Origin of the sequence: Streptomyces sp. NBC_01451, assembly GCF_036227485.1 — a bacterium.
Classification (GTDB): Bacteria; Actinomycetota; Actinomycetes; order Streptomycetales; family Streptomycetaceae; genus Streptomyces.
The window spans coordinates 4,074,302-4,299,096 of sequence record NZ_CP109479.1 but is presented as its reverse complement, the minus strand read 5'-3'; the positions used below and the strand labels follow the sequence as shown (position 1 = coordinate 4,299,096).

Genomic DNA, 224,795 nt, shown 5'->3' with positions numbered 1-224,795 from the left:
GCCGAAGCCGTCCGTCTGCACGGCACCCCAGGGCAGGCGCGGGCGGGCCAGCGCGAGGGTCGCGACAGCGTCCCGCTCGGCGTGGAAGTCGGCCATGTCCCGCAGCGAGAATCGGGTCCAGATGTCGCCGTTGGTGGCGTACCAGGGCTGTTCCGGGGCGGGGAGGTGCGCGGCGGCGTACTTGAGGCCGCCGCCACGGCCGAGGGGTTCGGTCTCGACGACCGTCGTCACGCTCAGCGGCAGATCGGCGGTCTCCAGCCACTTCTGAAGAACCTCGGCGAGATGGCCACAACTGACCACCACGTCCGTCACGCCCTCCTCGGCGAGCCAGACGAGCTGATGGCCGATGATCGGCGTCCCCGTGCCGGGGATCTCGACCATCGGCTTGGGCCGGTCGTCGGTGTACGGGCGGAGCCGGGAGCCCTGGCCGCCGGCGAGGACCACGGCCTGGGTGGGGCGCGACGTGGCGTTCGGATCGGTCATGTCCGAACTGTACGGGGCGCTCCGCGGGTTTCGCGGGGGAGGTTGGGGCCGCGGTGCGGTGGGGCTGCGGGTGGGGCTGTGGGTGGGGATCTGCGGGTCGGTGGGGGCTGGTCGCGCGGCTCCCCGCGCCCCTGGGATGCGGGCCCCCTGCGGGGGCGCCTCCCAGGGGCGCCTGACGGCAATCAGCTGTGAGCCGCGGCCACTCCCGTCGCGAAGGACGTGTCGCAGACCGGGCGGGCGTACGACTGGGCGCGCGACGGGCCGTACATGCGGACTGCGGCGCGGCCCAGCGCGCGGGCGATCGAGGTGCAGTGCTTCGCCAGCGACGGGTGGCCGTTCACCGCCTGCTGCAGGTGGGTGAGGGCGGTGCCGGGGTCCTTCTCCTGGAGCTCCAGGAGAAGCTGGTCGCGCAGGACGTCCTGCGGCGACGGGGCGGCGGCGGCCCGGGCGGCCAAGTCCTCGGAGGAGGCGGTGAGCACCGAGTCCGAGGGGTTCCCCGACCAGTTGACTCGGGTGACCGCGAGGGTCCCGGACAGCACCAGGACGACGGGCAGGACAAGGGCGAGGCTACGGCCGATCCGGCGGGCGGGGCCACGGCCACTTCGCGTCAGTTGGTTAGTGGAGTGCTTCACGCGAGTGAGGGTAGCGCTCGGTACTGATTTGGCGACATTTAGTCACCCGGACGGGGGATGGATTGGTGCCATTTTGTGGGTAGGGCGTTGACGTACGTGATTCGAAACGACCGGTGTGCCGGGGTATCGGGCCTCCGGTGGGCGCACATGCGAAGGGGCCCCACGGCAAGCCGTGGGGCCCCTTCGACGATCAGGCCGGGCCTCAGTCGGCGAGGCGCTCGCCCGTGGAGGTCGAGAACACGTGGATCTCGCCCGGCCGCGGCACGACGTGCAGCGTGGCGCCCTTGTCCGGGACGGCACGGCCGCTGACGCGGACGACCAGGTCCTTGAGCTCGCCGTCGACCTTGGCGCTGCCGTAGACGTAACCGTCGGCGCCCAGCTCCTCGACGACGTTCACGGTGACGGCGAGACCGGCCGGAGCGTCCGCGGAGTCCTTGCTCAGGGCGTCGGCGGCGGCACCGTTGTGCTCGACGATGTCGAAGTGCTCCGGACGGACGCCGACCGTGACGGTGGTGTCACCCTTGTCCGAGGCGGCCGTGAGGGCCTCGCGGTTGACCGGGACGACCGAGTTGCCGAACTTCACGCCGCCGTCGGTGATCGGAACCTCGATCAGGTTCATCGCCGGCGAGCCGATGAAGCCGGCCACGAAGAGGTTCTTCGGGCGGTCGTACATGTTGCGCGGCGAGTCGACCTGCTGGAGCAGACCGTCCTTCAGCACGGCCACCCGGTCGCCCATCGTCATGGCCTCGACCTGGTCGTGGGTGACGTAGACGGTGGTGATGCCGAGGCGGCGCTGAAGCGACGCGATCTGCGTACGCGTCGACACACGGAGCTTCGCGTCGAGGTTCGACAGCGGCTCGTCCATGAGGAACACCTGGGGCTCACGCACGATGGCACGACCCATGGCGACACGCTGACGCTGACCGCCGGAGAGCGCCTTCGGCTTGCGGGACAGGTAGTCCGTGAGGTCGAGGATCTTCGCCGCGTCCTCGACCTTCTGGCGGATCTCGGCCTTGTTGACGCCGGCGATCTTGAGCGCGAAGCCCATGTTGTCGGCGACGGTCATGTGCGGGTACAGCGCGTAGTTCTGGAACACCATGGCGATGTCCCGGTCCTTCGGCGGCAGGTGGGTGACATCGCGGTCACCGATGTGGATCGAGCCGGCGTTGACGTCCTCAAGACCCGCGAGCATGCGCAGGGAGGTGGACTTTCCGCAGCCGGAGGGACCGACGAGGACGAGGAACTCGCCATCCGCGACATCGAGCTCAAGCTGGTCGACGGCGGGCTTCTCGCCACCCGGGTAGATGCGGGTCGCCTTGTTGAACGAGACAGTGGCCATGGGTACTAGGCCCCCTTCACCGGCAGGAACGTGCCGGACGATCCGTAGTGGAAGGTGGTGTAGTCCACGTACGCGGACTGAATCTGGACGGTACCCGGCGTTTCGACGTCTGTCAGTAGTTGGGGGAGTGTGAACTTCGCGGAAATTTTCGACAAGGGTCGGCCGGGGCCTGGGTACACTTCACGGGCACGCATGCCTGCACGTTCCGCAGGTACGCGCGCGGCGCGCCTCCTTAGCTCAGTTGGCCAGAGCAGCTCACTTGTAATGAGCAGGTCATCGGTTCGAATCCGATAGGGGGCTCAACAGCCCAGGTCGGCCCCAAGCTGACCTGGGCTTCTTCGTGTTTCCTGGTCGTGTGATGCTGGCGTCATGACTGAGCGGTGTGAGGTTGTGATCGTTCGCTGGCCGGGGCAGGTCCCTTCCTCCGGGGACGGGCTCGCCGGGTTGTTGGCGGCCTACCACCTGCGGACCGAGGCCGAGAAGGGCGCGGCCGTCGGTGGTGTGGACGGGCTGCCGGAGCGCTATCGGGCGGAGATCTCGGATCCGGGGGCCGCGTTCGCCGGTGATGCCGTGCTGGTGGCCCTGAGCGGGGGTGCGGCCGTGGGGTGCGTGGTGGTGACCGCCCCTGTCGGTGGGCGGGCGGAGATCAAGAGGCTCTGGACGGATCCGGAGTTCCGGGGGCGGGGGATCGCGTCCGGTCTGCTTCGTGCCGCGCTCGCGCATGCCGCGGAAGGCGGTGTCGGCAGGGTGCGGCTGTCGGTGTGGGAGTGGCGGGCCGGGGCCATTGCTCTGTACGAGCGGTTCGGGTTCGTCGTCACCGAGTCGTGGGACGGGCGGGATCGGCTGGTGTGCATGGAGCGCGTTGTGTGTGAGTAGTGGGCGCAGCCGTGGTCTGCCGTGTTCTGTCATGGTCTGTCGTGTTCTGGCTTGGGTCGTTGTGGGGCGTTGTGGGGCGGGCGTGGCCTTTCGTGGGGCGGGGGTGGCTTGCCTCGGGTCAGGCGTGGCGCAGGTGTCGGGCGATCTCCAGGTCCGGTTCGTCGAGTGGGTCGCCGTCCTTGATGTTCCACAGGGCGTTCTGGAGTACCCGGGCCAGGGTCCAGGCGCGTGCCCGTTCCCGGTCGAGGGCCAGGGCGTCGGTCAGGGCGTCGAAGCGCCAGCGGATGTCGTCGGGGTCGAAGCGGTTGTTGAGGGCCGGCCAGAGGTCGAAGCCGGGGTCTCCCGCGAGGGGTTTCGGGTCGATGGCGAGCCAGGGGGCGCGGGTGGCGGCGAGGACGTTCTCGTCGTGGAGGTCCCAGTGGAGGAGGCGGTCGCCGGGGTCGGGGGCGACTTCGCGGAGGGCCGCCTCGCAGTCCTGGAGGAGGGTGCGGGCCTCGGGGTCCGGGATCTGGGCGAGAGCTCGTGGTGCCTCGTTCAGCATTCCCGCCGCGATGTCGGCCAGGCGGCGGATGCCCGGTGGGGCCGGTGTCGCCGTGAGGTGGGTCAGGAGGTCGGCGATGACGAGGGTGGCTTCGTGGGCGTCGGGGTGGTGGGACAGCATCCGGGTGTGGTCGAGGCGTTCCAGGAGCATCGTTCCGGTGGCGGGGTCGTGGTCCAGGAGGTGTACCGCGTGGTCGCCGTTCCAGAGGCGCAGGGCGGTCGGTTCGCCCTCGCTCTCGTCGTCCAGGAGCTGGAGTTTGAGGACGGCGGGGGTGTCGTCGTCGGTGCGGCGGACCGGGAGGATCAGGGCTGTGACGCCGTGCATGGTCGGGCCGTCGACGCGTAGGTTCCAGCGGTCGAGGAAGTCGTTGGCGCGGGCCGGGAGCGCGGTGATGAAGGCGCGGCCGGCTTCGCCGTTGTACTTGAGCTGGGTGGCGGCCAGTTCGTCGGGGACGCGGATGGGGGCGGGGATCACTGGCCGACTGTATGTGCGTGCGTAAATTGGGGCATGCGAATTCCGGTGGGCCCGCGTGGGGTGTGGGCGTACGTCCGTAGTGCTCCGGGCACGTATGTGTGGCTGCTTGTCCTGTTCTTCACGACGGTGGCGGTGCATCACATGTCGGCGGAGTTCCAGGAGGAGTTCCTGCGGCAGCGGTCGACGAACATCAACGAGCTGTCGGACCGTCCGGTGAGGGTGCTGATCTCCAGCGCGATGTGGATCGACGGGTGGTGGACCCCGTATCTGGTGCTGTATTCGGTGTTTCACGCGTCGGTCGAGCGGTGGTTGGGGACCGTGCGGTGGCTGGTGGTGTGTGTGAGTGCTCATGTGCTGGCGACGTTGGTCAGTCAGGGTGCGGTGTGGCGGGCGATCCGGGACGGTTCGGCGCCGGCGTCGGCGGCGGACACGATGGATTTCGGGGTGAGTTACGGGCTGGCGGGGGTGGTGGCCGTGCTCGCGTATCGGATCGCGCGGCCGTGGCGGTACGGGTATGCGGCGGGCGTTGTCGTCGTGTACGGGGTGCCGCTCCTCGTGTCGCGGACGTTCACGGATCTGGGGCACTTCACCGCGGCTCTGATCGGGTTCGCCTGCTGGCCGTTGACGCGTGGGCGGGGTGCGGAGGTGCGGAATCCGAAGGAGACACCGGGGGTGGTGAGGCGTTAACGTCCGGCGCTATGAGCAGCGCGGATGGCGGTTCGGGTGCGGTCGGTGGGCCCGTGAACGGGCGGGTTTCGTTCTGGTACGCGCAGGACGGTCTGCCTGTGCCTCGTGCGCCTCTCGACGGGGACGCGACGGCGGACGTCGTGATCGTCGGGGGTGGTTACACGGGGTTGTGGACGGCGTACTACCTGAAGAAGGCGGAGCCCTCTCTCCGGATCGTCGTGCTGGAGAAGGAGTTCTGCGGGTACGGGGCGTCGGGGCGCAACGGGGGCTGGCTGTACAACGGGATCGCGGGGCGGGACCGGTACGCGCGCGTGCACGGTCACGAGGCGGCCGTGCGGTTGCAGCGGGCCATGAACGACACCGTCGGTGAAGTGATGCGGGTAGCGGGGGAGGCGGGTGTCGACGCCGATGTCCGGCGCGGGGGTGTGCTGGAAGTCGCCCGTACGCCCGCCCAGTTGGCGCGGCTGAGGGACTTCCACGAGGTGGAGCTGTCGTACGGGGAACACGACCGTGAGTTGTACGGGTCCGACGCGACCGCCGAGCGGGTGCGGGTGGCGGGTGCTCTCGGGTCGTCGTGGACGCCGCACGGTGCGCGGCTGCATCCGGTGAAGCTGGTCAGGGGGCTCGCCGCGGCCGTCGAGGCGCTGGGTGTTGTCGTTCGTGAAGGGACGCCGGTCACGGAGATCCGGGCGCGGCACGCGGTCACGCCGTACGGGACGGTTCGCGCGCCCTATGTGCTGCGCTGCACGGAGGGCTTCACGGCGTCGTTGAAGGGGCAGCGGCGGACGTGGTTGCCGATGAACTCGTCGATGATCGCGACGGAGCCGTTGACGGACGAGCAGTGGGAGTCGGTCGGCTGGGAGGGGCGGGAGGCGCTGGGGGACATGGCGCACGCGTACATGTACGCGCAGCGGACGGAGGACGGGCGGATCGCGTTGGGCGGGCGCGGGGTGCCGTACCGGTTCGGATCGCGGACGGACAACGACGGGCGTACGCAGGCGGCGACGGTGGAGGCGTTGCGGGAGATTCTCGTGCGGTTCTTTCCTTCGCTGGACGGTGTGGGGGTGGCGCACGCGTGGTCGGGGGTGTTGGGGGTGCCGCGGGACTGGTGCGCGACGGTGACGTTGGACCGGTCGACGGGGCTGGGGTGGGCGGGCGGTTATGTCGGTTCCGGGGTCGCCACGGCGAATCTCGCGGCGCGGACGTTGCGGGATCTGGTGCGGCTGGACTCGGGGCGGGCGGGGCGTACGGAGCTGACCGATCTGCCGTGGGTGGGGCACCGGGTGCGGAGGTGGGAGCCGGAGCCCTTGCGGTGGCTGGGGGTGCGGGGGATGTACGCCACGTACCGGGCCGCGGACCGGCGGGAGTCGGCCGGGGGTGGTGAGCGGTCGTCGCGGCTGGCCAGGGTGGCTGACCGGGTGGCCGGGCGGTAGATCCTCGCCCGGGGAGCCGGCGGTGCCGGTGACCTCGCGGAGGGCCGGGTGCCGGGTTCTCGATGTGTTCGTGGGTGAGGGTCTGGGCGGGGCCGAGGGTGTGCAGGCGGACGGCGTGCATGGGGGTCCCCCGGGTGTGTGGTCTGGTGCGCGGGCTCCTCGTCGGCCTCAGGCCTGCTTGAGGTCAAGCGGGTTGAGGGGGTTCAGGGGGTCGTGAAGGCCGCGGGCTCGGCGGGTGCCCAGGGCCAGTGACACGGCCGTCAGCGCGCTGTTGAACGAGACCTCCGCGAGGACGCCGGGGGCGGCCACCTGGTCGCCCGCGAGGTGGACGCCGTTGCCGCGTTCGATCGCGGGCCGGTCGCGCCAGCTCGTTCCCGGGAGGTCGACCGCGCCGGTGCGGCCGTTCGCGGTGGCCTCACGGCGCCAGGTGACGCGGTCGCGCCAGCCGTCGAAGGCCAGGTCGAGCACTTGTTCGGCGCGGGTGATGCCCTCGGCGCGGGAGGCGTGCGGTGCGATCGGGAACTGGCCCTGGAGGAGCTGCTCGCCGGCCGGGGCGAGGGTGCGGTCCTGGGCGGTGAAGCGTTCCAGCCAGCCGGGTGCGTCCAGGTCGGAGACGACGAAGGGGTCGCCGCGCCGGGTGCGTACGGCGAGGTCGAGGAGGACCGTACGGGCGCCGGGCCAGGTGAGGGTGTCGTCGCCCAGGAGGCGCCGGGCGGCGTCGAGGGAGGTGGCGACGATGACGGGTGTGTCCTGGGGGAGTGTGTCGACGCGGGACAGGGTCTCCACCCGTACGCCCAGGTTCCAGGCGCGGGCGGCCATCCGGTCGATGACGCTGGCCCAGCCGCCGCGCGGGTAGTGGGCCTCGGGCGGGAGGGCGGCGGCGCGGCGCAGCCGTTCCTGGACGAAGGCCGCGGACAGGGAGCCGGGGTCGTGGTGGAAGAGGGCGACGGCGGAGTAGTGCGCGGCTGCCCGGGCGCCCTTCTCGCCCGCCTGCTCGGTGGCCCAGGTCATGAAGTCGACGTCCATGGGCGCCTGTTGGGCGCTGTGGCGGAGCAGCTTGAGCATCGCGAGAGGTGGGGTGCGGCGCAGGGCGCCCTGGTGGCGGAAGTGGAAGCGGGCGGCTTCGAGGGGCGGGAGCGGGGCGAGGGGCCCGATGAGGTCGCGCCGGGTCAGCCAGGTCCAGTGCGGGCCGCCGCTGTAGAGGGCGTGCGGGCCCTCGTTCGTACGGTACGGCTCCTCGGCGGTGCGGCCCCGGCCGCCGAGGGTGTGATGGGCCTCGTGCAGGGTCACCCTGGCGCCCGCCTCCGCGGCGGCGATGGCGGCGGTGAGGCCGGCGAAGCCGCCGCCGATGACGGTGACGGGGGTGACGGGGGTGCGGGTACGGGCGTGGGTGCGGACCGGGTACATGTCTGGGTCTCCCTGTGGTGGGCGCCCTTCTGCTTTCTGGCGGCGCTTTCTGCCGGTACGACGGACCGAGGGGGCGGGATGTGACATGGGAGTGGGAGAGGGCGGGTTCGCGCAGGTCAGGGGGATTGTCAGTGGCCGGGTGCAGGATGGGGGCATGGCGAGGCGAGTGGTGGGTGGCGTGGGCGGAACGGGTGGAGCGGGTGGTACGACGGGTTCCCGGTCCGGGGTGAAGGGGGCTCGGCGGCCCGAGGTGCGGTTGCCGGTGCTGGAGCCGTTCGGGGGCGGCGAGTTGGAGGCGGACGGGGACTACGACGGGCTGGAGTTCCGGGAGGCCGACTTCGCCGGGCAGGACGGCGGGGGCGCCCGTTTCATGGACTGCGCGCTGACGGGGTGCGCGCTGGACGAGACACGGCTGCACCACGCCCGGCTGCTCGACTCGGTCCTCACGGGCATACGGGGGGTCGGCACGAACCTCGCCGAGTCGACGCTGCGTGATGTGGAGCTGGTCGACGCCCGGCTGGGCGGGGCGCAGTTGCACGGGGCTGTGCTGGAGCGGGTCGTGGTGCGGGGCGGGAAGATCGATTATCTGAACCTGCGCAAGGCGAAGCTGAAGGACGTCGTCTTCGAGGGGTGCGTGCTGGTGGAGCCGGACTTCGGGGGTGCGGTGCTGGAGCGGGTGGAGTTCGTGGACTGCGTGCTCAAGGGGGCGGACTTCAATGCGGCGCGGCTGACGGACGTGGATTTCCGGCGGGCGACGGAGCTGGGGTTCGCGCGGGGGGTGGACCGGTTGGCGGGGGCGGTGATCAGTCCGGCGCAGCTGCTCGACCTGGCGGAGGTGTTCGCGGCGGAGCTGGGGGTGCGGGTGGAGTAGGCCGGGGGTTTCCCGCCCGCCCTGGCCCCCGACCGACCGATCGCCCACCCGTCTCGGTTCGTTTGGCGGGCGCCCTCGAACCTCTTTCCTGCCGACCAGTGCCTCCGACGTGGCCGGGGTCTGGGGGCGGAGTCCTCAGCGCGTCCTCGGGAAGCGGGCCTGCAGCGTCCAGATCGCCGGGTTCTCGCCGAGCGCGTCGTGCAGGTCGATCAGGTCGGCCAGTACGTCGTGCAGGAAGTCCCGTGCCTCCTTGCGGAGTTCCGCGTGGGAGAAGGTGAGCGGGGGCTCCTCCGCCGGCATCCAGTCGGACTCGATGTCCACCCACCCGAAGCGGCGCTCGAAGAGCATGCGGTCGGTGGACTCGGTGAAGTCCAGTTCCGCGTACTGGGGGCGGGCGGCACGGGAGCCCGCGGGGTCCTGGTCCAGCTGCTCCACGATGTCGCACAGCGCCCACGCGAAGTCGAGCACCGGCACCCATCCCCAGGCTGTGGACAGTTCCCGGTCCGCCTTGGTGTCGGCGAGGTAGACGTCTCCGCAGAACAGGTCGTGGCGGAGTGCGTGGACGTCCGCGCGGCGGTAGTCGGTCTGCGGGGGGTCCGGGAAGCGGTTGGAGAGGGCGTAACCGATATCGAGCACGGTGGTGATGGTGTCACGACGGGAGTGACGGGCGGCCCTCAGGCCTCCGCGGCCGGCCGTGGCCCGCCGAAGCCGTGTTCCGAGAGGTCGAACCAGTTGCCCTCCGGGTCCATCGCGCGGTATTCGGCGAAGGGGCGGTCGGTGAAGCGCTTCGCCGGCTTGTCGGTGCCCTTCTCGACCAGTGCCGCCGAGGTGGCCGCCGTATCGGCGACGTGGAAACCGAAGTGGTTCATGCCGACCGGGGTGTCGCCGTCGAGCCGGTGCTTGATGAGGGCGAGGGAGAGGTAGCCGTCGGAGAGGAGGCAACTGCCGTCGGGGTCACGGCGGAACAGCTCCATGGAGAGGACGGAGCTGTAGAACCCGGCCAGTCCTTCCGGGTCCCGGGCCACTATGGCGAGGTGCCGCAGCCTGGGCCGGCCGGTCTCCGTGGGGGCCTTCTCGGGTTCGGACACGACAGGAGCCGCCTCAGCGGGCCGGGCGGACGCGGCGGACCCGGCGGGTGCGACGGCCGGGATCATGTTGTGGAAGGCGACGATCTGCCAGAGGTCCGGGCCGTCGTGCGTGCCCGTCCGTTCGACGACGGCCAGGGCGTGGGTCGAGGTCAGGGCCGTGCCGTCGGCGGCGCGGACCGTGGACTCCGCCTCGACCGTGGCGAGGCCCGGGCGCAGATGCCGTACGGCTGTCACGCGGGCGTCGAGCCGGGTGCCGGCGTACTGGGTGCGGAAGAGGCGGTCGTGGCCGGCCTCGATGCCCGCGCGGCCCTGCGGCTTGTCGCCGCGTACGGTCGTGAAGTCGCAGTCCGTGGCGAAGCTCGCGGCGAACAGCGCGGCGTCGCCCGCCGCCCAGCCGCGGGCCATGGTCGCCCACAGGGCGCGGATCGCGTCGGCGGCGGGGTCGTTGCTGCCGTTGGCGCCGATGGTGGAACTGCCGTTGTGTGTCGTCATCGTGGTTGTACCCCGACCTTGGTTCGTGTGCGGATGCGCAGGGGGAGTTCGGTGCACGCCTTGTCCGGGGCGGGAGCCGGGGGCGGGGACCGGGCGGCCAGGGCGTGGTGGAAGACGTCGCCCCGGAGTTCCAGGTGACAGTCGCCCCGGCGTTCCAGGCAGCAGACGATGTTGATGGGTCAGGCCGTGCTGCGGAAGGTGTGTTCGTCCATCGGGGTGGGGCGTTCGCTGAGGACGAGGGCGCGTTCGTGCGGCGGGCCTATCCGGTGCCGGTCGGGGTGCGTGTGGATGGAGCCGAGCGGTTCCAGGCCGAGCGCCTCGGCCTCGCGCGAGGCCTTGGGGAGATCGTGGGAGTCGACCCACCAGCCGCGGTGCTCGTTCTCGTACGCCGGTCCGAACCGGGGGACGATCGTCTCCCTGAATTCGAGGCGGGCCGCCGGGTCGGAGGCGCGGGCGTTGCGGCCGAAGGCGACAACAAGGACGGCATGGGTGTGGTGTCTCCGTCTCTCGTAAGCGTCTCGCGTGGGCGTCTGCCGTTCGGGTGCTTACGGGTTGGGAGCGTAGGGGGCTCGTTTTTGAAGTTGCCAGCAGTCTGCGGAAGCCTGGGGATATCCCTATGTGCGGGAGGTCCGCGGGAGGTCCGCGGGGGGTGTCCGGGCACGCGAAAGCCCCCGGTCCAAACGCCAACTCGCGCTCGGCCGGGGGCTTTTCAGCCGCTTCGTGCGGCTCGGTCGTCCGCTCAGACGCTGACGCCGAAGTCCTGGGCGATACCCACGAGGCCCGAGGCGTAGCCCTGGCCCACGGCGCGGAACTTCCACTCGGCGCCGTTGCGGTACAGCTCGCCGAAGACCATCGCCGTCTCCGTGGCCGCGTCCTCCGACAGGTCGTAGCGGGCGATCTCGGTGCCGCCGGCCTCGTTCAGGATGCGGATGTAGGCGTTGCGGACCTGGCCGAAGTTCTGCGAGCGGTTCTCCGCGTCGTAGATCGAGACCGGGAAGACGATCTTGTCGATGTCGGCCGGCAGGCCGGCGAGGTTGACCTTGATCGCCTCGTCGTCGCCCGCGCCCTCACCCGTGCGGTTGTCGCCGGTGTGGACGATCGTGCCGTCCGGGGTCTGCTTGTTGTTGAAGAAGACGAAGTGGCCGTCCGAGAAGACCTTGCCCGTCGCGTTGACCGCGATCGCCGAGGCGTCGAGGTCGAAGTCCGTGCCGGTGGTGCTGCGGACGTCCCAGCCGAGGCCCACGGTGACGGCGGTCAGGCCCGGAGCCTCCTTGGTGAGCGAGACGTTGCCACCCTTGGACAGGCTTACAGCCATTGTTGGGAGTCCTTCCCTCGTTGACGTACGTGCGGTGCGGTGCCCCGTACAGGACGAAGCTACCGTCACTCCCATGAACGCCGACGGAGGTCCCGAAGGTTCCGCGTCTTTACTTTCTTTACCTTCCGTGACGGCGGTCGTGGCGAAAACGGGGTGACGTGGACCGGACAGCCGCGCGACCATGGGGGCATGTCCGGTCCCTACCTCATCCGTGGCTCCGTCTCGCTCCCCGAGGCCGAGCTCATGTGGCGTTTCTCGCGGTCCGGCGGGCCGGGCGGGCAGCACGTCAACACCAGTGACTCGAAGGTGGAGCTGAGCCTCGACCTCGCGAACACCGAGGCGCTGCCCGAGGTCTGGAAGCGGCGCGCGCTGGAGCGCCTCGCCGGGCGGCTCGTCGACGGAGTCGTCACCGTCCGCTCCTCCGAGCACCGCTCGCAGTGGCGCAACCGCGAGGCGGCGGCCGTACGCCTGACCGCCCTTCTCGCCGAGGCCACCGCGCCTCCGCCCAAACCCCGCACCCCGACCCGTATCCCGCGCGGAATCAACGAACGCCGGTTGCGCCAGAAGAAGGCACGCGCGGATGTGAAGAGGGGCCGTACGGGACGGGACTGGGGTTAGCCGCGGGCCGGCCGGTGGCCGGTCATTGACCCGGTCGCGGATGAACGTTCGTGAATTTCAGGACGGGCGGGAAAAAGAACCGCGGAAGGCCTCCGGGAATGAATTTCTCGCCGAGCGATTCGAATCCCGCCGAAGTCATCTGGGTGCCGTCGCCTACCGAATGCTCGGTTCGGTCCGGCGCCGGGCTCCGGGCGCGAGTCCTGACATTTACGTTCGTACACGAAAAGGTCGCAGTGATCGGCTAGGCGAGTCTCAGCACCCCGACCGTCTGGCCGCCGCTGGTCTCCCCGGTGGGGGTGAAGCCGAGGCCCAGGTAGAAGGGCTCGGGCCCGGTCGGGCCGGGGTGCCAGGTGACGTAGAGGTCGGTGCCGCCGCGGCGGCGGATCTCGGCGGCGACGGACTCGACGGCGAAGCGGCCGTAGCCCTTGCCCTGTTCGTCGGCCGCGATGTTCAGGCGCCACAGGCCGGAGCGCAGGTCGGCGCCGGTGCCGCCCCAGGCGATGTCGAAGAAGGCCATGAGGAAGCCGACGGGCCGCTCGCCGTCGAGGATCAGCCGGGGCCAGGCGGTGCGCGGATGGATGTACGCCTCGGCCAGGGACTTCATGACCGGGTCGACCGCGTGTTCCTGGTCCGGGCGGACCCGTACGGCGACGGCGGCGTCGAAGTTGTCGGAGCTGATCCGCTCCAGCCGGAGCGTGTCGTTCGTCATACGGGCCAAGCTAAGGCGCCCGGTACCGGCGTGACCAGGGAGTTTCCCGTCGGCCCGGCTTCGGCCCGGCTCGGCCCGGTCAGGCCCGGTCCGGCTTCAGCCCAGCTGCCGGTAGCGGCCCCGGAAGTACGCCAGCGGGCCGGCGTCCGCGTTCGGCGTGGTCGCCGTCAGGACGCGGCCGATCACGAGGGTGTGGTCGCCGGCCGTCACCAGCTGTTCCGTCCGGCACTCCAGGGTGGCCAGCGCGCCGCCCACCAGGGGGGCGTCGGACGCCTCGCCCCGGACGACCGGCAGGTCCGCGAAGAGGAGACGGTCGCTGATGCGGTTCTTCATCGAGAACCGGCTCGCGATGTGCCGCTGGTCCTCCGCGAGGACGGAGACCGCCCACAGGGGCTGCTCGGCGAGCAGGTCGTCCATCCGGGAGCCCTCACGCACGCTGACCATGACCAGGGGCGGGTCCAGGGAGACCGACAGGAAGGCGGTCGCCGTCATGCCGACGTCCTCACCGCCGGGCGCGTTCGGGTCGTCCGGGTCGAGCGACGCCTCCTGTGCGGTCACCAGGACCACGCCCGAGGCCAGGCGGGACATCGCGGCGCGGAAGTCGTCGTTGCTCACTCCACCAGGATGCCCGGAGGGAGAGCGGGAGGGGACGGTGGTGGCGTGTGGGGCATGAGGGGCGTGTGGGGTGTTTGGGGCAGGAGTGACGGGTGTGGTGGAGGCGGTGGGTACGGCAGGGGGAGTCGGCACACGGAAAAGCTATTGCCCACTCCTGTGCCACCGCATCGGACCAGCGTCCGAACCCGGTCCTAGGACTCCCGACCGACACCCAATGATCGGGAACGGCCCCGCCGACTTCTCGTCGCCCGTATCCTCGCTCGTAGTATCCGCACGGATACAAAGTTTGCGTTCAGTAAACGCACAGGGAGAACTCAGAAACTCCACTCAATTGCTCATCTTTCGTTGTGACTTGAGTCACAGGTGACCTTTTTTGTTGACCCTGTGTACCGAGTGGGCAGCGCGCTGTGATTCAGTGGCGGAGAAGGTGGGATAGGCGGAAGGAGGGCGAATGGAGACCGACCAGGAGCCGTACGTCCGTCTCGCGACCTTGCGGCAACTGCACCAGGTCATGGCGGACATGAACACCGCGCGCAGTCTGGCGGACACCCTCCAGACCGTCGCCGACGGCGTGGTCAACGGCCTCGGATACGAGTTGGCCTGCGTCAACCTCGTCCGCCCCGACGGTGATCTCGTCGTCGCCGCCTTCGCCGGGAACTCCGCAGCCGAGGCCCTCATCACCGGCCGGGTCGGCTCGCGCGACTCCTGGGAACGCCGGCTCGCCATGGGCGAGGCCTGGGGAGACCTGGTCTTCATACCCCACACCGAGGGCTGGGTCCTCGACGACGACGACGTCCCGCAGTGGTACACCGACGGCCCCGCCCCGCGCTTCGAGGACGAGTGGCACCCCTCGGACCGGCTCTTCGCGCCGATGTTCACCCCGAGCGTGCCCGGCGGCTCGTGCGGCGAGCTGATCGGCGTGCTGTCCGTGGACCGGCCGCGCAACGGCCGCCGCCCGGGCGCATGGGGCAAGGAAGCGCTCCAGATGTACGCGTTCCAGGCCGCCATCGCGATCAGCAACGCACGTCTACGCGCGAATATGCAGCGGGCACTGGTCAGACTCGAACGCGAGCAGCAGGCGCTGCGAGCCAGCGAGGAAAGCTTCCGGCAGGCCTTCGAGTACGCCCCCTCCGGCATGGCCATAGCCGAGATGGGCGGCGACCAGCACGGGCGAATACTCCGCACCAACGACGCCCTGTGCCGTCTGCTGGGCCGCCCCGCCTCCGCGATGCGCCGCTACTCCTTCTCCGACCTCGTGCACCCCGAGGACATAGGCACCCTGCTGCGCACCTCCGCCGAGGGCGGACGCACCGAACTCCGGCTCGCCCGCCGGGACGGCTCCTACCTGTGGGTGTCGCTGCGCAACTCCGTCGTCGCGGACGCCACCGACGGCCCGCGCTTCCTGCTCACCCACGTCGAGGACATAGAGGAGCGCAAGCGCCGCGAGCTCCAGCTCGCCCACCGCGCCTCCCACGACTCCCTCACCGGTCTGCCCAACTCCGCCGAACTGCGCGCCCGGCTCAGCGCGCGCCTCTGCCAGCGCCCGCAGACGGCCGCGCCCGGCCTGGTCGAGTCGGTCGACGCGGCCTACGGCCACGGCCAGGTCGACCCCTACGGGACGCATGACCAGTACACGACGGCGCCGGTGCCCGTGCCGGACGGCGGACTCCAGCCGTACGACGTCAACGGCCACGGTTTCGACTTCCGCGCCGCCCCCGAGGCGTACGGCGCGTACGACCACCACGTCCACACCGTCGCCCCCGAGGGCGAACAGGACGACGGGACGAAGGGGCTCGCGGTCCTCTTCTGCGACCTCGACGGCTTCAAGTCGATCAATGACCGTTTCGGGCACAACGCCGGTGACGCGGTGCTGATCGAGGTGGCCCGGCGGCTCGGCGGGGCCGTGCGCGACGGCGACACGGTGGCCCGGCTCGGCGGCGACGAGTTCGTGGTCCTCGCCGACGGCCTCGGCCGGGCCGACGCCCAGGACCTCGCCGTACGCCTGCGCAACGAGATCATCCAGCCCATCCGGGTCGACGGCCGCGCGATGCGGGTCGGCGCGAGCTTCGGTATCGGGTGGGCACACTGCGGGATGACGGCGGACGAAGTCCTGAAGTCGGCCGACGAGCGGATGTACATCGAGAAACGATCTCGTCCCAAACAGCATCGTCGCGCGGGATGATCACCAGATCAGTGGCCCTGTAGCGATCTTGTAGCGGCTCCGTGCCTCCGGAGTCACCCGTTTGGGGCAGTGGGAGCGGGTAGGCTCGTTATTCGCATTGCATGTTTCGCATTGCATGCTTCCCAGGACCTACCAGGACCTCGCAACACCCTGTGGTCCACCCCGCAGAAGTCCCACCCCGCACCTGTTGAGGAGACCAAGGGATGACGCCCGGCAACAGCGGCGCGAGCACGCCCGAGGACGACGATCCGTTCGGCTACCTGTACGAAGACGGGCGGGCCAACGGAGCTCAGCCGCCGAGCAGCGGCTACGGCTACCCGAACTCGGTCGGCCGGGTGCGGCCGGTCGGCGAGCGCCAGTACAGCCCCCCGGCGGGTCCGGTGCAGGCTCCCGGCCAGGGCCAGCAGCCCGCGTACGGCCAGACGGCCCCGACCGCGCAGTACGGTCAGGCGATCCCGCAGCAGCAGGGGGCGTACGGCAGCCCGAACACCCACTACCAGGCGCCCGAGGCCTTCGGCGGCGGCCCCACGGCCCCGCAGCAGCCCGCGTACGGCGGTGGTGGCGGCAGCAGAGGCGGGCGGGGCTCCGGCCCCAACACCAAGGGACTGCTGATCGGCGCCATCGCGGTGGTCGCCGCGGTCGTCATAGGTATCGGCGTGGCCATGATGGGCGGCGACGACGACAAGGAGAAGGGCAGCGAGGCCGGAGCCACCCCGACGACCGGACAGAGCGCCGAGCCGTCCCCGTCGGCCAGCACCTCGGCGGCCTCGGAGGACGAACTCCCGGCCATCGACGCGAAGGCCCTGCTGCTCGGCGGCGGCGCCGCCACCACATCGGACGTCGAGGGCGCGAAGGCGGCCGGCGGTGTCTACGTGGGCAACTTCAACAACGTGGGTGCGTCGGTCACGTGGAACGTCAGCGGCATCGCGAAGAAGGGCACCTACCGGCTGTACGTCCTCTACGGCGTACCCGGCAAGGACGCCACCGCGACGCTGACGGTCAACGGCACTGCCCAGTCCCGCCCGGTCAACCTGGGCAACTTCGCCAATGCCGACGAGGGCGACTACGCGAAGGGCTGGACGAACACCTGGGCGTCCGTCCAGCTGAACAAGGGCACCAACGAGCTCAAGATCTCCTGCGAGCAGGGGAACCAGTGCGACGTCAACATCGACCAGCTGTACCTGGCGAAGGGCTGACCTGACGGCGGCGGGGCCCCGTCGACCCGGGGCCCGGAGCCTCAGGCCGCCGTCGCCCCGCTCGTCACCGTCACTTGTCCCGTCAGCTCCTCGTACACGGCGTGGTCGAACTCGCCCGCCACCGGGGCCAGTACCGTCGCCGTCGACAGGGCCACCGCGCGGATCAGGCGTTCGGGCCAGGGGAGTTGGTCGACCAGGCCCGACAGCAGGCCCGCGACCGCCGAGTCGCCGGCGCCCGTCGGGTTGCCCCGGACGCGGGCCGGCGGGGTCGCCCGCCAGTGGCCCTCCGGGGTCGCCGCGAGGAGCCCGTCGGGGCCGAGTGAGGCCACCACGGCCCGTGCCCCGCGTCTGCGGGCGTCCCGGGTGGCCTGCGACGGCTCGTGGGAGCCGGTGAGTTCGGCGAGTTCACCGGCGTTCGGCTTGACCAGGTCGGGGCGGGCGGCGACCCCGCGCCTGAGCGGCTCCCCGTCGGCGTCGAGGAGCACGGGCACGCCCGCTGCCCGTGCCGTGCGGACGAGGTCGGCGTACGCCCCCACCGGCACCCCCGGTGGCAGGCTGCCGCAGAGGGCCACCACGGAGACGGACGGCAGCAGTCCCTCGTACACGTCCTGGAAGGCGGACCACTCGGCCGGGGTGATCTGTGGGCCGGGCTCGTTGAGCTGGGTCGGGTGCGGGGTCAGGTCCGTGGCCGTGTCCTCGACCACCGCCACCGTGCGGCGGGTCGAACCCGACACCGGGACCAGGGCGTCCAGCACGCCTGGTGTGGCGGTGAGTTGGTCCTGTACGGCCCGTCCGGCCGGGCCGCCCGCGAAGCCGGTGACCGCCACCTCGTGGCCGAGGGCGGCCAGGACCCGGGCCACGTTCAGGCCCTTGCCGCCGGGGCGTTCGGTCACCGAGGTGACCCGGTGGGAGGCGTACGGGCGTAACTCCCTTACGCGGTAGGTGATGTCGAGCGCGGTGTTCAGTGTGACGGTGAGGATCATCCCGTCGACCTCCCCCCTCTCAGCTCAGGGCAGTTGGGGCTTCAATACCCAACTCCCCTTGCGCATCACTCCCTTGACCGTGAAGTCCGCGTCCAGCAGGACCAGGTCCGCGTCCTTGCCCGGTTCCAGGGACCCCACCCGGTCGTAGATCCCCAGCAGCCGGGCCGGGTTGGCGGACAGGGCGGCGACCGCGTCCGGGACCGGGAGCCGGTCGACGGTGACCGCCCGTTTGAAGGCGCGGTCCAGGGTGAGCGTGGAGCCCGCGATCGAACCCCCTTCGACCAGTCGCGCCACGCCCTCGCTGACCTCGACCTCCAGCGGGCCGAGCAGATAGCGGCCGTCGCCGAAGCCGGCCGCGTCCATCGCGTCCGTGATGAACGCCACGCGGTCCGCGCCCGCGTGGTGGAAGGCGAGTTGGAGGGAGGCGGGGTGCAAGTGCGTGCCGTCGTTGATGAGTTCGACGGTGACGCGCTCGTCTTCGAGGAGGGCGGCGATCGGGCCCGGGGTGCGGTGTCCCAGGGCCGGCATCGCGTTGAAGAGGTGCGTGGCGACGGTGGCGCCCGCGTCGATGGCCTCCACCGTCTGCTCGTACGTCGCGTCCGTGTGCCCGATCGCGGCGAGGACGCCGTGCTCGACGAGCAGCCGTACGGAGTCGAGGCCGCCGGGGAGTTCGGTGGCGAGGGTGACCATGGCGGCCCGGCCGCGCGCCGCGTCGACCAGCTTGCGGACGTCCGCCGGGTCCGGGTCGCGCAGCAGTGCCTCGGAGTGGGCGCCCTTGCGGCACGGCGAGATGAAGGGGCCCTCGAAGTGGACGCCGGCGATGTCGCCCTGCTCGGCGAGTTCGGACAGGAGGCCGGCCTGGGCGGTGAGGGTGTCCATGTCGCCGGTGACGGTGCTCGCGACGAGGGTGGTGGTGCCGTGGATCCGGTGGGTGTGGATGCCCTTGAGGATGTCCTCGGCGGTGCCCGAGGTGAAGGAGGCTCCGCCTCCACCGTGGTTGTGGAGGTCTACGAAACCGGGTACCAGCCAGTGGTCGCTCACGTCGATCTCGTGGGCGCTCTCGTGCGGGCGCCCGGTGAACCTGGTTCCCTCGACGGCGAGTTGGGCGCCGTCGGTGATTCCTGTGGGGAGTACGGCTCTGGCGCCCCTGAACACCAGGCTGTGGGGAGTGTGCGGGACGGTGGGGGCTGGTCGCGCAGTTCCCCGCGCCCCTGGGTCGGGTGCCATCAGGGCGTTACCTCCGTGAGGTCTGTGGTGGTCAGGAGATCCCAGGCGAGCAGGCCCGCGCCCAGGCAGCCTGCCGTGTCTCCGAGGGCTGCGGGGGCGATGACCGGAAGCTTCTGGAAGGTGATCCGTTCCTGGACGGCGGCGCGCAGTGCTGTGAACAGGGTGTCGCCCGCTTCCGCCAGGCCGCCGCCGATGATCAGGGTGCGCGGGTCCAGCAGGGTGAGGGCGGTGACCAGGCCGTCGGCGAGGGCGTCGACCGCGTGCTGCCAGACCCGGTGGGCGCGCGGGTCGCCGGAGCGGACGGCTTCGGCGCAGTCCGCCGCGTCCGCGCCGGGGGTGCCGGAAGCCGCGGCCCATGCCTCGCTCACCGCCGCCGCCGACGCGTACCGTTCCAGACAGCCGAGCTGGCCGCACGGGCACGGGGTCCCGCCGGGCCGTACGACGATGTGGCCGATCTCGCCCGCGAAGCCGTGCGCGCCCGCCTCCACCCGGCCGTCGACGCCGATGGCGCCCGCGATCCCGGTGCCGAGGGCGACGAAGAAGAAGCGGTCGGCTCCCTGGCCGGCCCCGATCCGTCCCTCCGCGAGGCCGCCGGTGCGTACGTCGTGGCCGAGGGCGACCGGCAGGCCGAGCCGTTCGGCGAGCAGGTCGCGCAGGGGTACGTCGTGCCAGCCGAGGTTCGCCGCGTAGACGGCGAGGCCGCGTTCGGCGTCGACGATGCCGGGGACGGAGACTCCGGCGGCGGCGGCGTTCTCGCCGAGGTGGGCGATGCCGTGGGCGCGCAGGTCGGCGGCGAAGCCGAGGATCTCCTCGACCACGGCGTCGGGGCCGCGCTCGCGTCCGGTCGCCCGGCGCGTCTGGTGGAGCAGAGCGCCGTCCGGCCCGATGAGGGCGGCTTTCATCGCGGTGCCGCCCACGTCGAGGGCGATGACATGTCTCACGGGGACAGTGTGGCCCGTCGACCCGGAAGAGGTCTAGTCCACTTACGTGGTGTAGACCTTATATGACGGAGAAATTGAACGTACCAATGAACATGTATGTGAACGACCAGTTGGGATTCTGTGGTGCAGCGGCGTAGGACAGGCATGATCGCGGCGGTCTCCGCCCTCGCGATGACGGCGGTACTCGGTGGCTGCGGAGGAGCCGGCTCGGGTGAGGTCAGCTGGTCGCCGCCGACTACGGCGACTCCGGCGCCAACAGCTCCCGGAAGTACTGGGACGACCTCGTCGAGGAGTACGAGAAGACCCACCCGGATGTGCGCGTCGACGTCAGCGTCCACTCCTGGAACGACGTCGACCGCGAGGTCAAGGAGATGGTCGCCGCCGGTGACGCGCCCGACCTGGCGCAGATCGGCGCGTACGCCGACTACGCGGCCAAGGGCGAGCTGTACCAGGCCGACGAACTCCTCTCCATCCCGACGCAGGCCGACTTCGTCGGGCATCTGGCCGACGCCGGAAAGGTCAGCCGCACCCAGTACGGCATGCCCTTCGCCGCCTCCACCCGCCTCCTCTTCTTCAACAAGAAGCTCTTCACCGAGGCCGGTCTCACCCCGCCCACCACCTGGAGCGAGCTGGCCGCCGACGCCGCCGCGCTGAAGGAGGAGGGCGTGAAGTACCCGTACGCCCTCCCGCTCGGGCCGGAGGAGGCGCAGGCCGAGGCCATGCAGTGGCTGCTCAGCGGCGGCGACGGCTACACCAGCGAGGTCGGCACCTACGGCATCGACTCCCCGCAGAACATCAGGACGTTCACCTGGCTCAAGGACGAACTCGTCGACAAGGGCCTCACCGGGCCCGTCGCCCCCGGCAGGCTCAACCGGGCCGCCGCCTTCGCCGCCTTCGCGCGCGGGGAGGTCGGCATGCTCAACGGCCATCCCTCGCTGATGAAGACCGCGGTGGCCAAGGGGGTGGACGTCGGCATGGTGCCGATGCCGGGCGAGAAGAGCTCGACGCGGTCCGCGATGGGTGTCGCCGACTGGATGATGGCCTTCAGGAAGAACGGCCACCGGAGCGAGGCCGGCGAATTCCTCGACTTCGTCTACGACGAGAAGAACGTGCTCGCCTTCTCCCGCGAGTACGACCTGCTGCCGGTCACCTCCTCCGCCTCCAGGACGATGTCCACCGCGGCCCGGGACAAGGACCTCGCCCCCTTCCTGGAGGAACTCCCGACCGCCCAGCTCTACCCGGTCGGCAAGACGTCCTGGGCGCAGGTCAGTGCCGACATCAAGCAGCGGATCGGTACGGCGTTCGCGCCGGACGGCGACCCGGCGGCGGTCCTCACCACGCTGCAGAAGCAGGCCAACTCGGAGGAGAACGCCGAGTAGGCCGGAACCGGGTCGACACCGCCTTCGAGGCCACCCACCCCGGCATCCGGAAGGCCGACGACCTCTCCTCTGTCGGTGGCGGGGGCTACGGTTTCCGTCATGGACGGACAGCAGCTGGGGCGACGGGAACAGGACATTCTCGCGCTGGAGCGCCGGGGGTTCGCGGGGCCGGGTGCGAAGGAACGGGCGATCCGTGAGGAGCTGGGGTTGGCGCCGGTGCGCTACTACCAGCTGCTCAACGCGCTGCTGGACGACGAGCGGGCGCTGGCGTGCGACCCGGTGACGGTGAACAGGCTGCGGAGGGTGCGGGAGGTCCGGCGGGGCGAGCGATAGCCGACGCCGGGTTTCCTCGCCCCCGCCGCCCCTACCCGTCCCGTCCCTGGGGGCTGCCGCCCCCAGACCTCGCTTTCGGCCCTTAAGGGGCCTCGTCCTCAAGCGCCGGACGGGCTGAAATCCGGCCTCTCCGGCGTTTGAGGAGCGAGGGTTCGGGGGCGGAGTCCCCTGGGACGGGACGGGTAGGGTCGAAGTCATGGACTCGTTGCCCACGCCCGTGACGCAGGCCGGCCGGGACGGGCTGGATGCCATCCTTGCCCGGCCCGCCGGCGCCGTCGTCGTCCTCGACTTCGACGGGACCCTCGCTCCGATCGTCGCCGACCCCGAGCAGGCCCGCGCCCACCCCGACAGCCTCCCCGCACTCTCCGCCCTCGCCCCTCTCGTCGCATCCGTCGCCGTCCTCACCGGCCGCCCCGCCGGTGTCGCCGTCCGGCACGGCGGTTTCGCCGGAGTGCCCGGTCTGGAGCACCTCGTCGTCCTGGGCCACTACGGCACCGAACGCTGGGACGCCGTGACCGGCACGGTCAGCGCCCCCGCCCCGCACCCCGGCGTCGCCGCCGTCCGCGCCGAACTCCCCGGGTTCCTCGAACGGTTCGGTGCCTGGCAGGGCACCTGGATCGAGGAGAAGGGCCGGGCCCTCGCCGTGCACACCCGGCGCGCGGCGGACCCGCAGGCCGCGTTCGAGGCCCTGCGCGAGCCCCTCGCCGACCTGGCGACCGGACACGGTCTGATCGTCGAACCCGGGCGCTTCGTGCTGGAGCTGCGCCCGCCCGGCATGGACAAGGGCGTCGCCCTGGAGAAGTACCTCCGCGAGACCGGCGCCACCTCGGTCCTCTACGCCGGCGACGACCTCGGCGACCTCCCGGCGTTCGCGGCGGTGGAGAAGCTCCGCCAGAACGGCGTCCCGGGCCTGCTGGTGTGCAGCGGCAACAGCACCGAGGCGGTGACGGAACTGGCGGAACGCGCCGACCTGGTCGTCGACGGCCCCGCAGGTGTCGTACAGCTGCTGACGGCCCTCGGCCGGGCGGTCGTCAGTCGCTGAGCGCGTTCAGCTGGTCCAGGAACCACTGGGCCGGCGGCAGCGCGGTCGCCGCCGCGGCCAGCCGCTTCGTGCGCTCCGCCCGTTCGCCGGCCCCCATGTTCAGCGCCTCCTCCAGCGCCCGCGCCGTCTGCGTCACGTCGTACGGGTTCACCACGATCGCGTCCTCGCCCAGCTCCTCGTACGCCCCCGCCTCCCGCGACAGCACCAGCGCGCACCCCTCGTCGGAGACCACCGGGATCTCCTTGGCGACGAGGTTCATGCCGTCGCGGATGGGGTTGACGAGGGCCACGTCGGCGAGGCGGTAGGCGGCCAGGGAGCGGGCGAAGTCGTCCTTGACGTGGAGGACGACCGGGGTCCAGGTCGCTGTTCCGTACGTCTTGTTGATGTCGTCCGCCACCCGCTGGACCTCGGCCGTGTAGTCGCGGTAGACGGCGAGGTCCTGCCGGGAGGGGTAGGCGAACGCGACGTGCACGACCCGCTCCCGCCACTCCGGGCGGTCCTCCAGCAGCTGCCGGTAGGCCAGCAGGCCCCGCACGATGTTCTTCGACAGCTCGGTACGGTCCACCCGCACGATCGTCTTGCGGTCGCTGCCGCCGATCTCCTCGCGCAGGGCGGCCATCCGCTCCTCGACGTCCGGCTGGTGCGCGCGCCCGCGCAGGAAGTCCGCGTCCGCGCCCAGCCCGTGCACCCCGATCCGCGTGTCGCCGACCCCGCCGACCAGGTCCGTGCAGCAGGCGGTGAACGCGTCCGCCCACCTGCGGGTGAGGAAACCGAGGCGGTCCGCGCCGAGCATGCCGCGCAGGAGCTGCTCGGAGATGTCGTACGGCAGCATCCGGAAGTAGTCCGCCGGTGCCCACGGTGTGTGCGAGAAGTGGCCGATGCGGAGGTCGGGGCGGAGGGAGCGGAGCATCCCGGGGACCAGGCACAGGTGGTAGTCCTGGACCACCACCGACGCGCCCTCGGCCGCCTCCGCCGCCAGCGCCTGGGCGAACGCGCGGTTGTAGGCCTCGTACGACGCCCACTGGCGCCGGAACTCCGCGTCGAAGACCGGCTCCAGCGGGGTCTGGTACAGCATGTGGTTCACGAACCACAGCACGGAGTTCGCGATGCCGTTGTACGCGTCGGCGTGCACGTCGGCCGGGATGTCGAGCATCCGTACGCCCGCCTCGGCCTCCCCGCGCCGGACGGCCTCGCGGTCGCCGTCGCCGAGGGCGGAGCAGACCCACAGGGAGTCCGCGTCCGACCCGATCGCCGACAGACCGGAGACCAGCCCGCCACCGCCGCGCCGGGCGTGCAGCGAGCCGTCCTCACGGACCTCGTACGTGACCGGGCCGCGGTTGGACGCGACCAGCACTCGGTATCCGCCCGGACCACTCTGCACACCATGCGTCGAAGCCATAGGGCTCAACCTAGCCCGGCCCGTAAAAGCTCAAACGTACACACGTACGCATCAGCCGTATACGAACCCGCACCGGAGCTGTGCCGGCCTACGCGACCTTCCTCCTCGCGTACTCCGCGACGTCCGCCATCGGCGGCCGTTCCTCCGTGTCCACCGAGTACGTGCGCGGCTCGAAACCGTCCTCCCCGCGCTCGAACTGAGTGATCGAGGGGCGGATCAGATGGCCCCGGGCCAGCCGGAGCTGCGCGGTGCGGTAGATCGCGGCGGACATCCGGCCCAGGGCGCGGCCGTCCTGGTGGCGGTGCTTGCGCACACCCACGTCGACCTGCGCCAACGCGTCCAGGCCCACCAGGTGCAGGGAGTCGATCAGCATGCCCAGCTCCACGCCGTAGCCGACGGGGAACGGGAGCTGTTCGAGGAGCGAGCGGCGGGCCGCGTACTCGCCGCCGAGCGGCTGGACGAAGCCGGCCAGCTGCGGCCAGTGCATGTTGAGGAGGGGCCGCGCCATGAGTTCCGTCACCCGGCCGCCCTGTCCGGCCGCCTGGCCGAGCGGACGGTCGTACATCGCCTTGACGAGGTCGACACCCGGGTCCGTGAGCAGCGGGCCCACGATCCCGGAGACGAAGTCCGACGAGAACTCCTTCAGGTCCGCGTCGATGAAGCAGACGATGTCCCCGCTGGTGACCAGGAGAGAGCGCCACAGCACCTCGCCCTTGCCCGGCACGGCAGGGATGCGCGGCAGGATGTCGTCGCGGTGGACGACGCGGGCGCCCGCCGCGGCGGCCACCTCGGAGGTGCGGTCGGTCGATCCCGAGTCGATGACGACGATCTCGTCGACGAGCGGGACCTTCAGCATCAGGTCGCGACGGATGACGGCCACGATCTCGCCGACCGTCTCCTCCTCGTTGAGCGCGGGCAGTACGACACTCACCGTGGCGTTCGAGGAACGTTTCGCGGCCACGATCTTCTTCAGGGGGCGGTCGCCAACGGACCAGGAGCGTGTGTTCAGCCAGCGCTCGACGTCTTCCAGCACGTGCGGCTCTCCCTTGCGTTCCATGGGGGAAGCGCGAGCGATCTTCTATCTCGCGGTTCGGACGGCTCCCACCACCATCCAAGCCTTCGGTTACAGTCTTGAACAACGCGGGTGACCATCGCATGTCCGAGGTCATCGGTGTTCACAACCTCACAACTTCATACCGCTCATCCAGAGGGGCAGAGGGATACGGCCCGATGAAGCCCCGGCAACCCTCCAGCCGATCCTGTCGCAGGTCATGCGGCGAGGTTCCCGGCTCGGGAAGGTGCCAAATCCGTCTCATGGCGAAACGCGTCGTGAGAAAGATGAGGAAAGGGCTTCGCCTCCATGGCTGCGCAAACTGCTCTGAGCACCGAGAGCACCACTTCCGGCTCCGTCACCACTGACTCCGTCACCTCCGTTGATCTCGGCCCCGCCGTGGCGCTGTCCTGCTCCGTCACCACTGACTCCGTCACCTCCGTTGATCTCGGCCCCGCCGTGGCGCTGTCCTGCCGCGAATGCGGCCACCGCGTCCCCCTCGGTCCGGTGTTCGCCTGCGAGGAGTGTTTCGGCCCCCTGGAGATCGCCTACGACTTCGCCGTCCACTCGGCGGCCGACACCGAGGAACTCCGCAAGCGCATCGAAGCGGGACCCGCGAACATCTGGCGCTACGCGCCCCTTCTGCCCGTCCCCGCGAACGTCGCCGAGAAGCCGAACATCAATCCCGGCTGGACCAAGCTCGTCCAGGCCGACAACCTCGCCCGCGAGCTGGGTGTCGACGCCGGCAAGCTCTTCGTCAAGGACGACTCCGGCAACCCGACGCACTCCTTCAAGGACCGGGTCGTCGCCCAGGCCATCGAGGCCGCCCGCGCCTTCGGCTTCACCACTCTCTCCTGCTCCTCCACGGGCAACCTGGCCGGTGCCGTCGGCGCCGCCGCCGCCCGGGCCGGTTTCCGCTCCTGCGTGTTCATCCCGCACGACCTGGAGCAGGGCAAGGTCGTCATGGCCGCGGTGTACGGCGGCGAGCTCGTCGGCATCGAGGGCAACTACGACGACGTGAACCGCTTCTGCTCCGAGCTGATCGGCGACCCGGCCGGCGAGGGCTGGGGCTTCGTCAACGTCAACCTGCGGCCCTACTACGCCGAGGGCTCCAAGACCCTGGCGTACGAGATCTGCGAGCAGCTCGGCTGGCAGCTGCCCGACCAGCTCGTCGTGCCCATCGCCTCCGGGTCGCAGCTCACGAAGATCGACAAGGGTCTCCAGGAGCTGATCAAGCTCGGGCTGGTCGCCGACAAGCCGTACAAGATCTTCGGCGCCCAGGCGGAGGGCTGCTCGCCGGTGTCCGTGGCCTACAAGGCCGGGCACGACGTCGTACGGCCGCAGAAGCCCAACACCATCGCCAAGTCCCTGGCGATCGGCAACCCGGCGGACGGGCCGTACGTGCTGGACATCGCGCGGCGGACCGGCGGGGCGGTGGAGGACGTGAACGACGAGCAGGTGGTCGACGCGATCCGGCTGCTCGCCCGCACGGAGGGGATCTTCGCGGAGACCGCCGGTGGTGTGACCGTGGGTGTCACGAAGAAGCTGATCGAGAACGGACTGCTGGACCCGACCCTCACGACCGTGGTGCTGAACACCGGTGACGGTCTGAAGACGTTGGACGCGGTGGCCGATACCGGGCTGACTGCGACGATTCGGCCCAGTCTTGAGTCGTTCCGTGAGGCTGGGCTCGCTTCTTAAAAGAGGTCGTCGTTCGTCTGCGCCGCCGGTGGGGGCTGGTCGCGCAGTTCCCCGCGCCCCTTTGGGGCGCTCCACCTGACCGGAGGTCACATCGTGAGCGTTTCCGTCCGCATCCCCACCATTCTGCGTACCTACACCGGTGGGCAGGCCGAGGTGGCCGCCGAGGGCGGGACCCTCGCCGAGGTCATCGCCGATCTGGAGAAGAACCACACCGGGATCGCCGCCCGGGTGCTCGACGACCAGGGGAAGCTGCGGCGCTTCGTCAACGTGTACGTCAACGACGACGACGTCCGCTTCGAGCAGGGGCTGGAGACGGCGACGCCGGACGGTGCGGGCGTGTCGATCATCCCGGCCGTCGCCGGCGGCTGAGGCCCGTTGATACCGGCCAGTAGTAACCGTCGGTAACATCGATTACCGAGAGTTCATCGAATTGCCCCCTCCGTGAGAGAAGCGGAGGGGGCAATTCTGTATGGTTGAGCGCGGTACAGTTTGGGAAGCCGCACCACTTCGCTCGCCGCACGCGTATTAATTCCTGCCGCGCACCCAACGAGAAGTAGCCAAAGTGTGCAGGCCTTTTGCGTTTTTTGTTCTCTTTGCGGGGCCCGTCTTGCCCTGAATCCGCGTGAATTCTCCGCATATTTACTGACCTGGTGTGCCCGGATTTCTCGTCCGACTGACCTGTTGCAGAGGGCAGTTGGACAGATACATTCGGCCGCGGTCGACGCGTTCCGGCGCACACCTCCACCGGTTGGGGGGGTGAGGTCTGACCCGGATCCGCGAAGTGCGGATCCGTGCAAGGGCCAGTAATAGGGGAGTTAGGCATGGCTCAGGGCACCGTCAAGTGGTTCAACGCGGAGAAGGGGTACGGCTTCATCGCGGTCGACGGTGGTGCGGATGTTTTCGTCCACTACAGCGCGATTCAGATGGACGGCTACCGCACCCTCGAGGAAGGTCAGCGGGTCGATTTCGAGATCTCGCAGGGCCAGAAGGGGCCGCAGGCGGACATGGTCCGTCTGGCGACCAGCTGAAGCAACGCGCCGGCGCATCGCAAGCGACGTTCTTCTTCCTTCGTTGAAGGATTCGATGGGCTCGTACCTCGTGGGACCTCACGGGGTGCGGGCCCATCGGCATGTCCGCCGACTCCCCGCGGGCAGTCTGTCGGGGAGTCCGTCGGCATGCCTACCGGCCCGTAGGTACCCCCCTGTTCACCTGCGGATCTTCGAGAGCCGCTTGCACTCGGCAGGGGCGAGTGCTAATCATTGGCGTTAGCACTCTGAAGGTGAGAGTGACAACTGAAGGACCGGGTGGGTGAGGCCCGCAGGCCAGGTGGTGCAAGGAATCACCAAGGCAGGCAGGCCGTCCGTCGCGGGCGCCAGCGCGGTCCGGAGCAATCCACCCCAGTCCGGGAGGACCACTTCACATGGCCAAGATCATCGCGTTCGACGAGGAGGCACGGCGCGGTCTCGAGCGCGGGATGAACCAGCTCGCCGACGCCGTCAAGGTCACCCTCGGCCCCAAGGGCCGAAACGTCGTCCTCGAGAAGAAGTGGGGCGCCCCCACGATCACCAACGATGGTGTTTCCATCGCCAAGGAGATCGAGCTCGAGGACCCGTACGAAAAGATCGGCGCCGAGCTGGTCAAGGAAGTCGCGAAGAAGACGGACGACGTAGCCGGTGACGGCACGACGACCGCGACTGTCCTGGCCCAGGCGCTGGTCCGCGAAGGACTGCGCAACGTCGCCGCGGGTGCGAACCCGATGGCGCTGAAGCGCGGTATCGAGAAGGCCGTCGAGGCCGTCTCCGGTGCCCTGCTCGACCAGGCGAAGGAGGTCGAGACCAAGGAGCAGATCGCTTCGACCGCCTCCATCTCCGCCGCCGACACGCAGATCGGCGAGCTCATCGCCGAGGCGATGGACAAGGTCGGCAAGGAAGGCGTCATCACCGTCGAGGAGTCCCAGACCTTCGGTCTGGAGCTGGAACTCACCGAGGGCATGCGCTTCGACAAGGGCTACATCTCGGCGTACTTCGCGACCGACATGGAGCGCATGGAGTCCTCGCTGGAGGACCCCTACATCCTCATCGCGAACTCCAAGATCTCCTCGGTCAAGGACCTGCTCCCGCTCCTGGAGAAGGTCATGCAGTCGGGCAAGCCGCTGCTGATCATCGCCGAGGACGTGGAGGGCGAGGCCCTCTCGACCCTGGTCGTCAACAAGATCCGCGGGACCTTCAAGTCCGTCGCGGTCAAGGCCCCGGGCTTCGGCGACCGCCGCAAGGCGATGCTGAACGACATCGCGATCCTCACGGGTGGCGAGGTCATCTCCGAGGAGGTCGGTCTCAAGCTGGAGAACACCTCCCTGGACCTCCTGGGCCGTGCGCGCAAGGTCGTCATCACCAAGGACGAGACCACGATCGTCGACGGCGGCGGCTCCGCCGACCAGGTCGCCGGCCGGGTCAACCAGATCCGCGCCGAGATCGAGAACTCGGACAGCGACTACGACCGCGAGAAGCTGCAGGAGCGCCTGGCGAAGCTCGCCGGCGGTGTTGCGGTCATCAAGGCCGGTGCCGCGACCGAGGTCGAGCTCAAGGAGCGCAAGCACCGCATCGAGGACGCCGTTCGCAACGCGAAGGCGGCCGTCGAAGAGGGCATCGTCGCCGGTGGTGGCGTGGCCCTGCTCCAGGCCTCCTCGGTCTTCGAGAAGCTGGAGCTGACGGGTGACGAGGCGACCGGCGCGAACGCCGTGCGGCTCGCCCTGGAGGCCCCGCTCAAGCAGATCGCCGTCAACGGTGGCCTTGAGGGTGGCGTCATCGTCGAGAAGGTCCGCAACCTTCCCGTCGGCCACGGCCTCAACGCCGCGACCGGTGAGTACGTCGACATGATCGCCGAGGGCATCATCGACCCGGCGAAGGTGACGCGCTCCGCGCTGCAGAACGCCGCGTCGATCGCCGCGCTCTTCCTCACCACCGAGGCCGTCATCGCCGACAAGCCGGAGAAGGCCGGTGCCGGCGCCGGTGCCGGTGGCGGCATGCCGGGCGGTGACATGGACTTCTGATCGACCTCTGGTTGATCACCGTCCTTCGTACCGAGGGCGGCACCCTTCTCCTTACGGGGAGGGTGCCGCCCTCGGGCGTTTGCGGGACCCCGGGGGACTCCGGGTACTCCGGGGACCGTGAGGTGTCGCGCGCAGTGGCCGGGATCACATCAGTCCTTGCCCGCGGGCCGGAATGGAGGGCGACAGTCGGCAGTTGATGCACGTGCATGCATGTACGCGTATGTGTCGTGCGCCCGCACCTCCGCTCATCTTCCGTCCCCTCCCCAGGAGCCCCCACGTGACAGCCCCCGCCCAGACCTCCCGCGCGGCCCAGATCCTGTCCCGCCCCGTCACGCTGAACGGCCTGACCGTGCCGAACCGGATCGTGATGGCGCCGATGACACGCAAGTTCTCGCCCGGTGGCGTCCCCGGCGAGAACGTCGCCTCGTACTACGCGCGCCGCGCGGGCGCCGGGGTCGGCCTGATCGTCACCGAGGGCACCTACGTCGGACACGAATCCGCCGGTGACAGCGACGGCGTCCCCCGTTTCCACGGCGAGGAGCAGCTCGCGGGCTGGGCGAAGGTCGCCGACGCCGTGCACGCGGCCGGCGGGCGGATCGTGCCGCAGCTGTGGCACATCGGCATGGTCAGGGAGGCCGGGCAGCCCCCGTTCGCCGACGCCCCGCCGGTCGGCCCGTCCGGACTGCGGCTGGACGGCACCGCCGGTGCGGGCAAGGAGATGACGCAGGAGGACCTCGACGACGTCATCGACGCGTTCGTCGAGGCCGCGGTCGCCGCCGAGCGCCTCGGCTTCGACGGAGTCGAACTGCACGGCGCCCACGGCTACCTGATCGACCAGTTCCTGTGGGCAGGCACCAACCGCCGCACGGACGCGTACGGGGGTGACCCGGTCGCCCGTACGAAGTTCGCGGCGGAGATCGTGGCCGCCGTGCGCGAGGCCGTCTCCGCGTCGTTCCCGATCATCTTCCGGTACTCGCAGTGGAAGTCGGGTGCCTTCGACGCCCGCATCGGCGAGACCCCCGAGGAGCTGGAGTCGATCCTGACCCCGCTCGCGGCAGCGGGCGTGGACGCCTTCCACGCCTCGACGCGCCGCTACTGGCTCCCCGAGTTCGACGGCTCGGACCTCAACCTGGCCGGCTGGACGAGGAAGCTCACCGGCAGGCCCACGATCACCGTCGGCTCGGTCGGCCTCGACGGCGACTTCATTCGGGGCTTCGCGGGCGAGGGCGCGCCGCTCAAGAGCATCGACGACCTCCTGGACCGCCTGGAGAACGAGGAGTTCGACCTCGTGGCCGTGGGCCGCGCGCTGCTCCAGGACCCGGAGTGGGCGGCGAAGGTCCTGGGGGACAGGACGGGCGAGCTGAAGGCCTACGACGCGGCGGCGCTGGGGTCTTTGAGCTGAGCCGAGTCGAGTCACGGTTGTGCGGTTGTCGGTGGGCGGCTCCTTTTCGGGGCCGCCCTTCGCGGTGTCGGCAGGGCTTCAGTCGGCGTAGGCCTTGAGCTGCTCGGTGTCGAGGGTGATTCCCACGGGGTGCGGGATCGCCACGGTGGCCCCCCAGGGGTAGGGCGAGACCTGCTGGTATCGGCCGTCCTTCGGCTCGCTGAACACCGTGACGGTGTTGTTGTCGCGGTCGACGAGAAGGTAGACGGGGATGTCGGCCGCCGCGTAGCCGACGGGCTTGTCGATGCGGTCGCGCTGGTCGGTGTCCCGGTCGTGGGAGGTGATCTCCACGGCCATGAGGGCGCCGTCGGGGTTGGACCACTCTCGGTGGCCCTTGAAGTGGTCCACGGGTGCCAGGAAGCCGTCGGTGCGCGCGCGACCCTTCCGGTAGGCCTCGGCCTTGACGCCCCGTTCGGGTGCGAGGTCGAGGTCAGGGCGCTGCTGCATGCACTGGCGAAGCAGCCACATGTAGATCGACGTGTGGTTGCCGTCCGGCATGGCCTTGACCCTTACTTTTCCGTTGATGTACTCCAGCCGCACGGTTTCGGGAGCCACGGCGGCAAGTTCCTCGAATTCGTCGACGTCGAGCGGGCCGTGGCGGATGCACAGCCTTCCGCCGAGGAACTCCAGACGGTTCCGCAGCTCGCGCGGAGCCCTGCGGACGAGTTCCTCGAAGTCCTCGACGGACATCTGCGGGCGGTCAGCGGTGTCAGGGGTCATGGCATTGCCTCCTTCCTCACATCGTGCCCTGGAGTGGCCTTGCCGGACCGTTGGAGCTGTCATACGAGTGTCCTTTCCTGGCGCTTCCGGGCCATCGCAGCGCGAATTTCCGCTGCCCGGGCGTGGATTGTCGGTGCGAGCGGGGGCGTATCGCGGTGAGCGGGAGCGCACTCGCCCCGACACTCCCCGCACACGCCCCCCGCCAGCGCCTTCGCCCGCCCCGGCACCCCGCACTTCGCGCACTCCAGCATTCGCAGCGGCGGCCGTACGGCGGCAGGCTCGGGCGGGAGCTTGCTGGTCAGGCGCCTGCGGATCAGGGCGGCCGGGGAGTGGACCGGGGTCGGCAGGCCGGCGGTCAGGGCGTGCCGTACGGACTCCTCGTTCGCCCCGCGCTCGAACCACTCCCCGACCAACGGGGCCAGCGCCGCGCAGTCCGCCTCGGACAGGGACAGGGCGGGGGCGGTACGGCCGAGGGCGGCGAGCAGGATGAACGCGCGGGAGCGGGTCGGACGGCGGCTGCCTGGTTCCTCCGGGGACTCCGCCTCGTACTCCGTCGGTACGTCGCCCCGCGTGAACCTCGCCCACCAGTCGTCGCCGCGTGCCGTGCGGGTGAACCACGTTCGGGTGATCCACAGTTGACTGCCGGTGCCGGTCAGATGTTCGCGGCCCCGGCGCAGATGGCCCGCCCGGCGAAGGTTGTTGAGGGTCGTGCGGAGCGCGCACTGGCCGTACGGGAGGTGCTTGGCCAGCGTCTTCACGGAGATGTCGGCCCCGCCGGGCAACCGGTCGATGTACGCGGCGACCGCTGCCTCGCGCGGCGGCAGATGCGCGAAGTCGTGGTTCGTGCGGGGGCGTTGGTCGGGGGCCTCGCGCTTGCCGTAACCCGGATTCGCCATCGGATGGGGCGGGGTCGCGTGCGCGGGCAGGACGGCAGCACTAAAGTTGGCTTCAGCCACGGGATCGCTCGTTTCGATCTCTGAGGTCAGACCCCCGCAGGTGTTGACGCACCTGGCGGGGGTTGTTCGTTATTTCGGCACGCTAGCTCCTCGTGACTCTGCGTGGCAAGCCGAACGCGTCAAGTCAACACGCGGGGAGGGTGGGTGGGTTGAGACCCACCTCCCAATCCTCAGAAACAGGGCTCGATGCCCGAATCCCGAAGCTCAGGGAGGTTCGGGGGGAGTTGAGGATGCTCAGGGCTTGAGGTTCTCGACGAATGCCGACCACGCCTCCGCCCGGAACGCGAGCTTCGGGCCCTGCGGGTTCTTGGAGTCGCGGACGGGGACGAGGGCGGGGTGGCCGTCGGCCACTTCCAGGCAGTCGCCGCCCTCGCCGCCGCTGTACGACGACTTGCGCCAGCGGGCGACCTCAAGGCAGTTCCCGCCCTCGCCGCCGCTGTACGACGACTTGTGCCAGGTGGCCGTGCTCAGGGCGTGCTCAAGAGTGTTCTTCTCCATGTTCGTAATCGTGCGCCACCGACTCGATGAGGGCCAGTGAATCTTGAGGCGAAAGTGCCGCCGCCTGGAGGAGGTTGAAGGTGAGGGTGTGGCGGGCGACGGTGGCCGGGTCGTCCAGGAGCTTTCCCATGTTCGGACCCTCGACGAAGGAGAGCGGGGGTGCGTCGTCGAACTCCATGAGCTTCAGCGAGCCGGTCATCGAGGCGTGAGCCCCGGAGCCGAACGGCAGTACCTGCACGATGATCCGATGCTGCCGGATCAGTGCGGCGACATGTCGCAACGCCTCCGCCATCACGGCCGCGCCGCCGACCACCCGCCGGAGCACCGCCTCGTCCAGAACCGACCACAACAAAGGGGTTGTTGGGTTGTCGAGGAGACGGGTGCGGTCGAGGCGGCTGGCCACGTCTTGGTCGATCTCGGTGTCCGAAGCTGTCGGCTTGTACGCGCGGAACACCGCCGCCGCGTACGCCGCCGTCTGGAGCAACCCGGGGATGAGGAGATGGGAGTGCTGCCTGATGGCCGCAGCCATCGCCTCAGCCTCCGCCGCCTCGGCGAAGTGGTCCGGGTACTTCGACTTGGCCAGCGCAGCGCAGTTGCGCTCGAAGAAGTCCTTCGTGCCCAGGATCTGGTCTATCTGGACGGCGTACTCGTGCATCATCCGCCGGGTGCCGGCTTCCATCTGCCCGATGAACGAACCGCTGACGAAGAGGGGTCGGCCCAGTTCGTCCTGGCTCAGGCCCGCCGCCTCGCGGGCGTGGCGGAGTTCGGCGCCCAGGAAGGCACGGGGTGAGGAGGAGGGGTCGAGGTCCTTCGAACCTGCCATGGCGGCAACTCCCTGTCGGACACATGGGGTTGTTGGGATGTCGTCTCTGGCCAGGTTAGACGGGTGACCGCCACGCTGTGTGGAGAAAGTGAACACTCAGAGTGGAGAGGAATGGGCGGCGTGACGGAGCTGATGTCGGACGGGCGGCTGCTGACGACCGAGGAGATCGTGGCGCGGTTGCGGGCGGCGCTGGAAGGGGTCGGCGTGGTTCTGCCGTCGCTGGGCGTCGACCCGGTGAGCGGGGCGAGCAGGGAGCCGTTCGCGCTGGTGGCTCTCGGGCGCTGCAACGTCCGTACGGCGACGCGGCTGGCCGCCGTGCTGGAGGGTGTGGCCGTGGGGGAGGGCGAGGGTGCGTGAGGTGACGTACGCCCTCGACGTGCGCGACGGGCGCATCGGGGAGGTCATGGGGCGCGAGGGCGGATACGTGCAGCTGCGGCCCGTGGGCGGCGGGTGCGAGTGGGACTGTCCGCCGGAGGCGCTGGGGGACGTGCCGCCGGGGGACCTGCTGCGGGCGCGGGTGCGGCGGGTCAATCGGGAGGGGCGGCTGCCGTGAGTCGGGTGGCGGGTGATCCGGCCCGGCCGGGGGCCGGGCCGGATCAGTTCAACTCAGGTCAGGCCAGGTCAGCAGAGGCGGCCGGTGTAGAACGCGCCGTCGATCTTGCTGCTGCTGCCGAGCCAGGTGTCGCCGGGGGCCACGCACTTCTCGTAGTTCGGGCCCCACACCTCGACCTCGATGACGATGCGGGAGCCGTCGCCCGTGCAGTGGTTGTAGTACGCGTCGCTGCCCGTCTCGTAGAACCCGCAGGGGTTCGCGGCGGCGGTGGCCGCCGGTGTGGCGACGGCGAGCACCAGGGCGCCGGTGAGGGGGCCGACGACGGCGAGGGCGGTGGTCAGGAAGCGGCGGACGTTCAAGGAGACTCCCGGCGAAGTGCTGATGCGGTCACCGGCAGCATTGATGATCACCGGCCGCTGATCCGGCCACATTGCCTCGGACGAGGGACCTGGTTCACCCGGTCGTGTGGATCAAGGTTTGCGGTCCGGCCGGTCGGAGCCGAGCTGCGGGAATTGCTCAGGGCACCATTTCTGAGGGAATCGATGCATACTGAGGAGAGGGAATCGTGTGTATGGAGGAAGCTGTGTCGCGTACCATGATCGACCTCGATGATGCACTCATTGCCGAGGCCGCGGAAATACTGGGCACCACGACCAAGCGAGCCACGGTGAACGGCGCCCTGGCGGAGTTCGTGGCGGCGGCGAAGCGGCAGCGGTTCATGGACATGCTGGAAGACGGGGTCTTCAGCGACCTCGGCGATCCGGAAGTGATGGCGAAGGCGTGGCGGTAGAGCGGTATCTCGTCGACAAGAGTGTGTGGGCGCGTACCGGAAACCCGTCGGTCAGGTCTGTGTTGATGCCACTTGTGCAGCGGGGGCTCCTGGCGGCGTGCGCTGTGATCGACCTCGAGATCCTGTTCAGCGCTCGTAACGGCGAAGAGCATGCGGCGGGTCGGTCGGTCCGCAAGGGCTTCGAGTGGCTGCCTCTCACCGATGAGATCGGCGCTCGGGCCATCGAGGTCCAAGGGCTTCTGGCGGAGAAAGGCATGCACCGCGAGGCGTCCATCCCGGACCTGCTGATCGCTGCCACGGCTGAGCGGTACGGAGTGACGGTGCTGCACTACGACGGCGACTTCGAGCACATCGCCGACATCACAGGGCAGCCCGTCGAGTGGGTCGTGGAGCGTGGGTCCGTGCCGTGAGCGAGGGCACGGAGGGCTTTTCTGACCGGAGAGGCTGCCGGGGAGGACTACAGGTTCCCCATCGGCTCGATGTCCACCTTCATCGGTGTGCCCCAGATGCGCAGGACCTCGTAGTCGGTGAACTCGTGGACCAGGCGGTAGGCGATTCCGGGGCGGGGGGCGCGGCGCTCGGCGGAGAGGTAGCGCTCGGCCTCCTGGCGGTCGCGGCGCGGGGTGCCGCAGAGCTGCCAGTTCTGGCCGGTCCACACCTCGGGGATCCAGCGCTGCTGGGACTCGGGACGGTCGGCGCGTACGCCGTAGCGGGACATCGTGCGCTCGGGGGGTGCCGTGTCCGGGTCGGTGTGGCGGGCCTGCGGATACGTGCCGTTCTGTTGGGAGCGGCGGGCGCTGCGGCGGCGGGTCTCGCAGAGCAGGCAGAGGTCGCTCGCGCTCTCGTCGACCGGGCCGTTGGGGTGCTCGGCGCAGCGGGTGGTGGGCGCCGAGCCGGTCACCGTGTCGTCCAGGATCGCCAGGGCCCTTTTCAGGTCGGCCTTGATCTCGTGCAGTTTCGCGTCGGCGGTGTCGCCGCCGAGCGCGTCCCCGTGCTCGCCGAGGACGCGCAGGGCTCGCCCGAGGGCGGTCAGCTGGGCGTGGTTCACGGTTCTCGTCCCTTCGGCGTGCGTACCTGCGTAACTGCGCTGAGTACCTGCGTGTCTGAACGCCTGCGTATCCGAAGGCGTGCGTGCGTTGCGTCGGGCGGTCAGCGCCCGGCGGACTCAACCGTCGCACACGCCACTGACAACGCGGGCGCGGGTGCGCGTATGCCGGCCGGGTCGGGCTACGCCTCGAACTCCGTCAGGTCGATCGCGTGCACGAGCAGCTGGTGGCCGTACACCGGGTGGGTCGTGTCCCGTTCCTCCGTCAGGCCCAGCTTGCGGATGATGTTCTCGGAGGCGTCGTCGCCGCCTCTGCTGATGCTGATCACGCGGTCGAGGCCGCGGTCCTGGAGGGCGAACTCCAGGGTGGCGTGGGCGGCCTCGGAGGCGTAGCCCTGGCCCCAGAACTGGGAGCCGAGCAGCCAGCTGATCGCGACGTCGTGCGCCACCTCCGGCAGGAACGCGGGCACGGACAGACCGACGGCGCCGATCAGTTCACCCGAGGCGAGCAGTTCGACGGCGAAGAGGCCGAAACCCTCCTCGTCCCACTCCTCCTCCCACCGCTCGATGGCCTCCGCCGCGTACTCCAGGTCGCGCACCGAACCGTCGTCGATCCACCGCATGACCTGGGAGTCCGCGAGGATCTCCGACAGGGGCACGAGGTCGTCGTCGGTCCAGCGGCGGAGGAGGAGGCGAGGGGTGTGGATCTCGGTCATGGCGCCCATCCTGCCCGACCCGCGAACGGGTGAGTGAATCAGCGGGGAGTCAGAGGGGCGGCGGGAGTCCGCGGGAGTCAGTGGGGTGCAGCCGCCAGTGCGGCGCGCAGGTGGCCGTCGTTCTCCGCGAGGAGACGCGCTGCCGTCGGGCCGTCGACCGAGCCGAGGACGACGAGGATCGCGTTCTTCGTCTCCCCGTCCGTCGCCGCGAGCGCCGCCTCGATCTCGTCGTCGCCCGCACCGGTAGCCAGGGCGACGATCCGGCGGGAGCGGGCCCGGAGCTTCTCGTTCGACGCCCGTACGTCGACCATCAGGTTCCCGTACGTCTTGCCGAGCCGGATCATCGTGATCGTCGACAGCATGTTGAGGACCAGCTTCTGGGCCGTGCCCGCCTTGAGCCGGGTCGAGCCGGTCAGCAGTTCGGGGCCGACGACGACCTCGATGCCGTGGTCGGCCGCCGCCGCGAGCGCGCTGTGCGCGTTGCAGGACAGGCCGATCGTCAACGCGCCCAGCGCGCGGGCGTGTTCGACGGCGCCGACCGCGTACGGCGTACGGCCGGACGCCGAGACGCCGACCACTGTGTCGAGTCCGGTGACGCCGAGCGCGTCGAGGTCACCGGCGGCCAGCTCCTTGGAGTCCTCGGCGCCCTCGACGGAGGTGACCATGGCCTCGGGGCCGCCCGCGATCACGCCCGTGACCTGCGCGGGGTCGGTGTTGAAGGTGGGCGGGCACTCGGAGGCGTCCAGCACGCCGAGCCGGCCCGGCGTACCGGCGCCCGCGTAGACCAGGCGGCCCCCGCGTGCCATCCGGGCGGCCAGGGCGTCGATCGCGGCGGCGATCTCCGGGAGCCGTTCGGCGACGGCGGCCGGGACGGTCGTGTCCTCGGCGTTCATCAGCCTGGCGATGTCGAGGGTGGGCAACTGGTCGATGTCGGCCAGCTCCGGGCGGAACGCCTCCGTCGTCAGCGACTCCAACTCCTCTTTCAGGGCGCGGTGGTTGGAGGAGGCGTCAGCGGTTGAGGTCATGGCGTGCTGCTCTTTCGGATCTTCCGGTGCCGGTGTGTCGGCGCGGCCACCGGTGTTGTGGCTGTCGGTGTGCGGCCCGGACGGGGAGACGTCCGGGCGCGGGCGGGCCTAGCGGCGTGCTGCCGTGCCGCTGCTGCGCGGGGTGTGGCGGTGGGCGAGGGCTTCGTAGGAGGCGGAGAGCGCGGGCGCGGCCGTCTCGTACGTTCGCTGCGCCACGCCTATGAACAGGCAGTCCACGACGAGGAGTTGGCTGGTGCGCGACGACATGGCAGCCGGGCGCAGTTCGCTCTCGCGGGCCGTGGAGGTGGTCAGGATGTGGTCGGCGTACTGCGAGACGGGTCCGTCGGGCCGCCCGGTGATCGCGACGGTCGTGGCCCCGTGTTCGAAGGCGACGCGCAGTGGCTCGATCACGTCCCCGGTCGACCCGGAGTGCGTGATCGCGACGGCGACGTCCTTCGCGCGCAGTTGCACGGCGTTGGTGACGGCGAGGTGCGGGTCGCTGTGGGCGTGCGCTATCAGCCCTATGCGCAGCAGCTTCTGGGTGAGGTCCTGGGCGACCAGACCGGAGGCGCCGACACCGTAGATGTCGATGCGCCGGGCGGCGGCCAGTGCGCCGACGGCGGCGGACAGCTGGGCCGTGTCCAGCCCGGCGGCCGTGTCGGCGAGGGTCTGCTGCTCGTCGTACGCCAGTTTCGCCACGACGTCCGCGATCGGGTCGTCGACCGCGATGTCGGCCGTCACGGCGGGGGAGCGCCCCGACTGCTGCTGGGCGGCCAGGCCCGCGAGGGCGAGGCGCAGGTCGCGGTAGCCGGGATAGCCGAGGAGCCGGGACGTACGGACGACCGTCGCCTCGCTGGTGCCGGTGAGTTCGGCGAGACCGGTGACCGTGAGGGCCGCGCAGCCGGCCGGGTCCGCGGCGACCGCCTCCGCGACGCGCTGCATGGAGCGCGTCATGGAGGGCGCCAGCGTCCGCACCTTGGCGGCGAGGGCGGCGGGCGCGGGCGGGGTGACACCCGGTCCGCCGGATCCGCCGGCTCCACCGACCGTGCCCGCCGCTGCTCCGAAAATTTCCTTCACGTCTCGGCTCACATGATGAAAGATATTTTCGATTCGGACGTACGGTCAAGAGTGCGCACAATGGGTGCATGACCCCCACCGGCGACCCCGAGGCCTCCATCACCCGCCTGGAGCAGGCGTTGCACGCGGCACGCGCCCTCGTCCTCGCCGACCTGGCCGCGCGCGAGGTCGCCGAGGCGGATGTCGTCTCGATGGTCGAGGAGTCGGTCGTACAGCGCCGCTGGTGGGTCGAGCAGTGGCCGGACGGCGCGGACTTCGTGGCCGGGCTGGTCGCCCAGGACGTCCAGGACGCACTGCTGGAGACCTACGGCCGCTGGCCGCTCTGCCCGGTCTGCGGCGGCGGCGACCCGCACGCCCTTGAGGTGGAACCGGAGTTGGGCCCCGATCCCCAGTGGGTGTGCCACAAGGCGGGGGTGCGGGTCGCGGCGGTCGGGGCGCTGGGCACCGCCTCGGGCGGGACGGCGTCCTCGTGACCATCTACATAGACCCGCCCGTCTGGCCCGGCCACGGCCGCGTGTGGTCCCACCTCGTCAGCGATGTCTCGTACGAGGAACTGCACACGTTCGCCGACGAGTTGGGCGTACCCCGGCGGGCCTTCGAGCGCGACCACTACGACATCCCGTCGCATCGGTACGGGGACGTGGTGGCCGCGGGGGCGGTGGAGGTCAGCAGCCGCGAGGTGGTGCGGCTGCTGCACGGGGCGGGACTGCGCAGGCGGAAGACGGCGGGCGGGCCGGAGGGGCCTGGCGGGCCGGGCGGGTCCGGCGGGTCCGGTCGGCCTGGGCGTCAGCCGCGCAACTCGTAGGCCTGTAGGCCCTCCTCGTCGGGTTCCGCGCTCACCGGCACGAATCCGACGCGGGCGATCACCCCCTGGGACGGGACGTTCCGCGGCTCGATCGTCGCGAACAGCGACCTCACGTCGTCCCGGGCCAGGGCCCATTCCGCCAGTGTGCGCAGCGCCTCCGTGGCGTAGCCGTTGCCGCGGGCGGCTTCCGCGAGGTCGTAGCCGACCTCGGCCTTGCCCTCCTCGTCGGGAGCGCCGTGGAAGCCCATGCCGCCGACCGCGCGGTCGTCCTCCCGCCGCACCAGGACGAACAGGCCGAACTCCGGGCGGTGTACGCCCGCTTCATAGGCCTTCGTCGTCATCCCGGCGGCCTCCCGTGTGCCCTCGAACGGGCCGCCCTCGATCCAGTCGAAGCCGCCGGTGCCGCCCACGCTCAGATCGGCGGCGGCGGCCGGGGTGACGCCCTCCAGGCGGAGCCGTTCGGTGTCCAGGACGAGATTGTTGGTCCAGTGCCACCCGGTGGGCCGGGCGCGGCCGGGGAGCTCGGCGCGGCCGGTCGCCCAGAGCAGGTTCCGCCAGTGGTCGGGGCCGGGCCGGACGTGCGGGAAGATCCGGGTGAGGACGAACTCCGCCAGGTGCGCGGGCGCTTCGTACGGCAGCCCCAGGCCCTCCGCCATGTCGTGGGTGTGCAGCAGCACTTCGGCGATGCCCATCGCGGCGAAGCCCTCGCGGTTCGCGCTGCGGAAGGGGTACGGATGGAAGCCGCGCGCGTCACGGGGTGCGGTACGGACGGCGGCGGTGAGCAGGGCGCCGGTCGTCGTGATGACATCGAGGATGCCCGCGTTGTCGGCGGGGTCCATACCGCCCTCGCGGCCGTCGATGCCGATCTGGAAGGGGACGTACGTGCTCTTCGCCCGCCCCGCCAACTGCCCGGCGTACGCGATGAGATCACTCGCGACATGCTCCGCCGTCCGACGGCAGCTCCACTCCAGCCGCCCCGCCTTGATCTCCGCCCAGTCCCGGTCCAGCGCCTGCCCCAGCAGCGCCACCGCGCCCGCGACAGCCTCGTCCACTTCGTTCCCGCCCATGCTCAGCATGCGGCGAGGATAGGTGGTGGGTGCGGTGACGGACACGGATTAAACCGGCCCCGAGCCCGCTTCGGCCAGCCGCTTCAGCTCCGCCGCGATGTTGGCGCGCGCCGCCTTCTCCCAGTGCCGCGTGCCGTACGGCGTCCGGAACAGCTTTGGCAGGGCCAGGAGTTGACGCAGTACGGCTGCCCGGCCCTGCCTGAAGGCGTCCTCCGGGACGAAGGCGTACTCCTCGCGGACGGCGGCCGTGTACGCGGCGTACGTGTCCTGGGGTGCGGCCAGGATCGCGAGGTCCGCGTCGCACAGGACCTCGCCGTTGCGGTCGCCGGGCGCGGGGGCGTGGGTGACGGTGAGGCGTACCAGACGGGCCACCTCCGCGGTGCCCGCCGGGGAGACGCCCGCCTCGGGAAGGGCCCGCTCGGCGAGACGGGCGGAGCGCTCCTCGTTCTCCGAGCGGTCGGGCGCGTACACGGCGTCGTGGAACCAGGCGGCGAGGCGGACCAGGGAGAGGTCGAGGGCGGGAGCAGGAGGAGGGGGAGAGGCAGGCGCAGGGGCGGGAGTGAGGTCGGGGGCGGGTGTGTCGGCTTGCTCCGCTTCCGGCACGTCGGCGTCCCGCACGTCGGCTTCCAGTACGTCGATGTGGTCGAGGACCGCGGTGAGGTGGGTGAGCGTGTGGTAGCGGCGGTGGGGTTCCTGGTAGCGGGTGAGGAGGTTGTCGGCGTAGGGGACGGGGTCGGGAAGCTCCTCGGCGTCGCCGGGGCGGGCCGCTTCCAGGGACCGGGTCCAGCGGGTACGGAGAGCGTCGAGGTCGGCTTGATCGGGCATGCGGGCATTCTCCCGGGCGGACGCGTCCGCCACTGGCGTGGGAGGCATGACGTTTTCTGCCGATGAACGTGACGTACGAGACCCCGAGCTGCCCGGGCGGCTCCTGACCGTCGAGCGCGACGCGCTGATACCGCTGCTGCGGGCCCGTCCCGAGGCCGACTTCGGGATCGTGACCGCCGGGTGTCCCGAGTGGACCGTGCGGGATGTGGTCGCGCACTGCTCGGCCGTGCTGTCGAGGGTGGTGGAGGGGCGGTTCGAGAAGGGCGTGTTCTCCCCCGAGTCGAACGACCTGGACATCGCCGAGCGGGGTGACTGGACGAACGCGCAGGTCGTGGACGAGCTGGAGAAGGGGATGAGCGAGGCCGGGGCTGTGATCGCCGGGGCCGGCGGGGTGCTGTACGGGGCTGCGCTGGGGTGGGGGTCCCCCCACGCCTTTGAGGCAGTGGGGGAGGGTGCACGCCGGGGACGTACGGGAGGCGTTCGGTGAGCCCGGGGCCTGTGCGGGGCCCGGGCTGCCTTACGCGCTGACTCTGCTGGCGCGGCTGAGCCGGGTGCGCGGGCTGGTGCCGGTCCATGCCGACGTCGACGAGCTGGACCAGCCGTTGTGGCTGGGGGATGCGTCGGGGACCCGGACACCGGGGCGGTACATCGGGGGTGGTGCGGCGCTGATGCGGTTGTACGCGGGGCGGCCGATGACCGGGGAGAGCGCGGGGGCATACGCGTACGAGCTGGCGGGGGTGGAGGCGGGGGAGCTGAACATGTTCGGCGGGTGAGTGACGGGGACGGGGCGCGCGGGCGTATTCTTGGATTGGACTAGACCTGTAGTCGCCGAACGGCTGCCAGATGGTCGCCATGCAGTCGCTCCAAGGGGAATCCAAGAGGGAAGGGGTCCGATGAGCCAGCGCGCAGTCCTGGAGGTGATCGCCCTCGGTGTCGAGGACGCCGTCGCCGCCCGGGCCGGAGGGGCGGACCGGCTGGAGCTGGTCACCGACATGGCCGCCGACGGGCTCACCCCGACGGTCGCGGCCTTCGCCGGGATCCGGGCCGTCGTCGACATCCCGCTGCGGGTGATGCTGCGGCTGGCCGACGGGTTCGGCGCGGGGGATGTCGACCGGTTGGCCGGGGTCGCCGGGGAGTTGCGGGCGGTGGGCGCGGAGGAGTTCGTCCTGGGGTTCCTGGGGGCGGACGGTGGTGTCGATCTCGCCGCGGTCGAGCGGGTCGTGGGCGAGATCGACGGCTGCCGGTGGACGTTCCACCGGGCGATCGACCACGCCGTCGACCGGGACGCCCTGCGCAAGCAGCTCGACGGGCTCCCCGGTCTCGACACCTACCTCACCGCCGGATCGGCGGCCGGCGTCGACGAAGGGCTTCCCACGCTGCTCGCGGAGGCGGCCCGGCGCGGGGAGCCGGGGTATGAGCAACGGCTGCTGGTGGGGGGCGGGTTGCGTCTGGAGCATGTGCCGCTGCTGCGGGCCGCGGGTGTGGACGCCTTCCACATCGGGGGTGCGGCCCGGCCGGAGGGGTGGGGGAGACCGGTGTCGGTGGGGGCGGTCGCGGAGTGGCGGGGGGTGCTGGACGCGGGCTGAGGGGGGCGTGTCCGGGGGTGTTTCTCGCCCCCGCCGCCCCTACCCGTCCCGTCCTGTTCCTGGGGGCTGCGCCCCCGGGCCCCCGCTGTCGGCCCTGAAGGGGCCTTGTCCTCAAGCGCCGGACGGGCTGGAGTGCCTGGGCCTGGGCTGGAGTGCCCGGGCCCGGGCTGGACGGCAGCCGTCAGGCCAGCTCGCCCGGTAGGGGTGCCGTGTGGGTCACGATCAGCCCCGACACCGCTCGGGTCAGGGCCACGTACAGGCGCCGCAGGCCGGTGCGCTCGTCCGGTTCGCCGTCGACAACCGCCCGGGGTTCGTCGAGGACCACGTAGTCGTACTCCAGCCCCTTCGCGAGGGACGCCGGGACCAGGGTCAGCCGGGTCTCCTGTGTCGTCTCCTCGCCCGGGGAGAGGTGGCCGATGCCCGCCGCCGTGAGTGCCTTCGCCAGCGCCGGGACACGGGCGTCCGCCGCGATCAGGCCGGTCGAGCCCTCGTTGCGCAGCAACTCCTCGCAGGCGGCGACCACTTCACCCGCGTCGTCGCCGATCTGCCGCACGTCGAAGAAACCCGGGTTCTCACGCACCGACGCCACCGGCGTCAGACCCGGGGCGATGTGCGGGAGCAGCCGGGAGGCGTACGTGATGACGTCCGTCGGGACGCGGAAACCGGCCGTCAGTTCCTCGATCACGGCGTCCGGCTTGCCCAGGTGGGCCAGAGCCTCGTCCCAACTCCTCGTCGCCCAGGGCGTGGTGCCCTGCGCGAGGTCGCCGAGGACGGTCGCCGAACCGGTCGTGCAGCGCCGGCCCACCGCCCGGTACTGCATCGGCGAGAGGTCCTGCGCCTCGTCCAGGACGACATGCCCGAGCGAGTGCGTGCGCTGGACCAGGTCGATCGTCTCGTCGATCAGCACGGCGTCCGCGGCCGACCACCTGGCCGCCTTCACCGACCGTACGGGCTTCGTCCGGAGGATCTCCCGCTGCTCGTCCTCGTCGAGGATCCCGGCCGCGTGCTCGGCCAGGAAGTCGGCGTCGGTGAGCAGGCGCAGGACGAGTTTCGCGGGGTCGACGGGCGGCCAGACCGCCTTCACGGCGGCTTTCACCGCCGCGTTGCGGGCGACGGCGTCCTGCACACGGTCGTCCGGGGCCTCGCCCGAGCGTTCCATCTGCACCAGCACCACGTGCGCGATGCGCTGCGGCAGGGCCTCGCGGGCGGCGCCGTAGCGAATCCCGCGGTCCAGCAACTCCCTGACGATGCCCTCCAGTTCGTAGGCGGGGATGCGCCAGCGCCGGGAACCCCGTACGACCATCACGGGCTCGGTGGGCAGCGTCACGTGGGAGTAGACGGCGTTCCGGAGGACGTCCGCCATCCTCGCGTCGCCCTTGACGATCGCCGCCGCCGCGTCGTCCGTGCCGGTCACCTCGACATGGGCCACCAGGTCGTCGACGGTGGCCTGCTTGACCTCCAACTCGCCCAGCGCGGGCAGCACTTGCTCGATGTAGTGGAGGAAGGAGCTGTTCGGCCCGATGACGAGGGTGCCGGTGCGGGCCAGGCGCTCGCGGTGGGCGTAGAGGAGATACGCGACCCGGTGCAGACCGACTGCCGTCTTTCCGGTGCCGGGACCCCCCTGTACGCACACCGAGCCGCCCAGCCCGCTGCGTACGATCTCGTCCTGTTCGGGCTGGATGGTGGCCACGATGTCGCGCATCGGGCCCACGCGCGGGCGCTCGATCTCCTGCTGGAGGAGTTTGCTGGTCGCCGCCGACTCGGTGGGGTCGGAGAGGTGCTCGTCCTCGTACGCGGTGAGGTCTCCGCCGGTGTAGCCGAAGCGGCGGCGCAGGGCGACGTCCAGCGGGTCCGTCTTCGAGGCCCGGTAGAACGGCTGGGACACCGGCGCGCGCCAGTCGATGACCATGGGGTCGCCGTCGGCGTCGTGGACGTGCCGGCGCCCGATGTAGAACTGCTCGCCCTCCGCGCCCTCGGCCTGCTCGGCGCCAGGAGCGTGCAGGTAGTCGAGGCGGCCGAAGAACAGCGGGGTGTGACTGAGGTCGGCGAGGGCCTTGATCCGCTCGCCGATCTGGTGGGAGAGGACCGCCGCGTTGACCCAGTTCGCGGTGACGTCCCTGATGTCGAGGGACTCCGCGTCCTCACGCATCGCGCGCAGGGCCGCTCGGGAGGCGGCGAGATGGGAGCGTTCCCGGCCGAGCGGGTTGTCGGCGGTCGGGTTGTCGGCGGTCGCGTCGCCGGAAATCGGGTCGTCGGAAACGGGGACGGGGCTGGACAAGGGGGTGCCTCCGGATACCTGCTGCGAATCTGCTGCTGGGGTGTGACGTCGAGAAGCCGACCGGTTTCCGTCCGGGCGGCGGCGCTCCACGACGGGAGGCGGGCAAGATCGGAGATCCTAGGGGACGGGAGGAGGCGGAGGCCAATCAATATTCGGTGTACGGCATCCGCAGTCCCCTAGGGGGCGGACTCCACCTTCCTGTGGGGGAGACGTCCACCCGGAGTCGTACAGGGGGACGACGGAGGTTGGACCCGCAGGCCGATGGCACCGGCGGCGCCGGAAGCAACCATGGATACATGAGCGCAGCATCCTTCACCCCCGCGTCCGTAGCCTCCGTGGCTTCCGTCCGCTCCGGCGCCACCCCCGTGCGGGGCGGCCACCGGCACCCCTTCGGCGACGCCCTCCGCGCCGTCAGGGTGTTCGCCGGCGCCACCCTGAGCGTCGTACTCCTCGGCGAGTACGGGGAGGAGGCGGGCGTGCGCCGCAGGTGAGCGGCGTACCCCTCAGCCCGTGGTTCCCTCGGTGCCTCCTGCGTCCCCCGCCAGCAGCTCGTCCGCGTCCATGATCCGGTAGGCGTATCCCTGCTCCGCGAGGAACCGCTGGCGGTGCGCGGCGAAGTCCTGGTCGAGGGTGTCCCGGGCGACCACCGAGTAGAAGTGGGCCTTGTGCCCGTCGGCCTTCGGCCGCAGTACGCGGCCCAGCCGCTGGGCCTCCTCCTGCCGTGACCCGAAGGTGCCGGAGACCTGGATGGCCACGGTGGCCTCGGGCAGGTCGATGGAGAAGTTCGCGACCTTGGACACGACCAGGACGCTGATCTCGCCCTGGCGGAACGCGTCGAAGAGTTTCTCGCGCTGCGAGTTCGGTGTCTCGCCCTTGATGACGGGCGCGTTCAGGTGCTCGCCCAGTTCGTCGAGCTGGTCGATGTACTGGCCGATGACGAGGATCTGCTGCCCGGCGAAGCGCCGCACGATCGCCTCCGTGACCTTGCGCTTGGTCGCGGTGGTCGCGCAGAAGCGGTACTTCTCCTCGGTCTCGGCGGTGGCGTAGGCGAGCCGCTCGGACTCCGTCAGGTTGACCCGCACCTCGACGCAGTCCGCGGGCGCGATGTAGCCCTGCGCCTCGATCTCCTTCCAGGGCGCGTCGAACCGCTTCGGCCCGATGAGCGAGAAGACGTCCGACTCGCGCCCGTCCTCCCGTACGAGGGTCGCGGTAAGTCCGAGCCGGCGCCTGGCCTGAAGATCGGCGGTGAACTTGAAGACGGGCGCGGGCAGCAGATGCACCTCGTCGTAGATGATGAGCCCCCAGTCGCGGGAGTCGAACAGCTCCAGGTGCGGATAGACGCCCTTGCGGCGGGTCGTGAGCACCTGGTAGGTCGCGATGGTGACGGGCCGGATCTCCTTCCGGGTCCCGCTGTACTCGCCGATCTCCTCCTCGGTCAGCGACGTCCGCTTCACCAGCTCGTGCTTCCACTGCCGGGCCGAGACGGTGTTCGTGACGAGGATGAGCGTGGTGGCCTTCGCCTGGGCCATGGACCCGGCCCCGACCAGTGTCTTGCCCGCCCCGCACGGAAGGACGACCACTCCGCTGCCGCCGTGCCAGAAGTTCTCCACGGCCTGCTGCTGGTAGGGGCGCAGCGCCCACCCGTCCTCGGCCAGCTCGATCGCGTGCGCCTCGCCGTCGACGTACCCGGCGAGGTCCTCGGCCGGCCAGCCCAGCTTCAGCAGCACCTGCTTGATCTGCCCGCGCTCGGAGGGATGCACGGCCACGGTGTCGGGGTCGAGCCGGGCGCCGACGAGCGGGATGATCCGCTTCGAACGCAGGATCTCTTCGAGGATCGGACGGTCGGTGGTCGTGAGGACCAGCCCGTGCGCCGGATGCTTGGAGAGGGTCAGCCGGCCGTAGCGGTCCATCGTCTCGGCGATGTCGACGAGCAGCGCGTGCGGCACGGGGTAGCGGCTGTACTGCACGAGCGCGTCGACGACCTGTTCGGCGTCGTGCCCGGCGGCCCGCGCGTTCCACAGGCCCAGCGGGGTCACCCGGTAGGTGTGGATGTGCTCCGGCGCCCGCTCCAGCTCGGCGAACGGCGCGATGGCCCGACGACACTCGCCGGCCTGCTCGTGGTCGACCTCAAGGAGCAGGGTTTTGTCCGACTGGACGATAAGTGGACCATTCACGTACGTGCACATCCCTTCCGTACGGCCTACGGCCAAACGTCCAGTGTGCCCTACCGGCCGACGGGCGGGTCCCGGCCGCCGTCAGCCGCCCGGCCCCCCGCCCGCCACCCGTCCCGCTCAGCCGCCCATCTCCCTCAGCCGTCCACGTCCTCCGCCAGCTCGGCCACGCCGGTGACCCGGTGCAGGGGGTACGTCCGTACCTCGTCCGCCGTGTGGTCGTACGCCGTCACGAAGCCGCCCTCCACGCGGATGGGGGCGATGACGCGCTGGCTGGCGGCGCCCTCGGCGTTGACGTAGCCGATCCACACGGCCTCGCCGGTCATCACCGCGGCCTGCATGGTGGCCAGGGTCTCGGCCGGGCTGGTGCGCGGGAGGTCGCCGTTCGCGGCCGGTGTCTCCGTCGGTCTGCGCGGGGTCGTCGAGGCCAGGTCGCCCGCCCGGATCGCCCGGATCGCCGCCGAGAGGAGTGTGGAGTCGGGGGCCGGCGGGCCGTCCGGTACCGGGTCCGGGGCTGTGCGGGGCGGGGTGCGGTGGGCGTGGGCGCGGGTGATCAGGACGTCTCCCTCGGCCGACTCGGCGGCCGGGGCGAAGCCCATCGCGCGCAGACCGTCGAGGAGTGCCGCCGGGTCGGTCTGGGCGGCCAGCACCGTGGGCGCCAGGCGCCGCAGGCGCAGGTTCGCGGACCGCTTGTCGGCGAGGATCTCGCTGAGCACCGCGTCGTCGTCGCAGCGCACGTAGGCCGAGGCCGCGCCGATCCGCAGGTGTCCGTGTCTGCGCGCGACGTCGTCGATGAGGTAGGCGAGGGGCTGCGGGACCGGCGTACGGGAGTGGGCGGTCAGGAAGTCGTGCAGGTCGGAGGCGGCGCGGCCCGCGTCCAGGGCACGGCGTACGGAACCCGGGGTGAAGCGGTAGACCGTCGCGCCGCCCTTCGACTCGACGTCCGCGAGCACGCCGAGCATGTCGGCCAGCGGGCGCTTGAGGGGGCCGGGGGCCACCGCCGTCAGGTCCGCCTGGAGGAGGACGTGGTCGAGCGGTTCGGGCAGGAGAGGGGTGAGCAGGCGGGCCGCGGCGGCCGAGGCGACGGCCTGCTCGGACGCCGAGAGGGGCTCGGGGGCTGGATGGGTGGAAGAGGTGGAAGAGGCGGCATGGGTGTGGTGGTCGTGGTGGTGGACCGGGAGTTTGTCGCCCGGGCCGGTCGGCTCGGGCGCCTTCACCGGCGCGGCGGGCAGGCCCAGCAGCGCCCGGCCCTGGGACGACAGTGCCCCCCGTCCCGTGACGCCCAGCGACTCCGCCTCGGCCAGGGTCCAGCGGGCGAGCCTGGTGCGCAGGTCCTCGTCGCCCTCCCGGTCCTGCTGCGGGCCGCGCGTCGGACGCTCCCAGCGCAGACGGGCCAGCACCGAGTCGACGGTCGGGGCCGTGCCCTCCGGGAGAGCGGCCAGCAGGGCCAGCACCCGGTGCCGTACCTCCGGCGCCGCCGACCGGTCCAGACCCGGGCCGAGGGCGGACAGCGTACGGTCCTTGGCGTCCCGGCCGCCGATCACACCGGGCGTCCGGGTCGCCGTCAGCCACGCCTCCGCGAGCCGTGCCCACCGCTGTGCCGAGGGCCACTCCAGCCACTCGTCGTACGCGGGGGTCGCCGCGTACCGCTCGTCGGCCTCGCCGTCGGACGCCAACAGGCCTGCCGCGTAGGCGAGTTCGACCCAGAACGCGGCCACCGGCTCGGACACGTCCAGGGCGACGGCCGTCCGCTTGAGGTCACGGACGCTCAGCCCGCCGGCCCGCAGCACCGCCGGGCCGCCCTCGTCCCAGTCCTTCAGCAGCTCCTCGACGGTCGCGAGCGCCGTGTACGCCTGCCCGGCCGCCGCGTTGTCCACAACCTGTGGACGATGGGTCGCGGCGGGCTCGATCCCCGGCGGCAACGGCTCGGTCGTGCGGTGCGCCCGGCCGTCGCGCAGATGCAGGGCCACCTCGCGCGGCAGCACCACCGTTCCGGGCGAGGTGGGGAGCAGCAGACCCCGGTCCAGCAGCCAGCGCAGGTGGGGCGCCGGATCGGCGGTGACCTGGCCGTACGGCGGCCCCCAGACGAGCCGCCGCAGTACGTCCACGGAGTCCGAGGCGGCACTGTCGAGCAGCGCGGCCATCCGCCCGCGGTCGGTGAACAGCGCGGTCAGCGAGGCCACCGCGCTCACCGCGTCGTGCGTCGACGTGAGCCCCGCCGCCGCCACGATCTCCTGGACCCGGCCCGGCGACATCCCCGCCGTCGCCTCCGCGACCGTCGGACCGAGCCCCGTCGGGGACGGATGCTGCGGCGAGGGCGCCAGCAGCTCACGAGCGGTGCGGACGAGACGCAGCCGGTCCGTACCGCCCCACACCAGGGCCTGCTCGCGCAGCACGCCGAGGGCGCGGGGGAGGGCGGCGGTGACCGCCGGATCGGCGGCGTCGCCCGCGAGGAGGGCCAGCAGACCGTCGTACGACGCCGGGTCCGGGGCCACGGCCAGCGCCTGTGCCGTCTGGAGCGTGAACCTGTCCAGGCGCTCCAGGGCACGCACGACCGACGCGCGGGTGCCGGCACGGGTAGCCAGCTGGGTGAGGTCGGTGGGGACGGGGGTGATGAGGTCCGGACGCGTGCGCAGCAGCGCGGCCAGGGACGCGTCGTCCCGTGCGCGAAGCGCCTCCGCGAGGGAACGCGGCGCCGGTGTCTCCTCGGTGCTCATCCCGCCCACGGTAGCGGGTGGGTGCGGTGAGGTGTCTCTCGTCGGTGCGGGTCGGCTGGTGTGGACGTCACCGGGGCTGCGCCCCCGGACCCCCGCATCGGCCCTGAAGCGGCCTCGTCCACAATCTCCCCCAGAGGGGGGACCCCCGGACGGGCTGAGGGCGCCGGCCGGGCCGAAGAGGTGCCGCCCGTGCTCGGTGGAGATGCCGGTAACGTCTGGCTTCGTGGGTATCGAGAGCGACCAGGTCGTCTACGAGTATCTGAGCAGGGTCGGAGACCTGGCCCAGCAGCGGCAGTTGCCGTCCGGCGAGCGGATGCGTCTCGTCTCGGGGCTGCGCACGGAGATCGACCGGCGCCGCGCCAAGGCCCCGGTCGACAGCCCCGCCTCCGTACGCCGCATCCTCGACCGCATCGGCACCCCCGACGAGGTCGTGGCCGGCGCGGGTCCCGGCCGAGGTGCGCCCGGCGAGCCCGAGGTGCCCGAGGCGCCGCGTGCCTCCGTACCCGTACAGCGTGACCGCGAGGACCCGCCGCGCAAGGGGAAGGGGCTCGGGCGACTCGTACCGCGCCTGCGTCCGGCGGAGACCGGCAAGGAAGCGGACGCCGCGGAGCCGTTCGCCCCGTTCCCCTCCGGGGGCGACCCCGCCCCGCCCCATCTCGCGGGTACCGACGAACTCGGGAACGCGGACTGGTGGCTGGCGGGCCGCAGGGGCCCGCTCGCGGACGCGGACGGTCTCCCGGCCGGGTTCGTCGGCGGGGTGGAGATCCCCGACCTGCTCAAGCCGCCGCCCAAGCCGCAGAAGCCGAAGCCGGAGGACGAAGCAGTCGAGGCCGAGGAGGCCGAGGCGTCCGCTGCCGAAGGCGATGACGCCGGCGAGGTCCCGGACGCGCCCCGCCGACGACGGCGCCGACTGCGCCTCCCCCTCCTCTCCGGCACCTGGAGCAACCCGCTGCTCCTCCTCGCCGCCGGCCTCCTCGTCGCGGGAGCGGTCCTCGGCAGCGTCTACGCCCTCCTCATCGGCTGGGCCATCGCCTACGCCTCGCGCCGGCTCTCCCAGGCCGAGACGAAGTGGGCGGTCGTCTACCTGCCCGGAGCGGCGGTCGCGGCCGGTGCGGGCTGGCTCTGGGGCCGCGCACAGGGCCGCTGGGGCGCCCCCATCGCCGAGGGCCACATGAACGAGGCCCTCAGCCAGACCTGGCCATGGGTGGTGAAGGGCGCCGCGATCATCTCCGCCCTGTACCTCACCTGGCGCTCCCAACGCCCACGCTGACGGGCACCACGCCGACCGGCCCGCGCTGACCGGCACCTGCTGGGCGTTCCCGCGTTCCCGGCGTCCGCGTCGGCCGTCCCTGTGCTCCTATTGCCTGCGCCGGCCGCATCCGCGCCGGCCGCATCCGCGTCGGCCGCATCCGCGTCGGCCGCATCCGCGTCGGCCGCATCCGCGTCGGCCGCATCCGCGTCGGCCGCATCCGCGCCGAGCGTCACCGCGCCGGGCGTCACCGCGCCGGGCGTCACCGCGCCGGGCGTCACCGCGCCGGGCGTCACCGCGCCGGGCGTCCTCGCGCTGACCGCCTCCGAGCTGATCGCCTCTGCGCTCCCGGTTCCCAGCTGACCGTCTCCGCGCCGGGCGTTCCTGCGCTCCCGGCTCCCGGACCGGCCGCGTGCGCGTTGGGCGTCCTCGCGCCGAGCATCCCCGCGCTCCCAGTGCCCGTTCGGGCCGGCCTCGCGCTGACCGCTTCAGCGCTGGGCGTCCTCGCGCCGGCCGCGTCAGCGCTGGGCGTTCCTTCGCTCTCGGTGTCCGGGCCGGGTGGGCCCGCGGTCGCTGTCGCCGTTGTCCCTGCCTGCTCCCGCACAATGGTGCATATGACATCCATGCCCTTGCCGACACCCTCCGGCGCGCTCACCGTCGGGTTCGACCTCGACATGACCCTCATCGACTCCCGGCCCGGCATCCACGCCTGCTACGTGGCGCTCGCCGAGCGCACGGGCACGTACATCGACGCCGATCTGGCCGTCACCCGGCTCGGTCCGCCCCTCGCGGACGAGCTCGTGCACTGGTTTTCGGCCGATCGGATCGCGGAGATGAGCGACCTCTACCGGGCGATGTATCCGGCCATCGCCATCACCGCGACCCCCGCGATGACCGGCGCCCGCGAGGCCATCGCGGCCGTGCGGGAGTCCGGCGGAAGGGCGATCGTCGTCACCGCCAAGTACGAGCCGAACGCCAAGCTCCACCTCGAACACCTCGGCATCGAGCCCGACGCGGTCATCGGGAACCTGTGGGCCGAGCAGAAGGCGGTGGCGCTGCGCGAGCAGGGCGCGAGCGTGTACGTCGGCGACCACGTCGGAGACGTACGCGGTGCCCGGGCCGCCGGTGCCCTGTCGGTGGCCGTGCCCACCGGGCCCTGTGACGCCGCTGAGCTGCGCGCGGCGGGCGCGGACGTCGTCCTCGACGACCTCACCCACTTCCCGGCCTGGCTGGCCTCCTATCCCGGGGACCCGGGGGACCTGGGAGACCCGGGAGACCCGGGAGACCCCGGCTACTCGGACGCGACGGCCGCCCGCGCCTGACGGCGTCCCTCGGCCACCGACCGGAGCACCCCGGCGCCCGCGACAAGGAAGCCGACGCCCATCAGCATGCTCAAGCCGAACATGAACGTCGGGAATGGCTTCGCCCCGAGGAGGAATGGGGCCACGGTGACCAAAGTGGCCACCGCACCGACGAAGAACACGATGGCACCGACACGGATCAGCCGATCTCCGGCCGCGGCGGAATTCGTTTGGGTTTTGTCACGCACTCGACCAGGGTAGTTCCCTGCCCGAAGGAACAACCCGGCGACGTCTTGTCACCGGCCTGCGGACCATTAGCCTTGGTACCGGCGGGTCTCACGACCCGCCCAAGTGCTATCAAGACCCGTTTTCCCGCCAGCAGTTCGAAGCGCTTCGAAGCACTTCGTAGCAGATTCAAGCAGCCCGAAGCAGTTTTCCGACGAGTATGAGGACGAGGAACAGACGTGCCCACCGGCAAGGTCAAGTGGTTCAACAGTGAGAAGGGTTTCGGCTTTCTCTCCCGCGATGACGGCGGTGACGTCTTCGTCCATTCCTCGGTACTGCCCGCCGGAGTCGATTCCCTCAAGCCGGGCCAGCGCGTGGAGTTCGGGGTTGTCGCCGGCCAACGCGGTGACCAGGCGCTTTCCGTCGTGATCCTGGACCCGACCCCGTCGGTCGCGGCGGCACAGCGCAAGAAGCCCGACGAACTGGCCTCCATCGTCCAGGACTTGACGACCGTCCTGGAGAACATCACGCCGATGCTGGAAAGGGGCCGTTACCCCGAGAAGACCTCGGGTGCGAAGATCGCGGGCCTGCTGCGGGCGGTCGCCGACCAGCTGGACGTGTGACGTGTAAGGCGTTTCCGGAGATTCCTAGGGGAAATCGAGTGCGTTCGGGCCGAGGGGCGGCACCAGCCCCTCGGCCGCCGCGCGTGTGAGCAGCCCTCGCACCGCTGCGTAGCCGTCCTCGCCGAGGTCGGCGGTGAACTCGTTGACGTACAGCCCGATGTGCTGATCGGCGACCTTCGGGTCCATCTCCTGCGCGTGCTCCAGGACATAGGCCCGGGAGGCCTCAGGGTCGTCCCAGGCGGCCCGTACGGACGTCCGGGCCGCCCGGGCCAGCAGGTGCAGCGTCCGGGCTCCCAGCGACCGCTTGGCGATGATCGCGCCGAGCGGGATCGGCAGCCCGGTCGTCGCCTCCCAGTGCTCGCCCATGTCCGCGAGCCGGTGCAGCCCGTAGTTCCCGTACGTGAAGCGCGCCTCGTGGATGACCAGCCCGGCGTCGACCTTCCCGTCCCGCACGGCGGGCATGATCTCGTGGAACGGCATCACGACGACCTCCCCGACCCCGCCGGGGATCGTGTCGGCCGCCCACAGCCGGAACAGCAGGTACGCCGTCGACCGCTCGCTCGGCACCGCGACCGTGCGCCCGGTCAGGTCGGCCCCCGCCTCCCGGGTGAGCACCAGCGGCCCGCAGCCCCGCCCCAGCGCGCCCCCGCAGGGCAGCAGCGCGTACTCGTCGAGGACGTACGGCAGCACGGCGTACGACACCTTCAGTACGTCGAACTCGCCGCGCTCGGCCATGCCGTTGGTGATGTCGATGTCCGCGAACGTCACGTCGAGCGCGGGCGCGTCCGGCACCCGGCCATGGGCCCAGGCGTCGAAGACGAAGGTGTCGTTCGGGCAGGGCGAGTACGCGATCCGCAGCGCGTGTTCAGCTCGCGGGGTCACGGGGGTGCTCATGTCGGTGCTCATGCGGGTTCCAACTCTCCAGTACGGGGGCGAGCTTCCCGAAGGCGTCCGTCAGTGCCGTGAGCGCGTCGCCGATGCGCCAGGCGGCGCGGTCGCGGGGGCCGACGGGGTTGGACACGGCCCGGATCTCCAGCACCGGCACACCGTGCGCGGCGGCGGCCTCGGCGACCCCGAAGCCCTCCATCGCCTCGGCCAGCGCACCCGGGTGCCGGGCGCCCAGTTCGGCGGCGCGTTCGGCGCTGCCGGTGACGGTGGAGACGGTCAGTACGGCGCCCGGGAGAGCGCCGGTCGCGACCGTGAGATCCCGTACGAGTGATTCCGGCGGACGGTGGGTGACGGCGCCGAAGCCGAGCGCGGTGACCGGGACGAACCCGTCCGGGGTCTCGGCGCCCAGGTCCGCGACGGTGATCTCGTCGGCGACGACCAGTGAGCCGACCGGCGCCTGCGGCTGGAAACCACCGGCGATGCCCGCCGAGACGACCAGGTCGTACGGGGTGCCGCTGAGGGCGGCGGCGGTGAGCGCCGAGGCGACGGCCGCGGCGGAGGCGGCGGGACCGACTCCCGCGGCGATGACGTCGAACGTCGGGTCGGTGGTGTTGCCCTCAGCGGAATCGAACGCCTGTGCCACCGCGTCCCGTTCGGCGGGGACCGCGGTGGCGACGAGGACTCGTACCCCCGAGATCGTCAGGAGTCCTTCTTCAGCCGGAACGACCACACGCCCTTGACGTTGTTCTCGCCCTCCTTGATGGAGACGAGCGTCGAGTCGCCCTGGGCGCCGTACTGGGCGTTGAAGAACACGCTGCCCGGGATCGTGCGGTACGTCTTGGTGCTGGAGTCGGTCAGCGGGTTGCCGTTCAGCAGGATCGTCCAGCCCTCGTCGGCGATCTTCGGGTCGACGCCGAAGCGCACGTTCTCGTCCGGGTCGACCTTGATGCTCTTGATGTCCGCGTCCTTGGCGGTGTCCTTCTTGAGGCACTCCGTCAGCTCGGCCGTCTTCAGCTCCTTGCCGTCGCCGTCGGCGTAGCAGGAGGCCTCCGAGCTCACCGAGGAGGTGCCGACGGTGATCGTGGAGATCGGCGTCGGCTTGTCGCAGGCGGACAGGACGAGCAGTCCGGCACCAACGGCGCCGACGGCGGCAACAGCGCGGCGACGGCGCGCAGTGGAAGCGGAACGCAACGAGGTCATGGCCGAAGGCTATCGGGCACCCGCGGCACGGTTGTCACGTGGGTACGGCGTGCCGGGCACCGGCGGGTGCGGTCCCGGCCCCCGCCGAGCGGTGTCAGGCGACCCGGGGGTGCGCCCGGCCCCCGTGGCGGGCCGAGCCGACCAGGCCCTTGACGGTGGTCAGCCAGCCCGTGGCGACGATCGCGGCGGCCACCCCGAGGCCCAGCTCGCCCACCAGCGGCAGTGCGATGCCGATCGCGCCGCCGAGCACCCAGGCCATCTGGAGCAGTGTCTCCGAGCGGGCGAACGCGGAGGAGCGGACGTGTTCGGGGACGTCCCGCTGGATCAGCGCGTCCAGGGACAGCTTGGCGAGGGCCTGGCAGAACCCGGCGACCGCGGCCAGACAGGCGACCAGGGCGGCGCCGAAGAAGACCGCGGCCACGATCGCCGCGCCGAGGACCACGGCGACGACCGTCACGACGATCAGCTCCGGCGCACGCTGCTTCACGGCCGCCCCGACCGCCGTACCGAGCGCGTTGCCGACGCCGGCCGCGACGGCGACCATGCCCAGCGACCACGCGGCGCTCTCCCCGGTCAGCGGATGCTCGCGGAGCAGGAAGGCGAGGAAGAAGATCAGGAAGCCGGACAGGCAGCGCAGGGCGGCGTTGGCCGCCAGGGCGTGCGTGACGGCCGTACCGACCGTGCGCAGGCCCGGTCGGCGCAGGGTCTCGCGGCGGTGCGGGCCGTGCAGATGCTCAGGGTCGGCGGCCAGCAGGGCGATGTCCTCGCCCTTGGCGGAGTCCACCTTGTGGGGGAGCGTGAAGGACAGGAACGTACCCGCGATGAAGATCACGAAGGCGCCGTAGAGCGGCCAGCGCGGGCCGATGGCCTGGAGTCCGGCGCCGATGGGCGCGGCCACACCGGTGGCGAGCAGCCCGCTCAGCGTGACCCGCGAATTGGCCTTCACCAGGGAGAACCCGGGCGGCAGGAGACGGGGTACGACGGCGCTGCGGACCACGCCGTACGCCTTCGAGGCGACCAGGACGCCCAGCGCGGCCGGGTACAGCTCGATGCTGCCGGTGGCGACCGCGCCGGCCAGCAGCAGGGCGAGGAGGGCGCGGGCGAGCATCGCGCCGGCCATCGCGGCGCGGCGGCCGTGCGGGAGCCGGTCGAGGAGGGGGCCGATCACGGGGGCCAGGAGAGTGAAGGGCGCCATGGTGATGCCGAGGTAGATGGCCACGCGCCCGCGTGCCTCGTCGGTGGGGACGGAGAAGAACACGGTGGAGGCGAGGGCGATGGTGATCATGACGTCGCCGGCGCCGTTCACCGCGTGCAGTTCGATGAGCTTGCCGAGCCCGGACTCTCCGGCCCCGTGCGCGTGGGTGGCCTTGCGGATGCCCCGGGCCGTACCGGTCACCGGGAAGTGCAGGGCGCGGCCGACCGCACGTACGGACCCGTTCATCCGGTCCCGTACGCCACGCCGGCCGCTCTTGGTGCCGGTGCCGCTCCGGTTGTGCCCCTGGGTCCCACCGGTCCCGGTGGCGCCGTGGGGCGACCTCTCGGTTGCCACCCCGCCATAGTGCCCCGAGAACGGCGTACCTAGTGCGGTTACCACGCGTATAGGGGCCGAGTGGGGTGGGGGAGAACGGGGTTGGGCGGGTCTCTCGGCGGCGTATGAGGGTCCCTCAGACCTGTCCCGGGCGTCCCTCGGGTGCACCGGGGGCCCCTAGGGCGGCCCCTAGGCGGCCCCGGCGCGCCTCAGGGATCCGCCGGGAGATCTCCCAGTGGATCCGCCGGAGATCTCCCGGAGTTCTCCCGGACTGTTTCGGTGGGGTGTTTTCCGGCCATCGAGGGCTGGGAAGAGTGGGGCGAGAGGCGAGAGAAGGACCAGGGGAAGGGGGGCCGGAGTTGCCACGGTTGGATGTCGGTCGCCACGAACCGTCCCGTCGGTGTGGGCCACGGGCGCTGGAGAAGGTAGCGTGCGTAGCGCGCAGTGGCGGTTGTTCTCGGCCGCGCGCCTCTCGGCCATCCCGCAGAATGGATGACGTAGGTGCGCCCGAGCGCGATCGGGCGTGAACGTTGACGCGGTCCTCCGGTCCGCTCCGTTCGCAACCGATCGCACCCCGTCGGGACGGGCGCACTCGTGAGACGGCGTAGGAGAGAAGCGATACCTGTGAGCGCAGCGACAACGCGAAGCCGCACCCCCGACCGCCTGTGCGCCGAGGCCGTCGACCTCGCCCTTTCGGCGGCGGAGGATGCGGCGGCGCCAGGCGTGGTGGGTGAACACGCCGGCCTGATGTCAGAAGGCGACCGTGTCGTCACGCACTTCTTCGAGTGCAAGGAGTTCGGCTACCGGGGCTGGCGCTGGGCGGTGACGGTCGCCCGGGCGTCCCGGGCCAAGCTGGTCACCCTGAACGAAGTGGTGCTCCTGCCGGGCCCCGACGCCCTCCAGGCCCCGGAGTGGGTGCCCTGGAGCGAGCGTCTGCGCCCCGGGGACATGGGCCCCGGGGACCTGCTCCCGACGGACGCGGAGGATCTGCGTCTGGAGCCCGGCTACTCGGGCGAGGACGAGCCCCTGCCGAACTCCGTACTGGGGTCGGCCGCGGCTTCGGTGGCACTGGCCGCGGATCTGGCGGAGGCCGAGGACGCGGACATCACGCCGGGCTCACCGGCCCGCTTCACCGTCGTACCGGCGCGCGGTTCCATCGCGGCGGTGGCGGAGGAACTGGGCATGCGCAGGGCGCGTGTCCTGTCGCGGTACGGCCTGCACAGCGCCGCCGACCGCTGGGAGGACGCGTACGGCCCCACGACGCCCATGGCCCAGGCCGCGCCGGCGACATGCGTGAGCTGCGGGTTCCTCGTGGCGATCGGCGGGTCGCTCGGACAGGCGTTCGGTGTGTGTACGAACGAGTTCGCCCCGGCTGACGGGCGTGTGGTGTCCCTGGCGTACGGCTGCGGGGGCCACTCGGAGGCAGCGGTGATGCCGAAGCCGCCGGTTCCGCCGCCGCACGTCATCGACGAGACGATGGTGGACCCGTTCCCCCTGCGGCCCGCGGCGGACTCCGGATCGGTGTCGGTGGGCGGGACGGACGCGGACGGGGACACGGCGGACCTCGGGCACTCGTAGTTCCCGGCAGGTGGTTCCTGGAGAGTGCGCGACCCCGCCGAGGCCTGCTCGGCGGGGTCGTTTCCTACGGGCTCCGGCCGACTACTTCTTGGTGCTGTCCACGATGACCGGGGTGCCGTTCGCGTCCGTGCCGCACGGCACCGCGTACACCGCGTTGTACTTGGCGGCTTCCTTGTAGGCCTCCAGGCACTGGTTGTACAGCACCTTGTCGCTCAGCGACTTCGAGAGGATCCCGTTGGCGCGGGCGATGCCCTCCGCCTCGATCCGCTTGCGCTCGGCCTCCGCCTTGGCCGTACGCGCCGCCTCGACGGCCCGCTCGGTGTCCTGCTCCTGCTGGATCTTCTTGTCTATCTGTTCCTGGAGCTTGTCCGACGGCTTCACGTTGCGCAGATTGACGTTGGTGACGTCGATTCCGCGCGGTGCCAGCCGCGCCTTGACGAGGGTGGCGATCTCCGAGCCGATCTGCTCGCGGGCGGAGGCGTAACCCTCCTCGCTGGTGTGCTTCGCGAAGACGTTACGGATGATCTCGCGGCTGTCCGGCACCACCAGCCGCTCCTGGACGGCCTCCTCGCTGCCCGCCAGCCGGTACAGCTCGACCGCCCTGGCCGGGATGACGGCCCACTTGATGGTGACGTCCGCGTACAGCACCCCGCCCTGCGCCGAGCGGACCTCGACCACGTCCTTGCCGTACATGTCGAGGTCCACGGGACGGGTGGAGAAGGACGTGACGTCGGTGAACGGCGACTTGAACTGGATACCGGAGGTCAGCGGTTCCCCGACCTTGCCGAAGGTCACCGGTACCCCGACCTCGTAGGCGCGCACGACATGGACGCACGAGAAGACACCGGCCAGCACGGCCGCGACGGCGCTGAGCGCCGCCCCGACCTTCCAGCCGCCGGTCTCCCGGCCACGGCCGACGAGAAACAGCACGACCGCCGCTATGAGCAGCAGTATGGACAGCACGAACACGGAAATCCCCCCTCAGGAACAGGTACCGCGTACCTGGTTCGCGGACCGGCGCCGCCTCGGGCGCGATCCGCTGGGAATGGTAAAGGCGCCGGTGCAGGCCTTGTGTCCCCGTTGTGTCCCCCTTGTGTCTCTCTTGCGTCTCCCGGGATGTGCGGGGATGCGTGGGGTGTGTGCGTCCCCTGGGGCCGACCGGGGCCGGTGGGCGGGTGCCCCGCCCGGCGCGGGGTACCTTCTTGCTCACGCCGATGAGGAGAGTGAACGTACGTGAGCAAGTTCGTGCGACCGGCAGCTGAGGGCTCGGATCCTTTCGGTACGGCCCGTCTGCGCCGGGGCGTTCTGGACGCGTGGGCCACCAGCCCCGCCCGGTTCCGTGAGGACGCCAACGCCGAGGAGGATCTCGTCCTCGGCGGCTACCGGGACCGGCTCGTCGTCGAGCTTGCCCAGAACGCCGCCGACGCCGCCGCGCGGGCCGGGGTGCCGGGCAGGTTCCGGCTCACCCTCCGCGACGGTGTCCTCGTCGCCGCCAACACCGGTGCCCCGCTGGACGCCACCGGTGTCGAGTCCCTGTCGACCCTGCGCGCCTCGGCCAAGCGGGACGCCCAGGAGGGCAGGGACGGCGAGGGTGTCGAGGGGGGTAAGGGGACGGCCGCCGTCGGACGGTTCGGCGTCGGCTTCGCCGCCGTCCTCGCCGTCAGCGACGAGCCCGCCGTCGTCGGCCGGCACGGGGGTGTGCGGTGGGCGCTCGCCGAGGCCCGCGAGCTGGCCGCCGAGACCGCCCGGCACAGCCCCGGACTCGGTGACGAGATCCGGCGGCGCGACGGCCATGTACCCCTCCTCCGGCTGCCGTTCGCCGCCGAGGGCACCGCGCCGACCCCGTACGACACGGCCGTCATCCTCCCGCTGCGCGACACCGCCGCCGAGGCTCTCGCGGAGCGGCTGCTGAACGGCGTCGACGACGCGCTTCTGCTGACGTTGCCCGGTCTCGAAGAGGTCGTCATCGAGGCGGGGGAGCAGACGCGCACCCTCAACCGGCGTACAGACGGCGTCCTGACCCTCGTGGAGGACTCCCGGGACGGTACGAGCCGCTGGCGTACCGTCTCCGCGCACGGGCCCCTGGAGGCCGCCCTGTTGGCCGGGCGGCCGGTCGAGGAGCGGCTGCGTCCGCACTGGTCGGTCACCTGGGCCGTGCCCGTCGACGTGGACGGGGCTCCCGTGCCGCCCCGGACCAGCCCCGTCGTGCACGCGCCCACACCGAGCGACGAACCGCTGGGCGTACCGGCGTTGCTCATCGCCTCGCTCCCGCTGGACACCGCCCGCCGGCATGCCGCGCCCGGCCCGCTCACCGACTTCCTGGTGGGGCGCGCCGCCGACGCGTACACCGAACTCCTCGCCGACTGGCACCCGGTGGGGGAGGGCATCATCGCGCTCGTGCCCGGCCCGCTGGGAAAGAGCGAGCTGGACGGGCAGTTGCGCCAGGCCATCCTGGAACGGCTGCCGCGCACCGCCTTCCTCCCGCCCGCACTCGACCCGGGGGACGACGAGGAACTGCCCTCCGCCCTGCGCCCCCGGGACGCGGAGGTCGTCGAGGGCGCCGGGGTCGAGACGGTCCGCGTCCTCGCCGAGGTGCTGCCCACGCTGCTGCCCGCCGGGCTCGAACGCCGGGTGGAACTACGGACGTTGGGAGTCGCCCGGGTTCCCCTGACCGAAGCCGTCGACCGGCTCGCCGGCCTGGAGAAGGCGCCCGAGTGGTGGCACCGGCTGTACGACAGCCTGGCCGGCGTCGACCCCGACCGGCTGACCGGGCTGCCCGTGCCGCTCGCCGACGGGCGTACGACCATCGGCCCCCGCCAGGTACTGCTGCCCATCGGTGGCGAGGTGGAGGGCCCCGCCCCCGAGACGCTCGCCCGCCTCGGCCTCAAGGTCGCCCACCCGGACGCCGCCCACCCCCTCCTGGAGAAGCTCGGCGCCCTCCCGGCCACCCCGCGCGCCGTCCTCACCACCCCGCAGGTACGGGCCGCCGTCGCCGCCTCCCTCGACGAGGACTCCGTCGGCCTGTCATGGGACGACGAAGGCACCCCGGACGCCGAGGAGTTGGCCGACACGGTCCTCGCCCTCGTCCGGGACGCGGACCTCGAACCCGGCGACGAGCCCTGGCTCGGCGCCCTCGCCCTCCCCGACGAGGACGGCGAGCTGTCCCCCGCCGGTGAACTCGTCCTGCCCGGCAGCCCGTTCGCCCAGGTGATCCGGGAAGGTGAACTGGCCACGGTGGACGGTGAGTTGGCGGACAGGTGGGGCGAGCAGCCGCTGGCCGCCTGCGGTGTCCTCGCGACCTTCGCCCTCGTACGCGCCACCGATGTCGTCCTCGACCCGGACGAACTGGAGCCCCGGGACAGCGACTTCGCCGAACCCGACGACCCCGGCCTGCTCGACGCCGTCGACGTGTGGAGCGAGGACATCCTCGACCGCTTCCCCGACTCGCCGGTGCCTCCCGTCGCCACGGAACTGGTCGCCGTACGCGACCTGGACCTCGTGGACGACGACCGCTGGCCCCAGGCCCTCGCCCTCCTCGCCCAGCCGCCCCTGCGGGACGCGATCGTCCAGCCGGTGCGCGTCCTGCTGCCCGACGGCACGCATGAACTCGTACGGCCGTACACGGCCTGGTGGTTGCGCGGAAACCCGGTGCTGGACGGGCGCAGGCCCGCCGGTCTCCTGGCGGCGGGCGGCGACCCGCTCCTGCGCGGCCTGTACGAGGAGGCCGACGCCACCGGGTTCGACGACGAGCAGGTGCTGCGGGCGCTGGGCGTACGGACGTCGGTGGCCGCCCTCCTCGACGAGCCGGGCGGCGCCGCCGAACTGCTGGACCGCCTCGCCGACCCCGAGCGGGAGGTGAGCGGCGCCCAACTGCACGCCCTCTACGGGGCGTTGGCCGACCTCGACCCGGAACAGGTCACGCTGCCCGACGACTTGCGGGCCGTGGTCGACGGGCACATCGAGGTGGTGGACGCGGCGGACGCCGTGGTGGTCGACTCACCCGACCTGCTGCCCTTCACATCGGGGGTGCCGCTGCTCCCCGTACGCCCGGCGCGGGCCGCCGAGCTGGCGGAACTGTTCCAGGTGCGGCGGCTGAGCGAGTCGGTGACGGGCGAGGTGACGTCCGAGGGCGCGGAGCACGACGTACCGGAGTCGGTACGGGTACTGCTCGGTCCGGCGACCCCGGCCACGTACGTCGAGCACGACGAGCTCGTCGTCGACGGCGTGGAGCTGGACTGGCGCCGGACGCGGGACGGCGTGGTCCACGCCTCGACTCTGGAGGGCGTCGCGGCCGGGCTCGCCTGGGCGGCCGGACAGTGGCCGCGGCGGTTCGAGGTGGCGGCGCTCATCGAGGACCCGTCGAGGACGACGGAACTGGCGCGGGACCGCTGGTTCGACTGAGGCGGGGGCAAGAGGCTTGGTGGGGCGGCGCGGAGGCTGTAGTGGTCTCCGCGCCGGGTCATCGGCTCGTCATCGCCGCACAAAGACGGTAATGCGAACACAAAATCCCTGTGTTCCGCACAACATTCCGCAACTTCCGTACAACCATTCCCATCCGTCACGGATCTGAGTGAGCGAGTCAAGAGACTCCCCGATCACTCGGGCCCGGGTGCGACTGCGCGCCGTGCGGACGGACTCCGTACGGACGCGCACCACCGGGCCCCCTTTCTCCACTTGGGGAAACGCATGCGCATACGTGCCACCGTGGCCGCCGTCACCGGCGCCCTGGCCCTCTCCGCCTTCGTCGTGCCTGCCGCGCAGGCCGCCCCGGCGGCAGCTCCCGACGTCACCTTCACCAAGGTGACGGTCAACAACGGCAAGCCGATCGTCGCCCGCGCCGCGGCGACGACCTCCGTGCCGGTGACGTACACGTTCAAGCACGCCGCCGGCCTCGACATCGGCTCGGACAACCTCCTCACCGGTCCGGCCCTCTACGTCGGCGCCTCCCTCAGCGTCGACAACATCCGCCTGATCGGCGACGAGCCGGGCACCTGCACGGCCACCTCGTCGACCACCGCCAGCTGCAAGGGCTTCATCGACCTGCACGCCGGCGGCGACGAGGCCAACCTCCGGAACACCGACGCCCGTACGTGGAAGGTGGGCGCCGTCGCCATCTCCACCACGGACGAAGGCGGCGTCAAGACCCAGAGCGGCCTCGGCACCACCCAGATCAAGTTCCACTCGAAGCTCAACACCGACGCCACCCCGGAGCCGGTCCGGAAGGGCGCGACCATCACGGTCAAGGGCACCCTGACCCGTGCCAACTGGGACACCGGCAAGTACACGGGCTACGTCAACGCCCCGGTGACGCTCCAGTTCAAGAAGAAGGGCGCCACCACCTTCACCACCGTCAAGACCATCAAGGCGGGTGCCGCCGGCGCCCTGAAGACCACGGTCAAGGCGTCGGTCGACGGCACGTACCGCTACGCCTTCGCGGGCTCGTCGACGACTGCGCCGATCAACGCGGTCGGGGACGTCATCGACGTGAAGTAGACGCCTCCGATTCACAGGCGGTACGACGTTGGCCCCGGCGGAAGGGATTCCGGCGGGGCCAACGTCTTCTCCGGTCGTAGGTTCAGCCCGGGGTGGTTCAAGCGTGACGGACATCACATGTGAAGCGGTCCGAAAATCCGCACCACCCGTACAACCATTCCCGCCCGTCACGGATCTGAGCATGCGGGTCAACTGACCCCACGATCACTTGGGCCCCAGGTGTGCTGACGAGCCGCGAGGACGACCACCGTCGGGCCCCCCTTCTCCAACTGGGGAACACGCATGCGCATACGTGCCACCGTGGCCGCCGTCTCCGGCGCCCTGGCCCTCTCCGCCCTTGCCGTGCCTGCCGCGCAGGCCGACGGTTCTGTGTCCCGCGCGGATGCCGCCAAGATTCTTGAGGCCGGCCGGGCCGTCTCCGGCAAGTCCGCGTTCAGTGCCTCGGCCGCCGCCGACGATCCCGGCAAGCCGTACGCCCTGAACGCCTCCTTCTCCAACATCAAGATCAACAACGGCAGGTCGATCGTCGCGGGCATCACCGGCACGATCACCGTGCCGATCACCTACACGCTGACCCACGGCGCCGACGTCGACATCACCGCCGAGGACTTCTTCACCGACGTCGAGCTGTACTACGGCGCCACGTACGTCGATTCCGACTTCGGGCTGTTCGGCGACGACTGGGCCCACTGCACGGCCGCGTCGGCGACCGTCGCCAACTGCACCCAGTCCATCGTGATCCACCCGACGCGGGACCTGTACAACGAGAGCGCCGGAAAGTGGAAGGCGTTCGCCTACGCCGAAGCCTGGAACGGTCAGGACCTCGGCAGCGACGACTTCGACGCCACCAAGGTCGGGGTCGTCGAGAAGGACCTCATCGCCGGCCCCAACCTCCTGCGTGCCGCGAAGCTGACGGTCAACGCCACCCCGGAGCCCGTCGTCAAGGGCAAGACGATCACCGTCACCGGCAAGCTGACCCGCGCCAACTGGGACGGCGCCAACTACACCGGCTACGCCAGCCAGCCGGTGCAGCTCCAGTTCCGGAAGAACGGCAGCAGCGCCTACACCGTCGTCAAGACCATCAAGACGACGACCAAGGGTGACCTGAAGACCACCGTCAAGGCGACGGTCGACGGGTACTTCCGGTACGTCTTCACCGGGACGGCGACCACCGGTGCCCTCGGTGCCGCGCCCGACTTCATCGATGTGAAGTAAGCGGAGTCAGGGAGGGGCCGAAGTCATGGCGGTGTGCAGGAAGTGCGGTGCGGGAAAGCGCCGTTGGCCCCGTTCCTGTTCCCGGTGCCCTTCCCGGTCGGACCGGGGTGACACGGCCGCGGACGCTGCCGAGCTGGCTGTGGAGACAGGTCTGCTCGGGTGGATCGGGCGAGGAGTCATGGGAGTCGTGCGGCTGGTAATGCGCGCGGTCGACTGACCGCACCCGCGCGGACGCGACCCGGCCCGCGCGGCTCCCGGCGAGGGGGCGAGCGGCAGGCCCAGCGCCGCAGGTCCCGTACCGGCGCCAAGTGGTCTGAATCGCCCGGATCACCTGAATCGTCCTTTGGGTGGGCGAAGTTCGTGCAACCGCCGTCGGCCCCCGTGTTCTCGGGGCCGGCGGCGGATCCATGTGTAAGGGGTGCGCAAAATTACGTCCCCTGCGCACAACCAACCGCTCCCGTGACGAATCTGATCATGGGGGCCATCAGGCTCCACGATCACCCGGGCCCCGGGGCGAGCGCGCGCCATGCGGACGGTCGCCGTCGGGTCCCTTCTCCATGTGGGGAACACGCATGCGTATACGTGCCACCGTGGCCGCCGTCTCCGGCGCCCTGGCCCTCTCCGCTCTCGCCGTGCCGGCCGCGCAGGCCGATGTCCACGCCTCCGGCGGCGACTCCGCCTACCGTGCGACCGTCGCGAAGATTCTGGGGACCGGCGGCAAGACGGCGTTCGTCACCTCGCCGGTCGCCGCCGCCGAGCCGTACAAGCTGAACGTCTCCTTCTCCAACCTCAAGGTCGCCAAGTCGATCAACGCCGGCGCCGGCGGTCACCTCGTCGTTCCGGTCACCTACACGCTGACCCACGGCACCGAGGTCGACATCAAGGCCTCCGACTTCGACAGCGGCCCGTACCTGTACCGGGGCGACTTCGCGAAGCCGGAGAACGTGATCTTCGGTGAGAACGCCGGCACCTGCACCGCGACGTCCACGACGACCGCGAACTGCAAGGCCAACCTCGACATCTACCCCGGCGAGGGCGACCTGACCAACACCGACGCCGGTGCCCGTTGGACGGCGGGTGCCCTGGCCATCGCCTTCAACGGGCAGGACCCCGAGAGCGATACCTTCGACCCGTCCAAGGTCGGCATCGCCCAGCAGGGCGACCTCGGCACCACGACCGTGCGGCGCCTCTCGAAGCTGACGGTCAACGCCACGCCGGAGCCCGTCGTCAAGGGCAGGACGATCACCGTCACCGGCAAGCTGACCCGCGCCAACTGGGACGGGCCCAACTACACCGGGTACGCGACCCAGCCGGTGCAGTTGCAGTTCCGGAAGAACGGCACCAGCACCTACACCGTCGTCAAGACCATCAAGACGACGACCAAGGGCGACCTGAAGACCACCGTCAAGGCGACCGCCGACGGCTTCTTCCGCTACGTCTTCGCGGGCACCGCGACCACCGTGGGCGCGAGCGCCGCCGCGGACTTCATCGACGTGAAGTAGGCCAAGAGGCAAGCCCTGTCCCGCACAACCGGTACCGGTGAGAACTACGCGGGGAAGCGGCGGTCCACCCACCTCCACAGGACCTCCAGGGTGGCCGCCGCCACCGCCGCGATACCCACCGCGACCCACGGCATCGTCACGCCCACCAGCTTCAGCGCGAAGAACTCCTGGAGCGACGGTACGACGAGCACCAGCAGGAAACCCGCGCCCATCGACGCGACCAGGACGATCCGCCACCACGTGTAGGGACGGGCGACGATCGCCAGCACCCACATCGAGATCAGGAACAGGGTGAGGGTCGCCGCGCTCGTCTCCGCGTCCAGCGAGCCCTCTCCGGTGTAGTGGTGACGGGCTGTCAGGTAGGTGGCGAAGGTTGCCACTGCCGCCAGCACACCGCCCGGGATCGAGTAGCGCATGACCCGCCGTACGAAGTGGGGTTTCGCGCGTTCCTTGTTGGGGGCCAGGGCCAGGAAGAAGGCCGGGACGCCGATCGTCAGGGTGGAGAGCAGCGTCAAGTGGCGTGGGAGGAAGGGGTATTCGACCTGGAAGCAGACCACCAGGACGGCCAGGAGCACCGAGTAGACCGTCTTCACGAGGAACAGCGTCGCCACTCGGGTGATGTTCCCGATGACCCTGCGGCCCTCCGCGACCACCGAAGGCAGAGTCGCGAAGCTGTTGTTGAGGAGGACGATCTGGGCCACGGCCCTCGTCGCCTCCGAGCCAGATCCCATGGCCACGCCGATGTCGGCGTCCTTCAGAGCCAGTACGTCGTTCACGCCGTCGCCCGTCATCGCCACCGTGTGTCCACGTGACTGCAACGCGCCCACCATGTCCCGCTTCTGCTGCGGGGTGACCCGGCCGAAGACCGTCCCCTCGTCGAGCGCCTGAGCCATGTCGCTCTGAGTGGAGGGGAGTTGGCGGGCGTCGACCGTCGCGCCGGTCAGGCCCAGTTTGCCGGCCACCGCGCCCACCGACACCGCGTTGTCGCCCGAGATGACCTTCGCGTCGACGTCCTGCTCGGCGAAGTAGCGGAGCGTGTCCGCCGCGTCGGGGCGCAGGCGCTGCTCCAGGACGACCAGGGCGGTGGGGGTGGTGCCGGTGGCCACGTCCGGGTGGTCGAGTTCGCGGGTGGTGCGGGTGAGGAGAAGGACGCGCAGGCCGGCCCGGTTGAGGCGGTCGGTTTCGGCGAGGGCCGGGGCCTCGGGGGAAAGCAGTACGTCCGGGGCGCCCAGCAGCCACGTGCTCGTCTCCCCGTTGCCCTCGCTGAACGACGCTCCGCTGTACTTGCGCGCCGAGGAAAACGGCAGCGATTCGGTGCAGCGCCAGTCCTCGCTGTCCGGGTACGCGTCGATGATGGCCTGGAGGGAGGCGTTCGGGCGGGGGTCGGACTCGCCGAGCGCGCCCAGGACCCGCCGTATGTACGTCTCGTCGCCGCCGTCGAGGGGGCGCAGCTCGGTCACGTCCATGCCGCCCTCGGTCAGCGTGCCGGTCTTGTCCAGGCAGACCGTGTCGACGCGGGCGAGGCCCTCGATCGCGGGCAACTCCTGCACCAGGCACTGCTGTCGGCCGAGCCGGATGACCCCGATCGCGAAGGCGACGGAGGTCAGGAGGACGAGGCCCTCGGGGACCATGGGGACGATGCCGCCGACAGTACGGGCGATCGAGTCCTTCAAGTCGTTTTCCTTGACGACCAGTTGGGTGATGCACAGGCCGATCGCGGCCGGCAGCATCATCCAGGTCACGTACTTGAGGATCGTCGAGATTCCGGTACGGAGTTCCGAGTGGACGAGCGTGAAACGGGAGGCTTCTTCGGCGAGTTGGGCCGCGTACGCCTCGCGGCCGACCTTCGTGGCCGTGAAGGCGCCACCGCCCGCGACGACGAAACTGCCCGACATGACCTGATCGCCGGGCTGTTTGACGACGGGGTCGGCCTCGCCGGTGAGCAGCGACTCGTCGATCTCCAGCCCGTCGGCCTCGACGCACTCGCCGTCCACGACGATCCTGTCGCCGGGGCCGATCTCGATGACGTCCCCGAGGACGATGTCGGAGGTGCTGACCTCGGTGGCGACGCCGTCGCGCCGGACGGTGGGTCTGGCTTCGCCGATCACGGCGAGGGAGTCGAGGGTCTTCTTCGCCCGCCACTCCTGGATGATGCCGATGCCGGTGTTGGCGAGGATGACGTATCCGAACAGGGTGTCCTGGAACGGGGCGACGAACATCGTGATCAGCCAGAGCACGCCGATGATCGCGTTGAACCGGGTGAAGACGTTGGCACGGACTATCTCGGCGATGCTGCGGCTGCTGCGCACGGGGATGTCGTTGACCTCGCCGCGGGTGACGCGGTCGGCGACTTCGGCGGGGGTCAGGCCGTGGGCGCGGGCGCGGGGTGGGGCGTCCCTGCCCGGCGTGGCGCTGGGCAGGGGGGCGGGCGGTGGGGTGGGGTGCACAGGATCGAGTTCGGCGCCGGCATCGATGTGCGTCATGTGTTCGACGGTACGTGCGGATTTGCGGCTTCACCCGGTGAGGGCGGCAAAGATCCGACCTGGGGAGGAGAGGTGGGGTGAAGAGTGGTGCGGTGGTTGTAGTCGGGGGTGCGTAGGGGTTCGGTGGGTAAGTGGATGGGGGGCACGGTTGTTGGGTTCGCCCCCGCCGCCCCTACCCTTCCCGTCCCCTTCCTGGTGGCTGCGCCCCCAGACCCCCCTTGCGGCCCTGAACGGGCCTTGTCCTCAATCTCCCTCGGAGGAGGGACCCCCAGACGGGCTGGAGTGGCTGGAACGCTCCGCCTGCGTCCTCTTGATCGCCGCGTCCCGTCCCCGGACGTACCAGATGCCGATCAGGCCCAGTGCTGTGCCCGCGAGGCAGGTCCAGACCCACCACTCGTGGTCGTGGTCCTCGTACCAGCCGTAGAAGGGGAGCTGGGCCAGGAAGAGGACGAACCAGAGGATCGTGAGTCCCGTGATGGTGGCGACGACGGGGCCCTCCAGGGGCTCCGGCGCCTCGTGCTTCGGTGTCCACTTCGCCATGCGCACAGCTTACGAGGCGGCTCTTGGGCCGCTCGGCGGGGCCGTGCGCCCCGCTCACGGCACCCCGTAGAACTTCTCCGTCTCCTCGACGGCGGTCTGGAACCGCTCGTCGAAGTCGTCGCGGACGAGTGTCCGGACCACGTAGTCCTGCACGCTCATCCCCCTCTTCGCCGCATGGTCCCGGAGCCGGTCGAGCAGCTCCCCGTCTATCCGCAGGCTGAGCACGCTGGTCCCCATGGAGACGAGGGTCGCGGGCCGGTGCGGGGCGGCGGGGGGCTTTTTGTGGTCGGTTCACTCGTATGGGTGATGTGGAGGTTCCGTGGCCCTTGTCACGGGCATCTCGGCGTGTTCCGGGTGGTCTTTAGTCAGAGTAATGAGTTACGCTAAAGAACATGCCTGACCTAACCCATGGCGACGACGCTGCCGCCGTGAACTCCCTGCGCTCCGCCGTGATGCGCCTGTCGCGCCGACTCAAGCACCAGCGTGTCGACGAGTCGCTGAGCCCAACCGAGATGTCGGTGCTGGGCACCCTTGCCCGCTGCGGCTCGGCCACGCCGGGCGAGCTGGCCCGCAAGGAGCATGTGCAGCCGCCCTCCATGACTCGTATCGTCGCGTTGCTGGAGGGCAAGGGCCTGGTCAGGCTGGAGCCGCATCCCGAGGACCGGCGCCAGAAGGTCGTCACCCAGACCGAGACGGCCGAGGCGATGCTCGAAGAGAGCCGCCGCAGGCGGAACGCCTGGCTGGCCGGTCTGGTCGAGGACCTGGACGAGGACGAGTGGGCCAAACTGCGCGCCGCCGCCCCCGTACTGGAGAAGCTCGCGCATCTGTAGAAGCAGTGACCAGCAAGGAGGCGATCAACTTTGAGTTCGGGAACCGGAGCAGACTCCGCACCCGCACCAGCCGCCCACGACCCCCAGCCCACCCCCCACCCCACCGCACCCGCGACCCCCGAGCCGCTGGTGACCCCCGAGCCGCCGGTCACCTCTGCTGTGCCCGTGACCCCCTCCGGGCCCGTGACCTCCGCCGGGCCGGTGACCCCCACCGCACCCGTGCCCCCCTCGGCGCCGGTGAGCCCCACCGCACCCGCGACCCCCACCGCACCCGTGGCTTCCGATGCGCCCGTCGGTCGACCGGAGCCGGCCGGTCGCCCGGAGTCGGCTGCCGGGCTCCCCGGGCCTTCCGTCGAGGCGGAGTCCCGTGGCCGGTCGGGCTCCCGTACCGCCATGTTCGGTTCCCTGAAGGTCCGGAACTACCGACTCTTCTTTCTCGGCCAGGTCGTCTCCAACATCGGCACCTGGATGCAGCGCATCGCCCAGGACTGGCTGGTCCTGAGCCTCACCGGCTCCTCCACCGCCGTCGGCATCACGACGGCGTTGCAGTTCCTGCCGATGCTGCTCTTCGGCCTGTACGGCGGTGTCCTCGTCGACCGGCTGCCCAAGCGCCCCACGCTGCTCGTCACGCAGGCGATGATGGCCGTCACCGGCCTCGCGCTCGCCGTCCTGACCCTCACGGGTGACGTCGAGGTCTGGCACGTCTACCTCGCCGCCTTCGCCGTCGGGCTCGCCACGGTCGTCGACAACCCGGCCCGGCAGTCCTTCGTGTCCGAGATGGTCGAGCCCGACCAGCTCCAGAACGCCGTCAGTCTCAACTCCGCGAACTTCCAGTCCGCACGCCTCGTCGGACCCGCCGTCGCCGGTGTGATGATCACCGGCGTCGGCACGGGCTGGGCCTTCCTCTTCAACGGCCTGTCCTTCGTCGCTCCCATCGCCGCCCTGCTTCTCATGCGAGGCCGTGAACTGCGCGCCGTGGAGCGGGCGCCGCGTGCCAAGGGGCAGCTGCGCGAGGGCCTGCACTATGTCGCCGGGCGACCCGAGCTGATCTGGCCGATCGTCCTCATCGGGTTCATCGGCACCTTCGGCTTCAACTTCCCGGTCGTCCTCTCGGCGTACGCGGACGACGTGTTCCACGCGGGCGCCGGCGCGTACAGCTTCTTCAACACCCTGATGGCGGTCGGCTCCCTGGCCGGCGCCCTGCTCGCGGCCCGGCGCGGTACGGCGAGGCTGCGCGTCCTCGTCGCGGCGGCCGTGGCCTTCGGCGCGCTGGAGATCGTGGCCGCCGTGGCCCCGTCGCTGTGGCTGTTCGCGCTGCTGATGGTGCCGATCGGGATCGCCGGCCTCACGGTCAACGTCACGGCGAACACCGCGGTCCAGATGGCCACCGACCCGGCCATGCGCGGCCGGGTCATGGCCCTGTTCATGATGGTCTTCATGGGCGGTACGCCGCTGGGCGCACCGGTCGTCGGCTGGATCACGGACGCGTACGGCCCCCGGGTCGGCCTCGCCTTCGGCGGCATCGTCGCGACGGCCGCCGCCCTGACCGTCGGCCTGGTCCTGGCCCGGGTGGGCGGCCTGAAGGTCTCCGCCGTCTGGAACTCCGGACACCCGCGCGTCAGCCTCGTCAAGCGCCGGGACCAGCAAGCGCAAGAGGTGCGGGAAGCGCAGGGAGCGCAAGAGGTGCAAGGAGTGCGGGAAGAGGACCGGCGGGAGACGGTTTCCTCCGTGGCGTGAGTACGGTGAGCGCCATGAGTGCCATGAACACCGTCAGACTGTTCGCCGCCGTACTGCCGCCCGAGGACGTCTCCGGGCAACTCGCCGACGCCGTGGCCGCGTTGAGGAGGCTGCCGGGCGCGGACGGGCTGCGCTGGACCGGCGTACCCGGCTGGCACTTCACCCTCGCCTTCTACGGCGAGGTGGACGAGGACGTCGTACCGGAACTGTCGGAGCGGCTGGCGCGGGCCGCCCACCGTACCGACGCGTTCGCGCTGTCGGTGCGCGGCGGCGGGCAGTTCGGGCACGGGCGGGCGCTGTGGGCGGGCGCCGCCGGTGAGGTGAACGCGCTGCGCCTGCTGGCCGACCGGGCGGAGGCGGCGGGGCGGAAGTCGGGTGTCGACATGGGGGACCACCGGCAGTACAAGCCCCACCTCACCGTGGCGCGCAGCCGTGACGCCTTCGAGGTGCGGCCGTACGTCGAGGCCCTGGACGCGTTCACGAGCCGCACATGGACGGTGGACGACCTGGCGCTGGTACGCAGCAATCTGCCGAAGTCGGGGGTGCCGGGGGAGCAGCCCCGGTACGAGGTGGTCGCCCGCTGGTCTCTCGGCGCGGCCGGTTAGGCTCGGCGGCGTGAATCCGAAAATCCGGAACCGGGTGATGGCCGGTGCGCTCGTGCTGATGTTCGTGGTGGTCGGGGTGGCGGCGGCCGTCGGGAAGTGACGCCGTAAGCGGCGTGGGAAGCGGGCGGGAAGCGACGCGGGAGGTTCCGTGGGCAGGAACCTCGCTCACGTCGCCTTCCGCGCCGCCGCCCGCCTGCTACGGCTGCTGCCCGCTCACCAGGCGAAGGCCTCCGGTGACGGCCCCGGGCCCGGGAAGATCTCGTCGAGCGAGGTCAGCAGGTCGTCGCTCAGCTCCAGCTCGACGGCGCGCAGCGCGGACCGGAGCTGTTCCGCGGTGCGGGGGCCGACGATCGGGCCGGTGATGCCCGGGCGGGTCAGCAGCCAGGCGAGAGCCGCCTCGCCGGGCTCGATGCCGTGCTTTTCGAGCAGGTCCTCGTACGCCTGGATCTGGGCGCGTGAGGTGGGGTCGGCGAGGGTGTCGGCCGCGCGGCCACTCGCACGCCGGCCGCCCTGGACCTCCTTCTTGATGACGCCGCCGAGCAGTCCGCCCTGCAACGGCGACCAGGGGATGACCCCGAGTCCGTACTCCTGCGCGGCCGGGATGACCTCCATCTCGGCGCGCCGCTCGACGAGGTTGTAGAGGCACTGCTCGCTGACGAGCCCGATGGTGCCGCCGCGCCGGGCGGCGATCTCGTTGGCCTGGGCGATCTTGTACCCCGGGAAGTTGCTCGACCCCGCGTAGAGGATCTTCCCCTGCCGTACGAGCACGTCGATCGCCTGCCAGATCTCCTCGAAGGGAGTCGCGCGGTCGATGTGGTGGAACTGGTAGACGTCGATGTAGTCGGTCCGGAGGCGCTTCAGTGACGCGTCCACCGCACGGCGGATGTTGAGCGCGGAGAGCTTGTCGTGGTTGGGCCACGCGTCGCCCTCGGCGGCCATGTTGCCGTACATCTTGGTGGCGAGGACCACCTTGTCGCGCCGCTCACCGCCCTTGGCGAACCAGTTCCCGATGATCGATTCCGTACGGCCCTTGTTCTCGCCCCAGCCGTAGACATTGGCCGTGTCGAAGAAGTTGATCCCTGTGTCCAGGGCCGCGTCCATGATCGCGTGGCTGTCGGCCTCGTCGGTCTGGGGGCCGAAGTTCATGGTCCCGAGGACGAGTCGGCTGACCTTGAGTCCTGTGCGTCCGAGCTGCGTGTACTTCATGACTGTCCAGCCAACGTCGTGGAGTGCGCTCTAGGCAAGGGCGGGTCGGGCGGTGCGGGCAGGGCAAATCAGGCCTTGACGCTATCTCTCGGTTAGTGCTTACGTATGCACAGCGTTACTCGCTTTAAGTTTCAAGATTCTGTTCGCTCCAGACATCCCGAGAGAGGGAGAGCATCGTGACCCCCCACATGCCGGCCCCCCACATGCCCGCTCCGCGTACGCCCGTCCTGCGTACGCCTGTCCGCCGTGTCCTCGTCGCCGCGCTCGCCGTGTCCGCCCTGCTGGGCGCCGCGACCGTGCCCGCCGTCGCCTCGCCGTCCGCGGGTGGGCGTCATGGTGCCGGATGCGTGGGTGACGGGGCGCGGCTCGACTATCAGAAGGACGTCGCCGTACGCGTCCTCAAGGGTGTGTTCGAGCGGGGTGACACCGCGATCGTGGACCGGTTCGTGCGGGCCGACTACATCCAGCACAACCCGCTCGCGGCCGATGGCTCCGGGCCGCTGAAGAACCTGGCCACCGGGGTGCACCAGCAGTTCCCCGCGGCGAAGTACGACGTCAAGCGGGTCATCTCCGAGGGCGACCTCGTCCTCGTGCACTCCAACGTCGTACTGACGCCGGGGAGCCGGGGCTCGGCCGTCTTCGACATCTTCCGGTTCCGGGACGGAAGGATCGCCGAGCACTGGGACACCGGGCAGAACGTGCCGGACACCAGCGCCAACGGCAACGACATGTTCTCGACGGTCAGTTGGCCGAAGAGCGAGCAGCCGGGGCCGCGCCTGCTCACCGCCTACAACAAGAAGCTCGTGACCAAGGCGTTCGACCGGCTCATCGTCGACAAGGACCTGTCCGCGCTCGACACGTACTGGGGGGCCGAGTACCACCAGCACAATCCCGGCATCGCGGACGGTGTGGCCGGCGCGCGGGAAGGGCTCGGGGGGTACTTCCGGGCCTTCCCGGAGCTGGCCGTCTCCCGGAAGCGGGTGGTGGCGGAAGGGGATCTGGTCGCCGTGCACAGCCACTACGTGAACGCGCCGGGCGAGCGTGGGCAGGCCGTCGTGGACCTGTTCCGGGTGCGGGGCGGGAAGATCGTCGAGCACTGGGACGTGCTCCAGGATGTGCCGGCCACCTCGGCGAACGACAACACGATGTTCTGAGTGACGGGGCCGCCCCGCCCGCTGCCGGGCGGCCCCACCCCTCTCGCCCGCCCGGCGCAGGGTGCGTCGCCGTCGTCAGAGCTGGGCGAACATGCCGGGCTCGTAGTCGCCGGCGGGCTGCTGGACGATGACGTTCATCCGGTTGAAGGCGTTGATGAGGGTGATGGTGAGGACCAGGGCCGTGAGCTGCTCCTCGTCGTAGTACTTGGCGGCGTTCGCCCAGGCCTCGTCCGTGACACCGCCGGCCGCGTCCGCGATGCGGGTGCCCTGCTCCGTCAGCTCCAGCGCGGCGCGCTCCGCGTCGGTGAAGACCTTGGCCTCGCGCCAGGCCGCGACCAGGTGGAGGCGCTGCGCGGTCTCGCCCGCGGCGGCGGCGTCCTTGGTGTGCATGTCGGTGCAGAAACCGCAGCCGTTGATCTGGCTGGCGCGGAGCCTCACCAGCTCCTGTGTCGTGACCGGCAGGCCCGAGTCCGAGGCCGCCTTGGCTGCCGCGACGAGGTGCTTCGTGGCCTTGGCGGCGACGGGGCTGGCGAAGAGGTTCAAACGGGCTTCCATGGTGGGCTCCTCCGTCTTTGGTGCTGCCTGTGTCGGGGCGTTGCACATGCACGACGGGAGGGCTCGGCCGGATGTGACATGCGTGAGCGAATGTGATGTGGGTCTCGCCGGAGCCGGCACCGGCGTCACCCTCGAAAACCCAGGCGGGGACGGCGCCGGGCCGGGGCGAACACGGTTCGGCAGTACCTCGCGGGGGAGGAGGGCTCATCGACGAACTGCAACCGCACGTCGTACCCGCGCTTCCCGGGGACGGGCTGCGGCTCTTCGAGAGGCCGGGCCACGGGCGGCGGACCCTCGGACCGGCCCTAGTCCTGGGGGAACTCGTCCGTCCTGAGGACGAGGTCGACGACGGTGTCGCCGAGGTCCACGTCGTCTCCGAAGGGGAGCTTCGTCTCGGTCGCGTACTCGCCGTTCTTGGGGTGGGTGTACAGGAAGCACCTGCCCTGGTACGGATCGGCGATGAGGTAGACGGGGACCTCGGCCTCGGCGTAGGCGGTCTTCTTCGGGCCGTAGTCGTTGGCGGCGGTCCTCTTCGAGATCACCTCGGCGACGAACTCGACGTCCTGACAGCGCCATAGGCCCTTGTCGCTCTTCTCGGCACCTTCGGTCATGAGCGTGACGTCGGAGGAGAAGCCGTTGAGGTGGCCCGGGTAGTCGATGCGGACGTCGGACTTCACGCGCTTGCGCGGGTACTTGGTGCGCAACTGCTCGACGATGTCCAGGATGATCTCCCAGTGGGTGTCCCGCTGTGGCGACATGAAGATGTTCCCTCCGACGATCTCGACCCTGTATCCGTCGGGGATGGGGCTCTTCTCAAGCCACTCGAACATCATCTCAAGCGTCAGCTTGTCGCTGTTGTCGGCGATGTCGGCCATCTCGATCCTGTCTTCAAGGACGGTCACCGTGGCACTCCTCCCCGGCTGTGCCCCGGACAAGCGCAGCCGTGCGGTACAACGATACGCACGGTGACCAGGGCACGCCCGGATTCGGTCAGTCGGTTTCGGCCCCGTACCGGTCCCCGAGATCCCAGGCCTCGTACAGCGAGTCCGCGAACGCGCCCGCGATCTTGTGCTCGCCGTTCGCGTTGGGGTGCGTGCCGTCGTACGTGTCGTGGTGGATGTCGTACGAGGGCGGCGGCGACGTCAGGAGCAGAGGGGAGCGGGGCTCGTCCAGGTCGGCAGCGGCCTTCGCCAGGAGTTCGTTGAAGCGGGTGACCTGGGCGGCGAAGGGCGGGTCGGTCTCCGCGCGGACGTTGGGGATCACCGGGAGCAGGGCGATGGCGATGCGCGGGTTGGACCGTCGTGCCTCGGCCACGAAGAGGCGCGCGTTGTCCGCCGTCTGTTCGGCGTCCGTGTAGAAGCCCAGGTCGATCAGGCCCAGGGAGACCAGGAGGACATCCGGCTTGTGGGCGCGTACCGCGTCCGCGATCAGCGGGGTGATGTGGTGCCAGCCCTCACCCCAGCCGGCCAGGTGGGCGCGGGGGAATTCCGGGTCTGCGTACTCGTACGAGTCGGCGGTGTCCGTCGCCTTGTCGTACAGCGCCTCGCGCGGGCCGACGATCCGGAACGGGCCGCCGTACGTCTCCCGCAGGTGCTGCCACATCCGGTAGCGCCAGGTGTGTTCGCCGGCACTGCCGATCGTCATGGAGTCGCCTACGGGCATCAACCTGAGCATCCGCTCATGATGCGGGATGGGGGGAGGGGTGTGGGACGCGTGCGGTGTGTGAGTCAGGCCACCCGGTGTCAGGTGTATGTCAGCTTGCGGGCAGTTGTACGTCAGCGAGCAGTCGATCGGCGGCCGATCCGGCCGCTGGCCCACGGCCGGCCGGCAGTCGGTTCGCGACCGATCCGGTGGGCGCTCAGGGTCATGGGCCTCGTATCGAGCGGCGGGATGGCACGCTTGAGGGCATGCGCCGATCGCTCGCCCTCCTCGCCGGGGGCCTACTCGTCGGGGTGCTCGCCGCACCCGCCTCCGCTGCCGACGGTGACCAGGACTTCACCATCAAGGACCCGCGGATCACCGAGTCCAGCGGTCTCGCGGCCTCCCGCCAGCACCCCGGCATCTACTGGACCCACAACGACAGTGACGACGGCGCCTTCCTGTACGCGATCGACAGCGCGACCGGGCGGACCGTCGCCACCGTCACCATGACCGGCGTGGGCACGCCCCGCGACATCGAGGCGATCTCCATCGGGCCGAACAACCAGATCTACGTCGGCGACATCGGCGACAACGACGGTGTGACCTGGGACTATGTCTGGATCTACCAACTCACCGAGCCCAAGGTGCTCAAGAACCAGACGATCCGCGCCACGCAGTACGTCGTGAAGTACTCGGACGGTTCGCGCGACGCCGAGTCCCTCGTCGTGCACCCGAGGACCGGGCGCGTCTACATCATCGACAAGCAGGAGGACGGCGGGCATCTCTACGCCGGCCCGGCCAAGCTGTCGTCCTCCGGCACCAACGTCTTCCGGCCCGTCGCCGCCGTCGACATGTGGGCCACCGACGCCGCCTTCTCGCCCGACGGGCAGCAGTTGGCCGTACGCGGGTACTTCGGCGGCGTCTCCTACGCCTGGAACGGCGGCAGGCTCAAGCGGCAGGGGCAGCTCGACGTGCCCTTGCAGGGGCAGGGTGAGTCGGTCACGTACAGCCGCGACGGGTCCAAGATCATGTACGGGAGCGAGGGCGCCGAGAGCGGGGTCGAGGCCGAGGACGCCCCCTCGTACGGCACGTCCGGTGACTCCGACTCGGCTTCCGGCAACGGGAGTTCGGCCTCGGGCGGCGGGGCGGGCGGGGGCACGGAAGGGAACGTCAGGACCGGGGCCATCGCGGTCGGCGTGCTCTTCATCGCCTATCTCGGGCTGAAGCGGCTCCGGCGCCGGCCGTCGTAGCCGCCGACGGCGTGCGCTGCCCCTTCTCCTGTCCACGCTGCTCCACCCACGCCTCCAGCCCGTCCAGGACGCGTTGCAGGCCGAACTCGAAGTGGTCGAAGGCGGGATCGAAGGTGTCCTCCGTCAGGGAGGCGAGGGCCGGGTAGCGGCCGGTGGCCATGATCCCTTCCAGGAAAGGGAGTTGGGCTCGCCAGAACTCCCGGTCCGGCAGGCCCGTCCGGCGCTCCGCCTCCCGCTGGTGGACCTGGGTGCGGGCGGCCCCGACGACGTACCCGTCGACCATGACGACCGCCGAGACCAGTTCGGGGTCCGGCAGCCCCATCGGCCTGATGCGCGTGAGCACGCTCTCCAGGCCGTCGAGGGTGCCGGGGCCGAGGATCGGGCGGGACTGGTTGACCTGGAGCAGCCAGGGGTGGCGGCGGTAGAGGTCGAGGGTGGAGCGGGCCATGGCCTCCAGGGTGCCGCGCCAGCCGCCGTCGTCGGCCGGGGGCGTAGGAGCCCCGGGGGTCGCCGGGGAGCGGCGCTGGACGCGGTCGAGCATCAGGTCGAGCAGCTCGCCCTTGCCGGGAACGTAGCGGTAGAGGGACATGGTGCCGGTGCCGAGTTCGGTGGAGACGCGGCGCATGGAGACCGCGTCCAGCCCTTCCTCGTCCGCGATCCGGACGGCCGTTTCCACGATCCGGTCGATGGTGAGACCGGGTCTGGGGCCACGACTGGGGCGCGCGCCGGTGTCCCACAGCAGTTCGAGGGTGCGGGCGATGTCTCCGCTGCCACTGGTCTTCGTACCGTCGTTGCCGTCCGTACCGCTTGTCATAGGGCCGAGCCTAGCGAACTGAGTACACCGTACGCGTAAACGAGTACGGTGTACTCAGTTCGAAGCGGGCAGGGAGGAACCGGCGGAACGGGAGGGCGGCATGGGCGGTCGTGGTGGCCATGGTGGTCATGACGGATACGTGGTGTGCGCGGAGGCTCTGGAGAAGCGGTACGGCGAGAAGCGCGCCCTCGACGGTTTCGACCTGCTGGTCCGCGAAGGCACCGTGCACGGACTGCTCGGCCCCAACGGCGCCGGCAAGACCACCGCCGTGCGCATCCTGGCCACCCTGCTCCGGCTGGACGGCGGACACGCGACGGTGGCCGGACTCGACGTGGCGACGCGGCCCCGCGAGGTCCGCTCCCGGATCGGGCTCACCGGGCAGTACGCGGCGCTGGACGAGATCCTCACCGGCCGGCAGAACCTGGAGATGTTCGGGCGGCTGTTCCACCTCGGGGGGAAGCGGGCGCGGCTGCGGGCGGCCCAACTCCTGGAGCGGTTCGACCTGGTGGCCGCCGCCGACAAGGGCGTCAAGGGCTACAGCGGCGGTATGCGGCGCCGTCTCGACCTCGCCGCTTCGATGATCCTCGCCCCGGCCGTGCTCTTCCTCGACGAGCCGACGACCGGGCTCGACCCGCGCAGCCGCGGCGAAGTCTGGGACGCGGTAAGGGCGTTGGTGGCCGACGGGACGACGGTGCTGCTCACCACGCAGTACCTGGAGGAGGCCGACCGGCTCGCTTCCCGCGTCACGGTCATCGACCAGGGGCGCGCGATCGCCGACGACACCCCCGACGGGCTGAAGAACCGCGTCGGCGGTGACCGTATCGAGGTCGTCGTCGCGCGGCGGGACCACATTCCCTGGGCGGTGAAGGCCGTCGCCCGGGTCGCGCACGGCGAACCGGAGGTCGACCTGAGCGGGCTGCGCGTCCACGCGCCGGTCGTCGACCGGGTGGCCGCCCTCACGGATGTGGCGCGTACCCTCCAGCAGTTCCGGCTGCCCGTCGAGGACATCGGGCTGCGCAGACCGAGCCTCGACGACGTGTTCCTGCGGCTCACCGGCCGCCGGACCGAGGCGGCCGAAACGGCCGAAACGGCGGATGCAGTGGAGGCAGCGGAGGCGACGGAAGGTGTTGAGGAGACCCGGGGGACCGAGAGAAACCGGGAGACAGGGGAGACGGCCGCGTGAGTGCTGTGGAGGTGTCCCGGACGGGTGAGCGGCGTGGTTCGCGCCGGGCCGGGCCGCGGCACGGCCGGCTGTACTGGACGCTCGCCGACTGCTGGAACGTCGTACGCCGAGGTCTCACCCACTACGCGCGCCAACCCGTCAGCATCGTCTGGCAGTTGGGCTTCCCGATCCTGTCGGTGCTGCTGTACGGCTATGTGTTCGGCAACGCGATGAAGGTGCCCGGCGGCGGTGACTACAAGGAGTTCCTGATGCCGGGGATGTTCGTGATGACGATGGCCTTCGGGTTCGTCACCACGGCGACCGTCGTCGTGTACGACTCCAAGAAGGGTGTCATCGACCGATTCCGTTCGATGCCCATGGCGCCGTCGGCCGTGGTCGCCGGGCGGGGGGTGACGGACCTGATCGTGGCCTGCGCCGAGCTGGGCATCATGATGTCCACCGCGTACGGCATGGGGTGGCGGCCGGACGGCGGACCGGGCTTCGTACAGGCCTTCGGACTGCTGCTGTGGCTGCGGTTCGCGCTGATCTGGGCCGGGGTGTGGCTCGGCCTGGTCGTGCCCAGCCCCGAGCAGGCGGGCGGGCTGTTCGCGGTGGTCTTCCCGCTGACGATGATCTCCAGCATCTTCGTGTCGCCGCAGCTGATGCCCGACTGGCTGGGCCAGGTCGCCCTGTGGAACCCGATCTCGTCGACGGCCTCGGCCGCCCGCGAACTGTTCGGGGCGCCGGGGGTGACCGGCGGCTCGTGGGTCGAGCGGCACGCGCTGCTGATGGCGGGCGCGTGGCCGGCCGTACTGACCCTGGTCTTCCTGCCGTTGGCGGTGCGGAGGTTCCAGCGGCTGAGCCGGTGACGCGTTCCGGGTGAGGCGTGGACGTGCCGCAAGTATTGACGTGGGCATGTTGTGTCAGTTTCCTGGGAGGTGCGCGGCGCGTGGGAGCGCTCCCATCGATTCCGGGGCCGCGCCTCCCGAGAGGAACGAGCGACATGTTCCGCTTCCCCGACCTCCGCTACTTCCGCGACCGCCTCAGCCTGCGAAGAGCGCTGTGTTCCGTCGCCGCCGTGCTCCTGCTCCCGCTGGGAGCCGGTGCGCAGGCCGCCCACGCGACGGACGCCGACACGGCGGACGTCCGCGCGGCAGCCGCCGGTGCCGGCTACTGGCACACCAGCGGGCGTCAGATCCTGGACGCGGCCGGGCAGCCGGTCCGGATCGCCGGCATCAACTGGTTCGGCTTCGAGACCGGCAACTACGTGGTGCACGGCCTCTGGTCCCGCGACTACAAGAGCATGATCGACCAGATGAAGACGCTCGGCTACAACACCATCCGGCTGCCGTACAGCGACGACATCTTCAAGTCCTCGACCGTCCCCAACAGCATCGACTTCAGCAGCGGCAAGAACGCCGACCTACAGGGTCTGGGCTCCCTCCAGATCATGGACAAGCTGGTCGCGTACGCCGGTCAGACCGGCCTCAAGGTCATCCTGGACCGGCACCGGCCGGACGCGGGCGGGCAGTCCGCCCTCTGGTACACCTCGGCGGTGCCCGAGTCGACATGGATCGCCAACCTGAAGGCGCTGGCGGCGCGTTACTCGGGCCAGGACGCGGTCATCGGCATCGACCTGCACAACGAGCCGCACGATCCCGCCTGTTGGGGCTGCGGTGACACGACGAGGGACTGGCGGCTGGCGGCACAGCGGGCGGGCAACGCGGTGCTCTCCGTGAATCCGCAGCTGCTCGTGTTCGTGGAGGGCGTGCAGACGTTCAACGGTGTCTCCGGCTGGTGGGGCGGCAACCTGATGGGGGTCGCGCAGTACCCGGTGCAGCTGGATGTGGCCAACCGGGTGGTGTACTCGGCCCACGACTACGCGACGAGCGTCGCCCAGCAGAGCTGGTTCAGCGATCCCTCGTTCCCCGCCAACATGCCGGGGATCTGGGACAAGTACTGGGGTTACATCTTCAAGCAGAACATCGCGCCGGTGTGGGTGGGGGAGTTCGGCACGACGCTGACATCGACGGTCGACCAGCGGTGGCTGGCCGCGCTGGTCGACTATCTGCGGCCGACGGCGACCTACGGCTCGGACTCCTTCCACTGGACCTTCTGGTCCTGGAACCCCAACTCCGGTGACACGGGCGGGATTCTGAAGGACGACTGGCAGACGGTCGACACCGTGAAGGACGGCTACCTGGCGAGCGTCAAGGCGCCGGGCTTCCCGGGGAGCGGTGGCGGCGGCGGAGGAGGCGGTGGCGGCAGTACGGCGGCCTGCACCGCCTCCTACACGGTCAGCAGCGACTGGGGCGGCGGGTTCAACGCCGAGGTGAAGGTGACCAATTCGGGGACGGTGGCGCTCAAGTCCTGGAAGGTGACCTGGACCTGGAGTGGTTCACAGGCGGTCACGAGCATGTGGAACGCGTCGTACACCCAGAGCGGAGCGACGGTCACCGCTGTGAACGCGTCTCACAACGGGAGCGTGGCGGTGGGGAGTTCGGCGAGCTTCGGGTTCGGGGGAGCGCCGGGGGGTGGGGGTGTGCCCGCGGTGAGCTGTACGGCTACGTGAGCGTCTGAGGAGCTGCGGGTCTCCGGGTCTGCGGGTACGTGTGGACCAGGACGGAGGGCGGGGCGCCCGGTGTTCGCCGGGTGCCCCCTCACGGCGCGCTTCGGGACAGCCGTTCCCAGGTGCGTCAACTCCCGGACGGCGGAAGGGAGTCCGTGCGCCGCTGCCGGGCCGCGCCGATCGCCACCACCACCGCGATCACCAGGAAGAGCAGTGCGCCGGCTCCCGACATCACCGCCCCGACAGCTGCTCCGCCACCGCCGGTGTCGTCTTCACGGGCGACCACCTGGGGATCGTCCGACTCGTATCGGACGGTCAGGTGAGTGCCGACGGAGTCCTTGCCGCCGCCGCTGCCCACCGGCAGGTCCGCCACCACGGTCCGCCCGTCGGCCTCGAACTCGACCTGGCATCGACCCGCCATGCACGAACCGCTCGTGTGCAAGGTCGCTTGAGCCCGCTCGCCGTCCTGGAGGGAGCGCAGGTGCCGGGCTGCCGGAAACATCACCAGCGCCGAACATCCGCCCAGCAGCAGCGCGAGAAACAGGAGCACCAGGAGTGATGTACGGGGTCTCAAGCCGCCTGCGGCCATGCTCGGCCGGGTCGCGCCGGGTGCGCCCGCCTTCGATGTGCCGTCCACGTCTCTCGCCTCCGTTCCGGTGGTGCGCCCGCGGCTCTCACGTGCGCTGCATTCCGTATCCGTATCCGTATTCGTGTCGCAGGGCAGGGTAACCGCCGGGAGCGAGGCGGGTTCGGGCAATTTCTCACCGACGCCGCTGCGTGGTGAGTGGCCTCCCGGCCCGGGAACAGGAGAGGGCGCCCCGGTGGCCACCGGGGCGCCCTCTCCTGCGTACGTGCTCAGGTGCGGAAGTGCGGAATTGGCCGGAGCACGGAGGTACGGGAAGCGGTTACAGCTTCTCGATCACGTAGTCGATGCACTTCGTCAGTGCCTCGACGTCCGTCGGGTCGATCGCCGGGAACATCGCCACGCGGAGCTGGTTGCGGCCGAGCTTGCGGTAGGGCTCGGTGTCGACGATGCCGTTGGCGCGCAGGACCTTGGCGACCGCGGCGGCGTCGATCTCGTCCGTGAAGTCGATCGTGCCGATGACCTGCGAGCGCTTGGCCGGGTCGGTGACGAACGGGTTCGCGTACTTGACGTCCTCGGCCCAGCCGTACAGCGTGCGGGCGGAGGTGGCGGTGCGGCGGACCGCCCAGTCCAGGCCGCCCTGGCCGTTGATCCACTCCAGCTGCTCGTTGAGGAGGAACAGGGTGGCGAGGGCCGGGGTGTTGTACGTCTGGTTCTTGCGCGAGTTGTCGATCGCCGTGGGGAGCGAGAAGAACTCCGGGATGTGGCGTCCGCTCGCGTGGATGCGCTCGGCGCGCTCGATCGCGGCCGGGGAGAACGCGGCGAGCCAGAGGCCGCCGTCCGCCGCGAAGGACTTCTGCGGGGCGAAGTAGTAGACGTCGGTCTCGGCGATGTCGACCGGCAGGCCGCCGGCGCCGGACGTGGCGTCCACGAGGACCAGGGAGCCCTCGTCGGCACCCGGTACGCGCTTGAGGGGAGCGGCGACACCGGTGGACGTCTCGTTGTGGGTGAAGGCGTACACGTCGACGCCCGCCTCGGCCTCCGGGTCCGGGTGGGTGCCCGGGTCGGAGGAGATGACGGTCGGGTCGGCGAGCCAGGGGGCGAGCTTGGCGGCCTTCGCGAACTTCGAGCTGAACTCACCGAAGGTGAGGTGCTGCGACTTGTTCTCGATCAGGCCGTGCGTCGCGACGTCCCAGAACGCGGTCGAGCCGCCGTTGCCGAGGACCACCTCGTAGCCGTCGGGGAGCTGGAACAGCGAGGAGATGCCCTCGCGCACCTTGCCGACCAGGTTCTTTACCGGAGCCTGGCGGTGGGAGGTACCGAGGAGGGAGCTACCGGTGGCGGCCAGCGCGTCCAGCGCTTCCGTCCGCACCTTGGAGGGGCCCGCGCCGAAACGTCCGTCGGCGGGCTTGATGTCAGCGGGAATCTGGATCTCAGCCACGGGGGGAGCGTAGCCGTTCCGGGAAACGTGGACGAAACGTGGTCCGTCCGGTGAGACGCGCTCCGCGGGTTGGGCGGGGGGGGGGGGGGGGGGGGGGGGGGGGGGGGGGGGGGGCGCCCGTCTCCGGGGGCTGTGCCCTCAGACCCCCCTTTCGCGCTGAAGGAGCTCGTCCGTAAACGCCGGACGGGCTGAGATCAGCCCCTCAGCGTCGGTGTGAAGCGGACCGGCAGCTCCGTGAGCCCCCGTAGCCACGGGGACGCTCGGCGGGTCAATGTCTCGGCGGGGACGGCCAGGTCGATGTCAGGGAGGCGGTCGAGGACGACCTCGATGCCGGTGCGGGCGATGACCTCCGCGACCTCCTGGGCCGGGAACGGGCACCGGTGTTCGCCGTGGCCGAAGGAGAAGTGGGCGTTGTTGCCACCGGTGAGGGCAGAGCCGTCGGTGCGGACCTGGGGGTCGGAGTTGGCGCCCTGGAGGCCGAGGAGGAGCAGGTCGCCCGTACGGATGTGCCGGCCGCCCAGACGGGTGTCGCGGGATGCCCAGCGGCCCGGCATGGTCTGCACGGGCGCGTCCTCCCACAGGACCTCGTTCATCGCCTCGGCGACACTGCTGCGGCCACCGAAGAGGGAGGCCGCGAACCGCTCGTCCGTGAGCATCAGGCGCAGCGAGTTGCCCATCCAGTCGGCGGTCGGGTCGTTCCCCGCCGCGATCATGATCATCAGGTCGTGGGCGACCTCCTCGTCCGTGAAGCCGTACGGGTTCGCGAGCATGCGCGAGACCACGTCGTCCGAGGGGCGCAGCCTGCGGTCGGCCAGCAGGCGGCCCATCGACGCGATCAGGTGCTGCTGGCCCGCCATACCGGTCTCCAGGCCGTCGGTCATGGCGAGTGCCGCGGAGACCAGGGCCGGCCCTTCCTCGTCGGCGAAACCGAAGAGGCGGGCCATGACGCGTACCGGCAGCAGCATCGCGTACTCCTGGACGAGGTCCGCCTCGCCCCGGGCGCAGATCGCGTCGATCAGCTCGTCCGCGAACTTCTCGGTGTACGACCGCAGTTCGACCGGGTCGGCCTCCTCCAGGGCGCTGCCGATCATCGCGGCGCGCTCGCGGTGGCGTTCGCCGACGGTGTAGAGGATCGAGGGCTGGCCGCGGCCGATCATCGGCAGGTGCGGCCAGTCGGCGGGGATCCTGTCCCACTGGTTCCACAACTCGGAGTCCCGGCTGAACAGCACGGAATCGCCGGTGACCTGATGCAGTTCGCGGTAGCCGAGCACCAGCCACGCGGGCACGTCCCCGTCGAGCAGCACCGGTGCCACCGGGCCGTGATCGCGTCGCATCTCCCGGTACAGCCGGTCGGGTTCGGTCCGCAGCCGGGAGCCGTTGAGGGGGACATGGGCGGCGGTCACCGGGGCAACTCCTCGTAAGGGGCGGGCACTTGAGTGTCGTGGGAAGGCGACCGCCGGTAGCGGTTCTTCGCGTGTTCCACGAGCGCGATCAGCACCCGCTTGCTCGAACCCCGTAGGCGCGCGTCGCAGTGTATGAGGGGTACGTCGGGGTCGAGGTCGAGCGCGTCGCGGATGGCGCGGGGGGTGAAGTCGGGGCCGCCGAAGTCGTTGCGGGCCACGACGAACGGTGTGCCGTGCCGTTCTAGGCGGTCGATGGCGTACCAGGAGTCGTCGAGGCGGCGGGTGTCGACGAGGACGACCGCGCCGAGCGCGCCGGTGAACAGCCGGTCCCAGAGGAACCAGAAGCGTTCCTGGCCGGGCGCCCCGAACAGGTACAGCACGTTGCGGGCGTCGAGCGTGATGCGGCCGAAGTCGAAGGCGACGGTCGTGGCGTTCTTGTCGCGCACGGCGCTGGCGTCGTCGACGGCCTCGCCGGCCCGCGTCATCGTCTCCTCGGTACTGAGCGGACGTATCTCGCTGACCGAGCGGACGAGCGTCGTCTTGCCGGCGCCGAAGCCGCCGACGACCACGATCTTCAGCCCGTTGTCCGCGGAGGCGCGCAGGGGTGGCCGTGGGTCGGCGTCGGGGTCGGCGCCTTCTGCCGGGTAGGCGGTTTCAGAGGTTGCGGAGTCCAACGAGCACCTGCTCCAGGATGTCGGGGTCGGTAACGGCGGTCCGGCGCGGATGGCGGGCGCTGACGCGGCCCGCCGCGAGGAGGTCGGCGAGCAGGACCTTGGTGATGCCCACCGGCAGCCGCAGCACGGCGGCGACCTCGACCACCGCCGTGGGACGCTCGGCGAGCCGCAGGATCGCCGCGTGCTCGGACTGCATCCCCGGCACCGGATCGCACTCGGCGACGACCAGCGTCACCAGGTCGAACGGGTTGTCGGGCGCGGGGCGGCTGCGTCCTCCGGTGAGGGTGTAGAGCCGGTCCGGGGAATCGTCTCTTCCCGGACGGTTCCCCGCTTGTCCCGCCGGTCGTCCCCCCGGCCGTTCCCCCGGTCCATTCATGCCGTACGGGGCTGGACTGTTCGGAGTTGGGCTGTTCGGGGCTGGGCGCGCAGGTGTTCCCCGAGCTGCTCGACGAGTTCGCTCATGTTGTGGCCGACGAGCCCGGTGTCCGCGTCCTCGGCGGTGACGACGGCGAGGTGCGCGCCCTGGCCGGCCTCGACGATGAACAGCACCCCGCCGTAGAACTCGGTCATCGCGGTACGCACTCCTCCGCTGCCGTCCCCGAACTCCACGGAGGCGCCGTGCGACAGCGACTGGATGCCGGCGGCGATCGCGGCGAGCTGGTCCGCCTGGTCGACGGACAGCTCCGGCGTACGGCACAGCTTCAGGCCGTCCCGGGAGAGCACGAGCGCGTGCCGGGCACCCGGGGTGCGCTCCAGCAGCCCCTCGATGAGCCAGGTCAGCTTCTCGTCGGTGGTCGTCGGTGCGGGGCCGAGGCCGGTGCCGGTCATGGGGTGGGGTCGCCTTCCGGGTGGGAGGTGGTGGGGGGTGAGGTGGCGGGCGGTGCGGGCGCGGCTTCCGCCGGGGGTACGGAGGCCTGCGCGGGGGCGGCGGAGGGCGCGGGGCCCGGCTCCGGGTCGGCGCTGCCCTGGAGGACGGCCTGATCGGGCACGACGCCGCGCACGGCCTGCCGGAAACTCCCGAAACGGGCCACACGCTCGCGCGTGTCGTCGGGGTCGGGCGGCGCGAGGGGGATCGAGAACCTCGACTCGTCGGTCTGCGCGCCCCCTCGGGCGCGCTCGGCCTCGGCGAGCGTACGGCCCCGGCGCCGCTGCGGCAGCTCGTCGGGGGGCACCTCCGGGGTGTGGCTCTCCGGAGCCTCCGGCGCGTGGTCGGGGGACTCGTGCGTCGGTACGGGGTCCGGGTCGAGGTCGCCGACGGCGGCGCGGGCGGCTCCGTACGACTGCTCGGAGTACCTTTCCTGCGCGTACGCCTGCTCCGGGTACGACTGCTCGGCGTACGGCCGCTCCGCGTACGGCTCCTGCGCGTAGGGCTGCTCCCGCGCGGAGGGCTGCTCCCGCGAGTGGGCCTCCCGCGCGGAGGGCGTGTTCGTGTACAGCTCCTCCGGGTACGGCCATTCCAGGTGGCCCTCTTCCCCGTACGACACCCGCGGGTCCTGTTCCTGCTCCTGCTCTCCGGAACGGGCTTCCCAGGGTTCGCCGGGTGTGGGTGCCGGGGCCGCCGGGGTCTCCGGCACCGGCTGTGCCGCCGGTCGCGAAGGCGGGGGCGGCACGGGCATGGGCAGTGGCTCCGCCGCCGCCGTGCTCCCGGCCAGGATGTCCTGCGGGATGAGCACCAGGACGCCGGTGCCGCCGCGCGCCGAGGGGCGGAAGGAGACCTTGAGACCGTACTTGCGGGCGAGCCGGCCTACGACGGTGAGGCCGAGGCGGGTGCCGGTGAGGCCCCCGAGGCCCACGCCGTCGGCGTTCCGCCCACTGCCCTTGGTGTCGTTGCTTCCGTCCTCCCCGGAGACGGCCCGTTCGGCGCGGTGCAGCTGCACGTCGCTCATGACCAGGCCGCTGTCCTCCACGGAGACGATGATCCCGGCGGGGACCTCCTCGACGTACACGTGGACCTCGGCGGTCGGCGGCGAGAAGTTCGCGGCGTTGTCGAGGAGTTCGGCGAGCGCGTGCATGACACCTTCGGCGGCGTGTCCGGCCACGGCGGCGTCGCTGGCGGAGTGCACGCGCACGCGTTGGTAGCCGCTGATGCGGCCCATGGCGCCGCGCAGGATCGACTCCATGACGATCGGGCGGGCCCAGCGGCGGCCCGAACGGGCGCCCGAGAGGACGGCGATCGAGTCGGCGAGGCGGCCCGCCTGGGCGGTGCGGTGGTCGAGGTGGAGGAGGTCGGCGACGACGTCCTCGTCCGTGTGCCGGTCCTCCATGGCGCGCAGGTCGGCCAGGGTGCTCGTGGCCAGCGCCTGCATACGGCCGGCCGCGTTGGCGGTGGCCGCGAAGGCCGCCGCCCGCTCCTGTCTGGCCCGGCGCAGCTCTTCCGTCAGACGGGCGTTGTCCTCGGTGAGCCGGGTGATCTCGTGCGCCTTCTCCTGCTGGAGGCGGCTGAACTCCTGGGCGGAGGCCTCGGTGAGGCGGGCGCGGTCGCGGGCGAGATCGGCGGACACGCGCGCGCGTTCCCGTTCCAGATCGGCGGCCGTGCCGGCCCGTACCTGGTTCAGCTCCTCGGCGAGAAGGGCGCGGTCGTGCAGCAGACGGCCGGCGTCGTCGGTGGCGGCGGCCAGCCGCCGGCCCGACAGCCGGGCGGACCTGACGCCGTGGACGGCCACGGTGACGGCCGCGCACAGCAGCAGCGCGGCGACGGCCCCGCCCAGGGCGAGCGGTGTGCGCGCCTCGTCCGGCGCCCGGGCGACCCCGCCGGCCACCGCGGCGGCGGCGAGTGCGGCGGTGAGCAGCGGGGCGGGCAGGAGGGCGCGGTAGGAGGGGCGTTCGCCGGGTTGGCGGGGCGCGGTCATGAAGGGGTCCTCGGTCGGTTCCTGGGTCGGATCCTCGGCTGTGTCCTCGGTGCTGCTGCCTGGCCCACGGGGCCCTGCGGGGTGCCTGTGCAATCGGTTCGTGAGCGAGATGTGACTAATGGTGCTCAACTCGCCGTAACTATAGGTGAGTTAGTGATCAAATTGGCGGTGTTTCGGTTCGGTCCCCACAAACCGTCCACGTTTGCCGGGCCGCCCGGACCGTCACTGTCAGTGGCGGGATGCATGCTGGGGGCATGACGGATCTTCGGACGCTGGAGGCGGACCTGCGGGAGACCGTCCGGGGCGAGGTCGGTTTCGACGTCACGTCCCGGGCGCTGACCACCATGGACGCGTCGAACTACCGGCGCGTCCCCCTGGGCGTGGTCGCCCCGCGCGACGCGGACGACGTGGCGGCGGCCCTCGCCGTCTGCCGGGCGCACGGGGTGCCGGTCGTCGCGCGCGGCGGGGGCACGTCGATCGCGGGCCAGGCGACCGGCACGGGGGTCGTTCTGGACTTCACGCGGCATATGGACCACCTCCTCTCCCTGAACCACGAGGAACAGACCGCTGTTGTTCAGCCAGGGCTGGTTCTCGATCGTCTCCAGGAGGCCGCGGCCCCGTACGGACTGCGTTTCGGCCCCGATCCGTCCACCCACGGCCGCTGCACGCTCGGCGGCATGATCGGCAACAACTCCTGCGGCGCGCACTCCGTCGCCTGGGGCACCACCGCGGACAGCGTGCGCGGGCTGACGGTGATCCGCGCGCGCGGCGACCGGCTCCACCTGGGCCGGGACTGGGCGGGCGCCCCGGACGGGCTGCGACAGCTGGCGGAGGGCGACCTGGCCCGCCTGCGTACCGGCTTCCCGGACCTCCCCCGCCGCATTTCCGGATACGCGCTGGACGCCCTCCTCCCCGAGAGGGGCGCGGACGTCGCCCGCTCCTTCTGCGGCTCGGAAGGCACCCTGGGGATCGTCACGGAGGCGGTCGTCCGCCTGGTCGAGGCCCCCCGCGCGCGTGCGCTGGCCGTGCTGGCGTACGCGGACGAGAGCGCGGCGGCGGAGGCGGCGGCAGGCCTGCTGCCGTACGGTCCGCTGACGGTCGAGGGCATGGCCGCCGACCTGGTCCGCACCGCCACCGACCTGCCCGCGGGCGGCGCCTGGCTGTTCGTGGAGACGGGCGGCGAGACTCCTTCGGAGGCACGCGCGCGTGCGGACGCGATCGTGCGTGCCGCCGACGTCACGAACGCCCTCGTCGTGTCCGACCCGGCCGGCCAACGCGTCCTGTGGCGCGTCCGCGAGGACGCGAGCGGCACGGCGACGAGGATGCCCGACGGCACGGAGGCCTGGCCCGGCTGGGAGGACTGCGCGGTACCGCCGCCCCGACTGGGCGCGTACCTGCGGGACTTCAGAGGGCTGCTGCGCGACCACGGCCTGCGCGGCACGCCGTACGGCCACTTCGGCGACGGCTGCATCCACGTACGCATCGACTTCGACCTGCTGACGGCACCGGGCGTGGCCCGTTTCCGCCGCTTCTCGGAGGAGCTGGCGGGGCTGGTGGTGTCGCACGGCGGTTCCCTGTCGGGCGAACACGGCGACGGCCAGGCCCGCGCGGAACTCCTCCCGAAGATGTACGCCCCCGAGGTGATCGCCCTCTTCGAGCGCACGAAGGCCCTCTGGGACCCGGACGACCTCCTGAACCCCGGCATGCTGGTCCGCCCCGCCCGCCTGGACGAGAACCTCCGCTTCGCCGTCCTGCCCCGCGAGCCGGTGGACGTTGCCTTCGGCTACCCGGCGGACGGCGGGAACTTCGGGGCGGCGGTCAGCAGATGCGTGGGTGTGGCCAAGTGCCGTACTCCGGCCGCCGGCAAGGGGGCTTCCGGGGGCTCGGACGTGATGTGCCCGTCCTTCCGCGCGACGGGCGAGGAGGCGCACTCCACGCGCGGGCGGGCCCGGCTGCTGCACGAGATGCTCGCGGGCGAGGTGATCACCGACGGCTGGCGGTCGACGGAGGTCCGCGACGCGCTGGACCTGTGCCTCTCCTGCAAGGGCTGCCGCTCGGACTGCCCGGTCGAGGTCGACATGGCCACCTACAAGGCGGAGTTCCTCCACCACCACTGGGCCGGCCGACTGCGCCCGGCGGCCCACTACGCGATGGGGTGGCTGCCGGTGTGGCTGGCGGCCGTCGCTCGTACGCGCACGGCGCGCGTGCTCAACTCCCTCGCCTCGGTAGGCGCGTTGGCGGCACTGGCGAAACGGCTGGGCGGAATCGCGCCCGAGCGGGAGATCCCGGCGGTGACGAGGGAGCCGTTCAGCCGGTGGTGGGGGAGACGAGCGGCCGCGCGTGCCGGTGAGGGGCGTCGGCAGACGGTCGTCCTCTGGCCCGACACCTTCACGGAGCACCTGACGCCGTCGGTGGGACAGGCGGCGGTACTCGTACTGGAGGCGGCGGGCCTGGAGGTGACGCTGCCACCGACCGGACGGACCAGCACCCGCGTACCCGCCCGGGTGTGCTGCGGCCTGACATACGTCTCGACCGGCCAACTGGACCGGGCCCGCACGGTGTTGCGCCGCACGCTGGACACCATGGAACCGGTCCTGGACGCGGGCACCCCGGTCGTGGTCCTCGAACCGAGCTGCGCGGCGGCCCTCCGCACCGACCTCCCGGAGCTCCTGCACGACGACCCACGCGCGCGGCGCCTCGCGGACGCGGTCCACACCTTCGCGGAGACCCTGGCCCACCACGCCCCCGCCTGGACCCCGCCCCGCGTGGACCGCCCGGCGACCGGCCAGACCCACTGCCACCAGCACGCGGTCCTGGGCGACGCGGCGGACCGCCGCCTGCGCGAGGCCGCGGGCCTGACGGGCGAACTGGCGGGCGGCTGCTGCGGCCTGGCCGGCAACTTCGGCTTCGAGAAGGGCCACTACGAGGTGTCGACGGCCTGCGCGGAGGAGCGGCTGCTACCGGCGGTGCGGGAGGCGGGCGAGGGGACGGTGGTGCTGGCGGACGGGTTCTCGTGCCGGACCCAGCTTCGGCAACTGGCGGGGGTACGGGGGCGGCATCTGGCGGAGGTGCTGGCGGAGACACTGGAACGGGAACCGGGGCCGGAAGAAGGACCGGAAGTGGAACTGGGACCGGAAGCGGGGCCGGAAGGGGAAGGGAACGAGACATGAGCGAGGCCGAGTTGAGCCGGGTGGCCGTCCTCTCCGACATCCACGGGGTGCTCCCGGCCCTGGAGGCGGTGCTCGCCGAGCCGGAGGTGGCCGCCGCGGAGCGCATCGTGCTGACTGGGGACATCACGGCGGGCCCCCAACCCGCCGAGGTTCTCGCCCTTCTCCGGGACCAGGGCGACCGGGTGCTGTGGATCGCCGGGAACGCGGACCGGGAACTGGTCGAGTACCGGCGAGGAGAACGGACCTCGATCCCTGACCCGATCGCCCCCTTCGCAGCAGCCCAACTCACTCACAAAGAGGTCGAGTTCCTGGCGGCCCTGCCCGACTCCCTCACCCTCCCCATCCGTGGACTCGGCGATGTCCTCTTCTGTCATGCCACACCTCGCGACGACGAGGAGATCGTCCTGGTCGACTCCCGCCCCGACCGCTGGACGGAGGTCTTCGCGGACGTCCCCGAAACGGTCCGCACGGTGGTCTGCGGCCACACCCACATGCCGTACGTCCGCCTCGCCCACGGCCGTCTGGTCGTGAACCCCGGCAGCGTCGGCATGCCGTACGGCCGCCCGGGCGCCCACTGGTGCCTGCTCGGCCCCGGCACCGACCTGCGCGTGACGCGGTACGACATCCCGGCCGCGATCACCCGCCTCGTCGCGGAGTCCGCGTACCCGGAGATCGCGGAGTGGGCCGACTACTACCTGAATGCCCGGGCGACGGACGCGGAGGCGCTGGGGGCGTTCGGGCCGCGTGACGGGAGGGAGGCTGCGCCGACGGGGTGAGGCGGCTGAAGCCGGGTGGGGTGGCAGGACGGGTCGGGGTGGCGAGGACGGGTCGGGGTGGCAGGACGGGTCGGGGTGGCAGGACGGGTCGGGTTGCGCTGCAAGGACGATCGGTGTCCGGCTGTGGGCCGGTGGCCCATGGCGCCATTCGCGGCAAGGCTTGTCCGCCTTCGCGGTCAGTGGTCCTGGGCCGCGGAGGGAAGGTCCGACTGCTTCTCGCGGTCGGAGAACAGGAGCGTGGGCTCGGCGAGGATGTCGCGGCCGGCCTCGCTCTTGTAGATCGAGTCGACGCTGCCGAACCGGGCCTCGGAGTAGTCGAGGTCCAGGAGCGCGGCGGCCTGCCGGACCGATGCCTCGTCGGGTCCCTCGATCTCCAGGAAGCTGGGGAGGCCGGGCCAGGTGTCGAAGTCGAAGGCGACTTCCCCCAGGCGCCATTCCTCGCGGTAGTTCTCCTGGTGGCGGACCTCGACGCAGCCGATCCGGCGCAGGATGTCGGCCACGGCGTTCAGGTCGGCGACCTCGGTCTCGATCTCCTTGGTGCCGTCGATCGTCGTGGCATCGGTGACCTGCTTGAGCGTGAGTGTCGAGCGGGTGCCCTCGTCGCGCAGGCGGAGCCACGCCCCACTGTCGAGGCGGTCGTTCTCGAAGATCGTGCGGGTGAGGAGGGTGCGCGGGAACGCCTGGACAGCCCCGAGAGCCGCCAGCCTGACCTGGAGGGCGCCGACATCGACGGCCAGGAACTTCGCCTCGTACTCGTGCCTCATGGGGCCTTCTCTCAGACGTGGGCGGTGAGGGGGCTTGGGCGGGGCCGTACCTGGTGGGGTGGCCAGGGGCTGCTCGGGGCTGCTCAGGGCGTCTCGGCGCGGACGATCAGCGTCCCGATGTGGCCGGGCGTCGGGGCGTCGAGCACCCGGGCCGTCACTTCGGTGAAGCCGGCCCGGTCCAGGAGCCGTTCCCAGACGGCGGGGCGGTAGCTGTAGCGGTAGGTGAACAGGGCCTTGCCCGCGAAGCCGCCCTTGTACATGCCCTGTGGCCCGTACGCGCCGGGGATGGCCGGGGGCTGCGAGAACACGAAGACACCGCCGGGGTTCAACCGCTGCCGTACGAGCGGGAAGAGACGGCCGGGGTCGGTGAACCAGGCCGCGCCGAAGACCGAGTAGACGGCGTCGTACGTGTCCGCGCACTCCGCCAGGTGCTCCAGGACTTCGGCGCACCTGAACACGGCCCCGGTGTCTCTCCACCTCTCGGTCGACTTCTCGACCATGACCGGCGAGAGATCGACGCCGTACGCCCGCACACCGTGCCGGGCGAGGTGAGCGAGGGCCCGCCCGGTTCCGCAGCCGATCTCCAGCACCGAGCGCGGGTTGCCGAGCAGTTCGGTGCCGGGTCCGTGCCCGGCGTACTGGGTCCAGCGGAACACGGGCTCGGCATCGTCCTGAAACGCGGACTCGGCGTAGGCGTTCCACAGTTCGGTCTCGGCGGCGGTGTCGTGTTGTGCGGGCAAGGCGCTCCCTCATCGCAGGGTCTGGCCCCTGCCCTCCGGGGGATCGAGGACAGGGGCCAGCGTAGGGCGGTTCAGTGGCTGTCGGGGACCTTGTTGTCGCACGGCGAGCAGTCCGCGCCGTCGATCGCCCACAGTTCCTCGTCGACGTCGAACCCGATGGACCGCAGGAAGTCCGTGGTGCGCAGGCACAGTCCGTCGCGGCGGCGTTCGACGAACGGGGCGTGGTGCTTGTAGCGGCCCTCGTTGTACGCGTCGCACAGAGCCCACCACACGGGGGTGTCGAGGATGAGCTGATGGACTCCGATGTCCACGAGCTTGCCGACTCCGAGATGCACCTCGGGGTGCTCGATGCAGCCGATGGTGTACATGACGGCGTTGCCGAGGATGCGCTCGGCCATATTGCGGACCATGGTGTGGTCGCGGAGGAGTAGCGCGATTTCGCGGTCCCACAGGGTCATGCCGCCGTCCATCACGTTGACAGTGAGGTGCCTGACGTGGGGCTGGACGGCGTTTAGCAGTTCCTTCGGGTCCCGGGTGCGGGTACTCAGCGGGCGGTCGAGGGAGATGGTCATGGCTGTTCCCTTCTCGGAGGATGGCACCCGCAGCCGCAGCGCGGGTAGGAGGATGTCGAAGGCGTGGGGCAGCGGTCCGGCGACGCTCTGGCGGCAGGCGGGTTCACGCGAGGTTGCCTTCACGGTTCCGCTCGGTGACCCGGGCGCGTAGTGCTTCCGTGGCGGTGGCCCGGCGGAGTCGGTCAGGGCTGGCGTCCCATTCCGTACCGCCGCCGGGTGGGCGGAGCTGGATGTAGGGACCCACGTGGCCCATGACGTAGCCGATCTTGTCGCTGTGCTCGGTGTCGATGACCAGGGTGTCGACGGGGTGACTGTTGCCGGTGTTCTGCTGCTGGGGCGACGTAGCCATGAACAGGACGTTAGGAAGAGGGAGCCAAGGGCCGCCCTACGAGTTTCCCGAAGTTGCTTGGCAGGATGAGAAAGTTCCCCGCTGTTCCTCAGGTGCGCCTGCCGAGTGGCGCGCATGGCGCGTCGACCTTGGGGAGGCTTGCTGAGTCAGTCCCTGACGAAAGGAACCGATCATGGTGCGACGGCTGCGCTTCAACGGCACGGGCTCCGGGCTCGACGGGTGCCCTGCCGTGCATGAAGACCTCGACTCGCGAGAAGTCATCGTGCATGGCCCCCCGCTCACGGATCCAGAGGACATCGCCCAGCTTCAGCACCTGGGCGATGGGGAGGTGCCGATCGTGGTACCCCGCGAACTGCTCGTGGACTGGGGGCCGAAGGGCATGACGCGCGCAGCGAGGACCATCAACCTGGATGAGCTCGGCCGACTGTTCACGCAGTTTGAACACACGGCCTGGCGGTTGGAAGCGCGGCGACGCTACGCGTCCGACGAAGTCACCGACACCTATGCCCAGTTCGTCAGTGGCGAGTCTGTGAACTGGGACGGCCTCGATGCGGAGTGGTGTGCGAACCGCCGTGCTCAGGCCGCGCTGGGCAAACGGATCGAACGAGTCCGTATCGTCGACAACCCGGCAACGGAAGGGCAGTTGTACCTGCTCGACAACGCGCGGCGCAATAGCGCTGTCGGTGAGGAGATCTCGAATCTCTGGCGCGCGGACGCCGAACGGCTCAGTGTCCCCGAAGAAGACTTCTGGATTTTCGATTCCAGGCTGGTCGCGTTGCTCAACTTCGACGGCGCGGACAACCTGGTGAGCGTCGAACTGATCACGGAGCCCGCCGAAGTGGTGGGCTACTCCATGGCGCGTGACGCGGCCATGCATCATGCCGTCCCGTACGAGGAGTTCGCGGCAAGTCTGACCGCGAAGGAGTAACAGAAACAGGTGTGCACCGGTGAGTACGGACTACCAGAAAGCGCGCGAAGCACTCGGGACAAGGCTGCGGGAACTTCGGCTCCGAGCCCCGGGCGGTCGGCTCACCGGTACGCAGCTCGCTGAAAGGTGTGGATGGCACAAGTCGAAAGTCAGCAAGCTGGAAAACGGCCGGACAACGCCCACGGACGACGATCTGCGGATGTGGGCGGAAGGGACCGGTCAACCCGAGGCGTACGACGAACTACTCGCCAGGCTGAGGGGTTTCGAGTCCCATATCCGATCATGGCGGCGTCAGCTTGCCGCTGGACACAAGCCCGTGCAGGACGCCCTCAACGCGGAGATCGCAAGGGCCCGCACCATTCGTGTCTGGCAGGGTGCCATGATCGTAGGAATTCTCCAAACGCCCGACTATGCTCGTTCGGTCTTCACTCGATTCACGGAGTTGCAGCGGTCGCCGCGTGACATCGAGGAAGCCGTGGCCTCCCGCATGAAACGGCAGGAGGCCCTGTATGACAGTACGAAACGCTTTCAGATCGTCCTGTGGGAAGCGGCCCTTCACGCTCTGATCTGCCCACCCTCGGTACTCGCTGCCCAATTGGACCGCCTCGCTGGGGTTATTGGCCTCACGACGGTTGAGTTGGGGATCGTCCCACTGTCGGCACCCCTGAAGTTGCCGCCGGCTGTCGGCTTCTGGATCTATGACGACCAGCAGGTGATCGTTGAGAACTGGCATGCGGAGTTGAGGGTCGACGATAACCCCGGCGTTGACACCTATCTACGGGTGTGGAATACGCTCCAGGAGTCCGCGGTGTATGGAACTGCCGCACACCGCTTGGTCGCTGCGGCACGACAGGCATTGCCCTCCCGCCATCAAACGGCTTCCGAAGTCACCGCGAACGACAACCGCGGATAGCGACACAGTCCTGGGGCCCGGACGGCTCCGGGCCCCATGGCATCAGGCCGGTGTCCCTTCGGCTCAGTTCAGCCGGTTCAACCGCTGCCCCCGGCTCTCGGCCACGCGAAGCGCATCCCGCAGGGCCTCCGTCAACCGCTCGGCGAGGAAGCGGAGTTCACCGCGTGGCGTGTCCGGGAGCAGTTCGCGGGCGTGGGCGAGGAGTTCGGCGCCCATGCCGAGTTGTACGGACTCCGTCGCGTCGGCCAGACGGGACACGGGGCCGCCGTGGTTGTCGGTGATCAGGTAGCAGGGCTTGCCCTCAGCGCCGGACCAGGGCAACAGGCGCTGCTCGTAAGGCAGTTCAGGCGTGTCCGTCGACTCCGGTTCCGCTCGCATCAGGCGACCTCCATCCCGTGGATCCAGTACGGGCCGGGCATGTCCAGGCCCAGGGTGGCCATGGCCAACTCCCGTCGCCGCAGCCGTTGTTCGTGGGCGGTGAGGTACGGGCGTACGGACCTGGTGGCGGCGCCGTCGAGAGGGGCGTCGGCGTCCAGGCCGTACGGGCTGCGGTGGGCGGGGAGTGCGGCTCGGGGCGGGGGCGGACTGGGGTGCGCGAGGAGGAAGGCCGGGTGGGTTCGGCGGTGCGTGCCGCGTGGGGTGAGCAGGGTGCACACCCAGGCGACGAGGCGGTCGATAAGGTCGGTCACTGTCATCAGCTCCGTTCGGGATTGCTGGTGGCCATGCCCCGGGGCGGCCGGAATCCGTCGCCGGGGTCTTTCAAAGCTACACCCTACTGCGGTCTACTGCTGTATGAGCGGTCGACTGTGAATCGCGCAGAATACGGCCGTCTGCGCATGGTGGTGCGGTGATGGAATTTGCTGCCGATATCCCCCGCTGGCGCCAGGTGGCCGAGGTGATCCGCCGCCGCATCGAGGACGGCACGTACCCGCCTCGGACTCGCATCCCGTCCGTTGTGGAGATCACCGCTGAGTTCGGCATCGCCGCTGTGACCGCGCAGAAGGTGCACAAGGGACTGCGTGCGGAAGGGCTCATCTACACGGAGCCGGGCCTCGGCTCCTTCGTCGCCGAGCGCCCCGAGGGGTGATCGGTCGGCTTCCCCTCGATGAGCAACTCGGGTCTTTGCGTGAGGTGTTGTCCCGCAACGACATCTTGGTGGAGGTGCTGGCCCGCACCGCGACACTGGATCTGCCCGGGTGGTACCTGACGGCCGGGTGTCTGTTCCAGACCGTGTGGAATGTCGCCACCGCCAGGCCGCCCACCCACGGCATCAAGGATTACGACGTCTTCTATTTCGATGACGGCGATCTGTCCTGGGCGGCGGAGGACAGGGCCATCCAGGCAGGGCGGAAGGTCTTCGCCGGCCTGCCCGCCGAGGTCGAGATCCGCAACGAGGCCCGGGTCCACCTCTGGTACGAGGAGAAGTTCGGCGTCCCGTGCCCGCCGTATCCGTCCACCGAGGCGGCGATCGACAGCTTCGCGGCGACGACGTGCTGTCTGGGCGTACGCCTGGAGCGGGACGGCCGGTGGCGTGTGTACGCGCCGCACGGGCTGTCGGACGTGTTCAACCTCGTCGTCCGGCCGAACCCGGTGCTTGCCCCGCGGGCCGTCTACGAGGCGAAGGCGTCGCGGTGGCGGGAGCAGTGGCCCGAGCTGACCGTGCTGGACTGGCCGCGGGCGTGGGGGCGGCCGGAGTCGATCTCCTAGGGTGGTAGGCCAAACCCGCCGAAGGAGCCCCGCTCGTGCCACTCCGTACCCAGCCCATCAGCCGTGCCGAGCATCTGGCGTTCGTTGCGGGGCGGCCCTCCGCCAGCCATATGCAGGTGCCCTCGTGGGGTGACGTGAAGCCCGACTGGCGGCCGGAGAGCCTGGGTTGGTTCGACGATGAGCAGGGTGGGCGGCTCGTCGGTGCCGGGTTGGTGCTGTACCGGCCCTTGCCCAAGCTCAAGCGGTACCTCGCCTATCTGCCCGAGGGGCCGTTGATCGACTGGGCGGCACCGGATCTTGAGCGGTGGCTGGTGCCGATGGCCGCGTATTTGAAGGGGCAGGGAGCCTTCTCGGTCAAGATGGGGCCGCCCGTCGTCGTACGCCGGTGGAGCGCGGACGCCGTCAAGGCGGCGATCGCCGATCCGGCGGCGCGGCGGCTGCGCGACGCCGAGGCCACCTCGTACGAACCGCACGCCTTCGATGTCGCCGACCGGCTGCGCCGAATGGGCTGGCAGCAGAGTGAACTCGGCGGGGAGGACGGTGGGTTTGCCGCCGGGCAACCCCGGTACGTGTTCCAAGTTCCGTTCGCCGGAAGGTCGTTGGAGGACATCCACCGAGGGCTCAACCAGCAGTGGCGGCGCAACATCAAGAAGGCCGAGAAGGCGGGCGTGACGGTGGTCCGGGGTGGATACGAGGACCTGCCCGCCTTCTACTCCCTCTACGCCGAGACGGCGGAACGCGATCGCTTCCTTCCGCGTCCGCTGCCCTACTTCCAGCGCATGTGGAGCGCGCTGACCGCCGAAGACCCGGACCGTATGCGCCTCTATCTCGCCCACCACGAGGGCGAGGTGCTCGCCGCGGCCACGATGCTCACCGTCGGGGAGCACGTCTGGTACTCGTACGGCGCCTCCATGAGCCGTCGGCGCGAGGTCCAGCCCAACAACGCCATCCAGTGGCGCATGATGGCCGACGCCCACGAGCTGGGCGCAGCCGTGTACGACCTGCGCGGCATCACGGACACACTGGAGGACTCCAACCACCTGCTCGGTCTGCTGCGCTTCAAGGTCGGTACGGGGGGTGAGGCCGTCGAGTGTCTGGGGGAGTGGGATCTGCCCCTCAATCGGCTGCTGCACAAGGCGCTGGATCTGTACATGTCCCGCCGCTGACGGGGAGCATGGGGGGAAGGGCAGGCCGCCGGAGTGCAGGCCGGGGCGCGTCGGGTGTACGTGGGTTCGCACACCCTTGCTGGTGCATTACTCTGAACGGGAGAGTGCATCACATTGTACGGAGATCGCGCGTAAATCGTGGGAAGGCCCTGTGAAGATGCCCAGTGCTGAGCGTCTGCCCTCGTGGGCCGCCGTGGCGGGACCGGTCGTGCCCGCCGGTGCGGGTGACGTCGCGCTGCCCTCCGCCAACCTGCCCGCTCTCGTCGTCCCCACCCCCGAGGGCTCTCGGGGGCGGCACCGGGGGGCGCGCAAGGGGTGGGGGGCCCTGGGGGCCGTCGGGCTGGTGCTGTCCGGCGGGATATCCGTGCAGTTCGGCGGGGCGCTCGCCGTGACCCTGTTGCCCAGGGCCGGGGCCTTCGGGATCGTGACGCTGCGGCTGTTGGCCGCCGCCGTGATCATGATGTTGGTGTGCCGGCCCAAGCTGCGCGGGTATTCGCGCGGTGACTGGGGAGTGGTCGTCCTGTTCGGGGTGACCATGGCCGCCATGAACGGGCTGTTCTACCAGGCCATCGGCCGGATTCCGCTCGGTCCCGCCGTCACGCTGGAGGTGCTCGGGCCGCTCGTGCTGTCCGTCGTCGCCTCCCGGCGGGCCCTCAATCTCGCCTGGGCCGGTCTCGCCCTCGCCGGGGTCTTCCTGCTCGGTGGCGGCGGCTTCGACACCCTGGATCCCGTAGGGGTCGCCTGCGCCCTGGGCGCCGGTGTCCTGTGGGCGACGTACATCGTCCTCAGTTCCCGTACGGGACGAAGGTTCCCGCAGGCCGACGGGCTGGCGCTCGCCATGGTGGTCGCCGCGGTGGCGTTTCTGCCGTTGGGCATCGTCGAGTCGGGCGGGAAGCTGCTCGACCCGACCACCGTCGCCCTGGGGTCGGCGGTCGGCGTCCTGTCGTCCGTGCTGCCGTACACCCTCGAACTTCTTGCCCTGCGGCGCCTGCCCTCCTCCACCTTCGCGATCCTGATGAGCCTGGAACCCGCGGTCGCAGCGACCGCCGGGTTCCTGATCCTCGACCAGGCCCTTTCCGCCCCCGAAGCCCTCGCGATCTCCCTCGTCATCGTGGCGAGCATGGGGGCGGTGCGGACACAGGTGGGCCGGAAACAGGTCCCGGTCGTCGTTGTCGAGGAGTCCGCTGGATCGGCCGCGTCGGACGGTTCGGCTCAAGTGGCGAGGAAACCGCTTGAGTTGGAGGCCTGAGGAGGCCGAGTCGCGCGTTGCCCTAGGCGTCGACGTCCAGTGCCGTTCCGTACAGCCGGTGTGCCTTCAGGCGGATGACCAGCCTGCGCTCGGCCACCAACTCCTCCAGGTACGCCTGTTCGTCCTCCGGCCGGGCCTCCGCCGGGATCATCGCGAGCAACTCCCGCCCGACCGCGTCGCCCGGGACCGTCGTGACCTCGGACGCCTCCGCCTCGCCCTCCGCGACAGCGAACGACCACACGTCGCCGCCCGACACGTGCAGCGCCGCACGCGGGTCTCGTCGCAGGTGCTTGACCTTGACGCGGTCGGCCGTGGTGGAGAACCGCACGATCCGGTTCGCCGGATCCCAGCTGTAGACCATGGTCGTCAAGTGGGCATGACCGCTGCGCTTGTTGGTGGCCAGGGTCCCGAACCGCTGCTTGCCCAGCAGGTCGGAGAGGGCTTCGTCGGACAGGGGGCGCGGTGCGGGGCGTTGGGTCATGAACTGGGTAACTGTCCGCCCAGGGACCGGCATTCCATGGTGGCCGGGATTCGGAGAGTGCCAACCGGAGCGCCGCAGCCGGAGAACGGAAACCGGGAGTGTCCCCCTGTCCCCGCAAAGGTGGCAAACCGCCTGTGTCCGTCCCGTCGGCCGTTTACCGTACGTACATGATTCGCTGCGCACCGCAGCCGCCCGAGGAGGAATTCTGTGTCATCGCCCTGCGATCCCCAGCACGCTCCCGTCGGCGATGTGGGCGCGGCACTCCTGGTGATCGACTCCGACCTCAAGAGGGTCCACGACGGCAGGACCGGGGCCGATCCCGAACAGCGGAAGCTGATCGAGCAGTTCACCGCGTCGTTGGGTCCCGAGGGGGCCGATGACCTGCTGGACGGCGCGTGCACCCTCATCTACATGTTCATGACCTGGCTGCGGAAGGCCCACGACGAACACGGCAAGGACGTCATCGAGTACGTCGTCCCCACCCTCGTGGCCTCGATGCGCATGATGCCCAGGAGCGTCCGTCCCGAGGTGATCCCCACCATGGCCGGCCTGGTCATCGCCGCGGGCACCGGCCTCAGCCCCAACCTGTGGCGTCAGCAGTACGGCGACTGGACCGAGAACGAGATGACTCCCCTCGAAGCCACCGCTTTCCTCCTCGCGGAGCACATCAACCGCATCACCGAGGACCCCGACTTCGCCACCCGCATGATCAGCGAAGCGCTGTCCAGGACGGTCGACGAAGACTGAGTGCCCCGGTGGCGGAAGGCCGGGGGCGGCACGGGCGACGGGCGGCGGGGAGGATCATGAGGGGGTGAGAATCACCCCCGAGAACCCCCTGGACGCCCCGGAGACTCTGGACGCCCCGGAAGCGCCGGAAGACGGCCAGGCCCCCGAGCCCGCACCTCAACCGGTGCGCGAACTCGTACTTCTGGCGGGCCTGAACCAGACAGACATCGCGCACGTCCACCGCGAGGTCCTGCGGGTGCTGCGCTCCGGCATCGACACGGCCCACGTGGACGCGTACAGCGACGACGCCTGGCCCCGGGAGACGCTGCCGTCGTACGAGCGGTTGCTGGCCCTGGGGAGGGATGCGTTGGCGGCCGGCAGGCGCTCACGGCGCGACGACCCCGGGATGGCCATCGACGTCGACGTCCGCGACGACGAGCAGTTCGGGCTGCTGCTGACCCTGGCGCCGTACACGATCAACGCCGAGGCGTGTCAGGGCGACCGCCCGGTCTTCAGCGCGAACGACTCGGGAACCTCGCTGTGGCTGGCGGTCACCCGGGAGCAGGAGGCGGAACTGCGAGGGCGGCTGCGGGAGTTGGGGATCCCGGCGGACGTACTCGCCGATGCTCAGCGACGACGCCGCAGATGGTGGAGCGGCGGGCGACCGAGGTGACCCGACCTTCGGTGCCCGGGCCGCGCCCCACGGCCCGGTCAGACGGCCGGCTTCTCCCACACCGACACATGCTTCGTGCTCTCGCTCGTGAACGGTTCCCGCGTCCACCCCTCCCACCGCTCGCGCAGTCGCATCCCGGCCGGCTGGGCCATCAGATCGAGCTCGGACGGCCACACGTACCGGAACGGATTCGACGGAGCCGGGGCCCGCCTCTGCCCCGTCCCGTCACCACCCCCCGTCCCGCCCCCGTTCCGGCAGCCCTCGTTCAATGCAAGCACGCTTGCTTGTTTCTGGTCGCGCTGCCATGCTTCAAGGGCGGACCGCACCACGCCGCAACGCCCGGCACACTGTCGTGCCCGAAAGGAAGCGCCTCGTGTCCGACCCGTCGGCCGTCATCGATGACCTGCGCCAGGAAGGCGCCCAACTCGACTGGCTGGTAACTGAGTTGGGCCCCGAGCAGTGGGCCCTCGACACCCCCGCCCCCGGCTGGACCGTCGCCCACCAGATCGCGCACCTCGCGTGGACCGACCACTCCTCCGTGCTGGCCGTGACCGACCGGGCCGCCTTCGACCGTGAGGTGGAGAAGGCGCTGACCTCGCCAGGGGACTTCGTGGACAACGGCGCCGAGGAGTGGGCGGGGAAACCGCCCGCGCGGCTGCTCGCGGACTGGCGGGCCGGGCGCGAGGCCCTGGCGGACGCCCTGCGCGAGGCACCCGACGGGGCACGGTTCCCCTGGTACGGGCCGCCGATGTCCGCCGCCTCCATGGCGACCGCCCGGCTGATGGAGACCTGGGCCCACGGTCTGGACGTGGCCGACGCGCTGGGCGTGCCCCGCATCGCCCCCACCGCCCGGCTCCGGCACATCGCCCGCCTCGGTGTCCGCACCCGCGACTTCGCGTTCGGCGTGCACGGGATGACCCCGCCGTTCGACGAGTTCCGCGTCGAACTCACGGGACCCGCAGGGGAGTTGTGGACGTTCGGTCCGGAGGACCCCAAGCACGCGGTCGGCCTGGTCACCGGCCCCGCCCTCGACTTCTGTCTCCTCGTCACCCAGCGCGCCCACCGCACCGACCTCGCCCTGACCGCCGAAGGCGCCGACGCCGACCAGTGGCTCGACATCGCCCAGGCCTTCGCGGGACCGCCGGGCAACGGGCGCGCACCGGGCGGAGCACCACAGTGACGGCCGCCGCTCAAAGCCGTCCGGCCTCCCAGAGTCAGGCGGCCTCCCAGAGCCGGCCGGCCCCCGTCCGTATAGGCAACGCCTCCGGCTTCTACGGTGACCGTTTCGACGCCATGCGCGAGATGCTCACCGGCGGTCACCTCGATTTCCTCACCGGTGACTACCTCGCCGAGCTGACCATGCTCATCCTGGGCCGGGACCGCCTCAAGGACCCGTCGGCCGGGTACGCCCGTACTTTCCTGCGGCAGTTGGAGGAGTGCCTCGGGACAGCCCATGAGCGCGGGGTGCGGATCGTCGCCAACGCCGGTGGCCTCAACCCGGCGGGCCTCGCGGAGAACGTCAGGAAACTCGCCGACCGGCTCGGGATCCCCGTCCGTGTCGCCCACGTCGAGGGCGACGACCTCACCGCCGGCCACCCCGACAGCCTTGCCGCACACGCCTACTTGGGTGCCTTCGGCATAGCCGCCTGTCTGCGCGGGGGTGCGGACGTCGTCGTCACCGGCCGGGTCACCGACGCCGCCCTCGTCGCCGGGCCGGCCGCCGCCCACTTCGGCTGGGGGCCGGAGGACCACGACCGGCTCGCGGGCGCGGTGGTCGCCGGGCATGTGCTGGAGTGCGGTACGCAGGCCACCGGCGGCAACTACGCCTTCTTCGCCGAGCACGTCCGGCAGGACCCTCGCATCCTCCGCCACCCCGGCTTCCCCCTCGCGGAGATCCACCCCGACGGCACGAGCGTCATCACCAAGCATCCCGGCACCGGCGGCATCGTCGACATCGGCACCGTCACCGCCCAACTCCTGTACGAGACACAGGGCGCCCGGTACGCCGGCCCCGACGTCACCGCCCGCCTCGACACCGTCCGCCTCACGCAGGAGGGCCCCGACCGGGTACGTATCCACGGTGTACGAGGGGAAGCGCCCCCGCCCACCCTCAAGGTGGGCCTCAACCGGCTCGGCGGTTTCCGCAACGAGGTCACCTTCGTCCTCACCGGGCTCGACATCGAGCACAAGGCCGCGCTCGTCCGGGACCAGCTGGAGACCGTGCTCCATGCCTCCAAGTCCCGCCCCGCCGAGGTGACCTGGTCCCTCGCCCGCACCGACCATCCCGACGCGCCCACCGAGGAGACCGCCAGCGCCCTGCTGCGGCTCGTCGTCCGCGACCCGGACCAGAACACCGTGGGCCGCACCCTCAGCGGCGCCGCCGTCGAACTCGCCCTGGCCAGCTACCCCGGGTTCCACGTCCTCGCGCCGCCCGGAAAGGGTGCCCCCTACGGGGTCTTCGAGGCGGAGTACGTCCCTCAGGACGCCGTGGACCACGTGGCCGTCCTCGACGACGGACGCCGGATCCCCGTGCCCCCGCCGCGCGACACCCTCGTACTCGAAGAGCAGCCGAAGCCGCCCCTGCCCGACCCCCTGCCGCCCGGCCCGACCCGCCGGGCCCCCCTCGGGGTCGTCGCCGGCGCCCGCAGTGGCGACAAGGGCGGGAACGCCAACGTCGGTGTCTGGGTGCGCACGGACGAGGCCTGGCGCTGGCTCGCCCACACCCTCACCGTCCCCCGATTCCGCGAACTGCTCCCGGAGACCGCCGACTTGACCGTCGTACGCCATGCCCTCCCGCAGCTCCGCGCCCTCAACTTCACCGTCGAGGGCATCCTCGGCGAGGGCGTCGCCGCGCAGCACCGCTTCGATCCGCAGGCCAAGGCGCTCGGCGAATGGCTGCGCTCCCGCCACCTCGACATACCGGAGGCACTGCTGTGACGGTCCTGACCTCCACTCTCGACACGGCCTTCGCCGACCACATCTCCCACCGCGAGTCCATGCTCGGCAAACTCGCCGCCCTCGACGCCGAGCACGCCAAGGCGCTCGCGGGTGGCGGCGAGAAGTACACCGCCCGGCACCACGCCCGCGGCAAACTCCTCGCCCGTGAGCGCATCGAGCTGCTCCTCGACCCCGACACGCCCTTCCTGGAGCTGTCGCCGCTCGCGGCCTGGGGGAGCGAGTACGCCGTCGGGGCCGCCCTCGTCACCGGGATCGGGGTCGTCGAGGGTGTGGAATGCCTGATCACGGCCAACGACCCGACCGTGCGCGGCGGTGCCAGCAACCCCTGGAGCCTGAAGAAGGCCCTGCGCGCCAACGACATCGCGCTCGCCAACCGGCTGCCGTTCATCAGCCTCGTCGAGTCCGGCGGCGCGGATCTCCCGTCCCAGAAGGAGATCTTCATCCCCGGGGGAGCCGTCTTCCGCGACCTCACCCGGCTCTCCGCCGCCGGGATTCCCACGGTGGCCGTGGTGTTCGGGAACTCGACCGCCGGTGGGGCGTACATCCCCGGCATGTCCGATCACGTGATCATGGTCAAGGAGCGCGCCAAGGTGTTCCTCGGCGGGCCGCCCCTCGTGAAGATGGCCACCGGGGAGGAGAGCGACGACGAGTCGCTGGGCGGCGCCGAGATGCACGCGCGCGTGTCGGGCCTCGCCGACTACTTCGCCCTCGACGAGCACGACGCCCTGCGCCAGGCCCGCCGCGTCGTGGCACGCCTCAACCACCGCAAGGCGTACGCCGATCCGAGCCCGGCCGAGGTCCGGCCGCCCAAGTACGACGCGGAGGAGCTGCTGGGGATCGTCCCGGGCGACCTGAAGGTGCCCTTCGATCCCCGCGAGGTCGTCGCGCGTATCGTCGACGCCTCCGACTTCGACGAGTTCAAGCCCCTCTACGGGACCAGCCTCGTGACCGGCTGGGCCGCGCTGCACGGCTACCCGGTCGGCATCCTCGCCAACGCCCAAGGGGTGCTCTTCAGCGCGGAGTCGCAGAAGGCCGCCCAGTTCATCCAGCTCGCCAACCAGCGCGACATCCCGCTCCTCTTCCTCCACAACACCACCGGCTACATGGTCGGCAAGGAGTACGAGCAGGGCGGCATCATCAAGCACGGCGCGATGATGATCAACGCGGTCTCCAACTCCCGCGTCCCCCACCTCTCCGTCCTCATGGGAGCCTCGTACGGCGCCGGGCACTACGGCATGTGCGGGCGCGCCTACGACCCCCGTTTCCTCTTCGCCTGGCCCAGCGCCAAGTCCGCCGTCATGGGCCCGCAGCAGCTCGCCGGCGTGCTGTCGATCGTCGCCCGCCAGTCGGCCGCCGCCAGGGGGCTGCCGTACGACGAGGAGGGCGACGCCGCGCTGCGGGCCATGGTGGAGCAGCAGATCGAGGCCGAGTCCCTGCCCATGTTCCTCTCCGGGCGGCTGTACGACGACGGCGTCATCGACCCGCGCGACACCCGAACCGTCCTCGGCCTGTGCCTCTCCGCGATCCACACCGCCCCCTACGAGGGCGCCCGCGGCGGCTTCGGCGTCTTCCGGATGTAAGGAACCAACGATGCCTGGGGAACCAACTGTGATCACCTCCGTACTCGTCGCCAACCGCGGGGAGATCGCCTGCCGGATCTTCCGCACCTGCCGTGAGCTGGGCATCCGGACGGTCGCCGTGCATTCCGACGCCGACGAGAACGCCCTCCACGCGCGCGTGGCCGACGAGGCGGTACGGCTGCCGGGGACCGCCTCCGCGGACACGTATCTGCGCGGCGACAGAATCGTGGAGGCGGCGCTGGCGGCGGGCGCGGACGCCGTGCACCCCGGATACGGCTTCCTCTCCGAGAACGCCGGTTTCGCAACGGCCGTACTCGACGCGGGACTCGTCTGGATCGGCCCGCCCCCGGCCGCGATCGAGGCGATGGCGTCCAAGACGCGCGCCAAGCAGTTGATGGGGCTCAAGCCACTGACCGGCGTCACCGAGGCCGACCTGCCGGTACTGGTCAAGGCGGCGGCGGGCGGCGGCGGGCGAGGTATGCGCGTTGTCCGTGAACTGGCCGCGCTGGAAGGCGAGTTGGAGGCGGCCCGCGCGGAGGCCTACAGCGCCTTCGGAGACGGCGAGGTCTTCGTCGAGCCGTACGTCGAGGGCGGCCGGCATGTGGAGGTCCAGATCCTGGCCGACACCCACGGCACGGTGTGGGCGCTCGGCACCCGAGACTGCTCCCTCCAGCGCCGCCACCAGAAGGTGATCGAGGAGTCCCCGGCCCCCGGCATCCCGGAGACGCTCACCGCGGAACTCCACGAACTGGCCGTACGGGCCGCCCGCGCCGTCGACTACACGGGCGCCGGCACGGTCGAGTTCCTCGTCGGGGAGGACGGCAGGGCCCACTTCCTGGAGATGAACACCCGCCTCCAGGTCGAACACCCGGTCACGGAGGCGGTCTTCGGCATCGACCTGGTGGCCCTCCAGATACGCGTCGCGGAGGGCTGTGCCCTTGAGGCCCTCGAAAACGGCCCCCCACGCGCGCGTGGACACGCGATAGAGGCCCGCCTGTACGCCGAGAACCCGGCGGCTGCCTGGACCCCGCAGACCGGCACCCTGCACCGCCTCGCCTTCCCGGAGGCGGAGGGCATCCGCCTGGACACCGGGTACGCGGACGGCGACCCGATCCCCGTCCACTACGACCCGATGCTCGCCAAGGCCGTCGTACACGCCCCCACGCGCGCGGAGGCGATCCGCAAACTGGCGGGCGCACTGGAACGGGCGACGATCCACGGCCCGATCACCAACCGCGACCTCCTCGTCCGCTCCCTCCGCCACCCGGAGTTCACGACAGCCCGTATGACCACGGGCTTCTACGACCGCCACCTCCCCGAACTCACCGAGCCGAACCCCGACCCGCAGGCCCCCCTGGCCGCTGCCCTGGCCGACGCCCACGGCCGCTCCCGCTTCGGCGGCTGGCGCAACCTGGCGGCCCGACCGCAGGTCAAGCGCTACGCGACGGCGGACGGCGAGGAGCACGAGGCGGCCTACCGCCACACCCGCGAGGGCCTGACGGCGGAGGCGGAGGGGGTACGGGTCGTCCACGCCGACGCGCGTCTCGTCGTCCTCGAAGTGGCAGGCGTACGAAGGAAGTTCGAGGTGACGAGGTACGGCGACGAGATCCACGTCAACAACACGGCCCTGACCGCCCTGCCCCGCTTCCCGGACCCGACGGCACAGCACGCCCCGGGTTCCCTGCTGGCACCCATGCCGGGGACGGTGGTCCGGGTTGCGGAGGGCTTGGCGCCAGGAGCCCCCGTACAGGCCGGACAGCCCCTCCTGTGGCTGGAGGCGATGAAGATGGAACACAGGATCGCCGCTCCCGCGACAGGCACGCTCACGGCACTGCACGCCGTCACGGGTCAGCAGGTAGAGGTAGGCACTCTGCTGGCGGTGGTGATTTAACGGGCGCCGGCGGAGACGCGCCCGACAGGGGCGCGGGGAACTGCGCGACCAGCCCCAACGGGCCCGCACCCACCACACAGCCCGAAGCCCCTCCCCCTTAGGAGCCCCGAATGTCCTCCGCGATCGAATCCGAAGAGCACAAAGCACTCCGCACCGCAGTCTCCGCCCTGGGCATGCGCTACGGCCGCGAATACCTGGCCACAGTCACCCGGGAAAACCGCCACACCACCGAACTCTGGGCGGACGCCGCCAAACTCGGCTACCTCGGCGCCAACCTCCCCGAGGCATACGGCGGCGGAGGCGGCGGCATAGCCGAACTCTCCATCGTCCTCGAAGAGTTGGGTGCCGCAGGCTGCCCCCTCCTCATGCTGATCGTCTCCCCGGCGATCTGCGGCACCGTCATCGCCCGCTTCGGCACGGACACCCAGAAACAGGACTGGCTCCCCGGAATCGCCGACGGCACCCGCACCATGGCCTTCGGCATCACCGAACCCGACGCCGGCTCCAACAGCCACCGCATCACCACCACCGCCCGCCGCGACCCGGACACCGGCGACTGGCTCCTGACCGGCCGCAAGGTCTTCATCTCGGGCGTCGACATCGCGGACGCGGTCCTCATCGTCGGCCGTACGGAGGACTCCCGTACGGGACGGCTGAAGCCCTGCCTGTTCATCGTCCCGCGCGACGCCGAAGGCTTCTCGCGGCGCCGGATCGACATGGACATCGAGTCCCCGGAGAAGCAGTTCGAGCTGACCCTCGACGACGTACGGCTGCCCGCCGGCGCGCTCGTCGGCGACGAGGACGCCGGACTGCTCCAGCTCTTCGCCGGGCTCAACCCGGAACGCATCATGACGGCCGCGTTCGCCATCGGCATCGGGCGGTACGCGCTCGACGTCGCCGTCCGGTACGCCAAGGAGCGCACCGTCTGGAGGGAGCCCATCGGCACCCACCAGGCCGTCGCGCACCCGCTCGCCCAGGCGCACATCGAGCTCGAACTCGCCCGCCTGATGATGCAGCGGGCCGCCGCGCTGTACGACGCCGGTGACGACGTCGGCGCGGGCGAGGCGGCCAACATGGCCAAGTACGCGGCCGGGGAGGCCTGTGTGAAGGCCGTCGACCAGGCCGTGCACACCCTCGGCGGCAACGGCCTCACACGGGAGTTCGGGCTCGCCTCGCTGATAACGGTCGCCAGGGTGGCTCGTATTGCCCCGGTGAGCCGCGAGATGATTCTCAACTACGTCTCCCACCAGACCCTGGGCCTGCCCAAGTCGTACTGACCCGGTACAGCCGGACCCGGTACAGCCCGACCGCACGCGGCCCGACCCGGCACGGTATCGCGCGAGGAGGAACCATGTTCCGCAGCGAGTACGCAGACGTCGAACCCGTCGAACTCCCCATCCACGAGGCGGTGCTGGGCCGGGCCGCCGAGTTCGGCGACGCGCCCGCCCTCGTCGACGGCGTCGACGGCACCACCCTCACGTACGACCAACTGGACCGTTTCCACCGGCGGATAGCCGCCGGACTCGCCGAGGCGGGCGTCCGCAAGGGTGACGTCCTCGCCCTGCACAGCCCGAACACGATCGCCTTCCCGACCGCCTTCTACGCCGCCACGCGCGCGGGTGCCACCGTCACGACCGTGCATCCGCTGGCCACCGCCGAGGAGTTCGCCAAGCAGCTGCGCGACTCGGGCGCCGACTGGATCGTCACCGTCTCCCCGCTTCTGGAGGCGGCCCGCGAGGCGGCCGAACGGGCGGGCGGCGTACGGGAGATCTTCGTCTGCGACAGCGCGCCCGGGCACCGCTCGCTCATCGACATGCTCGCCTCGACAGCGCCCGAACCGGAGATCGACATCGACCCGGGAGAGGACGTGGCGGCCCTGCCGTACTCCTCCGGGACGACCGGCATCCCCAAGGGCGTCATGCTCACGCACCGGTCCATCGCCACGAACCTCGAACAGCTCGCGCAGTGCGTGTCCGTGGCCCCCGGCGACCGCATTCTGGCCGTACTGCCGTTCTTTCACATCTACGGGCTGACCGCCCTCATGAACATGCCCCTCAAGCAGGGCGCCGCCGTCGTCGTCCTGCCGCGCTTCGACCTCGACACGTTCCTCGCCGCCATCGAGAAGTACCGCATCACCGGCCTGTTCGTGGCCCCGCCGATCGTCCTCGCCCTCGCCAAGCACCCGGCGGTCGCGAACCACGACCTGTCGTCCCTGGAATACATCATCAGCTCCGCCGCTCCCCTGGACGCGGCGCTCGCCGCCGCCTGCTCGGAGCGGCTCGGCCTGCCGCCGGTCGGCCAGGCGTACGGCATGACGGAACTGTCCCCGGGCACCCACATCGTCCCCCTGGACGACATGCGCGCCGCCCCTCCCGGGACGGTCGGCAGGCTCCTCCCGAACACCGAGATGCGGATCCTCTCCCTCGACGACCCCGACCAGGACGCCGACGACGGCGCGGCCGGTGAGATCGCCATCCGCGGCCCCCAGGTGATGAAGGGCTACCTGGAGAACCCCGAGGCCACGGCAGCGATGATCGACGCCGACGGCTGGCTGCACACCGGGGACGTGGGCCGTGTCGACGCCGACGGATGGCTGTTCGTCGTGGACCGCGTGAAGGAACTCATCAAGTACAAGGGCTTCCAGGTGGCCCCCGCCGAACTCGAAGCCCTGCTCCTCACGCACCCCGGGATCGCCGACGCGGCGGTCATCGGCGTCTACAACGAGGACCACAACGAGGTCCCGCACGCCTACGTGGTCCGCCAGCCGTCCGCCACCGGCCTCTCCGAAGGAGAGGTCATGATGCACGTCGCCGAGCGCGTCGCCCCGTACAAGCGTGTCCGGCACGTCACCTTCATCGACGGCGTACCGAGGGCGGCCTCGGGCAAGATCCTGCGCCGCCGACTGAGGGAGAAGTCTTGACACCGACACCGACACCGACACCGACACCGCCGGCGGAACCGGAGCCGGGACCGGCGGTGACCGTCACGCGCGCGCGTGGCATCGTCACGCTCACCCTGGACGCGCCCGCGACCCGCAACGCCCTGTCCGCGCACCTCGTACGGGACCTGGCGGACGCGCTCACGGACTGCGGCAAGGACCCGGCCGTACGCGCGGTCGTCCTCACGCACACCGGGAACACGTTCTGCGCGGGCGCCGACCTGAAGCAGCCGCCCGATCCGGCGGCCTTCGTCGGTCTGCTCCGGCAACTGCTGGAGCTGCCGAAACCGGTGGTCGCGAGGGTGACCGGCCACGTACGGGCGGGCGGCCTCGGTCTGCTGGGCGCGTGCGACCTCGCGATCGGCGGACCGGAGACGTCGTTCGCGTTCACGGAGGTACGGATCGGCGTGGCGCCCGCCGTCATCTCGATGCCGCTGCTGCCCCGCCTCGACCCGCGCGCCGCCGCCCGCCACTACCTCACCGGCGCCCGCTTCGACGCCGTGGAGGCGGCCCGTACCGGCCTGCTCACGGAGGCGGCCGACGACGTCGACGCCGCCCTGGAGCCGGTCCTCGACGGGCTGCGCAGGGCGGCGCCGGGCGCCCTGGCGGAGACGAAGCGGCTGCTCACGGCTAAGGTGCTGGAGATCTTCGACCGGGACACCGCCGAGCTCACCGCCCTGTCGGCACGGCTGTTCGCCTCCGCCGAGGCCCGCGAGGGGATGACAGCCTTCCTCGAACGACGGGACCCGGCATGGAAGTTGTGACACGCGGAGCGAGAAACGAACCGGAACGGGAACCCAGGCGGGAACCCAAACAGGACCGCAGCCGTGCCACCCGCCGGCGCCTCCTGGAGGCCGCCGTGTCCTGCCTCGCCGAACACGGCTGGGCCGGTTCCACGGTCTCCGTCGTCGCGGAACGCGCCGGCGTCTCCCGGGGCGCCGCCCAGCACCACTTCCCGACCCGCGAGGACCTGTTCACGGCCGCCGTCGAGTACGTCGCCGAGGAACGCTCGACCGCCCTGCGCGCCCTCTTCCCCGAGGGCGCCGCCGACCGCCGTGTGGTGATCGCGGCCCTGGTCGACCTCTACACCGGCCCCCTCTTCCGGGCCGCCCTCCACCTCTGGGTGGCCGCCTCGAACGAGGAGCAACTGCGCCCGCGCGTCACCGAACTGGAGGCCCGTGTGGGCCGCGAGGCGCACCGCATCGCGGTGGACCTGCTGGGCGCCGACGAGTCCCGCCCAGGCGTACGGGAGACCGTCCAGGGCCTGCTGGACATGTCCCGGGGCCTGGGTCTGGCGAACCTGCTCACGGACGACGGCGGACGCCGGGACCGGGTGGTGGCCCAGTGGGCGACCCTGCTGGACGAGTCCCTGGACCGCCCACCGGCACCGTGACCCCGTACCGGCTGTCCGGCCGTCAAGGACTGAGTCGCTCCACGCGCCAGGTCCCGTCCGCCTCCGCCACGTACCGCAGCCGGTCGTGCAGCCGGTTCTCGCGCCCCTGCCAGAACTCCACCGTCTCCGGCGCCACCCGGTACCCGCCCCAGTTCGGCGGCACCGGCACCTGTTCGCCCTCCGGATAGCGGGCGGCCAACTCGGCGTACGAGGCTTCGAGTTCGTCCCGGGAGCGGATCACCGAGGACTGTGCGCTGGCCCAGGCGCCGAGCTGGGAGCCGTGCGGCCGGGTGCGGAAGTAGGCGGCCGTCTCGTCGCGCCCCGTACGGCGGGCGACACCCGTGACGACGACCTGGCGGGCCAGCGGCAGCCAGGGGAACAGCAGCGAGACGTACGGATTGGCGGCCAGGTCGCTCCCCTTGCGGGAGCCGTAGTTGGTGAAGAAGACGAAGCCCTGCTCGTCGTACTGCTTCAGCAGCACGGTGCGGGAGGAGGGCCGCCCGCCGGCGTCGGCCGTGGAGACGACCATGGCGTTGGGTTCGACGAGCCCGGCGTCCTCGGCGGCCTGCCGGAACCAGCGCGCGAACTGTTCCATGGGACCGTCGGCCAGCTCCCCCTCGGCGAGGCCGTCGGCGCGGTACTGCTTGCGCATCGTGGCGGGGTCGATGGGAACGGCGTGATGGCGGTCGGTCACACAGTCATCTTGCCGTATCTGCGACGTCACTGAGTGGCACTGAGTGCCGCAAGGGCTCCCCAAAGGTGGCACTCGGGGATATCGTGCTGTTGCCGTCCGGTTGAACGACCGATCGAACGGGGCATCACCAGGGTGACCGTTTCGGACCGCGAGCAGTGTGGAAATGGCCGTGGAACCGAACCGGACACACAGAATCTCGCGCATCCGGGCCGCACAGCCGCACAGTCGTACATCCGTTCAGCCGTTCAGCCGCAATTCCGTATCACCGCCCGTACCCACCGCCTGTAGCCACAACCCGTATCCACCGCCCATGGCCAACGCCCGCCCCCAGCATCTGTCGCACACATCAAGAGGAGCCGCCTGATGTCCGACTTCGTACCCGGACTTGAGGGAGTAGTCGCTTTCGAGACGGAGATCGCCGAACCGGACAAGGAGGGCGGCGCACTCCGGTACCGGGGCGTCGACATCGAGGACCTGGTCGGCCACGTCTCCTTCGGCAACGTCTGGGGCCTGCTCGTCGACGGCGCCTTCAACCCCGGCCTGCCGCCCGCCGAGCCGTTCCCGATCCCGGTCCACTCCGGCGACATCCGGGTGGACGTCCAGTCGGCGCTGGCGATGCTCGCCCCCGTCTGGGGCCTGCGCCCGCTCCTCGACATCGACGAGCAGACGGCCCGCGACGACCTGGCCCGCGCCGCCGTCATGGCCCTGTCGTACGTCGCCCAGTCGGCGCGCGGCCAGGGCAACGCCATGGTCCCGCAGCGCGAGATCGACAAGGCGCAGTCCGTCGTCGAACGGTTCATGATCCGCTGGCGCGGCGAACCGGACCCGAAGCACGTGGCCGCGGTGGACGCCTACTGGACGAGCGCGGCCGAGCACGGCATGAACGCGTCCACCTTCACGGCGCGCGTGATCGCGTCCACGGGCGCGGACGTGGCGGCGGCCCTCTCCGGCGCCGTGGGAGCGATGAGCGGCCCCCTGCACGGAGGCGCCCCCTCCCGCGTCCTCGGCATGATCGAGGAGATCGAACGCACGGGCGACGCGGAAGCGTACGTGAAACAGGCCCTGGACAAGGGCGAGCGCCTGATGGGCTTCGGCCACCGCGTCTACCGGGCCGAGGACCCACGCGCGCGCGTGCTGCGCCGCACGGCCCGAGACCTGGGCGCCCCGCGCTTCGAGATCGCCGAGGCCCTGGAGAAGGCCGCGCTGGCGGAGCTGCACGCCCGCCGCCCGGACCGGGTCCTGGCGACGAACGTCGAGTTCTGGGCGGCGATCGTCCTGGACTTCGCCGAGGTCCCGGCCCACATGTTCACGTCCATGTTCACGTGCGCCCGCACGGCCGGCTGGTCCGCCCACATCCTGGAACAGAAGCGCACCGGCAGGCTCGTACGCCCGTCGGCCCGCTACATCGGCCCCGGTACCCGGGACCCGCGGGAGATCGAGGGGTACGAGGGCATCGCCCACTGAGGCCGTCACCCGGTCGGGCCGACGGCCCTCAGGCCGCCCCGGCCGGGTGACGACGGTCTGTGGCCCGCTCCGATAATGTGTCCCGCTCGAACGAGGGGAGACACGGCACATGCTGGTCGGGGCGGGAAACAGACGGCACGGGCTGGTCCACGTGACGCTGCTGGTGGCGGCGATGACGGCCATGACGACACTGGCGGGCTGTGCGGAGGCGCCGGGCGACGCCGCGAAGGCGAACGGGCCCGCGAGCGCGAGTGCCCCGGCCACGGCGGACGGGACCACCGCCAGGAGCGGCGGCAGTATCGGAGCCGCCGGCTCGGCCTGCGAACTCCCCGTCACCTTCGACACGGCCGAGGACTGGACGGCGGAAGCGGTGCGCACACCGCTGCGCCAGGGCCCCGTCACCCTCGCGTGCGAGGTGGACGCCAAGCCCGCCGGCCACATCGGCTACCTGCGCGCCTGGACAGCCGCCCCGGGCGCCGGCGCCGACGCACGCACCGTCCTGGAGGCCTTCCTGGCCGCCGAAGAGGGCGTGAGCAAGGCGCGGTACAGCACGTTCGAGGTGGGCACCCTCACGGGCGCCGAGGTGGAGTACGCGTACCAGAGCGAGTTCGACGACGCCCCGAAGACGGAGCGCGCCCTCGCGGTCACGACCCCGCGGGGTCCGGTCGTCGTACACCTCGGAGGGCTGGACACCGAGGAACACGAGGCGATGCTCCCGGCGTACGAACTCGCCAAGCGCACCCTGAAGGCATGACGGTCCTCAGGCACTGAACGCAGACGACCCGCGAGCTCGGTCCCTCTGGACGAGGGGCCGGCCGGACGCACCGGCGAGCTCGCGGGTCGGGTGACTGCGTTGGATTCGGCCGGCTGCGTGTCAGTGGCCCACGCTGGTCCGGCACCGCATTGAACGTGGTGGCGAGCCGCTAGCCCGCAGCCACCTCACGCGTCCGGGTTTCACTCATTTACCCGATCACCTCCCATCATGTGTAAGCCACACCCTAGGAAGCGATCGACCGCGCATCAACCGATTATTCGGAGAGGTCCGGACGGAGACGGCGGTGACGCTGGTGAGGGCGGTGGCGGCTGGGACGGCTGTCAGGCGGACTGCCCGAACTGGATGCCCCGGCCGTTGGTGGCCAGGTACACCATGCCGGGAATGCGGGGGTCCCCGGTGATGGCCTGGCCGATCCAGCCCCACTGGTGCTGGTCGTCGTTGATGCGCCGCCAGGTCTTCCCGGCGTCGTCGGAGCGGTGGACGCCGGTGACGCCCTTCACGGTGGCGACCTGGTAGACCGAGAGGTAGGAGGCGCCCTCGGCCGCCGCGCCGAAGCCGAGCGTGTACGAGGCCTCGCAGCTCGCGACCTTCGCGAAGGACCTGCCGCCGTCGGTGGACCGGAACAGCCCGCTGCCCTTGGTACTGAGCCACAGGTCCCCGGAGCGTCCCGGTGCCGCCGCCAACTGGAACCCGGCGTCGCCGGAGGGGAGCCCGGTGGCCCGGGCCGTGAACGTCAGACCCTTGTCGGTGCTGGCGAACAGCTTTCCCGTGCCCGTGTCGTACGCGTACAGGACCGCGGGGTCGGCCGGGTCCGCCACCGGAGTGGCGCCGACGGGGAAGGAGGGGACCTCGGACCAGGTGGCGCCGTTGTCCGCGGAGCGCTGGGCCGGGTGCTTCGAGCCGTCCCAGTGCACGAAGGACCACACCAGCACATCGCCGTCGGCGGTGGTGGCGATCGGCCCCGGTGCCTCCTCGGCGATGGCGGGCTGGGACCCGAAGGGCGTCCAGGTCTGCCCGCCGTCGTTCGAGAAGGCGCCGTTGCCGTTGTCACCCGTGCCCGCGCGGACCACGTAGGACGGCTTCTTCGCGGCCTGCGCGAGGCCCGTCGCCGTGGTGAAGAGGGGGTTGGTCGCCAGACCGCCGGCCGGCGACGCCGTGAGCCGGTCGTGGTAGAGCGTGCCGATGTCCCGTGAGCCGCTGAGCAGGTGTGCCTGGCCGGTCGGGGGCGAGACCAGGAAGAGCACCGAGGTCTCCTCCAGGCCACGGATCTGCGGGGCCCACTTCTTCAGGTCGCGGGTGCCGTAGAGGGTGGCGCCGGTGCCGTAGACGATGTGCTGGGAGTCGAACGGGTCGACGGCGACCATCTGGATCCACCAGCCGAACGTCGGCGCGTCCTTGCCCCACTTGAGGAAGGGCGTCTCCGACACGTCGATGGTCGCCGTGTCCTTGAGGGAGGTCCAGGTCCGGCCCCCGTCGGTGGTGCGGAACAGGGTGTCGCCCGCCGACCAGCGGTTGTTGGTGGTGACGACGACGGTGCCGGTGCGCTGGGGGTCGACGGCGGCCCCGCCGTACCCGAAGCCGTCGGAGCCGCCGGGCTTCACCGGGGTGACGTCGGTCCACGTGCCGGTGGTGGTGGCCAGTTTGCGCACGCTGCCGTCGGACTGGCCGTTGGGGCCGGGGGCGTTGGCGTACGTCACGTACAGCTCCTTGGCGCGGCTGTCGTACGCGGCCCGCATCGGCATCCTGGCCGCGGGCCCGGCCGGCTGCCCCGGGACGGGCACCCACTTGGTGCCGTCGGTGGTGCTGTACAGGGTGACCGCGGCCGAGGTGCCGTCGCCGTCGCCCCAGCCGGCGTACAGGGTGCGCCCGGCGGCGACGAGGAGCGTGACGCCCTGGCCGGAGGCGCTGGGACCGGGCGGGAAGCCCGGCGCGGCGGTCCAGGTGGCGCCCCGGTCCGTCGACTTGAGGAGGCCGTCGTGCCGGGTGCCGAGCCACAGGGTGTCACTGTTGCGCGGGTCCAGGAGGAGACGCTCGCCCGTGCCCCGGCCGTCCTCGTTGGAGCCGAGCTTCACCTTGAGGTCGGTACGGGTCCAGGTGGCCCCGCGGTCGTCGGAGCGCAGGAACGCGCCGTTGCCGGCCCACGACTGGGTGTAGCTGCCGAGGGCGAGGTAGAGGCGGTCCGGCCGGGCGGGGTCGATGGCCAGGGACTCGACGCCGAGGAGGTTCGCGTCGTCCTGGCTGAGCCAGTCCAGCAGCGGGATCCAGCGGGCCGCGCCGTCGTCCCAGCGGTAGGCGCCGCCCATGTCGGTACGGGCGTAGGCGAGACCCTTCACGGCGGGGTGGAACACCACTCCGGTGACGAACCCGGTGCCGCCGACGACCACGTTGCGCCAGTCGTAGGGGGACGCGGCGGTCGCGGTCCCGACCATGGACTCCATGGCCTGGGAACGGCCCTGGAGGGACGGGAGGCCGACGATCGCGGCGGTCGCGGCGCCGGCGGCGGTCCCGGCGAGAACGGAACGCCGGCTCAGATCGGACGCATGCATGACGTACCTCAATCCGTGGAGCTGAGGGGGGAGATCGGGCCACGGTGCGGGTCGGTGACAGTCACGGGGACAGTGGCAGTCACAGTGACCGACTCGAACGATGATCACTCCGGGTCATTGTGCATGCGCTTTGTGTAGTCGGCCGCTCGGGTGCGCCGAGGGACGGTGCGTGTTGGCGGGGCTCCGGGAAGGGTTCACCGCGGGTTGTACGGCGGGCTGTATCGCGGGCCGCACCGTGGGCCTCGCGGCGGTATCCGTGGCGCCTTCTGCACGGGAAGGAACGATTCCGCGGCCGTGCCCCGAACCGGTTCCCGTCGGCGCTCATCCGGCCGGTGTGCGCACCATGAACACGTCCACCGGGTCCTCGCTCTCCACCGTGAACCCGTGCCGCTCGTACAGCCGTCGGGCCGGGCTGCCCTGGAGTACGTCCAGCCGGACGAGGATGCCCTCGCTGTCGCACCGCCCCAGCAGTTCGCGCAGGACGCCCGATCCGATGCCGGTGCCCTGGAGGGCCGGGTCGAGGTAGAAGTGCTCCAGCCAGTGGGCGTCCTCGGCCGGGCGCAGGGCCACGCAGCCCGCGAACTCGCCGCCGACCTCGATCACCCAGGTGTGCGCCGCCCCGAACCCGTCCCGGAACCGCTGCCGGACGCGGTGCTCGTCGTACCGCCCGAGCCGCTCCAGATCCGCCCGCATCACCACGGCCCGCAGTTCCGCCACCGCTTCGACGTCCGACGCCGACGCCGGTCGTATGTCCCAGTCCGCCATGATCGGCACGCTACTACTCCGTTGACGGCCTCCGGGAGCGTGCGATTTCCTGGCGCCGTGTCTGATCTTCGTATCGTCCCCGTGAGTGATGTCGCCGAGGTCGCGCTTCGGGACTGGCGGCACGTCCACAACCTGATCGTCCCGCCCGCCGCCATGGCCCTGGACGACGTACGCGAGCGCAGTGCGCGCTACCGGCTCGAAGTCGCGTATCTCGGTGACACCCTCGTGGGATGTTCCACCGTTCGGCCACCGGAAGGTGAGGGTGGCGAGGCCGTGGCGACCGTCATCGCGCGCGTGCTGCCCGGTTTCCGGCGTCGTGGGTTCGGGGCCGAGATGTACGACCGGGGGCTCGCGCTCGCCCGGGAGCTGGGGGCGGGCCGGATCGAGACCGTCGTACTGGCCGCCAATCGGGAGGGGCTGTCCTTCGCGCGCGGGCACGGGTTCGTGGAGGTCGAGCGGTATGTGCTGGACGGCGGGAGCGACCTCTGGGTCGATCTGCGGCTGGCGGGCGCGGGATCATGAGGGGCCCGGACATTCCGGATGGTCGGTTTGGTCCGGCGGGTGTGGGGCAGGAGGGGCTTGTTCCCGGACTACGGCGAATTTCCGCCGTACAACGATTTCCTTCGAACTTGGGGGAACCCGATGTGCGCTGCGTCACGTTCGAGTTGAATGATGGTGAGTGAGCGAACCGTCGCGCAGTACGTGCGGACGCGGCCTGCAGGGGGTCCAGGTGAGTGCTTCCCGGCGTAGTGGGACCACCGACGAGCTGGGGCCGGACGAACCCGAGAGGGGCGGCCCGGAAGGCTCGGACGGCGGTGGGTTCGATCTGCTCGCCGCCCTTCTCGACGGCATGGACGCCGCCCTGTGCGCCTTCGACGTGGACGGGGTGGTCACCCACTGGAACCGGGAGGCAGAGCGGATTCTCGGGTGGACCGCCGCCGAGGCCGTCGGGCGGCACGGATTCGCCGGATGGGCCGTGCGCAAGGCCGACGCCGAGGAGATCGAGGGGCGGCTGCTGTCGGCGATGCACGCCCCGGGGCGTCAGGTGCACGAGTTCGCGCTGCTGACCAAGGACGGCGGGCGGGTGCTCGTCCGGACCCAGTCCGCCGCCGTGCGCGGTCCCGACGGCAAGCCCGCCGGGCTGTACTGCGCCTTCAGCGAAGTGCACGCCCAGATAGACCTGGAGCGGTCGATCGCGCTGAGCGAGGCGTTGTTCGAGGACGCCAGCTGGGGTGTCGTGCTCGTCGACGTCGATCTGCGGCCCGCCGTCGTCAACGCGCACGCCGCCCGCTCGCTCGGCACCGGCCGTACCGCCGTGCTCGGGCGGCCCCTCGGGGAACTGCTCGCGCAGGGTGTCGAGGAGTTGGAGGGCGCGCTGGCGCACGTGCTCGCCGAGGGCGCGCCGCCCGCGCCCGCCGAGATGTGGGTGAGCGTGCGGACGCCCGAGGGCGAGAAGCGGCGCTGCTGGCGGAGCGGGTTCCTGAGACTTGCCTCGCCGCTCACCGAGGAGCCGGTTCCGCTCGGGGTGGGGTGGCTGTTCCAGGACATCACCGAAAGCAAGCAGGTCGAGCAGGAAGCGGCCCAGCTGCGGTTCCGCACCCACCAGCTGCACCGTGCCGCACGGGCCGCCGCCGAGTGCGAGGACCCCGCCGAGGCCGCCACCGTGCACCTGGACTTCGCCCTGGCCGGCTTCGCCGACCACGCGCTCATCGACCGGATCGCCCTCATCGGCGGCGAGGCGGCCGACGGTACGGCGGACGACGGTGACGGGCCGATACGGCTGGTCCGCGCCGCCGCCACGCCCTCCGGGGCGCCGGGGCCCAGCGTCCTCGCCGGTCAGGCCGGACTCCCGGTGCGCTACGGCGACGGGCACCCGGCCGTGCAGTGCGTCGAGCGGGCCGGGTCCGTGCGGGCGAGCGCCGGGTCGTACGCCGCGGAGCAGGCCCAGGAGTGGGCCGTCCAGCGCCGGTGGCCGCCCGACTCGGTCCACGCGCTGTGCGCGGTGCTGCGCAGCCGCGGGCGCACCCTGGGCGTCGTGACGTTTCTGCGGGGCGCCGGGCGGAGCCAGTTCGAGCGCACGGACGCGATGTACGCGGAGGACGTGGCCGCCCGGATCGCGACAGCCCTGGACCTGGCCGCACTCGGCAAGTAGGGCCCCAGGCAAGCCGGTTCGGGCACGAACCTCGCGAACGAGGTACGTACGCGAGGTTCGTACGCGATTTTCGTGCGCGGGGTTCGGGCGCGAGGTTCGTGTACGAAGTCGTCGCGGGTGCCGCTCACCGTTCGTAGAAGATCCGGTCCCCGTACTGCTTCAGGATGCGGGCGTTCCAGTCGTGGCCGCCGTCCACGTTGCCGGAGCGCAGCAGCGGGGGCTCGATGCCCCGTTCCGCCAGGATGCCCGCCGCCGTCGCCATGACCGACTGGAGCAGGGCCGACGTGACGACCGTGGAGGCGGGAGCGAAGGGCGCCGGGACGGTGTCGAGGGTGAGTACGGCGTCGCCGGGGGCGATCTTCGAGTCGAGGACGACGTCACAGTGGTCCTTGAGGAACGTGCCCGAGGCGTTCCGGGGCGTCGTCTCCGTCGCGTACGCCACCGAGGTCACGCCGATGACCCGCGCACCCAGGGCACGCGCGTGCAGCGCCATCTCCACCGGGAGGGCGTTGCGGCCGGAGAGGGAGATGATCACGAGCACGTCCCCGGCCCGCAGCGGTGACGTGTCCAGGACGGCGGTGGCCAGACCGTCGACGCGCTCCAGGGCGGAGCCCAGTGTGGCCGGCATGACGTCGACGCCGACGACGCCGGGCACGGCCAGCAGGTTCATCAGGGCGAGGCCGCCCGCGCGGTAGACGAGGTCCTGCGCGGCGAGGGAGGAGTGCCCGGCGCCGAAGGCGAACAGGCGCCCCTCGGCGGCCACGGTGTCGGCGATGAGCGTGCCGGCGGCCGTCACGGCGTCCGCCTCCTCGTCGCGGACCCGCTCCAGCAGCCCGATCGCGGCGTCGAGGAACCGCCCGGCCAGTTGTCCGGTCGGCTTGCTGTCGCTCATTTCCGGCATGTCCGGGGCCCCTCGGAGGTTCGAAGCGTCTTCGAAGAGTCTTCGAAGCGTCTGCGTCGCCGATCACGGTGAGGTCTGGACCACTGCCCTGTCAACAGCGAGACCGGTCGTTCCCGCGTCCGCCGCCGTACCCTCGGTGAAACGTGCTGTCTACCCGGCCGCGAGGATCTGTAACCGCGTGGTTCCCCCGCGGCGGCACGGTTGTCAGTGGTATGCGTCAGAATTGAAGCCAGGGCCAGCGCACGCGCCGGAGCCGTCGAGCCTCCGGCACATCTCATCAAGGGGCACGAATGTCCGGACTGATCGATACGACGGAGATGTATCTCCGCACCATCCTCGAGCTGGAGGAGGAAGGTGTGGTCCCCATGCGCGCCCGGATCGCCGAGCGGCTGGACCAGAGCGGCCCGACGGTCAGCCAGACCGTGGCCCGGATGGAGCGCGACGGTCTGGTGGCGGTCGCCAGCGACCGGCACCTGGAACTCACGGACGAGGGCCGCCGCCTCGCCACCCGCGTCATGCGCAAGCACCGGCTCGCCGAGTGTCTGCTCGTCGACGTGATCGGCCTGGAGTGGGAGCAGGTCCACGCGGAGGCGTGTCGCTGGGAGCACGTGATGAGCGAGGCCGTGGAGCGCCGCGTTCTCGAACTGCTGCGCCACCCCACCGAGTCGCCGTACGGCAACCCGATCCCGGGCCTGGAGGAGCTGGGCGAGAAGGACGGCGCGGACCCCTTCCTCGACGAGGGCATGGTCTCGCTGGCCGACCTCGACCCGGGCGTGGACGGCAAGACGGTCGTCGTACGGCGGATCGGCGAGCCCATCCAGACGGACGCGCAGCTGATGTACACGCTGCGCCGCGCGGGTGTGCAGCCCGGTTCGGTGGTGAGCGTGACCGAGGCGGCCGGCGGGGTGCTGGTCGGCAGCGGTGGCGAGGCGGCCGAGCTGGAGTCGGAGGTGGCCTCGCACGTGTTCGTGGCGAAGCGCTGACCCGGCGCCCGCCGTGACGCCGGTTGCCGCACCGTCAACTCCTGTGGCCTACGAGGAACTTGCCGTGTCCTGGGATTCGCGCAGTTCGGGGGCGGCAATCCAAGATTCAGTGTGCGGAATCGCAGCGCTCGGCCGTTTCGCGTGCCACGCTGTCGCGATAGGCATATGACTTGAGGGCTCTTGGCCGGGTGCGGCAGCGGTGTCGCCCGGCGGGGGAGGGGGAGCGTGAGGATGTGCCACGGACGTGAAGAGGGCCCCGGCGCCAAGTGGCGCCGGGGCCTGTCCTCCCCTGTGCTGACCCGGAGCCCCGAGCTCCCAGGGTCATCCCCTACGGACCGTTTTCCCCGAGCGGTCCGCCTCCCGCAGAAGATCTCCCCTCGGCCGCACGGATCATTCCCTGAGCGGTGTCACTCGAACGAGGGGTGTTACGGCCGGAGACCGCATTTTCGAATAACCATTCGATAACCTGTGATCCAGCGACGCACCGAGATCTGACGCACCGAGATCTGACGCACCGATCTGATGCAGCGCAGTGATCCAGCGATCCGATCCCTTGATCTGATCCGGTGATCTGATCCGGTGATCCAGCAATCGGCAGAGGAAACTTCGATAGCTAGGGGGGTGCCAGGACCCATGGCGCGGCGTATCGACGTGACCGGCGCGGGCGGCGTGCGCCTCGCTGCCTGGGAGTTCGCCGACCCTCCCAAGACCGGCGAGGAACAGGCCCGGGTCGGAACACCCGAGCAGGCACCCGGCGTGCTGTTACTGCACGGGCTCATGGGCCGTGCCTCGCACTGGGCGTCAGCCGCCCGCTGGCTGGGCGAGCGGCACCGGGCCGTCGCACTCGACCAGCGGGGCCACGGCCAGAGCGACCGTCCGCCCGGCGACATCTACACCCGTGAGGCGTACGTCGAGGACGCCGAGGCGGCGATCGAACAGCTCGGCCTCGGCCCGGTCGTCCTCATCGGCCACGCCATGGGTGCCCTGACCGCCTGGCAGCTCGCCGCGAAACGCCCCGACCTGGTGCACGGTCTGATCATCTGCGACATGCGGGCGTCGGCGCTGGGCGCCGCCTCCCAGCGCGAGTGGGAGGACTGGTTCAAGGCCTGGCCGGTCCCCTTCGCCACCCTCGCCGACGTACGCAAGTGGTTCGGTGAGGACGATCCCTGGGTGGAGCGGCCCAGCCCCTCGCGCGGTGAGTTCTACGCCGAGGTGATGCAGGAGGCATCCGACGGCTGGCGCCCCGTCTTCGAGCCCGAGCAGATGCTGAAGTCCCGCGAGACCTGGGTGTTCGACGCGCACTGGGAGGAGCTGACGCAGGTCCAGTGCCCCACCCTGGTCGTGCGCGGCCTGGACGGTGAACTGGGCCGGGCGGAGGCGCAGGAGATGGTCCGTGTCCTGCCGAGGGGCGAGTACGCGGAGGTGGCCGACGCCGGCCATCTCGTGCACTACGACCAGCCGGACGCCTGGCGTGCCGCCATCGAACCGTTCCTGGAAGGCGTACTGACGAGCTAGCGCCCGCCGGGCGGGCGGTTCCTCCGCCCACCGGTTCGCCGGTGAACGGAGAGTTGGTCGCGCCGCCGCCCCCGCGCCCCTGGGGGCGTACGGACCGCTCGATGCCTCGGCTCGGCTCGTCCCGGCTCAACCCGGCTACCCGGCTCAGCCCTTGCCGCCTCCGCCCGTCACCGTGAGGAAGGCGACCGCCCCGGCCGCGACGAGGGCCACCGCGAGCAGGCACCAGCGGCGGGCCTCGTGGAAGGCAGCCCGGATCTGCCAGACGTGCGCCATGGCGAGCAGCCAGCGGACGAAGGGGTCCGTGCGGGCGATGTTGGCCTTCGCCCGGTCCAGATGCCCCCGCAGCTGCGCCCGGCGGTGCGGGTCGGTCTCGGCCGCGAGCGCGCGGTGGATGTTGACGGCGACGGCACGGTGACGCAGCAGGTCGTCGACGCCGGTGGCGGCGGAGCCGAAGAAGTCGGCGGGGGAGGCGTCGATCAGCTCCCGCAGGCCGCGTGCCGCCGGGGTGCCGAGCGTGGCCGCCGTGGTGATCGGCGGTACGAGCACCCGGCTGACCTGCCAGACGGCGAGGCAGACCCCGGTGAGCGCGACGACCAGCGCAGCGCCGGCGACCAGCGCCTCGCCCAGCCCGTGCACCTTCCCGACGGCCACCAGCGGCCCGCCGCCGACGAGCGCGACCCCGACGGCACCGAACGAGGCGATCATCCACCGTGCGGCGGCCCGCAGTTCGGGTACGGCGTCGAGCGGCGAGGGGAGGGTGTCGAAGGGCGTGACGACAGCCGGTTCGGACGGCGCCGACGGCGGTTCCGCGGTCACTGCGGCCAGTCCTCCGTGGTGGGGGAGTCCTTGGTCAGCGCCTGGGGCGGCCCGTCGTCGTCGGGCACGTCCGGGTACAGGACCCACGCCGTACCGTCGTAGAACTCCAGCACGCCGTCGTCGCCGAGCCGTACTTCGTTGATCTTCGGGGCGTCCGCCATAGGCGCAGTATCCCAGGCGGCAGCCGCCGCCGGCCGGTCAACGGGCCGTGGCCTCGACGTCGTTGAGGAAGTGCAGCACCGAGGCGACCGCCGCCCGCTGGGTCGGCTCCCGAAGCCCGGCGGCGAGCCCGGGGGCGCGTTCGCCGGCGAGAATCCGCTCCAGGACGGAGGCCAGCTCCGCGAGGTCGGGGTCGGAGGCGAACCCGTCCAGGTTCTCGCGGTTCACCTCGCCGGTGCCGTCCTGGCCCAGAGCGGCGGCGACGAAGCTGCCGAGGGCGATACCGAGATACATCAGGGTCCACAGTTCGACGGGTACGGTCACCCGGCCGGCCAGCGCGTCGAGGGCGCGCCGTGCCACCGGGGCGTCGAGGGGGCCCAGCCCGGCGAGGACATCCGGCCCGCGCTCACCGCCCTGGATCCGGCCCAGTACGGCGGCCAGGGGGGCGAACACCGGGTCCGACCCGCCGAGTTGGAGAAGGTGTTGGCGCAGCTTCACCTTCGCCGCCGTGTTGCGCCGCTCGGCGGCCACCAGCGCCGCGAGCGCCGGCTCCCACACCATGCCCCACGCCGCCGCCCGCACGGCGCCCAGCAGGTCGGGCCCCGCCTCCTCGGCACTCGTGCGGGCCTCCCCGACCAGCGCGGCGAGCGTCTCCCGGGCGCGGGCGAGCCCGGGGTCCAGACCGGCCAGCAGCCGGTCCAGGGCCACCCCGGGAACCTCACCCACCCGCGCACACAACTCCTCTATGTCCGAGGGCAGTTGAGCCTCGGCGGCGGTTCCGAAATCCCGCAGGTCGCCCACCACGGCCAGCGCCGCGTTCATCGTCCGGCCGCCCCCGCTGAGGCGGGCGAGCAGCGCCCCCGCGAGATGGTGGGAGACGGCGCCCGCCGCGTCCCGGGCGTGGGTCTGGAGATAGGTGCCCAGGTTGGTGTGGCCGACCGCGACCAGCGCCGGGAACCCCGCCCGGTACGCGTACCGCAGACTGTCCCGCTCCCGGGCGATCGCCACCTCGCCATGCCCGCGCACGTCCGCCACATTCGCGAGCGCCCCGAACACCTCACCCAGGTACAGGAAGTCCCCGGCGCCCTCGAAGACCTCCCGGCACTCCTCCAGCAGCCGCAGCGCGTCCTCCGTGCGGCCCAGGCGCAGCAACGGCATGTACGCGGGCAGCCGGGCCTGCGCGAAGTCGGTGACCGGCGCGCCGCGCGCCCACTTGGACTCGCACAGGTCGTCGGCGTACTCCAGCGCGCGCCGCCACTCGCCCGCATCGATCGCGGCCCGCTGCCCGGTGTCGCACAGCTCCTCCCAGACCTCCCACCAGTCGACCCCCTCCCGGGGCCCGCGTTCCCGGGGCACGTCACGCATCCGCCGGTGCAGGGCGTCGGTCTCGGCGAGGGCCTCCCCGGCCCGGTCGGTCTGCGACAGGACGTGCAGGCGCTGTACCTCGTACAGGAGCGTCGTCCAGATGCCCAGGCCGGCCCGCCGCGCGTGGTCGGCGCCCTGTTCGGCGAGGGCGAGTGCCTCCGTCAGGCGTCCCGTGCGTACGCAGAGGTCGACCAGGCCGCTGGTCGCGGTGGCGGCGGCGGAGTGGTCGCCGTGTTCGAGCGCCGAGGCCAGGGCGCCGCGTTCCTGTCGTTCGGCGAGGACCGGGTCGGTCTCGCTCAGCACCCGCGCCAACGCCTCCGTCGGTGGCGCGGTCCCACCGCCCGGCGCGGACGCGGCGCGGGCCGCGATCCGGCGCAGCAGGGGCAGTACGCGGGCCCTGGTGGGAGCGGACGTGTCCCGGCGCAGCACGGCTTCCAGCAGGGTCGCGGCGGACGGCTCCTGCCGCAGCCGGATCAGATAGGGCGCGGCGGCCAGCGCGGCGTGCGTGAGCAGCGGCCCGGCCAGCCGGGCGCCCTCGGCGTCGGTGCCCTCGCGGGTCCACGCCATCTCGAACACGTGCAGCCAGTACCCCGACATCCGCGTGTCGACCAGCTCCCGGACCCGCGCACCGGCCCGCGCCCGCCCCTCGGCGGCGACGGCGGCCTGGATCTCGTACGACTGTCCGGGCCGCGGGGTGAGCAGGCCCTGGGCCACCAGTGTCCGGAGCGCCGCCCCGACCGGTGTGTCCGCGTGGCCGAGTCGGGTGCGCAGGTCGGGCCAGTTGTGGTCCACGGCCGGACGGGTGCGGTCGGCCTCCTCCAGACAGCACAGGACATGGAACAGGTCGCTTTCGGCGGGGGCGAGTTCGGCGGCGATGCCGGTGGACCAGGCGCGCAGTACGCGTAGATGCTCGTCGGCGTCGGCGGTGTCATCGGCGGTGCCGTCTGTCCCGTCGGCCGTCGATGCCCGGTTTCCGGCGGCCAGCAGCCGGGTCAGACGCTCCGGATCGGTGGCCTGGGCGTCGGCCAGCTCCAGCAACCTCGGGTGGCCCTGGGCGAGTCGGAGCAGCCCGGTGGCGAGTCGCCGGGCTGCCGCGGGTGGCGTGCCGGGGAGCCGGCCGTCGATCAGGCGGGCCAGGTGAGGCAGTTCGCGGGCGAGCAACAGGGACTCGTCGGGGGTCAGCAGGTCGACCGGTTCGGTGCGCACGTGCGGACCGAGTCCGGCCGGCCGGACCCGCCCGCACAGGATCAGGCGCCCCGCCCCGGAGTGGCCGGACAACGCGGCGATCACATCCCCCCAACTCCGGTCCCGCCAGCCCTTGTCGGGGGTCAGCAGCGCGTCGATGCCGTCGACGACCAGCAGTGCCCGCTCCCGCTCCAGCCACGAGGCGACGGCGCCCACGAAGCCCTTCGCCGACTGTCCGGTCCCTCCGCTCCCGCTCTCGCCCACGTCCAGCAGATGCAGGCAGCGCAGTCCCGGCACCGCCTGTTCCAGGGTCAGCGCGAAGGAGGCGAGTACTTCCTCCGGGTAACGCCGCTCCTGTTCCTGGGGTGCCGTGAACCAGACGACCCGCTCGAAGGCGTGCGCGTGTGTCGCGGCCAACTCCCTCGCGCACGCGGTCTTTCCGGCCCCCGGCATGCCTTGCAGCAGCACCCCGCGGAGCCCGCTGCGGGGGGCCAGTACGGCGCCGGCACGGGCGAGGAGGGCGATGCGACCGACGAAGTACTGCGGTTCGGGCGGGAGTTGGGCGGCCGGGTCCTGCCCGGCGGTACCCGTCCCGCCCGGCGCCTCACCCGTCGGCGTACCCAGCGGCGCGTCCAGCGTGAGCCCCACCGCCCGCGCCCCGAACAGTGCGGGAGTCGCCGCCCGGAGAGCGGACGCGGGCAACCCCTCCGCCGGGGAGCCGGCCGCCGACAGCTCGGCCACCACCTCGGCCAGCGCCCGGGGCAACACCCTTCCCTCGACGACCAGTCGCCGGTAGAGCCGTTCGGCGAGGGCGATCGCGAACCCGTCCTCCACCGGGTACCGCATGGCCAGCACCGCACACCCGAGCCGCTCGACGAGGTCCCCGGCGACAGCCCCGACCACGGGTCCGGGTCCCTCGGAACCGCCGGAGGCCTCGTCGCCCGCCGGAGCCCCGGCCGCCGCCGACCAGCACGCGGACAGGGTGACCAGGGAGACACCACGGGCGGCGCCGACAAGGTCGACGAGTTCGGGCGCCCGGATCCGGTCGGGGCGCCCGGCGTCGGTCTCCAGAAGGAGTTCGCCGGGGCTGCCGTGGCCGGAGACATGGACGAGGTCCCAGCCGGCCGGCCGCGCCAGTACGGCACGCAGCCGCTCGCGCGTCACCCCGTACTGCAGTGTGTGCACCTCCACCGCACGCCCGGAGTGTGCCGCGTCCGTGAACAGCCGGGTCAGCGCGAGCCGTTCGCGCCGCAGGTTCAGCGCCCGGCTGCCCTCGGGCAGACTGAACAGCGCCAACACCCTTACAGGCCGCTCCCTTTCGCGTTCCCCGCACGCGCGCCCCGCACCCCACTGCGTCACCAGGGTCACGTCCTGGACGGCCAGTGGCCGCCCCTCCGCGTGAGCCAGCTCCAGGGGGACGAACATCAGGCGCCGCGCGGTCGGCACGTCTCTCGGCACGACGACCCGTACCACCGCCGGGGCCGCCGCGAGCAGCGCGGGCGCGACGGGCCCGAGGACCTCCGTGCCGATCCATGTGCCCACGTCCCGGACGATCTCCCGTTCCCGCGCGGCCCGTACGTCCGGGGCGGCGTGCCGGCGCAGATACCCCGGCAGGTCGAGGAACGCCTCGTAGTGCGGGCCGGTCGGGTCGAGGCGGACCTCGTGCCGGGCGAGGACCCCGCCGTCCGGCGCCACCAGCACCCACCGCCAGCGGTCGGGTCCGGCGAAGTCCTCGACGCGCAGTGTCAGTTCGACCATGGCCCGATCGGGATCGGGATCACCGGCCTCATAGGTCGGGCCGGTCGGACCGATGGGGCCGGTCGGACCGATCCGACCGGGCTGGTCCGGCATCGGGGTCAGACCCCGAACTGGCTGCGCAGGCCCTTGATGATGGCGAGCGTCTGCTCCACGCCGGCGCGCACGGGGTGACCGGCGGGGAGTTCCCGCAGCCCGCGCGTGTACATGTCCTCCGCCGTGCTCATGTGCTCGTGATGGCCGGTCTGTACGAGCCCGAGGAGTGCGCCGCCGAGGTTGATGAGGCGCATCGCGTGCATCGGATGGTCGTCCGGGGTGTCGCGCAGTGCGGCGCGGGCGTGTTTGGCGGCCTCGTTCAGGATGGCGCCGTCGTTGTTGGTACGCCCTTTGCGGAGCAGGGAGTTGGCGAGGTTGGACTCCTGCGCGACCCGTTCCTCGTTCAGCCCGGTGGCGCGCACCGGCATGATGTCGAGGCAGCCGCGGTACAGGGCGATGGCCTCGTCGATGGACTCCTCGTCCTTGGTGCTGTCGTAGACCTCCTGGAGGGCGGTGGCCAGGGAGGACATGTGCCGGGGGAGCACCGGGTCGCCGGGCAGGGACTTGTCGACTGCCTGGCGGCCGTAGTCGACGGACTTGATCAGATCGGCGGATCCGCGCTCCCGTTCCCAGCAGAGCCGGTGCAGCATGCACAGCGAGGAGAGGGCGGCGGCGTGGCGGATGTCGGTGACCGGGTAGACCTCCAGGGCCAGTTCGGCGGCCTGGAGCGAACCGCGCAGCAGTTTCGGGTCGCCGGTGCGGCCGTACGCCTGCCGCAGGTCGTCGGAGACACCGAGGGGTTCGAGGTTCTCGAACTCCGCCTCCACAGCGCGCTGTTCATTGCTCTTGGACTTGGATCTGCCGAACCATCTGGCCATGCGCAGGCTCCCCCCTGAACGCTTTCGTCACCCCCTCAATCCCCACGATTCGCGCCTCAAACCCCTTATGCCGCAGGCAAGTTCGGCCCGTGCGTAGACCTTTGCGCAGACCTGTACGCCGGCCTGCGCGCGAGTCGCGGTCCCGGCCGGGTTCAGCCCCTGCTGACCGCCGCCAGGATCTCCGGCAGCCGCTGCGCCGTGCGCGGGGCGGAGAGCCGCAGCCCGAGGAGTATCAGCAGGGCGCCGTACCCGGCGCCGACGGGCAGCAGCAGCCAGGTCCAGCGGTCGCCGTCCGCGGCGGCGTTCAGCCAGATGGTGAGGGTGATGACCGGGGCGCACAGCAGGGCCGCCCCGACCATGCCGCCCAGAATGGCGACCGTGGCGAGCCCGGACTGTCCCGGGGCGACGTTCTTGTACCCCTCCTGCGGGATGGAGTACGGGTACCGGGCCGACGACCAGGCCCCGGCCGCCAGCATCGCCCCCAGCAGTGCCAGGGACAGTCCGAGCGCCTCCGGCAGGGTGGCCCAGTCGTCGAGCAGCGCGGTGGTGAGAACGACCACGAGGGTGGCGTACGGCAGGCTGATCAGCAGCAACGCCAGTGTCCGGCCGCGCAGTTCGACGTACGCGTCCCGGGTGGAGGAGATCGTCATCGCGACCATCCAGAAGGCGGAGGTGTCCTGGCCGAACTGGTTGTACATCTGGATGCCGAGCATCCCGGCCGCGAAGCAGGCGAAGTAGATCGAACCGGTGCCCTGCAACGCGTTGAACACCGGCACGATCAGCCCGATCGCGAGCGAGGTCACCCAGGCGGCCTTCGTCTTGGGGTCCCGCCACGCGTACCGCAGACTCCGCTCCATGACGGTCCCGGTACGCCCGTCCGGCAGCAGCCGCGCGAGCCCGCCGGACGCCCGCTCCCGCCTTCCGGCCGGCTCGGCGGCCTGGAGTGTGGACCCGTCGGGAGAGGTCATCAGCCGGGTGAGGGTCCCCGACCAGAGCCGCAGCAGCAACACCAACGCCGCCGCACCGAGGGCGAGTCGGGCGACCGCGACCCCGTACGAGCCCTCGCTCGCCGAGTCCACCGCCCCGAGGGCGGAAGCGGGCGGGATCCACGCCAACACATCGGCGGCCGGGTCGAGTTGGCCGAGTCCGGCCGAACCGAGTTGTTGCATACCGAAGTTGACGAGCTGCGCTCCGATCGCGACGACCAGCCCGCTGAGTACGGCGAGATCGCGCCCCTTGCGGCTGCTGAGCAGCCGGACGTTGGCGGCGGCGACCGCCCGCGCGAGCGCCACGCACACCAGCAGGGCGAGCGGGACGGCGACGAGCGACACGACGAACGCCGCCGTCCCGTGCGCCAGCGCGATCACCGACCCGACGAGCAGGGACAGCGTGAACAGCGGCCCGATGCCGACGAGCGAGGCCGCGAGCAGCGCCCGGACCAGTGGCCGGGGGCGCAGCGGAAGCATCACCAGGCGGGTCGGGTCGAGGGTCTCGTCCCCGCTGGGAAAGAACAGCGGCATGAAGGCCCAGCCCAGCGCCATGACGGCGAGAAGGAGGACGGTGACGGACGCGGCGTGCGCGTTGCCGCGCAGGGCGAGCAGCCCGAGGAACTGGAGGGCGGCGATCAGCAGCACGACGACGACGGAGAGGAGGTACGCGGCCCGCCGCCCCGCGGACTGCCGCAGCCCGTTGCGCAGCAGCGACAGCTTCAGCCTTACGACGACGGCCGTGACCGACCCTTCGCCCGTCACCGGGCGCCGCCGCCCAGCCAGTCCAGGTGGGTCCCGTGGTCGAGCCCGCCCGCACCGACGAGTTCGAGGAACGCCTGCTGCAACGAGGGCGCGTCACCGCGCACCTCGGCCAGTGTGCCGTGCGCCCGGATCCGTCCCGCCGCCATCACCGCGACCCAGTCGCACAGCGACTCGACCAGCTCCATGACGTGGGAGGAGAAGACGACGGTGGCACCCGAGGCCGTGTACCGCTCCAGCACACCCCGGATGATCTGGGCCGACACCGGGTCCACGCCCTCGAACGGCTCGTCGAGGAACAGGACTTCGGGATTGTGGAGGAGAGCGGCGGCCAGGCCGATCTTCTTGCGCATGCCGGTCGAGTAGTCGACGACGAGCTTGTGCTGGGCTCCGGCGAGGTCGAGGACGTCGAGCAGTTGGGCGGCCCGCTTGTCGACCTCGGCGCCGGGCAGCCCGCGCAACCGGCCCGAGTAGGCGAGGAGTTCACGCCCGGACAGCCGCTCGAAGAGCCGAAGCCCTTCGGGCAGCACCCCGATCCGTGCCTTGACCTCGACCGGGTCGCGCCACACGTCGTGCCCGACGACCTCCACGGTGCCCTGGTCGGGCCGCAGGAGCCCGGTCACCATCGAGAGCGTGGTGGTCTTCCCGGCCCCGTTCGGCCCGACGAGCCCGACGAACTTCCCCGCAGGCAACTCCAGATCGATCCCGGCAACAGCAACCTGCTGCCCGAACCGCTTCCAGAGCCCCTGCACCCGTACGGCGGCACCATTGACCATGCGGTCACCCTAAGGTTTTTAGGGGCGCGGGGCTCTATCCGATCTGCGGCTCCGCCGCGGGGCGCGATCAGCCACAACCGGCCCGCAGCCGCCACGCAACCGAAACCAGGCACCCCGAACTGCGAACGCTACCGATCCCTACCGCACGCGTAGGCGAGCGGCGAGATCAACTCCTCCGCGTCCGGCAGCCACCGATTCGCGGGCGTAGGCCGGCAGGCCCACTGCACAGCACCCCGAGACGCGTACCGAGTCGGCGGCGCGGCCACATACGCCCCCTCGCCCAGCGCCACCAGGTCCAGCGAGGCCGGTGACCATCCCAGCTTGCGGACAAGGTCGGGCACCTTCGCCGACGCCCCCGGCAGCACGAAGAACCGCATCCGCCGATCCGGCGTCAACATCACCGGTCCGAGCGTCAGTTCCATCCGTTCCATGCGCGCCAGCGCGAGGAACCCGGCTGTCTCGGGCACGTCGATCGCGTCGAACGTATGGCCGGTCGGCAGCAGGATCGACGCCGTCGGCTGGTCGGTCCACAGCCGTCGCGCGACGGTCGCACTGCCCGTGGCCTGGGTGATCCAGTCGGGCCGCGTCGGGTGTGCGCCGGGCAGGGCGCACGCGGTGTCGCCGCAGGAGCAGCGTTGTACCCCGTCGACTGCTTCCAGCCACGTACCGGGGAACACGTCCCAGTGGCGCTCTTCGGCGTAACGGACGGCGGTTTCCAAGAGGGATTCGCCGCGTTGCTTGGGGATTTGGGCAGCATCAGGGCCCGCGATGGTCTCTTCCACGATGAGGACAACTCTAGTGGGAATCATGAGTTACGCATGTCACATGCGCGGGGGAGGAGCATCGATTCCGCATCTGGGGCGCATGGATGCATGAACGGGGGCGCGCGGGAGGATCCGGGGCGGGGCTGGGTAGGCAGGGGAGGGGCTGGGCATCCGCCTTTACCCCGGCAATCCTCACATGCTTCGCATTGTCGGCATGCCTGCGGGGCATTGATCTTCAAGGCCGGATCTTTTCGCCGTACTCGTCCCCTGTCAGGACGCGTACGGAAGGAGTTCCGGACACGGAAGACACGTCAACTCGGTGCGTGGGCACGGCACCGCAGCCACAGGGGGTACGCCATGGCCGCAAGGCCTCTCGTCGCGCGACAACCGAACGAACGGTTGCAGGCGCTCATCCAGGAAGCGGGCTGCTCGAACGCGGGGCTGGCCCGCCGGGTCAACATGTGCGGCGCGGAGCACGGCCACGACCTGCGGTACGACAAGACGTCCGTGGCCCGTTGGCTGCGCGGACAGCAGCCCCGGGGCCGGGCGCCCGCGATCATCGCCGAGGCCCTCGGCCGCAAACTCGGCCGTACGGTCACGATCGACGAGATCGGCATGGCCAACGGCAAGAACCTCGCCTCGGGCGTCGGGCTCCAGTTCTCCCCGACCGTCCTCGGCGCCATCGAGCAGGTGTGTGAGCTGTGGCGCAGTGACGTGGGTCGGCGGGACTTCCTCTCCGGTTCGTCCGTCGCCGCTTCCGCGCTCGTGGAGCCCAGCCGCGACTGGCTGATCTCGTCCCCCGACTCCCAGGTGGCACGCCAGGCGGGTCCCCGCGTGGGTCCGTCGGACGTGGCGGCGGTGCGCGCGATGACGCAGGCGCTCACGGACCTGGACCACCAGTACGGCAGCGGGCATGTGCGTCCGGTCGTCGTGCACTACCTCAACAGCGTCGTCTCCGGGCTGCTGGCGGGCTCGTACCGGGAGGCGGTCGGGCGGGACCTCTTCGCCGCCGTCGCCCGGCTGACCGAACTCGCCGGGTACATGGCCGTCGACACCGGCCAGCCCGGTCTCGCCCAGCGCTACTACATCCAGGCCCTTCGGCTCGCCCAGGCGGCCGGCGACCGCGGATACGGGGGATACGTACTCGCCGCCTCCATGAGCCACCTCGCCGCGCAGCTCGGAAACCCGCGCGAGATCGCGCAGTTGGCGCGGGCGGCGCAGGAGGGGGCGCGTGGCCGGGTCACCCCGCGCGCGGAGGCGATGTTCTACGCGGCCGAGGCCCGGGGGCACGCGCTGATGGGCGACGCGCGTGCGGCCCAGCTGGCGTCCGGGCGCGCGGTCAACGCCCTGGAGGCGGCCGATCCGGAGTCCGGGGACGACCCGGCGTGGATCGCGCACTTCGACGGGGCATACCTGGCCGACGAGTTGGCGCACTGTCACCGGGACCTCGGCCAGGCCGAGGCGGCGGCGCGGTGCGCGCAGGAGTCCCTGGACGGCCATCCCGAGACGCGGGCGCGGCGCCGGGCCATCGGGCTGGTGCTGCTGGCCTCGGCACAGGTGCAGCAGCGTGAGGTGGAGGAGGCCTGCCACACCGGCCTGCGCGCGGTGGAACTCCTGGGCACCCTGCGCTCCAACCGGGGCGCCGAGTACCTGGAGGACCTCCAGCTGCGTCTGGAGCCGTACCGCGACGAACCGGTGGTCCGGGAGTTCGGGGCGCGGATGGACCTGCGGGCGGCGGCGTGACGGGAGACACAGCGGGACGCTGAGGGGCTGGTGGGGGAGTGGTCCGGTCCTGTGCTTCGTGAATCGGATTCCGGGAACCCGGTAGCTTTAGCTGACGATTCCGAAGGTCCCCCATCAGCAGGAGTCCCGGTGACGCAGAGTGGACAGGGCGAGGAGCACTCGCAGCGCGTGGCGCGCGAAGGCATCGTGCTGCCCTCCGACGGCGGCGAACCGCTGCTGCCGGGAATGACGGGGGCAAGCGGCGGTCGGCCGGCTCCGGCCCCGTCGGCGCCCCCGATACCGGCCCCGAACCCGACCGGCGGCCAGGCGTGGGGACTGCCGTGGGGCCCGGACACGAACCAGGACCAGGGCCAGTACCAGCCCCAGCCCCAACCTCAGGTGGCCGAGGGCTGGCCGACGCCGCCCGACGCCCAGCACCAGCAGTGGGGTGACCAGGGACAGGGACAGGGCCAGGGCCAGTTCCAGCCGCAGCCGCAGCAACAGCCCGAGCAGCAGGCTCCGTCGGCACCGGCGTGGAACAACGACCCGGGCGTGTCCGGCGGTTGGGCCCAGCAGCCCGGCTACGGCGCCCAGCCGGACCCGGGCACCCCCCACTCCGTACCGCATGACGCCCACGGCGCCGGGTCCGCACCCCTTCCGCCCGCCGCCCCGCAGTACCAGCAGCAGGCCCACCAGCCGTACGGGCAGTACGGTGGCGCCCCGCTGCCGCCGGCCGAGGACGCGACGCAGTACATCCCGCCCGTGCCGGGCACCCCCGGGCCGGTCGCCGACCCGGCCACCCAGTACCTCCCGCCGGTCGCGGCGCACGCTGCCGCGCCCGCCTACGCGCCCCCGCACGTCAACGAGGCGGCGACGCAGTTCCTGCCGCCCGTGGGGGCCGGCGCGCTGCCGCCCGAGATGTCCGCCGAGGCGACCACGTACCTGGGCCGCGTGCCGCAGGCGGCTCCCGGCGGTTCCGACGCCGACGCCACCCAGTACATCCCGCCGGTGCCCGGCGGGTCGTACGGCGTACCCCCGGGCGGGCCGGACGACCGTCAGCCGCCCTCCGACTTCGACAACCTCTTCCGCGGCGGACCGGGCGGCGAGGCGCCGGCCGGTGCCACCCAGCAGATGCCCCGCATCCCGGCCCAGCAGCACCAGCAGCCCGCCCCGGGGCCCTACGGCCAGCAGGCTCCGTACGCCGCCCAGCAGGCCCCGTACGGCTTCCAGGCGGCCGGGCCCCACGGACCGTCCCACGACGTGGACGGCGAGCGGGACGGCGGGGGCCGGCGGTCGCGGGTGGCCGTCATCGCGGCTCTCGGCGTCGGCATCGTCGTGCTCGGTATCGGGGCCGGTGCGATGCTGAGCGGCGGGGGCGGGGACACCGACGAGGACGCGGGCAACAAGACGGTCGCGGCGACCTCGGCCACGCCGGAGCAGTCCGAGGCGCCGGCCGCCGACCCGGCAAAGGCACAGGCCGTCGAGCTGGACAAGCTGCTCGCCGACAGCAACGACAGCCGCGACGCGGTGATCAGCGCGGTGGCGAACGTCAAGTCCTGCAACAACCTCGGCCAGGCCGCCGCGGACCTGCGCGGCGCGGCCCAGCAGCGCGGCGAACTGGTCACCCGGCTCTCCACGCTGGCCGTCGACAAGCTCCCCGAGCACGCGGCGCTGACGGCCGCCCTCACCAAGGCCTGGCAGGCGTCCCAGGCGGCCGACAACCACTACGCGGCCTGGGCCGACCAGACGGCGGGCAAGAACGGCTGCAAGAAGGGCCAGGCCCGTTCGACGGGCCAGACGCAGAAGGGCAACCAGCAGAGCGGCATCGCCACCGAGCAGAAGTCCCGGGCCGCCGAGCTGTGGAACACGATCGCGAAGACGTACGGCCTGACGGAACGCCAGTCCACCCAGCTCTGACCCGGAACCGGTCCGCTTCAAGCCCGCTTCACGCCCGGTTCCGGGTCGACGTGGTCCCTCCGGGAGGGGGGACCGCCGGTCAGTCCTGCGCGCTCTCCAGCAGCTTCGTCGTGTTGATGAAGCCCTTGCGGGCGGCGACGAGTCGGCCCTCACGGACGACCTGGAGGGTCACCTGCGCGTTGACCAGACGCGGGAACCCGACCACCGAGAGCAGGTCCTCGAAGCGCCAGCGCAGCGTCGGGGTGAGGCCGCCGGTGGTGACGCGCAGTCCGTCGTCGAGGGCCCGCCGGACGGTGGTCGAGGACACTTCGCCCCCCTTCAGCGACTCGACGACCGCCTTCAGGACGGTGTACGCGATCCACGTGGTCTGCACGCCCGCGTCCTGCGGGTCGATGCGGTTGTCGTCGAAGGCCTCTTCGTTGATGACCTTCTTCATCCCGTCCCAGCGGGCGTCACTCGCCACCGGGTACCAGCCCGTGATGTACGAGTCCTCGTACGGGCCCGACCTGCCGCCGGTCGCGTTGATCACCGTCTGGTCGACGCTGCCGAGGACGGTCGCGGTGCGTACCTCCGGGTAGTCCTCGCGGTCGCGCCGGAAGGAGTCCATGAAGGTGTTGGTGCGGTCCCCGAGCGCGGGCACCACACAGCCCTTCTTCCCGGTCTCCGTGCCCGTCTGCGTGCCCGCCTCCGCGCCCGTCGTCCGTTCCAGGGCGAGCTTCGTGTGCGTCCCGTACTCGGTGGCGTCCTCGGCGGCCAGCTGGTCCCGCGCCGGGGCGTGCCCGCCCGCGTGCAGACCGGAGTCGAGGAGCTGGGGCAGCTGGTCGCCCGCGATGGTGTCGGGGCGGATCAGGGCGACGGGACCGCAGACGGTGGCCAGTTCCTTGCCGAGGCCGGCCAGGAGGGCGGGCGAGCCGCCGTTGACGGGGTAGGACATCGGATTGGTGAACTCGTCGTTGGTGACGCCGTAGCCGCCGATGTAGGGGATTCCGGCGGAGGCCAGCGGGCCCAGGAAGTCGTCGCCGAACTGGCTGTAGGAGCCGACGACCGCGACGACGTCCTCGTCGGCGGCGCGCCGGGCGCACTTCGCGGCGGCCACCCGGTCGTTGTGGTCGTTGCAGGTCAGGACCTTGAGCTTGCGACCGTTCAGGCCACCGGTGGAGTTGATCCAGCGCGCGTAGGCCTGCGCCATGGCCGGCATGCCGGGCTTGTTGGTCGCGTCGGTGCCGTCCGGCGCCCAGGTCATGACGGTGACCTCGCCGCTCTCGGAGTCGGCCGAGGTGCCGGGTACGACCCCGCAGCCTGCGGCGAGCGCCGCGCACACGGCCAGTGCGCTCATGGACCTGGCGCCCAATGACCTCGCGCTCAAGGATCCGGCGCTCATGGGCCTGGGGGAGTTGGTGCGGAAGGTGCTGCGGGTGCGTCGCCTGCCGGTCATGCACATGCACGATTCCGTCACACGGCCAACCCGGCTGTGACCCTTGGTCGACAAGTGGTGACGGGGAGGTGAATTCCGGGGGGCGTTGATCTCATTTTCACAGGGACCGTACGATCGATGACCGTGCAAGGTTCGGAAGACTCTTCCCGTCGCGGCCGTCGCTCCCCCACCATGGGCGGCATGCCACTCAACGACATGCCGTGGTGGCGCTGGCGCAGCAATGTGCGCTCCGCGCTGCACATGCTCTCCGATCCGGTGTTCCAGCGGGACGTCTGGCTGGCCGGTGTCGACGGGTACGGGGACGTCACCGACGCCGTGTACCGCCTCGTCGAGGACACCTGGCTGGACAGCTGGTCCGCCGAGAAGTACGTCGGCACGATCTTCCGGGACTCCCAGGAGGCCGCCCTCGTCGACACCGCCGTACTCCGCGTCCTGCGGATCATGCACCAGGTCGGCCCGGACGCACCCGTCTCGGCCTACCTGGACCACGCCGGGTGGCCGGAGGCGGTCCGGGCGGCCCGGGACGCCCACGTGCGCCTCGCGGTGAGCGACGGCGAGGAGCCGGACGTCCCGCCGCGCACGCTGGAGGTACTGCGGATACTGACGCGGTCGGCGTAGCGGCCGGCTGCGGACGGTCCGCGTGGTGACCGGTCGCGGACGCGGGTGCTCCGGTGCGTTCCGGGTGGCGGACGGGAGTCGGCCGTTCCAGGCGGATATGGGACCCTGTCCCGCATGAACGAGCAGTCCAGCGCAGCCGCTGCCCCCGCCGGGAAGCCCGCCGAGAAGTCCTCCGAGCAGTACGTCCTCACGCTCTCCTGCCCCGACAAGCAGGGCATCGTGCACGCCGTGTCGAGCTACCTCTTCATGACCGGCTGCAACATCGAGGACAGCCAGCAGTTCGGCGACCGGGACACGGGACTGTTCTTCATGCGCGTCCACTTCTCGGGTGAGACGCCGGTGACGGTGGAGAAGCTCCGGGCGAGCTTCGCGGCGATCGGTGACGCCTTCCACATGGAGTGGCAGATCCACCGGGCCGAGGACCGCATGCGGGTCGTCCTGATGGTCAGCAAGTTCGGCCACTGTCTCAACGACCTCCTCTTCCGCACCCGCATCGGCGCGCTGCCGGTCGACGTCGCGGCGGTCGTCTCCAACCACACCGACTTCGCCGAGCTGGTCGCCTCGTACGACGTCCCCTTCGTCCACATCCCGGTGACGAAGGACACGAAGGCGCAGGCGGAGGCGCGGCTGCTGGAGCTGGTGCGCGCGGAGAACGTGGAGTTGGTCGTCCTGGCCCGCTACATGCAGGTCCTCTCGGACGACCTGTGCAAGAACCTGAGCGGCCGGATCATCAACATCCACCACTCCTTCCTCCCGAGCTTCAAGGGCGCGAAGCCGTACCACCAGGCCCACGCGCGGGGCGTGAAGCTGATCGGCGCGACGGCGCACTACGTCACGGCGGACCTCGACGAGGGCCCGATCATCGAGCAGGAGGTCGAGCGGGTCGCCCACGACGTGACCCCGGACCAGCTGGTGGCCATCGGCCGCGATGTGGAGTGCCAGGCGCTGGCGCGGGCCGTGAAGTGGCATGCGGAGCGGCGGATCCTGCTGAACGGTCGGCGGACGGTGGTGTTCGCCTAGGCAGGCGAACAGCCCTTCCGGGTGCTCGGAGTGCCCGGACCGGCCTGGGCGCTCGAAGTGCTCGGGGCATGTCCGCGGACCGTGTCGCGGAAGGCGATCGGCGTCCGGCCGGTGCGCTGGTGGAAGTACTTGCTGAAGTGGGTGGCGCTGGAGAAGCCGAGGCCGACGGCGATTCGGGCGGCCGTCCGGTCGCTGTGGGCCAGGAGGCGCTTGGCTTCGAGGACGACGCGGCGGTCGATGAACTCCTTGGCGCCGAGGCCCGCTGAGGCGAGGGTGGCGCGGGAGAGGGTGCGGGCCGAGTAGCCGAGTGCCTCGGCGTAGTCCTCGACCCGGCGGGTGCGGGCGAAGTCCCTTTCCACCGCGTCACGGAAGCGCAGGTAGGTGGCGTCCGGGTCAGGGGCCGGGCTGCCGACGGGCGCGGTGAGGTGTGCCAGCCGCAGGACGAGGACGGCCAGCACATGACGCAGGGCCGCGGTGTGGATCTCCAGGGGCAGCTGCCCGAGTGCCTGGAACTCGGCGGCGAGATGGTCGGCGGCCAGTCGCAGGGCCTGGGCGTCCTCGGGCAGGGGCCGGCGCAGGATCGGCGCGTGCGGGTCCTCTGTGCGGGCGCCGGCAGTGGTGGCCGGGTCGAGGAAGTCCTGGCGGAACAGGATCAGGGTCCCGTCGGCGTGGGTGAGGTCGCCCCACTGCTGGACCTGGCCGGGGCGAACCCACAGCCATGAGCCGGGTTCGAGGGCGTAGGCGGTGAAGTCGACCGTGTGCCGCAGGGTTCCGCCGGTGAGGGTGATCAGGTGGTGGAAGTCCGGGCGCTGGGGGGCTGTGAGCCGCTCGCCCGGTACGCGGTGACGCAGGTCGGTGAGGGGCAGCACTTCGACGCCGGCGGGGGTGCCGGCGGGCGCCGCGAAGGAGATCTCAGGGATTCCGCGATCGAGATCATGTCGGTTTTTAACCATCACTGGTCGTCAGCGTATCCGATTGTCCCTGTACAGCCTCACTAGCTTGGAGATGTCAGCCCGCCCGGCTTCCGAGAATGTCGGAAAGCAGCAAGCAACAACCAGTAAGCGGCAACCGGCAACCGGCAACCGGTAAGCGGCATGCGGCGAGCAACGGGAAGCGTGTGCCGGGCGGCTGACCCCGACCGTTCCGCAACCCTCCACCTGTGACCTGCCCACGCAAGGAGAACCACCATGAGTGACCCCAAGAACACGGTCCTGACCGCCGCCGGAGAACTCTTCGGCCGGCGGGACCCGAGTGCGGTGGACCGCTGGGTCGCCGCCGACTACACCCAGCACAGCAGCCTGGCCGCCGACGGGCCCGAGGCGCTGCGCCGACTGGTCGCCGGTCTGCCGGAGGGCTTCAGCTACGAAGGTGCCCGGGTGATCGCCGACGGCGACCTGGTCGCCCTGCACGGCACGTACCACGGCTTCGGGCCCGACCCGCTGGTCGCCTTCGACGTCTTCCGCGTCGACGCCGACGGCAAGCTCGCCGAGCACTGGGACGCCCTGACCCCGCTGGTCGGGGACACCGTCTCCGGGCGCTCGCAGACCGACGGCCCCACCGAGGTCACCGCGCCCGAGGAGACCGGGGCGAACCGGGCCCTGGTCGCCGAGTTCGCGCAGAAGGTCCTGGTCGGCGCCGACTACTCGGTGCTCACCGACTACATCTCCACCGAGACGTACCACCAGCACAACCCGGAGGCCGCCGACGGCCTCGACGGCTTCGGCGCCGCCGCCGCGAAGTGGGGCGAGCAGGGCAGGAACCTCGTCTACAAGACCGTCCACAAGGTCGTCGCCGAGGGCGAGTTCGTCCTGCTCCAGTCGGAGGGCGAGTTCGGCGTGCCCGTCGCGTACTACGACCTCTTCCGCGTCCAGGGCGGCAGGATCGTCGAGCACTGGGACGTCATCGCCCCGATCCCCGCCGAACTGCCCCACGGCAACGGCCTGTTCTGAAGCCGCCGACCGTCAGCGAGAAGAGAGACGCGATGAGTGGGCCCACCTACGCCGGGAGGACCTTCGTCTTCCGTGTCGACAACGGGGTCGTCTTCCGCAACACCTGCACGGCCGACGGCACCACCCTCCACTACGAGACCCTGGAGGGCCCGGCCAAGGGCGCCGAGGAGACCGTCATACTCCACACCGCCGAGGTGGCCCCCGGCCTGTTCATGCTCGGCTGGGTCGAGGAGTCCGGCATGACGATCACCCACCTCATGAACCTCAACGCCCTTACGGTCCACGCCTTCTGGACCTATGAGACGGGCGACGGGCGCGCCGCCGAACTCCACGCCGGAGTCCTCGAACCCGCCTGACTGGTCGTCACCCACCACCGTGCCCCCCCCCACCGCCTGCGGGTGAGGGCACGGCGGCGTCCCGTTCGGCAGCCCCACCCCGCCGCCGACCGCCGCCTGCCCACTGTCCGGAGGACCACCGTGTGCCCGACCCCGACCCCGACCCCGACCCCGAGCCCGACTCCGCTCCCGCTCGCCGCCTACAGGGCCGCCATCGCCCTGGACGAGCCGTTCCGGTCCGACACCGCTCATGACCCGGACGTGCGGTCCGCCGACCTGGTCCGCGAGGTGCTCGGTCTGCTGGGCGACGACCCGGCGGCGGTGAGGGCCGGGCTGCGCCCCGGAGTACGCCGACATCGACATTTTCCGCTTCGACGCGGACGGCAGGATCGTCGAACACTGGGACGTCCTCCAGGTGATCCCGCCCACCTCCGAGAACGACAACACGATGTTCTGACCACGGCCCGGTCGGCACGCCCTTATGGTTCGACGATGTGCCGCAGATAGGCGTGCGGGTCGGCGAGATAGCGCCGCCAGTGATCCACGACTCCGAGCTCCTGCCAGGCGACCCTCCGCATACCGTGCTCACCGACCTCGATGATGTCCGCGCCCGGCAGGGCGGTCAGCAGGGGTGAGTGCGTGGCACAGATGACCTGGCCGCCTTCCTTGGCCAACCGGTCGATGTGGCCGATCAGTTCGAGGCACGAGGAGAAGGAGAGCGCGGCCTCCGGCTCGTCGAGAACGTAGAGCCCGGTGTGCAGGAACTTCCCGCGGAACGCCGCGAGAAAGCCCTCGCCGTGGCTGACCGAGTCCGGCGAGAACCCCTCCCTCCTCAGGGCGTCCATCGCGGTCTCGGCCCGCAGGAAGAAGCCCTTGCGGGCCGACCAACTGGTGGCCATACGGCGCCCGCGCGAGGCCGCGTCGAACCTCATCCGTTCGCCGAGCGCCGACTTGCCGCGCGGGGACGCGTAACGCCAGTCGTGTGAGCCGCCGTAGGAGTCCAGACCGAACCCCTCAGCCAGTGCTTCGACCAGGGTCGACTTCCCCGACCCGTTCTCACCGACCAGAAACGTCACCGGCGCGGTGAAGCGCAGCCCTTCGTCGAGCAACTGCCGTACGCAGGGCACGGACCAGGGCCAGGCGTTCTCGTCGTACGAGGAGAGGTGGGCATACGCGCGTTCGACAATCACCGGACCAGTGTCGCGCAGGACCCGGACGGCGCACGTGCCCCCAGGTCGTCGGGACCGGCATCCCCTGGTCGTCTTTGCCGCCCTACGAGAACCTCGCCGCGGCGCTGCCGTCCACCAGGACGGTCTGCCACTCCTGCCTCAGTGGCTGCCGGGATCGATCCTCATCCGTTACCTCCCGCCCTGGTCTGTCTCGTCATGCGGCAGCTCTTCAATCACGAAGGATCCACGGGCTCTGACTGTGATGATCAATCCGCGTTCCCTCAGGATGTCCAGCGCGCGGCGCACGGTGTTGGAGCCAACGCCGTACTCCTGAGAAAGGATCAGTTCACCGGGTAGGCGTGATCCTGCCGCCAGGCTTCCGGTACGGATCTTGTTCTCGATGATCTTCGCGAGCTGCTCGTAGTGGTAAGTCGCAGCGGCGGGGTTGATCTTCTCTTCCACGGAATCGAACGTAAGCGTTCGGCAACTTGCGTGCATCTTCGACAACGGTCAACCACTGCCGTCTACTGCCGACCGCTTTCGAAAGCGGCTATGGTGGACTGCGTCACAGAAAGACAAGACCCCCGCGACCGTGCGACCGGTCCGGGGGCATGGCCAGCAACCCTCTGGAGGTTGACGACGTGCGTAACCGTATCGCGACCGCACTACACCGGGCCTTGTGCCCAATTGCGCTGCTGATTCTGTGTTTGGCCCTGCCTGCCACCGGTAGGCGGCGCAAGTCGGCGCCGGAACCAGGCCGATCCGTCATGACCAGCCGGAACGTGAGGGAACGATCCCACCTCGCGGCGCATCTGGGCATCCCGCGTTCCCCGTACAGCACCGACCGCGCGCCCCTTGACGGAGCATCGTCGGCCCTGTCGCGGCCGTACCTGCCCGACCACCTCGACGTCCGGCCCTCCGAAGTGGCTGCAGTGGCCTGTGCAGCGAGCGTGCGGCCTCACTGGACGGCACGCGAACGAGCCGTGCGGTTGCGGCGCCGTGCCGTCGCGGTATTGGCCGCCGACTTCCGTATCAGCTTCGACACCCGTGACATTCACTCCGTGCTGGACGGGGTGAGGGCCCGATGACCGGCGCTACGGCCGCTGCCAGGTGTGGGAAGGTCCGCGCCTCGATGTTCTACCGGGCCTCGATCCTGAGCGACGCCGGGGCCTGCGTACGGGACGAGGGGCACAGGGGATATCACCGGGACGCGCGGGGCGGCATGTGGGACGTCCGCCCCCTCCGGTTCGAGTCGAACGCCGAGAACGGCGTGCCCGAATGAGCGCTGCCCAGGAGTGGTCCCCTGGGCCGGAGTCTCCGTACGTGTCCGGGCGCTGCACCATCGGCACCCACGAGCTGTGCCGGGACGCCGAGCCTCGGGAGAGCGGTGTTCCCGGGCTGCGCTACCTGGTGTGCACCTGCCTGTGCCACCGTCCGATGCCGGTTCTGGCGACGGGAGTGCGCGTATGAACGCCCCCTGCGGGGCAGGGAGTTGGTGGCAGATGCGGCTGAAGTCCTATGGGCGGGCGCTCGCCCTCATGGCCATGTCCGGGTCTGCGGTCCTGCTCGTCCTCGATGTCCTGGAGATCATCCGATAGCGCTGGACCAAGCCCGACTCCAAGACTGAAGTCCGTTCCGGCCCCCTCTGCGTTCCTCACGCCGCAGAGGGGGCCGTTCGCGTGCCTGCAGTCTGGGCGCCTGGTGAAGTCAGTACGGGTTCAGTGCCCGGCGGGCGCTGTTGATGACGTTGTGGGCGTCGGCGCCGTACACCGCTGACTCGCGCAGGGTCCGCCAGACCTTGGTGTAGAGGGCGACGTTGTCGGCGTCGTCGAGCCATATCTCGGCGTGCCAGTCCTCGGCGACGACGAGACGGTCGTCGAGAATCCAGAAGCCGTTGGCCGGGACGATCTTCACCGAGGCGGTGAACGGGATGATTCCCAGGTCGACCGTGTCCATCCCGATCAGGCCGGTCAGCCGGTCGAGTTGGGCGGCGAGCACCGACGGTGGACAGATCAGCGAGCGCAGCGAGGCCTCCCACATGAGCACGTGAAGCCTGCGATCGGACCGGTACAGCCACTCCTGGCGCTTCATCCGCGCCCGGACCGATTCCTCGACGTCGCCGGTCGCAGCGAGGAGTTGCGAATACCTCGTGATCACGTGGCGCGCGTACTCGGGTGTCTGCACCATCCCGGCGACGACCGACTCCTCCCACACCCACAGATCCTTGGTGCGTTCGATCTCCCTGCTCAGGTTCTCGTGCATGGGTTTGAAGCCGCTTGCGAGAGCCCGGCGCCACGATCTGATCGTGGACTCGAAGCCCGAGAGCCGGCCGGTGAGTTCGGGATACACCTCGGGTTGGCCCGTGGCGTGAGCCCAGGCGCGGAGGTCTTCCGGGGTGGCGGTCTGTCTGCCGTTCTCCAACTTGCTGACCTTGGAGTTCGGCCAGCCCAGCCGCTGGGCCAGTTGCTGGCCGGTGAGCCGACCCTCAGGGCACGAGAAGCGCAGTTCGCGCAGCCGCCCTCCCAGGGCTTCCCGCGCTTGCTGATAGTCAGTACTCACCGGCCACGCACGCTAGTTGCTCCCGTTCACCTGTGCTGCGAAGTGCTGATAGGGGACGGCGTGATGCATCGCCGCATCGCGAATCATCGAGTACCGCACGACCTCGGCGGGCTCCGTGATCAGCTCGACGTTCAGAAAGTTGTCCGCGTCGTCGAAGATCAGCCGAGCAACGATCCGGGAGTCGAAGAGCCAGAAGTCCTCTGCGGGCAGGTCGGATCGCTCGGCTTCTTCGCGCCAGAGGTAGCGGATGTCCTCACCGACTGCCGAGTTGTGCCTTGAGTAGTCGAGCAGGAACAACTGCTCTTCTGTGGGCGGGCTGTCAGCGACGCGGACTCGGCCGACCCTCTTGCCCACGTCAGTCTGCTCGCGGATGTTCCTGAACCACGGCTCGCTGAAGTCGCAGGGCGCACTGCCCGTCTCCACGAAGGTCCGGTAGTCGGGGTCTTCGCGGTCGGACGCATATCCGCGCCGTGTCTCCAGACGCCACGCGGTGTGCTCGAACGTCTCGAAGAGACGACGGAACTGGTCCCGGCTGACGATCTCCGGCACGAGCGTCTTCTCCTTCGGAGCCCAGTTCACGAGCAGTTCGCGTGGCACGACGACCGCGGCCTCGGCCTCGCTGAAGTGGCGTAGTTGCGCGATGTCCTCGGGGGCGGTCAGGGGTGTGCCCTGAACGATGACCTCTCCCGTTGCGACGTCCTCGTGCAGAGCGGGGCAGCCGTCGATCTTGCTGTCGGTGCCGGTGAAGCGCAGCTGTCGAGCCATGGGTGCGGTCCCTTCGAGCGCCGTTGATCCAGTCAGCATGGCCGGGTCTGAAGGTCCTCTCCACAGAGTGAGGTGTGGCATGGAAGAAAAGAGAAGCAAATCAAGAGTGCCACGAGAAAACTCAAGAAAACTGCATGGAGCCAGCCAACTTCTTCCCTTTACCGTCCTGTTCATGGTGAAAGCACTCGGCTCGCAAGACATCGATCCCTTCACAGCCGCGGAGTCCCTGAGGGCGGCACTCAACCAGGTCGGCATCGTGCTCCCGTCGCTCGCCGTCGACGCGGCCTCGCCCGCCCTCGGTCTCGTGGAGCTCGGGCGCGTACGCGCGGACGTGGCCCTGCGGCTGGCGCACTCGCTCCGACGAGGAGGCACGGCGGTATGACAGTGAAGCGGCAGGTCGAGATCCTGGATGCCGGGCAGATCATGGCGATGCGCGACGTGGCGGTCCGGTTTGTCGACGAATCGCCGTTGCCGCGCTACGAGACCGTGCAGTACTTCGGACACGCCTTCCACCGCGATCTGTGGCGCCTGATCCCACGCGTCGAACAGCTCGCCGGACGCTTTCCTGATGAGGACGTGCCGGCGAACGCGGCGCTTGCCGGTGTCGGCGAGGCCCGCCGTCGGCTCGACGAGATCGAACGCGCTGGACTGACCGGCGAGTTCGAGCGCGTCAAGCGGCTCGCCCGTTCGATCGTGGCCCTCTGCGACCACCACCAGAACCTCGCCGGGGCGACGTCCAGCTGAAGGCCTGTCTACATCCGGCTCAGTGACGCCGCCGCGAACAGCACGTCCCTGATCGCCTCCCTGTCGCCGTCCTGTCCGGCCGCCGCTTCCTCCGGGGACACATGGCCCGCCGCCAGTTGGCAGAACTCCACGCCGTCCAGGGCCACATGGGCGACCTCGTGGGCGGACGAGGCGAGGGCGGCCGGTGAGTCCAGGGGGATCAGCCATTCGCCGCCGCCGGAGCCCTCGATCTCCAGGCGCAGGCTGCGGCCGGGTTCGCCGGCCGGGACCAGATGACGGGTCGTCCGGTTCGGTGCGGCCAGGCCTGCCTGGCGGCGGGCGGCCAGCGCTTCCGGGAGCATGCGGGCCGCGAGGTCGATCATGCCGTGGAGGTGGCGCGGGGCCGGGGGCTCGTAGGGGTAGTCGACCGCGTCCGCGATGTCGCCCGCGTGCACCCAGCACTCGAAGGCCCGGTCCAGCATCGCGTCGCGCAGCGGCAGTTCGAAGTCGCCGTACGACACCGGCAGCCTGCCCGAGCCTCCGCCACGCTCGGCCTCGCTCGCGCGGGAGGTGCCCGCGACCGCGAACGACACCGTCCGGACGATGTTGTGGCTCTGCTCCCGCCACGGCATCCGTACGGAACGGGTGGGCGGGAAGTACGAGGCGCGCCAGTACGCCTCCGTGCGGGACGCCGGGGTCGGCGCGACCGGTGTCGGCTGCTCGCCGGTCAGCGGGTCGTCGAGGCCCAGCGCGACGGCGACCAGGCCGTCCACGCTCAGCAGGTGGGCGATGACACCGGCGACCGTCGTACGGCGGCTCGTCTGCTCGTCGCCCTCGAACCAGCGCAGCCGCACGGGCGCGTGCCACTCGGCGTCGCCGAAGTCCTGGAGCAGGGCGTCGAGGCGGGCGGTCTCCGCGTCGTACGCGGTCGCCCACTCCGGTACCGGGATGCGCGGCGGGCGCCGGTCGAGGCAGCCCTCCAGGACGCGGGTGCGCAGGGTCGGGTCCAGGTCGAGGGGCTCCGGGCGTTGCAGCAGCTCGACCGCCTCTCGCAGGCGCCGCGCCTCGTCCGCGCAGGCACCGCACTCCCCGAGGTGCTCCTCGACGGCCAGCGTCTCCTCCGGCGCACAGGCGGCCAGCGCCCACGCCCCCAGCAGCGACCTCAGCACGTCGTGTTCCAGGACCAGTGGTACGACGGGCAGGTCTGTCGCGTCAGGCAGGGGAAGTCCGGTGTCCTCGACCGAGGAACGCGGCATCGGTATGCGGGGCGAGCGGGCGGCGCTGCCGTCGCCGGTGCCGGGTTCCGGTCCCTTGCCGTCGCTGCCGCCTTCACCGGCACCGGAGCCGGCAACGGCGTCGTTGTCGTCGCCGTTCCCGGGGCCTTCGGGACCGTACCCCTCGTACTTCTCCCAGTCCCCGTCCTCGTGACCCGCGCCGCTCACACCGCACCCCCGTGTTCGGGGGGTGCCCCTGGTGTGCCGGTGTCGTGGGCCGTGGACAGGAGTTGGAGGCCGAGGCGGAGGCGGCGGCGGGCCTCGGCCTCCGTGACGCCCAGGTCGACGGCGGTCTGGCGGTAGTCGCGCCGCTGGAAGTAGGCCAGCTCCAGGGCGGCGCGCAGCGGGGCCGGCATCGACGTGACGATGTAGTCGGCGCGGGCGGCGACGGAGGCGCGGCGGACCCTGCGCTCCATTTCCTCCAGGGAGCCCGTCGAACCGGTGGTCGCCGTGGTGGCCGTGGTCTCGGTGGCCTCTGCGGTGTCGTTGTGGGCCAGGGCGGCTGTCTCCGTCTGGCGCAGGCGCTGTACCGCGAGGCGGTGGGCCAGGGTGGCCACCCAGGAGCGCAGGGGGCCCTGTTTGGGGTCGTAGGCGTCGGGGTGCTGCCAGACGTGGGTGAAGACCTCGCGGGTGATGCGGTCGGCGTCCTGTTCGTCGCCGAGGACACGGTGGGCGAGGCCGTGCACGAGGGAGGCGAACCGGTCGTACAGCTCACCGAGCGCGGCTGCCTCCCCGCGCGCGAGCCGCTGCTGCATCTTGCGGTCCCAGCGGGGCTGTGTGTCCCTCTTCGGCATGCTGCCCTCTCACCCCCCGGTACGTCTCGGTCTTCTCGGTCGTCTCAGTTGTGCCGCTCGGGCTCGTGTGCCGCTCGGGCTCGTGCCGTGTTTCTGTCCAGGTCCGGCGGTTGTCCACCTTCTCCTCGAATGTAGTCGGCCCCTCTGACGGCCCACTCCGCTTTGCGGCATTGTGCGCCCTCCGAAGGGCCTCCGATGGTAGAGAACAGACGGAGATCGACCGAACGTGACGCAATCTGTGCTGTTTTCGATCGGATGAGATCGCGAGTGACCGAAACAGGTGCCCTGCAAACCGCTTGCAAGTCTCTTGCGGTCCGGGCCGAGTAGATGTGCGGTGTTTGATGACATGGCTGCTGGGCAGCCGCGTCGGCAGGAAGCGTAGGTCGAGCTTCCGTTTCTGGCGGACAAGTCGGACGAGGGGCCTCATGGTGGCGTTCAAGGTGACCGACGGCGAGCGAGGCGGCTGGACCGTGCTCCGGGTGTCCGGCGAGATGGACCTGGTCACCTCGCCGGAGTTGCGACAGCGGGTGCACGACGCGGTGGCCGAGGGCCGTCACCGTGTCGTCCTCGACCTCTCAGAGGTCGTCTTCTGCGACTCCAGCGGCGTCGGCGTCCTCATCGCCACCCGCCGCCTGATGCGCTCCTGCCAGGGCCACCTGCGTCTGATCCTGCCCGCGCAGGGGGACGCGGAGAGCGCCCACGCCCACCACGTCAACCGGGTCCTCGGCGCCCTGGGGGTCCGCCGCCTCTTCGACGTCTACGCGGACATCCCCACGGCCGCCGACGAGACGGCGGCCCCGCTCCAGGCGGCCTTCACGCGCGTGTGAAGGCCCGCCGTGCGCGTGAGCGGCCCCACGCGCGCGTGACGGCCGCGTGAGTGACGCCCTTGTCGCGGAATTCCCCCGTTCTTGCCACAGGCGTCGCTTTCCTGGCCCGGCGATCACCCACGCGTCGTACGCTCCGTGCGGGAAGGACGTCGCCGCAGAGGTGAGACGCGCGTAGAGGCAGGACGCGCCGAGGTGAGACGCAGAGACAAGCGCAACGTAAAGCGTGTAAGACGCAGGCGTAGGACGCAGACGTAAGGCAGGCCCGACACACATGGTCAGTTCCGAGTACGAACGGAAGATCGCCGCCCGGTTCACCACCTTCGACCAGGACGGCAACGGCTACATCGACCGGGTGGACTTCAGCGTGGCGGCCAAGGCGCTGCTCGCCGAGTTCGAGACGCCCGCCCGGTCCGACAAGGGCCAGGCCCTCTACAGCGGTGCCGAGGCCTTCTGGCAGGGCATGGCGGGGATAGCGGACCGGGACGGCGACCAGCGGATCACCCGCGACGAGTTCGTGAACGGTGCCGTGAAGCGGCTTCACGACAACCCCGGCCGGTTCGCCGAGATCGCCCGCCCCTTCCTGCGCGCCGCCCTGGCCGTCGCGGACCCGGACGGTGACGGCACGGCGACCCTCGGGGACACCGAGCGCGTCCTCAAGGCCCTCGGCGCGCCCGCGGACGTCGCCGCCACGGCCGCCGCGACGCTCGACACCGACGCCGACGGCCGGGTCGGCGAGACGGAGATCGTCGACGCGTTCGCCCGCTACTTCGACGTCTCCGACTCGGACGAGGGCGCCGACTCCGGCGAGGGCTCCGCGTAGCGCTCGCGCAGCTTGTACTTGAGCACCTTCCGCAGGGCGTCGTTGCGCGGAAGGGCGTCCACCACCTCCAGCCGCTCCGGCAGCTTGTGCACGGACAGCCCTTCCGACCGCAGGTACGAGGTCAGCGCGGCGAGGGTCAACCCATCGGCTCCCGCCGCCTGTTCCACCACCGCGCAGACCAACTCCCCGCGCTCCGCGTCCGGCAGCCCCACGACCGCCACATCGCCCACCCCCGGGTGCGTGTGCAGCAGGTCCTCGATCTCCTTCGCCGAGATGTTCTCGCCCTTGCGGATGATGACGTCCTTGAGCCGCCCGGTGAGCACCAGGTGCCCGCTCGCGGTGAGGAATCCCAGGTCACCGGTGCGCAGGAAACCGTCCTCGTCGAACGCCTCGGCGGTCTGCGCGGGGTCCAGATAGCCCTGGCACACGGCCTCGCCCCGCAGCCGCACCTCGCCGTCCACCACCCGGATCTCCATCCCCTCCGGCGGACGCCCCTCCGTCGTCGCGAGGTTCTCGACCGTGTCGTCCGGCGCGCCCATGGTGATCATCGGCACCTCGGTCATGCCGTACCCGTGCGTGAGCTGCACCCCCATCTCGCGTACGACGGAGTGGTAGACCTCCGGCGGCTTCGGGGCCCCGCCGCCCGCCAGCAGTCGCAGGGACGGGATCACCGGAACGCCCGGCTGCTTGCGCTGCTCGGCGAGGAACATGGAGTAGAAGGCCGTGGAGCCGCCGGCCACGGTCACCCCGTGCTTGCGGTACCCCTCCAGGGCGTCCGGCAGTGCGAACTGCTCGAACATCACCGCCGGGAAGCCGTACAGCAGGAGCATCACCGTGTAGTCGGGGCCGGCGATATGGGCGTACGGAAAGGCCATCGAGCCCACGTCGGACCCGGTGAGCCGCAGGGCGTGCGCGAGGCACGAGCCGCCCGCGATGAGCGAACGGTCCGTGTGGAGCACGCCCTTGGGGTCGGAGGTCGTGCCCGAGGTCCAGTAGATCCAGCGGACGGAGGTGCCGTCGGCGGGCGGGGGCGGCAGTAAGGACGGGTCCCCGTCCGGGAGTTCGGCGCTGTCGTACGCCGGGAAGACGCCCTTCGCGCCGAGCCGCCGTGCCATCTCCGTGTGGTCGAAGCCGCGCCACACGCCCGGTACGGCGAAGAACTCCGCCTTCGACTCCCGTAGCGCGAAGCCGACTTCGCGGTCCCGGTAGAAGGGGATGACCGGCGACTGCACGGCGCCCAGGCGGGCCAGCGCGAAGGAGAGCAGGGCGGTCTCGATACGGGTGGGCAACTGCCAGGCGACGACCGTGCCGGGGCGTACGCCCATGTCGTAGAGGCCCGCGGCCACCCGTTCGGAGCGGGTGCGGAGTTCGCCGAAGGTGAGGGAGCGGTCGTCCTGGAGGAGGACGGGCCGGTCGGGGGTGAGTTCGGCGCGCCGGGCCACCAGTTCCCAGAGGGTACGGGCCGAACCCAGGGCGTGTGCGGTGTCGACGACGTTCACGTGGCCCCCTGTAGCTGACGGTCCATCAGATCGTGCGGGGAGCGTAGGGCTTCACGCCTTGTCGGTCCATAGGTGCGGGACTAACCTTCTAGAGGTGCAGAACTGACGGACCGTCAGATAATCATCACCGGCTGGCCAGGCGGAGGGGACCCATGACCGAACTGCCCCGCATCATCAGCGTCGACGACCACGTGATCGAACCCGCGCACCTCTTCGAGACCTGGCTGCCGGCCAAGTACCGGGACAGGGGGCCGAAGCCCTTCACCGCCGGCATCGGCGAACTCGCCTACGTGGGCGGCAAATACCGGATCACGACCGACCCCGACGGCCCGGTCACCGACTGGTGGCAGTACGAGGACCTGCAGTTCCCGTACAAGCGGATCATCGCGGCCGTCGGGTTCTCCCGGGACGAGATGACCCTCGACGGCATCACGCGCGAGCAGATGCGGCGCGGCTGCTGGGACCCGAAGGCCAGGCTCGCGGACATGGACCTCAACCACGTCGAGGGCTCCCTCTGCTTCCCCACCTTCCCGCGGTTCTGCGGGCAGACCTTCGCCGAGGCCCACGACAAGGAGGTCGCCCTCGCCTGCGTGCGCGCCTACAACGACTGGATGGTGGAGGAGTGGTGCGGCGACAGCGGCGGCCGGCTGATCCCGCTGTGCCTGATCCCACTGTGGGACATCGAGCTGGCGGTCGCGGAGATCCGGCGCAACGCGGCACGCGGGGTACGGGCGGTGACGTTCTCGGAGATCCCGACGCACCTCGGGCTGCCGTCGATCCACTCCGGCTACTGGGATCCGTTCTTCGCGGTGTGCGAGGAGACCGGGACGGTCGTCAACATGCACATCGGCAGCAGCAGCCAGATGCCCGCCGCCTCCCCGGACGCGCCGCCCGCCGTCCAGGCCGCGCTGAGCTTCAACAACGCGATGGCGTCGATGATGGACTTCCTGTTCAGCGGCGTCCTGGTGAAGTTCCCGGCGCTCAAACTCGCCTACAGCGAAGGGCAGATGGGCTGGATCCCGTACGCCCTTGAGCGCGCCGACGACGTGTGGGAGGAGCACCGCGCGTGGGGCGGGGTCAGGGATCTGATCCCCGAACCCCCCTCCACCTACTACTACCGGCAGATCTTCTGCTGCTTCTTCCGCGACAAGCACGGCGTCGCCTCGATCGACGTCGTCGGCCGGGACAACGCCACCTTCGAGACCGACTACCCGCACGTCGACTCGACCTTCCCGCACACCAAGGAGGTCGCCCTCGACCATGTGAAGGGCCTCGACGACGAGACCGTCCACAAGCTGATGCGCGGCAACGCCATCCGCATGCTCGGCCTCGACCTGGACAAGTAGTGGACCTCTCCGACACCCCCCAAGAGGCGGAGTTCCGAGCACGGTTGAGGGAGTGGCTGGGGAAGGTCCTTCCCTCGCTGCCCGCCAAGCCGTCGCCCGACGACTGGCCCGGACGGCGCGCGTACGACCTCGGCTGGCAGCGGACGCTGTACGACGCCGGGTACGGCGAGGTCCACTGGGGCGCCGACCCCGCCGTACGGATGATCTTCCTGGAGGAGACCGAGAAGGCCGGCGCGCCCTATGTGGGCGCCAACTTCGTCGGGCTGCTGCACGCCGGGCCGACCGTCGCCGCCGAGGGGACCGAGGAGCAGAAGGCGCGCTGGCTGCCGCCGGTGCTGCGCGGCGAGGAGGTCTGGTGCCAGGGGTTCAGCGAGCCGGACGCCGGTTCGGACCTCGCGGCACTGCGCACCCGCGCACGGCGTGACGGCGACGCATACGTGGTGAGCGGCTCCAAGATCTGGACCTCGCACGCCGAAGTCGCCGACTGGTGCGAGCTGTTGGTGCGGACCGACCCGGACGCGCCCAGGCACCGCGGGATCACCTGGCTGGCCATGCCCATGGACGCGCCGGGCATCACCGTACGGCCGCTGCGCACCCTCGCCGGGTCGAACGAGTTCGCCGAGGTCTTCCTCGACGAGGTCCGCGTGCCCGTCGCCAACCGGGTCGGCGAGGAGAACGACGGCTGGCGCGTGACGATGGTGACGCTGTCCTTCGAACGCGGTACGGCGTTCGTCGGGGAGGTGGTCGCCTGCCGCCGGGTGCTCGGCGAACTCGCCCTGGCCGCACGGGAGAACGGTCGCTGGGACGACCCCGTACTGCGGCGGCGGCTCGGGCGGCTCAACGCCGAGTTCCGGGCGCTGTGGCGGCTGACCCAGTGGAACGTGAGCGAGGCGAGCGAGGGCGTGCCCGGGGTCGGCGGGTCGGTCTTCAAGCTGCGGTACTCGCACGCCCGGCAGGAGCTGTACGAGGCGGCTGCCGAGGTCCTCGGGGACGGCGGCGCGGCGCTGGATCTCGAACAGCCCTGGGTGCTCGACCGGTTGTCCTCGCTGTCGTACACCATCGCCGCCGGCACCTCGCAGATCCAGCACAGCATCGTGGCCGAACGCGTTCTCGGACTGCCGAAAGGACGGTGACCTTCGCACATGCGCTTCCAACTCACCGAGGATCAGCGGGCGTTGCGGACGGGCGTACGAGAGCTGCTGGCGGCGCGGTTCGGGCGCGAGCGGCTGCGGGCGGCCGTGGGGGCCGATGAGGCGGGCGAGGTACCCGAGCTGGACCGGAGGCTGTGGCGGGAGCTGGGGAGCGCCGGGTTCTTCTCGCTGCGGCTGCCGGAGACGGCGGGCGGGGTCGGACTCGGCCTGCCCGAGGCGGTGTTGGTGTTCGAGGAGGCGGGGCGCGCACTGCTGCCCGGGCCGCTGATCGCCACGCACCTCGCGGCGGGGGAGGTGCCGGGGGCGGCCGAGGGCGGGACGGTGGTGACCGCCGTCGACGGCGGCGGGGTGGTGGAGTGGCTGGAGGCGGCCGACGCCGTACGAGGGGATGCCGCGGGAGCGGTGCCGATACGGTCGGCGGATCCGCTCACGCCCCTGCACCGGGTCACCGCCCCGGTCTCCGGCGACCGTACGGACGTACTCCTGACGTCTCTCCTCACCGCCGCCGAGCAGCTCGGCACCGCCGCCCGGGTGTGTGAGCTGGCCGCGCAACACGCCCGGACCCGCGAGCAGTTCGGACGGCCGATCGGGGCCTTCCAGGCGGTGCAGCATCTGTGCGCCGGGATCCTGGTCCGGGTCGAGGTGGCGCGGGCGGCGGTGTACGCGGCTGCCGTCACCGTAGATCCGGCGGACATCGCGGCGGCCCGGCTGCTCGCCGACGAGGCGGCCGTGCGTGGCGCCCGTGACTGCCTCCAGGTGCACGGCGGGATGGGCTTCACCTGGGAGTCGGACGTCCATCTGTATCTGAAGCGGGCGTGGGTACGGGCCCGGCGGCCCGGCTCGGTGACGGAATGTGAGGAGGTGCTCGCCGCCGCGTTACTGGCCGAGGCGCGGTGACCGGGAGGCGGGCCGGGACCGGCCGAATCGATGTCGCGGATCGTGGCGCGATCGAAATGTGACCCAGGCGTTGTGGGATCACCGAGCGTCGATACCGGGTTGTGTCCTACGAGCGACTCGTCACGGCCCGGAGTCGTGTGTTCGCTCCGGTACCTTCTGTGGCATGCGAGTGGTTCCGAGGTCGAGCCATCCCGGTGTTGCCCCTGAGGCGGCCCCGGATTCGGCAGTGCGCGCCGCTCGTGGGGCGGGTCGGAGTTCCGTACCCGCCTGTTCGACTCCCCGCGGCGAGCGTCGCACAGTATGCCGCAGGCGTACTCCTTCGCGTTGGAATATGCCCGAAGCGCTTGTTGGCGTGACTGTACGTCAACCATGCTTTCCCGTAAGGGAATCACGTTCCGTGATCCCCGATCTGGCCGTGGGCCCAACCGTTGTTCTGGGCATGCAGAAAATGGCTACGATCGTGGCCCTTGTGCGGCGCGAGGCGATGTGTCCGCCGGTTCGGATGGTGTGAGCGGTGCAGGTGCTTCAAGTGCAGCTGGAGATCCGGCCCGACCCCGCGGAGGTGGGGCGGGCCCGCAGATGGGCGCGGTCGCGCCTTGCCGGGTCCGGGGTCTCGGACGACGAGCCGTTGGCCGAGACGCTGATCCTCCTCGTCTCGGAACTCGTCACCAACGCGGTGGTGCACACCGGGTGTCCGGCGGTGCTGCGGCTGTCGTTCGAGGGTCCGGGCGAGGGTGAGTGCGGGTCGCGGTCCGGCGCCGAGGGCGTGGCCGGCGGGACCGTGCGGCTTGAGGTCGTCGATCTGAGCGCCTGTCCCCCCGTACCCCGGCACGCCGAGGGCGACGAGACCAACGGGCGCGGACTGGAGCTGGTCGACGGGCTCGCCGACCGGTGGGGGTGGAGCGTCGAAGGCGTTGGCAAGCGCATCTGGTGCGAACTGGACCGCTGTCCGGCTCCCGCGCGGTGCGGCAGCGGCGGTTCCGCCACCGCCACGGGGGCCGGTGCCGGTACCGCCTCCGCGTACGGGGGCATGGCGGCGTACGGGGCCGTCTGACCGGGACACCCTGCCGGCGCGCGGATTCCGGTGCGGCGCTCGGCGGGGCACGGTGGCAGAAATGTCCGGGTTCATGGGTCGGACGCGGGGCGGTGCGCCGGGGTGTGCCCCTGTGCGCGGTTGTCACAAAAAGGGCGTAAGCGATAAATCCTCGAACAGCTGTTGACGTGACGTGACCGCGTGAACACGCTTGTGTGCAGCGCGATCCGCCGTGAGGGGACGGCGAGGGTTCGGTGACGGGGGCCCTCGGCGAGTGCGGATCGTGATTCGGCGTCAGCCCCCTCGGGGCCACAGGGGGGCGGGGCGGGAACGCCGAAGGCGGGTGGCGGCGCGCGATGCCGTACTTGGGGTGGGCAATGGCGCGCCGCCGGCCGGCAGGGGTCAGAGGATCGCCACGGGGGCCACGGGACCACCCGTGGCCCCCGTGAACGGCTCCGGCGTCGCCGACAGCAGGAACTCGTACCGGCCCTCTTGTCCACAGGCTGTGGACAACTTTTCGAGATTCCAGTTCTGGCCCTGCGGCATCCCCATCTCCACCAGGTCGAGCGCGTGTACGGGCATCCATAGATCATTCGATTCAGGTGGAAATATCTCAAAGGTGAGCGTGTCGTTCGCGACGGCCGCCACATCCCGCGCGTGGAACCACTCCGGCGTACGGACCGACAGCCCGGGCGAGGGATACATGTACCCGTGCTTGTCGCCCGCCAGGTACACCTGGATCTGCCCGGTCCGTACGAGCACGATGTCACCGGCACGCACGCGTGTGCCCGCCAGTTCCTCCGCCGCGTCCAGGTCCTCCGGGGTCACCGCGTGCCCCCCGTCGAGCCGGTCGACGCCCCGCGCGCGGGCCACGTCCAGCAGCACCCCGCGCGAGACGATGTGCCGGGCCTTGTCGATGCCGGTGAACTCGGCGCCGCCGTGGGCCGTGATCGTGTCCGCCGGACGCCCGTTGTAGAGCTTCCCGGAGTGGGAGGCGTGAGCGAGGGCGTCCCAGTGGGTCGCGCACTGGAGTCCCATGGTCACGATGTCGTCGCTGGTCGCGACGGTTCCGCCGCCCGGCGGTCCGAACAGTTCCTGGTTGATCTGGACCATGGAGTGCACGGGGTTCACCCGGCCCGGAATCGCTCCCGTCTGGACGCCGTCCTGCTCCAGCGGGAGGGCGAGGGGGACGCGGTGCCCGGTGCGGACGGTCGCGGCGGCCTCGCGCACGACGGCGTCGGTGATGAGGTTGAGGGTGCCGATCTCGTCGTCCGCCCCCCAACGCCCCCAGTTGTTCACGCGTTTGGCGATGGCGTGGAACTCGGCCGGCAATGACATGAGTCCGGTCCTTCCTGGAGTCCGGTCGCTCCCGGGGCTTGCCTCCGGATATCCGACGGGTCATAAAATCTAACGGTCCGTCAGAAACCGCGGGAAGGGGCCGGACATGGGGAACTTCTTGGCAGGCAAGGTGGTCGCCGTGACGGGTGCCGGCCGGGGGATCGGCCGGGCGGTGGCACTGGGCGCGGCAGCCGAGGGAGCGCGCGTCGTCGTCAACGACTACGGGGTCTCCATCGACGGCGGCTCGCCGACGAGCGAGATCGCCGACGGCATCGTCAAGGAGATCGAGGCGGCGGGCGGCGACGCGGTCGCGGTGGCCGACGACGTGTCCACCATGGCCGGCGGCCAGCGGGTCGTGGACGTGGCGCTGTCCTCGTACGGGCGCCTGGACGGTGTCGTGTGCGTCGCCGGGATCCTGCGCGAGCGGATGCTGTTCAACATGTCCGAGGAGGAGTGGGACCCGGTCGTCGCCACTCATCTGAAGGGCACGTTCACCGTGTTCCGGGCGGCTTCGGCGGTGATGCGGAAGCAGCGGGCCGGGACGCTGATCGGCTTCACCAGCGGAAACCACCAGGGGTCGGTGTCGCAGGCCAACTACAGCGCGGCGAAGGGCGGGATCATCTCGCTCGTACGGAGTGCCGCGCTGGGCCTCCACAAGTACGGGGTGACCGCCAACGCGGTGGCGCCGGTCGCGCGTACGCGGATGTCGGCGAACGTGCCCATGGAACTGGCGGAGATCGGCGAACCGGAGGACGTGGCGGCCCTGGTCGTGTACCTGCTGTCCGACCGGGCGAAGGAGCAGCGGATCACCGGGCAGGTGTACACGGTCGCGGGGCCGAAGATCGCGGTGTGGGCGCAGCCGAGGGAGTTGCGGGCGGCGTATGCGTCTGCCTCCGGCGGGTGGACACCGGAGACGATCGCGGAGTTCCTGCCGGGGTCGGTGGGGGTGGACCCGATGCCGATGCTTTTGCAGTTGGAGCGGATGGAGGAGGCGGCGCGGGGTGGGGCGCGGCCGAACGCCCAGTAACTCGGGAGTGCGGGTTGGCTGGCGGGTGCGGGTTCGTTGTGGTTGATCGCGCAGTTCCCCGCGCCCCTAGGGCGTCGGTCGCGTCCTGTGTTGAGAGGAGAGCCCTGTGGAGTTTGGATTCGGCGTCGGGGATGAGGAGTTTCGGGCGGAAGTTCGGGCCTGGCTTGGTGCGCATGTCGATGGGGATCTTGATCGGCGCGGATGGGAGCGGATTCTCGGGAAGGCCGGGTGGATCGGGCTTTCCTGGGGGGAGACCGGGTTCGGGAACCGGGCCGCCAGTCTTACCCAACAGGTCGTCTGGGCCGAGGAGTACGCCCGGTCGGGGGCGCCTGCGCGGTCCGGGCACATCGGGGAGAATCTTCTCGCCCCGACGCTTCTCGCGCACGGTACCGATGAACAGCGGGCCCGGTTCCTGCCGCCGGTCGCGGCGGGCGAGGAACTCTGGTGCCAGGGATACAGCGAGCCCGGCGCGGGCTCGGACCTGGCAGGGGTGAGCACGAAGGCCGAGCGGGCCGCCGACGGGACGTACCGGATCACCGGGCAGAAGATCTGGACGTCCCTCGCCCACGAGGCGGACTGGTGCTTCGTGCTCGCCCGGACGGAAGCGGGGTCCGTCCGTCATCACGGGCTCAGTTTTCTGCTCGTTCCGATGGACCAGCCGGGGCGGATCGAGGTCCGGCCGATCCGGCAGCTGACCGGGACCAGCGAATTCAACGAGGTCTTCTTCGACGGGGCACACGCACGCGCGGAGCACCTCGTCGGGGCCGAGGGCGCCGGCTGGGGCGTCGCGATGAGCCTGCTCGGGTTCGAGCGGGGGGTTTCCACACTCGCCCAACAGATCGGGTTCGCCCGGGAGTTGGAGCGAGTGGTGCGGGCGGCCGTCGACAGCGGTGCGGTGGCCGATCCCGTCGTACGGGAGCGACTCGTGCGGCAGTGGGCCGAGTTGCGGGTGATGCGCTGGAACGCCCTGCGCACACTGGGCAGTTCGGGGGACGCCGGGGCGCCAAGCGTGGCGAAACTGCTGTGGGGCGGGTGGCACCAGCGGCTGGGAGAGCTGGCGATGCTCGTGCGGGGCGCGGCGGCCGGGGTCGGCCCGGTGGAGTGGTCGGCCGCCGCGCCGTACGAACTCGACGCCGCGCAGCACCTGTTCATGTTCTCCCGGGCCGACACGATCTACGGCGGCTCCGACCAGATCCAGCGCACGATCATCGCCGAGCGCGTGCTCGGTCTGCCCAGGGAGCCCAAGGGAGTCGTCTGATGCGCGGTGTGCTGTTCGACGGTAAGCAGATCCAGGTCGTCGACGACCTGGAGGTGAGGGAGCCGGGAGCCGGAGAGGTGCTGGTCGCGATCTCGGCGGCGGGCCTGTGCCACAGCGACCTGTCGGTGGTGGACGGGACCATCCCCTTCCCCGTCCCCGTCGTGCTCGGCCATGAGGGCGCGGGCGTGGTGGAGGCCGTCGGGGCCGGTGTCACGCATGTCGCGCCCGGGGACCATGTGGCCCTGTCGACGCTCGCGAACTGCGGGGCGTGCGCGGAGTGCGACCGGGGGCGGCCGACCATGTGCCGGCAGTCGATCGGGCGGCCGGGGCGGCCCTTCACGCGGGGCGGCCGGCCGGTGTTCCAGTTCGCGTCCAACTCCGCCTTCGCGGAACGCACGGTGGTGAAGGCCGTGCAGGCGGTACGCATCCCGAAGGACATCCCGATGCCGTCGGCCGCGCTCATCGGGTGCGGGGTGCTGACCGGCGTGGGTGCCGTGCTCAACCGGGCCCGGGTGGACCGCGGGGACAGCGTCGTGGTGATCGGCACGGGCGGGGTCGGGCTGAACGTCCTCCAGGGCGCGCGGATCGCGGGCGCCTCGCGGATCGTCGCCGTGGACGCCAACCCGGCGAAGGAGGCGATGGCCCGGCGGTTCGGCGCGACCCACTTCCTGACCTCGACGGAGGGCGTACGGGACGTGCTGCCGACGGGCGCGGACCATGTCTTCGAGTGCGTCGGCCGGGTCGAACTCATCCGGCAGGCCGTCGACCTGCTCGACCGGCACGGCCAGGCGGTCCTGCTCGGCGTCCCCTCGGCCACGGCCGAGGCGTCCTTCGTCGTCTCGTCGATGTTCCTGGACAAGTCGATCCTCGGCTGCCGCTACGGCTCCTCCCGCCCCCAGCGGGACATCCCGCTCTACGCCGACCTGTACCGCGAAGGGCGGCTGCTGCTCGACGAGTTGGTGACGGAGACGTACCCCGTCGAGGACTTCGAGAAGGCGGTCGGGGACGCGGAGGCGGGGCGGGTGGCCCGGGGGGTGCTGACCTTCTGATCCGAGGGGTGCCGGCCTCCCGGCTCGGGAAGAGGCACTGGCTCAGGGAAAGGCCATGGCCTGCGGGAAGGCCATGGGCTTGAGGGAAGAGGCTCCGGTTCGGGCGCTTTGAGTGTGCGCATGCCAGGAGTTGTCCACAGGCGCCGGAAAACACCTGGGGCATTGTCGGTGCCGACCTCTACCTTCGGCCCATGAGCTATCGCGACGTCGCCTCGAAGCAGGTCCTCATCTGGGCCTGTACCTCCGTGGGCGCCCGCATGCCCGTGGCCATGACACCGCTGGCCCTGGTGTTCCTGGTGCGCGAACGCCCCGGAGGCTATGCGCTGGGCGCGGTCCTCGCCGCGGTCTATGTGATCGGCGAGATCATCGGCGCCCCGGTCCTCGGCATGCGGCTGCGTCCCGAACACGCCCGCCCCCAGCTGGCCACGGGCCTCGCGGCCGGATGCGCCGGATTCGTGGGCCTCGGGGCGCTTCCCGAGGCGCATTTCGTGGTCCTCGCCGCGTTCGCGTTCCTGGCCGGGGCCGCCCCGGCAGCGTCGGCCGGCAGCCTGCGCGCGCTGCTCACCGACCTGGTCCCGGAACGCGCCGTGACGCAGGCACTGTCCACCGAGTCCATACTCGTGTCCGGCATCTGGGCCGTCTCGCCCGCCGCCGTCACCGGCCTGGCCCTCGGCGTCGCGCCGTACGTCCCGCTGCTGCTCGCGGCGGCCCTGATGGCCTCGGCGGTCGCGGGCCTGTGGCTGCTCCCGGCCGGCTGGAAGGCCGACGACCCGGACACCACGAAGGGCGGGGAGCAGCGGGCGGGCCGGTCGCCGATCCGGGTGCTGGCCGGTGCCTGGCCGGTGTTCGTCACGGGTGCGGCGGGTCTCGCGCTGCTCGGTCTGGCCGAACTGGTCCTCCCGGCCCTCCTCGAACAGCGCGGCATCCGTGTCGGCTGGTCCGGCCCGCTGCTGACGGGACTGGCCGTGGGCGGCGGGCTCGGCGCGCTCCTCTATGGACTGCGCGACTGGCCGGGGCTGCCGCGCACCCGCGGTGCCGTGCTGATCTGCGGGATGTCGGCATGCGTGACGCTGGTCGCGCTGATCCCCGACACGGCCGGGATCGCGGCGGCCCTGGTGGTGGGCGGCATGCTCCAGTCGGGCGGGCTCCTCAACCGCAACCTGGCCCTGCGCGACGCCCTCCCACCGAGCATCCTGGCCGCGGGCTACTCCGTCATGTACGCCGCCGCCGGCGCGGGTTACGCCGCCACCGGGTCGCTCGCCGGCGCCCTGCTGCACGTGACGGCACCGTCCAACGCCATCCTGGCCGGTGTGGGCCTGACCCTGGCGCTCACGGCGGTCGGCTGGTGGGGCGAGGTCCGCCGCGCGGGGCGTACGACGCGGGGCGCCGACACGGTCGTTACGACTGGTGCGACTGGTGCGACTGGTGCGACTGGTGCGACTGGTGCGGCAGGTATGGAGGGTGTGGCGGGCACGGCTGGTTCCGGTCGCTCAGCCGGTTCAGCCGGTTCAGCCGGTTCGGTCGGCGGTACGGTCGCTCCCCGCCGTCCCGGCACCCCCGGCGCCCCCGGCCCGGAAGGTGCGGCGATACGAGGTGGGGGTGACACCGAGGGTCGCCTGTAGGTGCTGCCGCATCGACTGGGCCGTGCCGAAGCCCGCGTCGCCGGCCACCTGGTCGACGGACAGGTCGGTGGACTCCAGGAGGTGCCGGGCCCGCTCCACGCGCTGCCGGGTGAGCCACTGGCCGGGGCTGACGCCGACCTCCTCGCGGAACCGGCGCGTGAACGTACGTACCGACATCGACTCCTGCTCGGCCATGTCGCGCAGCTGGAGCGGTTCGTGGAGGCGGCCGAGCGCCCAGGCGCGGGCGGTGGTCGTGGTCGCCAACTGGGGTTCAGGTACCGGGCGTTGGATGTACTGCGCCTGCCCGCCGTCGCGGTGGGGCGGTACGACCGTACGACGGGCCACCTCGTTGGCGACGGCGGTGCCGTGGTCGCGGCGCACCATGTGCAGGCACAGGTCGACCCCGGCCGCGACGCCGGCCGAGGTCAGCACGTCGCCGTCGTCGATGTACAGGACGTCGGCGTCGACCCGGATCTTCGGGAAGAGCCGCTGGAAGTGCTCGGCGTCGGCCCAGTGCGTGGTGGCCGGGCGCCCGTCCAGCAGGCCGGCCGCGGCGAGCACGTACACGCCGGTGCAGATGGAGGCGAGCCGGGTACCGGGCCGGACGTGGGCGAGGGCGGCGGTCAGCTCGTCGGTCAGCACGCCCTCCTCGAAGACCGGGCCGAGTTCGTAGGACGCCGGGACGATCACCGTGTCGGCGGTGGCCAGGGCCTCCGGGCCGTGGGCGACCTGGATGGCGAAGTCGGCGTCGGTCTCGACCGGGCCCGGCGGGCGGACCGAGCAGGTCACGACCTCGTACAGGCGTCGGCGCCGGGCGTCCCTGGGGCGGCCGAAGATGCGGTGCGGGATGCCCAGCTCGAAGGGAAGCACCCCGTCGAGGGCGAGGACGACGACGCGGTGGGGGCGGAAGCCCGGGTCTTCCCGGGTGTCTGTGTCTCGCTGCGACAGGGGCATGGCCCGATCCTAGCGAATGCTGTCCTTCCGGCCACTCGCTCGGAGAGTTCGCAGCTCGGAAGCTTGACAGCGTGACGACGACCTCCAGACAGACACCCGATGCCGCAGCCGATGCCGCCACAGGCGCTGCCGACGCCACCGATGCGGCCATCGGTGCCGCCGACGCCGCTGATGCCCCCGGCCGCCTCCGGAAGCCCGGCCGGGCCTCGCGCCTCCGCGTCCACCGGGCCTGGTTCGTCGCCGCCGTCGCGTTCGTGACGATCATCGGCGCCGCCGCCTTCCGCTCCCTGCCCGGGCTGCTCATTGACCCGCTCCACGACGAATTCGACTGGTCGCGGGGCACGATCGGCGCCGCCGTCTCCATCAACCTCGCGCTGTACGGGCTCACGGCGCCCTTCGCCGCCGCCCTGATGGACCGCTTCGGCATCCGGCGGGTCGTCGCGGTCGCCCTCGCGGTCATCGCGCTCGGCTCCGGCCTGACCGTGTGGATGACGGCGGCCTGGCAACTGATGCTGTGCTGGGGCCTGTTGGTCGGCCTGGGCACCGGTTCGATGGCGCTCGCCTTCGCGGCGACGGTCACCAACCGCTGGTTCACCGAGCGGCGGGGCCTGGTGACGGGCATCCTGACCGCCGCCTCGGCCTCCGGCCAGCTGATCTTCCTGCCCCTGCTGTCGTGGATCATCGAGACGCACGACTGGCGCCCGGCGGCGGTGACGGTGTCCCTGGCGGCCCTGACGGTCATCCCCTTCGTCTGGCTGCTGCTGCGCGACCACCCGGCGGACGTGGGCCTGAAGCCTTACGGCGCGCAGGAGTTCGTACCGAAACCGCCCCCCGTGCAGGGCGCCGCGCGACGGACGGTCAAGGTGCTGCTGTCGGCGGTTCGCACCGGCCCGTTCTGGCTCCTCGCCGGCACCTTCGCGATCTGCGGGGCCTCCACCAACGGCCTGATCCAGACCCACTTCGTGCCCGCCGCCCACGACCACGGCATGCCCATCACGGCCGCCGCCTCACTGCTCGCCGTCATCGGGGTCTTCGACGTGGTCGGCACGATCGCCTCCGGCTGGTTCACCGACCGCTACGACCCGCGCAGGCTGTTGGCCGTCTACTACGCGCTGCGCGGCGTCTCGCTCCTCTTCCTCCCGATGCTGCTCGCGCCCACCGTCCACCCACCGATGATCTTCTTCATCGTCTTCTACGGCCTCGACTGGGTCGCCACGGTCCCGCCCACCGTCGCCCTGTGCCGCGAGCACTACGGCGACGACAGCGCGATCGTCTTCGGCTGGGTCCTCGCCTCCCACCAGGTCGGCGCGGCCCTCGTGGCGTTCCTGGGCGGCCTGGCCCGGGACGTCTTCGGGGCGTACGACGTGGTCTGGTACGCGTCGGGGGCCCTGTGCGCGGCTGCGGCGCTGATGGCGCTGGTGATACGGCGGCGCGGTCCGGCCCGGGTGGTGGCAGCCCCGGCCTGAGGGAGCTGACGACCGCCGGGGCCGTCCCCGCTCAGGCCAGCAGGACGTCCTCGCCCGCCGTCACCGGGACGACCTGCTCGGCCGGCGGAGCCTCGGCCTTCACCGGCGTCCCGAAGTCCGACAGCGTCATCGTCGTCGTGGCCTTCATGCCGCCGTAGTAGGACAGCCGTGCCTGGACGGCGCGCCCTTTCCCGTCGACCCACACATCCGCGAAGACGGGCACGTCGTCGCCCAGTTTCTCGCGCATCGCGTCCAGCCCCTGCTTCGTCTCCGCCGTCATCCGGAGCGTCGCGGTGGCGTGGTCGATCGTGCCCCGGTAGTGCACCGCGGGGGCGCCGTTCACCTGTTCCTCGCCCTCGTTCGTCACCTGCCGCATCGCCTTCGTCTGGCGGAGCAGGTGCTCGGGGTCGTTCAGTGGCGCCCGCAGGAAATAGCGGGTCAGGGCCTCGCTCCGGACGGCCGAGGCCCACTCGCCCTCGTCCACGGTCCGCGAGCCCCGCACATAGACGGTGTCGTCGACGAAGACCTCCTCGACAGGGTCCATGCCGCTGTCCTGAAGCTCCACCGTGAGCCGGCCCCTGTCGCCCCCGAGGTCGAAGGCACCGGCGATCGCGAACACGTACGTCGTGGGGCTGTCGGCGGACCGCAGCTCGATCTTCTCGTCCACGCGGGCACTGTCCGCGCTCGTCCTCGCGATCGCGGAGCGCACGGCCGCCCCGTGATCCACCGCTTCCTCCGCACTCTTCCCCGAGTCACTGTCCGGACCGCCGGAACAGGCAGTGCAGAGCACGAGAGCGGCGGTGAAGAGGAGGTGGGCGCGGCGCATGGGCTCTCCGGGGAATCGTTACTGCGGCAGGGGTGGGGCCCGGCAGGGCCCGTAGATCTTCGCACGTCCCCGTGAGCCGGGACCGCGCGGCAGGTGGGACTCGGCCTCCGTCAACGCCCGGGGGCGGCGGCAGCGGCAGCCGGCTCGACGACGCCGGGCCAGGTGCGGCGATAGCCCTCCCGAAGAGGCCCGCCGACCAGGTCGAGGATCTCCGATGCCGCGTCGATCATACGGACGGGGTCTCCCGACTCGCACAGGTGCAGGTGGCCTTCCAGCAGGGCGGCCCCCCGCTCCGCGTCCGCCTCCAGCAGGCGTCGCGGCAGCCACTTCCCGCGGCCGATCCAGGCGTGGTGGTGGTCGCAGAGCAGGTCGGCGGCTGCGTCGAGCACGACCCCGGCCACTGCCAGACGCTCGATTCGGTCGGCGGCGTCGGTGAGATCGTCCAGTGCGTCCGTCAGCCCGTACCTCCGCGTCTCGACCGTCTCCGGTTCCAGCGCCGGCGGGCCCTTCCGCAGGTTCGCCTCGGCCAGGGCGCGGGCCCGCCCGGCCTCGCCGTCCGTATCGACCAGGACGATCCCGGCGGCGTACATGCTCAGGAGGACGGCACGGCGTGCGGCGACGTCCACCGCGAAGAGCTCCACGAGACCGGCACGGGTGTGGACGAAGAGCTCCACGACACGTCCCTCGAACCGAATCGTCTCCCGGTGGGTCTCGCCACCGTCCTCGATCAGAACCGCGATGTCCAAGTCACTGCCGGCGGTGGCCCGTCCGGCCGCCGTCGACCCGGCGAGGAGCACGGCGAGCGCATCGGGGAAACGGTCATGGGCGAGACGCCGCGCTTGGTCGACGGGATCCGTGTTCATGACGAAATGGTTCCAGGTGCCCTGGTCCACAGCGACCGGTTTTCCACCGGATCGCGCCCGGCGGTGTCATCCCCGGGTCATGGACCGGGGACGTCCCGCTCGCCGACGGGCCGGGTGAACCGCCCACGGTGGAACAGCAGCGGAGTGCCTTCGTCGTCCCCCGCCCCCAGCGCCTCCACCCGGCCTACGACGATCAGGTGGTCGCCTCCCGTGTGTACGGCGTGGATCGTGCAGTCGATCCAGGCGGCGGCGCCCGTGAGGCGCGGGGAGCCCGAGACCGGCGCCGCGTCGTACGCGACGCCCGCGAACTTGTCGGCGCCGCTCCGCGCGAACCCGCGGCACAACTCGCCCTGCCCGTCGCCCAGTACGTTGACGCAGAAGACGCCCGCGCGGGCGATGAGCGGCCACGTCCTCGACGTACGCCCGACCATGAAGACCACCAGGGGCGGGTCGAGGGAGAGAGCGGCGAAGGACTGGCAGGCGAAGCCGGCGGGCGAGGTCTCGCCTTCGGCTGCCGGTGCGGTGACGACGGTGACACCGGTCGCGAAGTTCCCCAGTACGCGCCGGAATTCGGCCGGGGCGACCGGTGCCCGCTCGTCCTCGCCGACGGCCCGTAAGTCCGGCCGGGGCAGCGCCTCGACGGGCCCCGCGACCGTGGGCGCCACCGTCGGTGCCCCGGCAGACCTGAGATACCGGACGGCAGCCGCCGCCATTCCCGCTTGTCCCAACATAGGTTCCATTGGAACTGACGGAGCGTCAGAAGTGAAGCCCCGCAAGGCTGTCAGCTCCCGCCGTAGCGCGGACTCCGCCGTTCCACGAAGCTCGCGACCCCTTCCCTCGCGTCCGCCGTCGTCATGTTGATCTCCTGGGCGGTGGCCTCGGCGGCGAAGGCGGTCGCGCGGTCGGAGTCGAGGGAGGCGTTGACGAGCTGCTTGGTGAGGGCGAGGGCGCGGGTCGGGCCGGTGGCGAGGCGCTCCGCCCATTCGCGGGCCGTCTTGTGGAGGTCCTCGGCCGGGACGACCCGGTTTACCAGGCCCAGGCGTTCGGCGTCCGGGGCGGTCAGCGCGTCGCCGAAGAACATCAGCTCCTTCGCGCGCTGGGGGCCGATCAGGCGGGGGAGGAGGTACGCGCCGCCGCCGTCGGGGACCAGCCCCCGGCGCACGAACACCTCGATGAACCGGGCCTGTTCGGCGGCCAGTACCAGGTCGCAGGCGAGGGCCAGATGGGCGCCGAGGCCGGCCGCCGTACCGTTCACGGCGGCGATGACCGGCTTCTCGCAGTCGAGGACGGCGGAGATCAGGCGCTGGGCGCCGAGCCGGATGACACGGGCCACGTCACCGGCGACCCGCTCTCCGGCGCCCTGCCCGCCTCCTCGCAGATCCGCACCCGTGCAGAAGCCCCGGCCCGTGCCGGTGAGGACGACGGCTCGTACTGCGGGGTCGGCGGAGGCGTCCGAGAAAAGCTGGATGAGGCGTTCTCGCTGGTCAGGTGTGATGGCGTTGAGGGATTCGGGGCGGTTGAGGGTGATCCACGAGACGTGATTGTCAGTGGCGTGCAGTACCAATGACTCAACGGATTTTTCGGGCGTACCGGGTTCTTCGGGGGAGGAAGTCATGGGGGTGCTGCTCCGTTTCCTACGGCGGCCGGTGCTGTGGCGAGTGCTGTGGCCGGTGCTGCGGCTAGAGCGGCGGCTGGCTCAGGACCTGGCCGTGCGGGCCGTCCGGGCCCGGCCCGCACACCGCCAGCGCGTCCAGCGCCACCGCTCCCTGGCCCCTGGGCAGCACCATCAGCGGGTTGATGTCGAGCTCCGCCAGCTCGTCCCCGAGTTCCAGCGCCATGCGCTGCACCCGCAGGACGACCTCGACGAGCGCGTCCAGGTCGGCCGGGGGGCGCCCCCGGACCCCGTCGAGCAGGGCACGCCCGCGCAACTCCGTCAGCATGTCCCGCGCCTGCACCTCACCGAAGGGCGGCACGCGTACGGCGGTGTCCTGGAGCACCTCCACGAGCACGCCCCCGAGCCCCACCGTCACCGTCGGGCCGAACAGGTCGTCGTGCGTGACGCCGACGACCATCTCGACGCCCCGCTCGACCATCTGGCACACGAGTACGCCGTCCAGGTCGACGCCCTCGTAGCGGGCGATGTCGGTCAGCTCGCGATAGGCGTCCCGGACCTGGCTGGCCGAGGTCAGCCCGATCTTCACCAGCCCGAGTTCCGTCTTGTGCGCGATCTGGCCGCCCGACGCCTTCATCACCACCGGGTAACCCACCAGCCCCGCCGCCCGGACGGCCGCCGCCGCGCTGGTCACCAACTGCTCGCGCGGCACGCGGATCCCGTACGCGCGCAGCAGCAGCTTGGCGGCGTGCTCGCTCAGCGCCTCGCCCGGCCGCATCAGCGCCCGCGCCTTGCGGAAACTGGGCGACGGGGTGCGCGGGGCCTCGTCGAAGGGGGAGCGGTAGGAGGCGGTGAACCGGGCGTGGTCGAGGTGGGCGCGCACAGCCGTCACGCAGTTCGCGAACGTGCGGAAGGTCGCCACCCGGGAGGAGCCGAGCAGGGTCTCGCGGTAGGCCGCCTCCGTGCCGACCGGCGAGCCCCAGATCACGCACACCAGCTTGTCCGTCTGCTCGGCCGCGTCCACGAGGTCCTGCGCGAGCTTGTCGCTCATCGGGGGGAAGGGACCGGTGATGGGGCAGACCAGGACGCCCACCGCGGGGTCGGCGAGGATCGCGTCGATGATCTTCCGACCGCGCCAGTCGCCGACGGGATGGCCCCCGCTGTCGATCGGGTTGGCCACGTTCAGGTAGCCGGGTATCCACTCGTGCAGTTCGGCCTGCTTGGCGGCGGACAGCTGAGGCAGGTTCAGCCCGGCCTCGGTGGCCAGGTCCGCGAAGTGCGCGCCCGTGCCGCCCGAGATCGAATAGACGGCGACCCCGTCGGCGAGCGGTCGGCGGGCGCGGGCCAACAGGGCCGAGGTGTCCTGGAGTTGGTCGAGTCCGTCGACGCGGATCACCCCGTACTGCCGCATCGCCGCGTCCACCACCCTGTCGGCGCCGGTCAGTTTGCCGGTGTGGGAGGCGGCGGTGCGGGCGCCGGTCTCGGTGCGGCCCACCTTGACCGCGACGACGGGTACTCCGCGCCGGGCGGCCCGGTCGGCGGCGAGGAGAAAGGAGCGGCCGTCCTTCAGGCCCTCGACGTAGCAGGCGATGGCGCCCACCTCGGGCCGCTCGGAGAAGTAGGAGATGAAGTCGGCGGTCTCCAGATCGGCCTCGTTGCCGGTGGGAGCCCAGTGGGAGAGACGGATGCCGAGTTCCTGGAGGGCGAAGACCGGCCGGCCCTGGTGGCCGGACTGGGTGATCAGGGCGATCGCGGGGCCGTCGAGGTCCTCGCGGAAGTTCTCGAAGGCGTTGAGGTTGGTGTTCGGGCCGAGGAGACGGATGCCGGAGCGGCGCACGGCGGCGGACAGGCGGGCCTGTGCCTCCGCGCCCGCCTCACCCGTCTCCGCGAACCCGGAGGCGAAGGCGACGGCGAACTTCACCTTGGCCTCGGCGAGTTGCTCGATCACGGGAAGGGGGTCGGCGACCAGGAGCACGGCGAGATCGATCTGCTCGGGCAGGTCGGCGACGGAGGGGAAGCAGGGTATGCCGAAGACGGCCTCGCGGGTCGGGTGCACCGGGTGCAGCCGGGCACCGACCCGCTCGGCCCACGCCAGCAACTGCCGGGTGATACCGGTGTTCGGCCGCCCCTCGGCGTCCGAGGCACCGACCACCGCCAGGGACTCGGGCCGGAAGAAGCGGTCGAGATCGGGCACGCCGGCGTACAGTGGTCGGCCGCTGACGTCGAGGTCGTCGACATCGGCGGGCCTGCCGTGCACGACCGGCGAGGGCTGCTCGCCGCAGGCGATGACCCGGGCCCGGCGGGAGTCGGTGGTGAGGGTGCCGTGGGTTGATCCAAGCATCGGTCCGCCCGCTCCTGTGTGACAGCCAATTAACTGACGCAGTGTCAGGTTACTGAACTGACACTCCGTCAGGAACGGGCGTGCGGGGAACTTCTTTGCGGCGACCGCGATCGGCTCGACCGAGCCGGTGGTCAATCCGTAGGCGGCGGAGAGGCGGCAAAGGCCTACCGGAGGCGCACCGGGGACCCACCGGGGACCCGTCGCAGGGGCGTCGGAGGTGCGGGCCGTGCGAGGTCCGCCTACTTCGCGGCGGCGGACTGCTGTCGTGCGACCGCCTTCGCGATGCGTACCGCGTCGATCGCCATTTCCCGGAACATGCCGCTGATGGGGTTGGTGTAGCCCTGAAAGAAGAGCCCTGGCGCGTTTTTCGGGGAACGGGCCCCGTGGACGACCGGCTTGCCGCGGGCGTCGAGTACGTCGAGGTGGCCGACGAGGCCTTCCAGGCCCCGGAGGTATCCGGTGGCGGCGATGACGGCGTCCGGTTCGAGGCGCCCGCCGTCGGCGAGGACGACCTTGCCGTCCTCGAAGCCCTCGACGGCGGCCACGATCTCGACCCGTCCCTTGCGGACGGCGTCGATGAGGCCGACGTCCTGGACGGGGATCGAGCCGGCGGTGACGCGCGAGTACAGCCCGGTGTCGGGGCGGGGCAGCCCGTGCGCCGACAGGTCGGGCACGCTCACCTTGGCCATCGGCCCGGCGAGCCGGTCGACGAGGCGCACCGGCAGCCGTCGTACGAGGATGCCCGTGAACTGGGCCGCCCAGCCGGCCGTGGACCGCCGCACGATGTGCGGGGCGGTGCGCACCGACAGCCGTACCCGTGAGGCCCCGCCCTCCACCAGGTCGACGGCGATCTCGGCGCCGGTGTTGCCGATCCCGACGACGAGGACGTCACGGCCGGCGTAGGGCTCGGGGTTGCGGTACTGGGCGGCGTGCAGCAGCTCGCCGCGGTAGGCGTCGCGCCCGGACCACTCGGGGATCCGGGGTGTGTGGTTGGTCCCGGTGGCGACGACGACGGCGCTGCCGGTCAGCTCGCGCCCGCCGGTGGCGTGCAGCAGCCAGCCGGTGCCGTCGGCGGTCCGCTCGACCCGGGACACCTCGACGCCGGTGACGACCTCCAGCTCGTGGTACTCGGCGTACTTCTCCAGGTACCGGACCACGTCGTCCCGGGCCACCCACCGCCCGAACGAGCGCGGCATCGCCAGCCCCGGCAGCGAGGACAGCCGCCGGGTGGTGTGCAGGTGCAGCCGGTCGTAGTGCCGCCGCCAGGACGACCCGACCCGATCGCCCCGCTCCAGCACGACGGCCCGCACGCCCTGGGCCCGCAGCGCGTACGCGACGGCGAGACCACCGGGTCCGCCGCCGATGACGTACACGGGGTCGGTCGTTGACGGTGACGAAGTCGGTGAGTCGGCCATGTGCCTGAGCGTATGCACCTGCTCACTTGTTGGGTCTCGGGCAAGACCGGAATCGGTTGCGGATTGATCACGGCGGTGGGGGAGGAGGGTGGGGCCGGTGACGCGGGAGGCCTGGTTGTGGGGGCTCGGTGAGGCCATACTGAACTGACGCACCGTCAGGTGACAGCGATCGGCAGGGGGCCGTGGGCATGGGCGTGAGTACGGGCACGGGCGTGGGCGCGGACAGAGGCCGGTTCGACATCCCCGAGGTCGATGCCTTCACACGGCCCTACTGGGACGCGGCGGCCGAGGGGCGGCTGCTCGTACGGCGTTGCGGGGGCTGCGGGCGGGCTCATCACTATCCCCGGGAGTTCTGCCCGTACTGCTGGAGCGAGGACGTGACGTGGGAGACCGCGAGCGGGCTGGCCACGCTCTACACCTGGTCCGTCGTGCACCGTAACGACCTGCCGCCCTTCGGGGAGCGCACGCCGTACGTGGCCGCCGTCGTCGACCTCGACGAGGGGCCCCGGATGATGACCGAGGTGGTGGACGGTGCGGAGGGGGAGCTGGGGGTCGGGATGGGGCTGGAGGTGGCTTTTCGGGAGGGTGTGCCCGTCTTCCGCCCCAGGGGTGGGAGTCGTACAGCCGTACGGGCTTCAATGGGCTGATGGCCCATATCCATGAGCGGTCCCTCACCCACCCCGTCCCCGAGTTTCCCGAGCTGCTCGGCGACGGACTCCGGTTGCGGCAGTGGCGCGCGGACTCGGACACCGACGTCGACGCGTGGCTGCGCGGCCTGACCGACCCGGACTTCCGGCGCTGGAACACCCCGATGAAGCCGGTCACCGACCTCGACAGCGCCCGCGACTCCCTCGGCACCCGCTCCGGCACCGCGGCGGACGGTACCCGGGTGTCCTTCTGCGTCACGGACGTCGTCACCGGCGCGATACTCGGTCACCTGGGCGTCAACGGCATAGACCCCTTCATGCGCGACGCCCACATCGGCTACTGGGTCCTCCCCGAGGCCCGCGGCAGGCGCGTCGCCACCCGCGCCCTCGCCCTCGGCACCCGCTGGGCCTTCGACGTCCTCGGCCTGAACCGTCTGCAACTCGGCCACGCCATCGGCCACGACGCCTCCTGCCGCGTCGCCGAACGCTGCGGCTTCCGGTACGAGGGAACCCTGAGAGGCGCCATGTTCGAGGAACAACGCCAGGACGTCTTCCGGGACGTGCACCTGCACGGACGGATCGCCCAGGACCCCGATCCCGAGCCGGGACCGGAGCCGAAGCCGGAGTCCGACGAGGGGGCGGGGGAGGGCGCGGGAGCATGAGGTATGCCTTCCACAAGTTCCGACCCTGAGGACAAGCACTCCGGACAGTGGCGTCTCATCGCTGACCTCGACGAGTTGCTCCACCGCGCCCGTGGCTTCCTGCACTCCCAACCAGCCCTGCACATCAACCAGTTGAGGAAGATCGTCGAGCTGCGCAGGCACGGACCGCAGGTGCCCGGGCCCAGGCAGCCGGTCTTCGGCGTCCTGGAGCGCGCGGGCGCGGTGACGGCTGCCTTCCTTCGTATGCCGCTCCCCTCCAGGCTGAGCGTCACACCCCTGACCGTGGCGGAGGCCGAGGATCTGGCGGCCTTCCTCGGGAGCCTCGACGAGCCCCTGCCCGGTTTCAGTGCCGTCCACGAGACAGCCGCCGCCTTTGCCGAGGCCTGGCGGCGCCGTACGGGGATCACCGGCACGCCGCACAACCGCCAGCGGCTGTACCGCCTCGCCGCCCTCACCCCGCCCGAGTCGGCCCCTCCCGGCCGTGCCAGGGTCGCGGTCGCCGCCGACCGGAAGCAACTGGCTTGCTGGTACGGGGAGTTCACCGAGGAGGTCGGTATGCCCGCACCCCCGGAGGAGGAAGGCCTCCGCTGGGCCGACGAACGCATCGCGTACGGCGGCATCACCCTCTGGGAGAGTCCCGACGGCACCCCCGTGTCCATGGCCTGTGCCGCCCCGCAGCTGGTCGGCGCGGTCCGGCTCGCGGACGTCTACACCCCGCTCCACCTGCGCGGTCGGGGGTACGCCGGAGCCGTGACCGTGGCGGTGAGCCGGGCCGCTTGTGCGGCGGGCGCGGCGGAGGTGCTGCTCTTCACCGATCCGGCGAACCCGACCAGCAACGCCCTCTACCAGCGACTCGGTTATCGGCCGGTACGGGATTTCACGGCGTACCGGTTCGACGTGACTCCTACGGCCACAGCAGCTGCCTGAGCCAACCCGTTTCCGTGCGGCGGTACTTGAGGCGTACGTGGCGGCGTTGGGCGTTGCCCTGGAAGAACTCGGCCTCGTCCGGGTGGAGTCGGTACAGGGTCCAGGTCGGGGCGGGGGCGTCCGGTTCGCGTTGGGCCCGTTCCCAGGCCTCCTGGGAGGTGCGCTCCAACTCGGCCACCGAGGCCAGTACTTCACTCTGGCGGCCGGTCAGCGCGGCGGCCAGTGCTCCCGTCGAGCGGGCGTGCAGGTCGGCCTGGGCCTCGGGGGAGGGGGCGGACGCGACAGGGCCCCGGAGCCGGATCTGGCGGCCCAGCGCGGGCCAGTAGAAGTGGAGCGCGGCGTAGGGGCGCGCCGCCAGCTGGCGGCCCTTGCCGCTTCCGGAGTGCGAGGCGAAGGACCAGCCGTCGCTGTCCGCGCCGTGCAGCATGACGGTGCGTACGTCGGGCAGGCCGTCGGTGTCCGACGTGGCCAGGGACATGGTGTGGGGCTCGGGCTGCCCGGCGGCCACCGCCTCCGCGAACCAGGTGGTGAAGAGGGGGAGCGGATCGGCGGGGGCCGTGTCCGGGTCGAAGGCCGGGAGCCTGGTGACCTCGGGGGACCACACCCGCAGGGTTCTGAGCAGGGCGTGGAGGTCGGGAAGATCCGGTTCCGGGCGCGCTGAGGACCGTACTGGAGGACGCATGGGGACGAGTATCGACGAAAACGTCCAGGCCGACCCGTACGGGCCGGCCTGGACGTCGTCGTGCGACGAACCTGCGGATCGGACGCGGATCAGACCAGGTCGAAGCGGTCCGCGTTCGAGACCTTGACCCAGGCCTTGACGAAGTCCTTGACGAACTTCTCCTTGGCGTCGTCGCTCGCGTAGACCTCCGCGACCGCGCGCAGCTCGGAGTTGGAGCCGAAGACCAGGTCGGCACGGGTGCCGGTCCACTTGACCTGGCCCGAGGCGTCGCGGCCCTCGAAGGTGTTCTGGTCCTCGGACGTGGCCGTCCACTCCGTACCCAGTTCGAGCAGGTTGACGAAGAAGTCGTTCGTCAGCTTGCCGGGGGTGTCGGTGAAGACGCCGTGCGAGGAGCCCTGGTGGTTCGCGCCGAGGACGCGCAGGCCGCCGACGAGGACGGTCAGCTCGGGGGCGCTCAGGTTGAGCAGGTTCGCCTTGTCCAGGAGCAGGTACTCGGCCGGGAGGCGGTTGCCCTTGCCGAGGTAGTTGCGGAACCCGTCGGCGGTCGGCTCAAGGGCGGCGAAGGACTCGACGTCCGTCTGCTCCTGCGTCGCGTCCACGCGGCCCGGCGTGAAGGGGACCTCGATGTCGAAGCCGGCGTCCTTGGCCGCCTTCTCGACGCCCGCGGCGCCCGCGAGGACGATCACGTCGGCGAGCGAGATCTGCTTGCCGCCGGACTGGGCGGCGTTGAAGGACTCCTGCACGCCCTCCAGGGTGCGCAGCACCGTGGCGAGCTCGTCCGGGCTGTTGACCTCCCACGAGGCCTGCGGCTGGAGGCGGATGCGGGCACCGTTGGCGCCGCCGCGCTTGTCGCTGCCGCGGAAGGAGGACGCGGCGGCCCAGGTGGTGGAGACCAGCTGGGAGACCGTGAGGCCGGTGCCGAGGATCTGCGCCTTGAGGGCGGAGACGTCGGCGGCGTCGACGAGCTCGTGCGTGACCGCGGGCAGCGGGTCCTGCCACAGCAGCGTCTCGGACGGGACCTCGGGGCCGAGGTAGCGGACGACCGGGCCCAGGTCACGGTGGGTCAGCTTGTACCAGGCGCGGGCGAAGGCGTCCGCGAACTGGTCCGGGTTCTCGTAGAAGCGACGGGAGATCTCCGCGTACGCCGGGTCGAACCGGAGCGAGAGGTCGGTCGTCAGCATCATCGGGGGCTTGGACTTCGAGGCGTCGTGGGCGTCCGGGATGGTGCCCGCGCCGGCGCCGTCCTTGGCGACCCACTGCTGGGCGCCGGCCGGGCTGTGGGTCAGCTCGTAGTCGTACTCGAACAGGTTCTTGAAGAACCCGTTGCTCCACTGGGTCGGCGTGCTCGTCCAGGTGACCTCAAGGCCACTGGTGATCGCGTCGCCGCCCTTGCCGGAGCCGTGAGTGCTCTTCCAGCCGAAGCCCTGCTGCTCGATCGGGGCGGCCTCGGGGTCGGGGCCGACCGCGTCCGCCGGGCCGTTGCCGTGGGTCTTGCCGAAGGTGTGGCCACCGGCGATGAGGGCGACGGTCTCCTCGTCGTTCATCGCCATGCGGCGGAACGTCTCGCGGATGTCACGGGCCGCGGCGAGCGGGTCCGGGTTGCCGTTGGGGCCCTCGGGGTTGACGTAGATGAGGCCCATCTGGACGGCGCCGAGGGGCTCCTCCAGCTCGCGGTCGCCGGTGTAGCGCTCGTCGTCGAGCCAGACCTTCTCGGGACCCCAGTACACGTCCTCGTCGGGCTCCCACACGTCCGCACGGCCGCCGCCGAAGCCGAAGGTCTCGAAGCCCATCGACTCCAGGGCCACGTTGCCCGCGAGGATCATGAGGTCGGCCCAGGAGAGGCTCTGGCCGTACTTCTTCTTGACCGGCCACAGCAGACGGCGGGCCTTGTCGAGGTTGCCGTTGTCCGGCCAGCTGTTCAGGGGGGCGAAGCGCTGCTGACCGGCGCCGGCGCCGCCGCGGCCGTCGCTGATGCGGTAGGTGCCCGCGCTGTGCCAGGCCATCCGGATCATGAACGGGCCGTAGTGCCCGAAGTCGGCCGGCCACCAGTCCTTGGAGTCCGTCAGCACCGCGGCGATGTCCTGCTTGACGGCAGGAAGGTCGAGGGTCTGGAACGCGGCGGCGTAGTCGAACTCCTCGCCCAGCGGGTTCGAGACCGCGGGGTTCTTCGCGAGGATCTTCAGGTTCAGCTGCTCGGGCCACCACTGGCGGTTGCCGCCGCCCTGGGTCGGGTGCGGGGCGCGCGTGTGCGCGACCGGGCAGCCACCCGTGCCCTCGGTTTTCGCGTCGGTGACGATCGCGTCATGGTTCTCAGACATGGGAATCCTTCCGGACGGGGCAGATCTCGGTGCTGCTGGTGCTCACGAACTGCGTTCTCAGGAACTGGAGGGGTGGTGAGGGGTGGGGGGACGGTCGGGCGCGTGGGGGAGGTCACACACGCCGTCTCGCCGCTTCTGTCTCCTGCTGCACTGGTGCCGCACTGGAGTCTCTTCCTGTCCCTCGGATCCCTTGGCCATCGCCGTAAGCGATCCTACAATGGACAAGGTCCAAGTCAAGAAGTGTGACAAATCCATATCCTATCGGAACCCGGACGTCCACTGGTAAAATCCGTGTATTCCATCGAACCTGAATAGGTGAACGATATGAGCGACCTGCTGGAGCGACTGCGTGGACGCGGCTGGCGGATGACTTCCCAGCGGCGTGTCGTTGCGGAGGTCCTCGACGGCGAACATGTCCATTACACGGCCGACGAAGTGCACGCCCGCGCGGCCCAGCGGCTGCCGGAGATCTCCCGTGCGACCGTCTACAACACCCTGGGCGAGCTGGTCTCGCTCGGGGAGGTCATAGAAGTCGCCACGGACGGCCGCGCCAAGCGCTACGACCCGAACGCGCACCACCCCCACCACCACCTGATCTGCTCCAACTGCGGCACGATCCGGGACGTCCACCCCACCGGCGACCCCCTGGCGGACCTCCCCGCGGAGGAGCGCTTCGGCTTCACGGTGTCCCAGGTGGAGGTCACCTACCGGGGGCTGTGCGGGGCCTGCGGGTAGCTCCGCCGGCGGGCGGCGACAGGTTGTCGGTTTGCTGCGGGCCCGCTGTGGCCGGTCGCTCCCCCACTCTCGGCTTCGCTCGAGCGGGGGGACCCCCATCGCGGCGGAGCCGCAGATCGACACCGCCCCGTGCCCCTTTGGGGCGCTCAACTCCTCGCCCGTAGTCCGTCGCACAGCACTGCCAGTGCCAGGCGCGGGTTCGCGCCCGCGTTCGCCCGGTGGCGCAGGGCCAGCAGGAGGCCCGACAGGATCGCCATCAGGTCCGCGATGCCGATGTCGGCGCGGACCGTGCCGGCGGACTGGGCGCGGGTCAGCAGCCGGCCGATCACGCGGTGGAGGTCGGCGGAGGTCGCGTCGACCGTGGCCCGGACCTCGGGGCCCGCGTGGGCGATCGCGTCGATCAGGTCGGCCTTCGTCACCGCGTCCGTCACCAGCCGGTCGAGCACCGTGAACAGGGCCGCGCCCGGGTCGTCCGCGTCGCGCAGGGCGTGAGCCTCGGCGAGGAGCGGGTCGAGGCGCTCGTGGACCACCGCCTCGAACAGGCCCTCCTTCGTGGGGAAGTGCCGGTACAGCGTGCCCGGCCCCACGCCCGCCCGGCGCGCGATCTCGTCCAGCGACACCGAAAGTCCCTCGGCGGCGAACGCCTCCCGCGCCACCGTCAGCAGCCGGTCCCGGTTGCGGCGGGCGTCGGCGCGCAGGGGCCGGTTCTCCGTGGCCATCTCCGGGTCTCCCTCGTCGTGAACCATATAAACGGGGCGCTGTCTCCGGTACGGTGGGATCAACCGGGGCGCACTCTCCGATTCTAGCGCCGCGCCCCGGTCTGCCCTGCCCGCGCCCTCAGAGGAGAACCCTGTGGCCACCCCCGACGCCCCCGCCACCCGCACCGCGTTTCTCGCCCTCGACTACGTCACCTACATCGTCGACAACTTCAGCCACGACCCCTCGGTCGCCGAGCGGGCCGCGCACGCGCTCACGGCAGCCCGTACGGCCGGGCTGCCCGTCTTCCACGTCGTCCCGCAGGGCATGCGCGAACAGATCCACCCGCTCCTGGCTCCCGCCGAGGGCGAGACCGTGCTGACCAAGACCAGCTTCAGTGCCTTCGCCACCACGGACCTCCGCGAGCTGCTGGAGGCCGCCGGTGTCGGCCGGCTCGTCGTCGCGGGCGTCGCCACGTCCGGGACGGTGCTGTCCACCACCCGGTGGGCGGTCGACACCGGATTCAAGGTCACCGTCTGCGCCGACGCCTGCGACGACCCCGACCCCGAGGTGAACGCCGTACTGCTCGACGAGTCGGTCGCCCCGAAGAGCTGGATCGGGCTGTGGCGCGTCGCCGACGTCCTGCCGACGGACGAGATCCCCGAACTGCGTGGGTGACGTGAACCGCTGAGGGGCGCCCGAGCGCTCACCCCCGGCCCAGCACCACCGTCCCGGACGAGCAGAACCAGCCCCCGGTGCCGGAGGCCACCCCGAGCTCCGGCGGTCCTCCCGAGGCCGTACGGACCTGCCGCGCACCCCCGTCCCCGCGCAACTGCCTGACCGCCTCCACCAGCAGGAACAGCCCCCGCATTCCCGGGTGCTGGGCCGACAGCCCGCCCCCGTCGGTGTTGACCGGCAGCTCGCCGCCCTCCACACGCAGGCGGCCCTTCGCGGCGTCCACGAACTCCCCGCCCTCGCCCTTCCCGCAGAAGCCGAGGTCCTCCAGCGTCACCAGCGTCATATAGGTGAACGCGTCGTAGATCTCCGCGAAGTCGATCTCCTGCGGCCGAACTCCCGCCCGCTCGAAGGCGATCCGCCCGCTCACCGCCGCCGGGGACACCGTGAAGTCGGCCCACTCCGACATGGTCACGTGCGAGACGTGCTCACCCGTGCCGAGGATCCACACCGGCCGCGTACGGCAGTCCCGCACGTACTCCTCGGCCACCAGCAGCACCGCCGCGCCCCCGTCGGAGCGCAGACAGCAGTGCAGTTTGGTGAAGGGGTCCGCGATCATCGGGCCGTCGAGCACCTCGTCGACGGTGATCGGTGTCCGGAACATCGCCTCCGGGTTCAGTGCCGCGTTGGCTCTCGCCTGCACCGCCACCGACGCCAACTGCTCGATCGTCGTGCCGTATTCGTGCATGTGGCGGCGGGCGGCCATCGCGTACTTCGCGATCAGGGTGTGGCCGTACGGGACCTCGAACTGCAACGGGCCGCGCGCGCCGAAGGAGAGGTTCCCCGTCCGGCGGCCCGCCTTGACGTCCGCGCGCGCTGTCGAGCCGTAGACGAGGAGTACGGCGTTGGCGTGGCCCGCGGCTATCGCGTCGGCCGCGTGCGCCGCCATGACCTCCCAGGTCGAACCGCCGACCGAGGTGGAGTCGACCCACGTGGGGCGCAGGCCCAGGTATTCGGCCACCTCGGCGGGGGCCAGCGTGCCGAGACCCGCGGACGCGAAACCGTCGACCACCTCCCGGCCGAGCCCCGAGTCCGCCAGCGCCCGCCGGGCGGCCTGTGCGTGCAGTGCGTACGGGGTCACGTCGTCCACCCGGCCGCAGTCCGAGAGGGCGACCCCGACGATCGCGACTTTCCGGCTCACCGTCCGGCCTCCCGCCGGCCGCCCGTTCGCCGCCTGCCCGTTCGTCGTCGACTCAGCATGAATCTGACGGTATATCAGCTCGGGCTCTGTGCGGCAGGGTGCGTCCGCCCTAATATGACGAACCGTCAGATCCCGCTGAGCGGGCGCCGCGGACGCCCAGGAGGGGCAGGTCATGGACACTCGTTTCACCCCCGAGCAGGACCACATCCGCCGTACGCTCCGCGAACTGCTCCACAAGCGGTGCTCGCCCGGTGATGTGCGGGCCGCCGTCGACACCCGGTCCGGGTACGACCCCGCCCTCTGGAAGACCCTCGCCCGCGACCTCGGACTGCCCGGTCTCGCCCTCCCCGAGGCGCACGGCGGCGTGGGCGGCACCACGACCGAACTCGTACTCGCCGCCGAGGAGTTGGGGCGGTCCCTGGCCCCCTCCCCGCTGCTCGCGACCGCCGTACTGGCCGCCCCCCTCGTCACCGCTCTCGGCACCGACGCGCAGCGCGCCGAGCTCCTCCCGCGCATCGCCTCCGGCGCCCTGACCGCCGCTCTAGCCGTCCCCGGCGCCTGTCTGGCCACCGTGCTCTCGCTCACCGGTGAACCCCGCCGGGACTGGGCCGGGGGAGGCCGGGCCGGAGGCGTGCAGGCGGCCCGACGGGCGGCCGGCTGGCGGCTGTACGGGCAGGTCGGGCAGGTCCTCGACGGACACAGCGCCGGACTTCTCCTCGTGGCGGCCCACGCCGGCGGCTACGCCCGCTCGCGCACCCTTCTCTTCCTGGTCCCCGGTGACGCCCCCGGTCTCGTCCGCACCCGGCAGACCTCCCTCGACGCCACCCGTCCGCAGGCCCGCCTCGAACTGCGGGACGTGCCCGCCGAGTTGCTGGGCGACGAGGAGGCCGACGTCGGTGCCTGCCTCGCCCGCGCCGGAGACGTCACCGCCACCGTGCTCGCCGCCGAGGCCGTCGGGGCCGCCGACCGGATCCTGGAGCTGACCGTCGAACACGCCCAGCGGCGCGAGCAGTTCGGGCGGGCCATCGGCTCCTTCCAGGCCGTGAAGCACCGGCTCGCCGATGTGTACGTCCAGGTCCAGGCGGCGCGTTCGGCCGCCTACTACGCGGCCTGGGAAACCGCGTCGACCGAGCCGAGTGCCACGACCGCCACGGCTGCCGCGACCGCCCACGAGGGGGAGCGGGCCGGCGGGCTCGCCCTCGCCCAGGCCCTCGACGCCCTCCGTACCGCCGCCGCCGAGGGCATCCAGCTGCACGGCGGTATCGGCTTCACCTGGGAGCACGAGGCCCAGTTGTACTTCAAGCGCGCCGCCGGTGACGAGCTGCTGTTCGGGCCGGTGCACCGGCTCCGGGCGCACGCAGCCGAGGCCGCGCGGCTCTTCGACACGGGAGAGGTGGCCGTCTGATGCCGGTAACAGCGGCGAGGGTCGTGAAAGCGGTCCAGAAAGTGTCCTCGGCGCCGGCCTTCGCGCGGATCGCCCCGCACGTCGTGCCCGCGCTCGACCGTGTCGTCCATCGCCTGACCAGGGGCAAGGTGCTGCTCAGCGCCCAGCTGCTGCCCGGGGTCGTGCTCACCGTGCGCGGGGCGAAGAGCGGGCAGCTTCGGCGCACACCGCTCGCCTGCATGCCGGAGGAACCGGGGGAGGGCGCGGGACAGGAGGGCGGCGGCAGCTGGCTGCTCATCGGGTCCAACTTCGGGCGTACCGGTCATCCCGCCTGGACCGCCAACCTCCTCGCCCATCCGGACGCCGAGGTCAGCTGGAAAGGGGAGGACATCCCCGTCAGGGCCCGACTCCTGGCGGGCGAGGAACGGGACGCCGCCTGGAAGGCACTGCTCACGTTCTGGCCGCCGTACGCGACGTACCAGGCACGGGTCGAGCGGGAGATACGGATCTTCCGGATCGTAAGACGCTGACGGCGCTGAGGGCGCTCACGGCGTGACGGCTGTGAACACGCGGGGCCGAGGGCGGTGACGCGCGACAGGCGGTGGTCCACCGGAGTGGACCACCGCCTGCGTGACAGGACTTGGGCCTGAAGGGGCCGCGGAACCTGGATAAGTGGGCCGGGGCTATTTCGTCGGCTTCTTGCCGGTCACGCCCAGATGGACCAACTGAGCCAGGTTGGGCTTCAGTTCGGCCTGTTTCACACCCCAGGTCTGGAATCCCTTCTGGTGCGAGGCCACCGCCGCGAGCATCGCGACGAGGGAGCCGGCCATGGCGGCGGGGCTGACGTCCTTGTCGACCCTGCCCTTGGCCTGGAGCTCTGTGACCGTGTCCGTAAGGGAGTTGGTCACGGAGTTGAGGATCTTCATGCGGATCTTGTAGAACCGCTTGTCGCCCTCGGCGGCACCCAGATCGACGACCCTGAGGATCGCGTCGTTGCGCCGCCAGAACTCCAGGAACCCGTCGACGAGTTCCTGGGCGGTCTGCCAGCCGGCCTTGCCGACCCAGGACCGCCCGGCGAGCAGCTGGGTCAACCCGGCGCCCTCGGTGGCCATTTGCTCGGCGATCTCCAGGACGGCGCCTTCGACGTCCGGGAAGTACTGGTAGAAGGTGGCGGGCGAAGTCCCCGCCTTCCGGGCGACATCGATGACTTTGACGTCCCGGTAAGGGGAGGAGCTGAGCATCTCGCTGAGGCAGTCGAGCAGCTTCTGCCGGGTCGCCTGCCCACGCCGACCGGCCACACGGCCGTCGACGGTACGCACTTGTCCTGTCATGCCGTCAGCTTACCGAGGGGTGATCGGAGCGCGATTCGGCCGACTGCAAATGGGGTGCATGGGAGGTGGGAGGGCGTCCGGAGGGCGGCGAGAGGCGGCTGCGCCCGGTCCCGCGCCCCGATCCGGCGCCTGCTCTGCGGGATGCGTGAAGGACCGTTAACTTGACGGTATGGCCGAAAACAGGGCATCCGCCCGCACAGAGGGCGTCCCCTGCTGGGTGGACGCCCAGCTGCCCGACGTCGAGGCGGGCAAGCGCTTCTACGGTGAGCTCTTCGGGTGGACCTTCCGGGAGAAGGAGGGACTGGTGCAGGCCCTGTGCGACGGCGAACCCGTCGCCTCTCTCGCCCACAAGGCCGACGGCCGGATGCCCACCGTCTGGACGGTGTACTTCGCCACCCCGCACGTCCATGCCCTCGTCGCCCGGATCCACGCGGCCGGCGGACAGGTGATCACCGCACCTGTTCCGGTGGGGGAACTGGGCACGACGGCACTGGCCGCCGACCCCGAAGGTGCCGTGTTCGGCCTCTGGCAGGCCGGTACGCACACCGGTTTCGGCCGCCGCCACGAGCCCGGCAGCTTCGCCTGGGCCGAGCTGTACGCCCGGGACACCGCTGTCGTCAACGACTTCTACGGCAACCTCTTCCACGACGCCCTCTTCGGACCCGAAGCGGCCCCCGACTTCGGCCGGGCCGCCGTCTCGGAGGTGTTCCCGGCCGAGATGCCCCCTCATTTCCTCGTCCACTTCGCCGTGGCGGACATGGAGGAGGCGCTCGGGACGGTGAACCGGCTCGGCGGTCGTGTCCAGGCACCGCCCTTCGACACTTCGTACGGGAATGTGGCGGTCGTCACGGACAATCAGGGAGCGTCGTTCGCACTCCTCCGAAAATGAGCCGTCATCAGGGGGCATGAGCTGCCCCGGAACGGGTCCGGGCCGATGCGGAAGGGCTCGCGAGGAGAGGTTTTGTGCGGAATTGACAGTGAACATCCCGTTTCGTGTCCGAGTTCGCAACCTGTGTCCCGGCCAGGAAGAATCGGGGTGCGTGCCGCCAACGCGGTGGCGGTGGTGAGACGCTGCACGAGGTCGCGTACATATGTAGGTGACGCGGCTCGTACGGGGAGGTGGCAGGCAAGTGGTGGATCCGCTGACACAGCACGATCCGCGGCGCATCGGGCCGTTCGAGGTGCTGGGACGGCTGGGTGCCGGCGGCATGGGGCTGGTCTATCTCGCGCGCTCGGCCTCCGGGCGGCGCGTGGCGATCAAGACGGTCCGGACCGAGCTCGCCGAGGACCAGCTGTTCCGGGTCCGCTTCACCCGTGAGGTGGAGGCGGCGCGGGCCGTCTCCGGCTTCTACACGGCCGCCGTCGTCGACGCCGATCCGCGTGCCGCCGTACCGTGGCTGGCCACCGCGTACGTTCCCGCGCCCTCCCTCGAAGAGATAGTGAACGAGTGCGGGCCGATGCCGGCCCAGGCGGTGCGCTGGCTCGCGGCGGGGGTCGCGGAGGCGCTGCAGTCCATCCACGGCGCGGGGCTCGTCCACCGTGACCTGAAGCCGTCCAACGTGCTGGTGGTCGAGGACGGGCCCCGGGTCATCGACTTCGGTATCGCCTCAGGTGTCTCGAACACGCGTTTGACCATGACGAACGTCGCCGTCGGTACGCCCGCCTACATGTCGCCCGAGCAGGCGAAGGACTCGCGAAGCGTCACCGGCGCCAGCGACGTGTTCTCGCTCGGCTCGATGCTGGTCTTCGCGGCCACCGGCCACGCCCCCTTCCACGGTGCGAACCCCGTGGAGACGGTGTTCATGCTGCTGCGCGAGGGTCCGGACCTCGAAGGCCTGCCCGACGAACTCCGCCCCCTCATCGAGTCCCTGATGCAGATGGAGGCGACCGGCCGCCCCAACCCCGCCGACCTCCAGGCCCAGCTGGCCCCCCACCTCTACGGTTCCGGCTCCGACGACAGCGGTACGGCGTCCGCGTGGCTGCCCGAGCACGCGGTGACGCTCATCGAGGCGCGGCGCGGCGGACGCCCGGCGCCGAAGCCGCCGTCGTCCGGCGGCAGGAGCGGCGGGGGCAGGCTCGCCATCCCGCCCCCGCCGACCCACGACCCCGCGCCGGCCTTCGGACGCGGCCCGGGACCAGGGCTCGTACCCGGCCGCGGCCCCATGCCGTCCGCCCTGCCGTCCGGAGCACCCGACACCGGACCCGTCCGGCTGGCCGGTGCCCCCGTGCCCATCGGCCCGGGTCCGCGCGTCACCGACGCCCGAGCCGCCGCCATGCAGGCGCCCCCTCCGGAGGCCGGCCTCGTCGCCTCCTGGTCGCGTCCGCGTCCCGGCGTCAACGGCGCCGACCCCAACCCGGTGCCGGTCGCGCCGCCACTGCCCCCGGAGTCCCCGGCGGGCTGGCGCCCCTGGCGTTTCCGTATGTCGAACGACGTCTGGGGCAAACCGGCCGTCGCCGGAGACCTGGTCTACGTCACCTCCTTCGAGGTGCACGCCCTGGACGTGATGACGGGCCGCCGCCGCTTCAAGACGAGGGACGTCGCCTGGTCGATGGCGGTCGCGGACGGCCGTATCCACGCCTCCGACGGCCCGACCCTCTTCGCCCTCGACGCCCGCGAGGGCATGGACCTGTGGCGCCTGTCCACGGACGCCTGGGTGTACTCCCTCAAGGCCGACCGGGGCACGGTCGTCACCGGTACGCGCGGCGGCGGTGTCCAGGGCTGGGACGCGGCGACCGGCCAGAAACTGTGGGAGCACGCCGGCGCCCAGACGGACTTCGAGTCCCCCGAGGCCGGCCCGCACGTCCACGAGGGCACGGTCTTCGTGTGGCAGGACGCGCGACTGCGCGCCCTGGAGGCCCGTACGGGTGACGAGCGCTGGTCCTACCCGATCGGCGACGCCGCGTCCTGCGGCGGAGTCCCGGTACGGCTGACCCCCGGCCCCGACGGCCAGGTGTACGTCTGCGCGGGAACCCGCGTCCTGGCGATCGACGTCGCCGGCGGCCACGTCCGCTGGCACTTCGAGGCGCCGGCGGTCTTCCTCTCGCCGCCCACCTTCGCGCCCGGCCCCGCCGTCACGGGCGGCGGCATCTACCTCGCCGACTACCTCGGCACGGTCTACGCCCTCGACGCGGCCGACGGGCGGGACAGGTGGCGGATCGCGACGGAGTCACGCGCGTCGATCGAACCGGTACTGGTGGCGGCCGGGCACGTGCACGTGGGCAGCGGCAAGGGCCTCTACACGCTCGACGCGGTCACCGGCACCCCCAAGTGGCGCTTCCAGGCGGGCGGCGACATCGTCGGCGCCCCCGCGGTGGCCGAGGGCCGCATCCACTTCGGCTCGACGGACCACCTCCTCTACACCCTGAAGGCCGACGACGGCCGCCTCAGGTGGAAACTGGCGACCGGCGGCGAGATCACCGGCGCCCCGGTGGTCAGGGACGGCGTGGTGTACGCGTGCAGCAAGGACCGGTGCGTGTACGCGCTGGACGCGGAGAAGGGGACGGGGACGGCTCGGACGGGATGAGCCGTTCCCCGGGGGCGCCGCGGCCGTCCCAGCCGCCGGGGCCCCGTTGTGGCACGCCGGTGGCCGGTGACCGCGTTGTCAGGACTGCTCGTTGTCGATGATGTCGTAGGTGTTCGCCTGGGCCACCAGGGTCTGCACTCCGGCCATCTTGGCCAGTGCGGAGGCCCAGAGGTCGTTCCTCGTGTGGTCGTAGTCTCCCGCGTCCACGTAGTCCTGGTACCAGTCGTTGATCCTCGCCTCGCCGCGGATCGTGGCCGCGCAGTGGAGGTAGGCGGAGATGCAGTTGCCGGGAGCGGTGTCGCCCCAGACGTGCTCGGGTCCGCTGGTGCTGACCTCGATCTTGATGCCGTAACGCAGTTCGTCGACGGGCAGGTACAGGCGGGACAGGTCCTCGTACACGCTGCGCAGGGTGGTCAGGGCGGTCTTGAGCGGGTTGTCGAAGTTCTTGTGCGCCGAGTTGGCGCGCGGGGTGAGGATCGTCAGGTTCTTCGCGTCCTGGCCGTCGCCGCCGAAATCCGCGTTCAGCAGATGTCCCGCCACGAAGCGGATGCCGTAGGTCCGGCGGGCCGCGCCGATCGCGGACGGCAGGTTGCTGTCGGCGTCGGTGCCCCTGCTGGAGTACCCGTTGGGGCCCAGGGTGGCGCTGGAGTACGACCCGCCGGCCGCGCGGGGGGAGGCGCGGGTGTAGGTCGGGTACGCGAAGTAGTCGAGGAGGTCGTCGACCCGCACCCGCCGCCGTCGGGCCGGCCGGTCGACCGTGGCCGTTCCCCGGGACGAGCCGGCGCGCTGCACGGAGTGGCCGGTCGCGGCGGCCGGGTGCGTGGACCGCTGCACCTGCCCGGCTTCGGGGGCGGGCCCGGACAGGACCCTGCGGGCGTTCTCCTCGGCGGCCACCTCGAAGCGGTCCGACGGGTCGGAGACGTTCAGCCCGTCGCCCCGGTCGGTGCCCGCCACCGGCCCCTGGCGCTGCTGGACGACATGGGTGAGCTCGTGGGCGAGGGTGTGCCGGTCGCCGCCGCCGTCGCCGATGACGATGTGACTGCCGGAGGTGTAGGCGCGCGCGCCGATCTCCTGCGCCGACCGGCGGGCCGCCGAGTCGTCGTGGATGCGGACATCGCCGAAGTCGGTACCGCCGAACCGGGCCTCCATGTCCTGCCGCACCGCCCCGGGCAACGGGCGCCCCGAGGTACCCAGGACGTCATGGACGCCGGTGCTGCGCTGCACGGGCTCCGCCACCGCCTCCTCCTCGTCCTTGCCCTGGCAGGAGGCGTGCCGCTGTGTGGTGATGGCCCGGGACACCGCGGAGTTGCCCGCGAACCGCTGAAGGGCCAGCAGCCCGGCGGGACCGGTGGGCACGCCGTGCCGCAGACCGGCGGCCGCGGTCCCGGCCTCGGCGACGGCGGCCGTGTGCCGCGCGTCGGTGCGGCGCGCGGTGGCGCGGACGGGTTTCCCGGACTCCGTGCCCTTGTCGTCCCGGCTGTCCTCGCGCATGCGCCGACTTCCCTTCGATCGCCCGGGTCCACCCCGGTCTTCCACTCCCTTCCGTGTCTAGGGCAGGGGCGGCGGCAAAGGACAGAGGAAACGGGGCAGTGTCGGCGTCCACCGGGGCAGACCGCGCAGGCACCGCTGTCCGCCACCGGGTTGCACCGTTGTCTGCGGCTCGGGTGCACCGCTGTCTGCCGCCCGGGTTGCACCGTTGTCTGCGGCTCGGGTGCACCGCTGTCTGCCGCCCGGGTTGCACCGTTGTCTGCGGCTCGGGTGCACCGCTGTCCGCCACCGGGTCGCACCGCTGTCTGCCGCCCGGGTCGCACCGCTGTCTGCCGCTCGGGTGCACCGCTGTCCGTCGCCCGGTCGCAACCCTGCCCGTCGCCCGGTTCCAGAGCGCTGAAACCGTCGTGAAACCGCGCTGAATGCGCCCTGCCGCAGTCTCTGCGGCATGACATCGACGACATCGCACTCACTCGCCATCGCGGCCGAAGGGCTGCGGAAGGCCTACGGGGACAAGACGGTCCTCGACGGCATCGACCTGGCGGTGCCGACCGGCACCGTCTTCGCCCTGCTCGGCCCGAACGGCGCCGGCAAGACCACCGCCGTCAAGATCCTCTCCACCCTCGTCACCGCCGACGCCGGCGACCTGAGCGTCGGCGGCCACGACCTGGCCACCGACCCGCAGGCCGTGCGCGCCGCGATCGGCGTCACCGGGCAGTTCTCCGCGGTCGACGGCCTGATCACCGGCGAGGAGAACATGCTCCTCATGGCCGACCTGCACCACCTGTCCCGGCAGGAGGGCCGCCGTACCGCCGCCGAACTCCTCGACCGCTTCGACCTCACCGAGGCCGCGAAGAAGCCCGCCTCCACCTACTCCGGCGGTATGAAGCGCCGCCTCGACCTCGCCATGACGCTGGTCGGCGACCCGCGGATCATCTTCCTCGACGAGCCGACCACCGGCCTCGACCCGCGCAGCCGGCACAACATGTGGGGCATCATCCGCGGGCTCGTCGCCGACGGGGTGAGCGTCTTCCTCACCACCCAGTACCTGGAGGAGGCCGACGAACTCGCCGACCGTATCGCCGTGTTGAACGACGGCAGGATCGCGGCCGAGGGAAGCGCCGAGGAGCTCAAGCGGCTCGTCCCCGGCGGGCACGTCCGGCTCCGCTTCACCGACCCGGTCGCCTACCAGTCGGCCGCCGCCGCCCTGCGCGAGGTCACGAGGAACGACGAGGCCCTCGCCCTCCAGATCCCCAGCGACGGCAGCCAGCGCGAACTGCGCTCCATCCTCGACTGGCTGGACTCGGCCGGCGTCGAGGCGGACGAACTCACCGTGCACACCCCCGACCTCGACGACGTGTTCTTCGCCCTGACGGGCCCCGGCACCGGCACAACGACCGGCACCACCACCGGCACCGCCCACTCCAAGGAGTCTGTCCGATGAGCGCCCTCTCCCTCGCCGTGCGCGACTCGTCCACGATGCTGCGCCGCAACCTGCTGCACGTGCGCCGCTACCCGTCCATGACGCTGAACCTGCTGCTCACACCGATCATGCTGCTGCTGCTCTTCGTCTACGTCTTCGGCGACGTGATGAGCGCGGGCATCGGCGGCAGCGGCGCCGACCGCTCCGACTACATCGCCTACATCGTCCCGGGCCTGCTGATGATGACGGTCGGCAGCACCGTGATCGGCGCCGCGGTGTCCGTCTCCATGGACATGACCGAGGGCCTCATCGCCCGCTTCCGCACGATGGCGATCTACCGTGGCTCACTGCTCATCGGGCACGTCGTGGGCAGCGTCCTCCAGGTGCTCGCCAGCCTGGTCCTGGTCGGTGCCGTCGCCGTGGCGATCGGGTTCCGGTCCACGGACGCGACAGCCCTGGAGTGGCTGGCGGCGTTCGGTCTGCTCACCCTGTTCTCCCTGGCGCTCACCTGGATCGCGGTCGGGATGGGCATGGCCAGCCCGAGCCCCGAGGCGGCCAGCAACATGGCGACGCCGCTGATCCTTCTCCCGCTCATCTCCAGCGCCTTCATCCCGGCCGACACGATGCCGGGCTGGTTCCAGCCGATCGCCGAGTACCAGCCGTTCACCCCGGCCATCGAGACCCTCCGTGGACTCCTCCTCGGCACCGAGATCGGCAACAACGGGTGGATCGCCGTCGCCTGGTGCGTCGGCCTGACCGTGCTCGGCTACCGCTGGTCGACGGCCGCGTTCAACCGCGACCCGAAGTAACCGCGGTGACGGCGCGGGCCGCGTCCCGCAACTCGTCCCGCCCCAGGGCGGCGTACTCCGACACCGCGTCGGCGTACGCCGCCCCGGCCGCGTTCCCGGCGGCCCCGATCGCCCGCCGGGCCCGGTCCGCCGACATGGTCGGCTGGTAGTCGCGCAGTACCCGCAGCCGTTCGGCCAGCGCCAGCATCCGTACGGCGGTCGGGGTGTCGTCGCCGGAGGCGAGCCCCGCCATGCCGAGGGCGTGCAACACCGTCCCGAACACGGGGAGTTCCATGGGCGAGCGGGCCGGACCGGAGAGCAGGGTCCACAGTGACTGCCGCAGCCGGTCGACCGGCTCCGCGACCAGTTCGACGCGGCCGGCGTGCGCGTGCGCCGTCACCGCCGTCGACTGGAGTTGCAGCACCCACCGGTCGAGGAAGGGGTCGTCACCGTACGCCGAGCCGGCCTTGGCCACCCCCTCCACGGCGCCGCGCCACAGGCCGAGCCCGACCTCCGTCAGTCCGCGGGCGAGCGCGATCTCGGCGCGGGCGCCGAGGTCGGCGCTGTCGTAGTCGTCCTTCTGCACGGCGTTGACCTCCTCCGCCTGCCGCAGCCAGTACTCGGCCTCGTCGGGCTCGCCGCGTTGCAGACAGGCGAGGGCGAGGCCCCCGCGCACGCCGATGGAGTCGCGCTCGTCGCCCAGCCGCGGCAGCGCGTCGAGCGCCGCCTTGAGATGCTCGTACGCGGCCTCGCCCTGCTCCATGTGCAGGCACAGCTCGCTCAGCCGGGCGTGCCCCAGCACCTGTAGGAACGGGTTGTCGACCGGTGCCAGTGCGGAGACGATCCGGCCGGCCGAGGCCAGCGCGCGGTCGATGTCGTGCTCCGCCTCCCAGACGTATGTGGCGACGCACTCGGCGACGCCGGCGAGCAGCGGCTGCTCGCTGGCGCAGAGACCCCGCAGTACGTCGTAGTCGGGCGGCAGCATCTCGGGGATGGCGCTCAGCACCACCGCGATGGCCCGCAGCAGCGTGTCCGGCCGGGCCGGGGGCAGCCGCCGCAGGGTGACGAGCTGGCGTACGGCGACCGGGCCGTACCCCATGAACAGGCTCGCCGTGCACAACACGGCAGCGGCGCGGGCGACTTCGACGTACTCGGGCTCGGGGTGGTAGTGCGACAGCGGCGGGCCGGTGTCCGTGGCGAGGGCGGCGAGGCGGGCGTAGTTGGAGCCGGTGGACCACAGGGCGGTGAGGACGGCGGTGAGGGCGGCGATGGTGGGGCCGTCCGCGCGGGCCAGGGCGTGCCGCAGGGCCAGTACGAGGTTGTCCTGCTCGGCCCTGATCCGCTCCCCGGCGGCCAGCGGCGCCGAGCCGAAGTACCAGTCGTGGTGGGCGACCCCGAAGTCCCGTGCCCAGGCGAGGAATTGATCGACGGCCTCCTCTTCCTCGCCCGCCTCGGCCCGCCGGGCCGCGCTGAACTCCCGTACGGTCTCCAGCATCCGGAAGCGCACACCGGCCGGGGTCTCGGCGACGGTGAGCAGTGACTGGTCGGCCAGCTGCTCCAGCAGGAACAGCGCGTCCTCGCCGAGGACCTGCTCGGCCGCCTCTCCGGCGAAGCCGCCGGGGAAGACGGACAGCAGGCGCAGCGCGGCCCTGGCTTCCTCGGCGAGGAGGTTCCAGCTCCAGTCGACGACCGCGTGCAGGGTGCGGTGGCGCTCCGGTACGTCCCGGGCGCCGCCGCGCAGCAGCGCGAACCGGTCGCCGAGGCGGCGGGCGATCTCCGGCACCGACAGCACCCGTACCCGCGCCGCCGCCAGCTCCACGGCGAGCGGCAGCCCGTCGAGGTGGCGGCACAGCTCGGCCACCGCGTCCGGCGGCAGCTCCACCCCGGGCCGGGCGGCCCGGGCCCGCTGTGTGAACAGCTCGACGGAGGTGGCGAGTCGAAGCTCCGGCAGCGCGTACACGGCCTCCGAGGTGAGGCCCAGCGGGGCCCGGCTGGTGGCGAGGACCCGCAGGTCCTTCGAGGACGAGACGAGGGCCCGTACGAGGTCGGCGGTGCCCCGGACGACCTGCTCGCAGTTGTCCAGGACCAGCAGCGCGGGCCCGGCGCCGAGCACGCCGAGGATGCCCGGCACCGGGTCGCCCGGGGTGTGGCCGCCGCCGCTCATGGCACCGGGCCGCCCCTCGCCCGCACCGAGCGCGGAGGCCACCTCGGCGGCGACGTCCGCATCCGCCGTGACACCGGCGAGCGGCACGAAATACACCACGCGCTGCTCGGCCCGGCGGCTCGCGGCGTGCGCGAGCCGGGTCTTGCCGAGGCCGCCGGGGCCGACGACGGTGACGGCGCGGGAGGCCCGCAGCAGCCGCTCGACCTCGGCGATGTCCTCGTCGCGCCCGAGCAGCGGATTCGGCTCGTGCGGCACTCCGTGCCTGACCACGGGTGCCTCGCCGGACAGCAACTCCTGCTGTACGGACCTGAGTTGGGCCCCGGGGTCGGTGCCGAGCCCGTCGCGCAGCTCCCTCCGGTACGCCTCGTACCGGGTGAGTGCGGCGGACGGGCCCGCCGACGCCGCCTCGGCGCGCAGCAGCTCGGCGAGCACCTCCTCGTCGCGCGGATGCTCCGCCGCCACCACGGCCAGCGGCCCGGCGGCCTCCGCGTGCCGCCCCAGCCGGGCGAGCGCGAGCGCCCGAGCGCGGACGAGGGCGCGTTGGACGGGGGCCCGCTCGGAGCGGAGGGCGGCCACGGGGTCGTGAACGCCGTCGCCGTCCCCGGACGCGGGCCCCTCCCACAGGGCGAGACCGGCCTCGGCGGCGGCCAGCGAGCCCGCGTGGTCCCCGGCCCTGGCCCGGTCCGCGCTCGCGGCGGCGTGCAGCAACAGGGCGGAACTGTCGACCTGTTCCTCGGCGAGGGCGAGCCGGTACCCGGTCGGTGTGCTCGCGAGAACATCGGCGCCGAGCTGGGTCCGCGCCCGGGACACGAGCACCTGGAGTGCCTTGCCGGGCCGCTCCGGCAACTCCTCCGGCCACAGCCCGGCCACCAGCCGCTCGGTGCCGCAGCCGGTGCGCAGGTCGCCCGCGAGGAGCGCGAGGAGGGCGCGCAGGCGGGGCGCGGTGACTTCCTGTCCGTGCCAGGCGACACGCGGGAGGAGGGTCAGGTCGGTGGGCATGCGTGCAGCGTAGCCAAGGCGTCGGCCCGGTTCGCCGGGCGGCGGTGAACTCCCGCCGTGCGGGCGGCTGTCGGGGCTACGCGATTCCGTTGAACATGTCGACCAGGCTGTGGGGCGAGTGGGCGCCGTAGAGGACCTCGTGGATCCGGGCGCCTTCGGCGGCGGCTGCGGCGCTACGGGGGAACAGGGACTGTTCGTACTCGGTGAGCGCGGTCTCGATGTCGTCGGGGTGGGTGGCGATGGCTTGGGCGAGTTCGGCGCCGTCGTACATGGCCAGGTTGGCGCCCTCACCGTTCGGGATCGAGAGGTGGGCGGCGTCGCCGACCAGGGTCACTCCTGGCACTCGTTCCCAACGGTGTGCGTGGGGCAGGGTGTTGAGGGCGCGCACGACCGGTGCGGTCTCGCTGTCGGTGATCAGCGCGGTGAGTTCTGGTGCCCAGTCGTCAAACTCCTGCGCGATCCGCGCCAGGGCCGCGGTGGAGTCGGTGAGGTCGATGCCCGCGAACCAGTCCTGCGGCTCGGTGAGCATCACGTAGGTGTGCAGGGTGCCGCCGCGTTCCCGGTGGGCCCCGAGGCCTTTGCCCGGCGCGAGTGCGAACAGGGCGCCGCCGCCGACCGTTTTCGCGTGGGCCGGGTGCCGGGTGTCGCTGTCGAACAGGTAGGTCTCGACGTACGACATGCCGGTGTACGCGGGTACCGCGTCGGAGAGCAGTGGCCGGACGCGGGACCAGGCGCCGTCCGCGCCGACCAGCAGGCCCGTGGTGAGGGCGGTGCCGTCGGCGAAGGTCACCTCGTGGCGGCCGTCGCCGAGGGTGCGGGTGCCGCTGACCTTGTGCCCCCACCGGACTGTGCCGGGCGGGAGCGAGTCGAGCAGCAGCTGCCGCAGTTCGCCGCGCGGTACCTCGGGGCGGCCACCCGTACCGTCGTCGGCCTCCTCGAACAGGACGGTGCCGTCCCGGTCGAGGACCCGCGTCGCCTCGCCGCCCTCCAGGACGAGGCTGCGGAACTCGTCGAACAGGCCGGCTGCCCTGAGGGCGAGCTGGCCGTCGTGCTCGTGGATGTCGAGCAGCCCGCCCTGGGCGCGGGCGGTCGGGGAGGCCTCGGCCTCGTAGACCGTCGCCGGGATGCCGTTGACGTGGAGGACGCGGGCGAGGGTCAGTCCGCCGAGTCCGGCGCCGATGATCGTGACGTCTTCGTGAGTGGTCATGGTGGTGGCTCCTTGTTTGCCTCAACACTTCTGGAACGCCGTTCCAGCTTGTTCGAGTGCCAGCCTGGAACGGTGTTCCACGGATGTCAAGCTGGAACGGCGTTCCAGGTGTGTGTCAGGATGCCCGTATGGCTGCAACCAGGAGGCGCCGTCCGGAGCGGCGAGAGGAACCGCTCTCCCGGGACCGCATCGTCGAGGAGGCGATCGGGCTTCTCGACGAGTCGGGCGAGGGCGGACTCACGTTCCGCGCACTGGCCGGGCGCCTCGCCACGGGGCCCGGTGCGATCTACTGGCACGTCACGGGCAAAGATGAACTGCTCGGCGCCGCAACGGAATCCGTGGTCGCCGGTGCCATGTCCCCCGCCGCCGCCACCGCCGGCGCGACACCGCAGGAAGCGGTCCGTGCTCTCGCGGTCGGCGTGTTCGACGCGATCGACGCCCACCCGTGGATCGGCACGCAACTCGCCCGCGCCCCGGCGCAGTCGCCGCTGCTGCGGATCTTCGAGCACCTCGGGCGCCAGGTCCAGGCGCTCGGGGTGCCCCGAGCCGCCCACTTCACGGCCGCGTCCGCGCTGCTGAACTACATCCTCGGCGTGGGCGGCCAGAACGCGGCCAACGCCCGTGACCACCGTCCGGGCACGACCCGGGCAGAGTTCCTGGGCTCCGTCTCGGCTTCCTGGGCGAACCTCGACCCCGACGAGTACGCGTTCACCCGGAGCGTCGCGGACCAGCTGCGGGACCACGACGACCGGGAGGAGTTCCTGGCGGGGATCGACCTCATTCTCGCCGGGATCACCGGGATCACCGCGCGGCGGTGAACTTCCGCCAGGCGGTGGGGGAGAGGCGGAGTATGGCGGCGCCGGGGGTTTCGGGCGGTGTCCTGGAGTCGGAGAGGCGAAGTGGAGCGACGTCATGGGGGTCGGCCACCTGGAGCGTCTCCGGCACATCCGCACGCTCCTGACCAGGAGCGGCGCGGCCACCGAGGAAACCCGGCTGTACTGCTTCAGCGGCACCGGCTTCACCGATGAACTGCGTCACCTCGCGAAGGACGACCACACGATCCAACTGATCGACCTGCTCCGCCTCTACCGCGGAGAGTGATTTCGGGGCCGAGGAGTGCCAGGAGTGCCAGGAGTGCCGGAAGGCCAGAAGGGCGTCTCAGCCCGGTTCGACGGCTCGCAGGAGCCGCCCGCCGTCGCGGGCCGACGGGCGGCCGACCACTGGGACGAGCTGGTCGGCGCCCGCGGGGGCGGCGGCCTCCATCGGCCGACCGGGCGGATGGAGGCCGCCGCGACGCCTACGACCGCACCGCGACCGAACCCTTCGCGGTCGCGGACCGTCCGACGTGGTCGGCCGCCGGTGCGGTCAGGGTCCAGCGGTACGTCCCCGTGGGGACCTTCTTGCCGCCTGGGCCGGTGCCGTCCCACGACGCGGAGATCCTGCCCGCGGCCGGACCGCCGGTGAGGGTACGGACGGTCTTTCCGCTGGCGGCGGAGACGATCGTCAGCTTCCATCTCGCCGCCGGCTTCGACAGGTGCCACACCCCCGTGTACTTGCTGCCGGCCGCGCGCAGATCCACGCGGGCGGGACTGTCGGTCGAGATGACGGCAAGGGGAGAGGTGGTCACCCGCGGCCATGTGACCGTCACGTCCCCCGCCTCGGTGAGGTAGGCCAGGGGGCCGCCGAACCGGTCCACCGCCCAGAACCGCCCACGCCGGTCGGCGGGTTCGCCCACCTGGTTCTTCAGTGGAGCCAGGTCGCTGGTGCCCACGCGCGCGGCCGGAACCGCGCCGGGGAAGTAGGTGATGCTCAGCCTGGCCGCCGCGTCGTTCTGGCTGACGAGGTAACCGTCGGCCAGTTGCGCGTAGCCGGACGGCACCTTGATCACACGCTTCGTGGTGCGGTCGTAGACACCGGCTTTCTTGTTGGGACCGCAGGACCAGTAGATCCACCGGCCCACCACCTGGATCTCCGTGGGTACGCAAGGGGCGCCCACGGACACGGCTGAGCCGAGCGCTTTCATCGACGGCAGGGACACCGCGGTGACGGTGCCGCTCCTGGTGCCCGCGCTCCACAGCTGGCTGCCCCAGAGGGAGGCCGCGTGCCAATGGTCGGTGTGGCTCAGCGCCTTGGTCCCGTCGTAGACGTACTGGAACCAAGGGTCGGGGCGCTGGACGCTGTACCTGCCGGATGCCGTCAGCGTGGGTACGTAGTTGGATCTGTTCAGGGAAGACCGCACGACGTCGCCCTCCCCGGTGCCGACCAGCCGCAGGCACTGCCCGGTGCACTGCGTGTCATACGGGAAGCCGTCGCCCGCCGGGGGGTGCCATCCGAGGTCGCCGACGTTCCGCGGGGGTGTGGCGTTGAGCGTGCCACTCGCCGTCAGCGACAGGGAGGAGCCGGAAAGGTAGGTGGTCGCGCGGGAGGCGTCGCTCGGTAGGTGCAGTGTGCCGACCCGGAGTTGTCCCTGGTCGACCGCGACACCGCCCACGTCGTACGTGGTCTGCCGGGGCAGCGGTATGTGTACGCCGGCGACCGGGGCCCCGTCGGCGCCGAGGGTGATGCGCCGAACCGCCCAGTCGTCCGGGCCCGTGCCGCCCACGGTGTAGAGGGCGCCGTCCGCACCTGTGACAGGGCGTTGGCCGCTGGCCTGCGGCAGCAGGGTGCGGGCCGCACCACCCGCGGCAGGCTGGGCTACGAGCTTGTCTTCGCCATCGGGGTATACCGCCCAGTTGCCCAGCAACGCCAAGTTGACGCTGGAATCCACGTTGAGCAGGGTTCGGGGCCCGTCCGGATGGTCGCGGTCGACGAGGTAGGACTTGAAATCCTCATTGGTGGCCTCGTACAGAACCGTGGTGGCGCTGAGCGACATCAGATTCAGCCTGGAGGCGTTGTCGGGCACCACGGTCAGGCGGCGGGTCGCGAAGTCCAGCAGAGTCTGGACGCCGGACCAGCCTCCGAAGGTGATCGCCGCTCCGCGCGCGTCCTGCTGGACGTGGGTGATGGCTCCCGGCAGGTTGTCCGGGACACCTGACACCGGCCGGTCGACCGGACGGCCCCCGGCCGCGGGGATCTCCAGCAGATGCAGTGTCCACTTGCCGGCTGTCTTGCGCTGCGTCAGCAGGCGGTTCTCGGCGATCACCGATGTGGCGGTGTCGCCGGTCGGCAGGTCGAACTGCACCACCTTGCCGGTGTCGTAGTTCCGGATCCGGTAGGCGCTGGTGGTGCCGACCCGCTCCAGGGCGAAGCGACCATTGACGGCCCACAGGCTGTTGTAGTTATTAGGGGGGGAGAGAATGACGGGCTTGGGCAGGCCGTTCACGTAGGTACCGTTCGGCCGCTCCCATGTGTACGCCGCCGATGGGCTGTTCCCGGTGCCGTAGGACAGGACGCCGGCGGCATCGGCGCTGACCGGCGCCGACGGCTTCGTCAGAGGTCCCAGCTTCCCCTTGAGGGTGACCGTCGGCATCCCCGCGCGGTCCGCGACCGCGGCCCCCGGCCCGCTGCCGGCCTCCGCCGACGGCATCAGGCCCGCCCCGACCGCCAGGACCGTCAAGGCCACAACAGCCCCTGAACCGGCCTTTCGCCATCCCCGCTGATGTCTTTCCCGCATCGTGGGCCCCGTTCCCGATCGGTTGGTCAATTGATCACTTGATCACTTGAATCCGACGTGTGTCGCCGAACACCGCGGACGGTGATCTGCCACCGTGCCGATCAATGTGACGACCGATCCCGACGAAAAGTTGTACGGGACGGGGCCAGCGGCAGGGCCAGGGACGGGGCCAGGGACGGGTACAGGGACGGCTACCACAGGCAGGGGGGCCGGCTACGGAGCCGTCGTGCTCCCGGGCGAGGCGGCTTCCCCGGTTCCGCTCGTCGGTGAGGTGCTCGCCGCCGTGGTCGGATCTGTCGAGGCCGCGGGCGTGGGCACCGGCGACTCGTCGGTCAGGGCGTCGGACGTCTCGCTGGGGGCCTGGCTGGGGGAACTGGGCTCCTCGGTGGGTTCCGGGCCGGTGGAGCCGGGGTCGGTGGAGGCGCTCGTGGACGGCCGCGGTGTGGCAGGCACAGGCGTGGGCGAGTGGTCGTCGGGGGGTGTCGACGGGCTCGTGGAGACGGGCGGGGCCTGGGGGACCGTCGGTGAGCGGGGGCTCTCGGCCGTCGTCAGGTCGAGGGGGAGGGCGATGAGGGCGGCGACGGCACAGACCATGCCCACTCCGGCCGCCGTGCGGGTACGGCGGCGGCGGGCCGCGGTGCGGCGGATCTCCTCGTAGCGGCCCGGGGGCGCGCCCAGGTAGGCGGGGGCGGGGCCGAGGAGGACGAGGAGAGGGTCGTCGGGGTCGTGGCCCGGTGCGGTGGGGTCGAGCGGCCCGAATTCCCGGTCGTCGTCTTCGTCTTCGTCAAAGCGTGTGGTCAAGGCTTTTCCTCAGGTGGGCGCGGAGTTGTTCACGGGCCGCGTGGAGGTCGGCCTTGATGGTTCCTTCCTTGCGTCCGGTCAGCGCGGACACTTCCCGGATGGGCATGTCAGCGTAGTAGTGCAGGAGGATCGGGACGCGCAGTCGTTCCGGGAGCGATTGGACGAGGAGGCGTACGGACGGGTCCGACGGTTCGGTGTGGGTGCGCAGCGCCGCCTCCGTGGTGACGTGCCGCATGGCCCTGCGCTCGCGTTCCATTTTGCGCCAGTGGTCCCGGACGATGTTGGCCGCCGTCACGTAGAGGAAGCCGCGCGGCTCCTCCACCGACGTCCAGCGGGCCCACAGGCGGGTGAACGCCTCCGAGGCGATCTCGTGGGCCGTCTCGTCGTCGTCGACGAGACGGCGGCACCAGCCGGCCAGGCGCGGGTAGAGGGCGGCGAACAACTCGGACGCTGCCTTGTCGCGGGACCGTTTCAACGCTCTCCATGGTGCTGTCGCCACCGGTGTGGCACTCGTGGGGGAGGACGGAGGGCCGACGGCGTACGTTCCGGCGGCCCGCCGTCCTTTGTGTTCCAGTGTGCTCACGGGGCGTTCACGGGCTCGTGGACGCCGTCAGCGCGGCGAAGGCGATCACGTTGTCGAGGTAGCCGGTCTCGTCCCGGGGGCCGCCGCACGTGATGAGCCGGAGCTCCGGACGGTCCACGTTCCCGTAGACGTCGTCCGTCGGGAAGTCGGCCTTGGCCACCGTCCGCAGGGAGGTGACCGTGAACTCCGTCTCCGTGCCGTTCTCCAGACGCGCGACGATCTTCTCGCCCCGGCGCAGCCGCGTGAGGTCGTGGAAGACGCCGTCCCCGTACTCGCCGACCGTGACATGGCCGAGGATCACCGACGGGCCGGTCTGGCCCGGCGTCGGCGAGTGCTCGTACCAGCCGGCCTGGTCGTGGTCGGTGATCGGCGGGACCTGCACCGTGCCGTCGGACGCCAGTCCCAGCCGCATGACCGGGGTGTCGACCCCGAGGGCCGGGACACGGAGCCGGACGGGGGCCGAACGGCCCACCGGCCGCGCGGACTTGACGGAGGTGTGCGTGCCGTCGGCCGATCCCGGCGGCGGGGAGGAGGCGTCGGGGCTCGCGGTCCCTGTCGTCCGTACGCCCTCGCCGCCGGAGGAACAGCCCACGAGCAGCGAGGCGGCGGCAGCCGTGGCTCCCGTACCGAAGGCGCGCCGGGAGAGCACGGTCACGCCCCGGTCGCCCGCCGACGGCGTACGACGAGCAGCGAGGCGCCGGCCACGGCGAACGCGGCGGCGGCGCCCCCGCCGATCAGCGTCGCCGGCGTTCCGGAGTCCGTCGACGTCTGCGTCACCCCGGTGTTGGGCGCGCCGTCCGGAACCTCGGCGACCTGTGACGGGGCCGAGTTGGGGTCGGTGGTCGGTGCCTCGCTGGGCACCGGGCTGGCCTCGGTGGCGGGGTCCTGGCTCGGTGCGGTGCTCGGCACCGGGGTGGCCTCGGTCGGCGCGGTGCTGGCGGCCGGGACCGGGGTGGGGCTCGTCCCGTCGGCGAACGCGGGAGCGGTGCCCGCCAGTACGGCGGTGGCCGCGAGTGCCACGGCGCTGAGGACGGTACGGCGCACGGTACGGCGCATTTGATCGCTCTCTTTCGTCGGTCCGCCCGGAGTTGGGCCCGGGCCCGGCCCTGGTCGGGCCGGGCGGGCTGTGTGACGGATCGTGCGGAGAGACGAGTCGGCAGCGGAACAGGTTGTAAAGAGATGGCAAAGTCGCCGGGAGGGCTCAGCTGTTGGCGTCCCTCAGTTCCGTGAGGAACGGGATCAGCGCCGCGTTGACCTCGTCGGGCCGCTCCTGCTGCGTCCAGTGGCCGCAGCCCTTCAGCACCACCGGAGCGCGCCGCAGGTTGGGCATCAACTCCGGCAGCTTCTCGATGAGTTGAGGTGTGCCGGGAAACGCGGGCACCAGGTCCCGGTCGCCGTACACGTACAGCGCGGGCGGGCTGACCACGGCCCCGTGCCAGGCCGTCGTCAGTTCCCAGTTGCGGTCGATGTTGCGGTACCAGTTGAGGGCGCCGGTGAAACTGCCCGCGAAGCTCTCGGTGAGGGAGTCGAGGTCCGCCTCCGTGAGCCAGGCCGGGAGTTCCTCCGGGTCGGGCATCGTGTCCAGCCAGCCCTGGCCCGGCTCGACCAGGGGCTGCCTGCCGGTGCCCGACTCGGGGTTGTCGCCGGAGAAGGCGTACAGGGTCCTGCGGAGGGTGGCGCGCGGGTCCCGGTTCAGTTCGGCGTCGGCGAGCCCGGGGCGGTTGATGTAGTTCCAGTAGAAACGGCCGCCGAACATCGCCTCCATCACGCCCAGCGGGCGGTGGTCGCCCCGGAACGGCGGCGGCACGCTCAGTCCCGCCACCCCGCGCACGACGTCCGGACGCAGCAGCGCGGTGTGCCAGGCCACGGGCCCGCCCCAGTCGTGCCCGACGACGTACGCCGTCTCCTCGCCGAGCGCGTGGATCAGCCCGACCACATCGCCCACCAGATGCAGGATGCTGTACGCCGACACGTCCTCGGGGCGCTCGCTCGCGCCGTATCCGCGCTGGTCGGGGGCGACGACCCGGAAACCGGCGGCGGCCAGCGGCCCGAACTGGTGGCGCCAGGAGTGCCACGACTCGGGGAAGCCGTGCAACAGCACGACGAGCGGGCCCTCGCCCGCCTCCGCGATGTGCAGCCGGACGCCGTTCACGTCCACCGTGCGGTGCTCGACGCTGTGGTTCTCAGCCCCGTGGTGCTCTGCCACTGTGCGGTTCTCAGCCATGAAGCAAAGGGTATGCGTTGCTATCGCAACCGGAAATCCGGGGTCCTCGCCGAGAACAGTTCCGCCTGCCGGTCGCCCGGGAGATTGCCGAGCCGGACCAGGTGCGGCGCGTACGCGAGGGCGTGCGCGCGGGCCGCCTCCTTCGCCGCCCACACCGCCCGCACCGTGCCCTGCACCCCCTCCGGCGGATACGACGCGATGACCCGGGCGCGGTCGACGGAGGCCGCCAACGACCCACCGGGAGCGGTGACTTCACTCACCAGCCCGATCTCGTACGCCCGCGCCGCCGACAGTCGCTCCGCCGTCCCCATCAGCGCCATCCGCGCGATCTCCCCGTACGGCATGCGCTGCGCCATGCCCATCGACTCGTACGCGCTGACCATGCCGTACGTGGTGTGCGGGTCGAAGAAGGTGGCGCTCGGGTCGGCGACGATGAACTCCGACTCCGCGAGGAGGTAGAAGGCACCGCCGCACGCCATACCGTTCACCGCGGCGATCACCGGCTTCCAGAGGTCGTTCGCCTTCGGGCCGATCCTTTCGAGCGGATCGTCCACCATGTAGGGCGAGTTGGGCTGGGGGACGGTCGCGTCGCGGTCGAGGCCCGTAGAGAAGGCGCGTGTCCCGGCGCCCGTGAGGACCACCGCCCGTACGGTGTCGTCGAAGCGCAACTCCTGCCAGGTGGAGGCAAGTTCGGCGGCGGTGTCGAGGTCGATGGCGTTGAGTCTCCGCGGCCGGTCGAGGGTGACGACGGCGACCCCGGTCTCCTTGTCGGCCGACAGGTCCAGGCTCACGGGCGCTCCAGGATCCACTGCGGAAGCCCGGCGGAGGAGAAGACGACCTGCACCCGTGCGCCGATGCGAATCCGTTCGGGGGGAAAGGAGTTGAGGGGTGCGTCGGGCCCGGTGACCAGGTTGCCGACCAGCCGGATGCGCGGGGCGTCCGCCAGCTCGACGACGATCACGTTGTACGGGGCCAGCTCGGCGTAGTCCGGGAGGAGCGGCGGATGCGGGACGACGAACGACCAGACGCGTCCGCGTCCGCTGACCGCGCGCCACTCGCTCGCGAAGGACTGGCAGTGAGGGCAGCACGGGCGGGGCGGGAAGCGGGGTTCGGCGCAGTCGGCGCAGGTCTGGACGCGGAGTTCGCCCTGGGCCGCGTACCCCCAGAAGGGGGCGCCGTCTTCGTCGACGACCGGTGTCAGCATCTCTCAACTCCTCAGCTTCTCAACTTCGCGGCTTGTCGGCTTCGAGGCTTCTCAACTTCTCAACAACAGGGCCGAAGTCGGGACGCCCTCCCCTGCGGTGACCAGGCAGGTGGCGGCTCCGGGGACCTGGGCGGTGCTGGTGCCGCGCAGTTGCCGTACGCCCTCGGTGATGAGGTTGAAGCCGTGGACGTACGCCTCGCTGAGGCCGCCCCCGCCGGTGTTGATCGGCAGCCGGCCGCCGCTCTCCAGGGCGCCCCCCTCGGTGAAGGCGCCGCCCTCGCCGCGCCCGCAGAAGCCGTAGCCCTCCAGGGAGAGGGGGATGAGGGCGGTGAACGCGTCGTAGAGCTGGGCGACCTGGACGTCGTCCGGGGTGAAGTCGGCGTGTTTCCAGAGATGCCGGGCGGCTGTCCAGGCCGGGCCGGTCAGCGGGTCGTCGTTCCAGTAGTTGACCATGCCGTGGTGCTGGGCGGGCAGGCCCTGGGCGGCGGAGTGGATGTAGACGGGGGTCCGGCGGCAGTCCCGCGCCCGCTCCGCCGACACGACCACGCAGGCCAACGCCCCGTCCGTCTCAAGGCAGTTGTCGAAGAGGCAGAGGGGTTCGCTGATCCAGCGGGAGGTCATGTACATCTCGCGGGTGAGCGGACGGTCGTACATGATCGCGTCCGGGTTCTGGTTCGCGCGGTTGCGGCAGGCGAGGGCGACGTTGAAGAGGTGGTCGCGGGTCGTGCCGTACTCGTGCATGTGGCGGCGCGTGAGCATCGCGATCTCGTCGGAGGGCCGGAGGAGCCCGAAGGGGCGCGTCCACTGGGCCGGGGTGGGGAGTTGGACGCTGGTGTTCCGCCACGGCCGGGGCCCGGAGCCCCTCTTCCGTGACCGCCAGGCGACGCCGACCGTGGCCTGTCCGGTGGCTATCGCGGCGGCGAGATGGGCGACGGTGGCGCAGGAACCGCCGCCGCCGTAGCCGACCTTGGAGAAGAAGGTGAGGTCACCGAGGCCGAGCGCCTTGGCGACCTCGACCTCGTCGGTCTCCTCCATGGTGTAGGAGGCGAGGGCGTCGACCTCGGCGGGCGCGATACCCGCGTCGTCGAGCGCGGCGAGGATCGCACGGCACGCCAACGTCCGCTCGTTCTCGGTGAGTTGTCGGGCAAAGGAAGTCTGTCCGATTCCGGCGATGGCGGTGGCGTCCTTGATTCCGGTGACGCCTCTGATACCCGCCGTATCTGGTGCGACTGCCATGACTGCACACACCTCCGCACGCGTGCCCGGCTGCTGACAGGGCGTCAGGTTACAGCTAATCTGACGGTCAGTCAGCTCTTGTGCGGTGAGGTGTTGTGGGGAGGCTCGCGGTGCGCGGTGACGTGGAGTGGGGCAGCATTCCGGGGCTGGTCCGGGCGGCGGTGGAGCGGTACGGCGACACCGAGGCGGTCGTGGACGGACGTACCCGCATCTCGTACACGGAGTTGGGCGCGCGGGTGGAGCGCGCGGCGGCGGCCTGTGCGGCGAGCGGGGTGGAGGCCGGCGACCGGGTCGCGATCTGGGCGCCCAACTCCGTCGACTGGATGGTGTCCGCGCTGGGCGCGGTCTCGGCGGGCGCGGTGCTCGTACCGCTGAACACCCGCTTCAAGGGCGCGGAGGCGGCGTACGTACTGGCGCGCAGTCGGGCGAAGTTGCTGTTCGTGACGGGCACGTTCCTGGGCACGTCGTACGTGGCCTCGCTGCGGAGGGCGGCGGGGGGCGGCGACGGTCGCGGCCCCCTGGCGGGGCTCCCGGAGCTGACGGACGTGGTGGTGCTGGGGGAGGACGCGCCGGCCGAGTTCCGTACCTGGAAGGACTTCCTGGCGGGCGGTGACGGCGTGGACGCGCGGACGGTCCGGGCGCGGGCGGAGGCGGTGGAGGGCTCCGACCCCTCGGACATCGTCTTCACGTCCGGCACGACGGGCCGTCCGAAAGGGGCCGTGATCACGCACGCGCAGTCCCTCCGGGCGTACGAGATCTGGAGCGAGCTGGCGGGACTGCGGGAGGGGGACCGCTACCTCGTCGTGAACCCGTTCTTCCACACCTTCGGCTACAAGGCTGGGGTGTTGGCGTGCCTGATGCGGGGCGCGACCCTCATCCCACAGCCGGTGTTCAACGTCGACACGGTACTGGCGAACGTGGCGGCCGAGCGGGTGTCGGTCCTCCCCGGCCCGCCCACGCTGCTTCAGTCGCTCCTGGACCACCCGTCCCGGGCCGCGTACGACCTGTCGAGCCTGCGGCTGGTGGTGACGGGGGCGGCGGTGGTGCCGTTGCGGCTGGTGGAACGGTTGCGTACGGAACTGGGCGTGGGCACGGTCCTGACGGCGTACGGCCTGTCCGAGGCGAGCGGCATCGTCACGATGTGCCGCCGGGGCGACGCGGCACCGGTGATCGCGTCGACCTCCGGGCGGGCCGTCCCCGGGGTCGAGGTGAGGGTCGAGGCACCCGTGGGCGAGCCCGGTGAGGTGCTGGTGCGGGGCTTCAACGTCATGCGCGGGTACTTCGAGGACGCGGAGAGCACGGCCGAAGTCATCACGGGGGAGGGCTGGTTGAGGACGGGCGACGTCGGCGTCCTGGACGGCGACGGCAACCTCCGGATCACCGACCGCCTCAAGGACATGTTCATCGTCGGCGGCTTCAACGCCTACCCGGCGGAGATCGAGCAGCAGCTCGGCCTCCATCCGGACGTGGCGGACGTGGCGGTGATCGGCGTACCGGACCCCCGGCTCGGCGAGGTCGGAAAGGCGTACGTGGTGCGGCGGCCGGGAGTGTCCCTCACGGCGGACGACCTGATCGCCTGGTCCCGGCGGGAGATGGCCAACTACAAGGTGCCCAGGGCGGTGGAGTTCGTGGGCGCGCTGCCTCGTAACGCGAGCGGCAAGGTGGTCAAGGGGGAGCTGCGGGCCGGGGGTTGAGCCTGCCGGGTGTTGAGCCGGCCGGGGGAATGGCGCTTCACTTGCCCCCCGTGGAGCGTACGGGCACACGTCGTCAAGGGCCTGGCACGCATCGTCAATGAGGTGACGGCTCGCTCTCCCTAGCCTTCCCTGTACATGCCGGCAAGGGAGAGGAAACCTCACGTGTTGCGCACCTCATCACAGCACCGCCCGGTCCGGGCGGCCGCGAACCTCCTGCTCGCCGTCCTCATGATGTTCGGCGTCAGCGCCGCGATCACGCCGTCCGCGCAGGCCGCTGCGCAGGCCGAGTGCTGGACTCCCACCGCCAACGGGGAAGGGCGCGGATACACCTACTGGGACGACGGCTGGGGCTACAACCTCAAGAGCGGGCCCTACAAGGACGGATGCTGGGACGTCGGGTGGGTCCCCCAGGAGGCGCTGATCTACTTCCAGTGCTGGAAGAAGAACTCCTTCGGCCACACGTGGTGGTACATCCGGGTCGCAGGCACCAGCACCTACGGCTGGACGTCGGAGGACAACTTCTGGGGAGACTCGGTGGACGAGAACGGCGACGGGCAGATCATCTACTACGAGTGCTGAGACCCGCCGCGTGCGGGAGGCCGCCCCTGAGCACCGGGGAGCTCGGGGACGGCCTCCTGCGCGGCGGCGGTCGTGATCATTGCGATCTCGACCCCGCTCCCGCTCCCGCTTCCGCTCCCGATGGCGAGCATCGGCTCTCGGCAGGTCGGCCCGTCAGTTGCAGTCCCTCCGACCGGGCCCGCTCCACCAGCATCGAGACCAGCTGCTCATCGGACACGGGCGCAGGCTGCCCCAACGGGGCACTCTCGACAGGCTCCACGGTCGCCAACTCCACGGAGGTGTCAGTCACTTGACGTCTCTCCCATGATCGTCAGATCCGCTAGGGGTCATCGGGTGACACTGCAGAGGCCCCACCGGTCTGCGGTGGGGCCTCTGTGTCTGACGGCAGTAGTTGACGGCAACGTCAGCGGACAGGCGCTGGACAGGGCGGCGTCTCGTCGCCGTCATCCAGGTCGCCAGGGGTCTCCGGGAGGGTGCGGAGTGCGTGTCCGAGGAGGTCGATTGCCTGGCGTTGGAGGCGGAGGCGGACGTGTGCGTAGATCGTGGCGGTTACGCCGATGTGGGCGTGGCCGAGGAGTTCCTTGATGACGACGAGTTCGACGCCCTGTTCCAGGAGGAGGGTCGCGGTGGAGTGGCGGAGGTCGTGGAACCGGATCGGCCGTAGGCGGGCGTTGCGGAGCAGGGCGTTGAAGTGGCGTGTGAGGGTGGCGGGCTCGATCGGGTGGCCGTCGGACCGGGTGAAGACGTGCCCGATGCTTTGCCAGTTGGAGACCGCGTGGGCCTTCTCCTGTGCCTGATGCTCGCGGTGCGCGCGAAGCGAGGCGACGCAGGAGACCGGCGGCGCGATGCGCCGTTCTGAGCTGATGGTCTTGGTCGGCAAGGTGGTCAGACCGCCGGTACGGGTGCGCTGGAGGGTGCGACGGATGGTGGCGGTACCGGCGTCGAGGTCGAGATCTTCCCAGCGCAGGCCGAGGAGTTCGCCCTTGCGCAGGCCGGTGCGCAGGGCGAGTTCGAACAGGGCGGCGTGCCGGTGGCCTGGGCGGCGGTGGGGAAGCGTCGGGCTTCGTCGGCGGTGAGGGGGTTGAAGCGGCGGGGGCGTGCGCGTCCGGTCGCGTCGCTGTGGGGAGTGCATCGGGGGACTGACTCAGGCCTGGGTGAGGGGTGCGACCGGGACGGTGGTGGCGAGTGCGGTGCTCTGCAACGTCGTGATGCGTTCGATGACGAGAACCAGCAGTACGGCCGCCGCGATCATGAGCGCCTCCGCCACCACGAGCAGAGCCATCGACCACGGGGCCGCCTGGTCCGCCACCACGAGCACGAGCGAGTGCGTGATCCAGGCGCCCCACCACAGGTTCACCAGGGTCGTGTCCCGCTTCTGGTCCCATGACACGGAGCTCGCGCGCCCGATGTCCAGGACGAGCCGGCGAGGGACGAAGAAGTTGACCACCGGAATGAACCACGCGCCGATCGTCCAGCCCCGACTCGGGAGCGTGGCCAGGGGGAACAACTCCGTGGCGTTTCGCCGGGATTGGACGAGCCACACGAGGAACAGCACGATCGTGAAGGTCATCAGATAGACGAAGGCCATGGAGATGAGGCCCGACTTGTGCAGGGACGCAGCCGAGCGGTCGAGGTAGTCGTCCCGGACTGCCGCCGCGCGGAACACGTCCGTCACGGCGGCCGTCGCTATCGACGCCTGCGCGAAGCGGGCAAGGAGCCAGGGAGCTCTGCGGGTGGTACTCGTCATCGTCCTCGGCCTGTCTCGGAGGCGTACGCAGCCGCAGCGGGCGCCGGGCGGAGCGATCATAAGGGCCGCTCGCCGTATGGGTGTACGGCTTTCGGGTCCTCGTCCCGGCCGGTGGGAGCGCGAGGTCGGTCCCCGATCGACTCCGCGTGGCCCGACAGCGGGTGGCGGACGGTGCGTATCCGGGTGGAGGGGGCGATCCCGAGCCGCGTGCTCTTCCGGTGCTGCTCAGTGCCACGGGGGCCGACGAGTCGGGGCGTGGGTTGGCGCTGTCCGACGCCCTCGCTGCCCTCGCTGTGCGGACACGTTGATGGAGCTGAGCGTCCGCTCAGCTCCATCAACGTGGTGCCGGTGCCAGGGTCGGGTGGCGTGGCTGTCGTCCGTGCCCACCCCGGCGATCGTCACGTGGTTGTCGTCGTGGTGCCGGGAGTGTCCGTGATGTGGTTGTCGGCGAACGCCGGAACCGAGGTCCCGAGCGCGGCGGCAGCCGTGATCACCGCTGTGCCGAGGGCGTTCCTCGGGGCGCATGTCCGAAAGGCAGCACATCGGCCGCGACGGCTCCCCCTCCGTGCCGTCGCGGCCGATCCCCGCTGGGAGGAAGGTGTCAGCGGTCCAGGTCCAGGACCGGCGGTGCGGGCGTGTGGTTGTCCATCGTGGTGATGGCCTCCTCGGACGCCGGCGGTTCCGCGGGAGTGTGGTTGTCGAGTGTGGTGACCGTCTCGTCCAGCGGTGCCGACGGTGTGTGGTTGTCCATCGTGGTGAACTCTTCGGTGCTCTGCTCGGGCTGCGTCATTGTCCTGAACTCCCCTGATTGCGTGGGAAACCTGAGGGCACCCCACCCGGCAACTCCCCCGAGTCCTGCCGGGCAGGGGCCCTGTGGACCCGCCTGCCCCCCGACGCGACGGATCACTTCGCTGAGCTTGTCAGCTGGGAATAAACGATTGATGAACGCCGCTCATGGTGCCCGAAGGGGCAGGAGCAGTGCCCGTACCTCGTCGGCCTCCGCCGCCCCTGAGGCCTCGTAGAGGGAGAGTGCTTCGAGCCAGCAGGCGCGGGCGCGATCGGCCTGGCCGAGCGCGGCCAGCGAACGGCCGAGGGTGGTGCGGATGTGGGCCCGCATACGGTCTCCGCCGATGAACCCGATGGCGAGAGCCTGTTCCGCGTGCCGTGCGGCCAGGGCCGCCTGCTGGGCCGCCAGGTGTGCCTGTGCCACGCGGAAGTGGGTGGTGCCCTCCCACAGCCGCTGGCGGTTCTGCCCGAAACTCAGCAGTGCCTGGTCGTACTCCGCCAGTGCCTCGCCATGGCGTCCTGCCTGGGTGAAGGCCACACCGAGGGCGTACCGCGCGTTCGCCAGCCGCAGGGTGAGACCGGCGCGGTCGTAGATCTCCAGACCCTGACGGGCCAGGGTGATGGCACGGGAGGTGTGCCCCATGGCCAGGTGCAGGCGGGAGAGGTTGCAGAGCGCGCTCGCCTCGCCCGGCTTGCTTCCCACCGAGCGGGAGCCCTCGATCGCCTTGAGCAGGTACTCCTCGGCGTCCGTGTGCCGCCCCTGGTTGAACGCGATGATCCCGCGGTCGTTGCTCGCCCAGTAGGCGGTCACGCCGTCGCCGACGGTGGTCGCGAGCAGCACCGCCTGCCGAGCCTCCTCGTCCGCCTCGGCATAACGCCCCGCCACGAGATGGACGTTGGTGAGTGTCGTCCGCGCCCGTCCTTCCGCGTATGTGTCACCCACCGCTTCGGCGAAGTCGCGTGCGGCCAGGGCTGCGGACTCGTACACCTTCGAGTTGGCCCCCGACTCGCCCAGATCCTTGGCGGCCCACAGCAGATCGACGCCCCTGCGCAGCCTGCTGTCGACGAAGGACTGCCGGGCGCAGGCCAGCAGGCAGTTCGCCTCGGCGTACAGCCAGTCCTGCGCCGCGTGCCGGTCCTCGAACGTCAGCCCCGGATACTCGGTCCGCTCCAGGTGGTCGACGAGCCGGTCTCCGGGCCGTTCGATCAGATAGACCTCGGCGACCGTCGCCAGGTAGAAGTCCAGCAGCCGTGACATCGCCAGGTCCCGCTCGCCCGGCGGCTGTTCGTCCCGTTCCGCGCAGGAACGCGCGTAGAGGCGTACGAGGTCGTGGTAGCGGTAGCGGCCCGGGGCGGCCGACTCCAGCAGGGAGGTGTCGACCAGGGACTCCAGCACGTCCTCGGTGTCGTCGACGGGGAGGTCCAGTACGGCCGCTGCCGCCGCCAGCGACATGTCGGGGCCGTCCGCGAGGCCCAACAGCCGGAAGGCGCGCGCCTGTTGCGGGTCCAGCGCCCCGTACCCCAGCTCGAACGTCGCCTTCACCGCCAGGTCGCCCGCCTGGAGTTCGTCCAGCCGGCGCCGTTCGTCCGCCAGCTTCGCCGCCAGGACCGACACCGTCCAGGTCCTGCGCGCCGACAGCCGGGATGCCGCGATCCTGATCGCCAGCGGCAGGAAACCGCAGGCCGCGACCACGTCGAGGGCCGCCTTGCGCTCCGAGGCGACCCGTTCGGCGCCCACGATCTTCGTGAACAGCTGGAGGGCCTCCTCGGGGGACATGACGTCCAGGTCCACCAGGTGGGCGCCGGCCAGGTCCACCATCCGTACCCGGGAGGTGACGAGGGCCGCGCAGCCCGGTGTGCCGGGCAGCAGCGGACGTACCTGGGCGGCGTCGTGCGCGTTGTCCAGCAGGACGAGGACCCGGCGGCCGTCCAGTACCGAGCGGTACAGGGCCGCGCGTTCCTCCAGGGAGTCCGGGATCGCCGAGTCGGCGGTGCCCAGGGCGCGGAGGAACGCGCCCAGGACCGTTTCCGGTTCGGCGGCGCGGGTGCCGGCGCCCTGGAGGTCGACGTACAACTGGCCGTCGGGGAAGGACGACCGGGCCTGGTGGGCCACGTGCACGGCGAGGGTCGTCTTGCCGACGCCGCCGATGCCCGCCAGTGCCGACACCGCCATCACGCGGCCCTCGGCCAGGGAAAGCACCTCGCTCAGTTCGGACACGAAGGCCGCGCGGCCCGTGAAGTCCGGGACCGACGCCGGGAGTTGGGCGGGTCGTACCGGCGCGGCGGCCGGTTCGGGGGCCAGCGGCGCCGAGGGTTCGGCGAGGCCCGGGTCCGCCCGGAGGATGCGCTGTTGCAGGTCCCGCAGGCCGGGGCGCGGGTCGACGCCGAGTTCGTCCGCCAGCAGGCGGCGCGTGTCCGCGTACACCGCCAACGCCTCGGCCTGGCGGCCACTGCGGTACAGCGCCAGCATCAGCAGCTCGCGCAGGCGTTCGCGGAGGGGTTCGGCCGCCGTGAGCGCGGTCAGCTCGCTGACCGCCTCCGCGTGGCAGCCCTGCTCCAGGTCCATGTCCAGGCGGGATTCGAGGAGTTGCAGACGCCATTCCTCCAGCCGCACGCGCTGGGCGTCCGCGTACGGGCCCGGTACGCCCGCCAGCGGCTCCCCGTCCCACAGGTCGAGGGCCTGGTTGAGGAGGTTCCGGGCGTGGCACAGGTCGCCGGTGTTCTTCGCCTTCTCCGCCTCGGCGGCCAGGTCCTGCGCCACCGCCAGATCGAGCGCGCCCTCCGGCAGCGAGCGGATGGCGTACCCCGTGGACTCGCTCACCAGGACACCGGAGCCCAGGACCTTCCGCAGCCGCGAGGCGTACGTCCGTACCGCCGCCAGCGCCTGTGACGGCGGCTCCTCGCCCCACAGCGCGTCGATCAGCTCGGCCGCCGTGGCCGTACGTCCGTCACGCAGCAACAGCGCGGCCAACAGCGCCCGTTGCTGTGGGGAGCCGGTGGGCAGCGACGTCTCGTCGAGCCAGGCCCGCACCGGCCCGAGCACACTGAAGCGCAGTGCCGTCGACGGCACCGGCACCCGCGCGGAGGAACCCGCCGGGGTGTCCGCCGAGGAACCCTCCCGGCCCCGCTGTGCCGGCACCCGCGGTACAGCCGGTACGTCGCCCATCGCCGCTCCCTGCCGAACATCATGACTAGAACAGCAGTTTGCCTTGTCCACGGCATGTGCGTCAGCTCTGGAGACGCCGATCACAGGCCGGGTGCGCGGTATCGCACGCTTCTCACCCGCTGTTCGCGCGGGGTCGCACGGAAAGGGGGCGGCGAGGTGGCCGAAAGGGACGTGCGGTCGCGTAGCTGACGGTTCGTCAGATCGGCGCTACCGTGCCCTCTATGGAGACGACTGTGGAGAGCGCGGCGGAGGGTGCGGAGACGACCGACACCTTCCCGAAGATCATCTCGGTGGACGACCACACGGTGGAGCCGCCGGGCGTCTGGCAGGACCGGCTGCCGAAGAAGTACCGGGACATCGGCCCGCGCATAGTCCGGGCGCCGCTGAAGTCGATGTCCTTCCTCGGCGGCCGGTTCAAGCCCGTCATGGGTGAACCCGGCGACGACGGCCCGATCGGCGACTGGTGGGTCTACGAGAACCTGCACCGCCCCCTCACCCGCCTCGACACCGCCGTCGGCTACGACCGGGACGAGATCAAGCTGGAGGTCATCACCTACGAGCAGATGCGCCCGGGTTCCTACGACGTCCCGCAGCGACTGGCCGACATGGACATCAACCACGTCCAGTCCGCCGTCTGTTTCCCGACCTTCCCGCGCTTCTGCGGCCAGACCTTCACCGAGGCCGAGGACCGCGAACTCGGACTGCTCGGCGTACGCGCATACAACGACTGGATGGTGGACGAGTGGTGCGGCCCGGCCGCGCAGGGCCGTCTCATCCCGCTCACTCTGATCCCGCTCTGGGACGCGGAGTTGGCGGCGGCCGAGGTCCGGCGCAACGCGGCCCGCGGCGTTCGCGCGGTCGCCTTCTCCGAGATCCCCCCGCACCTCGGTCTGCCCTCGATCCACGGCGACGACTGGGACCCGTTCCTCGCCGCCTGCGCCGAGACGGGCACCGTCATCGCGATGCACATCGGCTCCAGCAGCCGGATGCCGTCCACCTCCGCCGACGCCCCGCCCGCCGTCGGCTCCACCATCACCTTCGCCAACTGCTGCTTCTCGATGGTCGACTGGCTGATGAGCGGCAAGTTCGAACGCTTCCCGCAGCTCAAGATCATGTACGCGGAGGGCCAGATCGGCTGGATCCCGTACATCCTGGAGCGCGCGGACGTGGTCTGGGAGGAGAACCGGGGCTGGGGCGGAGTCGCCGACAAGGTCCACCGGCCGCCCTCCGAGCTGTTCGCCGAGCACGTCTACGGCTGCTTCTTCGACGACGCCTTCGGGCTGCGCAACCTCGACGCGATCGGTGTGGGCAACGTCCTCTACGAGACCGACTACCCCCACTCCGACTCCACCTGGCCCGGTTCGCGCGAGGTCGGCGAGGCCCAGATGGGGCATCTGGACCCGGAGGTCGTGGAGCGGATCGTACGGGGCAACGCGATCGAGCTGCTGGGCCTGACGCCGGACGGGCTGTGGCATCCCGGCGGTACGGCATAGCTGGTGAAACTGGCGTAGAAGCCATGGCGCCGCTGGTCATCCGGTACCGTGAATTCCCTTGGGGGGCCAAGTGGTCGGATGGTGAAGAAGCGCTGCCCGAACGCGACTGTCCCCCGGCCACCGCACTGCTGCTGCACAGCGACCGTGCAGGGAAAATCGGGGGACGTCCGTTGCCGTACACCGCAGAGATCAGCCGGACCAACCCGGGTTGCTTCATCTTCCTGGTGGACCAGTCCGCCTCCATGAGCGACCCCATGCAGAACGGTGAGACGACCCAGCCGCGGGCCGAGGTGGTGTCCAACGCCATCAACCGGCTGCTGACGGAACTGTCGGTCAAGTGCGCCAAGGAGGAGGGCGTACGCGACTACTTCCACGTCTCCGTGATCGGTTACGGCCACAACCACGTCGGCTCCGCCTATCAGGGTGCCCTCGCCGGCCGCGACCTCGTTCCGCTGGGCGAGGTCGCCAACAACCCGGCGCGCGTGGAGAGTCGTACCAAGAAGGTGCCGGACGGCGCCGGCGGTCTCGTCGAGACGTCCGTCCAGTTCCCGGTGTGGATGGACCCGGTCACCAACGGCGGTACGCCCATGACCCGGGCCCTCGGCTATGCGAACACCCTGGTGGCGCACTGGGTCGACACGCACCCCGGTGGCTTCCCGCCCATCGTCCTCAACCTCACCGACGGGGAGTCCACCGACGGCGACCCGACCAGCGCCGCCATCGGCCTGGCCTCGCACGCCACCGCGGACGGCCCGGTCCTCCTCTTCAACCTGCACGTCTCCGGCAGCGGCGGCGCCCCCATCACGTTCCCGGACAACGAGGAAGCGCTACCGGACACCTACGCGAAGCTGCTCTTCCAGATGTCCAGCGTCCTGCCCGGCCACATGCGTTCGTACGCCGCCTCGCAGGGCCACCGGGTCAGCGGGACGACCCGGGGCTTCGTCTACAACGCCGACATCGTCTCCATCGTGGAGTTCCTCGACATCGGCACCCGTGCGACGGAGCTGCGCTGACCATGGGGGACATCCCGGCGCTGCCGCGGGCACAGTGGTTGTGGACACAGAAGTCGGGCAGCAGCGAGCGGGAGTGCGAGGACGCCGCGTACTGCTGGCAGTCCGGCGAGGCGGGCGTCGACAGTGCGGGCCGGGCCGTCGCGTCCCTGTACGCCGCCGTGTCCGACGGAGCCTCGGAGAGCCTGCTCGCCCGTGACTGGGCCATGCTCCTCGTCGCCGACGCCGTCGAGTCCATGCGGCTGGCCGGTGACTGGTGGGAGGAACTCGGTACATTCGTAAGGGACTTGATGGAGCGCTCCGCACTGCACTGGGACGCCTTCCTCGCCCGCTACCAGGCCGAGCGCGCCACGCAGGGCAGGCCCATCACCTGGTACGAGCAACCCGGCCTGGAAAAGGGGGCGTTCGCCACGGTGCTGGGGGCCGAGATCCGGGCCACCGTCCTGGAGGACGGCACGACCCGCTGGTACTGGTACTCCTTCGCCCTCGGCGACAGCTGCCTGTTCCAGCTGCGCGACGGACGCCTCCTCGACTCCTTTCCGGTGCGTACGGTCGAGGAGTTCGGGATCACGCCCCAGCTGCTGGGCAGCCGGAATCACGATGTGCGGCTGGTCGCGGAACGGATGCGGGTGGCGCACGGGGAACTGCTGCCCGGCGACGAACTCCTGCTCACCACCGACGCGCTTGCGGCCTGGATGCTGTCCCGGGAGGCGACGGGCGAGCCCGAACAGGCGCCGGCTCTCCCGGCCTTCGCGGCTTTCGACCAGCAGGACTTCGCCGAGTGGGTGGGCGACCAGCGGGCGCGCGCCCGGATGCGCAACGACGATGTGACCCTCGTCCGAGCGAGAGTGTGACGTCGATCCGTATATCCGTATGACGGTCGGCGTCATGAGGGTGTGGCGTCACGAGGAGTGGCGTACTTCCGTACGGCAGCGAGAGGGGAGGCGTGGATGGCGGTGTCCCGTGGCGGTCGTCCCGGCCCCGGCTCCGGTCACGGCCCCGTTCCCGGGCCCGGTTCCGGGCAAGGTCCCGGACCGGCCAGGAGGTTTCCGACGGGAGCGAACTACGCGGAGGCGCTCCAGCACCCCGAACTGTGCTTCAGCGACCCGGATCTGAAGCACGGGACGGTTCAACAGAGCCCGGTACTGGGCCCCAAGGCGATCTCCGGGAACTTCGCCAGCGTCTTCTCCGTCACGGCGACGAACGGGCAGCGGTACGCGCTGAAGTGCTTCACCCGGGACAGCACGACGCTCGGCAAGCGCTACTCCGCCATCAGTACGGCGCTCGGTGGACTCGGCGGACTCGGTGGACTCGGCGGACTCGGCGGACTCGGCGGACTCGGCGGAAGCGGTGGCTTCGGCGCCGGCGGGCTGTCCCAGCCGTGGCCGGTGGGGTTCGACTTCCTGGAACAGGGCGTCCTGGTCGGCCGGGAGTGGTACCCGGCGGTCAAGATGACCTGGGTGCAGGGCACCGGCCTCATCAACTGGATAGAACGCAACCTCCACGACCCGGCCGCCCTGCACACGCTCGCCGACCGGTTCCTGGCCATGACCGCCGACCTGGAGAGGAACGGCATCGCCCACGGCGACCTCCAGCACGGCAACCTCCTCGTCGCCGCCGACGCGACCTTCCGTCTCGTCGACTACGACGGCATGTACGTCCCCGCCCTGCGCGGCGAGCAGGCCACCGAGAACGGCCACCGCAACTACCAGTCGCCCTCCCGTACGGCCGCCGACTTCGGCCCCGCCATGGACCGCTTCTCCGCCTGGACCATCGAACTGGCCCTGCTCGCCGTCGCCACGGACCCCGGCCTGTGGACCCAACTCCACGACAGACAGGGCGAGTTCCTGATCCTCTCCGAGGCGGACTACAAGGAACCGGCGACCTCACTGGCCTGGCCGGTCCTGCTGAGCCACCCTGACCAGCGGGTACGGGACGTCGCCGGCCGGGTCAAGGGCTTCCTCGGCAGGCCGACGTCCGCCGTACCACCCCTCACCGCCGACGCCGTGGGACTCCCGGCACAACGGACGGCATCGGCATCGGCATCAGCACCGGTATCGGCACCGGGTGCGGGAACGGGGGCGGGCGCTGGTTCGGGCGGGGTGAGCTACGGGGGCGGAGGCGGTCCCGGCGGCGGCCGGCACACGGTCACGTCCTGGACACCGGCCGCGTCCGGGGCGTCCGCGTCCGGGGTGCCGGCCTGGATGGCGGGACGCATGGCCGCGTCCACCGCCGCGTCCGCCACCACCACCCAGGGCCCGGCACCGCAACCGGCTGCCGGACTCGGCGGACTCGGCGGGTTCTCCGGCCTCTCCGGCTTCGGCGGGCGCAGCGCCGGTGACCTGGTCGCGGCCCTCGGCGCGCTGCTCAGCACGTCCGCGCCGGGTGCGCTGGTCCTCGCCGCGGGGCAGCCGGTGGACGTCCTGCCCGCGGCACAGGGCGCGGCCCTGCTCACCTCCGTCGCCATGGTCGGGTTCGGCCGGCGCCGGCGCCCCGAGTACCGGGCGGCACGGAAGCGGGTGCGTGAGCTGAAGCGGCGCTCCCGCGAGCTCGCGGACCCGGCGAGCGCCCATCAGCGCCTGGAGCGGGAGATCCGTGTCCTCGACGACGCCCTGGCCAAGGACAACACGGCCTCCGACCAGAGCATCCAGGCCCTCCAGCTCGAACTGCGCGACGGCCAGGCCCGTATCACCATGGACCTGAACCGGCGTACGGACCAGGCCCAGCAGCAACTGGCGGGGCTGGCGGCGCAGGAGCGGCGCCGGATCGACAAGGCGCTGGAGCCCGCGATCAGGGCGCACATCCAGGACAAGCTGCGCGGGACGTCGATCCAGGAGGCGCGGTCGCTCAGCAACATGGGCAACAAGATGGTGCAGGCGCTCCAGGACGCGGGTATCCGGTCCGCGGCCGACTTCATCGGCGTGGACTTCTCGAACAACCCGTCCGTCGTGTACCTGGTGCGGCCCGGTGGCCAGCGCATACGGGTGCCCGGCATCGGCGAGGCCCGGGCCACGGCCCTCAGTGACTGGCGCCAGGGCCTGGAACGCCGGGCCAGGGCGTCCGCGCCGACCACGGTGCCGCCTGCGGCCAAGGCCCAGATCAAGGCGGACATCGCCGCGCTCCGACGGACCCACAAGTCGGAGATCAAGCAGGCCGAGGCCGAGGCCCTGCAGAAGAAGGCCGCCCTCCAGCAACGGATCACCGACGAACGTGCCCGACTCACCGGCCGGCGCCAGCAGCGCGCGATGGACACCCAACGCAAGCGTGCGGAACTCCTGCACCGGCAGAAGCAGTTGGCGGGCGCCGAGGCGGAACGGAAGAGGGTGGAGGCGGAGCTGGGCGACGTGCGGAGGGAGGCACGGGGGACGCTGGGGGCAGGCAAGTACATGCGCTTCTTGCTGACGGGACGCTAGCGGGCAGCGGGCAGCGGGCAGCGGGTTGGAGCGGGGGAGAGGGAGGGGGAGGGTGAGGAACGAAGGTCTGCGACCCCTTGCCTGACGGTGCGTCAGCCGCAACGATGTCCATCGCGGCCAGAAGTGACGGACCGTCAGATCCGAGCCAGGGAAAGGGACGCGCCCATGACCTACGGCATGCAACTCCCCATCCAGTCCCAGTCCACCCTCTACACCGAACCCTGGGAATCCTCGGCCACCCCCGCCGACCTCCTCGACATCGCCCGCACCGCCGACCGCGCCGGCTTCGCCTACCTCGCGAGCTGCGACCACGTCGCCATCCCGCGCCGCCTCGCCCCCGCGATGAGCACCGTCTGGTACGACCCCGTCGCCACCCTCGCCCACCTCGCCGCCGTCACCGAACACGTCCGACTCCTCAGCCATGTTGCCGTCGTGGGCCTGCGCCACCCCCTCGTCACCGCCAAGCAGTACGCCACCCTCGACCACCTCTCCGGCGGGCGCCTGATCCTCGGGGTCGGAGCAGGTCACGTACAGGAGGAGTTCGAGGCGCTGGGGGCCGACTTCGAGCGCCGGGGTGCCGTGCTCGACGAGACGATCGACGCGTTGCGCGCCGCGCTCGGGCCGGACGAGTTCCCCGAGCACCACGGCAAGTTGTACGACTTCGAGGGGCTGGGTCAGCGGCCACGGCCCGCGCAGGAACGCGTACCACTCTGGGTCGGCGGGTCGTCCCCCGCCGCCGTACGCCGGGCCGCGCTCAAGGGCGACGGCTGGCTGCCGCAGGGTGATCCGCGTGACCGCCTCCCGGACCAGATCGCGCGGATCGGACGGCTGCGCGAAGAGGCAGGCGTCCAGGGGCCGTTCACCGTCGGGGCCATCACCGAGCCGCTGTACGTCGGAGAGCCCGGGTGGGACGTCGGGCGGCGGACGATCAGCGGGGCGCCGGAGGCCCTCGCCGAGTCGCTGCGGGCGTACGGCGCGATGGGGGTGGACCAGATCCAGGTCCGGTTCCGGAGCCGGAGTCTCGCTGAACTCACCGACCAGATAAGGCAGTTCGGGGAAGAGGTCG

212 protein-coding genes, 1 tRNA gene, 3 pseudogenes and 1 riboswitch (2 of these 217 running past the window's edge) are annotated in these 224,795 nt (G+C 71.2%); of the genes and pseudogenes, 109 read left to right on the top strand and 107 right to left on the bottom strand.

The annotated features are described in order from the left end of the window. The 3 genes from OG595_RS18645 to OG595_RS18635 all read right to left on the bottom strand — a co-directional run. On the bottom strand, positions 1 to 483 hold the 5' portion of the coding sequence (locus tag OG595_RS18645) for a nucleotidyltransferase family protein (RefSeq protein ID WP_329273513.1). Its footprint begins 249 nt before the window's first position; 483 of the gene's 732 nt are visible here — the first part of the coding sequence; the start codon lies at positions 481 to 483; the stop codon falls past the left edge of the window. Positions 484 to 665: 182 nt separating this feature from the next. Beyond that, complete coding sequence (locus OG595_RS18640; protein WP_329273511.1) at positions 666 to 1,115, bottom strand: hypothetical protein; 450 nt, start codon at positions 1,113 to 1,115, stop codon at positions 666 to 668. Between the two features lie 202 nt (positions 1,116 to 1,317). Continuing rightward, a complete protein-coding gene (locus OG595_RS18635; RefSeq protein WP_329273510.1) occupies positions 1,318 to 2,454 on the bottom strand; it encodes an ABC transporter ATP-binding protein in 1,137 nt (378 codons plus the stop codon). 226 nt (positions 2,455 to 2,680) lie between these two features. Here OG595_RS18635 and OG595_RS18630 point away from each other — a divergent pair. Together OG595_RS18630 and OG595_RS18625 are read left to right on the top strand one after the other, a co-directional pair. Further along, positions 2,681 to 2,754: transfer RNA gene (locus OG595_RS18630), tRNA-Thr, on the top strand. A gap of 69 nt (positions 2,755 to 2,823) precedes the next feature. Further along, on the top strand, positions 2,824 to 3,330 hold the full coding sequence (locus OG595_RS18625) for a GNAT family N-acetyltransferase (protein ID WP_329273508.1): 507 nt from the start codon (positions 2,824 to 2,826) through the stop codon (positions 3,328 to 3,330). Positions 3,331 to 3,448: 118 nt separating this feature from the next. Here the strand turns inward: OG595_RS18625 and OG595_RS18620 are convergent, their stop codons facing one another. Next, entirely contained in the window at positions 3,449 to 4,345 is an 897-nt protein-coding gene (locus tag OG595_RS18620) for an aminoglycoside phosphotransferase family protein (RefSeq protein WP_443073071.1), read from the bottom strand. 33 nt (positions 4,346 to 4,378) lie between these two features. On the opposite strand from OG595_RS18620, the gene OG595_RS18615 reads away from it, so the two are divergent. Beyond that, positions 4,379 to 5,032: a rhomboid-like protein gene (locus OG595_RS18615; RefSeq protein ID WP_329273506.1), complete on the top strand. Its 654-nt coding sequence runs from the start codon at positions 4,379 to 4,381 to the stop codon at positions 5,030 to 5,032. An 11-nt stretch (positions 5,033 to 5,043) separates the two neighbouring features. After that, positions 5,044 to 6,465: an NAD(P)/FAD-dependent oxidoreductase gene (locus tag OG595_RS18610; RefSeq protein WP_329273504.1), complete on the top strand. Its 1,422-nt coding sequence runs from the start codon at positions 5,044 to 5,046 to the stop codon at positions 6,463 to 6,465. A 168-nt stretch (positions 6,466 to 6,633) separates the two neighbouring features. Here OG595_RS18610 and OG595_RS18605 read toward each other — a convergent pair whose 3' ends face one another. Then, positions 6,634 to 7,872, bottom strand: coding sequence for an NAD(P)-binding protein (locus OG595_RS18605; RefSeq protein ID WP_329273503.1), 1,239 nt, complete (start codon positions 7,870 to 7,872; stop codon positions 6,634 to 6,636). A 154-nt stretch (positions 7,873 to 8,026) separates the two neighbouring features. Between OG595_RS18605 and OG595_RS18600 the strand changes: the two genes are divergently transcribed. Beyond that, positions 8,027 to 8,743, top strand: a complete 717-nt coding sequence (locus tag OG595_RS18600) for a pentapeptide repeat-containing protein (protein ID WP_443073070.1) — start codon at positions 8,027 to 8,029, stop codon at positions 8,741 to 8,743. A 135-nt stretch (positions 8,744 to 8,878) separates the two neighbouring features. Here OG595_RS18600 and OG595_RS18595 read toward each other — a convergent pair whose 3' ends face one another. From OG595_RS18595 to OG595_RS18585, 3 genes are all read right to left on the bottom strand, one after another. After that, positions 8,879 to 9,379 carry a hypothetical protein gene (locus OG595_RS18595; protein WP_329273501.1) on the bottom strand — a complete coding sequence of 167 codons (501 nt, stop codon included), beginning with the start codon at positions 9,377 to 9,379 and terminating at the stop codon, positions 8,879 to 8,881. 38 nt (positions 9,380 to 9,417) lie between these two features. Then, positions 9,418 to 10,323 carry an SgcJ/EcaC family oxidoreductase gene (locus tag OG595_RS18590; protein ID WP_329273499.1) on the bottom strand — a complete coding sequence of 302 codons (906 nt, stop codon included), beginning with the start codon at positions 10,321 to 10,323 and terminating at the stop codon, positions 9,418 to 9,420. A gap of 739 nt (positions 10,324 to 11,062) precedes the next feature. Further along, complete coding sequence (locus OG595_RS18585; RefSeq protein WP_329273498.1) at positions 11,063 to 11,638, bottom strand: TerD family protein; 576 nt, start codon at positions 11,636 to 11,638, stop codon at positions 11,063 to 11,065. Between the two features lie 189 nt (positions 11,639 to 11,827). Between OG595_RS18585 and arfB the strand changes: the two genes are divergently transcribed. Next, positions 11,828 to 12,256, top strand: a complete 429-nt coding sequence (gene arfB, locus OG595_RS18580; protein ID WP_329273496.1) for an alternative ribosome rescue aminoacyl-tRNA hydrolase ArfB — start codon at positions 11,828 to 11,830, stop codon at positions 12,254 to 12,256. Between the two features lie 241 nt (positions 12,257 to 12,497). On the opposite strand, the gene OG595_RS18575 is transcribed toward arfB, so the two are convergent. Together OG595_RS18575 and OG595_RS18570 are read right to left on the bottom strand one after the other, a co-directional pair. Beyond that, a complete protein-coding gene (locus OG595_RS18575; protein ID WP_329273495.1) occupies positions 12,498 to 12,965 on the bottom strand; it encodes a GNAT family N-acetyltransferase in 468 nt (155 codons plus the stop codon). A gap of 96 nt (positions 12,966 to 13,061) precedes the next feature. Then, the gene (locus OG595_RS18570) at positions 13,062 to 13,553 is read right to left on the bottom strand and encodes a flavin reductase family protein (protein ID WP_443073349.1); all 492 of its coding nucleotides are present in this window, start codon (positions 13,551 to 13,553) and stop codon (positions 13,062 to 13,064) included. 478 nt (positions 13,554 to 14,031) lie between these two features. Between OG595_RS18570 and cdgB the strand changes: the two genes are divergently transcribed. Together cdgB and OG595_RS18560 are read left to right on the top strand one after the other, a co-directional pair. After that, positions 14,032 to 15,762 (top strand): diguanylate cyclase CdgB, encoded by a 1,731-nt coding sequence (gene cdgB, locus OG595_RS18565; protein WP_329273492.1) that lies wholly within the window; start codon positions 14,032 to 14,034, stop codon positions 15,760 to 15,762. 203 nt (positions 15,763 to 15,965) lie between these two features. Beyond that, the gene (locus OG595_RS18560; protein WP_329273490.1) at positions 15,966 to 16,958 is read left to right on the top strand and encodes a CBM35 domain-containing protein; all 993 of its coding nucleotides are present in this window, start codon (positions 15,966 to 15,968) and stop codon (positions 16,956 to 16,958) included. 41 nt (positions 16,959 to 16,999) lie between these two features. Here the strand turns inward: OG595_RS18560 and OG595_RS18555 are convergent, their stop codons facing one another. From OG595_RS18555 to OG595_RS18545, 3 genes are read right to left on the bottom strand one after another with little or no spacing between them, the layout of a single operon-like run. Next, a complete protein-coding gene (locus OG595_RS18555) occupies positions 17,000 to 17,941 on the bottom strand; it encodes a 1-phosphofructokinase family hexose kinase (protein ID WP_329273488.1) in 942 nt (313 codons plus the stop codon). 24 nt (positions 17,942 to 17,965) lie between these two features. Next, a complete protein-coding gene (gene nagA, locus OG595_RS18550; protein ID WP_443073069.1) occupies positions 17,966 to 19,168 on the bottom strand; it encodes an N-acetylglucosamine-6-phosphate deacetylase in 1,203 nt (400 codons plus the stop codon). Continuing rightward, a complete protein-coding gene (locus OG595_RS18545; protein ID WP_329273487.1) occupies positions 19,168 to 20,109 on the bottom strand; it encodes an ROK family protein in 942 nt (313 codons plus the stop codon). Before OG595_RS18545 ends, nagA begins: the two co-directional genes overlap by 1 nt. Positions 20,110 to 20,232: 123 nt before the next feature. Here OG595_RS18545 and OG595_RS18540 point away from each other — a divergent pair. From OG595_RS18540 to otsB, 3 genes and pseudogenes are all read left to right on the top strand, one after another. Further along, positions 20,233 to 21,488 (top strand): annotated as a pseudogene (locus OG595_RS18540) (extracellular solute-binding protein). Positions 21,489 to 21,587: 99 nt separating this feature from the next. Continuing rightward, positions 21,588 to 21,821, top strand: coding sequence for a DUF3263 domain-containing protein (locus OG595_RS18535; protein ID WP_329273486.1), 234 nt, complete (start codon positions 21,588 to 21,590; stop codon positions 21,819 to 21,821). 196 nt (positions 21,822 to 22,017) lie between these two features. Beyond that, positions 22,018 to 22,863: a trehalose-phosphatase gene (gene otsB, locus OG595_RS18530; RefSeq protein WP_329273485.1), complete on the top strand. Its 846-nt coding sequence runs from the start codon at positions 22,018 to 22,020 to the stop codon at positions 22,861 to 22,863. Here otsB and OG595_RS18525 read toward each other — a convergent pair. Both OG595_RS18525 and OG595_RS18520 read right to left on the bottom strand, forming a co-directional pair. Further along, the gene (locus OG595_RS18525) at positions 22,853 to 24,262 is read right to left on the bottom strand and encodes an alpha,alpha-trehalose-phosphate synthase (UDP-forming) (RefSeq protein ID WP_329273482.1); all 1,410 of its coding nucleotides are present in this window, start codon (positions 24,260 to 24,262) and stop codon (positions 22,853 to 22,855) included. The two genes, otsB and OG595_RS18525, sit on opposite strands and share 11 nt — an antisense overlap. 88 nt (positions 24,263 to 24,350) lie before the next feature. Next, a complete protein-coding gene (locus tag OG595_RS18520) occupies positions 24,351 to 25,295 on the bottom strand; it encodes a glucosyl-3-phosphoglycerate synthase (protein ID WP_329283003.1) in 945 nt (314 codons plus the stop codon). A 164-nt stretch (positions 25,296 to 25,459) separates the two neighbouring features. After that, positions 25,460 to 25,607: riboswitch (SAM riboswitch) on the top strand. Positions 25,608 to 25,622: 15 nt separating this feature from the next. Here OG595_RS18520 and thrC point away from each other — a divergent pair. The 5 genes from thrC (at position 25,623) to OG595_RS18495 (ending at position 31,465) form a co-directional block, all read left to right on the top strand. Further along, positions 25,623 to 27,014, top strand: coding sequence for a threonine synthase (gene thrC / locus OG595_RS18515; protein WP_329273480.1), 1,392 nt, complete (start codon positions 25,623 to 25,625; stop codon positions 27,012 to 27,014). Positions 27,015 to 27,107: 93 nt separating this feature from the next. Then, positions 27,108 to 27,383: a MoaD/ThiS family protein gene (locus OG595_RS18510; RefSeq protein WP_053746535.1), complete on the top strand. Its 276-nt coding sequence runs from the start codon at positions 27,108 to 27,110 to the stop codon at positions 27,381 to 27,383. A gap of 452 nt (positions 27,384 to 27,835) precedes the next feature. Continuing rightward, the gene (locus OG595_RS18505) at positions 27,836 to 28,042 is read left to right on the top strand and encodes a cold-shock protein (protein ID WP_019057200.1); all 207 of its coding nucleotides are present in this window, start codon (positions 27,836 to 27,838) and stop codon (positions 28,040 to 28,042) included. 392 nt (positions 28,043 to 28,434) lie between these two features. Then, entirely contained in the window at positions 28,435 to 30,063 is a 1,629-nt protein-coding gene (groL, locus tag OG595_RS18500; protein WP_329273478.1) for a chaperonin GroEL, read from the top strand. Positions 30,064 to 30,340: 277 nt separating this feature from the next. Then, complete coding sequence (locus OG595_RS18495; protein WP_329273476.1) at positions 30,341 to 31,465, top strand: NADH:flavin oxidoreductase; 1,125 nt, start codon at positions 30,341 to 30,343, stop codon at positions 31,463 to 31,465. A gap of 78 nt (positions 31,466 to 31,543) precedes the next feature. Here the strand turns inward: OG595_RS18495 and OG595_RS18490 are convergent, their stop codons facing one another. From OG595_RS18490 to OG595_RS18475, 4 genes are all read right to left on the bottom strand, one after another. Next, positions 31,544 to 32,224, bottom strand: coding sequence for a Uma2 family endonuclease (locus tag OG595_RS18490; RefSeq protein WP_329273475.1), 681 nt, complete (start codon positions 32,222 to 32,224; stop codon positions 31,544 to 31,546). A gap of 59 nt (positions 32,225 to 32,283) precedes the next feature. Continuing rightward, the gene (locus OG595_RS18485) at positions 32,284 to 33,120 is read right to left on the bottom strand and encodes a hypothetical protein (protein WP_329283001.1); all 837 of its coding nucleotides are present in this window, start codon (positions 33,118 to 33,120) and stop codon (positions 32,284 to 32,286) included. 294 nt (positions 33,121 to 33,414) lie between these two features. After that, on the bottom strand, positions 33,415 to 33,678 hold the full coding sequence (locus OG595_RS18480; protein ID WP_329273473.1) for a DUF397 domain-containing protein: 264 nt from the start codon (positions 33,676 to 33,678) through the stop codon (positions 33,415 to 33,417). Next, on the bottom strand, positions 33,659 to 34,501 hold the full coding sequence (locus tag OG595_RS18475) for a helix-turn-helix domain-containing protein (protein WP_329273472.1): 843 nt from the start codon (positions 34,499 to 34,501) through the stop codon (positions 33,659 to 33,661). Before OG595_RS18475 ends, OG595_RS18480 begins: the two co-directional genes overlap by 20 nt. A gap of 111 nt (positions 34,502 to 34,612) precedes the next feature. On the opposite strand from OG595_RS18475, the gene OG595_RS18470 reads away from it, so the two are divergent. Continuing rightward, positions 34,613 to 34,858, top strand: coding sequence for a hypothetical protein (locus OG595_RS18470; RefSeq protein WP_443073067.1), 246 nt, complete (start codon positions 34,613 to 34,615; stop codon positions 34,856 to 34,858). Next, on the top strand, positions 34,851 to 35,054 hold the full coding sequence (locus OG595_RS18465; RefSeq protein ID WP_329273470.1) for a hypothetical protein: 204 nt from the start codon (positions 34,851 to 34,853) through the stop codon (positions 35,052 to 35,054). Before OG595_RS18470 ends, OG595_RS18465 begins: the two co-directional genes overlap by 8 nt. Positions 35,055 to 35,122: 68 nt before the next feature. Here OG595_RS18465 and OG595_RS18460 read toward each other — a convergent pair whose 3' ends face one another. Next, positions 35,123 to 35,413 (bottom strand): DUF6355 family natural product biosynthesis protein, encoded by a 291-nt coding sequence (locus OG595_RS18460; protein ID WP_443073348.1) that lies wholly within the window; start codon positions 35,411 to 35,413, stop codon positions 35,123 to 35,125. A 212-nt stretch (positions 35,414 to 35,625) separates the two neighbouring features. Here OG595_RS18460 and OG595_RS18455 point away from each other — a divergent pair, with 212 nt between their 5' ends. Then, positions 35,626 to 35,844: a type II toxin-antitoxin system VapB family antitoxin gene (locus tag OG595_RS18455; RefSeq protein WP_329273469.1), complete on the top strand. Its 219-nt coding sequence runs from the start codon at positions 35,626 to 35,628 to the stop codon at positions 35,842 to 35,844. Beyond that, positions 35,835 to 36,254, top strand: coding sequence for a PIN domain nuclease (locus OG595_RS18450; RefSeq protein ID WP_329273467.1), 420 nt, complete (start codon positions 35,835 to 35,837; stop codon positions 36,252 to 36,254). The genes OG595_RS18455 and OG595_RS18450 overlap by 10 nt, the downstream gene beginning before the upstream one ends. Before the next feature lie 47 nt (positions 36,255 to 36,301). On the opposite strand, the gene OG595_RS18445 is transcribed toward OG595_RS18450, so the two are convergent. The 4 genes from OG595_RS18445 to OG595_RS18430 all read right to left on the bottom strand — a co-directional run bounded on the left by OG595_RS18445 (position 36,302) and on the right by OG595_RS18430 (position 39,719). Then, positions 36,302 to 36,892, bottom strand: a complete 591-nt coding sequence (locus OG595_RS18445; protein WP_329273466.1) for a hypothetical protein — start codon at positions 36,890 to 36,892, stop codon at positions 36,302 to 36,304. Between the two features lie 179 nt (positions 36,893 to 37,071). After that, positions 37,072 to 37,605 (bottom strand): GNAT family N-acetyltransferase, encoded by a 534-nt coding sequence (locus OG595_RS18440; protein WP_329273465.1) that lies wholly within the window; start codon positions 37,603 to 37,605, stop codon positions 37,072 to 37,074. 77 nt (positions 37,606 to 37,682) lie between these two features. Then, a complete protein-coding gene (gene murQ, locus OG595_RS18435; protein ID WP_329273464.1) occupies positions 37,683 to 38,630 on the bottom strand; it encodes an N-acetylmuramic acid 6-phosphate etherase in 948 nt (315 codons plus the stop codon). Between the two features lie 108 nt (positions 38,631 to 38,738). Further along, complete coding sequence (locus tag OG595_RS18430) at positions 38,739 to 39,719, bottom strand: MurR/RpiR family transcriptional regulator (RefSeq protein ID WP_329273462.1); 981 nt, start codon at positions 39,717 to 39,719, stop codon at positions 38,739 to 38,741. A 56-nt stretch (positions 39,720 to 39,775) separates the two neighbouring features. On the opposite strand from OG595_RS18430, the gene OG595_RS18425 reads away from it, so the two are divergent. Together OG595_RS18425 and OG595_RS18420 are read left to right on the top strand one after the other, a co-directional pair. Beyond that, positions 39,776 to 40,180: a hypothetical protein gene (locus tag OG595_RS18425; protein WP_329273461.1), complete on the top strand. Its 405-nt coding sequence runs from the start codon at positions 39,776 to 39,778 to the stop codon at positions 40,178 to 40,180. Then, positions 40,177 to 40,512, top strand: coding sequence for a DUF4031 domain-containing protein (locus tag OG595_RS18420; protein WP_329273460.1), 336 nt, complete (start codon positions 40,177 to 40,179; stop codon positions 40,510 to 40,512). The genes OG595_RS18425 and OG595_RS18420 overlap by 4 nt, the downstream gene beginning before the upstream one ends. On the opposite strand, the gene OG595_RS18415 is transcribed toward OG595_RS18420, so the two are convergent. Beyond that, positions 40,494 to 41,588 (bottom strand): GNAT family N-acetyltransferase, encoded by a 1,095-nt coding sequence (locus tag OG595_RS18415; RefSeq protein ID WP_443073065.1) that lies wholly within the window; start codon positions 41,586 to 41,588, stop codon positions 40,494 to 40,496. The genes OG595_RS18420 and OG595_RS18415 overlap by 19 nt on opposite strands. Positions 41,589 to 41,627: 39 nt before the next feature. Then, positions 41,628 to 42,404 carry an HD domain-containing protein gene (locus OG595_RS18410; protein WP_329273458.1) on the bottom strand — a complete coding sequence of 259 codons (777 nt, stop codon included), beginning with the start codon at positions 42,402 to 42,404 and terminating at the stop codon, positions 41,628 to 41,630. 46 nt (positions 42,405 to 42,450) lie between these two features. Here OG595_RS18410 and OG595_RS18405 point away from each other — a divergent pair. Together OG595_RS18405 and OG595_RS18400 are read left to right on the top strand one after the other, a co-directional pair. Then, positions 42,451 to 43,177 (top strand): annotated as a pseudogene (locus OG595_RS18405) (maleylpyruvate isomerase family mycothiol-dependent enzyme). A gap of 120 nt (positions 43,178 to 43,297) precedes the next feature. Then, positions 43,298 to 43,990, top strand: coding sequence for a copper homeostasis protein CutC (locus tag OG595_RS18400; protein ID WP_329273456.1), 693 nt, complete (start codon positions 43,298 to 43,300; stop codon positions 43,988 to 43,990). Positions 43,991 to 44,171: 181 nt separating this feature from the next. On the opposite strand, the gene OG595_RS18395 is transcribed toward OG595_RS18400, so the two are convergent. Further along, positions 44,172 to 46,235 carry a HelD family protein gene (locus OG595_RS18395; RefSeq protein WP_329282995.1) on the bottom strand — a complete coding sequence of 688 codons (2,064 nt, stop codon included), beginning with the start codon at positions 46,233 to 46,235 and terminating at the stop codon, positions 44,172 to 44,174. 329 nt (positions 46,236 to 46,564) lie between these two features. Here OG595_RS18395 and OG595_RS18390 point away from each other — a divergent pair, with 329 nt between their 5' ends. Continuing rightward, entirely contained in the window at positions 46,565 to 46,759 is a 195-nt protein-coding gene (locus tag OG595_RS18390) for a hypothetical protein (RefSeq protein WP_329273454.1), read from the top strand. Positions 46,760 to 46,771: 12 nt separating this feature from the next. Here OG595_RS18390 and OG595_RS18385 read toward each other — a convergent pair whose 3' ends face one another. Both OG595_RS18385 and OG595_RS18380 read right to left on the bottom strand, forming a co-directional pair. Further along, entirely contained in the window at positions 46,772 to 48,442 is a 1,671-nt protein-coding gene (locus OG595_RS18385; protein ID WP_329273453.1) for a DNA repair helicase XPB, read from the bottom strand. Between the two features lie 134 nt (positions 48,443 to 48,576). After that, a complete protein-coding gene (locus tag OG595_RS18380) occupies positions 48,577 to 51,156 on the bottom strand; it encodes a helicase C-terminal domain-containing protein (RefSeq protein ID WP_329273451.1) in 2,580 nt (859 codons plus the stop codon). 223 nt (positions 51,157 to 51,379) lie between these two features. On the opposite strand from OG595_RS18380, the gene OG595_RS18375 reads away from it, so the two are divergent. The 3 genes from OG595_RS18375 to OG595_RS18365 all read left to right on the top strand — a co-directional run bounded on the left by OG595_RS18375 (position 51,380) and on the right by OG595_RS18365 (position 53,727). Further along, positions 51,380 to 52,426 (top strand): hypothetical protein, encoded by a 1,047-nt coding sequence (locus OG595_RS18375; RefSeq protein ID WP_329273450.1) that lies wholly within the window; start codon positions 51,380 to 51,382, stop codon positions 52,424 to 52,426. Positions 52,427 to 52,507: 81 nt separating this feature from the next. Continuing rightward, positions 52,508 to 52,768: a hypothetical protein gene (locus OG595_RS18370; protein WP_329273448.1), complete on the top strand. Its 261-nt coding sequence runs from the start codon at positions 52,508 to 52,510 to the stop codon at positions 52,766 to 52,768. 251 nt (positions 52,769 to 53,019) lie between these two features. Continuing rightward, positions 53,020 to 53,727: an HAD family hydrolase gene (locus tag OG595_RS18365; RefSeq protein ID WP_329273446.1), complete on the top strand. Its 708-nt coding sequence runs from the start codon at positions 53,020 to 53,022 to the stop codon at positions 53,725 to 53,727. On the opposite strand, the gene OG595_RS18360 is transcribed toward OG595_RS18365, so the two are convergent. Beyond that, positions 53,697 to 53,954: a hypothetical protein gene (locus OG595_RS18360; RefSeq protein WP_329273444.1), complete on the bottom strand. Its 258-nt coding sequence runs from the start codon at positions 53,952 to 53,954 to the stop codon at positions 53,697 to 53,699. The two genes, OG595_RS18365 and OG595_RS18360, sit on opposite strands and share 31 nt — an antisense overlap. A 216-nt stretch (positions 53,955 to 54,170) precedes the next feature. Between OG595_RS18360 and OG595_RS18355 the strand changes: the two genes are divergently transcribed. Next, complete coding sequence (locus OG595_RS18355; RefSeq protein WP_006380984.1) at positions 54,171 to 54,554, top strand: cold-shock protein; 384 nt, start codon at positions 54,171 to 54,173, stop codon at positions 54,552 to 54,554. 24 nt (positions 54,555 to 54,578) lie between these two features. Here the strand turns inward: OG595_RS18355 and OG595_RS18350 are convergent, their stop codons facing one another. The 4 genes from OG595_RS18350 to OG595_RS18335 form a co-directional block, all read right to left on the bottom strand. Further along, positions 54,579 to 55,460, bottom strand: coding sequence for a 1,4-dihydroxy-6-naphthoate synthase (locus OG595_RS18350; RefSeq protein ID WP_329273443.1), 882 nt, complete (start codon positions 55,458 to 55,460; stop codon positions 54,579 to 54,581). Beyond that, positions 55,420 to 56,172, bottom strand: a complete 753-nt coding sequence (locus OG595_RS18345) for a futalosine hydrolase (protein ID WP_329273442.1) — start codon at positions 56,170 to 56,172, stop codon at positions 55,420 to 55,422. The genes OG595_RS18350 and OG595_RS18345 overlap by 41 nt, the downstream gene beginning before the upstream one ends. Beyond that, positions 56,142 to 56,642 (bottom strand): DUF2771 domain-containing protein, encoded by a 501-nt coding sequence (locus OG595_RS18340; protein ID WP_329273441.1) that lies wholly within the window; start codon positions 56,640 to 56,642, stop codon positions 56,142 to 56,144. Before OG595_RS18340 ends, OG595_RS18345 begins: the two co-directional genes overlap by 31 nt. A gap of 94 nt (positions 56,643 to 56,736) precedes the next feature. After that, complete coding sequence (locus OG595_RS18335; RefSeq protein WP_329273439.1) at positions 56,737 to 58,191, bottom strand: MFS transporter; 1,455 nt, start codon at positions 58,189 to 58,191, stop codon at positions 56,737 to 56,739. Positions 58,192 to 58,794: 603 nt separating this feature from the next. Between OG595_RS18335 and OG595_RS18330 the strand changes: the two genes are divergently transcribed. Further along, positions 58,795 to 59,748: a DUF3027 domain-containing protein gene (locus OG595_RS18330; protein WP_329273438.1), complete on the top strand. Its 954-nt coding sequence runs from the start codon at positions 58,795 to 58,797 to the stop codon at positions 59,746 to 59,748. 81 nt (positions 59,749 to 59,829) lie between these two features. On the opposite strand, the gene OG595_RS18325 is transcribed toward OG595_RS18330, so the two are convergent. Continuing rightward, entirely contained in the window at positions 59,830 to 60,717 is an 888-nt protein-coding gene (locus OG595_RS18325) for a prohibitin family protein (RefSeq protein ID WP_329273437.1), read from the bottom strand. A 264-nt stretch (positions 60,718 to 60,981) separates the two neighbouring features. Here OG595_RS18325 and OG595_RS18320 point away from each other — a divergent pair, with 264 nt between their 5' ends. From OG595_RS18320 to OG595_RS18305, 4 genes are all read left to right on the top strand, one after another. Further along, a complete protein-coding gene (locus tag OG595_RS18320) occupies positions 60,982 to 64,149 on the top strand; it encodes a sacsin N-terminal ATP-binding-like domain-containing protein (protein ID WP_329273436.1) in 3,168 nt (1,055 codons plus the stop codon). A 285-nt stretch (positions 64,150 to 64,434) separates the two neighbouring features. Next, positions 64,435 to 65,241 (top strand): hypothetical protein, encoded by an 807-nt coding sequence (locus OG595_RS18315; RefSeq protein WP_329273434.1) that lies wholly within the window; start codon positions 64,435 to 64,437, stop codon positions 65,239 to 65,241. A 282-nt stretch (positions 65,242 to 65,523) separates the two neighbouring features. Beyond that, on the top strand, positions 65,524 to 66,456 hold the full coding sequence (locus tag OG595_RS18310) for a hypothetical protein (RefSeq protein WP_329273433.1): 933 nt from the start codon (positions 65,524 to 65,526) through the stop codon (positions 66,454 to 66,456). A gap of 572 nt (positions 66,457 to 67,028) precedes the next feature. Continuing rightward, positions 67,029 to 67,958 carry a hypothetical protein gene (locus tag OG595_RS18305; protein WP_329273432.1) on the top strand — a complete coding sequence of 310 codons (930 nt, stop codon included), beginning with the start codon at positions 67,029 to 67,031 and terminating at the stop codon, positions 67,956 to 67,958. 44 nt (positions 67,959 to 68,002) lie between these two features. On the opposite strand, the gene OG595_RS18300 is transcribed toward OG595_RS18305, so the two are convergent. The 3 genes from OG595_RS18300 to OG595_RS18290 all read right to left on the bottom strand — a co-directional run bounded on the left by OG595_RS18300 (position 68,003) and on the right by OG595_RS18290 (position 71,218). Next, on the bottom strand, positions 68,003 to 70,441 hold the full coding sequence (locus OG595_RS18300; RefSeq protein WP_329273431.1) for an HAD-IC family P-type ATPase: 2,439 nt from the start codon (positions 70,439 to 70,441) through the stop codon (positions 68,003 to 68,005). A gap of 243 nt (positions 70,442 to 70,684) precedes the next feature. After that, complete coding sequence (locus tag OG595_RS18295) at positions 70,685 to 70,981, bottom strand: DUF2530 domain-containing protein (protein ID WP_329273430.1); 297 nt, start codon at positions 70,979 to 70,981, stop codon at positions 70,685 to 70,687. 54 nt (positions 70,982 to 71,035) lie between these two features. Further along, the gene (locus OG595_RS18290; RefSeq protein WP_164317481.1) at positions 71,036 to 71,218 is read right to left on the bottom strand and encodes a ribbon-helix-helix protein, CopG family; all 183 of its coding nucleotides are present in this window, start codon (positions 71,216 to 71,218) and stop codon (positions 71,036 to 71,038) included. Positions 71,219 to 71,373: 155 nt separating this feature from the next. Here OG595_RS18290 and OG595_RS18285 point away from each other — a divergent pair, with 155 nt between their 5' ends. The 3 genes from OG595_RS18285 to thpR all read left to right on the top strand — a co-directional run bounded on the left by OG595_RS18285 (position 71,374) and on the right by thpR (position 74,153). Continuing rightward, positions 71,374 to 71,811 (top strand): MarR family winged helix-turn-helix transcriptional regulator, encoded by a 438-nt coding sequence (locus OG595_RS18285; RefSeq protein ID WP_319095470.1) that lies wholly within the window; start codon positions 71,374 to 71,376, stop codon positions 71,809 to 71,811. Between the two features lie 393 nt (positions 71,812 to 72,204). After that, positions 72,205 to 73,548, top strand: coding sequence for an MFS transporter (locus OG595_RS18280; protein WP_329273428.1), 1,344 nt, complete (start codon positions 72,205 to 72,207; stop codon positions 73,546 to 73,548). A 14-nt stretch (positions 73,549 to 73,562) separates the two neighbouring features. Continuing rightward, positions 73,563 to 74,153: an RNA 2',3'-cyclic phosphodiesterase gene (thpR, locus tag OG595_RS18275; protein ID WP_329273426.1), complete on the top strand. Its 591-nt coding sequence runs from the start codon at positions 73,563 to 73,565 to the stop codon at positions 74,151 to 74,153. Between the two features lie 213 nt (positions 74,154 to 74,366). Here thpR and OG595_RS18270 read toward each other — a convergent pair whose 3' ends face one another. Next, a complete protein-coding gene (locus OG595_RS18270) occupies positions 74,367 to 75,359 on the bottom strand; it encodes an aldo/keto reductase (protein ID WP_329273425.1) in 993 nt (330 codons plus the stop codon). 203 nt (positions 75,360 to 75,562) lie between these two features. Between OG595_RS18270 and OG595_RS18265 the strand changes: the two genes are divergently transcribed. Further along, positions 75,563 to 76,513, top strand: a complete 951-nt coding sequence (locus tag OG595_RS18265; protein ID WP_329282993.1) for a nuclear transport factor 2 family protein — start codon at positions 75,563 to 75,565, stop codon at positions 76,511 to 76,513. 75 nt (positions 76,514 to 76,588) lie between these two features. Here OG595_RS18265 and OG595_RS18260 read toward each other — a convergent pair whose 3' ends face one another. The 3 genes from OG595_RS18260 to OG595_RS18250 form a co-directional block, all read right to left on the bottom strand. Further along, positions 76,589 to 77,068, bottom strand: coding sequence for a carboxymuconolactone decarboxylase family protein (locus tag OG595_RS18260; RefSeq protein ID WP_329273424.1), 480 nt, complete (start codon positions 77,066 to 77,068; stop codon positions 76,589 to 76,591). A 305-nt stretch (positions 77,069 to 77,373) separates the two neighbouring features. Further along, positions 77,374 to 77,970, bottom strand: coding sequence for a Uma2 family endonuclease (locus OG595_RS18255; protein WP_329273423.1), 597 nt, complete (start codon positions 77,968 to 77,970; stop codon positions 77,374 to 77,376). 88 nt (positions 77,971 to 78,058) lie between these two features. Continuing rightward, positions 78,059 to 78,742: a GDSL-type esterase/lipase family protein gene (locus tag OG595_RS18250; RefSeq protein ID WP_329273421.1), complete on the bottom strand. Its 684-nt coding sequence runs from the start codon at positions 78,740 to 78,742 to the stop codon at positions 78,059 to 78,061. A gap of 233 nt (positions 78,743 to 78,975) precedes the next feature. Between OG595_RS18250 and OG595_RS18245 the strand changes: the two genes are divergently transcribed. Continuing rightward, on the top strand, positions 78,976 to 79,959 hold the full coding sequence (locus OG595_RS18245) for a WD40 repeat domain-containing protein (RefSeq protein ID WP_329273419.1): 984 nt from the start codon (positions 78,976 to 78,978) through the stop codon (positions 79,957 to 79,959). On the opposite strand, the gene OG595_RS18240 is transcribed toward OG595_RS18245, so the two are convergent. Next, complete coding sequence (locus OG595_RS18240) at positions 79,913 to 80,773, bottom strand: TetR/AcrR family transcriptional regulator (protein WP_329273418.1); 861 nt, start codon at positions 80,771 to 80,773, stop codon at positions 79,913 to 79,915. The genes OG595_RS18245 and OG595_RS18240 overlap by 47 nt on opposite strands. Positions 80,774 to 80,873: 100 nt before the next feature. Here OG595_RS18240 and OG595_RS18235 point away from each other — a divergent pair, with 100 nt between their 5' ends. The 3 genes from OG595_RS18235 (at position 80,874) to OG595_RS18225 (ending at position 84,507) form a co-directional block, all read left to right on the top strand. Next, a complete protein-coding gene (locus OG595_RS18235; RefSeq protein WP_329273416.1) occupies positions 80,874 to 81,956 on the top strand; it encodes an ATP-binding cassette domain-containing protein in 1,083 nt (360 codons plus the stop codon). A 5-nt stretch (positions 81,957 to 81,961) separates the two neighbouring features. Next, positions 81,962 to 82,804: an ABC transporter permease gene (locus tag OG595_RS18230; RefSeq protein WP_443073347.1), complete on the top strand. Its 843-nt coding sequence runs from the start codon at positions 81,962 to 81,964 to the stop codon at positions 82,802 to 82,804. Positions 82,805 to 82,938: 134 nt separating this feature from the next. Next, entirely contained in the window at positions 82,939 to 84,507 is a 1,569-nt protein-coding gene (locus tag OG595_RS18225) for a cellulase family glycosylhydrolase (RefSeq protein WP_329273415.1), read from the top strand. 124 nt (positions 84,508 to 84,631) lie between these two features. Here OG595_RS18225 and OG595_RS18220 read toward each other — a convergent pair whose 3' ends face one another. From OG595_RS18220 to OG595_RS18190, 7 genes are all read right to left on the bottom strand, one after another. Further along, entirely contained in the window at positions 84,632 to 85,141 is a 510-nt protein-coding gene (locus OG595_RS18220; RefSeq protein WP_329273413.1) for a DUF3592 domain-containing protein, read from the bottom strand. A 268-nt stretch (positions 85,142 to 85,409) separates the two neighbouring features. Then, on the bottom strand, positions 85,410 to 86,528 hold the full coding sequence (serC, locus tag OG595_RS18215) for a phosphoserine transaminase (RefSeq protein WP_329273412.1): 1,119 nt from the start codon (positions 86,526 to 86,528) through the stop codon (positions 85,410 to 85,412). 194 nt (positions 86,529 to 86,722) lie between these two features. After that, positions 86,723 to 87,931 (bottom strand): cytochrome P450, encoded by a 1,209-nt coding sequence (locus OG595_RS18210; RefSeq protein ID WP_329273410.1) that lies wholly within the window; start codon positions 87,929 to 87,931, stop codon positions 86,723 to 86,725. Continuing rightward, on the bottom strand, positions 87,928 to 88,605 hold the full coding sequence (locus tag OG595_RS18205; RefSeq protein ID WP_443073063.1) for a GTP-binding protein: 678 nt from the start codon (positions 88,603 to 88,605) through the stop codon (positions 87,928 to 87,930). The genes OG595_RS18210 and OG595_RS18205 overlap by 4 nt, the downstream gene beginning before the upstream one ends. After that, positions 88,586 to 88,981 (bottom strand): DUF742 domain-containing protein, encoded by a 396-nt coding sequence (locus OG595_RS18200; RefSeq protein ID WP_329273409.1) that lies wholly within the window; start codon positions 88,979 to 88,981, stop codon positions 88,586 to 88,588. Before OG595_RS18200 ends, OG595_RS18205 begins: the two co-directional genes overlap by 20 nt. After that, on the bottom strand, positions 88,978 to 89,433 hold the full coding sequence (locus OG595_RS18195) for a roadblock/LC7 domain-containing protein (protein WP_329273407.1): 456 nt from the start codon (positions 89,431 to 89,433) through the stop codon (positions 88,978 to 88,980). Before OG595_RS18195 ends, OG595_RS18200 begins: the two co-directional genes overlap by 4 nt. Next, positions 89,430 to 91,454 carry an ATP-binding protein gene (locus tag OG595_RS18190; RefSeq protein ID WP_329273406.1) on the bottom strand — a complete coding sequence of 675 codons (2,025 nt, stop codon included), beginning with the start codon at positions 91,452 to 91,454 and terminating at the stop codon, positions 89,430 to 89,432. Before OG595_RS18190 ends, OG595_RS18195 begins: the two co-directional genes overlap by 4 nt. A 254-nt stretch (positions 91,455 to 91,708) precedes the next feature. On the opposite strand from OG595_RS18190, the gene OG595_RS18185 reads away from it, so the two are divergent. Continuing rightward, the gene (locus OG595_RS18185) at positions 91,709 to 94,624 is read left to right on the top strand and encodes an FAD-binding and (Fe-S)-binding domain-containing protein (RefSeq protein ID WP_329273405.1); all 2,916 of its coding nucleotides are present in this window, start codon (positions 91,709 to 91,711) and stop codon (positions 94,622 to 94,624) included. After that, positions 94,621 to 95,400: a metallophosphoesterase family protein gene (locus tag OG595_RS18180; protein ID WP_329273404.1), complete on the top strand. Its 780-nt coding sequence runs from the start codon at positions 94,621 to 94,623 to the stop codon at positions 95,398 to 95,400. Before OG595_RS18185 ends, OG595_RS18180 begins: the two co-directional genes overlap by 4 nt. A 176-nt stretch (positions 95,401 to 95,576) precedes the next feature. On the opposite strand, the gene OG595_RS18175 is transcribed toward OG595_RS18180, so the two are convergent. From OG595_RS18175 to OG595_RS18160, 4 genes are all read right to left on the bottom strand, one after another. Further along, positions 95,577 to 96,164, bottom strand: a complete 588-nt coding sequence (locus OG595_RS18175; protein WP_329273403.1) for a class IV adenylate cyclase — start codon at positions 96,162 to 96,164, stop codon at positions 95,577 to 95,579. An 83-nt stretch (positions 96,165 to 96,247) separates the two neighbouring features. After that, positions 96,248 to 96,904 carry a class I SAM-dependent methyltransferase gene (locus tag OG595_RS18170; protein WP_329273401.1) on the bottom strand — a complete coding sequence of 219 codons (657 nt, stop codon included), beginning with the start codon at positions 96,902 to 96,904 and terminating at the stop codon, positions 96,248 to 96,250. Positions 96,905 to 96,975: 71 nt separating this feature from the next. Then, positions 96,976 to 97,476 (bottom strand): hypothetical protein, encoded by a 501-nt coding sequence (locus OG595_RS18165; RefSeq protein ID WP_329282987.1) that lies wholly within the window; start codon positions 97,474 to 97,476, stop codon positions 96,976 to 96,978. 103 nt (positions 97,477 to 97,579) lie between these two features. After that, positions 97,580 to 97,825 carry a hypothetical protein gene (locus tag OG595_RS18160; RefSeq protein ID WP_329273400.1) on the bottom strand — a complete coding sequence of 82 codons (246 nt, stop codon included), beginning with the start codon at positions 97,823 to 97,825 and terminating at the stop codon, positions 97,580 to 97,582. A 172-nt stretch (positions 97,826 to 97,997) separates the two neighbouring features. Here OG595_RS18160 and OG595_RS18155 point away from each other — a divergent pair, with 172 nt between their 5' ends. Next, positions 97,998 to 98,753: a DUF6879 family protein gene (locus OG595_RS18155; protein ID WP_329273398.1), complete on the top strand. Its 756-nt coding sequence runs from the start codon at positions 97,998 to 98,000 to the stop codon at positions 98,751 to 98,753. Between the two features lie 19 nt (positions 98,754 to 98,772). Further along, positions 98,773 to 99,666, top strand: coding sequence for a helix-turn-helix domain-containing protein (locus OG595_RS18150; RefSeq protein ID WP_329273397.1), 894 nt, complete (start codon positions 98,773 to 98,775; stop codon positions 99,664 to 99,666). Between the two features lie 63 nt (positions 99,667 to 99,729). On the opposite strand, the gene OG595_RS18145 is transcribed toward OG595_RS18150, so the two are convergent. Further along, positions 99,730 to 100,044, bottom strand: coding sequence for a hypothetical protein (locus OG595_RS18145; protein ID WP_329273395.1), 315 nt, complete (start codon positions 100,042 to 100,044; stop codon positions 99,730 to 99,732). Continuing rightward, on the bottom strand, positions 100,044 to 100,361 hold the full coding sequence (locus tag OG595_RS18140; RefSeq protein ID WP_443073062.1) for a hypothetical protein: 318 nt from the start codon (positions 100,359 to 100,361) through the stop codon (positions 100,044 to 100,046). Before OG595_RS18140 ends, OG595_RS18145 begins: the two co-directional genes overlap by 1 nt. Before the next feature lie 155 nt (positions 100,362 to 100,516). Between OG595_RS18140 and OG595_RS18135 the strand changes: the two genes are divergently transcribed. The 4 genes from OG595_RS18135 (at position 100,517) to OG595_RS18120 (ending at position 103,788) form a co-directional block, all read left to right on the top strand. After that, positions 100,517 to 100,753: a GntR family transcriptional regulator gene (locus OG595_RS18135; RefSeq protein ID WP_329282983.1), complete on the top strand. Its 237-nt coding sequence runs from the start codon at positions 100,517 to 100,519 to the stop codon at positions 100,751 to 100,753. Beyond that, positions 100,750 to 101,373, top strand: a complete 624-nt coding sequence (locus OG595_RS18130) for a nucleotidyltransferase family protein (RefSeq protein ID WP_329273394.1) — start codon at positions 100,750 to 100,752, stop codon at positions 101,371 to 101,373. The genes OG595_RS18135 and OG595_RS18130 overlap by 4 nt, the downstream gene beginning before the upstream one ends. Positions 101,374 to 101,408: 35 nt before the next feature. Continuing rightward, a complete protein-coding gene (locus OG595_RS18125) occupies positions 101,409 to 102,539 on the top strand; it encodes a lipid II:glycine glycyltransferase FemX (protein WP_329273393.1) in 1,131 nt (376 codons plus the stop codon). Positions 102,540 to 102,696: 157 nt separating this feature from the next. Next, positions 102,697 to 103,788 carry an EamA family transporter gene (locus OG595_RS18120; RefSeq protein WP_329273391.1) on the top strand — a complete coding sequence of 364 codons (1,092 nt, stop codon included), beginning with the start codon at positions 102,697 to 102,699 and terminating at the stop codon, positions 103,786 to 103,788. 22 nt (positions 103,789 to 103,810) lie between these two features. Here the strand turns inward: OG595_RS18120 and OG595_RS18115 are convergent, their stop codons facing one another. Beyond that, a complete protein-coding gene (locus tag OG595_RS18115) occupies positions 103,811 to 104,269 on the bottom strand; it encodes a TIGR03618 family F420-dependent PPOX class oxidoreductase (protein WP_329273390.1) in 459 nt (152 codons plus the stop codon). Positions 104,270 to 104,476: 207 nt separating this feature from the next. On the opposite strand from OG595_RS18115, the gene OG595_RS18110 reads away from it, so the two are divergent. Both OG595_RS18110 and OG595_RS18105 read left to right on the top strand, forming a co-directional pair. Further along, positions 104,477 to 105,016 carry a hypothetical protein gene (locus OG595_RS18110; protein ID WP_329273388.1) on the top strand — a complete coding sequence of 180 codons (540 nt, stop codon included), beginning with the start codon at positions 104,477 to 104,479 and terminating at the stop codon, positions 105,014 to 105,016. A 64-nt stretch (positions 105,017 to 105,080) separates the two neighbouring features. Continuing rightward, positions 105,081 to 105,668: a hypothetical protein gene (locus OG595_RS18105; RefSeq protein ID WP_329273387.1), complete on the top strand. Its 588-nt coding sequence runs from the start codon at positions 105,081 to 105,083 to the stop codon at positions 105,666 to 105,668. 38 nt (positions 105,669 to 105,706) lie between these two features. Here OG595_RS18105 and OG595_RS18100 read toward each other — a convergent pair. Then, positions 105,707 to 105,862: pseudogene (locus OG595_RS18100) on the bottom strand (SAM-dependent methyltransferase); the annotation flags it as partial. 179 nt (positions 105,863 to 106,041) lie between these two features. Here OG595_RS18100 and OG595_RS18095 point away from each other — a divergent pair. The 8 genes from OG595_RS18095 to OG595_RS18060 all read left to right on the top strand — a co-directional run bounded on the left by OG595_RS18095 (position 106,042) and on the right by OG595_RS18060 (position 116,428). Then, on the top strand, positions 106,042 to 106,848 hold the full coding sequence (locus tag OG595_RS18095) for a TIGR03084 family metal-binding protein (protein ID WP_329273386.1): 807 nt from the start codon (positions 106,042 to 106,044) through the stop codon (positions 106,846 to 106,848). 71 nt (positions 106,849 to 106,919) lie between these two features. Beyond that, complete coding sequence (locus OG595_RS18090) at positions 106,920 to 108,605, top strand: acyclic terpene utilization AtuA family protein (protein ID WP_329282981.1); 1,686 nt, start codon at positions 106,920 to 106,922, stop codon at positions 108,603 to 108,605. Next, on the top strand, positions 108,602 to 110,206 hold the full coding sequence (locus OG595_RS18085; RefSeq protein ID WP_329273385.1) for an acyl-CoA carboxylase subunit beta: 1,605 nt from the start codon (positions 108,602 to 108,604) through the stop codon (positions 110,204 to 110,206). The genes OG595_RS18090 and OG595_RS18085 overlap by 4 nt, the downstream gene beginning before the upstream one ends. Positions 110,207 to 110,234: 28 nt before the next feature. Continuing rightward, positions 110,235 to 112,097 carry an acetyl/propionyl/methylcrotonyl-CoA carboxylase subunit alpha gene (locus OG595_RS18080; protein ID WP_443073346.1) on the top strand — a complete coding sequence of 621 codons (1,863 nt, stop codon included), beginning with the start codon at positions 110,235 to 110,237 and terminating at the stop codon, positions 112,095 to 112,097. Between the two features lie 110 nt (positions 112,098 to 112,207). Next, on the top strand, positions 112,208 to 113,374 hold the full coding sequence (locus OG595_RS18075; RefSeq protein WP_329273382.1) for an acyl-CoA dehydrogenase family protein: 1,167 nt from the start codon (positions 112,208 to 112,210) through the stop codon (positions 113,372 to 113,374). Positions 113,375 to 113,448: 74 nt separating this feature from the next. Continuing rightward, positions 113,449 to 115,017, top strand: coding sequence for a 4-coumarate--CoA ligase family protein (locus tag OG595_RS18070; protein WP_329273380.1), 1,569 nt, complete (start codon positions 113,449 to 113,451; stop codon positions 115,015 to 115,017). Positions 115,018 to 115,073: 56 nt separating this feature from the next. Next, positions 115,074 to 115,799, top strand: a complete 726-nt coding sequence (locus tag OG595_RS18065) for an enoyl-CoA hydratase family protein (protein WP_329273379.1) — start codon at positions 115,074 to 115,076, stop codon at positions 115,797 to 115,799. After that, positions 115,787 to 116,428, top strand: coding sequence for a TetR/AcrR family transcriptional regulator (locus OG595_RS18060; protein ID WP_329273378.1), 642 nt, complete (start codon positions 115,787 to 115,789; stop codon positions 116,426 to 116,428). The genes OG595_RS18065 and OG595_RS18060 overlap by 13 nt, the downstream gene beginning before the upstream one ends. Positions 116,429 to 116,450: 22 nt before the next feature. Here the strand turns inward: OG595_RS18060 and pdxH are convergent, their stop codons facing one another. Continuing rightward, complete coding sequence (pdxH, locus tag OG595_RS18055) at positions 116,451 to 117,122, bottom strand: pyridoxamine 5'-phosphate oxidase (RefSeq protein WP_329273377.1); 672 nt, start codon at positions 117,120 to 117,122, stop codon at positions 116,451 to 116,453. 363 nt (positions 117,123 to 117,485) lie between these two features. On the opposite strand from pdxH, the gene OG595_RS18050 reads away from it, so the two are divergent. Both OG595_RS18050 and OG595_RS18045 read left to right on the top strand, forming a co-directional pair. After that, the gene (locus OG595_RS18050) at positions 117,486 to 118,586 is read left to right on the top strand and encodes a citrate synthase 2 (RefSeq protein ID WP_329273376.1); all 1,101 of its coding nucleotides are present in this window, start codon (positions 117,486 to 117,488) and stop codon (positions 118,584 to 118,586) included. Positions 118,587 to 118,695: 109 nt separating this feature from the next. Beyond that, complete coding sequence (locus OG595_RS18045) at positions 118,696 to 119,340, top strand: lipoprotein (protein ID WP_329273375.1); 645 nt, start codon at positions 118,696 to 118,698, stop codon at positions 119,338 to 119,340. Between the two features lie 341 nt (positions 119,341 to 119,681). Here OG595_RS18045 and OG595_RS18040 read toward each other — a convergent pair whose 3' ends face one another. After that, positions 119,682 to 121,907 (bottom strand): 1,4-beta-glucanase, encoded by a 2,226-nt coding sequence (locus tag OG595_RS18040; RefSeq protein ID WP_329273373.1) that lies wholly within the window; start codon positions 121,905 to 121,907, stop codon positions 119,682 to 119,684. 321 nt (positions 121,908 to 122,228) lie between these two features. Then, complete coding sequence (locus OG595_RS18035; protein ID WP_329273371.1) at positions 122,229 to 122,672, bottom strand: GNAT family N-acetyltransferase; 444 nt, start codon at positions 122,670 to 122,672, stop codon at positions 122,229 to 122,231. Between the two features lie 57 nt (positions 122,673 to 122,729). On the opposite strand from OG595_RS18035, the gene OG595_RS18030 reads away from it, so the two are divergent. Both OG595_RS18030 and OG595_RS18025 read left to right on the top strand, forming a co-directional pair. Then, positions 122,730 to 123,194, top strand: a complete 465-nt coding sequence (locus OG595_RS18030; RefSeq protein WP_329273370.1) for a GNAT family N-acetyltransferase — start codon at positions 122,730 to 122,732, stop codon at positions 123,192 to 123,194. A 208-nt stretch (positions 123,195 to 123,402) separates the two neighbouring features. After that, positions 123,403 to 124,824 (top strand): PAS domain-containing protein, encoded by a 1,422-nt coding sequence (locus tag OG595_RS18025; RefSeq protein WP_329273369.1) that lies wholly within the window; start codon positions 123,403 to 123,405, stop codon positions 124,822 to 124,824. Positions 124,825 to 124,948: 124 nt separating this feature from the next. On the opposite strand, the gene OG595_RS18020 is transcribed toward OG595_RS18025, so the two are convergent. Further along, positions 124,949 to 125,716, bottom strand: a complete 768-nt coding sequence (locus OG595_RS18020; protein ID WP_329282979.1) for an SIS domain-containing protein — start codon at positions 125,714 to 125,716, stop codon at positions 124,949 to 124,951. Positions 125,717 to 126,015: 299 nt separating this feature from the next. Here OG595_RS18020 and OG595_RS18015 point away from each other — a divergent pair, with 299 nt between their 5' ends. Together OG595_RS18015 and OG595_RS18010 are read left to right on the top strand one after the other, a co-directional pair. Continuing rightward, positions 126,016 to 126,708, top strand: a complete 693-nt coding sequence (locus OG595_RS18015; RefSeq protein WP_329273367.1) for a metal-dependent transcriptional regulator — start codon at positions 126,016 to 126,018, stop codon at positions 126,706 to 126,708. A gap of 633 nt (positions 126,709 to 127,341) precedes the next feature. Then, a complete protein-coding gene (locus OG595_RS18010) occupies positions 127,342 to 128,223 on the top strand; it encodes an alpha/beta fold hydrolase (RefSeq protein WP_329273365.1) in 882 nt (293 codons plus the stop codon). 144 nt (positions 128,224 to 128,367) lie between these two features. Here OG595_RS18010 and OG595_RS18005 read toward each other — a convergent pair whose 3' ends face one another. From OG595_RS18005 to OG595_RS17975, 7 genes are all read right to left on the bottom strand, one after another. Continuing rightward, the gene (locus OG595_RS18005; RefSeq protein WP_329273364.1) at positions 128,368 to 129,039 is read right to left on the bottom strand and encodes a hypothetical protein; all 672 of its coding nucleotides are present in this window, start codon (positions 129,037 to 129,039) and stop codon (positions 128,368 to 128,370) included. Further along, positions 129,036 to 129,200 carry a hypothetical protein gene (locus OG595_RS18000; RefSeq protein WP_329273363.1) on the bottom strand — a complete coding sequence of 55 codons (165 nt, stop codon included), beginning with the start codon at positions 129,198 to 129,200 and terminating at the stop codon, positions 129,036 to 129,038. The genes OG595_RS18005 and OG595_RS18000 overlap by 4 nt, the downstream gene beginning before the upstream one ends. A gap of 37 nt (positions 129,201 to 129,237) precedes the next feature. After that, on the bottom strand, positions 129,238 to 133,506 hold the full coding sequence (locus OG595_RS17995; RefSeq protein ID WP_329273362.1) for a CHAT domain-containing protein: 4,269 nt from the start codon (positions 133,504 to 133,506) through the stop codon (positions 129,238 to 129,240). A 98-nt stretch (positions 133,507 to 133,604) separates the two neighbouring features. Next, the gene (locus OG595_RS17990; RefSeq protein ID WP_329273361.1) at positions 133,605 to 134,417 is read right to left on the bottom strand and encodes a hypothetical protein; all 813 of its coding nucleotides are present in this window, start codon (positions 134,415 to 134,417) and stop codon (positions 133,605 to 133,607) included. 152 nt (positions 134,418 to 134,569) lie between these two features. Beyond that, positions 134,570 to 136,168 carry a transporter gene (locus tag OG595_RS17985; protein WP_329273360.1) on the bottom strand — a complete coding sequence of 533 codons (1,599 nt, stop codon included), beginning with the start codon at positions 136,166 to 136,168 and terminating at the stop codon, positions 134,570 to 134,572. Further along, positions 136,165 to 136,941, bottom strand: a complete 777-nt coding sequence (locus OG595_RS17980; RefSeq protein WP_329273357.1) for an ABC transporter ATP-binding protein — start codon at positions 136,939 to 136,941, stop codon at positions 136,165 to 136,167. Before OG595_RS17980 ends, OG595_RS17985 begins: the two co-directional genes overlap by 4 nt. 128 nt (positions 136,942 to 137,069) lie before the next feature. Further along, positions 137,070 to 137,723, bottom strand: coding sequence for a bifunctional DNA primase/polymerase (locus tag OG595_RS17975; protein ID WP_329273355.1), 654 nt, complete (start codon positions 137,721 to 137,723; stop codon positions 137,070 to 137,072). Between the two features lie 339 nt (positions 137,724 to 138,062). Here OG595_RS17975 and OG595_RS17970 point away from each other — a divergent pair, with 339 nt between their 5' ends. Together OG595_RS17970 and OG595_RS17965 are read left to right on the top strand one after the other, a co-directional pair. Continuing rightward, entirely contained in the window at positions 138,063 to 139,448 is a 1,386-nt protein-coding gene (locus tag OG595_RS17970; protein ID WP_329273353.1) for a transcriptional regulator, read from the top strand. A gap of 129 nt (positions 139,449 to 139,577) precedes the next feature. Next, complete coding sequence (locus tag OG595_RS17965; RefSeq protein WP_329273351.1) at positions 139,578 to 141,344, top strand: hypothetical protein; 1,767 nt, start codon at positions 139,578 to 139,580, stop codon at positions 141,342 to 141,344. A 79-nt stretch (positions 141,345 to 141,423) separates the two neighbouring features. On the opposite strand, the gene OG595_RS17960 is transcribed toward OG595_RS17965, so the two are convergent. Beyond that, entirely contained in the window at positions 141,424 to 142,725 is a 1,302-nt protein-coding gene (locus tag OG595_RS17960) for an ABC transporter substrate-binding protein (protein ID WP_329282977.1), read from the bottom strand. Between OG595_RS17960 and OG595_RS17955 the strand changes: the two genes are divergently transcribed. From OG595_RS17955 to purU, 3 genes are all read left to right on the top strand, one after another. Next, the gene (locus tag OG595_RS17955) at positions 142,679 to 142,819 is read left to right on the top strand and encodes a hypothetical protein (RefSeq protein ID WP_329283646.1); all 141 of its coding nucleotides are present in this window, start codon (positions 142,679 to 142,681) and stop codon (positions 142,817 to 142,819) included. The two genes, OG595_RS17960 and OG595_RS17955, sit on opposite strands and share 47 nt — an antisense overlap. A gap of 77 nt (positions 142,820 to 142,896) precedes the next feature. Beyond that, positions 142,897 to 143,397 (top strand): SCO4402 family protein, encoded by a 501-nt coding sequence (locus tag OG595_RS17950; protein WP_327696709.1) that lies wholly within the window; start codon positions 142,897 to 142,899, stop codon positions 143,395 to 143,397. A 114-nt stretch (positions 143,398 to 143,511) separates the two neighbouring features. Then, on the top strand, positions 143,512 to 144,417 hold the full coding sequence (gene purU, locus OG595_RS17945; RefSeq protein WP_329273348.1) for a formyltetrahydrofolate deformylase: 906 nt from the start codon (positions 143,512 to 143,514) through the stop codon (positions 144,415 to 144,417). Here the strand turns inward: purU and OG595_RS17940 are convergent. Then, complete coding sequence (locus OG595_RS17940; protein ID WP_329273346.1) at positions 144,414 to 145,370, bottom strand: helix-turn-helix domain-containing protein; 957 nt, start codon at positions 145,368 to 145,370, stop codon at positions 144,414 to 144,416. The two genes, purU and OG595_RS17940, sit on opposite strands and share 4 nt — an antisense overlap. A 234-nt stretch (positions 145,371 to 145,604) precedes the next feature. Here OG595_RS17940 and OG595_RS17935 point away from each other — a divergent pair, with 234 nt between their 5' ends. Together OG595_RS17935 and OG595_RS17930 are read left to right on the top strand one after the other, a co-directional pair. Further along, positions 145,605 to 146,366, top strand: coding sequence for a nuclear transport factor 2 family protein (locus OG595_RS17935; RefSeq protein WP_329273344.1), 762 nt, complete (start codon positions 145,605 to 145,607; stop codon positions 146,364 to 146,366). 32 nt (positions 146,367 to 146,398) lie between these two features. Then, complete coding sequence (locus OG595_RS17930) at positions 146,399 to 146,722, top strand: MoaF-related domain-containing protein (protein WP_329273342.1); 324 nt, start codon at positions 146,399 to 146,401, stop codon at positions 146,720 to 146,722. Positions 146,723 to 147,180: 458 nt separating this feature from the next. On the opposite strand, the gene OG595_RS17925 is transcribed toward OG595_RS17930, so the two are convergent. Continuing rightward, positions 147,181 to 147,891: an AAA family ATPase gene (locus OG595_RS17925; protein WP_329273340.1), complete on the bottom strand. Its 711-nt coding sequence runs from the start codon at positions 147,889 to 147,891 to the stop codon at positions 147,181 to 147,183. Between the two features lie 168 nt (positions 147,892 to 148,059). Continuing rightward, a complete protein-coding gene (locus OG595_RS17920; protein WP_329273339.1) occupies positions 148,060 to 148,332 on the bottom strand; it encodes a GntR family transcriptional regulator in 273 nt (90 codons plus the stop codon). 622 nt (positions 148,333 to 148,954) lie between these two features. Here OG595_RS17920 and OG595_RS17915 point away from each other — a divergent pair. From OG595_RS17915 to OG595_RS17905, 3 genes are read left to right on the top strand one after another with little or no spacing between them, the layout of a single operon-like run. Continuing rightward, positions 148,955 to 149,152, top strand: a complete 198-nt coding sequence (locus OG595_RS17915) for a hypothetical protein (protein WP_329273336.1) — start codon at positions 148,955 to 148,957, stop codon at positions 149,150 to 149,152. Further along, on the top strand, positions 149,149 to 149,340 hold the full coding sequence (locus OG595_RS17910) for a hypothetical protein (RefSeq protein WP_329273334.1): 192 nt from the start codon (positions 149,149 to 149,151) through the stop codon (positions 149,338 to 149,340). Before OG595_RS17915 ends, OG595_RS17910 begins: the two co-directional genes overlap by 4 nt. Beyond that, positions 149,337 to 149,468, top strand: coding sequence for a hypothetical protein (locus OG595_RS17905; RefSeq protein ID WP_329273331.1), 132 nt, complete (start codon positions 149,337 to 149,339; stop codon positions 149,466 to 149,468). Before OG595_RS17910 ends, OG595_RS17905 begins: the two co-directional genes overlap by 4 nt. Before the next feature lie 109 nt (positions 149,469 to 149,577). Here OG595_RS17905 and OG595_RS17900 read toward each other — a convergent pair whose 3' ends face one another. Together OG595_RS17900 and OG595_RS17895 are read right to left on the bottom strand one after the other, a co-directional pair. After that, a complete protein-coding gene (locus OG595_RS17900; protein WP_329273329.1) occupies positions 149,578 to 150,429 on the bottom strand; it encodes a helix-turn-helix domain-containing protein in 852 nt (283 codons plus the stop codon). 12 nt (positions 150,430 to 150,441) lie between these two features. Beyond that, entirely contained in the window at positions 150,442 to 151,194 is a 753-nt protein-coding gene (locus OG595_RS17895; RefSeq protein WP_329273328.1) for a DUF6879 family protein, read from the bottom strand. Between the two features lie 172 nt (positions 151,195 to 151,366). On the opposite strand from OG595_RS17895, the gene OG595_RS17890 reads away from it, so the two are divergent. Together OG595_RS17890 and OG595_RS17885 are read left to right on the top strand one after the other, a co-directional pair. Continuing rightward, positions 151,367 to 151,576, top strand: coding sequence for a hypothetical protein (locus OG595_RS17890; RefSeq protein WP_329273326.1), 210 nt, complete (start codon positions 151,367 to 151,369; stop codon positions 151,574 to 151,576). After that, positions 151,573 to 151,938: a DUF6415 family natural product biosynthesis protein gene (locus OG595_RS17885; protein WP_329273324.1), complete on the top strand. Its 366-nt coding sequence runs from the start codon at positions 151,573 to 151,575 to the stop codon at positions 151,936 to 151,938. The genes OG595_RS17890 and OG595_RS17885 overlap by 4 nt, the downstream gene beginning before the upstream one ends. A gap of 8 nt (positions 151,939 to 151,946) precedes the next feature. Here the strand turns inward: OG595_RS17885 and OG595_RS17880 are convergent, their stop codons facing one another. Together OG595_RS17880 and OG595_RS17875 are read right to left on the bottom strand one after the other, a co-directional pair. Further along, positions 151,947 to 153,359, bottom strand: coding sequence for a zf-HC2 domain-containing protein (locus tag OG595_RS17880; protein WP_329273321.1), 1,413 nt, complete (start codon positions 153,357 to 153,359; stop codon positions 151,947 to 151,949). Further along, entirely contained in the window at positions 153,356 to 153,985 is a 630-nt protein-coding gene (locus OG595_RS17875) for a sigma-70 family RNA polymerase sigma factor (RefSeq protein ID WP_329273319.1), read from the bottom strand. Before OG595_RS17875 ends, OG595_RS17880 begins: the two co-directional genes overlap by 4 nt. Positions 153,986 to 154,410: 425 nt before the next feature. On the opposite strand from OG595_RS17875, the gene OG595_RS17870 reads away from it, so the two are divergent. Continuing rightward, positions 154,411 to 154,812: an STAS domain-containing protein gene (locus tag OG595_RS17870; protein WP_329273317.1), complete on the top strand. Its 402-nt coding sequence runs from the start codon at positions 154,411 to 154,413 to the stop codon at positions 154,810 to 154,812. Positions 154,813 to 155,083: 271 nt separating this feature from the next. Then, positions 155,084 to 155,632, top strand: coding sequence for an EF-hand domain-containing protein (locus OG595_RS17865; protein WP_329273315.1), 549 nt, complete (start codon positions 155,084 to 155,086; stop codon positions 155,630 to 155,632). Here OG595_RS17865 and OG595_RS17860 read toward each other — a convergent pair. Beyond that, positions 155,575 to 157,131: a class I adenylate-forming enzyme family protein gene (locus OG595_RS17860; protein ID WP_329273313.1), complete on the bottom strand. Its 1,557-nt coding sequence runs from the start codon at positions 157,129 to 157,131 to the stop codon at positions 155,575 to 155,577. The genes OG595_RS17865 and OG595_RS17860 overlap by 58 nt on opposite strands. 152 nt (positions 157,132 to 157,283) lie before the next feature. Here OG595_RS17860 and OG595_RS17855 point away from each other — a divergent pair, with 152 nt between their 5' ends. The 4 genes from OG595_RS17855 to OG595_RS17840 all read left to right on the top strand — a co-directional run bounded on the left by OG595_RS17855 (position 157,284) and on the right by OG595_RS17840 (position 161,579). Then, entirely contained in the window at positions 157,284 to 158,477 is a 1,194-nt protein-coding gene (locus OG595_RS17855) for an amidohydrolase family protein (RefSeq protein WP_329273310.1), read from the top strand. Continuing rightward, a complete protein-coding gene (locus OG595_RS17850) occupies positions 158,477 to 159,610 on the top strand; it encodes an acyl-CoA dehydrogenase family protein (protein ID WP_329273307.1) in 1,134 nt (377 codons plus the stop codon). Before OG595_RS17855 ends, OG595_RS17850 begins: the two co-directional genes overlap by 1 nt. Before the next feature lie 9 nt (positions 159,611 to 159,619). Beyond that, entirely contained in the window at positions 159,620 to 160,525 is a 906-nt protein-coding gene (locus OG595_RS17845) for an acyl-CoA dehydrogenase family protein (RefSeq protein WP_329273305.1), read from the top strand. Positions 160,526 to 161,039: 514 nt separating this feature from the next. Then, the gene (locus OG595_RS17840) at positions 161,040 to 161,579 is read left to right on the top strand and encodes an ATP-binding protein (protein ID WP_329273303.1); all 540 of its coding nucleotides are present in this window, start codon (positions 161,040 to 161,042) and stop codon (positions 161,577 to 161,579) included. Positions 161,580 to 161,960: 381 nt separating this feature from the next. Here OG595_RS17840 and OG595_RS17835 read toward each other — a convergent pair whose 3' ends face one another. Next, positions 161,961 to 162,896, bottom strand: a complete 936-nt coding sequence (locus tag OG595_RS17835) for a cyclase family protein (protein WP_329273301.1) — start codon at positions 162,894 to 162,896, stop codon at positions 161,961 to 161,963. A gap of 106 nt (positions 162,897 to 163,002) precedes the next feature. On the opposite strand from OG595_RS17835, the gene OG595_RS17830 reads away from it, so the two are divergent. From OG595_RS17830 to OG595_RS17815, 4 genes are all read left to right on the top strand, one after another. Then, positions 163,003 to 163,923, top strand: a complete 921-nt coding sequence (locus tag OG595_RS17830) for an SDR family NAD(P)-dependent oxidoreductase (RefSeq protein ID WP_329273299.1) — start codon at positions 163,003 to 163,005, stop codon at positions 163,921 to 163,923. Between the two features lie 106 nt (positions 163,924 to 164,029). Beyond that, on the top strand, positions 164,030 to 165,181 hold the full coding sequence (locus OG595_RS17825; protein ID WP_329273296.1) for an acyl-CoA dehydrogenase family protein: 1,152 nt from the start codon (positions 164,030 to 164,032) through the stop codon (positions 165,179 to 165,181). Continuing rightward, the gene (locus OG595_RS17820; protein WP_329273293.1) at positions 165,181 to 166,230 is read left to right on the top strand and encodes a Zn-dependent alcohol dehydrogenase; all 1,050 of its coding nucleotides are present in this window, start codon (positions 165,181 to 165,183) and stop codon (positions 166,228 to 166,230) included. The genes OG595_RS17825 and OG595_RS17820 overlap by 1 nt, the downstream gene beginning before the upstream one ends. A gap of 191 nt (positions 166,231 to 166,421) precedes the next feature. After that, the gene (locus OG595_RS17815; RefSeq protein WP_329273290.1) at positions 166,422 to 167,852 is read left to right on the top strand and encodes an MFS transporter; all 1,431 of its coding nucleotides are present in this window, start codon (positions 166,422 to 166,424) and stop codon (positions 167,850 to 167,852) included. On the opposite strand, the gene OG595_RS17810 is transcribed toward OG595_RS17815, so the two are convergent. Continuing rightward, positions 167,739 to 168,806, bottom strand: a complete 1,068-nt coding sequence (locus OG595_RS17810; RefSeq protein WP_329273287.1) for a GlxA family transcriptional regulator — start codon at positions 168,804 to 168,806, stop codon at positions 167,739 to 167,741. The two genes, OG595_RS17815 and OG595_RS17810, sit on opposite strands and share 114 nt — an antisense overlap. 149 nt (positions 168,807 to 168,955) lie before the next feature. Here OG595_RS17810 and OG595_RS17805 point away from each other — a divergent pair, with 149 nt between their 5' ends. Continuing rightward, entirely contained in the window at positions 168,956 to 170,272 is a 1,317-nt protein-coding gene (locus tag OG595_RS17805) for an MFS transporter (RefSeq protein WP_329282975.1), read from the top strand. 31 nt (positions 170,273 to 170,303) lie between these two features. Here the strand turns inward: OG595_RS17805 and OG595_RS17800 are convergent, their stop codons facing one another. The 6 genes from OG595_RS17800 to OG595_RS17775 all read right to left on the bottom strand — a co-directional run bounded on the left by OG595_RS17800 (position 170,304) and on the right by OG595_RS17775 (position 177,329). Then, complete coding sequence (locus OG595_RS17800; protein WP_329273284.1) at positions 170,304 to 171,098, bottom strand: LppX_LprAFG lipoprotein; 795 nt, start codon at positions 171,096 to 171,098, stop codon at positions 170,304 to 170,306. Positions 171,099 to 171,208: 110 nt separating this feature from the next. Then, positions 171,209 to 171,961 carry a nucleotidyltransferase domain-containing protein gene (locus OG595_RS17795; protein WP_329273281.1) on the bottom strand — a complete coding sequence of 251 codons (753 nt, stop codon included), beginning with the start codon at positions 171,959 to 171,961 and terminating at the stop codon, positions 171,209 to 171,211. 77 nt (positions 171,962 to 172,038) lie between these two features. Next, on the bottom strand, positions 172,039 to 172,692 hold the full coding sequence (locus OG595_RS17790; RefSeq protein WP_329273279.1) for a flavin reductase family protein: 654 nt from the start codon (positions 172,690 to 172,692) through the stop codon (positions 172,039 to 172,041). A 50-nt stretch (positions 172,693 to 172,742) separates the two neighbouring features. Then, positions 172,743 to 173,576: an enoyl-CoA hydratase/isomerase family protein gene (locus OG595_RS17785; protein WP_329273276.1), complete on the bottom strand. Its 834-nt coding sequence runs from the start codon at positions 173,574 to 173,576 to the stop codon at positions 172,743 to 172,745. Between the two features lie 64 nt (positions 173,577 to 173,640). Continuing rightward, positions 173,641 to 175,914, bottom strand: a complete 2,274-nt coding sequence (locus OG595_RS17780) for an acetate--CoA ligase family protein (protein ID WP_329273274.1) — start codon at positions 175,912 to 175,914, stop codon at positions 173,641 to 173,643. Between the two features lie 239 nt (positions 175,915 to 176,153). After that, complete coding sequence (locus OG595_RS17775) at positions 176,154 to 177,329, bottom strand: flavin-containing monooxygenase (protein WP_329273271.1); 1,176 nt, start codon at positions 177,327 to 177,329, stop codon at positions 176,154 to 176,156. Between the two features lie 188 nt (positions 177,330 to 177,517). Here OG595_RS17775 and OG595_RS17770 point away from each other — a divergent pair, with 188 nt between their 5' ends. The 3 genes from OG595_RS17770 to OG595_RS17760 are packed head-to-tail and all read left to right on the top strand — an operon-like array spanning position 177,518 to position 179,565. Further along, positions 177,518 to 177,976, top strand: coding sequence for a Zn-ribbon domain-containing OB-fold protein (locus tag OG595_RS17770; protein ID WP_329273268.1), 459 nt, complete (start codon positions 177,518 to 177,520; stop codon positions 177,974 to 177,976). Further along, positions 177,976 to 178,638, top strand: coding sequence for a GNAT family N-acetyltransferase (locus tag OG595_RS17765; protein WP_329273265.1), 663 nt, complete (start codon positions 177,976 to 177,978; stop codon positions 178,636 to 178,638). The genes OG595_RS17770 and OG595_RS17765 overlap by 1 nt, the downstream gene beginning before the upstream one ends. 3 nt (positions 178,639 to 178,641) lie before the next feature. Further along, positions 178,642 to 179,565 (top strand): GNAT family N-acetyltransferase, encoded by a 924-nt coding sequence (locus tag OG595_RS17760; RefSeq protein WP_329273262.1) that lies wholly within the window; start codon positions 178,642 to 178,644, stop codon positions 179,563 to 179,565. Here the strand turns inward: OG595_RS17760 and OG595_RS17755 are convergent. Next, a complete protein-coding gene (locus OG595_RS17755; RefSeq protein ID WP_329273259.1) occupies positions 179,543 to 180,247 on the bottom strand; it encodes a pyridoxine/pyridoxamine 5'-phosphate oxidase in 705 nt (234 codons plus the stop codon). The two genes, OG595_RS17760 and OG595_RS17755, sit on opposite strands and share 23 nt — an antisense overlap. Before the next feature lie 89 nt (positions 180,248 to 180,336). After that, positions 180,337 to 182,565 carry a catalase/peroxidase HPI gene (gene katG, locus OG595_RS17750; RefSeq protein WP_329273257.1) on the bottom strand — a complete coding sequence of 743 codons (2,229 nt, stop codon included), beginning with the start codon at positions 182,563 to 182,565 and terminating at the stop codon, positions 180,337 to 180,339. 324 nt (positions 182,566 to 182,889) lie between these two features. On the opposite strand from katG, the gene OG595_RS17745 reads away from it, so the two are divergent. After that, positions 182,890 to 183,300, top strand: a complete 411-nt coding sequence (locus OG595_RS17745; RefSeq protein ID WP_319095389.1) for a Fur family transcriptional regulator — start codon at positions 182,890 to 182,892, stop codon at positions 183,298 to 183,300. A gap of 146 nt (positions 183,301 to 183,446) precedes the next feature. Here the strand turns inward: OG595_RS17745 and OG595_RS17740 are convergent, their stop codons facing one another. Next, positions 183,447 to 184,019 carry a TetR/AcrR family transcriptional regulator gene (locus tag OG595_RS17740; protein WP_329273255.1) on the bottom strand — a complete coding sequence of 191 codons (573 nt, stop codon included), beginning with the start codon at positions 184,017 to 184,019 and terminating at the stop codon, positions 183,447 to 183,449. 133 nt (positions 184,020 to 184,152) lie between these two features. Here OG595_RS17740 and OG595_RS17735 point away from each other — a divergent pair, with 133 nt between their 5' ends. Continuing rightward, positions 184,153 to 184,674 carry an isochorismatase family protein gene (locus OG595_RS17735; RefSeq protein WP_329273253.1) on the top strand — a complete coding sequence of 174 codons (522 nt, stop codon included), beginning with the start codon at positions 184,153 to 184,155 and terminating at the stop codon, positions 184,672 to 184,674. Between the two features lie 28 nt (positions 184,675 to 184,702). On the opposite strand, the gene OG595_RS17730 is transcribed toward OG595_RS17735, so the two are convergent. Continuing rightward, the gene (locus tag OG595_RS17730; protein WP_329273250.1) at positions 184,703 to 185,872 is read right to left on the bottom strand and encodes a thiolase C-terminal domain-containing protein; all 1,170 of its coding nucleotides are present in this window, start codon (positions 185,870 to 185,872) and stop codon (positions 184,703 to 184,705) included. 172 nt (positions 185,873 to 186,044) lie between these two features. On the opposite strand from OG595_RS17730, the gene OG595_RS17725 reads away from it, so the two are divergent. Then, positions 186,045 to 187,277 (top strand): acyl-CoA dehydrogenase family protein, encoded by a 1,233-nt coding sequence (locus tag OG595_RS17725; RefSeq protein ID WP_329273248.1) that lies wholly within the window; start codon positions 186,045 to 186,047, stop codon positions 187,275 to 187,277. Beyond that, positions 187,277 to 187,786: a nitroreductase family deazaflavin-dependent oxidoreductase gene (locus tag OG595_RS17720; protein ID WP_329273245.1), complete on the top strand. Its 510-nt coding sequence runs from the start codon at positions 187,277 to 187,279 to the stop codon at positions 187,784 to 187,786. The genes OG595_RS17725 and OG595_RS17720 overlap by 1 nt, the downstream gene beginning before the upstream one ends. A gap of 153 nt (positions 187,787 to 187,939) precedes the next feature. Here the strand turns inward: OG595_RS17720 and OG595_RS17715 are convergent, their stop codons facing one another. Further along, the gene (locus tag OG595_RS17715) at positions 187,940 to 188,587 is read right to left on the bottom strand and encodes a TetR family transcriptional regulator (RefSeq protein WP_327696763.1); all 648 of its coding nucleotides are present in this window, start codon (positions 188,585 to 188,587) and stop codon (positions 187,940 to 187,942) included. Positions 188,588 to 188,756: 169 nt separating this feature from the next. On the opposite strand from OG595_RS17715, the gene OG595_RS17710 reads away from it, so the two are divergent. Both OG595_RS17710 and OG595_RS17705 read left to right on the top strand, forming a co-directional pair. After that, positions 188,757 to 189,476, top strand: a complete 720-nt coding sequence (locus tag OG595_RS17710) for a VOC family protein (protein WP_329273240.1) — start codon at positions 188,757 to 188,759, stop codon at positions 189,474 to 189,476. A gap of 241 nt (positions 189,477 to 189,717) precedes the next feature. After that, the gene (locus OG595_RS17705; RefSeq protein WP_329273237.1) at positions 189,718 to 192,111 is read left to right on the top strand and encodes a serine/threonine-protein kinase; all 2,394 of its coding nucleotides are present in this window, start codon (positions 189,718 to 189,720) and stop codon (positions 192,109 to 192,111) included. A gap of 78 nt (positions 192,112 to 192,189) precedes the next feature. Here the strand turns inward: OG595_RS17705 and OG595_RS17700 are convergent, their stop codons facing one another. Beyond that, a complete protein-coding gene (locus tag OG595_RS17700) occupies positions 192,190 to 193,602 on the bottom strand; it encodes an eCIS core domain-containing protein (protein WP_329273235.1) in 1,413 nt (470 codons plus the stop codon). Positions 193,603 to 194,047: 445 nt separating this feature from the next. On the opposite strand from OG595_RS17700, the gene OG595_RS17695 reads away from it, so the two are divergent. Continuing rightward, on the top strand, positions 194,048 to 195,043 hold the full coding sequence (locus OG595_RS17695) for an ATP-binding cassette domain-containing protein (protein WP_329273233.1): 996 nt from the start codon (positions 194,048 to 194,050) through the stop codon (positions 195,041 to 195,043). Further along, a complete protein-coding gene (locus OG595_RS17690; protein ID WP_329273232.1) occupies positions 195,040 to 195,831 on the top strand; it encodes an ABC transporter permease in 792 nt (263 codons plus the stop codon). Before OG595_RS17695 ends, OG595_RS17690 begins: the two co-directional genes overlap by 4 nt. On the opposite strand, the gene OG595_RS17685 is transcribed toward OG595_RS17690, so the two are convergent. Both OG595_RS17685 and OG595_RS17680 read right to left on the bottom strand, forming a co-directional pair. Next, the gene (locus OG595_RS17685) at positions 195,812 to 198,973 is read right to left on the bottom strand and encodes an ATP-binding protein (RefSeq protein ID WP_329273230.1); all 3,162 of its coding nucleotides are present in this window, start codon (positions 198,971 to 198,973) and stop codon (positions 195,812 to 195,814) included. The genes OG595_RS17690 and OG595_RS17685 overlap by 20 nt on opposite strands. Before the next feature lie 76 nt (positions 198,974 to 199,049). Beyond that, positions 199,050 to 200,180 (bottom strand): FAD-dependent oxidoreductase, encoded by a 1,131-nt coding sequence (locus tag OG595_RS17680; RefSeq protein WP_329273227.1) that lies wholly within the window; start codon positions 200,178 to 200,180, stop codon positions 199,050 to 199,052. A gap of 128 nt (positions 200,181 to 200,308) precedes the next feature. Between OG595_RS17680 and OG595_RS17675 the strand changes: the two genes are divergently transcribed. Both OG595_RS17675 and OG595_RS17670 read left to right on the top strand, forming a co-directional pair. Continuing rightward, on the top strand, positions 200,309 to 200,998 hold the full coding sequence (locus OG595_RS17675; protein ID WP_329273225.1) for a TetR/AcrR family transcriptional regulator: 690 nt from the start codon (positions 200,309 to 200,311) through the stop codon (positions 200,996 to 200,998). Between the two features lie 94 nt (positions 200,999 to 201,092). Then, on the top strand, positions 201,093 to 201,281 hold the full coding sequence (locus OG595_RS17670; protein WP_329273223.1) for a hypothetical protein: 189 nt from the start codon (positions 201,093 to 201,095) through the stop codon (positions 201,279 to 201,281). 196 nt (positions 201,282 to 201,477) lie between these two features. Here OG595_RS17670 and OG595_RS17665 read toward each other — a convergent pair whose 3' ends face one another. The 9 genes from OG595_RS17665 to OG595_RS17625 form a co-directional block, all read right to left on the bottom strand. Next, positions 201,478 to 203,742 carry a FlgD immunoglobulin-like domain containing protein gene (locus tag OG595_RS17665; protein WP_329273220.1) on the bottom strand — a complete coding sequence of 755 codons (2,265 nt, stop codon included), beginning with the start codon at positions 203,740 to 203,742 and terminating at the stop codon, positions 201,478 to 201,480. Between the two features lie 264 nt (positions 203,743 to 204,006). Continuing rightward, complete coding sequence (locus tag OG595_RS17660; protein WP_329273218.1) at positions 204,007 to 204,594, bottom strand: hypothetical protein; 588 nt, start codon at positions 204,592 to 204,594, stop codon at positions 204,007 to 204,009. Next, positions 204,578 to 205,069, bottom strand: coding sequence for an RNA polymerase sigma factor (locus tag OG595_RS17655; protein ID WP_329273216.1), 492 nt, complete (start codon positions 205,067 to 205,069; stop codon positions 204,578 to 204,580). The genes OG595_RS17660 and OG595_RS17655 overlap by 17 nt, the downstream gene beginning before the upstream one ends. A 115-nt stretch (positions 205,070 to 205,184) precedes the next feature. Continuing rightward, positions 205,185 to 205,826 carry a class F sortase gene (locus tag OG595_RS17650; RefSeq protein WP_443073345.1) on the bottom strand — a complete coding sequence of 214 codons (642 nt, stop codon included), beginning with the start codon at positions 205,824 to 205,826 and terminating at the stop codon, positions 205,185 to 205,187. A 2-nt stretch (positions 205,827 to 205,828) separates the two neighbouring features. After that, complete coding sequence (locus OG595_RS17645) at positions 205,829 to 206,221, bottom strand: sortase-dependent protein (protein ID WP_329282972.1); 393 nt, start codon at positions 206,219 to 206,221, stop codon at positions 205,829 to 205,831. Positions 206,222 to 206,378: 157 nt separating this feature from the next. Beyond that, positions 206,379 to 207,401, bottom strand: a complete 1,023-nt coding sequence (locus OG595_RS17640) for an alpha/beta fold hydrolase (protein WP_329273211.1) — start codon at positions 207,399 to 207,401, stop codon at positions 206,379 to 206,381. Between the two features lie 20 nt (positions 207,402 to 207,421). Next, positions 207,422 to 208,192, bottom strand: a complete 771-nt coding sequence (locus OG595_RS17635) for an enoyl-CoA hydratase/isomerase family protein (protein WP_329273209.1) — start codon at positions 208,190 to 208,192, stop codon at positions 207,422 to 207,424. Further along, positions 208,189 to 208,605 (bottom strand): Zn-ribbon domain-containing OB-fold protein, encoded by a 417-nt coding sequence (locus tag OG595_RS17630; protein ID WP_329273208.1) that lies wholly within the window; start codon positions 208,603 to 208,605, stop codon positions 208,189 to 208,191. The genes OG595_RS17635 and OG595_RS17630 overlap by 4 nt, the downstream gene beginning before the upstream one ends. Before the next feature lie 51 nt (positions 208,606 to 208,656). Beyond that, positions 208,657 to 209,841: a lipid-transfer protein gene (locus tag OG595_RS17625; protein WP_329273205.1), complete on the bottom strand. Its 1,185-nt coding sequence runs from the start codon at positions 209,839 to 209,841 to the stop codon at positions 208,657 to 208,659. Between the two features lie 110 nt (positions 209,842 to 209,951). Between OG595_RS17625 and OG595_RS17620 the strand changes: the two genes are divergently transcribed. Together OG595_RS17620 and OG595_RS17615 are read left to right on the top strand one after the other, a co-directional pair. Further along, positions 209,952 to 211,535 (top strand): FadD3 family acyl-CoA ligase, encoded by a 1,584-nt coding sequence (locus tag OG595_RS17620; protein ID WP_329273202.1) that lies wholly within the window; start codon positions 209,952 to 209,954, stop codon positions 211,533 to 211,535. A 162-nt stretch (positions 211,536 to 211,697) separates the two neighbouring features. Continuing rightward, positions 211,698 to 212,114: a hypothetical protein gene (locus tag OG595_RS17615; RefSeq protein ID WP_329273199.1), complete on the top strand. Its 417-nt coding sequence runs from the start codon at positions 211,698 to 211,700 to the stop codon at positions 212,112 to 212,114. 403 nt (positions 212,115 to 212,517) lie between these two features. On the opposite strand, the gene OG595_RS17610 is transcribed toward OG595_RS17615, so the two are convergent. The 4 genes from OG595_RS17610 to OG595_RS17595 all read right to left on the bottom strand — a co-directional run bounded on the left by OG595_RS17610 (position 212,518) and on the right by OG595_RS17595 (position 217,813). Next, positions 212,518 to 213,246 (bottom strand): site-specific integrase, encoded by a 729-nt coding sequence (locus tag OG595_RS17610; RefSeq protein ID WP_443073059.1) that lies wholly within the window; start codon positions 213,244 to 213,246, stop codon positions 212,518 to 212,520. A 12-nt stretch (positions 213,247 to 213,258) separates the two neighbouring features. After that, positions 213,259 to 213,861, bottom strand: a complete 603-nt coding sequence (locus OG595_RS17605; RefSeq protein ID WP_329273196.1) for a DUF4328 domain-containing protein — start codon at positions 213,859 to 213,861, stop codon at positions 213,259 to 213,261. Between the two features lie 601 nt (positions 213,862 to 214,462). Next, entirely contained in the window at positions 214,463 to 214,651 is a 189-nt protein-coding gene (locus OG595_RS17600; protein ID WP_329273194.1) for a sigma-like protein, read from the bottom strand. A 162-nt stretch (positions 214,652 to 214,813) separates the two neighbouring features. Then, the gene (locus tag OG595_RS17595; RefSeq protein ID WP_329273192.1) at positions 214,814 to 217,813 is read right to left on the bottom strand and encodes an AfsR/SARP family transcriptional regulator; all 3,000 of its coding nucleotides are present in this window, start codon (positions 217,811 to 217,813) and stop codon (positions 214,814 to 214,816) included. Positions 217,814 to 218,034: 221 nt separating this feature from the next. Here OG595_RS17595 and OG595_RS17590 point away from each other — a divergent pair, with 221 nt between their 5' ends. From OG595_RS17590 to OG595_RS17570, 5 genes are all read left to right on the top strand, one after another. Further along, positions 218,035 to 219,306, top strand: a complete 1,272-nt coding sequence (locus OG595_RS17590; RefSeq protein ID WP_329273189.1) for an amidohydrolase family protein — start codon at positions 218,035 to 218,037, stop codon at positions 219,304 to 219,306. Between the two features lie 170 nt (positions 219,307 to 219,476). Then, complete coding sequence (locus OG595_RS17585; protein WP_329273186.1) at positions 219,477 to 220,319, top strand: vWA domain-containing protein; 843 nt, start codon at positions 219,477 to 219,479, stop codon at positions 220,317 to 220,319. A gap of 2 nt (positions 220,320 to 220,321) precedes the next feature. Continuing rightward, positions 220,322 to 221,170 (top strand): hypothetical protein, encoded by an 849-nt coding sequence (locus OG595_RS17580; RefSeq protein ID WP_329273183.1) that lies wholly within the window; start codon positions 220,322 to 220,324, stop codon positions 221,168 to 221,170. Between the two features lie 96 nt (positions 221,171 to 221,266). Beyond that, positions 221,267 to 223,729 carry a hypothetical protein gene (locus OG595_RS17575; RefSeq protein WP_329273180.1) on the top strand — a complete coding sequence of 821 codons (2,463 nt, stop codon included), beginning with the start codon at positions 221,267 to 221,269 and terminating at the stop codon, positions 223,727 to 223,729. A gap of 165 nt (positions 223,730 to 223,894) precedes the next feature. After that, a protein-coding gene (locus OG595_RS17570) for an LLM class F420-dependent oxidoreductase (RefSeq protein ID WP_329273178.1) crosses the window boundary here: on the top strand, positions 223,895 to 224,795 show its 5' portion. Its footprint extends 62 nt past the window's final position; 901 of the gene's 963 nt are visible here — the first part of the coding sequence; the start codon lies at positions 223,895 to 223,897; its stop codon lies beyond the right edge, outside the window.

Bases quoted from the DNA above. Each gene is read 5' to 3' on its own strand.
- OG595_RS18635 (WP_329273510.1), bottom strand. From the start codon at position 2,454: ATGGCCACTGTCTCGTTCAACAAGGCGACCCGCATCTACCCGGGTGGC.
- OG595_RS18625 (WP_329273508.1), top strand. From the start codon at position 2,824: ATGACTGAGCGGTGTGAGGTTGTGATCGTTCGCTGGCCGGGGCAGGTC.
- OG595_RS18615 (WP_329273506.1), top strand. From the start codon at position 4,379: ATGCGAATTCCGGTGGGCCCGCGTGGGGTGTGGGCGTACGTCCGTAGT.
- OG595_RS18610 (WP_329273504.1), top strand. From the start codon at position 5,044: ATGAGCAGCGCGGATGGCGGTTCGGGTGCGGTCGGTGGGCCCGTGAAC.
- OG595_RS18605 (WP_329273503.1), bottom strand. From the start codon at position 7,872: ATGTACCCGGTCCGCACCCACGCCCGTACCCGCACCCCCGTCACCCCC.
- OG595_RS18600 (WP_443073070.1), top strand. From the start codon at position 8,027: ATGGCGAGGCGAGTGGTGGGTGGCGTGGGCGGAACGGGTGGAGCGGGT.
- OG595_RS18590 (WP_329273499.1), bottom strand. From the start codon at position 10,323: ATGACGACACACAACGGCAGTTCCACCATCGGCGCCAACGGCAGCAAC.
- OG595_RS18585 (WP_329273498.1), bottom strand. From the start codon at position 11,638: ATGGCTGTAAGCCTGTCCAAGGGTGGCAACGTCTCGCTCACCAAGGAG.
- arfB (WP_329273496.1), top strand. From the start codon at position 11,828: ATGTCCGGTCCCTACCTCATCCGTGGCTCCGTCTCGCTCCCCGAGGCC.
- OG595_RS18575 (WP_329273495.1), bottom strand. From the start codon at position 12,965: ATGACGAACGACACGCTCCGGCTGGAGCGGATCAGCTCCGACAACTTC.
- OG595_RS18570 (WP_443073349.1), bottom strand. From the start codon at position 13,553: ATGTCCCGCCTGGCCTCGGGCGTGGTCCTGGTGACCGCACAGGAGGCG.
- cdgB (WP_329273492.1), top strand. From the start codon at position 14,032: ATGGAGACCGACCAGGAGCCGTACGTCCGTCTCGCGACCTTGCGGCAA.
- OG595_RS18560 (WP_329273490.1), top strand. From the start codon at position 15,966: ATGACGCCCGGCAACAGCGGCGCGAGCACGCCCGAGGACGACGATCCG.
- OG595_RS18555 (WP_329273488.1), bottom strand. From the start codon at position 17,941: ATGATCCTCACCGTCACACTGAACACCGCGCTCGACATCACCTACCGC.
- nagA (WP_443073069.1), bottom strand. From the start codon at position 19,168: ATGGCACCCGACCCAGGGGCGCGGGGAACTGCGCGACCAGCCCCCACC.
- OG595_RS18535 (WP_329273486.1), top strand. From the start codon at position 21,588: ATGGACGGACAGCAGCTGGGGCGACGGGAACAGGACATTCTCGCGCTG.
- otsB (WP_329273485.1), top strand. From the start codon at position 22,018: ATGGACTCGTTGCCCACGCCCGTGACGCAGGCCGGCCGGGACGGGCTG.
- OG595_RS18525 (WP_329273482.1), bottom strand. From the start codon at position 24,262: ATGGCTTCGACGCATGGTGTGCAGAGTGGTCCGGGCGGATACCGAGTG.
- thrC (WP_329273480.1), top strand. From the start codon at position 25,623: ATGGCTGCGCAAACTGCTCTGAGCACCGAGAGCACCACTTCCGGCTCC.
- OG595_RS18505 (WP_019057200.1), top strand. From the start codon at position 27,836: ATGGCTCAGGGCACCGTCAAGTGGTTCAACGCGGAGAAGGGGTACGGC.
- groL (WP_329273478.1), top strand. From the start codon at position 28,435: ATGGCCAAGATCATCGCGTTCGACGAGGAGGCACGGCGCGGTCTCGAG.
- OG595_RS18490 (WP_329273475.1), bottom strand. From the start codon at position 32,224: ATGACCCCTGACACCGCTGACCGCCCGCAGATGTCCGTCGAGGACTTC.
- OG595_RS18485 (WP_329283001.1), bottom strand. From the start codon at position 33,120: ATGGCGAATCCGGGTTACGGCAAGCGCGAGGCCCCCGACCAACGCCCC.
- OG595_RS18480 (WP_329273473.1), bottom strand. From the start codon at position 33,678: ATGGAGAAGAACACTCTTGAGCACGCCCTGAGCACGGCCACCTGGCAC.
- OG595_RS18475 (WP_329273472.1), bottom strand. From the start codon at position 34,501: ATGGCAGGTTCGAAGGACCTCGACCCCTCCTCCTCACCCCGTGCCTTC.
- OG595_RS18470 (WP_443073067.1), top strand. From the start codon at position 34,613: ATGGGCGGCGTGACGGAGCTGATGTCGGACGGGCGGCTGCTGACGACC.
- OG595_RS18455 (WP_329273469.1), top strand. From the start codon at position 35,626: ATGGAGGAAGCTGTGTCGCGTACCATGATCGACCTCGATGATGCACTC.
- OG595_RS18440 (WP_329273465.1), bottom strand. From the start codon at position 37,605: ATGACCGAGATCCACACCCCTCGCCTCCTCCTCCGCCGCTGGACCGAC.
- murQ (WP_329273464.1), bottom strand. From the start codon at position 38,630: ATGACCTCAACCGCTGACGCCTCCTCCAACCACCGCGCCCTGAAAGAG.
- OG595_RS18425 (WP_329273461.1), top strand. From the start codon at position 39,776: ATGACCCCCACCGGCGACCCCGAGGCCTCCATCACCCGCCTGGAGCAG.
- OG595_RS18415 (WP_443073065.1), bottom strand. From the start codon at position 41,588: ATGCTGAGCATGGGCGGGAACGAAGTGGACGAGGCTGTCGCGGGCGCG.
- OG595_RS18410 (WP_329273458.1), bottom strand. From the start codon at position 42,404: ATGCCCGATCAAGCCGACCTCGACGCTCTCCGTACCCGCTGGACCCGG.
- OG595_RS18400 (WP_329273456.1), top strand. From the start codon at position 43,298: ATGAGCCAGCGCGCAGTCCTGGAGGTGATCGCCCTCGGTGTCGAGGAC.
- OG595_RS18390 (WP_329273454.1), top strand. From the start codon at position 46,565: ATGAGCGCAGCATCCTTCACCCCCGCGTCCGTAGCCTCCGTGGCTTCC.
- OG595_RS18380 (WP_329273451.1), bottom strand. From the start codon at position 51,156: ATGAGCACCGAGGAGACACCGGCGCCGCGTTCCCTCGCGGAGGCGCTT.
- OG595_RS18365 (WP_329273446.1), top strand. From the start codon at position 53,020: ATGACATCCATGCCCTTGCCGACACCCTCCGGCGCGCTCACCGTCGGG.
- OG595_RS18350 (WP_329273443.1), bottom strand. From the start codon at position 55,460: ATGAGCACCGACATGAGCACCCCCGTGACCCCGCGAGCTGAACACGCG.
- OG595_RS18340 (WP_329273441.1), bottom strand. From the start codon at position 56,642: ATGACCTCGTTGCGTTCCGCTTCCACTGCGCGCCGTCGCCGCGCTGTT.
- OG595_RS18315 (WP_329273434.1), top strand. From the start codon at position 64,435: ATGCGCATACGTGCCACCGTGGCCGCCGTCACCGGCGCCCTGGCCCTC.
- OG595_RS18310 (WP_329273433.1), top strand. From the start codon at position 65,524: ATGCGCATACGTGCCACCGTGGCCGCCGTCTCCGGCGCCCTGGCCCTC.
- OG595_RS18305 (WP_329273432.1), top strand. From the start codon at position 67,029: ATGCGTATACGTGCCACCGTGGCCGCCGTCTCCGGCGCCCTGGCCCTC.
- OG595_RS18300 (WP_329273431.1), bottom strand. From the start codon at position 70,441: ATGACGCACATCGATGCCGGCGCCGAACTCGATCCTGTGCACCCCACC.
- OG595_RS18295 (WP_329273430.1), bottom strand. From the start codon at position 70,981: ATGGCGAAGTGGACACCGAAGCACGAGGCGCCGGAGCCCCTGGAGGGC.
- OG595_RS18290 (WP_164317481.1), bottom strand. From the start codon at position 71,218: ATGGGGACCAGCGTGCTCAGCCTGCGGATAGACGGGGAGCTGCTCGAC.
- OG595_RS18285 (WP_319095470.1), top strand. From the start codon at position 71,374: ATGCCTGACCTAACCCATGGCGACGACGCTGCCGCCGTGAACTCCCTG.
- OG595_RS18280 (WP_329273428.1), top strand. From the start codon at position 72,205: ATGTTCGGTTCCCTGAAGGTCCGGAACTACCGACTCTTCTTTCTCGGC.
- thpR (WP_329273426.1), top strand. From the start codon at position 73,563: ATGAGTGCCATGAACACCGTCAGACTGTTCGCCGCCGTACTGCCGCCC.
- OG595_RS18270 (WP_329273425.1), bottom strand. From the start codon at position 75,359: ATGAAGTACACGCAGCTCGGACGCACAGGACTCAAGGTCAGCCGACTC.
- OG595_RS18265 (WP_329282993.1), top strand. From the start codon at position 75,563: ATGCCCGCTCCGCGTACGCCCGTCCTGCGTACGCCTGTCCGCCGTGTC.
- OG595_RS18260 (WP_329273424.1), bottom strand. From the start codon at position 77,068: ATGGAAGCCCGTTTGAACCTCTTCGCCAGCCCCGTCGCCGCCAAGGCC.
- OG595_RS18250 (WP_329273421.1), bottom strand. From the start codon at position 78,742: ATGCTCAGGTTGATGCCCGTAGGCGACTCCATGACGATCGGCAGTGCC.
- OG595_RS18245 (WP_329273419.1), top strand. From the start codon at position 78,976: ATGCGCCGATCGCTCGCCCTCCTCGCCGGGGGCCTACTCGTCGGGGTG.
- OG595_RS18240 (WP_329273418.1), bottom strand. From the start codon at position 80,773: ATGACAAGCGGTACGGACGGCAACGACGGTACGAAGACCAGTGGCAGC.
- OG595_RS18235 (WP_329273416.1), top strand. From the start codon at position 80,874: ATGGGCGGTCGTGGTGGCCATGGTGGTCATGACGGATACGTGGTGTGC.
- OG595_RS18225 (WP_329273415.1), top strand. From the start codon at position 82,939: ATGTTCCGCTTCCCCGACCTCCGCTACTTCCGCGACCGCCTCAGCCTG.
- OG595_RS18200 (WP_329273409.1), bottom strand. From the start codon at position 88,981: ATGAATGGACCGGGGGAACGGCCGGGGGGACGACCGGCGGGACAAGCG.
- OG595_RS18195 (WP_329273407.1), bottom strand. From the start codon at position 89,433: ATGACCGGCACCGGCCTCGGCCCCGCACCGACGACCACCGACGAGAAG.
- OG595_RS18190 (WP_329273406.1), bottom strand. From the start codon at position 91,454: ATGACCGCGCCCCGCCAACCCGGCGAACGCCCCTCCTACCGCGCCCTC.
- OG595_RS18185 (WP_329273405.1), top strand. From the start codon at position 91,709: ATGACGGATCTTCGGACGCTGGAGGCGGACCTGCGGGAGACCGTCCGG.
- OG595_RS18180 (WP_329273404.1), top strand. From the start codon at position 94,621: ATGAGCGAGGCCGAGTTGAGCCGGGTGGCCGTCCTCTCCGACATCCAC.
- OG595_RS18175 (WP_329273403.1), bottom strand. From the start codon at position 96,164: ATGAGGCACGAGTACGAGGCGAAGTTCCTGGCCGTCGATGTCGGCGCC.
- OG595_RS18165 (WP_329282987.1), bottom strand. From the start codon at position 97,476: ATGACCATCTCCCTCGACCGCCCGCTGAGTACCCGCACCCGGGACCCG.
- OG595_RS18160 (WP_329273400.1), bottom strand. From the start codon at position 97,825: ATGGCTACGTCGCCCCAGCAGCAGAACACCGGCAACAGTCACCCCGTC.
- OG595_RS18155 (WP_329273398.1), top strand. From the start codon at position 97,998: ATGGTGCGACGGCTGCGCTTCAACGGCACGGGCTCCGGGCTCGACGGG.
- OG595_RS18145 (WP_329273395.1), bottom strand. From the start codon at position 100,044: ATGCGAGCGGAACCGGAGTCGACGGACACGCCTGAACTGCCTTACGAG.
- OG595_RS18140 (WP_443073062.1), bottom strand. From the start codon at position 100,361: ATGACAGTGACCGACCTTATCGACCGCCTCGTCGCCTGGGTGTGCACC.
- OG595_RS18135 (WP_329282983.1), top strand. From the start codon at position 100,517: ATGGAATTTGCTGCCGATATCCCCCGCTGGCGCCAGGTGGCCGAGGTG.
- OG595_RS18120 (WP_329273391.1), top strand. From the start codon at position 102,697: ATGCCCAGTGCTGAGCGTCTGCCCTCGTGGGCCGCCGTGGCGGGACCG.
- OG595_RS18115 (WP_329273390.1), bottom strand. From the start codon at position 104,269: ATGACCCAACGCCCCGCACCGCGCCCCCTGTCCGACGAAGCCCTCTCC.
- OG595_RS18075 (WP_329273382.1), top strand. From the start codon at position 112,208: ATGTCCTCCGCGATCGAATCCGAAGAGCACAAAGCACTCCGCACCGCA.
- OG595_RS18070 (WP_329273380.1), top strand. From the start codon at position 113,449: ATGTTCCGCAGCGAGTACGCAGACGTCGAACCCGTCGAACTCCCCATC.
- OG595_RS18060 (WP_329273378.1), top strand. From the start codon at position 115,787: ATGGAAGTTGTGACACGCGGAGCGAGAAACGAACCGGAACGGGAACCC.
- OG595_RS18050 (WP_329273376.1), top strand. From the start codon at position 117,486: ATGTCCGACTTCGTACCCGGACTTGAGGGAGTAGTCGCTTTCGAGACG.
- OG595_RS18045 (WP_329273375.1), top strand. From the start codon at position 118,696: ATGCTGGTCGGGGCGGGAAACAGACGGCACGGGCTGGTCCACGTGACG.
- OG595_RS18040 (WP_329273373.1), bottom strand. From the start codon at position 121,907: ATGCATGCGTCCGATCTGAGCCGGCGTTCCGTTCTCGCCGGGACCGCC.
- OG595_RS18035 (WP_329273371.1), bottom strand. From the start codon at position 122,672: ATGGCGGACTGGGACATACGACCGGCGTCGGCGTCGGACGTCGAAGCG.
- OG595_RS18020 (WP_329282979.1), bottom strand. From the start codon at position 125,716: ATGAGCGACAGCAAGCCGACCGGACAACTGGCCGGGCGGTTCCTCGAC.
- OG595_RS18015 (WP_329273367.1), top strand. From the start codon at position 126,016: ATGTCCGGACTGATCGATACGACGGAGATGTATCTCCGCACCATCCTC.
- OG595_RS18010 (WP_329273365.1), top strand. From the start codon at position 127,342: ATGGCGCGGCGTATCGACGTGACCGGCGCGGGCGGCGTGCGCCTCGCT.
- OG595_RS18000 (WP_329273363.1), bottom strand. From the start codon at position 129,200: ATGGCGGACGCCCCGAAGATCAACGAAGTACGGCTCGGCGACGACGGC.
- OG595_RS17995 (WP_329273362.1), bottom strand. From the start codon at position 133,506: ATGGTCGAACTGACACTGCGCGTCGAGGACTTCGCCGGACCCGACCGC.
- OG595_RS17990 (WP_329273361.1), bottom strand. From the start codon at position 134,417: ATGGCCAGATGGTTCGGCAGATCCAAGTCCAAGAGCAATGAACAGCGC.
- OG595_RS17980 (WP_329273357.1), bottom strand. From the start codon at position 136,941: ATGGTCAATGGTGCCGCCGTACGGGTGCAGGGGCTCTGGAAGCGGTTC.
- OG595_RS17970 (WP_329273353.1), top strand. From the start codon at position 138,063: ATGGCCGCAAGGCCTCTCGTCGCGCGACAACCGAACGAACGGTTGCAG.
- OG595_RS17955 (WP_329283646.1), top strand. From the start codon at position 142,679: ATGGACCTGGCGCCCAATGACCTCGCGCTCAAGGATCCGGCGCTCATG.
- OG595_RS17960 (WP_329282977.1), bottom strand. From the start codon at position 142,725: ATGAGCGCCGGATCCTTGAGCGCGAGGTCATTGGGCGCCAGGTCCATG.
- OG595_RS17950 (WP_327696709.1), top strand. From the start codon at position 142,897: ATGACCGTGCAAGGTTCGGAAGACTCTTCCCGTCGCGGCCGTCGCTCC.
- purU (WP_329273348.1), top strand. From the start codon at position 143,512: ATGAACGAGCAGTCCAGCGCAGCCGCTGCCCCCGCCGGGAAGCCCGCC.
- OG595_RS17940 (WP_329273346.1), bottom strand. From the start codon at position 145,370: ATGGTTAAAAACCGACATGATCTCGATCGCGGAATCCCTGAGATCTCC.
- OG595_RS17935 (WP_329273344.1), top strand. From the start codon at position 145,605: ATGAGTGACCCCAAGAACACGGTCCTGACCGCCGCCGGAGAACTCTTC.
- OG595_RS17930 (WP_329273342.1), top strand. From the start codon at position 146,399: ATGAGTGGGCCCACCTACGCCGGGAGGACCTTCGTCTTCCGTGTCGAC.
- OG595_RS17915 (WP_329273336.1), top strand. From the start codon at position 148,955: ATGACCGGCGCTACGGCCGCTGCCAGGTGTGGGAAGGTCCGCGCCTCG.
- OG595_RS17910 (WP_329273334.1), top strand. From the start codon at position 149,149: ATGAGCGCTGCCCAGGAGTGGTCCCCTGGGCCGGAGTCTCCGTACGTG.
- OG595_RS17905 (WP_329273331.1), top strand. From the start codon at position 149,337: ATGAACGCCCCCTGCGGGGCAGGGAGTTGGTGGCAGATGCGGCTGAAG.
- OG595_RS17895 (WP_329273328.1), bottom strand. From the start codon at position 151,194: ATGGCTCGACAGCTGCGCTTCACCGGCACCGACAGCAAGATCGACGGC.
- OG595_RS17890 (WP_329273326.1), top strand. From the start codon at position 151,367: ATGGTGAAAGCACTCGGCTCGCAAGACATCGATCCCTTCACAGCCGCG.
- OG595_RS17885 (WP_329273324.1), top strand. From the start codon at position 151,573: ATGACAGTGAAGCGGCAGGTCGAGATCCTGGATGCCGGGCAGATCATG.
- OG595_RS17875 (WP_329273319.1), bottom strand. From the start codon at position 153,985: ATGCCGAAGAGGGACACACAGCCCCGCTGGGACCGCAAGATGCAGCAG.
- OG595_RS17870 (WP_329273317.1), top strand. From the start codon at position 154,411: ATGGTGGCGTTCAAGGTGACCGACGGCGAGCGAGGCGGCTGGACCGTG.
- OG595_RS17865 (WP_329273315.1), top strand. From the start codon at position 155,084: ATGGTCAGTTCCGAGTACGAACGGAAGATCGCCGCCCGGTTCACCACC.
- OG595_RS17855 (WP_329273310.1), top strand. From the start codon at position 157,284: ATGACCGAACTGCCCCGCATCATCAGCGTCGACGACCACGTGATCGAA.
- OG595_RS17845 (WP_329273305.1), top strand. From the start codon at position 159,620: ATGCGCTTCCAACTCACCGAGGATCAGCGGGCGTTGCGGACGGGCGTA.
- OG595_RS17835 (WP_329273301.1), bottom strand. From the start codon at position 162,896: ATGTCATTGCCGGCCGAGTTCCACGCCATCGCCAAACGCGTGAACAAC.
- OG595_RS17830 (WP_329273299.1), top strand. From the start codon at position 163,003: ATGGGGAACTTCTTGGCAGGCAAGGTGGTCGCCGTGACGGGTGCCGGC.
- OG595_RS17820 (WP_329273293.1), top strand. From the start codon at position 165,181: ATGCGCGGTGTGCTGTTCGACGGTAAGCAGATCCAGGTCGTCGACGAC.
- OG595_RS17815 (WP_329273290.1), top strand. From the start codon at position 166,422: ATGAGCTATCGCGACGTCGCCTCGAAGCAGGTCCTCATCTGGGCCTGT.
- OG595_RS17810 (WP_329273287.1), bottom strand. From the start codon at position 168,806: ATGCCCCTGTCGCAGCGAGACACAGACACCCGGGAAGACCCGGGCTTC.
- OG595_RS17800 (WP_329273284.1), bottom strand. From the start codon at position 171,098: ATGCGCCGCGCCCACCTCCTCTTCACCGCCGCTCTCGTGCTCTGCACT.
- OG595_RS17795 (WP_329273281.1), bottom strand. From the start codon at position 171,961: ATGAACACGGATCCCGTCGACCAAGCGCGGCGTCTCGCCCATGACCGT.
- OG595_RS17790 (WP_329273279.1), bottom strand. From the start codon at position 172,692: ATGTTGGGACAAGCGGGAATGGCGGCGGCTGCCGTCCGGTATCTCAGG.
- OG595_RS17785 (WP_329273276.1), bottom strand. From the start codon at position 173,576: ATGACTTCCTCCCCCGAAGAACCCGGTACGCCCGAAAAATCCGTTGAG.
- OG595_RS17780 (WP_329273274.1), bottom strand. From the start codon at position 175,914: ATGCTTGGATCAACCCACGGCACCCTCACCACCGACTCCCGCCGGGCC.
- OG595_RS17775 (WP_329273271.1), bottom strand. From the start codon at position 177,329: ATGGCCGACTCACCGACTTCGTCACCGTCAACGACCGACCCCGTGTAC.
- OG595_RS17770 (WP_329273268.1), top strand. From the start codon at position 177,518: ATGGGCGTGAGTACGGGCACGGGCGTGGGCGCGGACAGAGGCCGGTTC.
- OG595_RS17765 (WP_329273265.1), top strand. From the start codon at position 177,976: ATGGCCCATATCCATGAGCGGTCCCTCACCCACCCCGTCCCCGAGTTT.
- OG595_RS17760 (WP_329273262.1), top strand. From the start codon at position 178,642: ATGCCTTCCACAAGTTCCGACCCTGAGGACAAGCACTCCGGACAGTGG.
- OG595_RS17755 (WP_329273259.1), bottom strand. From the start codon at position 180,247: ATGCGTCCTCCAGTACGGTCCTCAGCGCGCCCGGAACCGGATCTTCCC.
- katG (WP_329273257.1), bottom strand. From the start codon at position 182,565: ATGTCTGAGAACCATGACGCGATCGTCACCGACGCGAAAACCGAGGGC.
- OG595_RS17745 (WP_319095389.1), top strand. From the start codon at position 182,890: ATGAGCGACCTGCTGGAGCGACTGCGTGGACGCGGCTGGCGGATGACT.
- OG595_RS17740 (WP_329273255.1), bottom strand. From the start codon at position 184,019: ATGGCCACGGAGAACCGGCCCCTGCGCGCCGACGCCCGCCGCAACCGG.
- OG595_RS17725 (WP_329273248.1), top strand. From the start codon at position 186,045: ATGGACACTCGTTTCACCCCCGAGCAGGACCACATCCGCCGTACGCTC.
- OG595_RS17720 (WP_329273245.1), top strand. From the start codon at position 187,277: ATGCCGGTAACAGCGGCGAGGGTCGTGAAAGCGGTCCAGAAAGTGTCC.
- OG595_RS17715 (WP_327696763.1), bottom strand. From the start codon at position 188,587: ATGACAGGACAAGTGCGTACCGTCGACGGCCGTGTGGCCGGTCGGCGT.
- OG595_RS17710 (WP_329273240.1), top strand. From the start codon at position 188,757: ATGGCCGAAAACAGGGCATCCGCCCGCACAGAGGGCGTCCCCTGCTGG.
- OG595_RS17700 (WP_329273235.1), bottom strand. From the start codon at position 193,602: ATGCGCGAGGACAGCCGGGACGACAAGGGCACGGAGTCCGGGAAACCC.
- OG595_RS17695 (WP_329273233.1), top strand. From the start codon at position 194,048: ATGACATCGACGACATCGCACTCACTCGCCATCGCGGCCGAAGGGCTG.
- OG595_RS17690 (WP_329273232.1), top strand. From the start codon at position 195,040: ATGAGCGCCCTCTCCCTCGCCGTGCGCGACTCGTCCACGATGCTGCGC.
- OG595_RS17685 (WP_329273230.1), bottom strand. From the start codon at position 198,973: ATGCCCACCGACCTGACCCTCCTCCCGCGTGTCGCCTGGCACGGACAG.
- OG595_RS17680 (WP_329273227.1), bottom strand. From the start codon at position 200,180: ATGACCACTCACGAAGACGTCACGATCATCGGCGCCGGACTCGGCGGA.
- OG595_RS17675 (WP_329273225.1), top strand. From the start codon at position 200,309: ATGGCTGCAACCAGGAGGCGCCGTCCGGAGCGGCGAGAGGAACCGCTC.
- OG595_RS17670 (WP_329273223.1), top strand. From the start codon at position 201,093: ATGGGGGTCGGCCACCTGGAGCGTCTCCGGCACATCCGCACGCTCCTG.
- OG595_RS17640 (WP_329273211.1), bottom strand. From the start codon at position 207,401: ATGGCTGAGAACCGCACAGTGGCAGAGCACCACGGGGCTGAGAACCAC.
- OG595_RS17630 (WP_329273208.1), bottom strand. From the start codon at position 208,605: ATGCTGACACCGGTCGTCGACGAAGACGGCGCCCCCTTCTGGGGGTAC.
- OG595_RS17625 (WP_329273205.1), bottom strand. From the start codon at position 209,841: ATGGCAGTCGCACCAGATACGGCGGGTATCAGAGGCGTCACCGGAATC.
- OG595_RS17610 (WP_443073059.1), bottom strand. From the start codon at position 213,246: ATGCACTCCCCACAGCGACGCGACCGGACGCGCACGCCCCCGCCGCTT.
- OG595_RS17605 (WP_329273196.1), bottom strand. From the start codon at position 213,861: ATGACGAGTACCACCCGCAGAGCTCCCTGGCTCCTTGCCCGCTTCGCG.
- OG595_RS17600 (WP_329273194.1), bottom strand. From the start codon at position 214,651: ATGACGCAGCCCGAGCAGAGCACCGAAGAGTTCACCACGATGGACAAC.
- OG595_RS17595 (WP_329273192.1), bottom strand. From the start codon at position 217,813: ATGGGCGACGTACCGGCTGTACCGCGGGTGCCGGCACAGCGGGGCCGG.
- OG595_RS17590 (WP_329273189.1), top strand. From the start codon at position 218,035: ATGGAGACGACTGTGGAGAGCGCGGCGGAGGGTGCGGAGACGACCGAC.
- OG595_RS17580 (WP_329273183.1), top strand. From the start codon at position 220,322: ATGGGGGACATCCCGGCGCTGCCGCGGGCACAGTGGTTGTGGACACAG.
- OG595_RS17575 (WP_329273180.1), top strand. From the start codon at position 221,267: ATGGCGGTGTCCCGTGGCGGTCGTCCCGGCCCCGGCTCCGGTCACGGC.